The sequence below is a fragment of the Spongiactinospora rosea genome (assembly GCF_003315795.1).
GTDB classification, from domain to species: Bacteria; Actinomycetota; Actinomycetes; order Streptosporangiales; family Streptosporangiaceae; genus Spongiactinospora; species Spongiactinospora rosea.
On sequence record NZ_QMEY01000005.1, the window covers coordinates 114,403 to 343,076 of the forward strand.

199 protein-coding genes, 1 pseudogene and 2 riboswitches (1 of these 202 running past the window's edge) are annotated in these 228,674 nt (G+C 72.9%); of the genes and pseudogenes, 112 read left to right on the forward strand and 88 right to left on the reverse strand.

Annotated elements, in window-relative coordinates:
- The 5 genes in view from DP939_RS14805 to DP939_RS14825 are tightly spaced (at most 17 nt apart) and all read left to right on the forward strand, a layout consistent with a single transcriptional unit that may run on beyond the window.
- Positions 1–746, forward strand: the 3' portion of a protein-coding gene (locus tag DP939_RS14805; protein WP_158578579.1) for an amidohydrolase family protein. Its footprint begins 562 nt before the window's first position; 746 of the gene's 1,308 nt are visible here — the last part of the coding sequence; its start codon lies off the left edge, out of view; the stop codon is at positions 744–746.
- Between the two features lie 17 nt (positions 747–763).
- Positions 764–2,059, forward strand: a complete 1,296-nt coding sequence (locus tag DP939_RS14810) for an ABC transporter substrate-binding protein (protein ID WP_158578580.1) — start codon at positions 764–766, stop codon at positions 2,057–2,059.
- Between the two features lie 10 nt (positions 2,060–2,069).
- The gene (locus DP939_RS14815) at positions 2,070–3,008 is read left to right on the forward strand and encodes a carbohydrate ABC transporter permease (RefSeq protein WP_113981272.1); all 939 of its coding nucleotides are present in this window, start codon (positions 2,070–2,072) and stop codon (positions 3,006–3,008) included.
- On the forward strand, positions 3,005–3,826 hold the full coding sequence (locus tag DP939_RS14820; RefSeq protein WP_113981273.1) for a carbohydrate ABC transporter permease: 822 nt from the start codon (positions 3,005–3,007) through the stop codon (positions 3,824–3,826). Before DP939_RS14815 ends, DP939_RS14820 begins: the two co-directional genes overlap by 4 nt.
- The gene (locus tag DP939_RS14825) at positions 3,823–5,025 is read left to right on the forward strand and encodes an amidohydrolase family protein (protein ID WP_113981274.1); all 1,203 of its coding nucleotides are present in this window, start codon (positions 3,823–3,825) and stop codon (positions 5,023–5,025) included. The genes DP939_RS14820 and DP939_RS14825 overlap by 4 nt, the downstream gene beginning before the upstream one ends.
- Here the strand turns inward: DP939_RS14825 and DP939_RS14830 are convergent.
- From DP939_RS14830 to DP939_RS14870, 9 genes are all read right to left on the reverse strand, one after another.
- Positions 5,022–5,678, reverse strand: a complete 657-nt coding sequence (locus tag DP939_RS14830; protein WP_199565175.1) for a YczE/YyaS/YitT family protein — start codon at positions 5,676–5,678, stop codon at positions 5,022–5,024. The genes DP939_RS14825 and DP939_RS14830 overlap by 4 nt on opposite strands.
- Positions 5,679–5,762: 84 nt before the next feature.
- Positions 5,763–10,235, reverse strand: coding sequence for a non-ribosomal peptide synthetase (locus tag DP939_RS14835; RefSeq protein WP_113981275.1), 4,473 nt, complete (start codon positions 10,233–10,235; stop codon positions 5,763–5,765).
- Entirely contained in the window at positions 10,232–15,163 is a 4,932-nt protein-coding gene (locus DP939_RS14840; RefSeq protein ID WP_113981276.1) for a non-ribosomal peptide synthetase, read from the reverse strand. Before DP939_RS14840 ends, DP939_RS14835 begins: the two co-directional genes overlap by 4 nt.
- On the reverse strand, positions 15,156–17,345 hold the full coding sequence (locus tag DP939_RS14845) for a lantibiotic dehydratase (RefSeq protein WP_147267998.1): 2,190 nt from the start codon (positions 17,343–17,345) through the stop codon (positions 15,156–15,158). The genes DP939_RS14840 and DP939_RS14845 overlap by 8 nt, the downstream gene beginning before the upstream one ends.
- A 20-nt stretch (positions 17,346–17,365) precedes the next feature.
- Complete coding sequence (locus tag DP939_RS14850) at positions 17,366–22,726, reverse strand: type I polyketide synthase (protein ID WP_113981278.1); 5,361 nt, start codon at positions 22,724–22,726, stop codon at positions 17,366–17,368.
- A 40-nt stretch (positions 22,727–22,766) separates the two neighbouring features.
- Complete coding sequence (locus DP939_RS14855) at positions 22,767–23,561, reverse strand: hypothetical protein (RefSeq protein ID WP_113981279.1); 795 nt, start codon at positions 23,559–23,561, stop codon at positions 22,767–22,769.
- Positions 23,558–24,325: an ABC transporter permease gene (locus DP939_RS14860; protein WP_113981280.1), complete on the reverse strand. Its 768-nt coding sequence runs from the start codon at positions 24,323–24,325 to the stop codon at positions 23,558–23,560. The genes DP939_RS14855 and DP939_RS14860 overlap by 4 nt, the downstream gene beginning before the upstream one ends.
- Position 24,326: 1 nt before the next feature.
- Positions 24,327–25,334 carry an ABC transporter ATP-binding protein gene (locus DP939_RS14865; protein ID WP_225878255.1) on the reverse strand — a complete coding sequence of 336 codons (1,008 nt, stop codon included), beginning with the start codon at positions 25,332–25,334 and terminating at the stop codon, positions 24,327–24,329.
- Positions 25,335–25,448: 114 nt separating this feature from the next.
- On the reverse strand, positions 25,449–26,684 hold the full coding sequence (locus DP939_RS14870; RefSeq protein WP_225878256.1) for an MFS transporter: 1,236 nt from the start codon (positions 26,682–26,684) through the stop codon (positions 25,449–25,451).
- A gap of 226 nt (positions 26,685–26,910) precedes the next feature.
- Between DP939_RS14870 and DP939_RS14875 the strand changes: the two genes are divergently transcribed.
- The 11 genes from DP939_RS14875 to DP939_RS14925 all read left to right on the forward strand — a co-directional run bounded on the left by DP939_RS14875 (position 26,911) and on the right by DP939_RS14925 (position 38,336).
- Positions 26,911–28,986, forward strand: coding sequence for a catalase (locus DP939_RS14875; protein WP_113981282.1), 2,076 nt, complete (start codon positions 26,911–26,913; stop codon positions 28,984–28,986).
- 73 nt (positions 28,987–29,059) lie between these two features.
- Complete coding sequence (locus tag DP939_RS14880; RefSeq protein WP_263972316.1) at positions 29,060–29,596, forward strand: NUDIX hydrolase family protein; 537 nt, start codon at positions 29,060–29,062, stop codon at positions 29,594–29,596.
- 115 nt (positions 29,597–29,711) lie between these two features.
- Entirely contained in the window at positions 29,712–30,245 is a 534-nt protein-coding gene (locus tag DP939_RS14885) for a 2,4'-dihydroxyacetophenone dioxygenase family protein (protein ID WP_113981283.1), read from the forward strand.
- Between the two features lie 7 nt (positions 30,246–30,252).
- Entirely contained in the window at positions 30,253–31,536 is a 1,284-nt protein-coding gene (locus DP939_RS14890; RefSeq protein ID WP_113981284.1) for an MFS transporter, read from the forward strand.
- A complete protein-coding gene (locus tag DP939_RS14895; protein WP_113981285.1) occupies positions 31,533–32,612 on the forward strand; it encodes a 2,3-butanediol dehydrogenase in 1,080 nt (359 codons plus the stop codon). The genes DP939_RS14890 and DP939_RS14895 overlap by 4 nt, the downstream gene beginning before the upstream one ends.
- Positions 32,609–33,352: an SDR family NAD(P)-dependent oxidoreductase gene (locus tag DP939_RS14900; protein ID WP_113981286.1), complete on the forward strand. Its 744-nt coding sequence runs from the start codon at positions 32,609–32,611 to the stop codon at positions 33,350–33,352. Before DP939_RS14895 ends, DP939_RS14900 begins: the two co-directional genes overlap by 4 nt.
- Before the next feature lie 53 nt (positions 33,353–33,405).
- A complete protein-coding gene (locus DP939_RS14905) occupies positions 33,406–34,386 on the forward strand; it encodes a helix-turn-helix domain-containing protein (protein ID WP_113981287.1) in 981 nt (326 codons plus the stop codon).
- Between the two features lie 74 nt (positions 34,387–34,460).
- Complete coding sequence (locus DP939_RS14910; RefSeq protein ID WP_113981288.1) at positions 34,461–35,069, forward strand: PadR family transcriptional regulator; 609 nt, start codon at positions 34,461–34,463, stop codon at positions 35,067–35,069.
- The gene (locus DP939_RS14915; RefSeq protein ID WP_199565176.1) at positions 35,062–36,573 is read left to right on the forward strand and encodes an FAD-dependent oxidoreductase; all 1,512 of its coding nucleotides are present in this window, start codon (positions 35,062–35,064) and stop codon (positions 36,571–36,573) included. Before DP939_RS14910 ends, DP939_RS14915 begins: the two co-directional genes overlap by 8 nt.
- Before the next feature lie 341 nt (positions 36,574–36,914).
- A complete protein-coding gene (locus DP939_RS14920) occupies positions 36,915–37,661 on the forward strand; it encodes a glycoside hydrolase family 25 protein (protein WP_113981289.1) in 747 nt (248 codons plus the stop codon).
- A gap of 330 nt (positions 37,662–37,991) precedes the next feature.
- Complete coding sequence (locus DP939_RS14925) at positions 37,992–38,336, forward strand: hypothetical protein (protein ID WP_113981290.1); 345 nt, start codon at positions 37,992–37,994, stop codon at positions 38,334–38,336.
- A 66-nt stretch (positions 38,337–38,402) separates the two neighbouring features.
- Here the strand turns inward: DP939_RS14925 and DP939_RS14930 are convergent, their stop codons facing one another.
- From DP939_RS14930 to DP939_RS14945, 4 genes are all read right to left on the reverse strand, one after another.
- Entirely contained in the window at positions 38,403–38,999 is a 597-nt protein-coding gene (locus DP939_RS14930; protein WP_113981291.1) for a GNAT family N-acetyltransferase, read from the reverse strand.
- Positions 38,996–40,474, reverse strand: a complete 1,479-nt coding sequence (locus DP939_RS14935; RefSeq protein WP_113981292.1) for an APC family permease — start codon at positions 40,472–40,474, stop codon at positions 38,996–38,998. Before DP939_RS14935 ends, DP939_RS14930 begins: the two co-directional genes overlap by 4 nt.
- A 64-nt stretch (positions 40,475–40,538) precedes the next feature.
- Positions 40,539–41,171: a GOLPH3/VPS74 family protein gene (locus DP939_RS14940; protein WP_158578581.1), complete on the reverse strand. Its 633-nt coding sequence runs from the start codon at positions 41,169–41,171 to the stop codon at positions 40,539–40,541.
- A gap of 716 nt (positions 41,172–41,887) precedes the next feature.
- Positions 41,888–42,811, reverse strand: a complete 924-nt coding sequence (locus DP939_RS14945; protein ID WP_199565177.1) for a shikimate dehydrogenase family protein — start codon at positions 42,809–42,811, stop codon at positions 41,888–41,890.
- Between the two features lie 152 nt (positions 42,812–42,963).
- Here DP939_RS14945 and DP939_RS14950 point away from each other — a divergent pair, with 152 nt between their 5' ends.
- Positions 42,964–44,361, forward strand: coding sequence for a S28 family serine protease (locus DP939_RS14950; RefSeq protein WP_113981295.1), 1,398 nt, complete (start codon positions 42,964–42,966; stop codon positions 44,359–44,361).
- Between the two features lie 54 nt (positions 44,362–44,415).
- Here the strand turns inward: DP939_RS14950 and arfB are convergent, their stop codons facing one another.
- Entirely contained in the window at positions 44,416–44,838 is a 423-nt protein-coding gene (gene arfB / locus DP939_RS14955) for an alternative ribosome rescue aminoacyl-tRNA hydrolase ArfB (protein ID WP_113981296.1), read from the reverse strand.
- Between the two features lie 214 nt (positions 44,839–45,052).
- Here arfB and DP939_RS14960 point away from each other — a divergent pair, with 214 nt between their 5' ends.
- From DP939_RS14960 to DP939_RS14975, 4 genes are all read left to right on the forward strand, one after another.
- Positions 45,053–45,916, forward strand: a complete 864-nt coding sequence (locus DP939_RS14960) for a hypothetical protein (RefSeq protein WP_113981297.1) — start codon at positions 45,053–45,055, stop codon at positions 45,914–45,916.
- 68 nt (positions 45,917–45,984) lie between these two features.
- Entirely contained in the window at positions 45,985–47,766 is a 1,782-nt protein-coding gene (locus DP939_RS14965) for an HSP90 family protein (protein WP_113981298.1), read from the forward strand.
- Between the two features lie 11 nt (positions 47,767–47,777).
- On the forward strand, positions 47,778–50,510 hold the full coding sequence (locus DP939_RS14970; protein ID WP_113981299.1) for a hypothetical protein: 2,733 nt from the start codon (positions 47,778–47,780) through the stop codon (positions 50,508–50,510).
- A gap of 163 nt (positions 50,511–50,673) precedes the next feature.
- Entirely contained in the window at positions 50,674–52,251 is a 1,578-nt protein-coding gene (locus tag DP939_RS14975) for an alkaline phosphatase D family protein (RefSeq protein WP_113981525.1), read from the forward strand.
- Between the two features lie 79 nt (positions 52,252–52,330).
- Here DP939_RS14975 and DP939_RS14980 read toward each other — a convergent pair whose 3' ends face one another.
- Positions 52,331–53,800: an FG-GAP repeat protein gene (locus DP939_RS14980; RefSeq protein WP_225878257.1), complete on the reverse strand. Its 1,470-nt coding sequence runs from the start codon at positions 53,798–53,800 to the stop codon at positions 52,331–52,333.
- Between the two features lie 234 nt (positions 53,801–54,034).
- On the opposite strand from DP939_RS14980, the gene DP939_RS14985 reads away from it, so the two are divergent.
- Positions 54,035–55,288 carry a cytochrome P450 gene (locus DP939_RS14985; RefSeq protein ID WP_113981301.1) on the forward strand — a complete coding sequence of 418 codons (1,254 nt, stop codon included), beginning with the start codon at positions 54,035–54,037 and terminating at the stop codon, positions 55,286–55,288.
- On the opposite strand, the gene DP939_RS14990 is transcribed toward DP939_RS14985, so the two are convergent.
- Positions 55,263–56,771, reverse strand: coding sequence for an MFS transporter (locus tag DP939_RS14990; RefSeq protein WP_113981302.1), 1,509 nt, complete (start codon positions 56,769–56,771; stop codon positions 55,263–55,265). The two genes, DP939_RS14985 and DP939_RS14990, sit on opposite strands and share 26 nt — an antisense overlap.
- A gap of 125 nt (positions 56,772–56,896) precedes the next feature.
- On the opposite strand from DP939_RS14990, the gene DP939_RS14995 reads away from it, so the two are divergent.
- From DP939_RS14995 to DP939_RS15015, 5 genes are all read left to right on the forward strand, one after another.
- Positions 56,897–57,478, forward strand: coding sequence for an RNA polymerase sigma factor (locus DP939_RS14995; protein ID WP_113981303.1), 582 nt, complete (start codon positions 56,897–56,899; stop codon positions 57,476–57,478).
- Positions 57,475–58,311 carry a zf-HC2 domain-containing protein gene (locus DP939_RS15000; RefSeq protein ID WP_113981304.1) on the forward strand — a complete coding sequence of 279 codons (837 nt, stop codon included), beginning with the start codon at positions 57,475–57,477 and terminating at the stop codon, positions 58,309–58,311. The genes DP939_RS14995 and DP939_RS15000 overlap by 4 nt, the downstream gene beginning before the upstream one ends.
- Positions 58,296–59,156 carry an ATP-binding cassette domain-containing protein gene (locus DP939_RS15005; RefSeq protein ID WP_113981305.1) on the forward strand — a complete coding sequence of 287 codons (861 nt, stop codon included), beginning with the start codon at positions 58,296–58,298 and terminating at the stop codon, positions 59,154–59,156. Before DP939_RS15000 ends, DP939_RS15005 begins: the two co-directional genes overlap by 16 nt.
- 130 nt (positions 59,157–59,286) lie before the next feature.
- On the forward strand, positions 59,287–60,813 hold the full coding sequence (locus DP939_RS15010; RefSeq protein ID WP_113981306.1) for a hypothetical protein: 1,527 nt from the start codon (positions 59,287–59,289) through the stop codon (positions 60,811–60,813).
- Entirely contained in the window at positions 60,804–61,481 is a 678-nt protein-coding gene (locus DP939_RS15015; RefSeq protein WP_113981307.1) for a hypothetical protein, read from the forward strand. The genes DP939_RS15010 and DP939_RS15015 overlap by 10 nt, the downstream gene beginning before the upstream one ends.
- Here the strand turns inward: DP939_RS15015 and DP939_RS15020 are convergent.
- The 7 genes from DP939_RS15020 to DP939_RS15045 all read right to left on the reverse strand — a co-directional run bounded on the left by DP939_RS15020 (position 61,444) and on the right by DP939_RS15045 (position 66,900).
- Positions 61,444–62,040 carry a TetR/AcrR family transcriptional regulator gene (locus tag DP939_RS15020; protein WP_113981308.1) on the reverse strand — a complete coding sequence of 199 codons (597 nt, stop codon included), beginning with the start codon at positions 62,038–62,040 and terminating at the stop codon, positions 61,444–61,446. The two genes, DP939_RS15015 and DP939_RS15020, sit on opposite strands and share 38 nt — an antisense overlap.
- A 34-nt stretch (positions 62,041–62,074) precedes the next feature.
- The gene (locus DP939_RS15025) at positions 62,075–62,710 is read right to left on the reverse strand and encodes a biliverdin-producing heme oxygenase (RefSeq protein WP_113981309.1); all 636 of its coding nucleotides are present in this window, start codon (positions 62,708–62,710) and stop codon (positions 62,075–62,077) included.
- Positions 62,711–62,796: 86 nt separating this feature from the next.
- Positions 62,797–63,906 (reverse strand): acyltransferase family protein, encoded by a 1,110-nt coding sequence (locus DP939_RS15030; protein ID WP_225878258.1) that lies wholly within the window; start codon positions 63,904–63,906, stop codon positions 62,797–62,799.
- Positions 63,899–64,027 (reverse strand): hypothetical protein, encoded by a 129-nt coding sequence (locus DP939_RS48680; protein WP_263972317.1) that lies wholly within the window; start codon positions 64,025–64,027, stop codon positions 63,899–63,901. Before DP939_RS48680 ends, DP939_RS15030 begins: the two co-directional genes overlap by 8 nt.
- Entirely contained in the window at positions 64,020–64,802 is a 783-nt protein-coding gene (locus tag DP939_RS15035; protein ID WP_113981310.1) for an alpha/beta hydrolase, read from the reverse strand. The genes DP939_RS48680 and DP939_RS15035 overlap by 8 nt, the downstream gene beginning before the upstream one ends.
- Positions 64,803–64,897: 95 nt before the next feature.
- Entirely contained in the window at positions 64,898–65,545 is a 648-nt protein-coding gene (locus tag DP939_RS15040; RefSeq protein WP_263972325.1) for a response regulator, read from the reverse strand.
- 17 nt (positions 65,546–65,562) lie between these two features.
- Positions 65,563–66,900, reverse strand: coding sequence for a sensor histidine kinase (locus tag DP939_RS15045; RefSeq protein WP_225878259.1), 1,338 nt, complete (start codon positions 66,898–66,900; stop codon positions 65,563–65,565).
- A 175-nt stretch (positions 66,901–67,075) separates the two neighbouring features.
- On the opposite strand from DP939_RS15045, the gene lon reads away from it, so the two are divergent.
- On the forward strand, positions 67,076–69,454 hold the full coding sequence (gene lon, locus DP939_RS15050; RefSeq protein ID WP_113981312.1) for an endopeptidase La: 2,379 nt from the start codon (positions 67,076–67,078) through the stop codon (positions 69,452–69,454).
- Between the two features lie 263 nt (positions 69,455–69,717).
- Positions 69,718–70,311 carry a hypothetical protein gene (locus DP939_RS15055; RefSeq protein ID WP_113981313.1) on the forward strand — a complete coding sequence of 198 codons (594 nt, stop codon included), beginning with the start codon at positions 69,718–69,720 and terminating at the stop codon, positions 70,309–70,311.
- A gap of 24 nt (positions 70,312–70,335) precedes the next feature.
- Here DP939_RS15055 and DP939_RS15060 read toward each other — a convergent pair whose 3' ends face one another.
- A complete protein-coding gene (locus tag DP939_RS15060) occupies positions 70,336–73,065 on the reverse strand; it encodes a LuxR C-terminal-related transcriptional regulator (protein WP_113981314.1) in 2,730 nt (909 codons plus the stop codon).
- A gap of 205 nt (positions 73,066–73,270) precedes the next feature.
- Here DP939_RS15060 and DP939_RS15065 point away from each other — a divergent pair, with 205 nt between their 5' ends.
- Together DP939_RS15065 and DP939_RS15070 are read left to right on the forward strand one after the other, a co-directional pair.
- Entirely contained in the window at positions 73,271–74,260 is a 990-nt protein-coding gene (locus DP939_RS15065; protein WP_113981315.1) for a DUF4145 domain-containing protein, read from the forward strand.
- A gap of 194 nt (positions 74,261–74,454) precedes the next feature.
- On the forward strand, positions 74,455–75,813 hold the full coding sequence (locus DP939_RS15070) for a S1C family serine protease (RefSeq protein WP_113981316.1): 1,359 nt from the start codon (positions 74,455–74,457) through the stop codon (positions 75,811–75,813).
- A gap of 167 nt (positions 75,814–75,980) precedes the next feature.
- On the opposite strand, the gene cydC is transcribed toward DP939_RS15070, so the two are convergent.
- From cydC to DP939_RS15090, 4 genes are read right to left on the reverse strand one after another with little or no spacing between them, the layout of a single operon-like run.
- The gene (gene cydC, locus DP939_RS15075) at positions 75,981–77,699 is read right to left on the reverse strand and encodes a thiol reductant ABC exporter subunit CydC (protein WP_113981317.1); all 1,719 of its coding nucleotides are present in this window, start codon (positions 77,697–77,699) and stop codon (positions 75,981–75,983) included.
- The gene (gene cydD, locus DP939_RS15080) at positions 77,696–79,399 is read right to left on the reverse strand and encodes a thiol reductant ABC exporter subunit CydD (protein WP_113981318.1); all 1,704 of its coding nucleotides are present in this window, start codon (positions 79,397–79,399) and stop codon (positions 77,696–77,698) included. The genes cydC and cydD overlap by 4 nt, the downstream gene beginning before the upstream one ends.
- 56 nt (positions 79,400–79,455) lie before the next feature.
- Positions 79,456–80,220: a cytochrome d ubiquinol oxidase subunit II gene (locus DP939_RS15085; RefSeq protein ID WP_113981319.1), complete on the reverse strand. Its 765-nt coding sequence runs from the start codon at positions 80,218–80,220 to the stop codon at positions 79,456–79,458.
- A gap of 9 nt (positions 80,221–80,229) precedes the next feature.
- Entirely contained in the window at positions 80,230–81,417 is a 1,188-nt protein-coding gene (locus DP939_RS15090) for a cytochrome ubiquinol oxidase subunit I (RefSeq protein ID WP_113981320.1), read from the reverse strand.
- An 87-nt stretch (positions 81,418–81,504) separates the two neighbouring features.
- On the opposite strand from DP939_RS15090, the gene DP939_RS15095 reads away from it, so the two are divergent.
- Positions 81,505–81,834, forward strand: a complete 330-nt coding sequence (locus DP939_RS15095; protein ID WP_111166515.1) for a PadR family transcriptional regulator — start codon at positions 81,505–81,507, stop codon at positions 81,832–81,834.
- Between the two features lie 11 nt (positions 81,835–81,845).
- Here the strand turns inward: DP939_RS15095 and DP939_RS15100 are convergent, their stop codons facing one another.
- On the reverse strand, positions 81,846–83,927 hold the full coding sequence (locus DP939_RS15100; RefSeq protein WP_113981321.1) for a hypothetical protein: 2,082 nt from the start codon (positions 83,925–83,927) through the stop codon (positions 81,846–81,848).
- A gap of 154 nt (positions 83,928–84,081) precedes the next feature.
- On the opposite strand from DP939_RS15100, the gene DP939_RS15105 reads away from it, so the two are divergent.
- Together DP939_RS15105 and DP939_RS15110 are read left to right on the forward strand one after the other, a co-directional pair.
- Positions 84,082–84,669 (forward strand): gamma carbonic anhydrase family protein, encoded by a 588-nt coding sequence (locus DP939_RS15105; RefSeq protein WP_113981322.1) that lies wholly within the window; start codon positions 84,082–84,084, stop codon positions 84,667–84,669.
- A gap of 160 nt (positions 84,670–84,829) precedes the next feature.
- Entirely contained in the window at positions 84,830–86,362 is a 1,533-nt protein-coding gene (locus tag DP939_RS15110; protein ID WP_113981323.1) for a PQQ-dependent sugar dehydrogenase, read from the forward strand.
- Positions 86,363–86,388: 26 nt separating this feature from the next.
- Here DP939_RS15110 and DP939_RS15115 read toward each other — a convergent pair whose 3' ends face one another.
- Positions 86,389–87,009 (reverse strand): TetR/AcrR family transcriptional regulator, encoded by a 621-nt coding sequence (locus DP939_RS15115; RefSeq protein WP_113981324.1) that lies wholly within the window; start codon positions 87,007–87,009, stop codon positions 86,389–86,391.
- Between the two features lie 68 nt (positions 87,010–87,077).
- On the reverse strand, positions 87,078–87,866 hold the full coding sequence (locus tag DP939_RS15120) for an SDR family oxidoreductase (RefSeq protein WP_225878260.1): 789 nt from the start codon (positions 87,864–87,866) through the stop codon (positions 87,078–87,080).
- Positions 87,867–88,118: 252 nt separating this feature from the next.
- Here DP939_RS15120 and DP939_RS15125 point away from each other — a divergent pair, with 252 nt between their 5' ends.
- Complete coding sequence (locus DP939_RS15125; RefSeq protein ID WP_158578582.1) at positions 88,119–88,439, forward strand: STAS domain-containing protein; 321 nt, start codon at positions 88,119–88,121, stop codon at positions 88,437–88,439.
- 16 nt (positions 88,440–88,455) lie between these two features.
- On the opposite strand, the gene DP939_RS15130 is transcribed toward DP939_RS15125, so the two are convergent.
- On the reverse strand, positions 88,456–89,184 hold the full coding sequence (locus tag DP939_RS15130) for a GAF and ANTAR domain-containing protein (protein WP_199565179.1): 729 nt from the start codon (positions 89,182–89,184) through the stop codon (positions 88,456–88,458).
- Positions 89,185–89,548: 364 nt separating this feature from the next.
- On the opposite strand from DP939_RS15130, the gene DP939_RS15135 reads away from it, so the two are divergent.
- Both DP939_RS15135 and DP939_RS15140 read left to right on the forward strand, forming a co-directional pair.
- On the forward strand, positions 89,549–90,763 hold the full coding sequence (locus DP939_RS15135) for a cytochrome P450 (protein WP_113981328.1): 1,215 nt from the start codon (positions 89,549–89,551) through the stop codon (positions 90,761–90,763).
- 110 nt (positions 90,764–90,873) lie between these two features.
- Positions 90,874–91,113, forward strand: a complete 240-nt coding sequence (locus DP939_RS15140; protein ID WP_147267999.1) for a hypothetical protein — start codon at positions 90,874–90,876, stop codon at positions 91,111–91,113.
- A gap of 12 nt (positions 91,114–91,125) precedes the next feature.
- Here DP939_RS15140 and DP939_RS15145 read toward each other — a convergent pair whose 3' ends face one another.
- The gene (locus DP939_RS15145; protein ID WP_113981330.1) at positions 91,126–91,455 is read right to left on the reverse strand and encodes a nuclear transport factor 2 family protein; all 330 of its coding nucleotides are present in this window, start codon (positions 91,453–91,455) and stop codon (positions 91,126–91,128) included.
- Positions 91,456–91,494: 39 nt separating this feature from the next.
- Here DP939_RS15145 and DP939_RS15150 point away from each other — a divergent pair, with 39 nt between their 5' ends.
- Positions 91,495–92,208, forward strand: a complete 714-nt coding sequence (locus tag DP939_RS15150) for an SIR2 family NAD-dependent protein deacylase (protein WP_113981331.1) — start codon at positions 91,495–91,497, stop codon at positions 92,206–92,208.
- Positions 92,209–92,222: 14 nt separating this feature from the next.
- The gene (locus DP939_RS15155; RefSeq protein WP_199565181.1) at positions 92,223–92,795 is read left to right on the forward strand and encodes an NADAR family protein; all 573 of its coding nucleotides are present in this window, start codon (positions 92,223–92,225) and stop codon (positions 92,793–92,795) included.
- 13 nt (positions 92,796–92,808) lie between these two features.
- Here the strand turns inward: DP939_RS15155 and nfi are convergent, their stop codons facing one another.
- A complete protein-coding gene (gene nfi / locus DP939_RS15160; protein WP_225878261.1) occupies positions 92,809–93,477 on the reverse strand; it encodes a deoxyribonuclease V in 669 nt (222 codons plus the stop codon).
- A gap of 101 nt (positions 93,478–93,578) precedes the next feature.
- On the opposite strand from nfi, the gene DP939_RS15165 reads away from it, so the two are divergent.
- Positions 93,579–95,015, forward strand: coding sequence for an MFS transporter (locus DP939_RS15165; RefSeq protein WP_113981334.1), 1,437 nt, complete (start codon positions 93,579–93,581; stop codon positions 95,013–95,015).
- Here the strand turns inward: DP939_RS15165 and DP939_RS15170 are convergent.
- The 14 genes from DP939_RS15170 to DP939_RS15230 form a co-directional block, all read right to left on the reverse strand.
- Complete coding sequence (locus tag DP939_RS15170) at positions 94,999–95,235, reverse strand: hypothetical protein (RefSeq protein ID WP_113981335.1); 237 nt, start codon at positions 95,233–95,235, stop codon at positions 94,999–95,001. The genes DP939_RS15165 and DP939_RS15170 overlap by 17 nt on opposite strands.
- Positions 95,232–96,050 carry a hypothetical protein gene (locus tag DP939_RS15175; RefSeq protein WP_113981336.1) on the reverse strand — a complete coding sequence of 273 codons (819 nt, stop codon included), beginning with the start codon at positions 96,048–96,050 and terminating at the stop codon, positions 95,232–95,234. The genes DP939_RS15170 and DP939_RS15175 overlap by 4 nt, the downstream gene beginning before the upstream one ends.
- Before the next feature lie 135 nt (positions 96,051–96,185).
- Positions 96,186–96,998, reverse strand: coding sequence for an inositol monophosphatase family protein (locus DP939_RS15180; RefSeq protein WP_113981337.1), 813 nt, complete (start codon positions 96,996–96,998; stop codon positions 96,186–96,188).
- Positions 96,992–98,179 (reverse strand): alpha-D-ribose 1-methylphosphonate 5-triphosphate diphosphatase, encoded by a 1,188-nt coding sequence (locus DP939_RS15185; RefSeq protein WP_113981338.1) that lies wholly within the window; start codon positions 98,177–98,179, stop codon positions 96,992–96,994. Before DP939_RS15185 ends, DP939_RS15180 begins: the two co-directional genes overlap by 7 nt.
- Entirely contained in the window at positions 98,176–98,919 is a 744-nt protein-coding gene (locus tag DP939_RS15190) for a phosphonate C-P lyase system protein PhnL (RefSeq protein WP_199565182.1), read from the reverse strand. Before DP939_RS15190 ends, DP939_RS15185 begins: the two co-directional genes overlap by 4 nt.
- 5 nt (positions 98,920–98,924) lie before the next feature.
- A complete protein-coding gene (locus DP939_RS45425; RefSeq protein WP_147268000.1) occupies positions 98,925–99,752 on the reverse strand; it encodes an ATP-binding cassette domain-containing protein in 828 nt (275 codons plus the stop codon).
- Positions 99,749–100,630: an alpha-D-ribose 1-methylphosphonate 5-phosphate C-P-lyase PhnJ gene (locus DP939_RS45430; protein WP_147268001.1), complete on the reverse strand. Its 882-nt coding sequence runs from the start codon at positions 100,628–100,630 to the stop codon at positions 99,749–99,751. The genes DP939_RS45425 and DP939_RS45430 overlap by 4 nt, the downstream gene beginning before the upstream one ends.
- Positions 100,627–101,763, reverse strand: a complete 1,137-nt coding sequence (locus DP939_RS15200; RefSeq protein ID WP_113981340.1) for a carbon-phosphorus lyase complex subunit PhnI — start codon at positions 101,761–101,763, stop codon at positions 100,627–100,629. Before DP939_RS15200 ends, DP939_RS45430 begins: the two co-directional genes overlap by 4 nt.
- Positions 101,763–102,389, reverse strand: coding sequence for a phosphonate C-P lyase system protein PhnH (gene phnH / locus DP939_RS15205; protein WP_158578583.1), 627 nt, complete (start codon positions 102,387–102,389; stop codon positions 101,763–101,765). The genes DP939_RS15200 and phnH overlap by 1 nt, the downstream gene beginning before the upstream one ends.
- Positions 102,386–102,826: a phosphonate C-P lyase system protein PhnG gene (locus tag DP939_RS15210; RefSeq protein WP_113981342.1), complete on the reverse strand. Its 441-nt coding sequence runs from the start codon at positions 102,824–102,826 to the stop codon at positions 102,386–102,388. The genes phnH and DP939_RS15210 overlap by 4 nt, the downstream gene beginning before the upstream one ends.
- Complete coding sequence (locus DP939_RS15215) at positions 102,823–103,539, reverse strand: GntR family transcriptional regulator (RefSeq protein ID WP_113981343.1); 717 nt, start codon at positions 103,537–103,539, stop codon at positions 102,823–102,825. The genes DP939_RS15210 and DP939_RS15215 overlap by 4 nt, the downstream gene beginning before the upstream one ends.
- 74 nt (positions 103,540–103,613) lie before the next feature.
- Positions 103,614–105,245: a phosphonate ABC transporter, permease protein PhnE gene (gene phnE / locus DP939_RS15220; RefSeq protein WP_113981344.1), complete on the reverse strand. Its 1,632-nt coding sequence runs from the start codon at positions 105,243–105,245 to the stop codon at positions 103,614–103,616.
- Entirely contained in the window at positions 105,242–106,024 is a 783-nt protein-coding gene (gene phnC / locus DP939_RS15225) for a phosphonate ABC transporter ATP-binding protein (protein WP_199565183.1), read from the reverse strand. Before phnC ends, phnE begins: the two co-directional genes overlap by 4 nt.
- 4 nt (positions 106,025–106,028) lie before the next feature.
- A complete protein-coding gene (locus DP939_RS15230; protein ID WP_113981345.1) occupies positions 106,029–106,958 on the reverse strand; it encodes a phosphate/phosphite/phosphonate ABC transporter substrate-binding protein in 930 nt (309 codons plus the stop codon).
- Between the two features lie 348 nt (positions 106,959–107,306).
- On the opposite strand from DP939_RS15230, the gene DP939_RS15235 reads away from it, so the two are divergent.
- The 3 genes from DP939_RS15235 (at position 107,307) to DP939_RS15245 (ending at position 111,748) form a co-directional block, all read left to right on the forward strand.
- Positions 107,307–107,546, forward strand: a complete 240-nt coding sequence (locus DP939_RS15235; RefSeq protein WP_147268002.1) for a hypothetical protein — start codon at positions 107,307–107,309, stop codon at positions 107,544–107,546.
- Between the two features lie 138 nt (positions 107,547–107,684).
- On the forward strand, positions 107,685–108,719 hold the full coding sequence (locus DP939_RS15240) for an alpha/beta hydrolase (RefSeq protein WP_113981347.1): 1,035 nt from the start codon (positions 107,685–107,687) through the stop codon (positions 108,717–108,719).
- Positions 108,720–108,745: 26 nt separating this feature from the next.
- Positions 108,746–111,748, forward strand: a complete 3,003-nt coding sequence (locus DP939_RS15245; RefSeq protein WP_113981348.1) for an alpha-mannosidase — start codon at positions 108,746–108,748, stop codon at positions 111,746–111,748.
- Positions 111,749–111,751: 3 nt separating this feature from the next.
- Here DP939_RS15245 and DP939_RS15250 read toward each other — a convergent pair whose 3' ends face one another.
- Entirely contained in the window at positions 111,752–112,378 is a 627-nt protein-coding gene (locus DP939_RS15250; protein WP_113981349.1) for an HNH endonuclease family protein, read from the reverse strand.
- 192 nt (positions 112,379–112,570) lie between these two features.
- On the opposite strand from DP939_RS15250, the gene DP939_RS15255 reads away from it, so the two are divergent.
- On the forward strand, positions 112,571–113,656 hold the full coding sequence (locus DP939_RS15255) for an MFS transporter (protein WP_225878279.1): 1,086 nt from the start codon (positions 112,571–112,573) through the stop codon (positions 113,654–113,656).
- Positions 113,657–113,666: 10 nt separating this feature from the next.
- Here DP939_RS15255 and DP939_RS15260 read toward each other — a convergent pair whose 3' ends face one another.
- Positions 113,667–116,210 carry a LuxR C-terminal-related transcriptional regulator gene (locus DP939_RS15260; protein ID WP_147268003.1) on the reverse strand — a complete coding sequence of 848 codons (2,544 nt, stop codon included), beginning with the start codon at positions 116,208–116,210 and terminating at the stop codon, positions 113,667–113,669.
- Positions 116,211–116,342: 132 nt separating this feature from the next.
- Positions 116,343–117,491 (reverse strand): DUF5925 domain-containing protein, encoded by a 1,149-nt coding sequence (locus DP939_RS15265; RefSeq protein ID WP_225878262.1) that lies wholly within the window; start codon positions 117,489–117,491, stop codon positions 116,343–116,345.
- A gap of 151 nt (positions 117,492–117,642) precedes the next feature.
- On the opposite strand from DP939_RS15265, the gene DP939_RS15270 reads away from it, so the two are divergent.
- The 3 genes from DP939_RS15270 (at position 117,643) to DP939_RS15280 (ending at position 119,952) form a co-directional block, all read left to right on the forward strand.
- On the forward strand, positions 117,643–118,542 hold the full coding sequence (locus DP939_RS15270) for a TIGR03620 family F420-dependent LLM class oxidoreductase (protein ID WP_113981352.1): 900 nt from the start codon (positions 117,643–117,645) through the stop codon (positions 118,540–118,542).
- Positions 118,543–118,544: 2 nt separating this feature from the next.
- The gene (locus DP939_RS15275; protein WP_113981353.1) at positions 118,545–118,946 is read left to right on the forward strand and encodes a TIGR03668 family PPOX class F420-dependent oxidoreductase; all 402 of its coding nucleotides are present in this window, start codon (positions 118,545–118,547) and stop codon (positions 118,944–118,946) included.
- A gap of 88 nt (positions 118,947–119,034) precedes the next feature.
- Positions 119,035–119,952, forward strand: a complete 918-nt coding sequence (locus tag DP939_RS15280; RefSeq protein ID WP_113981530.1) for a transglutaminase-like domain-containing protein — start codon at positions 119,035–119,037, stop codon at positions 119,950–119,952.
- A 147-nt stretch (positions 119,953–120,099) separates the two neighbouring features.
- On the opposite strand, the gene tuf is transcribed toward DP939_RS15280, so the two are convergent.
- Positions 120,100–121,272 carry an elongation factor Tu gene (tuf, locus tag DP939_RS15285; RefSeq protein WP_113981354.1) on the reverse strand — a complete coding sequence of 391 codons (1,173 nt, stop codon included), beginning with the start codon at positions 121,270–121,272 and terminating at the stop codon, positions 120,100–120,102.
- A 320-nt stretch (positions 121,273–121,592) separates the two neighbouring features.
- On the opposite strand from tuf, the gene DP939_RS15290 reads away from it, so the two are divergent.
- Positions 121,593–122,579: a zinc-binding dehydrogenase gene (locus DP939_RS15290; RefSeq protein WP_113981355.1), complete on the forward strand. Its 987-nt coding sequence runs from the start codon at positions 121,593–121,595 to the stop codon at positions 122,577–122,579.
- 118 nt (positions 122,580–122,697) lie between these two features.
- Positions 122,698–123,981 carry an MFS transporter gene (locus tag DP939_RS15295; protein ID WP_113981356.1) on the forward strand — a complete coding sequence of 428 codons (1,284 nt, stop codon included), beginning with the start codon at positions 122,698–122,700 and terminating at the stop codon, positions 123,979–123,981.
- Between the two features lie 11 nt (positions 123,982–123,992).
- Here the strand turns inward: DP939_RS15295 and DP939_RS15300 are convergent, their stop codons facing one another.
- Entirely contained in the window at positions 123,993–124,280 is a 288-nt protein-coding gene (locus DP939_RS15300) for a HesB/IscA family protein (protein WP_113981357.1), read from the reverse strand.
- A gap of 137 nt (positions 124,281–124,417) precedes the next feature.
- On the opposite strand from DP939_RS15300, the gene DP939_RS15305 reads away from it, so the two are divergent.
- Entirely contained in the window at positions 124,418–124,678 is a 261-nt protein-coding gene (locus DP939_RS15305; protein ID WP_113981358.1) for a hypothetical protein, read from the forward strand.
- On the opposite strand, the gene DP939_RS15310 is transcribed toward DP939_RS15305, so the two are convergent.
- Positions 124,662–125,228 (reverse strand): protein kinase family protein, encoded by a 567-nt coding sequence (locus tag DP939_RS15310; protein WP_113981359.1) that lies wholly within the window; start codon positions 125,226–125,228, stop codon positions 124,662–124,664. The genes DP939_RS15305 and DP939_RS15310 overlap by 17 nt on opposite strands.
- A 110-nt stretch (positions 125,229–125,338) precedes the next feature.
- On the opposite strand from DP939_RS15310, the gene DP939_RS15315 reads away from it, so the two are divergent.
- Positions 125,339–125,737: a PPOX class F420-dependent oxidoreductase gene (locus DP939_RS15315; protein WP_113981360.1), complete on the forward strand. Its 399-nt coding sequence runs from the start codon at positions 125,339–125,341 to the stop codon at positions 125,735–125,737.
- Between the two features lie 52 nt (positions 125,738–125,789).
- Here the strand turns inward: DP939_RS15315 and DP939_RS15320 are convergent, their stop codons facing one another.
- Both DP939_RS15320 and DP939_RS15325 read right to left on the reverse strand, forming a co-directional pair.
- Complete coding sequence (locus tag DP939_RS15320; RefSeq protein WP_113981361.1) at positions 125,790–126,962, reverse strand: acyl-CoA dehydrogenase family protein; 1,173 nt, start codon at positions 126,960–126,962, stop codon at positions 125,790–125,792.
- Positions 126,959–128,173 (reverse strand): CaiB/BaiF CoA transferase family protein, encoded by a 1,215-nt coding sequence (locus tag DP939_RS15325; protein ID WP_404828587.1) that lies wholly within the window; start codon positions 128,171–128,173, stop codon positions 126,959–126,961. The genes DP939_RS15320 and DP939_RS15325 overlap by 4 nt, the downstream gene beginning before the upstream one ends.
- 239 nt (positions 128,174–128,412) lie before the next feature.
- On the opposite strand from DP939_RS15325, the gene DP939_RS15330 reads away from it, so the two are divergent.
- On the forward strand, positions 128,413–129,078 hold the full coding sequence (locus DP939_RS15330) for a GntR family transcriptional regulator (RefSeq protein ID WP_113981363.1): 666 nt from the start codon (positions 128,413–128,415) through the stop codon (positions 129,076–129,078).
- Positions 129,079–129,090: 12 nt separating this feature from the next.
- Here DP939_RS15330 and DP939_RS15335 read toward each other — a convergent pair whose 3' ends face one another.
- Genes DP939_RS15335 through DP939_RS15355 form a run of 5 tightly spaced genes read right to left on the reverse strand, consistent with a single transcriptional unit; the run spans position 129,091 to position 134,375 of the window.
- A complete protein-coding gene (locus tag DP939_RS15335) occupies positions 129,091–129,609 on the reverse strand; it encodes a DUF2087 domain-containing protein (RefSeq protein ID WP_113981364.1) in 519 nt (172 codons plus the stop codon).
- Between the two features lie 38 nt (positions 129,610–129,647).
- The gene (locus DP939_RS15340; protein WP_113981365.1) at positions 129,648–131,027 is read right to left on the reverse strand and encodes a cytochrome P450; all 1,380 of its coding nucleotides are present in this window, start codon (positions 131,025–131,027) and stop codon (positions 129,648–129,650) included.
- The gene (locus DP939_RS15345; protein ID WP_113981531.1) at positions 131,024–131,701 is read right to left on the reverse strand and encodes a sulfotransferase family protein; all 678 of its coding nucleotides are present in this window, start codon (positions 131,699–131,701) and stop codon (positions 131,024–131,026) included. The genes DP939_RS15340 and DP939_RS15345 overlap by 4 nt, the downstream gene beginning before the upstream one ends.
- Entirely contained in the window at positions 131,698–132,813 is a 1,116-nt protein-coding gene (locus DP939_RS15350; RefSeq protein WP_113981366.1) for an alpha-hydroxy acid oxidase, read from the reverse strand. The genes DP939_RS15345 and DP939_RS15350 overlap by 4 nt, the downstream gene beginning before the upstream one ends.
- The gene (locus DP939_RS15355) at positions 132,810–134,375 is read right to left on the reverse strand and encodes an NAD(P)-binding domain-containing protein (RefSeq protein WP_113981367.1); all 1,566 of its coding nucleotides are present in this window, start codon (positions 134,373–134,375) and stop codon (positions 132,810–132,812) included. The genes DP939_RS15350 and DP939_RS15355 overlap by 4 nt, the downstream gene beginning before the upstream one ends.
- A gap of 231 nt (positions 134,376–134,606) precedes the next feature.
- Here DP939_RS15355 and DP939_RS15360 point away from each other — a divergent pair, with 231 nt between their 5' ends.
- Both DP939_RS15360 and DP939_RS15365 read left to right on the forward strand, forming a co-directional pair.
- On the forward strand, positions 134,607–135,968 hold the full coding sequence (locus DP939_RS15360) for a lanthionine synthetase LanC family protein (protein WP_113981368.1): 1,362 nt from the start codon (positions 134,607–134,609) through the stop codon (positions 135,966–135,968).
- Between the two features lie 157 nt (positions 135,969–136,125).
- Positions 136,126–137,037, forward strand: a complete 912-nt coding sequence (locus tag DP939_RS15365) for a glycoside hydrolase family protein (RefSeq protein ID WP_225878263.1) — start codon at positions 136,126–136,128, stop codon at positions 137,035–137,037.
- 31 nt (positions 137,038–137,068) lie between these two features.
- Here DP939_RS15365 and DP939_RS15370 read toward each other — a convergent pair whose 3' ends face one another.
- The gene (locus tag DP939_RS15370) at positions 137,069–138,055 is read right to left on the reverse strand and encodes a sulfotransferase family protein (RefSeq protein WP_113981369.1); all 987 of its coding nucleotides are present in this window, start codon (positions 138,053–138,055) and stop codon (positions 137,069–137,071) included.
- A 154-nt stretch (positions 138,056–138,209) separates the two neighbouring features.
- On the opposite strand from DP939_RS15370, the gene DP939_RS15375 reads away from it, so the two are divergent.
- The 11 genes from DP939_RS15375 to DP939_RS15425 all read left to right on the forward strand — a co-directional run bounded on the left by DP939_RS15375 (position 138,210) and on the right by DP939_RS15425 (position 154,753).
- The gene (locus DP939_RS15375) at positions 138,210–141,065 is read left to right on the forward strand and encodes an ATP-binding protein (RefSeq protein ID WP_113981370.1); all 2,856 of its coding nucleotides are present in this window, start codon (positions 138,210–138,212) and stop codon (positions 141,063–141,065) included.
- A gap of 373 nt (positions 141,066–141,438) precedes the next feature.
- Complete coding sequence (locus DP939_RS15380) at positions 141,439–143,775, forward strand: M20/M25/M40 family metallo-hydrolase (RefSeq protein ID WP_113981533.1); 2,337 nt, start codon at positions 141,439–141,441, stop codon at positions 143,773–143,775.
- Between the two features lie 332 nt (positions 143,776–144,107).
- Positions 144,108–145,298 (forward strand): lipase family alpha/beta hydrolase, encoded by a 1,191-nt coding sequence (locus DP939_RS15385; protein WP_113981371.1) that lies wholly within the window; start codon positions 144,108–144,110, stop codon positions 145,296–145,298.
- Positions 145,271–147,667, forward strand: coding sequence for an FAD-dependent oxidoreductase (locus tag DP939_RS15390; RefSeq protein WP_113981372.1), 2,397 nt, complete (start codon positions 145,271–145,273; stop codon positions 147,665–147,667). The genes DP939_RS15385 and DP939_RS15390 overlap by 28 nt, the downstream gene beginning before the upstream one ends.
- A 121-nt stretch (positions 147,668–147,788) precedes the next feature.
- Positions 147,789–148,289 carry an anthrone oxygenase family protein gene (locus tag DP939_RS15395; protein ID WP_113981373.1) on the forward strand — a complete coding sequence of 167 codons (501 nt, stop codon included), beginning with the start codon at positions 147,789–147,791 and terminating at the stop codon, positions 148,287–148,289.
- Between the two features lie 38 nt (positions 148,290–148,327).
- On the forward strand, positions 148,328–149,758 hold the full coding sequence (locus DP939_RS15400; RefSeq protein ID WP_113981374.1) for a M48 family metalloprotease: 1,431 nt from the start codon (positions 148,328–148,330) through the stop codon (positions 149,756–149,758).
- A gap of 4 nt (positions 149,759–149,762) precedes the next feature.
- Positions 149,763–150,953: a non-homologous end-joining DNA ligase gene (gene ligD, locus DP939_RS15405; protein ID WP_113981375.1), complete on the forward strand. Its 1,191-nt coding sequence runs from the start codon at positions 149,763–149,765 to the stop codon at positions 150,951–150,953.
- A gap of 11 nt (positions 150,954–150,964) precedes the next feature.
- Entirely contained in the window at positions 150,965–151,528 is a 564-nt protein-coding gene (locus tag DP939_RS15410; protein WP_113981376.1) for an NUDIX domain-containing protein, read from the forward strand.
- 63 nt (positions 151,529–151,591) lie between these two features.
- Positions 151,592–153,229 carry a phosphoglucomutase (alpha-D-glucose-1,6-bisphosphate-dependent) gene (gene pgm / locus DP939_RS15415; RefSeq protein ID WP_113981377.1) on the forward strand — a complete coding sequence of 546 codons (1,638 nt, stop codon included), beginning with the start codon at positions 151,592–151,594 and terminating at the stop codon, positions 153,227–153,229.
- 40 nt (positions 153,230–153,269) lie between these two features.
- Positions 153,270–153,785: a redox-sensitive transcriptional activator SoxR gene (gene soxR, locus DP939_RS15420; RefSeq protein ID WP_113981378.1), complete on the forward strand. Its 516-nt coding sequence runs from the start codon at positions 153,270–153,272 to the stop codon at positions 153,783–153,785.
- A 41-nt stretch (positions 153,786–153,826) separates the two neighbouring features.
- Positions 153,827–154,753: a Ppx/GppA phosphatase family protein gene (locus DP939_RS15425; RefSeq protein WP_113981379.1), complete on the forward strand. Its 927-nt coding sequence runs from the start codon at positions 153,827–153,829 to the stop codon at positions 154,751–154,753.
- A 15-nt stretch (positions 154,754–154,768) separates the two neighbouring features.
- On the opposite strand, the gene DP939_RS45435 is transcribed toward DP939_RS15425, so the two are convergent.
- On the reverse strand, positions 154,769–154,942 hold the full coding sequence (locus tag DP939_RS45435) for a DUF4175 domain-containing protein (RefSeq protein WP_147268004.1): 174 nt from the start codon (positions 154,940–154,942) through the stop codon (positions 154,769–154,771).
- A gap of 179 nt (positions 154,943–155,121) precedes the next feature.
- Here DP939_RS45435 and DP939_RS15430 point away from each other — a divergent pair, with 179 nt between their 5' ends.
- Positions 155,122–155,907, forward strand: coding sequence for a DUF72 domain-containing protein (locus tag DP939_RS15430; RefSeq protein WP_113981380.1), 786 nt, complete (start codon positions 155,122–155,124; stop codon positions 155,905–155,907).
- 88 nt (positions 155,908–155,995) lie between these two features.
- A complete protein-coding gene (locus tag DP939_RS15435; RefSeq protein ID WP_113981381.1) occupies positions 155,996–156,520 on the forward strand; it encodes a hypothetical protein in 525 nt (174 codons plus the stop codon).
- Here the strand turns inward: DP939_RS15435 and DP939_RS15440 are convergent.
- Both DP939_RS15440 and DP939_RS15445 read right to left on the reverse strand, forming a co-directional pair.
- Complete coding sequence (locus DP939_RS15440) at positions 156,444–156,824, reverse strand: ATP-binding protein (protein ID WP_158578584.1); 381 nt, start codon at positions 156,822–156,824, stop codon at positions 156,444–156,446. The two genes, DP939_RS15435 and DP939_RS15440, sit on opposite strands and share 77 nt — an antisense overlap.
- Positions 156,825–156,945: 121 nt before the next feature.
- Entirely contained in the window at positions 156,946–157,497 is a 552-nt protein-coding gene (locus DP939_RS15445) for a TetR/AcrR family transcriptional regulator (RefSeq protein ID WP_113981383.1), read from the reverse strand.
- A gap of 114 nt (positions 157,498–157,611) precedes the next feature.
- On the opposite strand from DP939_RS15445, the gene DP939_RS15450 reads away from it, so the two are divergent.
- Positions 157,612–159,198, forward strand: coding sequence for an MDR family MFS transporter (locus tag DP939_RS15450; RefSeq protein WP_225878264.1), 1,587 nt, complete (start codon positions 157,612–157,614; stop codon positions 159,196–159,198).
- Positions 159,199–159,286: 88 nt separating this feature from the next.
- Complete coding sequence (locus tag DP939_RS15455; RefSeq protein WP_113981385.1) at positions 159,287–159,982, forward strand: DUF5709 domain-containing protein; 696 nt, start codon at positions 159,287–159,289, stop codon at positions 159,980–159,982.
- A 55-nt stretch (positions 159,983–160,037) separates the two neighbouring features.
- On the opposite strand, the gene DP939_RS15460 is transcribed toward DP939_RS15455, so the two are convergent.
- The 3 genes from DP939_RS15460 to DP939_RS15470 form a co-directional block, all read right to left on the reverse strand.
- Entirely contained in the window at positions 160,038–160,985 is a 948-nt protein-coding gene (locus DP939_RS15460; RefSeq protein ID WP_113981386.1) for a TauD/TfdA dioxygenase family protein, read from the reverse strand.
- A 114-nt stretch (positions 160,986–161,099) separates the two neighbouring features.
- The gene (gene mctP / locus DP939_RS15465; protein ID WP_113981387.1) at positions 161,100–162,695 is read right to left on the reverse strand and encodes a monocarboxylate uptake permease MctP; all 1,596 of its coding nucleotides are present in this window, start codon (positions 162,693–162,695) and stop codon (positions 161,100–161,102) included.
- Positions 162,692–162,934, reverse strand: coding sequence for a DUF3311 domain-containing protein (locus DP939_RS15470; RefSeq protein ID WP_113981388.1), 243 nt, complete (start codon positions 162,932–162,934; stop codon positions 162,692–162,694). The genes mctP and DP939_RS15470 overlap by 4 nt, the downstream gene beginning before the upstream one ends.
- A gap of 401 nt (positions 162,935–163,335) precedes the next feature.
- Here DP939_RS15470 and DP939_RS15475 point away from each other — a divergent pair, with 401 nt between their 5' ends.
- The 3 genes from DP939_RS15475 to thyX all read left to right on the forward strand — a co-directional run bounded on the left by DP939_RS15475 (position 163,336) and on the right by thyX (position 168,115).
- Positions 163,336–165,471, forward strand: coding sequence for an anthranilate synthase component I (locus DP939_RS15475; RefSeq protein ID WP_225878265.1), 2,136 nt, complete (start codon positions 163,336–163,338; stop codon positions 165,469–165,471).
- A 672-nt stretch (positions 165,472–166,143) separates the two neighbouring features.
- On the forward strand, positions 166,144–167,310 hold the full coding sequence (locus DP939_RS15480; RefSeq protein ID WP_113981390.1) for an amidohydrolase family protein: 1,167 nt from the start codon (positions 166,144–166,146) through the stop codon (positions 167,308–167,310).
- Between the two features lie 79 nt (positions 167,311–167,389).
- Positions 167,390–168,115 carry an FAD-dependent thymidylate synthase gene (thyX, locus tag DP939_RS15485; protein WP_113981391.1) on the forward strand — a complete coding sequence of 242 codons (726 nt, stop codon included), beginning with the start codon at positions 167,390–167,392 and terminating at the stop codon, positions 168,113–168,115.
- Positions 168,116–168,139: 24 nt separating this feature from the next.
- On the opposite strand, the gene DP939_RS15490 is transcribed toward thyX, so the two are convergent.
- Together DP939_RS15490 and DP939_RS15495 are read right to left on the reverse strand one after the other, a co-directional pair.
- On the reverse strand, positions 168,140–169,219 hold the full coding sequence (locus tag DP939_RS15490) for a WD40/YVTN/BNR-like repeat-containing protein (RefSeq protein WP_113981392.1): 1,080 nt from the start codon (positions 169,217–169,219) through the stop codon (positions 168,140–168,142).
- Positions 169,220–169,732: 513 nt separating this feature from the next.
- Complete coding sequence (locus DP939_RS15495) at positions 169,733–170,848, reverse strand: globin domain-containing protein (protein ID WP_113981393.1); 1,116 nt, start codon at positions 170,846–170,848, stop codon at positions 169,733–169,735.
- A gap of 372 nt (positions 170,849–171,220) precedes the next feature.
- Here DP939_RS15495 and DP939_RS15500 point away from each other — a divergent pair, with 372 nt between their 5' ends.
- The 3 genes from DP939_RS15500 to DP939_RS15510 all read left to right on the forward strand — a co-directional run bounded on the left by DP939_RS15500 (position 171,221) and on the right by DP939_RS15510 (position 173,512).
- Positions 171,221–171,847, forward strand: coding sequence for a CGNR zinc finger domain-containing protein (locus tag DP939_RS15500; protein ID WP_225878266.1), 627 nt, complete (start codon positions 171,221–171,223; stop codon positions 171,845–171,847).
- Positions 171,848–171,992: 145 nt separating this feature from the next.
- Positions 171,993–172,688, forward strand: coding sequence for a gamma-glutamyl-gamma-aminobutyrate hydrolase family protein (locus DP939_RS15505; protein ID WP_113981395.1), 696 nt, complete (start codon positions 171,993–171,995; stop codon positions 172,686–172,688).
- Between the two features lie 26 nt (positions 172,689–172,714).
- Positions 172,715–173,512: an enoyl-CoA hydratase/isomerase family protein gene (locus tag DP939_RS15510; RefSeq protein ID WP_113981396.1), complete on the forward strand. Its 798-nt coding sequence runs from the start codon at positions 172,715–172,717 to the stop codon at positions 173,510–173,512.
- A gap of 7 nt (positions 173,513–173,519) precedes the next feature.
- Here the strand turns inward: DP939_RS15510 and DP939_RS15515 are convergent, their stop codons facing one another.
- Entirely contained in the window at positions 173,520–174,116 is a 597-nt protein-coding gene (locus DP939_RS15515) for a class I SAM-dependent methyltransferase (protein ID WP_113981397.1), read from the reverse strand.
- A gap of 132 nt (positions 174,117–174,248) precedes the next feature.
- Here DP939_RS15515 and DP939_RS15520 point away from each other — a divergent pair, with 132 nt between their 5' ends.
- The 8 genes from DP939_RS15520 to DP939_RS15555 all read left to right on the forward strand — a co-directional run bounded on the left by DP939_RS15520 (position 174,249) and on the right by DP939_RS15555 (position 184,311).
- Complete coding sequence (locus DP939_RS15520) at positions 174,249–174,845, forward strand: CDP-alcohol phosphatidyltransferase family protein (RefSeq protein WP_225878267.1); 597 nt, start codon at positions 174,249–174,251, stop codon at positions 174,843–174,845.
- A 3-nt stretch (positions 174,846–174,848) separates the two neighbouring features.
- Positions 174,849–177,350, forward strand: coding sequence for a mannose-1-phosphate guanyltransferase (locus tag DP939_RS15525; RefSeq protein WP_113981399.1), 2,502 nt, complete (start codon positions 174,849–174,851; stop codon positions 177,348–177,350).
- 252 nt (positions 177,351–177,602) lie between these two features.
- A complete protein-coding gene (locus DP939_RS15530; protein WP_113981400.1) occupies positions 177,603–178,112 on the forward strand; it encodes an FHA domain-containing protein in 510 nt (169 codons plus the stop codon).
- The gene (gene ftsR, locus DP939_RS15535; protein WP_113981401.1) at positions 178,109–178,789 is read left to right on the forward strand and encodes a transcriptional regulator FtsR; all 681 of its coding nucleotides are present in this window, start codon (positions 178,109–178,111) and stop codon (positions 178,787–178,789) included. Before DP939_RS15530 ends, ftsR begins: the two co-directional genes overlap by 4 nt.
- 136 nt (positions 178,790–178,925) lie before the next feature.
- Entirely contained in the window at positions 178,926–179,396 is a 471-nt protein-coding gene (locus tag DP939_RS15540; RefSeq protein ID WP_113981402.1) for a bifunctional nuclease family protein, read from the forward strand.
- Between the two features lie 153 nt (positions 179,397–179,549).
- Positions 179,550–180,167 carry a MerR family transcriptional regulator gene (locus tag DP939_RS15545; RefSeq protein WP_111168370.1) on the forward strand — a complete coding sequence of 206 codons (618 nt, stop codon included), beginning with the start codon at positions 179,550–179,552 and terminating at the stop codon, positions 180,165–180,167.
- A 119-nt stretch (positions 180,168–180,286) separates the two neighbouring features.
- A riboswitch (glycine riboswitch) is annotated at positions 180,287–180,394 on the forward strand.
- Positions 180,395–180,517, forward strand: a riboswitch (glycine riboswitch).
- A 51-nt stretch (positions 180,518–180,568) separates the two neighbouring features.
- A complete protein-coding gene (gcvP, locus tag DP939_RS15550) occupies positions 180,569–183,424 on the forward strand; it encodes an aminomethyl-transferring glycine dehydrogenase (RefSeq protein ID WP_113981403.1) in 2,856 nt (951 codons plus the stop codon).
- Between the two features lie 89 nt (positions 183,425–183,513).
- The gene (locus DP939_RS15555; protein WP_113981404.1) at positions 183,514–184,311 is read left to right on the forward strand and encodes a tetratricopeptide repeat protein; all 798 of its coding nucleotides are present in this window, start codon (positions 183,514–183,516) and stop codon (positions 184,309–184,311) included.
- Positions 184,312–184,347: 36 nt separating this feature from the next.
- Here the strand turns inward: DP939_RS15555 and DP939_RS15560 are convergent, their stop codons facing one another.
- A complete protein-coding gene (locus DP939_RS15560) occupies positions 184,348–184,731 on the reverse strand; it encodes a hypothetical protein (RefSeq protein ID WP_113981405.1) in 384 nt (127 codons plus the stop codon).
- A gap of 130 nt (positions 184,732–184,861) precedes the next feature.
- On the opposite strand from DP939_RS15560, the gene DP939_RS15565 reads away from it, so the two are divergent.
- Entirely contained in the window at positions 184,862–185,491 is a 630-nt protein-coding gene (locus DP939_RS15565; protein WP_113981406.1) for an alpha/beta hydrolase family protein, read from the forward strand.
- Positions 185,492–185,548: 57 nt separating this feature from the next.
- Here the strand turns inward: DP939_RS15565 and DP939_RS15570 are convergent, their stop codons facing one another.
- Complete coding sequence (locus DP939_RS15570; protein WP_113981407.1) at positions 185,549–185,746, reverse strand: DUF5999 family protein; 198 nt, start codon at positions 185,744–185,746, stop codon at positions 185,549–185,551.
- Positions 185,747–186,079: 333 nt separating this feature from the next.
- Entirely contained in the window at positions 186,080–186,664 is a 585-nt protein-coding gene (locus DP939_RS15575; RefSeq protein ID WP_113981408.1) for a TetR family transcriptional regulator, read from the reverse strand.
- A gap of 143 nt (positions 186,665–186,807) precedes the next feature.
- On the opposite strand from DP939_RS15575, the gene DP939_RS15580 reads away from it, so the two are divergent.
- The gene (locus tag DP939_RS15580) at positions 186,808–187,212 is read left to right on the forward strand and encodes a hypothetical protein (RefSeq protein WP_113981409.1); all 405 of its coding nucleotides are present in this window, start codon (positions 186,808–186,810) and stop codon (positions 187,210–187,212) included.
- Positions 187,213–187,293: 81 nt separating this feature from the next.
- Here DP939_RS15580 and DP939_RS15585 read toward each other — a convergent pair whose 3' ends face one another.
- The 3 genes from DP939_RS15585 to DP939_RS15595 all read right to left on the reverse strand — a co-directional run bounded on the left by DP939_RS15585 (position 187,294) and on the right by DP939_RS15595 (position 190,540).
- Entirely contained in the window at positions 187,294–188,709 is a 1,416-nt protein-coding gene (locus DP939_RS15585) for an RNA polymerase sigma factor (protein WP_113981410.1), read from the reverse strand.
- A 281-nt stretch (positions 188,710–188,990) separates the two neighbouring features.
- On the reverse strand, positions 188,991–189,311 hold the full coding sequence (locus DP939_RS15590; protein WP_113981411.1) for a hypothetical protein: 321 nt from the start codon (positions 189,309–189,311) through the stop codon (positions 188,991–188,993).
- Between the two features lie 50 nt (positions 189,312–189,361).
- Positions 189,362–190,540 carry an AMP-binding protein gene (locus tag DP939_RS15595; protein ID WP_113981534.1) on the reverse strand — a complete coding sequence of 393 codons (1,179 nt, stop codon included), beginning with the start codon at positions 190,538–190,540 and terminating at the stop codon, positions 189,362–189,364.
- A 228-nt stretch (positions 190,541–190,768) separates the two neighbouring features.
- Between DP939_RS15595 and menB the strand changes: the two genes are divergently transcribed.
- Together menB and menD are read left to right on the forward strand one after the other, a co-directional pair.
- Positions 190,769–191,593, forward strand: a complete 825-nt coding sequence (gene menB, locus DP939_RS15600) for a 1,4-dihydroxy-2-naphthoyl-CoA synthase (RefSeq protein ID WP_113981535.1) — start codon at positions 190,769–190,771, stop codon at positions 191,591–191,593.
- Positions 191,594–191,664: 71 nt separating this feature from the next.
- Positions 191,665–193,323, forward strand: a complete 1,659-nt coding sequence (gene menD / locus DP939_RS15605; protein ID WP_113981412.1) for a 2-succinyl-5-enolpyruvyl-6-hydroxy-3-cyclohexene-1-carboxylic-acid synthase — start codon at positions 191,665–191,667, stop codon at positions 193,321–193,323.
- Between the two features lie 19 nt (positions 193,324–193,342).
- Here the strand turns inward: menD and DP939_RS15610 are convergent, their stop codons facing one another.
- Positions 193,343–194,119: an ABC transporter permease subunit gene (locus tag DP939_RS15610; RefSeq protein ID WP_113981413.1), complete on the reverse strand. Its 777-nt coding sequence runs from the start codon at positions 194,117–194,119 to the stop codon at positions 193,343–193,345.
- The gene (locus tag DP939_RS15615) at positions 194,116–194,805 is read right to left on the reverse strand and encodes an ABC transporter ATP-binding protein (RefSeq protein WP_113981414.1); all 690 of its coding nucleotides are present in this window, start codon (positions 194,803–194,805) and stop codon (positions 194,116–194,118) included. Before DP939_RS15615 ends, DP939_RS15610 begins: the two co-directional genes overlap by 4 nt.
- Before the next feature lie 136 nt (positions 194,806–194,941).
- On the opposite strand from DP939_RS15615, the gene DP939_RS15620 reads away from it, so the two are divergent.
- The 5 genes from DP939_RS15620 (at position 194,942) to DP939_RS15640 (ending at position 199,406) form a co-directional block, all read left to right on the forward strand.
- Positions 194,942–196,057, forward strand: a complete 1,116-nt coding sequence (locus DP939_RS15620) for a sensor histidine kinase (protein ID WP_147268005.1) — start codon at positions 194,942–194,944, stop codon at positions 196,055–196,057.
- Entirely contained in the window at positions 196,054–196,710 is a 657-nt protein-coding gene (locus DP939_RS15625; protein WP_113981416.1) for a response regulator, read from the forward strand. The genes DP939_RS15620 and DP939_RS15625 overlap by 4 nt, the downstream gene beginning before the upstream one ends.
- 408 nt (positions 196,711–197,118) lie before the next feature.
- Positions 197,119–197,943, forward strand: coding sequence for an inositol monophosphatase family protein (locus DP939_RS15630; protein ID WP_113981417.1), 825 nt, complete (start codon positions 197,119–197,121; stop codon positions 197,941–197,943).
- Between the two features lie 23 nt (positions 197,944–197,966).
- A complete protein-coding gene (locus DP939_RS15635; protein WP_225878268.1) occupies positions 197,967–198,599 on the forward strand; it encodes an IMPACT family protein in 633 nt (210 codons plus the stop codon).
- A 75-nt stretch (positions 198,600–198,674) separates the two neighbouring features.
- The gene (locus DP939_RS15640; RefSeq protein ID WP_199565184.1) at positions 198,675–199,406 is read left to right on the forward strand and encodes an APH(3') family aminoglycoside O-phosphotransferase; all 732 of its coding nucleotides are present in this window, start codon (positions 198,675–198,677) and stop codon (positions 199,404–199,406) included.
- A gap of 359 nt (positions 199,407–199,765) precedes the next feature.
- Here DP939_RS15640 and DP939_RS15645 read toward each other — a convergent pair whose 3' ends face one another.
- On the reverse strand, positions 199,766–200,653 hold the full coding sequence (locus tag DP939_RS15645; protein WP_113981419.1) for a LysR substrate-binding domain-containing protein: 888 nt from the start codon (positions 200,651–200,653) through the stop codon (positions 199,766–199,768).
- An 81-nt stretch (positions 200,654–200,734) separates the two neighbouring features.
- On the opposite strand from DP939_RS15645, the gene DP939_RS15650 reads away from it, so the two are divergent.
- Positions 200,735–201,967, forward strand: coding sequence for an MFS transporter (locus DP939_RS15650; protein ID WP_225878269.1), 1,233 nt, complete (start codon positions 200,735–200,737; stop codon positions 201,965–201,967).
- A gap of 148 nt (positions 201,968–202,115) precedes the next feature.
- Positions 202,116–202,517, forward strand: a complete 402-nt coding sequence (locus DP939_RS15655) for an MFS transporter (protein ID WP_225878270.1) — start codon at positions 202,116–202,118, stop codon at positions 202,515–202,517.
- A gap of 4 nt (positions 202,518–202,521) precedes the next feature.
- Here the strand turns inward: DP939_RS15655 and DP939_RS15660 are convergent, their stop codons facing one another.
- Positions 202,522–203,712, reverse strand: a complete 1,191-nt coding sequence (locus DP939_RS15660) for a cytochrome P450 family protein (RefSeq protein WP_199565185.1) — start codon at positions 203,710–203,712, stop codon at positions 202,522–202,524.
- 138 nt (positions 203,713–203,850) lie between these two features.
- Here DP939_RS15660 and DP939_RS15665 point away from each other — a divergent pair, with 138 nt between their 5' ends.
- The 3 genes from DP939_RS15665 to DP939_RS15675 are packed head-to-tail and all read left to right on the forward strand — an operon-like array spanning position 203,851 to position 205,834.
- Positions 203,851–204,225 (forward strand): GntR family transcriptional regulator, encoded by a 375-nt coding sequence (locus DP939_RS15665; protein WP_199565186.1) that lies wholly within the window; start codon positions 203,851–203,853, stop codon positions 204,223–204,225.
- Positions 204,222–205,121 (forward strand): ATP-binding cassette domain-containing protein, encoded by a 900-nt coding sequence (locus tag DP939_RS15670; protein WP_113981422.1) that lies wholly within the window; start codon positions 204,222–204,224, stop codon positions 205,119–205,121. Before DP939_RS15665 ends, DP939_RS15670 begins: the two co-directional genes overlap by 4 nt.
- Positions 205,118–205,834, forward strand: a complete 717-nt coding sequence (locus DP939_RS15675; protein ID WP_113981423.1) for a hypothetical protein — start codon at positions 205,118–205,120, stop codon at positions 205,832–205,834. The genes DP939_RS15670 and DP939_RS15675 overlap by 4 nt, the downstream gene beginning before the upstream one ends.
- Here the strand turns inward: DP939_RS15675 and DP939_RS15680 are convergent.
- From DP939_RS15680 to DP939_RS15690, 3 genes are all read right to left on the reverse strand, one after another.
- Positions 205,831–206,232 (reverse strand): FAD-dependent monooxygenase, encoded by a 402-nt coding sequence (locus tag DP939_RS15680; RefSeq protein WP_113981424.1) that lies wholly within the window; start codon positions 206,230–206,232, stop codon positions 205,831–205,833. The two genes, DP939_RS15675 and DP939_RS15680, sit on opposite strands and share 4 nt — an antisense overlap.
- Positions 206,233–206,500: 268 nt before the next feature.
- Entirely contained in the window at positions 206,501–207,697 is a 1,197-nt protein-coding gene (locus DP939_RS15685; protein WP_113981425.1) for a sensor histidine kinase, read from the reverse strand.
- Positions 207,697–209,127, reverse strand: a complete 1,431-nt coding sequence (locus DP939_RS15690; RefSeq protein WP_113981426.1) for a serine hydrolase domain-containing protein — start codon at positions 209,125–209,127, stop codon at positions 207,697–207,699. The genes DP939_RS15685 and DP939_RS15690 overlap by 1 nt, the downstream gene beginning before the upstream one ends.
- A 194-nt stretch (positions 209,128–209,321) precedes the next feature.
- On the opposite strand from DP939_RS15690, the gene DP939_RS15695 reads away from it, so the two are divergent.
- Positions 209,322–210,140 (forward strand): ArsR/SmtB family transcription factor, encoded by an 819-nt coding sequence (locus tag DP939_RS15695; protein WP_225878271.1) that lies wholly within the window; start codon positions 209,322–209,324, stop codon positions 210,138–210,140.
- Between the two features lie 316 nt (positions 210,141–210,456).
- Here DP939_RS15695 and DP939_RS15700 read toward each other — a convergent pair whose 3' ends face one another.
- Positions 210,457–211,323, reverse strand: a complete 867-nt coding sequence (locus DP939_RS15700) for an SDR family NAD(P)-dependent oxidoreductase (protein ID WP_113981428.1) — start codon at positions 211,321–211,323, stop codon at positions 210,457–210,459.
- A 58-nt stretch (positions 211,324–211,381) separates the two neighbouring features.
- Here DP939_RS15700 and DP939_RS15705 point away from each other — a divergent pair, with 58 nt between their 5' ends.
- The 12 genes from DP939_RS15705 (at position 211,382) to DP939_RS15765 (ending at position 223,499) form a co-directional block, all read left to right on the forward strand.
- Entirely contained in the window at positions 211,382–211,975 is a 594-nt protein-coding gene (locus tag DP939_RS15705) for a TetR/AcrR family transcriptional regulator (protein WP_225878272.1), read from the forward strand.
- 456 nt (positions 211,976–212,431) lie between these two features.
- On the forward strand, positions 212,432–213,388 hold the full coding sequence (locus DP939_RS15715; protein WP_158578585.1) for a proline dehydrogenase family protein: 957 nt from the start codon (positions 212,432–212,434) through the stop codon (positions 213,386–213,388).
- Positions 213,376–214,563, forward strand: coding sequence for a M24 family metallopeptidase (locus tag DP939_RS15720; protein WP_147268006.1), 1,188 nt, complete (start codon positions 213,376–213,378; stop codon positions 214,561–214,563). The genes DP939_RS15715 and DP939_RS15720 overlap by 13 nt, the downstream gene beginning before the upstream one ends.
- A gap of 5 nt (positions 214,564–214,568) precedes the next feature.
- Positions 214,569–215,753 (forward strand): aminotransferase class V-fold PLP-dependent enzyme, encoded by a 1,185-nt coding sequence (locus tag DP939_RS15725; RefSeq protein WP_199565187.1) that lies wholly within the window; start codon positions 214,569–214,571, stop codon positions 215,751–215,753.
- Entirely contained in the window at positions 215,750–216,919 is a 1,170-nt protein-coding gene (locus DP939_RS15730) for an alanine racemase (protein WP_113981433.1), read from the forward strand. Before DP939_RS15725 ends, DP939_RS15730 begins: the two co-directional genes overlap by 4 nt.
- An 85-nt stretch (positions 216,920–217,004) precedes the next feature.
- A complete protein-coding gene (locus DP939_RS15735; RefSeq protein ID WP_158578586.1) occupies positions 217,005–217,916 on the forward strand; it encodes an arginase family protein in 912 nt (303 codons plus the stop codon).
- A gap of 13 nt (positions 217,917–217,929) precedes the next feature.
- Positions 217,930–218,862, forward strand: coding sequence for a LysR family transcriptional regulator (locus tag DP939_RS15740; protein WP_263972326.1), 933 nt, complete (start codon positions 217,930–217,932; stop codon positions 218,860–218,862).
- Positions 218,863–218,901: 39 nt separating this feature from the next.
- The gene (locus tag DP939_RS46195) at positions 218,902–219,819 is read left to right on the forward strand and encodes a LysR family transcriptional regulator (RefSeq protein ID WP_158578587.1); all 918 of its coding nucleotides are present in this window, start codon (positions 218,902–218,904) and stop codon (positions 219,817–219,819) included.
- Positions 219,820–220,006: 187 nt separating this feature from the next.
- A complete protein-coding gene (locus DP939_RS15750) occupies positions 220,007–220,921 on the forward strand; it encodes an ABC transporter substrate-binding protein (protein WP_113981436.1) in 915 nt (304 codons plus the stop codon).
- Positions 220,922–220,924: 3 nt separating this feature from the next.
- Positions 220,925–221,845: an amino acid ABC transporter permease gene (locus DP939_RS15755; RefSeq protein WP_113981437.1), complete on the forward strand. Its 921-nt coding sequence runs from the start codon at positions 220,925–220,927 to the stop codon at positions 221,843–221,845.
- Positions 221,842–222,630 (forward strand): amino acid ABC transporter ATP-binding protein, encoded by a 789-nt coding sequence (locus tag DP939_RS15760; RefSeq protein ID WP_199565188.1) that lies wholly within the window; start codon positions 221,842–221,844, stop codon positions 222,628–222,630. Before DP939_RS15755 ends, DP939_RS15760 begins: the two co-directional genes overlap by 4 nt.
- Positions 222,631–222,674: 44 nt before the next feature.
- On the forward strand, positions 222,675–223,499 hold the full coding sequence (locus DP939_RS15765) for an SDR family NAD(P)-dependent oxidoreductase (RefSeq protein ID WP_113981439.1): 825 nt from the start codon (positions 222,675–222,677) through the stop codon (positions 223,497–223,499).
- Between the two features lie 558 nt (positions 223,500–224,057).
- Here DP939_RS15765 and DP939_RS15770 read toward each other — a convergent pair.
- On the reverse strand, positions 224,058–225,251 hold the full coding sequence (locus tag DP939_RS15770) for an NAD(P)/FAD-dependent oxidoreductase (RefSeq protein WP_113981440.1): 1,194 nt from the start codon (positions 225,249–225,251) through the stop codon (positions 224,058–224,060).
- 190 nt (positions 225,252–225,441) lie between these two features.
- Here DP939_RS15770 and DP939_RS15775 point away from each other — a divergent pair, with 190 nt between their 5' ends.
- A complete protein-coding gene (locus tag DP939_RS15775) occupies positions 225,442–226,383 on the forward strand; it encodes an RNA polymerase sigma-70 factor (RefSeq protein ID WP_113981441.1) in 942 nt (313 codons plus the stop codon).
- Between the two features lie 40 nt (positions 226,384–226,423).
- Positions 226,424–227,647, forward strand: a complete 1,224-nt coding sequence (locus DP939_RS15780) for a cytochrome P450 (protein ID WP_113981442.1) — start codon at positions 226,424–226,426, stop codon at positions 227,645–227,647.
- Between the two features lie 15 nt (positions 227,648–227,662).
- Here the strand turns inward: DP939_RS15780 and DP939_RS15785 are convergent, their stop codons facing one another.
- Both DP939_RS15785 and DP939_RS15790 read right to left on the reverse strand, forming a co-directional pair.
- A complete protein-coding gene (locus DP939_RS15785) occupies positions 227,663–228,139 on the reverse strand; it encodes a CBS domain-containing protein (protein WP_225878273.1) in 477 nt (158 codons plus the stop codon).
- A 98-nt stretch (positions 228,140–228,237) separates the two neighbouring features.
- Positions 228,238–228,603: pseudogene (locus DP939_RS15790) on the reverse strand (histidine kinase); the annotation flags it as partial.
- Positions 228,604–228,674 lie beyond the last annotated feature (71 nt).

A 228,674-nucleotide genomic window follows, 5' to 3' on the forward strand; every position in this document is an offset into this window, starting at 1 on the left:
CCGCCCGCGCGGCCGAGCGCACCGGCCTGCGCCTCTACACCCACATCGCCGAGACGCGCGACGAGGTGGACAAGTGCCTGGCCGAGCACGGAGTGCGGCCGGTGGAACTGCTGCACCAGGCGGGGTTCCTGCGCCCGGGCACCGTCCTGGTGCACTGCGTCCACCTGTCGGAGCGCGAGATCGGGCTGCTCGCCGACAACGAGGTGGCGGTCGCCTACTGCCCGTCCAACCACCTGCGCCTGGCCAAGGGGTTCGCCCCCGTGGTCGCGCTGCGGGAGGCGGGGGTACGCGTCGGGCTGGGCATCGACGGCATGGACGACCTGTTCACCGAGATGCGCCAGGCCGTGTACGCGCAGGGCCAGGCCGCGGGCCGCCCCGGCGTGCTCGGCTCGGACGCGGCGCTCGCGATGGCGACCGGCGAGGGCGCGGCCGCCATCGGCGAGCCGGACGCCGGGCGGCTGGCCGCGGGTGAACGCGCCGATCTGATCACGCTGCGCCCGGGTACGTCCATGCGCCCGCTGGCCGACCCGGTGCAGTCATGCGTCCACCGCGCGCACGGGCAGCACGTGTCCGACGTGCTGGTGGACGGCGAGTACGTGGTGAGGGACGGCCGGCTCACCAGAGCCGGCGAAACCGAGCTGGCCGAGCGCGCGTGGCGGGTCACGCGCGACCTGGCCGGCCGGACCGGCCGCGAGCACGCGGCCGACTGGCAGTGGGGCCCGGCGGCCCCACAGGAAATGCCTTAACAGGAAAGGCGACAGCCATGAGTCAAACCCCCAACATGCGGATGAGCCGCCGCGGGCTGCTCCGCGCCACCGGCGGCATCGCCGCCACGGCCATGCTGGCCGCGTGTGGCAACGATGGCGGCAGCGGCGGCGGTTCCGGCGGCGGCGCGAAGGGCACGCTGACGCTGTGGGCCTCCACCGCGTTCGCGGGCGACGCCAAGGCGGCGCTGCGGACCGCCGCCCAGGAGTACGGCGGCAAGCAGGGGCTCACCATCAACGTCGAGGGCTTCCCGGCCAACGACCTGGCCAAGAAGATCACCACGGCGCTGGCCGGCGGCGGCGGTCCCGACATCGTCGTGGCCGACGTCTCCTCGATCCCGCAGTTCGCGGCCTCCAAGATGCTGGTGGACGTGACCGGCCGGTTCAAGGCGACGCAGGGGGAGTTCTTCGCGGGCAACGTGGCCGCGGCAAGCTTCAAGGACGCCGTCCACGCCGTGCCGTTCGACACCTCCAACGTGGCGCTGCTGTGGAACAAGAAGCTGTTCCAGCAGGCGGGCATCCAAAGCCCGCCCGGCACCTGGGACGAGCTGCTGGCCTCGGCCAAGGAGCTGACCGGCGGCGGGCGGCACGGGTACATGCTGGGCGCGCAGGGTTATGGATCGTTCCTGTTCTGGCCGTGGCTGTGGCAGAACGGCGGGCGCATCCTGGACGACGCCGGGACCAAGGCGCTGTTCAACGGCCCCGAGGGGCTTGAGGCGTGGAACTTCTACGCCGGGCTGCACCTGACCCACGGCGTGGTCCCGCCGACCTTCCTCGGCGTCACCCAGGCGTGGGACCAGTACATCCAGCCCTTCCTCACCGAGAAGGTGGCCATGCTGGCCATCGGCGACTGGGGGCTGGCCCCCATCGCCAAGGGCAACCCCGGCCTGGAGTACGGCGTGGCCGCGCTGCCCAAGGGCAAGGAGGGCGCCACCGTCCTCGGCGGCAACGCGGTCGGCATCACCAGCGCCTGCAAGGACGTGGACGCGGCCTGGGGGTTCGTCTCCTGGCTGACCTCGGCCGCCCAGGAGAAGGTGCTGCGGGACGGCTACCAGCGGATCCCGGCCCGCACCGACGTCGCCAAGGGCTCCATGACCGGTCTGGACGAGGCCCACCAGGTCTTCATCCAGCAGGCCGCCTCGGCCCGGCCGCGCCCGGCGGTGACCGCGTGGGGCGACATCGAGTGGCAGGTGATGGCGAACGCCTGGGACTCGGTCATCCAGAAGAAGAAGTCCCCCGAACAGGCGCTCAACGAAGCCGCGACGGCCGCCACCCAGGCACTGTCGCGCGGATAGAAGGCCCCTGATGGCAACGACTCACCTCAAGGAGTCGGCTGCGGCCCCGGCCTCCCGCGTCCCGTCCGCCCCGCGGCGGCCGCGGCGGGGCCGGCGGCCGTGGGCCTACCTGGCCCCCGCCGTGCTCCTGCTGGGCGGCGTACTCGGCTACCCGGTGCTCGACGGGCTGTGGACCAGCTTCAACCACAGCATCCTGACCCAGCCGGGCGCCGACCGGTTCACAGGCCTTTCCAACTACGTGGCCGTGCTCACCGACCCGGTGCTGCTGACCGCGGTCTGGCACACGGTGATCTGGGGCGTGGCCAACCTGGTGCTCCAGTTGGTGCTCGGGTTCGCGCTCGCCATGCTCATGCACCAGAAGCTGGCCGGGCGGGCGTTCTTCCGCAGCGTGGTGATCATCCCGTGGATCGTTCCCTCCGTGGTGGTGGCGCTGGTCTGGCGGTTCCTGCTCGACCCGACCTCCGGGCCCTTCAACCAGCTCCTGCTCAACCTGGGCCTGGTCGACCAGTCGCCGCAGTGGCTGGCCGACGAGTCCACCGCGATGCCGGTGCTCATCCTGCTCAGCACCTGGAAGTGGACGCCGCTGGTGGCGGTCATCCTGCTGGCCGGGCTGCAGACCATCCCCAAGGAACTGCACGAGGCGGCGATGCTGGACGGCGCGGGCGCCCCGCAGCGGCTGCGGTACGTCATCATCCCGGGCATCCGCACGTCGATCGCGCTGGCCGGCCTGCTGACCGTGGGCTACTCGGTCAACAACTTCAACGGCATCTGGATGTTCACCAGGGGCGGACCGGCCGGGGCCACCGAGACCCTGACCACGCTCGCCTACCAGTACGCCTTCACGCAGTTCGACTTCGGGCGCGCGGCGGCGGTGGCGATGATCCTGTTCGCCTTCCTGTTCCTGCTGAGCACTGTCTACTTCTATCTGGTCGAGGGGCGGAAGCGATGAGGGCCTTGGGCAGGCCGCTGGTCTACGTCGGCGCGCTGGTGGCCGTGGTGCTGTTCGCGGGGCCGTTCGTGTTCATGGTCCTGTCCAGCTTCAAGCAGCCGCAGGAGCTGAACGGGGTCGTCAACGGGTTCCTGCCGCAGTCGCTGTACACCGGCAACTACGAGAACCTGTTCGCCACCGGCAACTTCCCGCTCTACTTCGTCAACAGCGCCGTGGTCGCGCTGCTCACCACGGTGCTCGCGCTGGTCGTGGCGATCCTGGCCGGGTACGCGCTGGCCCGCTTCCCCTTCACCGGGCGCAGGCTGCTGCTGCTCGCGGTGGTGGCCATGCAGATGTTCCCCGCGGTGCTGATGGCGATCCCGCTGTACAAGATCCTGCGCAACCTGGGCATGCTGGACGCCCGCAGCGGGCTGATCCTCGTCTACGTCACCTTCGCGCTGCCGTTCTGCATCTGGATGATGCGCAACTACTTCGTCACCGTGCCCAAGGAGATCGAGGAGGCCGCGCTGATCGACGGGTGCGGGCACTTCCGGGCGCTGTGGCGGGTGCTGCTGCCGCCCGCGCTGCCCGGCGTCACCGCGGCGGGCGCGTTCAGCATCATCCTGGCCTGGGACGAGTTCCTGTACGCCAACACGTTCGTCAACAGCGACGAGAAGCGCACGCTGTCGGTCGGCCTGGACTCCCTGGTCGGCCAGTACACCACCGACTGGGGCCAGCTCCTGGCGGGCGGCGTGCTGATGACGCTGCCGGTGGTGCTGATCTTCGCGTTCCTGCAGCGCTACCTCACCCAGATCGCGGGCGGCGGGGTGAAGGGGTGACGCTGCTGCGCGGCGCGTTGCTGCCGGGCGGCGGCACCGCGGACGTACGGCTGGCGGACGGCCTGGTCGAAGAGGTCGGCGACCTCGCGCCGCGCCCGGGGGAGGCGGTCAGCGACCTCGCCGGATGGCTGCTGCTCGGCGCGTTCGCCGAGCCGCACGTCCATCTGGACAAGGCGTTCACCGCCGGCCGGGCGGCCAACGCCACGGGGGATCTCGCAGGGGCGATGCTCGGCTACTCGGGCGTGGCCGCCGCTCCCGACCCCGCCGACATCGCCGCCCGCGCGCGGGCGGCACTGCGGCTGTTCCTGGCCGCGGGGGCCACCGCCGTGCGCTGCCAGACGGGCTGCGGGCCGCTTTCCGGGGTGCGCGCGGTGCGGGCGATGGCCGCGCTGCGCGAGGAGGTCGCCGCCGTCATCGACCTGCAGATCGTGGCGCACGCCGCGGTACCGCCCGGCGGGCCGCCCGCGCACCGCGAACTGCTGCGCGCGGCCGTCGCCGAGGGCGCCGACCTGATCGGCGGCAACCCGTTCAGCGAGCCCGACCCCCGCGCCGCGCTGGAGACCTGCTTCGAGGTCGCCGCCGAACTGGGGTGCGGGCTGGACCTGCACGTGGACGAGACCACCGACACCACGGGGCTGACCCTGCCGGACGTCGCCCGGCTGGCCGCCGCCCACCCCTTCCCGGTCACCGCGGCGCACTGCGTGGCGCTGGGCGCGCTGCCCGGGGCGGCGGCGCTGGAGGTGGCCGCCCAGACCGGCGCGGCCGGTGTCGGCGTGGTCACCCTGCCCGCCACCAACCTCTACCTCCAGGGCAGGAAGGACGGCCGGCGCGGGCTGACCGCGATCGGCGCGCTGCGCGAGCACGGCGTCACCGTCGCCGCGGGCGCGGACAACGTACAGGACCCGTTCAACCCGACCGGCCGCTGCGACCCGCTGGAGACCGCCTCGCTGCTGGTCACCGCCGGGCACCAGGACGTACGCGAGGCCGCCGCCATGGTGGGCCCGGACGCCCGCGCGCTGCTCGGGCTGCCGCCCGCCGGTCCCGAGCCGGGCGCGGCGGCCGACCTGGTCGCGGTACGCGCGGTCTCCCTGGGCGAGGCCGTGGCCCGCGCGCCCGCCGACCGCATCGTGTGGCGGCGCGGACGCGTGGTGTCCAGGACCATCGCCCGCACCGAGTTCGCCGCGGGCATCGACCTCTAGGCCCCGGCCGCCTCGGGGGCGGCCCGGTCCCGGTATCCGCAAAGCCGCATCCCGGCCTGCACGAGCGGGCCGATGGCCAGGGTGAACACGACCGTGCCGAGCCCGGCGGAGCCGCCGAGGGCGATCCCGAGGGCGAGGATCACCACCTCGATCAGGAACCTGGTCAGCCGGATGGAGATGCCGAACCTGCGGTGGACGCCGGTCATCAGGCCCTCACGCGGCCCGGCTCCCAGCCGGGGCGCGAGGTACATGCCCTGGCCGAGCGCGAACAGCGCGACCCCGCCGGCCATCAGCGCGCCGCGCGACCACCACTGCGTGGCGGGCGCGGTGACGGTCAGCAGCCGGTCGATGACGATCCCGGCGACGAACACGTTGAGCACCGTGCCGACGCCCGGCCGTTCGCGCAGCGGCCACCAGGGGAGCAGCGCGGCGAGCCCCACCAGGATGACGACCAGGCCGAAGCCGAGGCCGGTCCGGGTGGCCAGGCCCTGGTGCAGCACGTCCCAGGGGCCGAGACCCAGCTCGGCCCGGATGAGCATGGTGATCGCGACGCCGTTCAGCGTCAGCCCGGCCAGCACCATCGAAAGGCGCACGGCCAGATGCCGCTCCGCCGCGTCGCCGATGGCGGCCCGGCGCCACGGAACGCCGCCCATGTGCTCCCCCCACCGTCACCTCGCGGGGGGAGTCCTACGTTCCCACGGCCGTTCCCGGTGATGGAAACCGCCGCGCCGGAGCGGCTACCCCGGTGCCTTGAGCAGCGCGGACACCGCGGCCCGGTAGCGCTCGCAGAGCGCGGCGACGGTCTCCGGGCGGTGCAGGCGACGGCTGTACACCAGCCGCACGCCCAGCCGCCCCTCGACGACGGCGGCGTGGAACGACAGCGCCCATGGCCGCAGCGCCCGGTCGTCGCGGACCTTCATGCGGCGTTCCGGCGCCTGCCGCAGCGGCATCGCCCGTGGCGTTCCCTCGACGGAACCCAGGTAGTTGAAGGACACCTGCGCCGGGGACGGCGGCACCAGGGGTCCGTCCGGATGGCAGTGGCGCAACAGGCCGTAGGACAGCCCGGCGTGCGGCACCGCGCGCCACCGGGAACCGATCTCCCGCACGGCCCGCGCCGGGTCCGCGTCCGGGGCGATCGGGACGCGCAGCGGGAAGACGGAGGAGAACCAGCCGATCGTGCGGCTGACGTCCATGCGGGGGTCGGCCGGCCGCCTGCCGTGGTCGAACAGGTCCACGACAAGTTCGCCGGGGGCGCCGATCCGGTCGCCGAGCGCGAGTGCGAGCGCGGTGAGCAGGGCTTCGTGGACCCGCCCGGCGAAGGCCGCGCGCAGGGCGTCCGTCGTGGGGGCGTCGATCCGGAACCCGGTGGTGGCCGCCGATCCCTCGTCCGCGGGGCCGAGGACGTGGTCCGGTGGCGGCAGGTACGCGCCCGAGGCCACCTGCGCCGTCCAGAAGCCGCGGTCGCCGAGGACGGCCGGGTCGCGGGCGTGCCCGGCCAGCCACCGCGCCCAGGTGGCGTACGAGACGGGTACGGGCGGCGGGGACGCCGCCCGCCCGGTCGCCGGCAGGTCGTAGGCGCTGAACAGTTCTTCGCGCAGCATCGCGGTGGAGGGGCCGTCCACGGCGAGGTGGTGGACGCTGAGCAGCAGCAGGTCCGGCTGCCCGGGCGGGGTGACGCCGTACAGGATGAAGAGCAGCGGCCCCTCGGCGAGGCCGCGCCCGGCCTGGAGCCGCGCGGCATGCGCGTCGAGGGCGTCCATCCGGCCGGCGGGAGGGACCTCCGTCAGGTCGATCGGGTGCACCAGGGGCTGGGCGCTCTCGCCGCGCCTTCCAATGGTCTGCCGCCAGCCGTCCTGCGTGCGTGTGAAGCGCAGCCGCAGGGCGTCGTGGCGGTCGATGACCTCGATCGCCGCTCGTTCCAGCAGGCCGATGTCGATGCGGCGGTCCACCTCGTAGACGATCACCTGGTCCCAGTGCTGCGGGGCCGGGTTGTCCAGGCCGAAGAAGCGGTGCTGGATCGGCGTCAGCGGCACGGGGGAGTCGTCCGGCGGGTCCTCGTCCGGTGGGGGACCGGCCGGATCGAGGGTCACGGCGGCGCTCAGCTCGGCTATGGTCGGACGGCTTAGGACGTCCTGCGGACTCAGGCGCAGGCCGTGCTCCCTGGCCTGGGCGACGATGCCGAGGCTGCTGAGGGAGTCGCCGCCGAGGGCGAAGAAGTCGTCGTGCGGTGCGATCGGCGAGCGGCCGAGCACCCGTTCCCAGATGGCGGTGAGCCGCCTCTCCACCGGGCCGGAGGCGGTCCGGGCGCTCTCCGGCGCGGTACCGGGGGACGGCAGGCGGGCATGGTCGATCTTGCCGTTGGCCGAGAGCGGGAGGGCGGGCACGGCGACCCACGCGGACGGGATCATGTGGTCCGGCAGCCGCCGCGCGAGCCGGTCGCGCAGTTCCCCCGGGAGGCCGGGCGCGTTCCCCGTCGTGACGACCCAGGCCACCAGCCGGCCGTCCCGCAGCCCCACCGCGGCCTCCGCGATGCCCGGATGTCCGGCCAGGACGGCGGACACCTCCACCGGCTCCACGCGATGGCCCCGGATGTCGAGCTGGTCATCGGCGCGGCCCAGGAACTCCAGCCGCCCGCCGGGCAGCCACCGGACGAGATCCCCGGTCCGGTACAGTCGCGCTCCCGGCGGGCCCGCGGGATCGGCCACGAACCGTGCGGCGGTCAGCGCCGGGCGGCCGGCGTAGCCGCGGGCGACACCGGCACCGCCGAGCCACAGCTCCCCGGGCACGCCCACCGGCACGGGCCGCATCGCGCCGTCGAGAACCCGGGCCACGGTGCCGCCCACCGGCCGCCCGATGGGGACCGTCGCCCCGTAGCCGTCCGCACCGCCCGTGACGTGCTCGACCGTGCTGGTGATGGTCGCCTCGGTGACACCGTAGGCGTTCACCACCTGCACCCGTTCGGCATCCGGGCCGTCCCAGTCGCGCAGGGCGGCGGCCGGGACGGCGGAGCCGCCCACCACCACCATGCGCAGCGACGGGGGCAGGGCGGTGCCCATGCGGCGGCGTTCCGCCGCCCAGTGCGTCCAGTAGGCGGTGGGGAGGTTGGCCACGGTGACGCCCGTCCGGCGCAGGTGCGCGGTCAGGTCCGGTACCGAGACCACCCGATTCGGGGCGATCTCGACGCGGCCTCCGGCGAGCCAGGTCGGGAAGATCTCCTCCGTAGCGACGTCGAAGCCCAGCGCCGAGAACTGCAGGACGCGGTCGTCCGCGCTCAGCCCGAAGGCGTCGATCATCGCGTACGCGTGGTTCAGCAGCGCGCGGTGCTCGACCATCACCCCGTTGGGCTCGCCGGTCGTGCCGGAGGTGTACATGACGTAGGCGAGGTCCTCGGGAGCGGGCCGGTGTCCCAGCGGTCCGTCCGGCTGCGCCGCGATGTCGCCCGCCGCGCAGTCGAGGCAGATGACGCGCGCCGGGCCGAAGAGCGCCGGGTCGTGGGCGATGTGCCCGCCGTCGATGTCGTGGCCGGTCAGCATCAGCCGGGCGCCGCTGTCGCGGATCATGTGGCGAAGGCGTTCCGGTGGGTGGTCGTGGTCCATCGGCAGGTACGCCGCGCCCGACTTGAGCACGCCCAGCAGCGCGACCAGCGTCTGCGGCGTCCGCGCGCCCAGGACCCCGACCAGGTACTCCGGCCCCGCGCCGGCCTGGCGCAGGTGGCGGGCCAGCCGGTTCGACCTGCGGTTCAGCTCACCGTGGGTGAGGTGCCGGTCCAGGAGGCATACCGCGGGGGCGTCGGGCCGGTCGGCGGCCCGCCGTTCCAGGAGCGCCGGGAGTGTGACATCGGATGGTACGGGACAAAGAGGACCCTGGCCCCATGCCTCCAGCGTGTCCTTCTCGTCCGCGCCAAGGATCTCCACCGCGGCGAGCGGTGTGCCCGGTTCGGCGAGCATCCCCTCGATCGCCGCGGCGTAGTGGGACAGCAGCGATCTGACCGTCGCCCGGGAGAAGGCGGTGGTGTCGTACTCGGCCACCACCGAAGGGCGGCCGCCGGCCGGATCGACCAGCAGGGACAGCGGGAACTTCGCGTGTCCGGCGTGGGCCGGCAGCAACGAGACGTCCAGCGACAGGTGATCGATCCGCTCCGGGACGGTGGCGCCGCTCCCGACGTTGAACATGATCTGGAAGGGCGTCGCGGCGTGGGAGCCGGAGCCGCGGCGGCGGCGCGCGACGAGCGTTTCGAAGGGCAGGTCCCGGTGGTCCAGCATCCCGACCACGGTGGCGCGGCAGCGCTCAAGGTACTCGCCGACGGACGGTCCGCCGCGAAGGTCCATGCGCAGCAGGCAGGTGTTGACGAACGGCCCGACGGCGCGGAACGCGCCCGGGCGCAGGCGCGTCGTCACCGGGGTGCCGACGACGAACTCCTCCAGCCCACCGTGCCGGTGCAGCAGGTACCCGAACGCCGCGGAGAGCACGACGAAAGGGGTCAACCGCCGATCCCGGCTCAGCGCCCGTACCCGCTCGTACAGTCCGGCCGGCAACTCGGCGCGCTCCTCGCCCGCGGGGCCCGCGCCGCCGGGCGGCACGCTCTGCGGCAGCGGATGGGCCGGAGGGTCCCCCTCCAACTCGCGCAGCCAGTAGTCCATCGAGGGGCCGGCCTCGCCGTCGCGCAGCCGGCGGCGCTCCTGCTCGGCGTGGCCGGGGTACTGGCAGGAGACCGGCGGCAGCCGCGGCTCACCGCCCGCGAGGCGCGCGGCGTACGCGCCGAACAGTTCGTCGAGCAGAACGACCCATGAGCCCTCGTCGCAGACGATGTGGTGCAGCACGAGCAGCAGGACGTGGTGCTCGTCGCCGAGCCTCAGCACGACGCACCGCAGCAGCGGGGCGTGCGCCAGCGCGAACGGCTCGCCGATCGCCGCCTCGATCTCGGCCGCGACCCGCCCGGGCGCGGAGGTCAGGTCCACGACGGAAGGGCGTACCGGCACATAGGGGTGGACGACCTGCACGAGTTCGCCGTCGTCGCGCTGCCGGAACCCGCAGCGCAGCGCCTCGTGACGGCTCACGACGTCCTGGAGGGCGAGCCGCAGGGCGGCGAGGTCGAACCGGCCGCGCAGGTCGAGGGCCAGCGACTCGTGGTAGGCGCGATTCGCGGGGTCGAACTGCTGCGTGAGCCACATGCGCTCCTGCGCCGGACCGGCCTGGACGACGCGTTTCATCGTTCCGCCTCCTTCAGGTGGGACAGCGCGGCGGCCATGGTCCGTACCGTCGGGTGCGCGAAGAGCGTGCTCAGCGGCACCTCGCTGCCGGTCAGCCGTTCCAGATGGGCTCGCACGGTCAGCAGCGTGACCGATGTCCCGCCCGCGTCGAAGAAGTTGTCGTCGAGCCCGTCGTACGGTACGCCGAGCGCCGCCGACCAGATGGCGGCGATCCGCTCGGCCACCGGGCCGCCGGCGCGCGGGACCGGGGCGGGCCGTGCGGGCAGCAGGCGCGGGTCGGGTTTGCCGTGCGGGTTGAGCGGGATCGCCGCGACCAGCACGATGTCGGCCGGTACGAGTGCCACGGGCAGCAGGGCGGCGAGATGGCCCCGCACGTCGGCCGCGGTCAACCCCGGACCGGCCGGTTCCACGTACGCGGTCAGCACCTCGACGCCGGTCTCGCCCGGCCCGGTCACCAGGCATTCGCGGACCTGCGGGTGGGTGCGCGCCAGGTACTCGATCTCGCCGGGCTCGGCGCGGGTGCCGTGTAGGTCGAGCTGCCGATCCAGCCTGCCCCCGAACTCGATCCGCCCGTCCGGGCGGCGGCAGCCCCGGTCGCCCGTGCGGTAGCGGCGCACCCCTGGGCCGTCCTCCGGGACGGAGTGGAAGCGTTGCGCGGTCGCCACGTCATCGCCGAGATAGCCGAGGGCGAGGTGCGGGCCGCTCACCACGATCTCCCCGGCGACGTTCACCGGCGCCGGACGGCCGTCCGGCTCGACGACCAGCAGGCGGGCCTCCCCGTAGCCGGTGCCGATCAGGGGCGCGGCGCGGGCGTCGGACGGGTCGGCGACGGCGACGACCTGAGGCGTCTCGGTGGCGCCGTAGTAGGACTCCAGGCGCGCGTTCGGCGCCATTCGGCGGGCGGAGTGGACGTCGCCCGGCTCGACGGCGGCCCCGCCGAAGCCCAGCAGCCGCACGGCGGGCAGGGTGATCCGGGCGGCCTGCGCGGCACCGGCCAGGACGCGGACCGTCGCCGGGGTCGCGTACAGGACGCCGACGCGCCCCCCGGCCAGCCAGGAGACGAGCCGCGCCGGGTTCGCCGCCTCCTCCGGGCCGGGGATCAGCAGGGCCGCGCCGCTGGTCAGCGGGACGAGCACCTCGCGCAGCAGCGGATCATGCCCGATCCCGGCCAGCAGGGCGAACCGGTCGCCCGGCCCGATGCCGTGCTCGGCCCGATGCCGCTCGGTGAACGCCGCCAACGGCCCCCGCCCCACCACGACCCCCCGCGGCTCGGCGGTGGTCCCGGAGGTGAACGCGATATAGGCCGCCTCCACCGGCACCTCGCCGGTCACCCCGGTCGTGCCGGCATCGGCGCGTGGTAGGCGGGAGAGGCCGCGGCCGTCCGCCGTCGCGCCCGGGGCGGTGGCGTCGATCCAGGTGCGCGGCAGGCTGCGGGCCGCCATCCGGCGGAGCCGTGGTCCGGGATGGGCGCGGTCGAGCAGAACGAAAGGGGTGCCGGTGCGCAGGGCCGCGAGGATGCCGACGACCAGGCGCGGGGTGCGGTCGGCGAGGATCGCGACGGGGCGGCCGGGACCCGCGCCCGCGTGCCGCAGTTCCCCGGCCTGTTCGTCCACCGCCTGCGCGAGCCGCCGATAGGTCCAGCCGGTGCTGCCGGTTCGCAGGGCGAGCCGGTCCGGGTGGGCGGACGCGGCGGCCGTGAACAGTTCGCCGATGTCCGGTGCGGCCTGCTCCGGCGCGGGGGCGCGCGGGGGGACCGGCGCGGCGGACAGCATCTCGCCCACCGGCCCGTCCGGGGCGGCGCAGGCGTTCGCGTAGACCTCCCGGCAGTGTCCCGCCAGCGCGGCGATTCTGTCCCTGTCGTAGAGGTCGGCGTCGTACACCAGCTCGACCTCGATACGGTCCGGATGCTCGGTCAGGTAACAGGAGAGGTCGAACAGCGCGCCGGGCACCGGCGGGCTCGACGCCTGCACGGCGCAGCCGTCGAGCCGCAGCGGATGCCTCGGGTACGAGAGCATGTTGCACCAGAACCGGAACAACGGGTTGGCCCCCGGCTGCCTGGGCGGCCGGAGTTCGGCGACCACCCGCGCGAACGGCGCCTCGTCGTGCGACAGGGCGGCGAGCAGTTCCTCGTGGAAGGCGGCGGCGTTCCCGGCGAATGAAGCCCGGCCGTCCACGGTGCACGGCACGGCCAGGGAGTTGTTGAAGAATCCGACGCTCCCGGCGCGTTCCGGGTCGGCGCGGCCCGCGACCGGCACGCCCAGGACGAAACCGGGCTGCCCCAGATAGCGGGCGATGACCGTGGTGAAGCCGGTCGCGAGGACGCTGAACAGGCCGATCCCGCGTGACCTGGCCAGCGCGCGGAGCGCTTCCGTCGCCGCCCGGTCGAGGGTGAACCCCAGCCGGTCCGCGGCGAAGCGCGGCTCGCGGCGGCGCGGCCGCTGCATGGGCAGCGACCGCGGGACCGGCGCGGCCGACAGCCGCCGCTTCCAGTACTCGACGTGCCGGGCGACCCGTTCCCGCTGCTCCGGGTCGCGCTCGGCCTTGGCGAAGTCCGTCGCCTGGGCCGCCTCGGGCAGGTTCGGTTCTTGCCCGGCCCTGATCGACCGGTAGGCCGCGGACAGGTCCCGCTGCACGATCTCCACCGACCAGCCGTCACTGAACAGGTGATGTGCCACGAGCAGCAGGGCGTGCCGCCGGGCGGCGAGCCGGAACAGCCGCACCCGAAGCGGCGGCTCGGCGCGCAGGTCCCACGCGGCGGTGCTCGCCTCCCCGGCGAGCCGCCGCAGTTCGGCCGCCTGCCGCTCGCCAGAGAGCCCGGCCAGGTCGGTGACGTCGAGCGGGAGCGGTTCGGCGGGCCCCACCCGCTGCGCGACCGTGGAACCCACCTCCACCAGGGTGGAGCGCAGCGCGGTGTGCCGCTCGCGTACGGCGAGCAGCGCGCGGCCCAGCGCGGCGGTGTCCAGCGGGCCGGTGATCTCGTGCAGCGTCGGGATGTGGTAGGCGCGGTTGTCCGGGTACATGCGGTGCAGCAGGAACAGCGCCTCCTGCGCGGCGGACAGCGGGGCCAGCGGTGCGCCGGAACGGGCCGGGGCCGCAGGCCGCCCGAAGTCCGCGTTCCGGGCGTCCAGCGACGCCGCGAACCCGGCGATGGTCGGGTTCGCGTAGACGTCCGCGACCGTGACATCGGCCCCTGTGTCGCGGCGTACGTGCCCGGCGACGCGGATGGCGGCCAGCGAATGACCTCCCACGTCGAGGAAGTGCGTGTGCACGCCGTGGGCGGTGCCGCCGAGCACGCGGGCCCAGACCCCCTGGACGTACCTCTCGCCGTCGCTCGCCGGACGCCCGTCCCCGTCCGGGGCGAGCGGTGGCGTCCGGCGGGCGAGCCGGGCCCGGTCCAGCTTGCCGTGCGCGGTCACCGGCAGCCGGTCGACGACGGCGATGACGCCGGGCACGAGGTACGCGGGCAGGCGGGCCGCCAGGTGCGCGCGCAGCGTCTCGGCGGCGGCGTCGAGCGGTTCGGCCGGCTCGACGTAGGCGCACAGCAGGTCGGGGGCGTCGTGCGGGCAGGTGACGGCCGCCGCGCGGACCGCCCGGTGCTCCAGGAGCACGGCCTCGATCTCGCCGGGCTCGACTCGGTGGCCGCGTACCTTGAGCTGGTCGTCGGCCCGGCCGACGAACATCAGCTCGCCGTCGGCCCGCTCGCGCACCAGGTCGCCGGTCCGGTACGCGCGCACCCTGCCCGTACCGACGTCGATCCACCTGAACGCGGCGGCGGTCGCCTCCGGCGCCCGGTGGTAGCCGTGCGCCACGCCCGCGCCGCTCACGTACAGCTCACCGACCTCGCCCGGCGATACCGGCCCCAGGCGCGGATCGAGGACATGGACCTGGGAGCCGCCGACCGGCCGGCCGATCGGCGTCCGGCCGAGCGAGCCGTCCGCCGCGGGTTCGGCGGGCACCTCGTAGACGGTCGCGCAGACGTGCGCCTCGGTCGGGCCGTACCCGTTCAGCACCCGCGCCCCGCCGGCCGCGACGGCGATGCGGCGCAGCAGCCGCTCCTGGATCGGCTCCACGCCGACCAGCAGCCGCCGCAGGCCAAGGCTTCCCGGGCCGGCCTCGGCACGGTCCGCGAGGTCGGCCAGCAGGAACGGCGGGACGTACGCGCTCGCGACGCGCTCGGCCGCGAGCAGGTCCAGGAAGCCGGTGGGGTCCGTCCGCACGGCGGGCGGGACGACCAGCAGCTCACCGCCGAGCAGCGCCGAGAAGATCTCGTACACCGAGACGTCGAAGCCCGGCGCGGTCCACCACGCGCACACCGCGCCCACCGGCACCGGCGCCCGCGCGATGAGGTCGCCGAGCAGGGACAGCACGCCCCGATGGTGGCAGCGCACCCCCTTGGGTCGCCCCGTCGACCCGGATGTGTAGAGGACGTACGCGAGCGCGTCGTCCCCGGCCATGACCGGCTCGGGTGGGGCCGGGCCGTCCAGCCTGATCGGCAGGCTCCGGACGCCCTCCGGGAGCGAGACCTCCCCGGCAACGAGACACGCGGCAGGCCCCGCGTCCTCCAGCAGTCGCCCGATGCGGGCCGGTGGCAGCTCGGGGTCCACCGGGAGGAACGCCGCCCCGGCGGCGAGGACCCCGGCGACGCCCGCCACGTACGGCACCGAAGGCCCGGCGCACACGGCGACGACCTCACCGGGCCGGACGCCGGCCGCCCGCAGATCGGCGGCGACCGTCCGGGCGGCGTGGTCCAGTTCCCGGTAGGTCAGCCGGGTCAGCGGGTCGCGGACCGCCGTCAGGCCGGGGTCGAGCCGCGCCCGCGCGGCGATCAGCGCGTAGAGCCCGCCCGCCGCGGCGACCCGCTCCGGCGCGGGCCGCTCCCCGCGCCACAGCGCCGCCACGACCTCTTCCGCGATCCGCCCGTCAGCCACGGCCCGCCTCCCGCGCCCTTTCCGAAGCGGCGTTCGCCAAGGCGGCCTCCCGGACGCAGACGAGCCGGAACTCGGCCGTGTACCGCCGCCCGAGGTCGTCGCGCAACCACAGGTCGCCCGGCCCGGGCAGCATCTCGGTGAGCGTCAGGTGCCCGTCCGGGTGCTCGTCCGCCCGCCGGGTGAGCCGGTGCGCGAGCACTTCGAGCGACGCGTCGTTCTCGACGTCGAGCAGGAACGGCTTGCGTTCGCCCGTGACCGCGGCGAACAGGTGGCGGTGCCGCGCCGACGTGGCGGCCGCGAGCGCGGCGGCGAGCCGCCGCGGGCCCTGCGCCGCGCGCGGCAACTCCCGCAGCGGCAGCCTCCAGCGTTCCCGGCTCACCACCAGGTCGTCGATGGTGACCCGCGGCCGGTACGGCGCGGGCGGCAGGACGGCGAACCGTTGCGCCGCGGCATGGCTGAGCTGGTCGCCGATGACCTCGGTGAGCCCGGCGACGTGCTCGCCGGTGACGGTGCGGACGATGGCCGTCTCGCCGTCCAGGTGGACGCGCAGCGCGGCGACGGGGATCGTCCGGGCCGCCGCGGGCTGGTAGGGCGGCTCGCCGCCGGTGCCCAGGTAGGTGTCGGAGGCGGGCAGGTGGCAGTCGGGCGGCATCGTCCGGGAGTTCAGGATCGAGCCGCGCAGCAGGTAGAGCGGGACGAACTTGCCCTCGGTGTCGGCGGCGATCCGCGCGTGCAGCGCCGCCCGGTCGGGATGCGCCCGGTCGAAGGGCTGGTGGTCGGTCGCGTTCAGCCCGGCGTGCAGTTCGCCGAGCACCGCGAGGTACCGTCCCGCCGCGAGGTCGGCCTGGGAGGCGGCGGCGAACATGACGTCCGGGCTCTGCCAGCGGGCCCGGGTCCAGCGCGGCTCCCCGGTCGCGAACGACGCGGCGGCCCGGTCCAGGAGCGCCGCGCTGCGCACTCGTACGGCCGGGCCTTCGGCCGGAACGCCGAGCAGCGCGCTCCAGCGGCGGGTCAGTTCCGCGGCGACCGCGTCGGCGGGACCCGCGGCCCCCGGCACCGACAGCGGTTCGAGCGCGTCGAGCACCGTCGCGAGGGGCACCCCACCGGCCTCGCGCGCGGGTACGCCGAACCGCTCGGCCGCCAGCCGCTCGTACGCGTCCGCCACCGCGTTGCAGAACCAGAGCGAGGAGTCGAGCAGCAGTGTCAGCGGAGCGGCCAACCGGCCCAGCACGCCGGTGCCGAGCCGGACGTCGAGATCGGCCACGGTGTCCTCGTAGACGAGGGTCCGCCCGGCGTAAAACTCGGCGTGGCGGCGGTCGGGATCTCGGCTGGTCAGGCCGGTGAAGGCGGCCCGCAGGTCGTGCTGGGCCCGTTCGACCGCCGCGTGGTCGCCGCCCGCCGCCGCGACCCGCTCCCGCGCGGCCACCAGGGCGTCGAGGTCGGCCAGCGCGGCGGCCCGCCGCGGCGGGTCGGAGACCCCGAGCAACTGGCCGCGCAGCGACCGTTCCGGCGCGACGCCGCGCCGGACGGCGAAGCCGGAGGTCAGGATGCCCATCGCGCGCAGCCGGGCGAGGCGGCGCGGGACTTCGCCCGCGCCCTGCGGCCCGTACTCGGCGGCGAGGTCGGCGCCGGTGCGCCGGCCGTCCACGAGCGCGAGCAGCCGCAGGTCGGCCTCGGCCGCCCGGAGCAGGCTGCCGTCGGCCAGCATCACCCCGGCCTCGGAGCGGTGCAGCCCCGGCGCGAGATGGACGACGGTCCACGGGGTCAGCGCGTGCCGCCGTTCCAGCGCGTCCGCGATCGCCTGCACCGCCCACAGCTCGAAGGAGGCGCGCCGGGCCCGTGGGGGCCGCCCCGCCGCAGTGACCGCGGTGCCGCCCTCCGACCAGGCGCCCCAGGCCGCGGGGCCGAAGAAGCCGATCGTGTCGTTCTTGGCGCAGTACCGCTGGGCGTAGGACGTGATCGCCCGCCGGAACGCGCGGCGGTCGCTCGGCCGCTCCCGCCCCCGGCCGGGCCGCAGCCGGGCGGTGAGCCGGGGGTTCTGCCACGCCAGGGCCTCGCGGAAGAGCGGCTGCGCGAGCAGGCCGGCGTCGTCCAGGGCGAGCCAGTCGAAGGGCAGCCCGGCGGGGCGTACGACGAAGGTGTCCCAGACCGCCCAGCCGGGCCCGAGCGGGCGGAGCCGCACGGGGCGAACGGCCTCCCCGGTCACCGGTGGGCCCCCGTGTCGTGCGCCGACCCCTCCACGAGCAGCGCGAGGTCGCGGATGGTGGTCCGCTCGAACAGGTCGGCGACGGTGATCTCGACGCCCAGCCGCTCACGGATGCTGGACGCGAGGTAGACCACGGTCAGCGACTCCCCGCCGAGGTCGAAGAAGTCGTCGTCGATGCCGATCTCGCGCACTCCGAGCGCGTCGCTCCACAACGTCACCAGCGCCGTCTCCACCGCGGTGCCCGGGGGCACGAAGGCGACGCCCTCCGGGCGGGCGGTGTCGCCTGTGCGGTTCCCGGCGGCGGCCACCGCGGCGACCGCGGCCTGGTCGAAGGCGCGGCTGCGCTCGATCCGGGCCGACAGCGGCCCGATCGTGGTGATGACCTGATGCGCGGGCCAGGTGGCGAGGATCCGCGAGAACAGCGCCCGGCCGTCCTCGGTGGCGAGCATGGACCCGCCGCCCGGTGCCGCGCCCGCCTTCCGCGGCGCGCTCGCGGCCGGGGCGGTGACGCTCCGGCAGCTGTAGCCCGCCACGGCGACGCACACGTTCCCGGCGTCGTCCACGATGGTGATGTCGGCCTCGATGAACTCCGGCCGGGCCGGATCTGAGCGATAGGTCTGCACGGCCCAGCAGTGCCGGGGCAGCGGGGCCCGCACCTCGACCGTGCGGTAGGAGAAGGGCAGGTAGGTGTGCCCTTCGGGGCTGGGCACCCCGTACGACGCGCGGTCCAGCAGCGCGGGATGCACGATGAGGTCCGCGGTGTCGGCGGGTTGTTCGGCGGGCAGGCTCAGTTCGACCAGGCCGCGTTCGCCGTCGGACCAGCAGCCGGTCACGACCTGGAAGTTCGGGCCGAACCGCACCACGTCGTCCTCCGGCGCGGTGCCGCGCTCGCTCAGCCCGGCACGGCAGGCGGCCAGGTCGACGGCGGGGGGCGGGTCCGTGACGCCGAGGTACACCGTGCCCCTGCACTGGACCCTCTCCTCAGGCTCTCCGGCGGAGCGGAAGGCGATGGCGAAGTCCCAGGTGGCAGGCCCGGCGCCGGGGGTGAAGGAGATCCGCCCGGTCGTCTCCGCGGACACGAACACCGGGTCGATGAAGAGCACGTCGGCGATCCGCACCGCGGTCTTTCCCCAGGCGTGGCGGGCGCAGGCCGTCACCATCTCCAGCAGGCCGGTCCCCGGCAGCGAGCCCGTACCGTCGATGCGGTGCTCGGCCCACACCCAGTGCGCCTCCGGCCGCAGCAGCACCTCGAACTCCTTGGCGTCATCGTCGTCGCGGGTCATGGCGTCCACCAGCGGGTGGCCGACCGGCGTCCGCCACGCGGCCTCGCGGGCCCGGCTGAACCGCAGGAACGCCTCGGACCCACCGGCCTCCGACACCATGCCGACGTCGCGCCAGCCCCACCAGTTGATGGAGACGAAGCGCGGCTCGCCGTCCGCGTGCGCCGCGGCGAGCGCGTCGAGGTACAGGTTGGCCGCCATGTAGTCGCAGTGGCCGTAGTCGGCGCTGAGCGTGACGATGGACGAGAACAGCGCGACGAAGTCCGCCTCCGGGAGGCGCCCCTCCCCGGCCAGTTCCGCGAGGACGCTCGCCCCGTCCAGCTTGGCGGCGAACACCGCGTCCGCGGCGATGTCGTCGTGCACGGCGAGCAACTGCCCGCCCGGCACCCCTGCCGCATGGACGATGCCGTTGACCTCGCCGAACTCCTTCTCCGCCAGCGCCAGCACCTCGATCACCTGGTCACGGTCGCCGATGTCGGCGGCGACCGTCATGACCTCCCCGCCCGCGGCCTCGACGCGCCGGACCCCGGCGATCCGCCCGCGGGTCCCGGCGTCGGTGCCCGGCGCGTCCAGCAGGGCGGGCCACCGTTCGCGCTCCGGCATCGCGGTCCGTGCCACCAGCACCAGCCGGGCCCCGGCGGTGGCGGCCAGTTCCTCGGCCACCGCCAGCCCCAGGCCGCCCAGCCCGCCGGTGATGACATAGACGCCCCCCTGACGCAGCGGCGGCAGCGCAGGCGGCCCCGGCGGCTCCGGCAGCGGGGTGAAGGACTGGACCCAGCGGCGGCTGCCGCGCAGCGCCACCCGGTCCGCCGGGCCGTCCGCCGTCACCTCGGCGACCAGGGCGGAGGCCAGGCGGCGGACGGGCGCGGTGGCGTCCGCGTCGATCTGGCGGACGGTCACCGACGGCTGCTCGCGCGGCAGCGTCAGCAACGGGCCGAGCGCGGTCACCGCGGCCGGTGTGGCGGGCTCGCCGTTGACCGACCACACGCGATCGGTCACGCCGATCACCTCGGTCCCGGGCGGGCAGTACCGCACGAGGGCCTGGGCGACCGCCGCCATCCGCCGGTACACGCGGCGCGCGACCGCGCGCTGATCGAGGTCGTGCGCCCCGGCGTTCAGGCCGTCCAGGTACACGATCCGGTGGATCCGCGGCGAATCGTCCGCCGTCAGCCGCTGCAGGCACCGCTGGACGTCGGCCGGCGAGTCCAGGTCGAGCGGCGTCCCCCGGCCGGACCCGGCGATGGTGACCGCGACACCGGACTCGGCCGCCGCCGCGGCCACGGCGTCCGCGAGGTCGCGGGGGCCGCCGACGAGCAGCCAGTGCTCCCCGGCGACCGGGCGGGCGGCGGGGCGCGGCTCCTGCCGCCAGGAGGGCACGTACAGGTTGTGGCGCGCCATGTCCGGCTCGGCCTCCTCGTCCGCGCCGGGGCCGGTGTCGGGCTCGATCCAGTGCCGGGTGCGCTGGAAGGGATAGGACGGCAGCGCGACGCGCCGCCGGACGCGCGAACGCTCCAGCCGCTCCCAGTCCGGCTCCACGCCGGTGGTCCACAGGCGGGCCGCCGCCTTGAAGAGGCCGGCCTCGTCGTCGCCCCCGCCCGGCATGCCCGCCACCGGCACGCCGGGCGTCCCGGCGTCCAGCAGGTGCCTGCGGACGAAGCCGGTCAGCGTCCCGCCGGGGCCCACCTCCAGGAAGTGGCCGTGACCGGCGAGCCGCAGCGTGCGCACGCCCGCGTCGAAGCGCACCTCGCCGCGCAGCTGCGCGGCCCAGTACGCCGGGCTCGTGGCCTGCTCCGGGGTGATCCAGTCGCCGGTCAGGCCGGACACGAACGGCACCTCCGGCGCCCGCAGGTCCATCTCCGCGAGCGCCGCCGCGAACTCCTCCAGCACCGGTTCCATCAGCTGTGAATGGAAGGCGTGCGACGTCCGCAACGGCGTGCCGGTGATGCCGAGATCGGCGAGGTCTTCTGCGAAACGGTCGATGGCCTCGCCGGACCCGGCGACCACGCACGCCGCCGGGGAGTTCGCCGCGGCCATCTCGACATCGCCGGGCAGCATCGGCCGCACGGCGTCGGCGTCCAGCGGCAGCGCGAGCATCGTGCCGCGCGCGGTGGCCTGCATGAGCGCGCCGCGCCGTGCGACCGCGCGCAACGCGTCGGGCAGCGTGAACACGCCGGCCAGGTGGGCCGCCGTGAGCTCGCCGACGCTGTGCCCGAGCAACGCCGCCGGGCGCACCCCAAGGCTCTCCCACAGGCGGGCGGCGGCGTACTGGGTCACGAAGACCGACGGCTGGGTGATCGCGGTCTCGCGCAGCCGTGCCGCGGCCTGCCCGTCGCCGGGGTCGGCCAGCAGGAGGTCGCGCAGGTCGAGGCCGAGCGACGGCGTCAGGAGATCGGCGCACTCGTCCACCGCGTCGCGGTAGACCGGGTAGGCCCGGTACAGCCCGCGGCCCATGCCGGGGGTCTGCGCGCCCTGGCCGGGCAGCAGCAGCGCGACGCGCGGATCGCCCGGCCCGGCCTCGCCGCTCGCCGCGAAGGGTGCGTCGGGACCGGCCCGCAGCGCGTCCGCGGCCTCCGCGCGGGTACGGGCCACGACGGCGCGGCGCCGCGCGAACCGGGGCCGGCCCTCCTGCAGCGTGTACGTCGCGTGCGCCAGTTCGAGGGAGTCGTCCTCCAAGGCCCCCGCGAGCCTGCCCGCCGCCTCGTCCAGCGCCTGCGGGGTCCGGGCCGACACGGGCACGAGCCGCCACGCGGCCGGCTCGGGCTCGGCGGGCCGCCGCGCCGCGCCTTCGAGGATGACGTGCGCGTTCGTGCCGCCGATGCCGAAGGAGCTGACCGCGGCCCGGCGTACCGCGTGCCCGGCGTCCCAGGCGGCCGGTTCGGTGGCGAGCACGAACGGTCCCTCGGCCAGGTTCAGCGCCGGATTGACCTCGTCACAGTTGATGGACGGCGGGATCAGCCCGGTCCGCAGCGCGTACAGCGTCTTGATCAGGGAGACCGCGCCCGAGCCCGCGCCGAGGTGGCCGACGTTGCCCTTGACCGATCCCAGCCGGCAGAACCCCCGGTCGCCCGTGTAGCGGCGGTAGACCGACGTCAGGGCGGCCACCTCGATGGGGTCGCCGACGACGGTGCCCGTGCCGTGCGCCTCCACCATGCCGATGCTGCGGGGGCCGATCCGGGCGTCGGCGAGGGCCGCCTCGATCAGCTCCATCTGCCCGGCCACCCCCGGCGCGGTGAAACCGGCCCGGCGGTCGCCGTCGTTGTTGACGGCCGAGCCGAGCAGCACGCCGTGGATCGTGTCACCGTCGGCGAGCGCGTCGCGCAGCCGCTTGAGCACCACGGTCGCGCCCCCGTCGGCGAAGACCGTCCCGGAGGCGTCGGCGCCGAACGGCCGCACGTGGCCGTCGGCGGAGTTGATGCCGCCCTCGCGGTACACGTAGCCGCCGCCCAGCGGCAGGTCCACCTGCACCCCGCCCGCGACCACGACATCGGCCTGGTGGGCGCGCAGGCTCTGCACGCCGAGGTGGACCGCGACCAGCGAGGTCGAGCACGCCGTGTACACCGAGACGCTGGGCCCGGTGTAGCCGAGCCTGTAGGAGACCAGCGGGGCGATGTAGTCGGGGCTCGTGCCGATCAGGACGCTCGACTCCCCGACGGCCCTGCGCACCGACCGGTTGCGCAGCACGTGTTCCCGCCCGTAGGTGCCGAGCGCCGATCCGCCGAGCACCGACACCCGCCCCGGCATCGCCCACGGGTCGTGGCCCGCGTGTTCCAGCGCGGTGTAGGAGAGTTCGAGGAAGAGCCGGAACTGCGGGTCGCAGATTTCCGCCTCGCGCCGGGTGAGGCCGAAGAACTCGGCGTCGAACGCGTCGAGGTCCCGCGCGCTCGCGCCGACCGGCCGGTAGCCGCGTTCGCGCAGCCTGTGCTCGGGGACGCCGCGTGACCGCATCGCCTCCTCGTCCAGCGGCCCGATCGATTCGGTACCGGCGCAGAGGTTGCGCCAGAAGGCGTCGGCGTCGTCGGCTCCCGGCACCCTGGCCGCGAATCCGACGATCGCGATCTCCCGTTCATTCGTGGACATCCATGCTCCTTTCGCAGGGGGCTTGCTCACCGGGGCCGGCTCATCCGAGCAGGGCGCCCCCCAGGCGGCGCTCGCGCCGGATGGCGAGGTCGAACACGATCGTGGCGATCACCGCCCAGGTGACGGTCACCGCGATCTCCCACCCGCACTGCGCCAGCGCGAACGGCAGATCCATGCCGGGCTCCAGCACCGCGCGCAGGGCCGCCAGCGCGTGCGTGTACGGCATCGCGGACATCACGGCCCGCACGGCGTACGGCAGGGCGTCGAACGGGATGACGAACCCGCCGCAGATCATGATGAGGAGGTAGGAGACGTTCAGCGCGAACCAGTGCGCGCCCGCGGTCTTGACGACGAGCGCGGCGACCGCGCCGGCGAAGAAGTACGCGGAGGTCGCGCCCAGCGCGATGACCGGCACCGCTAGGAGGATCGCCGCCGGGGACAGCGCCACCCGCAGGACGGCCGCGCCGGCCGCCAGGGCGACCACGGACGAGGCGGTGCCGGTCAGCACGGTGTACAGGCCGCGCGCCGCGAAGGCCGGGAAATAGCCGGTCGGTGAGATCACGACCAGCCCGGCGGTGCCCATGTGGCGGTCGGCGGCGGCCCACACGATGATGGACATCGCCTCCAGCACCGCGATCACCGCGGCGCTGCCGATCAGCATGAACCGCACGTCGGCGGCGCCCCTGGCGAGCAGGCCGCTCAGGCTGAAGAAGAGCACCTGCGCCACGACGCGCGTGAGCCAGCCGAACACCCATGACCGCCAGGTGTGGACGGTGCCGAGGTCGGAAAGGCCCAGGCGCAGCGACCAGCGCAGGACGCGCAGCGCCCGCCTCATGCCCGCCCCAGCGTCCCGTGCCCGCGGGCCCGGTCCACCAGCCGGGTCAGCAGCAACCACCCGGCCGCGAAGGTCAGCGCGGAGACGGTGAACAGCCCGGCGATCTGCATTCCCACATCCCGGGGCGCCTCCGGGTTCAGCGCCGCGCGGAGGAGGTCGGCGCCCCAGGACAGGAAGACCAGCCGGGAGACGGGCTGGACCCACTCCGGCAGCAGCGAGACCGGCACGACCAGGCCGCCGAGGATGAAGAACGGGTAGGTGAAGGCCACCTGGAGATAGACCACGTTGCGCGCGTACACGAACAGCGCGGCGATCAGGGTCCCGACGGCGGCCATCCCGAAGGTGATCAGCACGATCCCGGCCAGGAACAGGCCGGGGTGCGGCACCTCGATCGCCTCGCCGAAGAACAGCAGCGTGGCCAGCCAGACCTCGGGCACCACCAGCAGGGCCACCGCGGCGACGGTCGTCACCCGCCCGATGACCACCGTGGGGAAGGGCGCCGGGGCCGCCGCGGTCAGCTCGAACGTGCCGAACCGCCGCTCGTTGGCGACCACACCGCCGCTGATCTGGACGCAGAGGTTCCACAGGCAGACCAGCGTGGCGCCGAGGGCCGCCTGGGCCGTCAGCTCCTCGTGCCCGCGAGCCCGGACCACCCCGGCGAACAACAGGACGAACAGCGGGGCCAGGACGAACGACTGCCGCTCGTCCAGCCCGCCGCGCATCAGCCACCACTGCAGTCGCGCCGCCGCGCGAACCGCTCGCATCTCAGGCGTCCGCGCGCGGGCCGAGAAGGTGGGCGTAGGCCTCTTCCAGATCCGGTAGCGAGGTGCGCACCCGGGTCACGCCCGCGTCCAGCAGCAGGCGCAGTACCGCGGCCGACACGCCGTCGGCGCCGGTCTCCACCCGGACCCAGCCGTCGGGGCGGCGCTCGGCCGCGAGGACGCCCGCCACGCCGGTCAGCTCCGCCAGCAGGGCATCGCCGACGCCGTGGGCGTCCACCCGCTCATGCCGGGTGAGCGCGGCCCCGAGCGTGGCGGGGGTCTCCGTGGCGATCACCTTGCCGCCGCCGATCAGCGTGACCCGGTCGCACAATTGCTCGGCCTCGGCCATGTCGTGGGTGGTCAGCAGGATCGTGCGATCCCGGCGCAGCTCGGAGATCATTTCGCGGAACGTCTTCGCGCCGATCGGGTCGAGCCCCGCGGTCGGCTCGTCCAGTAACAGCAGGCGCGGGTCGGTGACCAGGCCGCGCGCCAGATGGAGGCGCTGTTTCATGCCGCGGGAGTAGGTCTCGATCCGGTCGTCGGCGCGTTCGGCGAGCCGGAGGCGGTCCAGGAGGTCCGCGGCCCGGCGTCGTGCCACGGCGTCGGCGACGCCGTACAGGGCCGACCAGTACATCAGGAACTCGCGGCCGGTGAGCCGGTAGTACAGGCCGCGTTCGCCGCCCATCACGACGCCGATCAGCGGGCGCAGCCGCCTCGCCTCGCGTACGACGTCCATGCCGAGGACCGCCACCGAGCCCGTGGACGGCGTCAGCACCGTGGAGAGGATCTTGCAGAAGGTGGTCTTCCCGGCCCCGTTGGGGCCGAGCAGGCCGTGCAGTTCGCCTTCGGCGATCTCCAGGTCGACGCCGTCCAGTGCGACGACCTCGGTCGCCGCTCCGCGCAGGAGCCGTCGTCGTCGGGTGTAGGTACGTCCGAGGCCGCGTACGACCACCGCTCGCCGGGCCGTGCCGTCATCCTCTGACAGTCGTCGCGGGCGGGGGTGAATTCCCACGTGATGGCTTCCCTTCCGGTGCCGGGCATACCGCTGCCGGACAGGGGACGCTATTGGGGAGGCCGGTTGTGACAGGAGTGACGGAATTTTTTCCGGTGTTCGCCACCGCCGAGGTCAGCGGTCGGTGGCGGGTTCCGGGACGGCGTCCTCGGCCGGCCGGGCGGTGGGCAGGATGGCGCGGATGCCGGGGCCGCCCGCGACGGCGACGACGACGGCGAACACCGCGGGGATCACCAGGGCGGCGGGCAGCGAGAAGGACTCGGCCACGAACCCCAGCGCGGCGGGCCCGGCCAGCAGGCCCGTGTAGCCGAAGGCGGTGACCAGGGCCAGCGCGCGGCCCACCGAGTCGCCGGAGGCGCCGACCGCGCTGAAGATCACCGGGATGACCGTGGCCAGCCCGACGCCGGCCAGCCCCCACCCGGCCCACGCGCACACCACGGCCAGCCCGGCGGGGACCGCGCCCGCGGCCAGCACGAGGGCGTAACCGCAGGCGGCGAGGACGCCGGCCAGCCGGATCGTGCGCACCGCGCCGAGCCTGGCGCGCAGCGGGTCCCCGAGCAGCCGCACGGTGGTCATCGCCACCGAGAAGATCGTGTACGCGAGCGGCGCGAGTGCCGGGTCGGCGTCGAGCACCCAGCGGGCGTGCAGGGCCGCCCAGTCCATCGCCGCGCCCTCCGACAGGTGCCCGGCGAACGCCACCACGCCGAGCACGGCCACGATCCCCCAGCGGGTCGTGCCGGAGAGCAGCGTCGCCTGGGCCGCGCGCGGGGGCTCGACCGCCGGGCCGAGCAGCCGGGCGCACGGCAGGTAGGCGAACGGGACCACGACGGCCGCCGCGATCAGCAGGACCTGCCCGTCGAGGCCCGCCTGCAGCCCGGCCGCGGTCATCAGCCCGCCCGCCGCGCCGCCGAGGCTCCACACCCCGTGGAACGCCGAGACGATCGGCCGCCCGTACCGCCGCTCGACCTCCACCGAGTGGGCGTTGATCGCCACCTCCACGGTGCCCAGGCCGATGCCGAAGACCACCGCGAGCACGGCGAGCCACAGGTAGCCGGGTGCCAGGGCCGGGCCGATCACCAGGACGGCCGACAGCGGCCCGGTGAACCAGGACACCCTCCTGCTGGAGTACCTGTCCACCAGCGGCCCGGCGAGCAGCATGGCGACCAGCGCGCCCGCGGCGACCAGCAGCAGCACGGTGCCCAGCCGGGCGGGGCCGAGGTCGAGTCGTTCGTTGAGCGCGGGCAGTCCGGCCGACCACATGCCCACGGTGATACCGAGTAGGAAGAAGTAGCCGAAGACGCCCATCCGGGCGCGCACGGTGACCCGATCAGGACGGGGGAGTTTGTGCACCACTAGAGCTTATTAAGTGGTCTGACCACAAAAAACCTGTTTTTATCGCGACCAATGTGGGCAGAGGGGGGCGGGCCCGATCCCCCCGGGTACCGCGCAGCCGGCGTGGCGGACGGGCGGACGTGCCCGGATGTGGCCGCCGCGGATGATCACCACACCGCTGACCTGCGCTTGCGCTTCCCGTTCCGGTGAGGGTGGGTATGGACCGCGGTGGCCCCCGAAACGGATGAATCCACTCAATCCTCTGGGGGACCCTGTGGCCGGTGAAAGTGACGACAAGCAGCGGCAACTGGACGATTACCGGATCGACTCCACCGACACGCGAATGACGACGGACCAGGGCGTCCGGATCGATGACACCGACAATTCGCTGTCGGCGGGGGAGCGCGGCCCGACCCTGCTGGAGGACTTCCACTTCCGGGAGAAGGTCACCAGGTTCGACCACGAGCGGATCCCCGAGCGCGTGGTGCACGCGCGCGGCGCGGGCGCCTACGGCAAGTTCCAGGCGTACGACGACTCGCTGGCGGAGTACACGGTGGCGCGGTTCCTGTGCGACCCGTCGCTGGTCACGCCCACCTTCGTGCGCTTCTCCACGGTCGCGGGCTCGCGCGGCTCGGCCGACACCGTGCGCGACGTACGCGGCTTCGCCACCAAGTTCTACACCCATCAGGGCAACTACGACCTGGTGGGCAACAACATGCCGGTGTTCTTCATCCAGGACGGGATCAAATTTCCTGACTTCGTCCACGCGGTCAAGCCGGAGCCGCACAACGAGATCCCGCAGGCCCAGTCGGCGCACGACACGTTCTGGGACTTCGTGCAGCTCCAGCCGGAGAGCCTGCACATGATCATGTGGCTGATGTCGGACCGGGCGATCCCGCGCAGCTACCGCATGATGCAGGGCTTCGGCGTGCACACCTTCCGGCTGGTCGGCGCCGAGGGCCGGGGCACGTTCGTGAAGTTCCACTGGAAGCCGGTGCTCGGCACCCACTCGCTGGTGTGGGACGAGGTGCTGCGCATCCAGGGCAACGACCCCGACTTCAATCGCCGGGACCTGTGGGAGGCGATCGAGCGCGGCGCGTACCCGGAGTACGAGCTGGGCGTGCAGCTCGTGCCGGAGGCCGACGAGCACAAGTTCGACTTCGACCTGCTCGACGCCACCAAGATCATCCCCGAGGAGGAGGTCCCGGTACGCCCGGTCGGCAAGATGGTCCTCGACCGCAACCCCGAGAACTTCTTCGCCGAGACCGAGCAGGTCGCCTTCCACACCGCCAACATCGTGCCCGGCATCGACTTCACCAACGACCCCCTGCTCCAGGGCCGCAACTTCTCCTACCTGGACACCCAGCTCATCCGCCTGGCCGGGCCGAACTTCCCGCAGATCCCGGTCAACCGCCCGATCGCGCCGGTGCACAACGACCAGCGGGACGGCTACCACCAGCACATGATCCACCAGAGCCGGACCAGCTACTCGGTCAACTCGATCAGCGGCGGCTGCCCGATGACCGCCGCCAAGAGCGGGGAGTGGGACGGGGTCTTCCAGCACTACCAGGAGCGGGTGGACGGCAACAAGATCCGCAAGCGCAGCCCCAGCTTCGAGGACCACTACAGCCAGGCCACGCTGTTCTGGAACAGCATGTCGCCCTGGGAGAAGCAGCACATCGTGGCGGCCTTCCTGTTCGAGCTGGGCCACGTGGAGCGGCGGTACATCAAGGAGAAGGTCCTCGCCCACCTGATCCACATCGACCAGACGCTGGCCGAGGGCGTCGCTGCGGGGCTGGGGCTGGAGGTGCCGCAGGGCGGCACCGGCAACCACGGCAAGATGTCGCCCGCGCTGAGCCAGGCGAACGCGCCGCGCGACACGATCGCCACCCGCAAGATCGCCGTCCTGGTCTCCGACGACACCGCCGCGAGCGAGCTGGAGCCGGTCCGCGGCGCGCTCACCGGCCAGGGCGCGATCTGCGAGATCCTGGCCCCGCACGAGGGGACGGTGGCCGGGCTGACCGCCGACCGGCAGCTCACCACGGCCTCCTCGGTGCTCTACGACGCGGTGCTGCTCGCCGACGGCGGGGGCCTGGCCGCCGACGCGTACGCGGTGCACTTCGTGCGCGAGGCGTTCAAGCACGGCAAGGCCGTCGCCGCGCTTCCGGGCGGACGCGCCCTGCTGGAGGCGGCGGCGCTGCCCCCGGGCCCGGGGGTGGTGGGACCGGACACGACCGGCGACGCGTTCGAGCGGGAGTTCGGCGCGGCCATCGCCGCCCACCGGCACTTCGACCGGGACATCTCCGGCGTACCCGCCTGAGAGCCCCTGAAGACCGGCACGCGGGTCACGCCGGTGACCGGTGCGGGAGCGGCCGGGCAAGTACGATTGCCTGGTGACCGAAATGACCGAAACCGTGCCCGGCTGGCTCGCTCCCGGCGAACTGGAGTCGATCCGCGGGCGGATGCCGATCCTCTACGTCGACGCCGTCCCCGTGCGGCTCGACGAGTGCGGCGCGGTGACCCGCGTCGGCCTGCTGCTGCGCATCGGATCGGACGGGGCGGTCAGCCGTGCCCTGGTGTCCGGGCGGGTGCTGCTGCACGAGCGGGTGCGCGACGCGCTCATGCGCCACCTGGAGAAGGATCTCGGCCCGGTGGCGCTGCCCCAGGTGCCGCCCTCGCCGCAGCCGTTCACCATCGCCGAGTACTTCCCGACGGCGGGGGTCTCGCCGTATCACGACCCTCGCCAGCACGCCGTGTCGCTGGCCTACATCGTGCCCGTCGCGGGCGACTGCCGCCCCCGCCAGGACGCGCTCGACCTCATCTGGTTCACCCCGGAGGAGGCGGCCTCCCCGGCGGTGCAGCAGGAGATGACCGGCGGGCAGGGCGTCCTGCTCAAGCAGGCGCTCGCCCACGTCGGCCGGCTTCCGTGAGGCGGCGCGCACAGGGGTCCTGAACCGGCAAGCCCGGTGTCCGGCTGGGGAAAGACACAGCCGGGCGTGACGCGGTTCACTCTCGGGCATCGACCGGTGAAAGGAACCGTTAACAATGCCCGAAAACGCCTCGAACGAGTTCTGGAAGGACCTCAAGCCCATCCAGAACTCCCAGAAGCCCGACGCGTTGCCCGAGGTCTACCTCTCCCAGGTGGCCACCGACGACGACCGGTACTACGTGCCGTTCACGGACACGGTCGGCTCCCGCCCGCTGTGGATCAACGTCAAGGACAACAGCTGGGCCGACATCCTGCGCGCCAAGGAAGCCGGGCTGGTCAACCGCCACTACCACCCGCACGAGGTGTTCGCCTACACCATCTCCGGCAAGTGGGGATACCTGGAGCGGCCCTGGACGGCCACCGCCGGCGACTTCATCTACGAGGCCCCCGGCGAGGGGCACACCCTGGTCGCCTACGACAGCGGCGAGCCGATGAAGACCTTCTTCATCGTCAAGGGCCCGCTGATCTGGCTGGACGAGGACGGTAACCCGCAGGGCCACTTCGACGTGCACGACTACATCGCCATGTGCCGCGAGCACTACGAGAAGGTCGGCATCGGCGCGGACTACGTCAACTCCCTCTTCCGCTGACCGCGCCATGACCACTCACGACGCGGGTCACGCCGCGGGCCGTCAGGCCGACCGGTACGAGAACCGGCTGCTGCTCATCCTGTTCCTGGCGTTCGGATTCGTCTTCTTCGACCGCCAGGCGCTCGCCTTCCTCGCCCCCTACATCGACGCCGAGATCGGCCTGACCAACGCCCAGCTCGGCACCCTGTCGGGCGTGCTCGCCCTCACCTGGGCGCTGGCCGGGATGGTCGCGGGCCGGCTGTCGGACCGCCTCGGCCGCCGCAAGCCCATCCTTATCGCCGCGGTCCTGTGCTTCTCGCTGTTCTCCTCGGCCTCCGGGCTGATGGGCGCGTTCGCCGGACTGCTCGCCGCCCGCGCCCTGATGGGCGTGGCGGAGGGCGCGGTGCTGCCGATGGCGCAGTCGCTGATGGCCGAGGCGTCCAGGGAGAGCCGCCGCGGACTGAACATGGGCCTGGTCCAGGGCTCGTCCGCGGGCCTGCTGGGCGGCATCCTGGCCCCGCTCGTGGTGGTCTGGCTGGCCGAGACCATCGGCTGGCGGGCGGCGTTCTTCGTCACGATCATCCCCGGGCTGCTGATCGCCGCGTGGATCGCCAAGTCCGTCAAGGAACGCCCCCCGGTGTCCCGGCTGGACACCGCGGCGGTGGACGAGCCCGCGCTGCCCAAGCCGCCGCTGGGCGCGGTCCTGAAGCTGCGCAACATCGTGCTGTGCATGCTGATCGCCTGCTGCTACCTCACCTGGTTCATCATCCTGATCACCTTCACCCCGACCTTCCTGACGACGGTCAAGGGGTACGACCCGGGGACGATGAGCGGCGTCATGACCTGTCTCGGGGTGGCGTGGGTGCTGTGGGGGTTCCTCACCCCGGGAATCTCCGACCGGATCGGCCGCAAGCCGGCGCTGATCCTTTTCAGCGTGCTGGCCCTGATCGCGCCGTTCGCGCTGGTCTACGTGAGCGATCCCGTACTGCTCGGCGGGCTCATGATCCTCACCTACACCGGCCTCGGCTGCTTCACGCTGTTCATGGCCACCATCCCGGCCGAGACCGTGCCGCGCGGCGCGCTGGCCACCGCGCTCGGCCTGATCATGGGCGTGGGCGAGCTGGCCGGCGGGTTCCTCGCGCCGGTGATCGCCGGGTGGGCCTCCGACCAGTGGGGGCTGTCCACCGCGATGTTCATCGCGGCCGGCGGCGCGGCGCTGGTGATCGTGTTGTCGTTCGGGCTGCGCGAGACCGCGCCCGCCGTACTCCGCCGCCGCGGCGCGTCCGCGGCCGTGGCCGGGGAGGCGGTGTGAGGGCGGCCGTCTGGCACGGCGCCAGGGACGTGCGGGTCCTCGATGTCGAGGTACCCGCACCCGGCCCCGGCGAGGTCACCATCGCGGTGGCCTACTGCGGCATCTGCGGCAGCGACCTGCACGAGTACGCCGACGGGCCGCACGCCATCCCGGTCGGCACCCCGCACCCGGAGTCGGGGGTGGCCGCGCCGCTGATCCTCGGCCACGAGTTCTGCGGCGTGGTGACCGCCGTGGGGCGGGCCGTGCCGGGCCTGTCGCCCGGCGACCGGGTCGCGGTCGAGCCGCACTACCGGTGCGGGATGTGCCCGCGCTGCGCGGCGGGCGAGTACAACCTGTGCAGGCACTTCGGGTTCGCCGGGCTGATGGGGCACGGCGGGCTGGCCGAATGGGCCACGCTGCCCGCGTACATGCTGCACAAGCTGCCCGAGACCGTGTCGCTGGAGCAGGCCGCGGTGTTCGAGCCCGCCGCGGTGGCGCTGCACGCGCTGCGCCGGGCGAACATCCGCCAGGGCGAGACCGTGACGGTCCTCGGCCTGGGGCCGATCGGCCTGCTCATCGTGCTGCTCGCGGCGCGGTACGGCGTCGCGCGCCGGATCGTGGCCGCGGACGTGCGCCCGTCACGGCTGCGGCTGGCCCGCAAACTGGGCGCGACCGAGATCGTGGACGTGCGCGAGGCGGGCGCCGAGGCGCTGCGCGTCGCGGCGGGCGCGACCGGCGAGGGCGCCGATGTGACCTTCGAGGTCGTCGGCAAGGAGGAGACCCTGCGCACCTGCCTGGCGGCGACCAGGCGGGGCGGCCGGGTGATCTTCGTCGGTCTCGCCGAGACCGTGACCCTGGACGCGTTCGCGCTGGTCAACAACGAGCAGTCGATCATCACCACGGTCGGCTACCGGGACTGCTACCCCGAGCTGATCCGGCTGGTCGCCGAGGAGGGCGTGGACCTCGCCGCGGTGGTCACCGCCACGATCCCGCTGGCCGACGTGGTCGAGCGCGGTTTCGAGGCGCTGCTGGACGGCGGCGGCGACGAGGTCAAGATCCTGGTACGTCCGGGCTCGGGCCGGGGGGCGCCTCGATGAGCCCCGTGTTCCACCCGGACCTGCTCGCCGGCCGGAACGCCGTCGTCACCGGCGGCACCTCCGGCATCGGGTCGGCCACGGCCACGCTGCTGGCCGGCCTCGGCGCGCGGGTCCTGGCCATCGGCCTGCCCTCGCGCGATGAGAGCGGCCCGCCCGCGCACGAGCGGGTGCGCGTGGTCGAGCAGGACATCACCGACCGGGCGGCGCTGACCCGGCTGGTCGCCGACGAGGCCGCGGGGCCCGGCGTGGATCACCTGGTCAACTGCGCGGGGGTCAGCCTGGACCGCGAGGAGTACGACATCGAGCGCTGGCAGCGGGTGATCGAGGTGAACCTCACCTCCGTGCTGGTCGCCTGCCAGGCGGCGCGCGGCGGCCTGGCCCGGGGCGGCGGCGCGATCGTGAACGTCTCCTCGATGTTCGCCTTCACCGGCAGCCGGGACCGGCCCGCCTACAGCGCCAGCAAGGGAGGCGTGTCACAGCTCACCCGTTCGCTCGCCGCGGAGTACGCGCCCGACGGCATCCGGGTCAACGCGGTGGCCCCCGGTTTCGTGGTCACTCCGCTGGCCAGGGGCCTGCTCGACGACCCGGTGGCGTCCGCGGCCGTGCGGGCCCGCATTCCCGCCGACCGGTACGGCCGTCCGGAGGAGATCGCGGCGGTGATCGCCTTTCTGTGCTCGCCGGCCGCTTCCTATATCAATGGCGCGGTTATACCGGTAGATGGTGGATATCTGGCTGTTTAAGGGTTATGTTGCGCTCTCATATGCCCCGCCCTGTGACGAGGGAGGAGACCGAGATGGCAGTCGCCGTGATCTCGCGCGCCACCACCGAGGCGGTCGATCCGGAGGAGCGCATCGGATTTTGGGAGGAGTACAACCGCAAGGCCCTTGTCGGCCTGTCCTGTACGTCCTACTCCGAGCGCGGCCTGCTGGCCCGGCAGACCAACTTCCAGGTGGACGGCGTACGGCTGGCCGAGATCGCCGGCAACGCGCACGTGGTCGAGCGCACCCCCAAGGTGGCCAAGACCGCGCCCAAGGACTCGGTCTTCGCCACGCTGCTGGTCAAGGGGGAGGCGGTGTTCCTGCACGAACGCGGCTGCCTGGCGGTCAACGCGGGCGAACTGGTGCTCTACGACACGCGCCAGCCGTACCTGTTCGGGTTCTCCTCCGACATGCGCCAGATCCTGGTGGACATCCCGCGCGAGCTGTTCGCCCGCACCTGCCTGGCCGGCAGCGTGCCCGCGCCGATGCACTTCGGCAGGGGCTCGGCCCGTGAGGGCACGCTGCTGTCCACGCTGCGGGCGCTGCTGGACGGCCTGCTGGCCCCGCAGCGGCACACCCCCGTCCCCGGCTCCGGCGACAACCGCCCGGGCGGCGCGGACGCCATCATGGACCTGATCCGCCTGCTCGCCCTGGACCGGGCGGGCGGCGGGGCGGGCGCCACCGGGCTGCTCAGCCAGTTGATCATCGCCGAGGACTACATCGAGCGCCACCTGCACGACCCGTGCCTGACGGCCGGGCGGGTCGCCTCGGTGATGGGCATCTCGGTCCGCCACCTCAGCCGGGTCTTCGAGTCCGCGCAGACCACCCCGTCGCGGTACATCCTGCAACGGCGGCTGCTCAAGGCCCGCCACCAGCTCGCCGATCCGGCATGCCGGGACCTGACCATCGCCGACATCGCCTACCGCTGGGGCTTTTCCAGCCAGGCCCACTTCGCCAGGGTCTTCCGCGCGCAGTTCGGCCAGACCCCGAGCGAGACCCGCGCCGCCACCATCTGATCATCGCCCGATGGCCCGGCGGAGTACACGCATGCCCATATACTCGGATCCGAGCGATCGGAAGCGAGGATTTGATGAGCACGCGAAGAAAGGTGTCCAACCTGCTGGGCCTGGCGGTCCTCGGGCTGCTCCTGGAAAGACCCATGCACCCGCACGCGATGGCCGCGGAGTTCCGCGAGCGCGGCCTCGACCACGCCTTCAAACTGACCACGGGCTCCCTGTACGACACGGTCAACGCGCTGGTGCGGGCCGAATGGATCAGCGCGGTGGAGGTCACCCGCAGCGGCAACCGGCCCGAGCGCACGGTCTACGCGCACACCCCTGTGGGGCGCCAGGAGTTCCTGCGCTGGCTGGACGAGCTGCTGCGCACGCCCGCGCAGGAGTACCCCCGGTTCGTGTCCGCCGTGACCTATCTGGGCGCGCTCGGCAAGACGGGCGCCCGCGAGGCGCTGCTGGCGCGGTCGGCCGCGCTGCGCACGCTGATCGACGACGCGCGCCGCGCGCACGCCGACGTCCTGGACGGCGGGCGGGCGCCCCGGCTGTTCGTCATCGAGGTGGAGTACGCGGTGCGCATGTACGAGGCCGAACTGGGCTGGGTGGAGGAGATCATCGCCGACATCGAGACCGGCGCGCTGGAATGGCCGCAGGCCGTGGCGACCGAGGCCGGTGAGCTCCGTGGCTGAGCCGCCGGTGCTCGTGGTGGGCGCGGGCCCCGCCGGGCTGATGACGGCCGCCGAGCTGGCCCTGGCGGGCGTGCCGGTGACGATCCTGGAACGCCACCCGAGCCACCCCGGTCACAGCAGGGGCTTCAACCTCAACCCCTACAGCCTTGAGGTGCTGGACCGGCGCGGGATCGTGGACCGGTTCCTGGCCGAGGGGCCGACCGTGCCGTACACGATGTTCGCCGACCCGAGGCTGCTGCTCGACCTCACCGCGATGGCCGCGGGCCACCGCCACGTCCTGGGCATCGCCCAGGCGCGCGTGGAGGAACTGCTCGCGGACCGGGCCACCGAGCTGGGCGTGCGGATCAGCCGCGGGCACGAGGTCACCGCGCTGGAGCAGGACGAGGACGGCGTCACTGTGACCGCGCGGACCCCGGAGGGGGAGCGGCGGATCAGGGCCGCGTACGTCGCCGGCTGCGACGGCTCGCGCAGCGCCGTGCGCAAGCTCGCCGGGATCGGCTTCCCCGGCACGCCCGCGACCCGGTACACGATCCTCGCCGACGCCGAACCCAAGGTCGCCGGTGACCTGCCCCTCGGGGTCACCACGGGCCCCGGCGGCGCGGTCCTGGTCATCCCCAGGCCGGGGTACGTCCGGATCGTCGTCAAGGACCCCGCCGCGCCGGAGGATCGCGACGAGCCGGTGACGGCGGAGTACTTCCAGGCCGCCCTGGACCAGGCGCTCGGCCGTCACGTCCCGCTGTCCCCGCCGCGCTGGCTGAGCAGGTTCGGCGACGCGGCGCGGCTGGCCGACCGCTTCGTGGCGGGCCGGGTGGTGCTGGCAGGCGACGCCGCGCACATCCACCCGCCCGCGGGCGCGCTCGGCGTGAACGTCGCCCTGGCGGACGCGGTGAACCTCGGCTGGAAGCTCGCCGCGACGGTCCAGGGCCGGGCCCCGGACGGGCTGCTCGACTCCTACCACGCCGAACGGCACGCCGCGGGGGCCGCGGTGCTCCGGTACACCCAGGCCCAGGCCCTGCTCGGCGGGGACGACGAACGGCTCGCCCCGCTGCGCGAACTCATCACCGAGCTGACCGCGCTCGCGCCGGTCAACCGCCACCTGGCCGAGGCCGTGACCGGCATCGGCACCCGGTACGCCATGCCGTCCGGAAGCGCCGCAGGGGAGGACCACCCGTGGCTGGGCCGCCTGGCCCCCGACCTGAAGCTGACCGGGCTGGACGGGACGCCCACCGGCCTGGCCGCGCTGCTGCGCGCGGGACGCGGCGTCCTGGTGGACTGCGCCGACGGGACGTTCGCCGCCGCGGCGGCGGGCCGCGTGGACACGCTCAGGGCGCGCTGCGCGGACGAACCCGGCCTCGCGGGCCTGCTGGTCCGGCCGGACGGCCACACCGCGTGGGTGTCCACCACGCGGGACCCCATGCCTCCGGCCACCCTGGAACACGCGCTGACCACGTGGTTCGGGGCGGGCGAAGGTAAAATCTCGGCGTGCGAAACCCCGTGCCGGTAGGGGAATACGTTAAGGGGCCGTGGCGGGCACTTGCACGCTCCCGGAGCGCCGCCTAACTTTCTAGGCGTTGACGGGGAAGTGAAACGAAGATCCGTTTCCGCCCCGTTCCCCGACGGCCGGAGCACCTCCGTTCCGCCGAGGTGGGTTCGCCGCCACGCTGACGTGGCCGCCCCGCTCCCTCCGGCCCGGCCGAACGCACCGCGGGCATCGCGCGCGTGAGTCCCTACCTCCTGACGACCGGCCTACCTCTCCCAGGCCGGGGGTCACGGCTCCGCGCGCGCATGCCCCGCCGGCCGTACGTGCCCCCACGTTGCCCCCCACGTTCCCCTTGGAGTAGCAGCATGCCCCGCATCACGACTGACCGTCTCCTGCGTGACATCCGCACCGCCACCGCCGCCGGACTGCTCGCCGCCGTCACCGCCGTGACCGGCTTCACCGCCGCCGCCGCGCCGGCCCACGCCGACCACGGCGGGGCCGCGCAGAGCACGCAGAGCCGTACCGCCCCCCTGACCTACGGCCAGGACGTCTCCGGCTACCAGGCCGACCACGACTGGGCGGCCAGCCCCGCGACCTTCGGCATCGTCAAGGCGACCGAGGGACTGACCTTCACCGACCGTTCCTTCGCCCGGCACTGGCAGCAACTCGACGCCAAGGGCATCGTGCGCGGCGCCTATCACTACGCCCATCCCGGCAACGACCCCGTGGCCGAGGCCGAGCACTTCCTGTCCGTGGTGAACGCCCAGCCCGCCAAGCCCGGCGACCTGCTCGTACTGGACCTGGAGACCACCGACGGCAAGTCCGCCGCCGAGGTCAACGCCTGGGCCAAGACCTGGCTGGCGCACGTGAAGTCCAAGACCGGCACGGCCCCGCTGTTCTACAGCGGCTGGAACTTCGCCGACACCCACGGCGCCGGGCTCGCGGAGTACCCGCTGTGGGTGGCCCACTACAGCAAGGACAAGGGCGCGATCACCCCGCCCGCCGACTGGAAGTCCTGGACCATCCACCAGTACTCCGACAAGCCCATCGACCAGAACGTCTCCGCGCTGACCCCGGACAAGCTGCGCTCGCTCGGCCGTCCGGCCGCCTGAGACGCAGGGGTCGGCCCGAAACGCGCGGGCCCCGGGGAGCAGACCGTCAGGTCGCTCCCCGGGGCCCGTTCCGCATGTCCGGCCGGGTGCCGGGAAAGTCGGCCTATCCGGTGGCAGAGCCGCATTGTCGGGATCTGCCGGGGGCTTGGGGTGTTCGCGGGCGTTCGCCGGTCACCATGGCCGAGATTTGAGATGACTTTGGCTCGCGTTGGCCTGCCGTGACGGCCGTGGAGGGGCGGGCGTCTTCACCATGTGTACATGCCGCGGCCATGATCACCCTCGGTCGCGGTGGTTCCTGTCCCACAGCACCTCGAAATCAGGAGTGTTCACATGGTGAAACGCGTGATCATCGCGCTGGCCGCCCCGGCGCTGTGCGCCGCCGGGCTGCTCACCGGCGGCCCCGCCGCCGCCGCGTCGCCGGCCGGGTTCTCGGCCCAGACCTCGGCCCGGACCTGGGCACAGTCGCCGATCGAGTGCCGCCTGCAGACCGTCAGGGACGGCCGCGGCTCGTTCGTCGAGTGCCGCGAGCACGGCACGTACGTCCACTGGATCCGCTGCAAGACCCACCCCGACAGCAGGACGACCGAGGACATCACCAGGGAGTTCACCGGTACCCGCGACCTGCTGCTCTGCGAGCCGGGAACCCGCGTGGAATCCCACTCCATCGGCGCCTAGCGGACGCCGTGCCGGCGGCGCCGTCCTTCCGCAGGGCCATTGCGGAGGGCGGCGCCGCCCGGCGCGTCAGACGGGGGAGCCCGCAGGCCGCCACATCGGCCAGAACGGCGTGCCGTCCGGCAGGTGGAACGGCTCGCGGGACTGGTACCCGTGCCGCGTGTACAGGGCGCGGCTGCGCGAACTGCTGGCCTCCAGGTACGCCGGCACGTCGGGACCGAGCCGCGCATGGTGGTGGCGCAGCAGCGTGCTGCCGAGCCCCGCGTTCTGGTGGGAGGGGTGGACGGCCAGGAACGCCAGATGGTGGTGCGGCTCGGCCGGATGATGCTTCTCGAACAGCGTGTCCAGCACGCGGAACCGCTCGGTCCACTCCCCGCAGGCGGCCACCAGGCGGCGGTCGTAGTCGTCCGGCTCGGGCAGCGGCACGGTACGCGGGAACCAGACCGCGGCGGCCACCGGCGCCGCATCCTCCCCGACGACCTCGATCCGCCCGTGCTCCACCGCGTGGTCCACGAAGATCCGGAAGTTGTCCACCATCACCCTGTGCCGGTCGGCGGCGGCGGGCACCAGGTAGGAGGTGGCCGCCAGCCGGGCGAACGCGGTGGCGATCAGCTCGGTGACCGGACCGGCCTCGGCCGCCGCGGCCGGACGTACCGGGGCGCTCATGGGGCACCTCCCGTGACCGCCTTGGCCCCCATGCCGACCCGGCCGTAGACGCCGGGCTGGATCGACCGCAGGATCAGCGCCCAGCCCACGCCCAGCAGGGCGGCCACCACGTAGATCGCGGGCAGCGCCCACCGCAGCGGGTTGCCCTCTTCGACCCCGAGCAGCGTGGCGAAGTTCGCCAGCGCCAGGATCACCATCGTGGCCAGCGCCACGGTGGCGAGGACCGGGGCGATGACGCGCCGCCAGGTGCTCTCGCCCGTGGGGTTCCTGGCGAAGAACGCGAGCACCGACACCGAGGTGGTGGCGATCAGCAGCAGCACGCCGAATCCGCCGAAGGTGCCCGTGTAGAAGAACAGGTGCACCAGCGGGTCCAGCCCCGCCATGGCGTAGATGACGATCGCGAGGAGGCCGAGCGTGCTCTGCGCCAGCGACCCGACCTTGGGCGCGCCCGTGCGCCGTCCGGTCCGCCCGAACGCGGCGGGCAGCACCCGTTCGCGGCCGAGCGCGAAGAAGTAGCGGGCGGTGGTGTTGTGGAACGAGATCATCGCGGCGATCAGGCTGGTCAGGAAGAGGACCCTGGCGATGGTCACCACCGTGTCGCCGAGGTGCGCCGTGGCCATCACGAAGATCGTCTCGGGGCCGTCGCGGCGGGCGGCGTCCACGATGCCGTCCGGGCCGGCGGCCACCGTCATCGCCCACGACGAGAGCGCGTACAGGATCGCGATGATGGCGACGGAGGCGTACGTCGCGATCGGCACGGTCCTGCGCGGGTCGCGGCTCTCCTCGGAGAAGACCACGGACGACTCGAAGCCCACGAACCCGGTGGTGGCGATCACCAGCAGCGCGCCCACGCCGGGGGCGAACAGCGCGGCGGGCGACAGCGCCGCCGCCGCACCCCCGGCCGCCGCGGGATTGAGCAGGTCGGCCGCGTCGAACAGCAGGATGACCGCCACCTCGGCGGTCAGCAGCACGGCCAGCAGCCTGCCGTTCACATCGACCCGCATCACGCCGAGCACGGCCACCAGCAGCCAGGCGGCCAGCGCGATCAGCCACCAGGGGATCTGCAGTCCGGCCCACTGCACGAGCAGCGGGGCCGCCGTCGCGCCGAGCGCGCCGTACAGGCCGACCTGCAGCGCGTTGTAGGCGATCAGGGCGATCCAGGCGGCCCCCACGCCCGCCGGGCGGCCCAGGCCGTTGGTGACGTACGCGTAGAAGGCCCCCGCGTTGGCGATGTGCCGGGCCATCGCCACGTAGCCGACGGAGAACAGCGCCAGCACCGCGCCGACCACCAGGAAGGCGATCGGCAGGCCGGTGATGCCGGTCACCGCGTACGCGGTGGTGACCACGCCCGCCACGACGGTGAGGGGGGCCGCCGCCGACAGGACGAAATAGACGACCGACGGCGCCCCGAGGCGGTCGGCGGCCAAGGCTCCGGCGATGGTGTCCGTGCCGGAGCCGGGATGATCGATGAGCATCGCGTTCCTCTCTGGATGCGTGTCTCCGGGAGGGGGGAGGAGACGACCGCAGGTAAGGTGCGGTTCAGGTCCGGTAGGCGAGCACCGCGTCGCCCACCGCCGCCTGGACATGCCTGGTCAGGTCGGTCAGCGGCGGCGGCATCGCGGCCAGCACGGCGGCCAGGTAACGGCGGGCCGTGGGCCGTTCGGCCGGGTCGGGGACCACGGCCTCCAGCAGGCCGCACGCGTCGACCAGCGCCGCCATCGCCATGTCGGCCGGCGTCATCTGCCGGCCCTTCACCAGCGCCGTCTGCAACCGGATCGACGGCCAGGTGGCCTTGCCGAAGTCGCGCGAGTAGTAGCGGCTGTGCCTGCGCCGCAGCAGCTTGGGCGGCTCGTGTTCCACCAGGCCGGCGCGGATGAGGCGCTCGGCCACCGAGGTGATGGCGTCCTTGGCCAGGTAGGCCAGCCAGGTCCGCACGTCCGTGTGCTGGGGCGCGTTCCTGATCTCGGCCAGGACGCGATCGGAGAGCAGGTCGGCGGCCTGGTGCCGGGCGGTGGGCCGGAGTTGCGGCCCGCGCAGGGCGAGCCGGTTCTGCAGCACGAGTTCGCCGATCAGCGCCCCGGCCAGCCCGAGCGCGGTGGCCTGCTGGTTCAGCCGCGCCCTGCCCGACCTGGTGGTGTCCCAGGCGATGAGAAAGAAGTCGTCAGCGAGCACGCGCGGCCTCCCGCACGGGGGCGCGCGGAACGTGCGGCGATCGCCGCAGCGAACTCCGGTGTCCCCAGAGAGCAAGGGGCCGAATCGGTGGACTCACTATTCGCCCTTAACGGATAACCGATTTGACAGGGGCCTACAGCGGTGAATTCGATTGCCAGCGCGGGAAAACTTCTATCAAAGATCGCCATTGCTGGGCTACCCCATCTCTCGTGCATTCATAATAAAGACGGTAATAACACAAGATAGTGGCCTATATCTAGTTTTGGGGCATAATGATCCCGGATTCCGGATCGCCGTTCCCGGTCGGCGGGTGAGGCGCGACCGCGCGACCACCAGGGGATCTCCGCATCCGGCACCCGCCCATCGGGCCTGCGGGCAAGGTGTACCGCTGCCGCCCCCGCCATCCCTCCGCGCGTCCTCGCCGCCCGTCGCGCCGCCCCTCCCACCTGCCGAGACGGCCCCGTCCAGCGGACTTCCGCTCAGGTCCGCATCCGGTCACTTTCGCTGCCGGCCATTCCGGCATGCCCCAAATGCCACCGAACGGCCGGGCAAGAGCCTTCATCGCGGGGACCGCCCTGGCCCCGACCGCGCATGAGGCGGTGTCCGGGGCCGGGGTCCGGTGGGCTTGAGAGGTGCGGTGGTCGCTCGGCCTCACGCGTGGACGCGGATGGCCCCGATCTGGCCGGGCAGTGGGGTGAGAAGTGGGGTGAAGGGCCTCAGCGGACCACTTCGGCGAGCTTGGCGAGCTTGTGCACGAGGTCCGGTGTGAGGGACAGATCGAAGATCGTGGCGATGGCCTGGCTCCACCCGTGGATGAAGTACGACCAGCCGTCCTCCACGGTCAGCCCGCGCTCCTCGCGCTGCGCGCGGGCCTGGGCGAGGAATTCCAGCGGGCCCCGGTAGTTGATCTCCCAGACCAGGGCCTGCTCGGGGAACGGCGTACCGGCGGGGAGCGGGGAGCCGGGGCGGTCCTTGCCCATGCCGGTGGCGTTGATCACCAGGCTGCCGGGCGGGGCCTGACGGACCAGGGTCGCCGCGTCCGTCCCAGGGCCCGCCACCTCGTAGCCGAACATCCCGGGCGGCAGGCCGCCCCTGGCGTGCACGCCGCGCAGCCGCTCGATCCGCGCGGGGTCGGAGTCCACGCTCACGATGCGGGGCGGCGGATCGTCGTGGTGGGCCAGCCACCAGGTGATCGCGGTCCCCGCCCCGCCCGCGCCGAGACAGACCACCTCGGCCCCGGTACGGGCGAAATGCCCGCGCGGCAGGAAGTCCACCATCGCCAGTCCCGCCGTGAGCGGGTCCTTGGCATGCCCGGCCAGCAGGTCACCGCGCTTGCTCACCGAGGAGATCTCCCCGCACAGCCGCGCGAAGTCGTCCAGCTCGGCGAACAGGTCGGCGGCGGCCTCCCACACCCGGATCTTGTGCGTGGTGATCAGCGCGCCACGGTACGCAGGGTCGGCGCGCATGCCCTCGACCAGCTCCCGGTAGGCCGAGTCGGGCGCGTCCAGCGGCAGGTCGTGCCCCACCAGCTCGTCGGTCGGCAGCGCCAGCTCGCGCGCCCACAGGGGGAAGACCCTCTGGATGGAGGAGTTCGCCGTGTCCACGCCCACGAACCCCATCCTCGCGGTGTTCCCGCTCACCCCCGCGCCCCCTTCGTCCCCGGTCCCTCTGTCCAACGTAGCTACCTGGTCTGGTGATATGCCACGACGTTATGGGACAAGCAGGTATTAACGGAAGTGTGATCACGGTATAGCGTCGAGGCCCCACAGCCCCCCGTCGAGAGGCGTACACCGTGCGAAATCGGCTACTGGCCATACTCGCGGCCTTATCCGTGGTGCTGCCCGTCGCGCTCACCGTCCAGGCGGCGTCCGCGTCGGCGGCCGGCACCGGCGATGACATCGTGGAAAGGCTCAAGGCCGTCCCCGGGCTGACGGTGGTCTCGGAGGGCCGGCCGGTGCCCGGTCACCGGTACTTCATCCTGAGCTTCACCCAGCCGGCCGACCACAGGAACCCGCGCGGCGCGACCTTCCAGCAGCGGCTCACGCTGCTCCACCGCGCCGAGAACGCCCCCACCGTGCTGTTCACGGGCGGCTACGGTCTCCCGCCGTACCCCGGGGCCAGCCGTACCGAGCCCACCGCGCTGATCGGCGGCAACCAGGTCTCCCTCGAACACCGCTTCTTCACCCCGTCCCGTCCCGAGCCCGCCGACTGGCGGAACCTGACGATCTGGCAGGCGGCCACCGACGAGCACCGCATCGTCCAGGCGCTCAAGCCGATCTACTCCGGCAAGTGGATCCAGACGGGCGCCAGCAAGGGCGGCATGACCTCGGTGTATCACCGCCGCTTCTACCCTCGCGACATCGACGCGGTGGTCGCCTACGTGGCGCCCAACGACCACATCAATCCGGCCGACCGCGCCTATGGCCGGTTCTTCGACACGGTGGGCGAGCCGTCCTGCCGCAAGGCGCTGGAGGAGGTGCAGCGGCAGGCCCTCTCGCGCCGGGACCGCATGGTCGCGTTGCTGGAGGCCGACGCCGCGCGCAACGGCTACACCTTCGCCAAGACCCTGGGCACCGCCGACCGCGCCTTCGAGATGACCGTCCTCGACACGGCGTGGGCCTTCTGGCAGTACCGCACCTCCGCGGCCTGCGCCACCGTGCCCGCCGCCACCGCCACGGACGAGGAACTGTACGCCTGGATCGACGCGGTGACGTCGTTCGGCTTCTACACCGACCAGGGCCAGGAGCGTTACACGCCGTACTACTACCAGGCGGCCACCCAGCTCGGCTGGGCCACCATGAGCTACCGGCACCTGCGCGGGCTGCTGCACTACAAGAACCTCAACCAGCCCAACTCCGTGCTCCCCGCCGAGCTGCGCTCCCGGCACGACCCGTGGCCCATGCTCGACGTGGACCACTGGGTGCGCACCCGCTCGGAGCGGATGATGTTCGTCTACGGCCAGAACGACCCGTGGGGCGCGGAGCGCTTCACGCCCAGCGGCCGCGACTCGGCGCTGTACGTCGCGCCGGGCGCCAACCACGGGGCCAACATCGCCGCCCTCGCCGAGCCCGACCGCGCCGAGGCCACCGCCACCCTCCTACGCTGGGCAGGCGTCCCAGCGGGCCAATCGGCCGACCGCACCCCCGGCCTCCCCCTCGACGACATGCTCCCCTCCCGCCGAATGAAGTAGCCCGCTCCGCCCCGGCCTCCATCCTCCCGGCGGCCGGGGCGGCGCCATCTCGGGTCAGTGGGGGGCTTGGCGGAGGCGCTTGAGGTCGGCGCGGTGTTTCTTGGCCGTGAGGCGGCGTTCGATGGAGGCGCGGCCGGGCTTGGTGGGGCGGCGGCGGGGTGGGGGCGGGGAGATGGCCTCGCGGAGGAGTTGGGCGAGGCGGGCTGCGGCGGCCTCGCGGTTGCGGAGCTGCGAGCGGTGCTCGGAGGCCGCGATGGTGAGGACTCCGCCGGACAGCCGCGGGGCCAGACGGTCCAGTGCGCGGGCCTTCAGGTCCGGCGGGATCGCGGTGGTGGCGGCGAGGTCGAAGCCGAGTTCGACGCGGCTGTCGGTGGTGTTGACGCCCTGGCCTCCTGGCCCGGAGGAGCGGGAGAAGCGCCAGTGCAGCTCGGCCTCGGGGATGACGACCGAGGTGCGTACGACGAGCGGGCCGGGCATGATCCGCCCTCCTTTCTGGGCTTTCGGGGGGTTTGTCGCCATAGAGTTTACCCGCCACCCCCATACGGTGATCAAATGGTTAAGTTCCGTCACTTGTGGGAGCGGACGCGGGTCGTGCATCGTATCCGCTGGCCCGTCGGCCGCTGCTTTCCGCGTTTCGCGGCCGGATCGCCCGCGGCCGGGGCCGGACGGGGATTTCCACGGAGGAAGCGTTGTGACGGCGATCGTAGGCGTGCACGGTATCGGGAAGTACCACTACTACGAGGAAGCCGGAATGTCGGCCGCGGCAGCGGCCGAGGCGCTTCGCGGTAAATGGAACCGATATCTGCACGGCGGCCTGAACGGCCAGGCCGACGACTCCGGCGGGGACTACGTCACCGCCGTGGCCTACTACGCCCACCACCTCGGCGAACCGGGCCGCCCCGGCGCCGTTCCCGCGCGCGGCGGACGGGTGGAGCAGGCCATGGACGCCGAGGCGCAGCGCGTCTTCTTCCACTGGGCGACGCAGCTCGAAGGGATCAAGGAGGCCGCCGGGGAATCGCTCACCGGGGCGCTGCGCCGGGCCACCGAGTGGCTGCTGGAGCGCCTGGAGGAGCGGGCGGTGTCGTTCGCCACCATGTTCTGCCCCGAGGTCGCGGCCTACCTGGAGAGCACCGGGAGCCCGGCCCGCGTCCGGTGCCGTGAGGCGGTCGCCGAGGCGATCCGCACGCACAGCCCCCAGGTGGTCATCGCGCACTCGCTCGGCAGCGTCGTGGCGTACGAGACCCTGCACGCCTACCCCGACCTGAACGTGGACCTGCTGATCACGCTCGGCAGCCCGCTCGGCATGCGCAACGTCGTCTTCGAACGGCTGATGCCCGCTCCCGCCGGAGGGTGGGGCATTCGCCCGCACGGCGTGAAACGCTGGGTGAACATCGCCGACAAGGACGACATCGCGGCCATCCCGCCCGGACTGCGGGGCTGCTTCAACGGAGTCGACCACGACGGGCTCGTCAACCTCGACTGGATCGACTTTCACAGCGTCCGGAGGTATCTCGGATCCGGCGCTTTGAACCCCTTCTTGACTCCGTACCTCTAAACCGATCGGCCACTGTCGGTCATGGCCGCTAGGGTGATTCCCCGTCGTCGTTGAACGAGGGGATTCGGGTGGAAAGCGCCTTTCAGGTAGACCTGCGTGGAGTTGTCGACCTGCTCAGCAGGCACCTCTACTCAAGCCCGCGCGTCTACGTCCGCGAACTACTCCAGAACGCCGTCGACGCCATCACCGCCCGGCGGGTCGACGACCCGGTCGCGCCCGCCCGCGTGGAGCTGACCGTGGACAACGGCGGCGGCCTGCTCAAGGTCCACGACACCGGGATCGGGCTCACCGAGCAGGAGGTCCACACCCTCCTGGCCACCATCGGCCGCTCCTCCAAGCGCGACGAGCTGGGCTTCGCCCGGCACGAGTTCCTCGGCCAGTTCGGCATCGGGCTGCTGTCGGGCTTCCTGGTCGCCGACGAGATCGAGGTTGAGACCCGCTCGGTCACCGGCGGCCACACCGTGCGCTGGACCGGTCTCGCCGACGGCCGCTACCGCGTCGAGCGGGCCGCCGCCGAGCGCGACGAGCCCGGCACCACCGTCACCCTGCGGCCGCGCGCCGACGCCGGCGAATGGGTCTCGGAGCGGACCGTCACCGAGCTGGCCACCCTGTACGGCTCGCTGCTGCCCGTCGAGGTCCGCGTCAACGGCCGCCGGATCAGCGGCGACGGCCCGCCCTGGCAGGCCGCCCACCCCACCCCCGACGCCCGGCGGGCCGCCCTGATCGACCACGGCAGGGAGCTGTTCGGCTTCACCGCCTTCGACGTGGTGGACCTCTCCGTGCCCGAGGCCGGGCTCACCGGAGTGGCGTTCGTCCTGCCCAGCCCGGCCAACCCCACCGTCCGCGCCGCCCACCGGGTCTACCTCAAGCGCATGCTGCTCGCTGAGAGCGCCGAGGGCCTGCTGCCCGAATGGGCGTTCTTCGCCCGGTGCGTGGTGGACGCGGGCGAGCTGCGCCCGACCGCCAGCCGCGAGGCGCTGTACGAGGACGACCTGCTGGAGCACACCCGCACCGCGCTCGGCGCCCGGCTGCGCGAGTGGCTGGTCACGCTGGCCGAGACCGACCCGGCCCGGCTGCGCGGGTTCCTGCGCCTGCACCACCTGGGGGTCAAGGCGCTGGCCCTGCACGACGACGACATGCTGCGCCTGGTGGACCGCTGGCTGGAGTTCGAGACCAGCGACGGCCCGATGACCCTCGCCCAGTTCCGGATGCGCCACCCGCAGGGGCGCTACACCTCGGGCGTGGACGAGTTCCGGCAGCTCTCCGGCGTGGCGGGCGCGCAGGGCGTCGGCCTCATCAACGCCGGATACGTCTACGACGCCGACATCCTTGAGCGGCTGCACCGGATCGACCCCGAGGCCCGCCTGGACCGGCTGGACCCGGCCGAGCTGGCCACCCGGCTCTCGCCGGTCGATCCGGCGACCGAGCTGGCCGCCCGGCCGTTCCTGGTGGCCGCGGCCGGAGCGCTGGACGGGCTCGGCTGCGAGGTCGTGCTGCGCGACTTCGATCCAGCCTCGCTGCCCGCGCTCTACCTGACCAGCCGCGCCGCGCAGCACCAGGCCGAGCTGCGCGAGGCCCGCGAGAACAGCGACGCGCTGTGGGCCGACGTGCTCGGCGCGATCGAGAACGTCGTCGCCACGGACCGCCCGCGGCTCGTGCTCAACCACCGCAACCCGCTGGTCAGGCGGATCGTCGCACTGCCCGACCCGGCGCTGGCCGGGACCGCGGTGGAGGCCCTGTACGGCATGGCGCTGCTGCACGGCCACCACCCGCTGCGCGCGGCCGACACCGCCGCGCTCAACCGATCGTTCCTCGGCCTGCTCGACTGGGCCGTCCTCGGCAGGGAGTAGAGGGAGCAAGGATGTCAGGCGGAGCCGACGAGGTCCACGAACTGATCGAGCGCGCCGGGGGCACGCCGTACGGACAGGCCAAGACCGTGCTGCTGGAGCGGGCGCTCGGGCTGGCCGAGTCGCTGCGCGACCGCGACCTGACCCTGCGGGTGCGGATGGACCTCACCGCCGCCTACCAGCACGGGGCCGAGCCCGCGAAGTCCTTCGCGACCTTCACCCGCTGCCTGGCCGAGTACGACGCCGAGCCGGGCAGGTTCGGCGAGTGGGAGACCCACTACCTGCTCTGGCAGTTCAAGTGGATCACCAGCTCCATGATCCGCTTCCCGGAGGTGCCGCTGCGCCGCGCCCAGGACGCGCTCACCGAGATGGAGAGCAGATATCAGAAGGCGGGCGCCGGGCTGCACGCCGTGTACGCCCAGCGCTGCTACCTGGCCCAGCACCTCGGCGACCAGGAGGCGGCCGACGAGTGGTTCCACCGGTGGCGGACGACGCCGCGCGACCAGCTGTCCGACTGCGAGGGGTGCGACCCGAGCGGCCAGGTCTGGCACCTGGCGTGGCTGGGCCGCGACGAGGAGGCGGTCGAGCTGGCCGCGCCCGTCGTCGCGGGCGAGCTGACCTGCCACGTACAGCCGCAGGGCATCCTGACCCGGCTGCTGGTGCCCTACCTGCGCACCGGGCGGATGCCGGAGGCGGCGGCCGCGCACCGGCGGGCGTACCGGATCGTGGCCGGTGACGCCAACTACGTGGACGACTTCGGCGACCACATCGAGTTCTGCGCGCTGACCGGCAACGAGGCGCGAGGCCTGGAGATCCTGCAGCGCGAGTCGCCGCTGCTGGACCGGGCCGCCAGCCCGCGCGCGGCGATGCGGTTCGCCTCGGCGGCGGGGCTGCTGCTGCGCAGGCTGGAGGAGATCGGGCACGGCGACACGGTGATCCGGCGGCCGGGCGAGGAGACCACCGCGAGCGCGCTGCGCCCGCGGATGGAGGCGGCCGCCCGTGAGCTGGCGGCCAGGTTCGACGCGCGCAACGGCACGGACGAGCAGTCCCTGCGCGTGGAGCAGACCATGGCGTCCGAGCCGCTGGTGGAGCACCTGCCGCTCACCCCGCACGCGCGGCGCGTCCTGCCCTCCGCGCCGGTGCCGCCCACGCTCCCCGAACCGGCAGAGACCACCCCCGACGCCCTGCTCGACCTGGCCGAACGAGCCTGGGACGAGGCCGACTTCCGCGCCGCGGTGATGACCTGGGCGCGGTTCGACGAGCTGTACGCCGAGGCGGCCGACCCCGGGCTCTCGGAGGTCCAGCGGGCCCGCCGGGGCGAGGGGCGCGGCCTCACGGCGGCACAGGACCGGCCGCGCGAGACGATCGACGAGTGGGAGCGGGCCGCGCTGGGATACGCCCGGGCGGGTGAGGAGCTTCGCCGCCAGGCGACGCTGGGCCGCCTGGCGCTGATGCGGGTGACACTGGGCGACGAGGGCGACTGGATCGCCGCGGCCGAGGAGTCCGCCGCGTACCTGGACGCCCACGGCATTCCGGCGCAGCGCACGGCCGCGGCCGTGCGCCTGGCGCAGACCTACCACGAGGCGGGCCGCCCGGACGATGCCGTGCGGCTGCTGGAGAGCACCGCCGAGCGGTGCGAAGAGCCGGGCCGTCCGCTGCTGCGGCTCGCCGAGATCCTGGCCCAGGACCCTGCCGCCCTGGACACCGCCGCCGCGGCCGCGGCCCGCGCCCGCGCCGTCCTGCGCCCGGCAGGCGGCATGCGCCTGGCCAGCGCCTCCCTCCTGCACGCCCGCCTCCTGCGCGAACAGGCCGCCGCACTCCCCACACCCCCCGCCCAGGCGACCGGGCAGGACGGGCCGCTGGAGGCGGTGGCGGAGGCGTACGACGAGGCGCTGTCCGCCGCGCCCCGGGCCGACAGCGGGCTGCGGGCGTTCGTGTACGCGGGCAGGGGCGAGGCGCTGCTGGCGCTGGGGCGTGCCGTGGAGGCCGCCGATGACCTGATCGAGGCCGTGGCCTCGCTCACCGCGATCGGCGCGAACGAGCAGGCCGCCGTGGTGCGGGTCGACCTGTGCCGCGCGTACATGGCCACCGGCCGCCCGCTGGACGCGGCCGAGGCCGCCGAGGAGGCGCTGGCGATGCTGCCGGAGCAGCTCGCCGACGAACGGCTCACCGCCCGGTGGGTCCGGGCCGACGCGCAGCGCGACCTCGCCGAGGCGGGCGACCCGGAGACGGTGCTGGCCGACTATCGCGAAGTCGAGGCCGGGCTGCTGGCCAGAGACCGCCGCGCGGATGCGGTGTCCGTGGCCGAAGCGGCCGGTGACCTGCTGATGCGGCTGTCCAGACACGAGGAGGCGGCCGGCGTGTACGCCAGGGCGGCGGGCCTCGGCGACGGCGACCCGCTGCGCGCCGCCCGGCTGCTGCGCCTCCACGGAACGGCCGTCTACAAGCTCGACCGCGAGGAGGAGGCGATGGAGATCTTCGCCGCGGCCCGCGACGCACTGGCCGGCCTGCCCGCCGACGACCCCGACGCCGTGTGGGAGACCTCCCGGATCGGCTGTGCGGAGGCCGAGGCGCTGGACTGGCTGGGCGTGCCGGACCTGGCCCGGGAACGCTGTAAGGAGGCCATCGCGGGATTCCGCTCGATCGGCGCGCACGAGGCCGCGGACAGGGCCGCTGAGATCTTGGCGTCCATCTACCGCGATCCCGGCGACGACGACGATGACGGGGGGCCGGAGGTCGCCCGATAGCGGCCGGATCGCCGTCTGGCGTTGGCGCGGAGTTCAGGCACCCGGGGTAATCCGCTTGCCTGTGCAACGGTTGTTCACTTCGGTGTGCAGCGCAGGTCACAACGGGGCTAATCGGATCTTCTGCACTTGGAGGGTGGAGCCGAACCCCTCACGCAGAGTGTTCATGACCGCGACCGCCGCCGTGACGGGCGGCCTCGCGATCCCCGGCGCGGTGAGCACGCCCGCGGCGGCCCGCGCACGCGCCCTCTCCGGCGACCCCTTCACGCTCGGTGTCGCCTCCGGCGACCCCGCCAAGGACGGATTCGTGCTGTGGACCCGGCTCGCCCTCGACCCACTGGGCGGCGGCGGCCTCGGCGGGATGCCGGGCCGTGACGTCGAGGTGGCCTGGCAGGTCGCCACCGACGAGCGGTTCTCCAAGGTGGTGCGCACGGGGGCCGAGACCGCCGCCGCGGGCCGGGGGCACAGCGTCCACGTCGAACTGTCCGGGCTGGAGCCCGGCCGGGAGTACTTCTACCGCTTCAGGACCGGCCGCCACCTGTCGCCGGCCGGTCGTACCAGGACCTCCCCGGCGGGGGACACCTCGGCGTTCACCTTCGCCGTGGCCGCGTGCGCGCACTACGAGCACGGCTACTACACCGCCTACCGCCGCCTCGCCGAGCAGGACCCCGACCTGGTGGTCCACCTCGGCGACTACATGTACGAGTACGCGCCGGACGGCTACAAGGCCATCGAGGGCAGGGTCCGCAGGCACACCGAGGGCACCTGCCGCACCCTGGCCGACTACCGGATGCGGCACGCGCAGTACAAGAGCGACCCCGACCTGCAACGCGCGCACGCCGTGGCCCCCTGGCTGGTCGCCTTCGACGACCACGAGCTGGAGAACAACTGGGCGGGCGAGGTGTCGAGCACCGCCGACCCGGTGTTCGCCCGGCGCAAGGCCGCCGCGTTCCGCGCGTACTACGAGAACATGCCGCTGCGCCGCACCAGCGTGACCGGCGGGTCGTCGATCCGCGTCCACCGCCGGGTGGACTGGGGCCGCGCCGCCCGCTTCCACCTGCTGGACACCCGGCAGTTCCGCGACGACCAGGCGTGCGCCGACGGCCTGCGGTCCGGCTGCGACGAACGGCTGGACACCGGCCGTACCCTGCTCGGCGCCGACCAGCGGGACTGGCTGCTGGACGGCCTGCACCGCTCCCCGGCCCGGTGGAACCTGATCGGCCAGCAGATCCTGATGGCCCAGCGCGACTGGCGGCAGGGGCCCGGCCGCGAGGTCAGCATGGACTCCTGGGACGGCTACGCCGCCGAGCGCACCCGGCTGCTCACCGCGCTGCGCGACTCCGGCGCGGCCAATCCGGTCGTGCTCACCGGCGACGCCCACATGCACCACGCGGCCGACCTGCGGATCGACTTCGACGACCCGGACTCGCCCAAGGTCGGCGTGGAACTGGTCACCTCCAGCGTCACCAGCGACGGCGACGGCTACCGCGACCAGGCGCGGGTGGAGGAGATCGTGGCGGAGAACCCGCACATCTCCTACCTGGACCAGCGGCGCGGCTACATCGTCTGCCGCCTGGCGGCAGACGAGCTGCGCGCGGACTTCCGGACCTTGGAGTACGTCTCCCGGCGCGGCGCCCCGGCGAAGACCACGCACACCGTGACCGTGCCCGCGGGCGAGGCCGGGAACGCGGCACTGACCGGGGCGGCCGGGGTCAGCCGGACAGCCAGGACAGGACCACGCTGAGGCCACTCGTCGCGACCAGCGCGACGATCAGCACCAGGATGATGATCCGCTGCTTCGATCCCGACATCATGCCTTCAGCCTAGCGACCGCCCTGCCGTCCCGCGGCCATCGTGTAGCCGTACAGGTCGCGGGAGGTACCGGCGGGCAGTCGCCCGGTCCGGCCGGGGCGCACCCCGGTGACGGCCCCGCTCGCGGACGACTTGAGGCCGCCGCGCACCAGGGTGAGCCGCCCGGTGCCGGGGGAGGCCACGACGAGGTCGTACGGCACGCGCCGGGCGGACGCCGCCCGCACCCTCGCGCCGGTCGGGACGGCGGCCAGCGCCGATCCGAAACCGCCCTTGGGGCCGGGGATCAGCACGTTGCCGATCTTGGTCAGGCCGCCGGAGCGGGTGCCGGCCAGGACCTGGACGGCGTTCTCGCCCGGGACGCCGATCGCCAGCTCGGCGTCCCCGTCGCCGTTGAGGTCGGCGGCGGCGAGCGCCGCGCCGAACCGGTCATAGTAGCGCGGCTTGCCGACCAGGCTGTTCTGCGACCACGACTCCGAACGCGCGGTCCGCAGGCCGGAGGGCGAGCCGTAGACCGTGTGCACGGTCCCGTCTCCGTAGTCCATCGCTCGCTGGTTGCCGGTCAGGCCCTCGCCGGGCACCCCGATCGCGAGGTCGTCGCGGCCGTCGGCGTCGAAGTCGGCGACGGCGAGCGCGGCCCCGAAGCCGTCCCACTTCTCGGCCGCGCCGGTGATGCCGGGGCTGCTCTGGGTGAGCAGGGTCGCGCGCCGCCGCCGCGGGTCCACCACGGTGACCGAGCCCTGGCCGTCCTTGCGCACGGTGTCGCCCGGCGCGCCGACCACCGCCTCCGCCTTGCCGTCGCCGTCGAAGTCGCCGGTGGCCACGGCCGCGCCGAACTGGTCGGTGGGCAGCGCCCGCTGGCCGACCCAGCGGGTCTTCTGGAGGAACAGGTACGGCTTGCGGCCCTTCATCCCGTAGATCCCGGCCGCGCCGCCGGTGCCGTGCCCGGGGGCGCCGATGACGAGTTCGTCGTCGCCGTCGCCGTCCAGGTCACCGGCCGCGAGGGCGGCGCCGAACCGGTCGCCGCCGCGCCTGCCGCCCAGGTCGGTGATGTCGATCTCCGCGCCGGGGCGCAGGCCGCCGGGGGAGCCGTGGTAGATCCGTACGACGCCGTTGCCGTCCGCGCCTGGACGGCGTTCTCCGGCGAACTCCTCCGACGCCCCGACCGCCAGATCGGTGCAGGAGTCGCCGTCGAAGTCGCCGGTGGCGAGCGCGGAGCCGAACGCGTCGCCGAGTTCGGCCTCGCCGGGGCCCTGGGTGAGGTCGGCGGGCCTGCGCATGCCGTACAGGACGCGTACCGACCCCGCCCGCGCCACCCCGCCGACGGTCGCGTACGGCGCGGCCACGGCCAGGTCGGCCCGCCCGTCCCCATCGAAGTCCGATGCCCCCGCCCCGGCCCGGCACGCCGCCACAGCCGCGGACGCTGCAGGTTGGACGCTCAGGGTGGCCGCCGCCGCCACCGCGAGTACCGCGGTCACCGTCACCCTCGCACCCGGCGCCGCCGATCGGACCGAGGCCGGGGGAGCGGCCGGACGCCGCCTGACCGGCCGCTTCTGTGGGGCGGGCGAGGCCGCCCGTACTGCTGCGACTGCCGGAGCGGGGCTCGGGAGGCTCATGCCACGATGGTTTCCGGGAAACCGGACATGCGGCCCACGGCCATGTGAAATCCCCGTTACGGTCCGGGGTCGTGTCATGGCACGGAGCTGACGTGTCAGGATATGACAATGACGACAGCGGTTGCCCCCTCGGCCGATCTGGCCGATCTGGCCTTCTGGCGCAGGCCCCCGGCCGCCCGCCACGAGGCGTTCGCCCGGCTGCGGCAACTGGAGCACCCCGTGTTCTTCGCCGAGCGCCGGGTGCCGCTGCTGCGTTCGGGCGCGGGCTTCTACGCGCTGGTCAGGCACTGCGACGTGGTCGAGGCGTCGCGCAACGCGAAGGTGTTCTCCAGCGAGCCCGCCGTCACCAACCCCGAGCCCCCCGGGTGGGTGAAACACGTCTTCGGCGAGTCCATGGTCAACATGGACGACCCCCGGCATGCCCGGCTGCGGCGGATCGTCTCCCGGGCGTTCAGCCCGAAGATGCTCTCCGGCCTGCAGGGCGACATCGACAAGGCCGCCGCCCGCATCGTGGACGACGTCCTCGCCGAGGGCCCGCGCGACTTCGTCGGCCAGGTCGCCGCCAAGCTACCGATCCACGTCATCTGCGACATGATGGGCATCCCCGGCGAGATGCGGGCCAAGGTCCACGACCACGTGGACGTCTCCACCGCCTACACCGGCGTGCGTCCCAGCCTGCTGCGCTCGGCGAGGATGGCCGGGCGCAACATGTTCGCCCTGCTCGCGCTGCAACGGCTGGTGATCAGGCTGGGCCGGGAGCGCGCCGCCGCGCCCGCGGGCGACCTGGTCTCCGCCCTGGTCACGGCCAACGTCGACGGCGAGCGGCTGACCTGGCGGGAGCTCGGGTCCTTCTTCGCGCTGCTGCTGGTCGCGGGCAACGAGACCGCGCGCAACACCATGGCGCACGGCATCAAGCTGCTCACCGACCACCCCGAGCAGCGCGAGCTGCTGACCACCGACTTCGACGCGCACATCGGCGGGGCCATCGAGGAGATGGTCCGGTACGTCTCCCCGATCATGCAGTTCCGGCGCACCGTCACCCAGGACTACGACCTGCGCGGCCTGCACCTTTCGCCGGGCGACAAGGTGGTGCTCTTCTACGGTTCGGCCAACCGCGACGAGACCGTCTTTCCCGACGCCGGCCGGTTCGACATCACCCGCAAGCCCAACCCGCATGTCGGCTTCGGCGGCCCCGGCCCGCACTTCTGCCTGGGCGCCAACCTGGCCAGGCAGGAGATCAGGACGATGTTCCGCGAGCTGCTGACCCGGCTGCCCGGCCTGCGCGCGGTCGGCGAGCCCGAGCTGCTGCTGTCCAACTTCGACAACAGCGTCAGGTCCCAGGGGTTCGCCTTCTAGCCGCGGGGCGCGACTCGCACTCCTCCTCCAGCGGCGGCGCGTCGATCGCGCAGTGCGTGTGCCGCTCGGGCTCGGGCGCGGCCGGATCGGCCAGCACGTTGCCGCGGATCGCCACGAAGGCGATCAGGGCGGCGGCGGCCATCAGCCCGGCGGAGATCAGCATGGTCGTGTGGAATCCGGCGGTGAACCGGACGGGGTCGGTGTAGGCGGCCCCGGTGAGCCCGGCCAGCGGCGGGAGGGCGGCCACGGCCAGCAGCCCGCCGGTCCGCGCCACCGCGTTGTTGACCCCGCTGGCCACCCCGGCGTACCGCTCCTCGGCCGAGGCCAGCACCGTCGCGGTCAGCGGCGCGACCGTGGCCGACAGCCCGAACCCGAAGATCGTGACGGCGGGCAGCACGTCCCGCAGGTACGACGCCCCCGGCCCGATCGCGCTCATCATCACCAGCGCCCCGGCGCAGACCAGGATGCCCGCGGTCATCGGCGCGCGCGGCCCGATCCGCTTGGCCAGCTCACCCGCGGGCGCGGACAGCAGCAGCATCAGCACGGTGAGCGGCAGCATCGAGGTGCCCGCGGCGACCGGGGAGAACCCCGAGGACACCTGGAGCTGCACCACCAGCAGGAACGTCACCACGCCCAGCGCCGCGTACATCACCAGCGTCACCAGGTTTATCGAGGTGAACACCCGGGAGGCGAAGATCCCGACCGGCACCAGCGCGCGCGGCGAGCGGCGGATCTCCAGCCAGACGAACGCCGCGCCCAGCGCCACGCCCGCCGCCAGCGCGAGCCTGCCCGTGTCCGGCTCGATCAGCCCGTAGGTCACCCCGGCCAGGGCGAGCGCGGCGAGCGCCGCGCCGAGCACGTCGAAGCGGCCGTCGGCGGAGGTGTCGCGGGTCTCGGGCACGTGGCGTACCGCGACCGCGATCACGGCCGCCGCCACCGGCAGGTTGATCAGGAACACCCAGCGCCAGCCGGCCGTCTCCACCAGCCAGCCGCCGAGCAGCGGCCCCACCGCCGCGGCCACGCCGCCGAGCCCCGACCACGCGCCCACCGCCCGCGGCCGGTCGCTCCTGGCGAAGGACGCCTGGATGATCGCCAGCGAACCGGGGGTGAGCAGCGCGCCGCCGACGCCCTGCAAGGCCCGCGCGAACACCAGCACCTCGATGTTCGGGGCGATCCCGCACGCGGCCGAGGCCAGCGCGAACCAGACGACGCCGATCAGGAAGATCTTGCGCCGGCCGAACCGGTCGCCGAGCGAGCCGCCGAGCAGGATGAGCCCGGCGAGGGTGAGGGTGTAGGCGTTGACCGTCCACTGCAGGCCCGCCATGTCGGCCCCGAGCGCCCGCCCGAGCGCGGGCAGCGCCACGTTCACCACCGTGCCGTCGAGCAGCGCCATTCCCGAGGCCAGGACCGTGGTGAACAGCACCCAGCGGCCTGCCGCCGTGCCCAGGCGAAGGTGTCCGTCGCCGGTCTGTCGCTCGCTCATACCGTCATCATCGCCCTTGGGGCATACCTGCATTCCGGACGGGGGTCTGTCCGAAACCCGTGCCCTTCGGGCGTCTGCGGAAAACCGTAACGGCCCCGCAGTGCGATAACCGGAACGTGCAGAGAATGTTCCGCAGGCGGCGGGAGCCGCCCCCGGTGGGCCCCGGCAGCGACGACGCCGACCTGCTGGCGGCCGTGGCCGCCGGGCGGATGGAGGCGCTGCGCGTACTGCACCGCAGGCACGCGCCCTGGCTCCGGGTCCGCCTGTCCCGCCGCTGCGCCGACCCCGATGTGGTCGACGACGCCCTCCAGGACACCTTCGTCGCCATCTGGCGGGGCGCGGCGGCCAGGTACCGCCCGGCCGGGGACGGCCGCGACGCGGCGGCGTGGATCTGGACCATCGCGATCCGCAGGCTGATCTCGCTACTGCGCGGGCGCGGCCACCGCTGGATCGGCACCGGCGAGGAACCCGGCGAGGAACGCACGGCCGTCCAGTCAGCGGAGGACATGGTGCTGCTCGGCGTCGAGCACGGGGACCTCGGCGCGGCCATCGCCCGCCTCTCCCCGGAGCTGCGGGCGGCTTTGCAGGCCACCGTCCTGGACGGGCTCACCACCAGGGAGGCGGCGAGCCTGCTCGGGGTGCCCGAGGGAACCGTCAAGACCCGCGTCCGGCGGGCCAAGGCCCGGCTGAGGGAGGAACTGGCATGACAGGCGCGGACTGGCACGTACCGCCTGATCTGATGGAACGCTATGTCGCCGGACGCCTGGACCCCAAGCAGGTGATGTCGGTCGAGGCCCACGTGGGCGGGTGCGCCCGCTGCCGCGCGGCCGTGCCGTACGACGAGGCGTGGCTGACCGGCGGCTGGGACCGGTTGCTGGACGAGGTGGACCGGCCCCGGCCGCGCCCGGCCGAGCGGCTTTTGTGCCGGTTCGGCGTCCCCGGGCACCTGGCCAGGCTGCTCACCGCCACGCCCGCGCTGGCCAGGGGGTGGCTGACCGCGGTGGCCATCGTGCTGGCGCTGGCGGTCGCCGCGGGCAGGTTCGAGCCCGCGGGTCCCGCGGTGCTGCTGGCGTTCCTGGTGGCGGCCCCGGTGCTGCCGGTCGCGGGGATCGCGCTGGCGTACGGCAGACACGTCGATCCCGTCCACGAGTTGCAGGCGGCCACCCCCATGGCGGGCCCGAGGCTGCTGTTCATCCGGGCAGGCGCGGTGCTGGTCACCGCCGTCGCGATGACCGGCGCGGCGACGCCGCTGCTCCCCGGCACGCCCGGCCAGGCCACGGCCTGGCTGCTGCCCGCGCTGGCGCTGAGCGCCGCCACCCTCCTGCTGTCCGCCCGCCTGGCCCTGCCACTGGCCGCCGGACTGCCCTGCGGCCTCTGGCTCGGGGCGGTGGTCCCGATGGTCCTCGCGGGCGGCGACCGCTTCCTTCCCTTCACCCCCGTGGCGCAGGCCCTGTACGGCGTCGCCGCGGTCCTCTTCGCCTTCGTGTACGCGCGGCGCGGCCGCCTGAGTTCTGAGGAGATCAGTTGGGCACGACAGTGAGCGTACGGGCCCTGACCAAGGAGTACGGCAGGGCCAGGGTGCTCGACGGCATCGACCTGGCCATCGGGCCGGGCGTCACCGGCCTGCTCGGGCCGAACGGCGCGGGCAAGACCACCCTGCTGCGCTGCCTGGCGACCACCCTGGCCCCGGACGGCGGCGAGATCCGGGTGCTCGGCCACGACCCGGCCGACCGCGCGCGGCGCATCGAGATACGCCGCCGCCTGGGGTACCTGCCGCAGGATCCCGGCTACTACCCGCACTTCACCGCGTTCGAGCTGGTGGACTATGTGGCGATCCTGAAGGAGATCACCGACCGGCGGACCCGCTACCGGGAGGTGCGGCGGGTGCTCGCCGAGGTGGACCTCGCCGACCGCTCTCAGACCAAGGTCCGCAAGCTGTCCGGCGGCATGCGCCAGCGCCTGGCCTTCGCCCAGGCGCTGCTCGGCGACCCGGACGTACTGATCCTGGACGAGCCCACGGTCGGGCTCGACCCCGAACAGCGGATGCGCTTTCGCGCCCTGGTGTCCCGGCTGGGCGAGGGCCGGACGGTGCTGCTGTCCACCCACCAGACCGAGGACGTCGCCGCCCTGTGCGAACTGGTCGTGGTCCAGCACCGCGGCCGGGTGATCTTCCAGGGCGCTCCACGGGACATCGCCGCGGCGGCGAAGGGCCAGGTCTGGCTGTCGGAGTCCCCACCTGACGGCGGCAGCCGCCTGTTCTGGCGCACCGCCGACGGCCGCTACCGCTCCCTCGGCGACCCCCCGCCCAACGCGGTCCCCGCCGATCCCACCGTGGAGGACGGATACCTCCTGCTGCTCGGCGAACCTGCGGAGGTGGCGGCGTGAGCGTCATGTCCAGGGCGGGTACGCCCGGCCCGGTCGCTGCCGGCCGGCCCCCGGGTGCGCCGGGAGCCTGCGGTGGCATAAGGGCGCCCGGGGACCTGCTGGTGCCATGGGGGCGTGCGGGGGCGGTCGCATGAGGACCGTGACGCGGGCGGGCGTGCCCGCCGCCGTGGGCGGGCCGGTACGGCCCGGGCGGGTCTTCGCGGCGCTGCTCCGGTTCGAGGCTCTGCACCTGCTGCGCAGCCCGGCGCTGTGGGTGGCGGCGGTCGCCGTACTCGGCCTGCGTGCGTACCAGACGTGGAACTGGCTGCCGGACATGTCGGTGGAGACGGTCGGCACCGTCAGCACCGCGCTTCTCATCTCCGCCACGGTGCTGATCCTCGCCAACCTGGCCGGGACGCGGGACCGCAGGCGCGGGCTGCCCGAGACCCTGAGCGCGCTGCCCTCGCGGGCCCGGCAGCGCACGTCGGCGGTGACCGTGGCCACGGCCGCCGTCGGCGCGACGGTCAGCGGGGCAGTCATGGGCACGCACCTGCTGGCCAGGTCGATCCTGGCGGAGCCCGCCGCGGGCCGGTTCGACGGCTATGAGGTGATCGGCGGAATGGCGGCGACCGCGCTGTTCGCCGTGGTGGGCGTCGCGATCGGGCGCTGGGTGCCCTCGCTGGTCGCCGGGCCGCTGGCACTCGCCGTGCTGGGGTGTCTGTGCATTTTCGGCATCACGCTCTGGCAGGGCGGCTGGCTGGTACCCGTGGTCATGTTCCACAGCCCGGAGCGGGGGCCGCGCCCGTCAGAGGCGCACGCTGTCTACCTGATGGCGATGGTCGTGGTCATCAGCGTTCTCGCCGCCCTGCGGCACGGGGTGCGGGCCGTCCCCGTGGTCGCGGGGACCGTGGGGCTCGCGGTCGCGGTGGGCGCGGGGGCATGGGTGATCCGGGACGCTCCGCCGTCACCGTGGCTGACGAGCCCGCGCACCTACCCGCCCCCTCCCGGCTACGACTACGCCGCCCAGGTGTGCCGCACGGGCGACGCGGTGACCGTGTGCGCCTTCCCCGATTACCAGGCGTGGATTCCGGAATGGTCCAAGGTGGTGGAACCGATCGCCACGGCCGTACCGCCGCAAGCCAGGGACGCGATCCCGCTGATCCGCCAGGAGACGCTGTCCCGCCCGTACTCTGGCGACGACACCAGGCCCACCGTGAATGTCTGGATGACGCTCCCGCGCCGGGGCGCGGCGGAGATCCAGCGGGCATATCTGGCCGGTCTCACCGCGGCGACCGTCACCGGACTGCGTAATGGGAGACCGGGGAAACGGTGGACAGCGGAGGGCAGCTCGGGATGTGGCGCCCGGGGCCAGGCCAGGACCCTGGTCGCGCTATGGCTCGCCGGCCGCTCGGGACCACTTCTCCCTGCGGGAGGAGTGAGGGTGTGGCTCGGCGAAGGCTCGGTGGTGGCGGCCTCACAGCTCGGCGCGGTGCGCTACGGGGCCGCCGAGTTGTCGTACGCGCGGCGGCTGCTCGCCAGGCCCGACGCCAGGCAGCGCATCTGGGCCGCCTGGGACCGGCTCACCGACCCGAAGACGAGCCTGGCGGAGGCGCTGCCCGCACTGGGGTTGCGCGCGGAGTTCCCCATCGCGCGGGCGGAGGGGCAGCCGTGCGCCTGAGACCGCTGCTCCAGGTGGTGAGACCGCTGGTCCGGGCGATCGACTGGCTGCCCGCCGCGCTCGCCGTACCGCTGGGGGTGACCCTCGTCGCGCTGGTGAGCCCCGGCAAGGACATCGACCCGCTGCCCGCCGTGCTCGTGCTGCGCCTGATCGCCCTGCTGATGGCCTCGACCGGTGGGTTCGCCCTGGTGGACGCCATGGCGCAGAGCACCGGCGCGGTGCCGGTGGCCCGCTGGGCGCGGCAGTGGCTGCGGACGCTGATGATCTCCGTCCTGCTGGCCGCCGGCTGGGGGGCCGCCGCCGCGGTGGCCTCGCTGCGCCTGGCGGACGGCCCGCCGCTCCCGGTCGCCGGGCTGGCGGCCGAGGCGGCGATGTGCGCCCTGTGCGGCCTGGCCGGGGCGGCGGTCGCGGTACGGCGCGTCGCGGGCCGGCCCGCCGCGCTGGCCGGGGCCGCGACGATCGGCGCGGCGGCCGTGGCCACGCTGTTCCTTCCCGGCGACCTGTGGCCGTGGCCGCTGCCCGGCGCCGCGAACTGGGAGGCGGTGCATCAGGGCTGGCTGGTGGCCATGGCGGTGCCGCTGGTTGTACTGCTGGCCGCCCACCGTGACCTGCGCGGCGGCCGGGCCGGGCTCAGGTCGCGGCGAGAGCCCGCAGCACGAACCCGCTGATCGTCTCCTCGGCCTGCGCGACGGTCACCTCGCCGCTGAGCAGCGGCAGCCGCTCGGCCCCGATCAGGGCAAGGATCATCCGGGCGGTCTGCCGCGGCGGGCCGGTGCGGAAGTGGCCGGAGGCCGTGCCGCTCTCGATGATGCCGACCAGGATGTCCTGCATCGGCGCCACGTGGTCGGCCAGCCGCTGGTAGGCGTCCGGCCCCAGGGCCGCCGAGAGGTCGGCGGCACCGGGGTGGGGGTGGGCGAGCAGCCCGTCGAGCTGCAGCCGGATGAAGACGCGCAGCCGCTCGGCGGGCGAGGCCCCGGCCGCCAGCTCGCGTTCGTAGCTCTCGATGAAGTAGCCGGTGACCCGCTCGGTGAAGGCCAGCAGCAGGGCCGCCTTGTCCGGGAAGTAGTTGTACAGGGCGGTGCGGGTGATGCCCGCCTCGGCCGCGACGTCGGTCATCGAGATCTCGTCGATGCCCTGCGACCTGGTCAGCCGGGAGACGGCCGCGAGGATGCGATCACGCGTCTGGGCGCGGTGTTCGCCGATCGTGGCGGCCGAGATCCTGGGCATCTGACAATCGTCGCACAGCGCCGGGCGGAACGCCTCAGGCCGCGGGCGCCAGGTGGCCGAGATCCGCCAGCAGCTCGCCGTTGAGCCGGTAGGCCAGCAGGGTCTCCTCGATGATCCGCGCCCGCTCCCCGGCGTCAATGGGCAGGGCGTCCAGCCGGCGGCGGTACTCCTGCTTGAACCGGGGACGGCTGGGGATCTCGTCGAAGATGTAGAAGTCGGCGCCGCCGCCGCGCTCGATGCCGTAGATCCGTTGCAACCTGCTCCGGACGACCTGCCCCCCCGACAGGTCGCCCAGGTAGCGGGTGTAGTGGTGGGCGATGTAGCCGCCCGGCCAGGCCGCGGTCCGCTCGATCCGCGCGACCAGCTCGCGGGTGGCCGGGACCGGCTCGATCAGGTCGCGCCAGCCCGGCCCGCGCAGCGCGGTGAGGTCGCGGGTCAGGGCCTCGGCGCGGTACAGCTCGGGGAAGACGAAGGGGGCCGCGATCGGGTCGGCGGCGAGCGCCCGCGAGACGCCCTCAAGGGCCTGGTAGACGAAGTGGTGCTGGGCGACCATCGCCGCGTACGCCTCGCGGGGCAGCCGCCCGTCGAGCAGGGCGTTGATGTAGGGCAGGCCCGCGACCGCGTCGTGCTCGCCCCACGTGGCCTCGCGCAGTTCCGCATAGAAGGACATCAGGGTGGCTCCTCGATCGTGCGGTCCTTTCCCGACACAGTGTCACAATGATTGCGACGTCACGTCAATATGAATACGACACCGCGTCATGAAAATCGCCGCTGGCGCAGCGCCAATACGGCGGCGGCCAGCGCCGCGGCGAACAACGGCAGCCAGGCCGCCCGCCACAGCAGCCACTGCGCCGAGACCGGCGCGTCCAGCAGCCCGGCCGCCCGCCCGAACGGCAGCAGCGTCACCGTGGTCAGGACCAGCACCGTCTGGTGCCACAGGAAGACCGGCATCGCCGACAGGTTCGCCACCACGACCGCCGCCCACACACGCGGCCGGCGGGCCAGCCGGGTCAGCGGCCAGTGGGCGAGCAGCGCCGCCCCGGCCTGGGCCAGCCCGAAGCACACCCCGGCCAGCGAGGGCGGGCCCAGGTTGGAGATCGCCTCCCCGGTCACGCCCACCATGCTCGCGGGGTAGCCGAACGCGACGACCAGCAGGGCCGTGCCCGCCGTACCGGCCGCGAGCAGCATCACCGCCGTGCCGCGCCGGGCGAGCCCGCCCCCGGCCCAGGCCATCCCGAGCAGATACGGCACCAGCCATCCGGCGGCCAGGTTCGCCCAGCCCGTCCACGCGGGACCCTCCAGGCCGAACCGGATCACGTCCACCGCCAGGACCACGCAGGCCATGCACCCGGCCGCGACGATCGGCCGGACCCGGCCCAGCAGCGGCGTGGCCAGGGTGAGCACGGTGAACACGGCGAGGAACCACAGCGGGCCCAGCGCCGAGAGCGCGAAGGACCGCAGCGTCCCACGTGAGACCCCCGCCGAGGCGAGCGCGAGGGCGAGCACCGCCCAGAACACCGCCAGCGGCAGCACCGGCGCGAGCAGGCGGGCCAGGCGGCGGCGGGCCCACGGCAGGTACCCGTCGCGGGCCGACCGCAGGCCGCGCGCGGCCGAGTACCCGCCGACGAAGAAGAACACCGCGAGCGTCTGCAGCACCCACGACATCGGGGCGAGCGCGGGCATGGCGGTCAGCGGCGAGGCGATCCGCAGGTTCCCGGCCTGGTCGGTGGCCCAGGCGGTGACCAGCCAGTGGCCGAGTACCACGCCCGCGATGGCGAGCGCGCGCAGCGCGTCCACACCCCGGTCGCGGGTGTCCGGCGTGGCGGCGGCGATCCTGCCCGCGAGGGCGGCGATCCGGTCAGCCACGGGTCACCTCGCCGCTACGCCCGAGTGCGATCAGCGTCAGGTTGCGCAGTGGGTCCATGTCGTGGTTGCGGGTGTCGGGGGTGGTGGTCTTTTTCGTGAGGGCGGTGGTGTGGTCAGTCATGGGTGACCTCGGCGGTTCGTCCGAGTGCGATCAGCGTCAGGTTGCGCAGTGAGAGCCCGCCGGGCTTGAAGTAGTCGCTGTGCGCGGCCTGGCCGGTCGCGAAGACCGTGGCGCCGAAACCGGGTGCGGCCGGGTCCGCGCCGAAGCCGAGCGGCCCCAGCCGGAACTTGGGCACGTTCCGCACCCAGTCCGCGCCGCCCAGCCCCGCCCACAGCCGTGTGCCGCCGAGCCCGAGGCCGGCGGCCGAGTCCGCGCCGAGCCCGGGGCTGCCGTACACCACCAGGTCGCTCACCCCGAGGCCGGGCGCGGCCTTCGCGCACAGCACCGAGCCGTAGCTGTGGCACATCAGGACGATCCGGGCCGCCGGGTTGGCGGCACGCACCCCGGCGACCGTGCGCCGCAGTTCCGCCACGCCCGCCTCGGCCGCGTCGTCGGTGAGCACGTCCAGGCTGATCGTCCGCGGGGAGGGGTAGCCCAGCCAGGCGATCGCCGCCAGCCCGCCGTCCGGGGCGAGGGCCCGCGCGCCGGCGAGCAGCGCCCGCGCCCCGCCTCCCGGCGTGCTGTACCACGCCCGCCTGCCGCCGTCGAAGCTGCGGGCGGTGGTGTCCGCGCCCGGCACGATCACCGCGACGTTCCGCGCGGTGCCGGCCGCCTCGCCGTACGCCTTGGTGAGCACGGCGGGCCCGGCCGCCGCCGTGGGGGCGGACACGGGACCGGCGAGCGCCGCCCCCGCGACCGCGGCGGCGGCCAGCACGACATGTTCGCGCCGGAGCATCGGCGCCTCCTGTCCTGTTCCCTGGGGAATGATCAGGACAGGAAGCTATGGACCGGGCCGGGTAATCCGCGTCCCGCGACGGGGTGGACCTCGCGCTACCCCGTGCGGGTGATGCCGTCGCCCCCGGGCCGTACCAGCCCGGTCTCGTAGGCGTGCACGATGGCCTGGGCCCGGTCGCGCAGCGACAGTTTGGCGAGCACCCGCCCGACGTGGGTCTTCACGGTCTGCTCGGAGACCACCAGCTCGGCGGCGATCTCCTGGTTGGAAAGGCCCTGGGCGACCAGGGACAACACCTCGGTCTCCCGCTCGGTCAGGTCGGCGAGGCGCCTGACGGCGGGCGCCCTGGGGCCGCCGAGCCGGGCGAACTCGGCGATCAGCCGTCTGGTCACGGTGGGCGCGAGCAGCGCCTCGCCGGCGGCGACGACGCGCACCGCGTCGGCGAGCTGCTGGGCGGAGGCGTCCTTCAGCAGGAAGCCGCTGGCGCCCGCGCGCAGCGCCGCGTACACGTAGTCGTCGAGGTCGAAGGTGGTCAGGATGAGTACCCTGGACGGCAGCTCGGGGACTGCGCCGATGCGGCGGGTCGCCTCCAGCCCGTCCATGCCCGGCATGCGGACGTCCATCAAGATCACGTCGGGTCGCAGCTCCACCGCGCGGGCGACCGCCTGCGCCCCGTCCGCCGCCTCGCCGACCACCTCGATGTCCGGCTGCGCGCTGAGGAAGACGGTGAACCCGGTGCGCACCATGCCCTGGTCGTCGGCGATCAGGACGCGGATGGCCAATGCTCCTCCTCGATGGGCAGGGTGACCGTCACCGCGAAGCCGCCACCGGTGATGGGACCGGCCTCGAACGTGCCCCCCAGCATTGTCGCGCGCTCGCGCATGCCGATCAGCCCGTGCCCGTCGGCGGAGGGGGGAGCCGCCTGCCTGACGCCGGGGCCGTTCACCACCCGCAGGCGCAGGTCCGGCCCGGTGCGGTGGACGTCCACGACCATCGCGCTGCCGGGGGCGTGCCGCATGCCGTTGCTCAGTGATTCCTGCACGATCCGGTACGCCGACACGCCCACCGCCGCCGGGACGCCCTCGTCCGGGACGTCCAGGGACAGCGAGACGGTGAGCCCGGTCCCGCGTGCGGTGTCGATCAGCTCCTCCAGCCGGTCCAGGCCGGGCTGCGGGGCCGTGTCGATCCTGCCGTCCTCGTCGCGCAGTACGCCGAGGACGCGGCGCATCTCGGCCAGGGCGGTGAGGGACAGCCCGCGGATCTGCCCCAGCCCCTCCTCCAGCCGCCGCGCGTCGCCCGCCGCCTGTATCGGCACCGCCTCGGCCTGGATGGCGATCACCGACATGTGGTGGGCCACCACGTCGTGCAGTTCGCGCGCGATCCGGGAGCGCTCGGCCAGCACCGCGCGGGCCGCGTCGGCCATGTCGGCCCGCCGCTCCTGCACGGCCAGCCGCGAGGCCGTACTGCGCCGCACCCGCGCGCTGTTGCCGAGCATGGCGGCCGTCGCCACCAGCGCTATCACGATCGGCAACGAGGACGGGTCCATGCCCCAGGCGACGATCGCCGACACCACGCCGATGCCGATGGTGGTCGTCCGGTCGGTGCGCGCCGCCGCCGTGTAGACGCACGCGAGGTAGGTGAGGGTGGTGACCAGCGTGTAGGGCGGGTTGCCGTAGACCGGCCTGATCAGGTGGGCGGCGAACGGCAGGGCCACCACCATCGCCCGCCAGGCCAGCAGTGGCCGGCTGCGGCGCAGCGCGAGCGGCAGCGACCAGACCGACGCCACGAAGAGGGAGGCGAGCGGATCGATGTAGGCGCCATAGGTGCCCGGTTGGTTGATCGTGAACCGGCTGAGGGTCCGGATGTGCTCCACGGACAGCCAGAACAGCAGCAGGACCAGCACCTGCTCGGCGGCGATGGCGAGCCGGACGGTCTCGCGCGGCAGGAACCGCCGCAGGGAGTCCGGCATCCGCTGGACCAGGCGGTCCAGGAGGGGTGAGGCGGGAGGCGGCGGGTCGGCGACGGCGGTGAACATGGCCACCTTGACGGGGGCCGTCAGCCGGGAGAGCCGCTTTTTGGCCGATCGGATCCGCCTGAGCACGCGACCAACCCTAGACCGGGGCCGCCCGGGACGGCGTCATACCGGGGAGTGATCCGTTGTCACACCCCCGTACTGCTTACATGCTTACGATCGCTGTGAGCGAACAGGCTCAAGCTCGGGAACAATGCGGGGCTCTCAATAATTGAGTCGGTATAACTCAACCTTTGGAGATCGCATGAGTGAGAGCTTGATCCTTCCGGTCCTCCCGCTGGACGACGCGGTCGTGCTGCCCGGCATGGTCGTCCCGCTGGACCTGTCGGACGCCGAGGTCCGCGCCGCGATCGACGCGGCCAGGGCGGGCGCCTCGGAGCGGAGCGACGCGCACGTGCTGCTGGTGCCGCGCGTGGACGGGAAGTACGGCCCGGTGGGCGTCGTCGCCCTGGTCGAACAGGTGGGGCGGCTGCCGGGCGGCGAGCCCGCCGCCGTGGTCCGCGGCCTGGACCGGGTCAGGGTCGGCACCGGCACGACCGGGCCGGGCGCGGCCCTGTGGGTGCAGGCCACCACGATGGAGGCCGTCCCCGCGGGAGAGCGCGCGAACGAGCTGGCCGCCGAGTACAAGGCCCTGGCCACCACGATCATGCAGAAGCGCGGCGGCTGGCAGGTCGTCGACGCCATCAACCAGATAGACGACCCGGCGGTCCTGGCCGACAGCTCCGGCTACGCCCCCTGGCTGAGCACCCAGCACAAGATCGAGCTGCTCGGCGAGCCCGACCCGGCCGAGCGCCTGGCCAGGCTGGTCGAGCTGGCCCGCGAGCACCTGGCCGAGCTGGACGTCGCCGAGACCATCCGCAAGGACGTCCAGGAGGGCATGGAGAAGCAGCAGCGGGAGTTCCTGCTGCGCCAGCAGCTCGCCGCCGTCCGCAAGGAGCTGGCCGACCTCAACGGCGACCCCGCCGACGAGGAGGACGACTACCGCGCCAAGATCGAGGCCGCCGACCTGCCGGAGAAGGTGCGCGAGGCCGCCCTGAAGGAGGTCGACAAGCTGGAGCGGACCCCCGACCAGTCGCCGGAGACCGGCTGGATCCGCACCTGGCTGGACACGGTCCTGGACATCCCCTGGAACGTCCGCACCGAGGACTCCTACGACATCGCCGCGGCGCGCGAGGTGCTGGACGCCGACCACACCGGGCTCGCCGACGTCAAGGACCGCATCATCGAATACCTGGCGGTCCGCAAGCGCCGCCACGACCAGGGCCTCGGCGTGATCGGCGGCAGGCGCAGCGGCGCGGTGCTGGCGCTGGCCGGTCCTCCCGGGGTCGGCAAGACCTCCCTCGGCGAGTCCGTCGCCCGGGCGATGGGCCGCAAGTTCGTCCGCGTGGCGCTCGGCGGCGTCCGTGACGAGGCGGAGATCCGCGGGCACCGCAGGACGTACGTGGGGGCGCTGCCCGGCCGCGTCGTCCGCGCGATCCGCGAGGCCGGCAGCATGAACCCCGTCGTGCTGCTGGACGAGGTGGACAAGCTGGGCGCCGACTACCGCGGCGATCCGACCGCCGCCCTGCTCGAGGTGCTGGACCCCGCCCAGAACCACACCTTCCGCGACCACTACCTGGAGGTCGAGCTCGACCTGTCCGACGTGCTGTTCCTGGCCACCGCCAACGTCCTGGAGGCCATCCCCGGCCCGCTGCTGGACCGCATGGAGGTGGTCACCCTCGACGGCTACACCGAGGACGAGAAGGTCGCCATCGCCCGCGACCACCTGCTGCCCCGCCAGTTGGAGAAGGCCGGGCTCGGGACGGACGAGGTGACCCTGGAGGAGGCGGCGCTGCGCAGGCTGGCCGCCGAGTACACCAGGGAGGCCGGCGTCCGGTCGCTCGAACGCTCGATCGCCCGCATCCTGCGCAAGATCACCGCCTCGCTGGCGCTCGGCAAGGCCGGGCTGCCGGTCCAGGCCGGAGCCGATGACCTGGTCGAATACCTGGGCAGGCCCAGGCATGTGCCGGAGTCCTCGCTGCCGGAGGCCCGCCAGCGCACCTCGGTGCCGGGCGTGGCGACCGGCCTGGCGGTGACCGGTGCCGGCGGCGACGTGCTGTACGTCGAGGCGTCCCTCGCCGACCCGGAGACCGGGGCGACCGGGGTCACGCTGACCGGCCAGCTCGGCGACGTGATGAAGGAGTCGGCGCAGATCGCGCTGTCCTACCTGCGTTCGCGCGGCGCGGAGCTGGAGCTGCCGGTCGGGTCGCTGAAGGACCGCTCGGTGCACGTCCACGTCCCGGCGGGCGCGATCCCCAAGGACGGCCCGTCGGCCGGGGTCACCATGACCACGGCGCTGGCGTCGCTGCTGTCCGGGCGGCCCGTGCGCGGCGACGTGGCGATGACCGGTGAGGTCTCCCTGACCGGCCGGGTGCTGCCGATCGGCGGGGTCAAGCAGAAGCTGCTCGCGGCCCATCGGGCGGGCATCACCACGGTGCTCATCCCGGCGCGCAACGAGCCCGACCTGGACGACGTGCCCGAGGAGGTGCGCGCCGAGCTGACCGTCCACGCGGTGAGCGACGTGCGCGAGGTCCTCGACATCGCCCTCTCCCCGGCCCACGTGGCCGAGGCGGCCGCCGCCTGACCCGGCGGAGCCGCCTCCTGAGTGGTGCACAGGGGGCCGGACACCCGCGGGTGTCCGGCCCCTTGATGTGTGGTGAATTGTGATTTATGTTACTTATGGGATGGGAATAAATTTCGGTTTTGGGCCCCCTGGGTCGGCGCGATAGATAACGATCTTGCGAATAGCCCTAGTTTGTCGGGCTTTCAAGTGGTTTGTAAGTGTTTGTCAATCTCGGGACGTGAGGCTTGGTCGGTCAGACACCCTTATCCCCGAGAGGACCGAACGTGCGATTCGTCAGCCGAATCCTCATCGGCGTAGGCGCCGCGACGGCGATCGCGGTGGCCGCCCCGGCCGCCGCCAGCGCGACCGTCACCGCGGGTGGCGCCGCCACCGCCAGTGCCGTCACCGGCACGACGCAGTGGGGCCCGTACTACTCCGCCGACCGCAAGAGCAAGGCGACCGGTGAGGTCAGCGTCGAGCGCAAGCACCACAAGGTGTACTACAAGAAGAAGCACACCAAGTGGGTCAAGCACTGCTGGTGGCACAAGGGCGCGAAGAAGTGCAAGCCGGTCAAGAAGACCTGGTGGACCAAGCACTCCAAGTGGGTTCGCGGCAATGAGTTCACCGTGGAGAGCAAGCTGCGCAACGAAAAGCGGTGGGGCGACCGCCGGTACCGCTGTGCGTGGGAGACCTTCAAGGTCGTCACCTTCGACGGCTCCTCCTACCTCCGGTCCTTCGACAACTGCGGCAGGTACCCCGAGCGCCACAGCTTCGACGGCAAGGACGCCAAGCGCATCTCCGTCCAGGTGAGCCGTGGCAACGGGCACTCGCCCAAGGGCAGGTCCGGCGGCTGGCACGAGATCTACAGCGCGTTCTGACGACCGCCGCGTGGACGCGGACCGTCAAGGGCCGTCCGAGGCCCGGTCCGCCAGATGACGCCGAGGCCGCCGCTCCCCGAGTCCGGGGGCGGCGGCCTCGGCGCGTTTCAGGCCGGTGGGCGTCCCGCCGTCGAACCTCGCGAAGATCCCGGCCAGTTCGGCGGCGCTGTTCACGCCGAGCTTCTGGTACGCCTGGTTGCGGTGGTTCTGGGCGGTGCGCAGGGAGATGTGCAGGCGTTCGGCGACCTCCCGGTGGCTGCGCCCGGCCGCGCCGAGCTGGGCGACCTCCAGCTCGCGCACGGTCAGGTCGGGCGCGGCCAGGCAGCGCAGCGCCGGAGTGGCCGCCCGCGGGCAGGACGCGGCCAGCGACCACGCCTCGGCGGCGGCCCTGCGGGCGCCCCGCTCGTCGCCCGCCCGGCGCAGCGCGCCCGTCGCCTGCGCGGCGGCCTCGGCCGCGTGCAGCATCAGGCCCAGCCGCTCGAAGCCGGTGGCCGTCGCCAGCAGCTCGCCGCCGTCGCCGTCGGCGAGCGCGGCGGCGTGCCGGGCGGCCAGCCGTACCCGCTCGCCGTCGTGGACCGCGGCCAGCTCGGCCAGCCGGGCCCGTACCGGCGCGGCACGGCCCAGGCGCACCGCGTCGTGCAGCGCGATGTGCTCGAAGCCGGGCAGCCCCGCGGCGCGGCTGCTCGCCGCCACGCTCAGCGCGAGGTCGATCGCCCTGCTGGTCTCGCCCAGCGCGGCGGCGATCCAGACGCGGGTGAGCGCCACCCACCGGCCGAAGGCGGTCCAGGTGGTCCGGTTGCGGGCCAGCGCGGCGTCCAGCGTCTCCTGCGCCGCCCTGCCGTCCCCGCACAGTGCCTGCGCCAGCGCGTAGGCGCCCAGGCACCCGCCGACCGTGACCGCGGTCTCGTGGTGCGCGGGCGCGTGCAGTACGGCGAGCGCGGAGTCGAGGTCGCCGCGCAGGATCGCGGCGTGCCCCCGGGACAGCGCCAGGCTGCCCTCGCCCCGCGACCAGCCGCGCTGCCCGGACACCGCCGCGGTCATGGAGGCGGTGGCCTCTCCCACGACCGCGAGGTCGCCGCTGAACAGCCCGCACAGTGCCCAGGTGGAGTGCAGCGGGGAGACCAGCGCGGGGATCGTGTCCCGCCAGCCCGCCATGCCGGACAGGGCCTTGGACACGGCGGCCAGCGCCTCGGTCGTACGGCCCGCGTAGCACAGCGCGAGCGCGCGGGAGCTGAGCGCCTGCGCGCGCAGCGCCGCGCCGAGCGGGCGGTCCAGCAGCGGAGCGCTCCAGGCCAGCGCGGAGCGCGGGTCGGCGGCGGAGGCGGCCAGGCCGATCCGGCGCACGGTGATCGCGTCGCGCCTGGCGGGGTCGGTGACGGTGCCCTCGGTACGCGCCAGCAGCGCCATCGCCTCGGGCAGCCGGTCGGTGCCCCAGGCGAGATTGCTGGCCCTGGCCAGGGCCAGTTCGACGCGGGTGGACTCGTCGGCGGGCTCCGGCGTCGCGTCCAGCACCGCGCGGGCGCGGTCGGGGAGCTGGGCGTGGTCGAGCAGGTTGGCCAGCAGGATCGCCGCCTCGACGCCGCCGCCCGCCGGCAGCGCGGCCTCGGCCAGGCGGACCGCGAGCGGATAGTCGTGCGCGGCCCAGGCCAGCCGGCAGGCGGCGACCAGCGGTTCGGGGTCGGCCCCCAGCCCGCTCTCCAGCCGCCACACCGTGCCGCGCAGCACGTCCTCCCTGCGCCGCATGCCGGTGGCCGCCACGACCCGCACCAGTTCGGCGTAACGGCGGCGGCGGCGCAGCCCGGGGCAGCGCTCGCGGGCCACCTCGCCGTAGAGCGGGTGGCCGAGCCGCGCGACCTCCCTCCTGTCCTCCACGGCGACCCTGATCAGGCCGCGCTCCTCGGCGAGCAGTACGGCCTCCTCCGAGACCAGCGTGCTCAGCGTGCGCGCCCCGATCGGCTCGGCGAACGCGGTGAACTCCAGCACCGCCGCCAGCGGGCCCGACAGGGTGCCGATCCGGTCGCGGATCAGCTCGACCAGCCGGGGGGCGAGCGGCGCGTCCCCTGGGGCCGCGTCCGCCAGCGGGCCGTGGGCGAGGTGCCACATGCCGCGCAACCGCTGGAGCGTTCCCGCGGCGAGCGCGGAGTCGACGATCTCGTGCAGGAACAGCGCGTTCCCCTCGGTCACCCGGCACAGGTGGACCACGGTCGCCTCGTCCGGCGGGCCGCCGAGCGCGGCGGTCAGCAGCCGCCGGATGTCGCCGTCGCCCAGCGGCCCGATGTCGGCCCGCCTGGCCAGGTGGTCGCGCCACAGCGCGGTCACCGTGTCGGGGGCGGGCTCGCCGCTGCGCAGCGTGGCGACGACCCGGGCGCGTCCGGTGGCGACCAGCGAGTGGATCACTCCCGCCGAGTGCCCGTCCAGCAGGTGCGCGTCGTCCACGCCGAGTACCGGCAGCCGCCCGGCGGCCCGCGCGACGATCTCCTCGGCCGCCCACCGCAGCGTGTTGCCCTCGGGCGCCCGCGCGGGCAGCAGGTCCGCCAGCGCGCCGTTGGGGATGTCGCTGGTCGCCTTGGTGGCGCGGATGCGCAGTACGGCGTGGCGGTCGTCGGCGAACCCGCGTAGCACCTCGGCGGCCAGCCGGGACTTGCCCACCCCGGCCGCGCCCACGATCACGACGCCGCGCGCGGCGCGGTCGCGGGCGAATCTGATCAATGTTTCCAGCTCTTTCTCACGCCCCGCGAACGGCCACGGCTTCATTGTGCCCCTCCCACCCAGGTCTGGATATTACGCTCTTGTGGGCAATTTGGTGATCCTTTATCGTCCCTTTGTGAGGCGCTGGGCGGCGAAATTCAGCATTGATTGCCCTGGGTGTGCGAATCCTTCTCTCGCGCGTGAGCCCGATGGGCCGCATCGGTCATTCCTGCCGCCGGAACTGGCGCCGTACGCGACGGCCGTGTGCCAGATGTGCGGGCAGGTGCTCTTCCTGGCGGCGGAGTCGGCGGCCATCGATCCCGACCGTGATCCCGACGGGCTGCCGCCACGGCGGGCGCGGGTGCTGTGGCCGGTCGCGGCACGCCGGTCGCGCGCCGCCGCCGCCGTACCGGCGGCGCTGGCGCGGGAACTCGCGGAGGCCGAGTCCTGCCTGAACGCCGGGGCGTACACGATGACCTTGGTGAACGTACGGCGATTGCTCGAAGGGGTGTGCGCGGATCACGGGGCGGGCGGGCGGACCCTGCACCAGGGGCTGCGCGAACTGCGCGCCCGGGGGCTGGTGGAGGGACGGCTGGCGGCCTGGGCGGAGGACCTGCGGGAGGTCGGCAACGCCGCCGCCCACATCAGCGGAGACCCGGTGACCAGGCAGGACGCCGAAGACGCGATCATTCTCGCGGAGGCGTTAGTGGATCACTTATATGTGGTGAATCGGAGATATGCCGAATTTCGGGCACGCCGGGGGCCGGTGCGCGGCGCGGGTGCGGCCCTTCGTGAGACACCGGCCATGAAACTGCTGCGAAAATCCCGCGTGCCGTTTACGCCACGGCAATATATGCACGATCCGGGCAGAGCCAAATCCCGGCGCCACCTGGCGGCCGAACTTGGGGTTCCCGCCACCCGGGTGCTCAAGGCGGTGATCGTCCGCGTCGACGACCGCCCGATCGCGGCCCTCGCCCCTGCGGTGCTGAACATCGACCTGCCCGCCCTCGCCGGAGCGGCGGGCGGAGCGGCGGCACGCCTGGCCGAACCCGCCGAGGTGACCCGGCTGAGCTGGGCGACGGCGAGCGAGGTGATCAGCCCCCTGGCCCTGCCGTACCTCACGGTGATAGCCGACGAGACCGTCGGCGCCCCCGGCCCGGTCTACGTCTCCAGCGGCAGACACGGCCTCGAACTCGAACTCGACCCCCTCGACCTGATCCGCCTCACCGGCGCCACCCTCGCCCCCATCACCACCCCCTGACCTCCGGCCCACGGGAAGATTTCCGGCCGCCTTAGCGGGCGGAGTACGGGCGTGAGCACGGGAGATAAGGCGGCTGTCAGGGCGATACGATCTTGCCTTTCCGCAGCTTAGGGCGGTTTTACAGGTGGTTTGTCACTGTTGAGAGGTACCGGTCGGCCCCATAGGGCGGTCGCCACGACAGTGGGGGAAACCTGATGAGCACGAACGAACCGAACGAGCAGGGGCAGGAGCGGCCGGACGGCTGGACCCAGTTCGGGAAGGTCCCGCCGCGCGCCGGGGAGTTCCCTGGCAGGGCCCGATCGCCGCAGGACCAGCAGCAAGGCGAGGCCGCCCCCGTAGGGGACACGGCGGTGTTCGCGTCGCCGTCCCCCCAGCCGGGCGGCTCGGCCGGAACCCCGGGGTCCGGCCCCGGCCCAGAGACCGTGGTGGCGCCGGGCAAGGCCAAAGGCGGCTTCACCGGGCGGCAGAAGGCGCTGGCGGGCCTGGCGCTGGCGGCGGTGGCCCTGGGGGGCGGGGTCACGGGGGCCTTCGCGGCCACCGCCTTCGGCGGCGAACGTACCGTCGTGAGCAGTCCGGTGCTCAGCCCCGTCGCCGACTCCGGCGCGGGGACCGTGGCCGGCGTGGCGCAGGCCGTACAGCCCTCGGTGGTCTCCATCCAGGCCGGGAACGGCGGCGGCTCCGGCGTCATCCTCAGCGCGGACGGCCTGATCCTCACCAACAACCACGTCGCCGCGCTCGCGAGCGGCGGCGCCGAGATCACCGTCAGATTCAACGACGGCCGGACCGCCAAGGCCACCGTGAAGGGCACCGACGCGGCCACCGACCTCGCCGTGCTCCAGGCGACCGGCGTCTCCGGGCTGACCGCGGCGGCGCTGGGCGACAGCGACCGGCTCAAGGTCGGCGACTCGGTATTGGCCATCGGCAGCCCGCTGGGCCTGGCCGGATCGGTGACCGCGGGCATCGTCAGCGCGCTGAACCGTACGGTCAACGTCGGCGGCGAGGAGCCGCCCGGCCGGCAGTTCCCGCCCGGCTTCGGACGCGAGCAGCGGCAGCAGCAGCCGCCGAGCGAGCCGACGACCATCGGCGGCGCGATCCAGACCGACGCGGCGATCAACCACGGCAACTCCGGCGGCGCACTGGTCAACGCGAGCGGGCAGGTCGTGGGCATCAACACGGCCATCGCCACGGCGGGCAGCGAGGGCAACATCGGCGTGGGCTTCGCGATCCCGATCAACACCGCCAAGAAGGTCGCCGACCAGCTCATCAAGAGCGGCGACGTACGGCACGCCCAGCTCGGCGTGACCGTCCAGGACTCCTCGGGCGACACGGCCGGGGCACTGGTCGGCTCGGTCGCCGAGGGCAGCGCCGCCGCCAAGGCGGGCCTGCGGCAGGGCGACCTGATCACCAAGATCGACGCCCGGCCGATCGACGCCTCCGACACCCTGGTCGGCATTATCCGCGGCCTCGGCCCCGGCCAGCAGATCACCATCACGTACGTCCGCGACGGCCAGACCCACACCACCAAGGTCACCCTCGCGGAGAAGACCGAGTAGACACGAACATCCCCGTTCGCCGAAAAAGCGCGCCCCCGGCCCCATGGCCGGGGGGCATCGTCGTTGCACGGGGGCCGGTGGTGGCGGCCGGCGCGAGGGCGCTTTGGCGGGCGTGCGGGTGTGGCGGTGATCCGCGCCGGTGCGGTCGCCGGGATGACCACGAGGGATCAGTGGTGGGAGGTCAGGGACTCGGATTGCCAGAGGTCGCGGTAGTAGCCGGGTTGGGCGAGGAGCTCGGAGTGGGGGCCGCGCTGGGTGACCCGGCCCTCTTCCAGGACGATGATCTCGTCCACGCGGTCGAGGCCGCGCAGGCGGTGGGTGACGATCAGGGTGGTACGGCCGTGGGTGGCGTCCAGCAGGTCGCTCATCAGGGCGTCGGCGGTCGTTTCGTCGAGGGCTTCGGCCGGCTCGTCGAGCAGCAGGATCTCCGGGTCGTACAGCAGGGCGCGGGCCAGGGCCAGGCGCTGGAGCTGGCCGCCGGAGACGGTGCGGGCGTCCTCGCCGAGCTGGGCGTCCCAGCCGGTCCGTTCGACCCAGCGGGCCAGCCTCGCGCGGCGTACGGCCGAGCGTAGTCGCTCGTCGTCCGCGTCCGGTCCGGCGAGCCGGAGGTTGTCGCGCAGGGTGGCCTGGAAGATGTAGGGGTCCTGGGTGAGGCCGGTGATCCGCTCGCGTACCGCCTCGGGGGTCAGTTCGCGGATGTCGGCCGAGCCGTCCGGGCCGGTGAGCCGGATGTCGCCCGACTCAGGGTCCACCAGGCGCATCAGCGCGGCCAGCAGCGTGCTCTTGCCCGCCCCGCTCGGGCCGACCAGGGCGGTCCGCTTGCCGGGGGTGAGGGTGAGGCCGACGCCGCCGAGCGCGGGGGCGCGGCCCTCGTCGTGCCGGACCACCAGGTCGCGGATCTCGATGGTGAGCGGGCCGGTGGGCGGCTCGGCGGGCTTGGCGGGTTCGGCGACGGCGGGCGGGGTGGCCCGGACCTCGCGCAGCCGGCGCAGCGCGGCGGTGATCCCGGCCAGCCGTTCCCCGGCCGACGCGAGCGGCAGCACCGGCTCGAAGGCGACCAGCGCGCTGAGCGCGAGCACGGCGGTGGGCACCTGTCCGGCGCCTGCGGCCTGCGCGGCGAGCACCACGCCCGCCACGGTGAGGCCCTGGGTCAGTACGCCCGCGGCCAGCGCCGCGGCGTTGGTCCTGGCCTGCCGCCGCTCCAGGGCGGCCAGCCGGTCGTCGGCGGCGCCCGCGGTGGCCAGGGCCTTGCCGTTCGCGCCGTAGGCGGCGAGGTCGGCGGCGCCGTGGACCAAATCGGCCACCCGGGCGGCCAGTTCGGCGCGGGCCGGGGCGATCGTGGCCGACCAGCGCCGGGCCGCGGCGGCCGTGGCGGCGGGCAGCAGTACCCCGGCGACGAGCAGCCCGGCGAGCAGGATCAGAGCCGCCGCCGGGAGCAGGAAGGCCGCCAGTACGACGGCCGCCGCGCCGGTGATCAGCGCGGCGATGGCCGGGAGCAGGCAGCGTACGAGCAGGTCCTGGACCGCGTCGGTGTCGTCCACCATGCGGCTGAGCAGGTCGGCGCCGCCGTGGGCGAGCGGGCGGGCGGGGACCAGCGCGTCGTACAGTCGCTCCCTGGTCGTCGCCTGGGCCCGCAGCGCGACGTCGTGTCCGGACAGGCGTTCGGCGTACCGGAAGACGCCACGGGTGGTGGCGAACGCCCGTACGGCCACGATCGCCACGCTCAGCGCGGCCAGCGAGGGCTGCTGCGCGGCCCTGGTGATCAGCCATGCCGCCGACGCGATCAGACCGAGCCCGGCCAGGTCCGCCGCGGCCCCGGCGGCGGCGGCGACCACCAGCCGCCGCCGACCGCCCCACCCGATCACCCCGGCCTCACGCCCGCTCATGAGTCCCCTCCGGTGTGTGCGATCGCCTGGGGCGGCTGGTCTGGGTGGGGTGGGGTGTCGGAGGCGATGCGGCCGTCGCTGAGGCGGATGACCCGGTCGGCGAGGTCGATCATGGCGGGGCGGTGGGCGACGATGATGGCGGTGCGGCCGTCGGCCAGGGCCCGGGTGGCGGACACGATGGCGGCCTCGCTGCGGCCGTCGAGGCGGGCGGTGGGCTCGTCCAGGAGGAGTACGGCCGCGCCGGGGCGGCAGAAGGCGCGGGCCAGGGCGATGCGCTGGCGCTGGCCCGCCGACAGGTCCGCGCCGCGTTCGCCGAGGACGGTGTCGTACCCCTGGGGCAGCGCCTCGATGAACTCGGCCGCTCGCGCGGCCCTCGCCGCGGCGCGTACGTCCACCGCCGGGGCCCGGTCGGCGTCGGAGAGCAGGATGTTGCCGGTCACCGACGCGGCGAACAGGTGGGCGCGCTGCGGCACGAAGGCCAGCCGGGCGCGCCAGGCGTCGAGGTCGAGCCGGTCGAGGTCCACCCCGCCGACGGTGACCCGGCCCCGCTCCGGGGTCACGAACCCCAGCAGCAGGTGCAGCAGCGTGCTCTTGCCCGCGCCGCTCTCCCCGATCACGGCGACCCGCTCCCCGGGCGCGATCACCAGGGAGACGTCGTCGAGCGCGGCGTCGTCGCGGCCGGGATAGCGGACGGTCACGTTCTCCAGGCGGATCTCGGGGATGTCCGGGCCGGTCCGCGCGTCGCCCGCAGGGCCGGGGCCGTCGCCCGCGTCGGTGTCCAGCACGGCGAACGCCTGGTCGGCGGCGGCCACGCCCTCCATCGAGGCGTGGAACTTGGTGCCCATCGCCCGCAGCGGCAGGTACGCCTCCGGGGCGAGCAGCAGTACCAGCAGCGCGACGTGCAGGTCCATCGAGCCGGACAGCAGCCGCAGCCCGATCGGCACCGCCACCAGCGCCAGCGACAGCGACGCGGCCAGCTCCAGGACCAGCGACGACAGGAACGCCACCCGCAGCGTGCGCATGGTGGCCGCGCGGTGCGCGCCCGCCACCTCGCGGATCACGTTCGCCTGGTGCCGGGCCCGGCCGAACGCCCGCAGCGTGGGCAGCCCGCGCACGACGTCCAGGAAGTGCCCGCCGAGCCGGGCGAGGGCCCGCCACTGGCGTTCGGTGACCGTCTTGGTGTGCCGGCCGACCAGCGCGCCGAAGATCGGGATGAGCGGGAGGGTGATCAGGACGATGACCGCGCCGGCCAGGTCGGCGGCGAACAGCCGGACGAGCACGGCGATCGGCACGAATCCGGCGACCGCGACCGCCGGCAGGTAGCCGGTCAGGTAGGGGTCGAGCGCGTCCAGGCCCCTGCCGGTCAGCGTGACCAGCTCACCGGACCGGTGCGCGATGATCCTCGCGGGCCCGAGTTCCTGGAGCCGGGCCAGAAGCCGGTGGCGGAGCGTGGACTTGACCGCGCCCGCCGTACGCCCGGCCGCCACGCCCTGCACCCACCCGAGCAGCGCGCGCACCCCCACCACCGCGACCAGGCCCCACAGGGCACTGATCGCGAACCGCCCGGACAGGACCCCCGCGAGCAGCTCGGCCTGGGCGATCACGAGCAGCCCGGCCAGCACCGCGGCGGTCAGGCAGACCGCCAGGTGCCGGCCGACGGCCCGTTCCGTGCGGGCCAGTCGCAGGAGGTCCTTGTGCATGAATCCCTTTGTGACCTTTACGATCTATGATCTACGGCGATCGGGTGATCCGCGGGTCAGAAGAACGAGGGCACGCGCGAGCCCGCCGGCCTGCGCGGTCCGAACGTCCGCCATACCCAGATCTGCGCCCCCACCATGAACGGCGCGAACGGAACCACCATAAGTCCGAGCATGTTCAGTGTCCCTGCCGGGGCGGCGTGCCCGAGCACCGTTGCGCCCGTGAGCGCCAGCCCGGCGAGCGCGGGAGCGGCGGCGAGCACGGCGGAGCCGAACAGCGCGCGCCCACCGCGCGGGCGGCCGTGGCCGGGCAGCCGCCACGCGGCGAACGTACGGCCGTGGAAGGCGAACGCGGCGGCCACCACGGCGGCGAGCACCACGCCGAGCAGCAGCGCGGGCAGGCCGTCGAGCCCGGTCGCCAGCCGCGCCAGGGCGAAGCCCCAGGTGAGCGCGAGCCCCCACGATCCGGCGCAGAGCGCGCCGTCCCAGAACCCCCGCCAGCGCGGACCCTCCACGCGGCGGCGGAACCAAAGCCCGGCGTCCCGCACGATCCACGACACCAGCAGGGCCACCACCAGCGGATAGAGCGCGAACAGCACGTCGCCCTCCAGCGAGGGGAACGCGCCGAACAGCACGCCCACCCCGGCCACCAGCCACACCTCGTTCGCGAGCACGAAGGGGGCGATGGCTCCGACCAGCCGGTCACGTGCGGCCTGGTCGCGGCCGAGGACGGGCAGCAGCATGCCGACGCCGATGTCGAAGCCCTCAAGGGCGAAGTATCCGGCGAGCAGCAGCGCCAGCGCGGCGAACCAGACGATCTCCATGCCTGCCTCCTAGTAGGTCAGCGCGGGGGAGGGGCGGTCTGCGGCGTGCGGCTCCTCCGGCGCGCCGAGGAAGGTGGCGGCGGGGCCGCGCAGCACGGTACGCGCGATCAGCACGTAGTCGATGACCGCGAGCAGCCCGAGCAGCCCGGCGAAGGCGGCGAACGACGCGCCGACCATGCCGGGGGTCAGGCCGGGGGACATGGCGTCCGCCACGGTGAGCCTGCCGTTGATCAACCAGGGCTGGCGGCCGACCTCGCGGGTCAGCCAGCCGAGGATCGCGGCCACGAACGGGACCGGGGTGGCCAGGATCACGATCGGGTGCGTCCAGCGCCACTTGGGCAGCCACCAGATCAGCGGCAGCAGCAGGAACATGAACAGCAGCATGAGCAGCTCGCCCGCCATGATCATCAACCCCAGGGACAGGCCGCTGAGCGGGTTGGAGTCGAACTTGCCCGGCTGCAGCCCGCCGATCGGCCCGAACTGCGCGAACCCGAACCCGATCGTGACGAAGACGCCGACGGCGGCCACCAGCGTGCCGAGGCGCATCGAGCGGGTGAAGAACTCCACCTCCGGGTGGCGGCGGCTGAGCTGGAACGCGCTCGCCCCCGCGATCACCAGCCCGCCGGTGAGCAGGCCCGCCCCGATCACGTGCGGGAAGGCGTAGACGAACGTCGGGTTGGACAGCAGCGCGCCCGGATCGACCAGCGCCAGCCGGTCGCCGCGCACCTCCGAGCCCGCCGGGTTCTGCAGGAACGCGTTGGCGACCATGATCCAGAACGCCGAGGCGTAGGCGGTCAGGGTGACCAGCCAGATGCAGGCGAGGTGCAGCCACCGGGGCAGCCGGTGCCAGCCGAAGATCCACAGAGCCAGGAAGGTGGACTCCAGGAAGAACGCCACCAGCGTCTCGATGGCCAGCGGCGCGCCGAACACGTCGCCCGCGTAGTGCGACAGCCCGCTCCAGCTCAGCCCGAACTGGAACTCCATCACGAGCCCGGTGAACACGCCGAGCGCGTAGTTGATCACATAAATCTGGCCCCAGAAGCGCGTCATCCGCTCGAACACCGGCTTGCCGGTCAGGGCGTGCCGGGTCTGCATGATCGCGACGAGGGGGGCCAGGCCCAGGGTGAGCACGACGAACAGGAAGTGCAGGCTTCCCGTCACGGCGAACTGAGTCCGGGCGAGGTCGAGCACGTCCATCGCTGCCAACTCCGTCGTTGTGTCTGTCTACATATAGAGAGCCTACATGTAGACTGGCTACATGACGAATCGGGATAGAGTTGCGGCGTGAACACCGACGCGCTGCGCGGGCACATGGACGCCCTCCTGCTGTCCGTGCTGGAACACGAACCGCTACACGGTTACGCCATCATCGAGGCCCTGCAGGAGCGCAGTGGCGGTGCGTTGTCGGTGCCGACCGGGACGCTCTACCCGGCCCTGCGCCGGCTTGAGCGTGCGGGATACCTGGCGGGCGAATGGGCGACGGTCGGCGGGCGCAAGCGCAGGACCTACCGGCTGACCGGCGCGGGTCGCAAGGCGCTGGCGGGCGAGCGGTCGGCCTGGCAGGCGTTCACCAGCGCGATCGGCAGCGTGCTCGAACCTCGCAGCGCCCGCTGACGGGCCGGGGGTCAGGCGTCGGTGACGTCGTACTTGTGGGCCAGGCAGGCGTGCAGCAGGCCGTAGCGGCGGCCGGTCAAAGAGTCGTCGCCGAAGCGGGCGCGCAGCCTGGCCGCCTCGGCGAGGTGGGCGCGCGACAACTCGGTCAGCGGACGCTTGAGCAGCGCCTCGCCGCCGTCGATGAAGGGACCGTGGACCTCCAGCGCCGCCCCCGCGCGGACCGCCAGATACTCCCCGCCGGGTGAGCTCCACAGATCCGTCACCCGCTCATCCGGGCTGCGGAAGCGCGGCTCGTCGATCTCCGTGCAGTTGCCGGTGACGAAGTCGAGCGCGGCGAACACGACGCCGCCATCGATGATCATGGCGAGCCTGGTCCCACCGTCGTAGGCCGCGAGCCCGGTCAGGGACGGCCCGTCCGGCGTGATGAACGGCGCCCACACGTCGTGGGTGCGCGGATCGCCGGTGTTCAGGGCCGCGATGCCGTCCCGCCTGGCCACCACCATGCGCTGGGCGTGCAGGAACGCCACCTTGGCGGCCTCCCCGCGCAGGTCCTGTTCCCCGGCCGCGACGACCCGGCCCGCGTCGCGGTCGAGGACCGTCAGCCGCCGCCCGAGCACGGCCAGCCGACCGGTACGCCGGTGCGCGGCCAGCGCGACGAACCCGCGGTCGCCGGTGAGCGGCCCCAGCGCGACCTCGCGCAGCATCTTGTGCCCGAACAACAGGCGGCCGCGCGAGGTGAGCGCGGCGAAACCGGCGCCGCTGGCGGCCATCGCGATGATCCGGCCCGGCTGCCGCGCCCCGTGCCACACCGCCGAGCGGACCCGCTCCCGCCGCCACAGCGAGTAGACCTCCGCGCTCACGCCCGCCCGTACGTCCTTCGCGGCGTCGGCGATGTACATCCGGGCCCCGCCCGCGGTGAACGCCACCTGGACCGCCGCCTCGCCCACGCCGATGACCACCGGCGCGGGCGCCGGTAACGGCCGCGTCAGCAGGTCGAACAGCCCGGCCTCCCGGGCGTCGGAAGGGCGCCACCCCCGGATCCGCCGGACCGCGGCCAGCCCGTCCTCGAAGGGCAGCGTGGGAAAGAGCCGCCACAGCTCCGCCCACGCCTGCGAGTCCAGCAACCCGTGGACCTGCCGCCCGGCCTCGCGCCGGTCGCAGGGCTTGGGCTCGCCGTCCGTCACGATGTGCGCCGGGCTCTCGTCGCCCGCCCGCGTCACGAGCCGCGACAGCCGGTCCCGCAGGCCGCCGCGCAGCCGCGCCCGCCCGGCGGCCAGCAGCGAGCCGTCGGGGTCGAGCGCGCGGTACCGTTCGGTCGCGCCGGTGAGCAGGTGGAACAGCGCCCGTTCCACCGGCTGGTCCGGTACCAGCCCGCGTTCCATGCAGATCTGTTCGGCGCGCAGCCGTACCTGCTCGGGGACGTCGGGCGACACCGCCGCCGAGCACAGCCGGTCGTCGGCGGCCAGCCCGAGCGCGACCATGCTCTGCGCGTGCACCCGCGCGCGTTCCCGGCCGTGCGCGTCGGTGGGCCACGGCCCCGCCGGGGCGGGCTCGCCCTGCCCGGCCAGCCGGTCCCAGAGCCGCGGCGCGGGCCGGTCCAGCCATGCCCACCAGGCCCACATCAGGGCGTCGCCGGACAGCTCCGCGGGGTTGGCGAGCAGCGTCTCGACCAGCGCGGGACGGCCCGTGGCGGCGGCCCGCCAGAGCAGGTCCAGCAGGGGGCCGGTGGCGGTGGCGCAGATCGCGTACGCGTTGCCGCGCACCGTCTCGTCCGCGTCCTCCGCGCAGGCCGCCACGTTGAGCGCGGCCTGGTACCCGGCCTGCCTGGAGAGCCGTCCGTGCAGGGCCAGGGTGACCTGGCGGGCCCGGCCGTGCGAGGCGACGGCCCCGGTCTCCAGTACGGCGGCGCGCAGCCGCTCGTCGCGCGTCGCCACCCAGCGGTCGGCCAGCCACTCGCGGGCGTGTCCGCGCCGGGCGAGCCCGATCATGGCCGTCAGCGCCGCGTCGTCGCCCCGCTCGGCGAGTGCGGCGAGACGGCGGCGGGCCCCGTCGCCCCAGGGCAGGCGCGCGCCGAGCCTGAGCCAGATGTGCACGTGCTCGTCCTCCGCTCCTCGGGGACATACGGGGTCAAGTCTGGCGAGCGGACGGCGACGTGTCGATCACTTCTCGCGAGTCCCGGGGTCGCGGTTTTCGGACCTCGCGCCCGTCCTCCGCGGCGGGCGTCCGATACCGGGCGATGATGGGGCCATGCTGATCCGTCACCGTGGTCACGAGCCGGTCGTCGATCCGTCCGCGTACGTCGCGCCCACCGCCACCCTGGCCGGGCGGGTGCGCGTCGGCCCGCGGGCACGGGTGATGTACGGCGCGGTCCTCGACGCCGAGGACGGCGCCATCGAGGTCGGCGAATGCTCGATCATCTGCGAGAACGCGGTGCTGCGCGGCGAGGTGTCACTCGGCGACCACGTGTTCGCCGGGCCGCACGCGACCCTGCTGGGCTGCCGCGTTGGCCGGTGCGCCTATCTGGCCACCGGGGCCACCGTGCTGCAGGAGGCGGTGGTCGGGGCGGGCGCGGTCGTCGCGATCGGCGCGGCCGTGCACGCCGCCACGGTGCTGGCCGACGAGTCGTTCGTGCCACCGAACATGATCGCCGTTCTGGACGGGCTGTACGCGCCCGGCGACCCCGCCCTGCCCGAGGCGATCAAGGGAGTGGAGTTCGCCAAGGTGGCGTTCGGCGTCGAGGCGGACTGGGAGGACCGGATCCGCCGTTACGAGCGGGCCGCGGAGGTGCGCTCCGCGCAGTTCGGGGCGCACGCGGACGACGAGATCGTCGGCTGACCGCCCGCCCCGCGTGACCCACAGCCGGGCATACCATTCCGCTCTCCCGATCGGGAGAGGGGTCATGTGGATGTGCGGTTTGCACGTTATGTTGACCGGTTGTGGACACGGGCGTACGTTTCGGGACGCCGGAGCGATTCCTCCCGCACAGGAGTGCGCCATGCCCAGACGCTCGGTTCCTGTCCTCGTGGCCGCCGCATGCGCGGTGGCGGTGGCGGCGGTGATCGCCGTACTCAATCCGTCGGCCGCCGCCGGTGCCCAGGTCATCGGGGGCTTCGATTTCGGACGCGCCCAGGTGTCGGTCACCGGCCTGCAGGTTCCGTGGGGGCTCGCGTTCCTGCCCGACGGCAGCGCCCTGGTCGCCGAACGCAACACCGCCAGGATCATGCAGGTGCGCCCGGGGGCCACGCCGGTCCCGGTGGCGACCGTGCCCGGTGTGTCGGCGCGAGGGGAGAGCGGCCTGCTCGGGCTCGCCGTGTCCCCGACGTACGCGCAGGACCAGTGGGTCTACGCCTACTTCACCACCACGTCCGACAACCGGCTCGTCCGGTTCAAGCTCAGCTCGCCGCAGACGCAGGAGGTACTGCTGTCCGGCGTGCCGAGGAACACCTACCACGACGGCGGCAGGATCGCCTTCGGGCCCGACGGCCTGCTCTACGTCACCACCGGCGACGCGGGCGTCATGGCCAACGCGCAGGACCTCGGCACCCCCGCGGGCAAGATCCTGCGCATGACCGCCACCGGCGGCGTCCCGCCGGGCAACCCGTTCAACTCCCTGGTCTACAGCTACGGCCACCGCAACGTGCAGGGCCTGACCTGGGACGAGCGCGGCCGGCTGTTCGCCAGCGAGTTCGGCAACAACGCCTACGACGAGGTCAACCTGATCGTCGCGGGCGGCAACTACGGCTGGCCCACCTGCGAGGGCACCTGCAGCAACCCCGCCTACCGCAACCCGATCGTCACCTGGCGGACGTCGGAGGCGTCGCCGAGCGGCATCGCGTACGCCAACAACACACTGTTCGTCGCGGCGACGCGGGGCACCCGGCTGTGGACGGTGCCGGTGAACCCCGACGGCACCGCGGGCACGCCGGTCGCCGAGTTCCAGCGGACGTACGGCCGGCTGCGCACCGTCGCCGTCGGGCCGGACGGCTGGCTGTGGGTGGCCAACAACAACCGCGACGGCAGGGGCCAGCCGTCGGCCGACGACGACCGGATCATCCGTGTGCCCCCGCAGGGCGGCCCCAGCCCGACCGCCACGCCCACCGTGACACCCACGGTGACCCCCACCGTGACGCCCACGGTGACCATCACGCCCACGGTGAGCACGACCCCGACCGACAGCCCCACGGCCACGCCCACCGTGACCAGCACCGTGACGCCCACGCCGGGCATCTCCTGCTCGGCCACCTACCGGGTGGCGAGCGAGTGGGGCGGCGCGTTCCAGGGTGAGGTGGTCGTGCGCAACACCGGCCAGCGGACCTCATCGTGGACGGTCGGCTTCACCTTCCCCAACGGCCAGCGGATCAACCAGGCCTGGAACGGCCGGTACACCCAGTCCGGCACGCAGGTGACGATCCGGAACGAGCCCTGGAACGGGGCCCTCGCGCCCGACGGCACGATCACCGTGGGCTTCAACGCCACATGGTCCGGCACCAACGGCGTGCCGTCCCCGGTGACCTGCACCGCGACCTGACCCCTGTCGCCGAGGGGCCCCGGCGCTCAGCCGGCGGCCTCCGGCGGCCCGGCGAACGACCGCAGCAGCCCGGCGCACAGCGCCGGGAACAGCGCGTCGGCGTGGTCGCGGTCGAAGAAACCGGACAGCTCCAGGCTGACCGCGCCGTGCATGGCCATGAACATCTGGTCGGCGATCTCCCGTGGGTCGCCGGCCAGCTCGCCGACGGCCACGGCCGCCGCGCACGCCGCCTCCAGCAGGTGGAAGGCCCGCTTGGCCTCCCGCCCGGCGCCCTCGCCCGGGGAGAACTCCGGGATCACGTTCTCGAACATGATCCGGTAGTAGTACGGCTCAGCGTGCGCGTACGCCCGGTAGGCCGCGGCCAGGGCCAGCACGTCCTCGATCGGGCCGGAGCCGGGGCGCACGTCCTCCAGCACCCGCTGGAACCGCGCGAACCCCTCCCGCCACAGCGCCTCGACGAGCTTGTCCTTGCCGCCGAACAGCGTGTAGATCACCTTGGTGGAGCAGCCCGCCTCGGTCGCGATCCTGCGCACGGTCAGAGCCGCGTGTCCCTCCCGGGTCAGCAGCGTGATCGCCTGATCCAGGATGGCGGTCCTGACCGCGTGCTGGCCGATCCGCTGCGCGCGCTCGTAGGCGGTGGTGGTCATTTGAAGCCGTCCCTGCGGTGTCACTCGTGGGCGCAACTCTAGACGATCCGCGCGACCGGCCGGGCCCGTCAGAGCGTGCGGACCAGCCCGCCGTCACAGCGCAGGGCGGTGCCGGTGACGTAGGAGGCCGGGACGCCGCACAGGAAAGCGGCGACCGCGCCGAACTCCTCCGGCCTGCCGTACCGGCCGATCGGGATGCCCTGCCGGGCCTTGGCCTCGACCTCCTCCGGCGTCATCCCGGTACGGCCGGCCGCCGCCGCGTCCAGCTCGGCCACCCGGTCGGTGGAGATCCGGCCGGGCAGCAGCAGGTTGACCGTCACGCCGTCGGCGGCCACCTCGGCGGCCAGCGTCTTGAGGTAGGCGGCCAGGGCGGCGCGTCCGAGGTTGGACAGGGCGAGGTTGGCCAGCGGGGCGGCGACGCCGGAGGAGGCGATGGCCAGCACGCGCCCCCAGCCGCGGTCGCGCATCCCGGGCAGGGCGAGGGACAGGAGCCGCTGCTGGGGCAGCACCAGGGCGTCCACGGCCTGCCGTACGTCGCCCGAGGACATCCCGGCCGCGCCGCCCGGCTTGGGACCGGGGCCGTTCAGCACGAGGATCTCGACCGGGCCGAACGCCTCGGTGGCCGCCGCGTGCAGCCGCTCGGGGCCGTCCTCGGCGAGCAGGTCGGCCTGGACGCCGATGGCGCCGGGCAGCTCGGCGGCGATCTCGCGGGCGCGCTCGCCGCGCCGGCCGGACACCACGACGCGGGCGCCCTCCGCGGCCAGCGCGCGGGCGGTGGCCTCGCCCAGCCCTCCCGTGGACGCGCAGACCAGCGCGACCCGGCCGGTCAGCCCGAGGTCCATACAGCGCACCTCCATGTGCGAAACGGTGGTCGGCGGCCCCCGCACCGCCACGATCTCCCGAAGACCGTAACGTGTCCGCCAGGGAAGACGCTCGCAGGGGCTGCGCCGTGGTGGCGGTGATCCCCCGGACTGACGGGAATCACCGTGCGGAACCACCCGATTATCCTGTACGCTACCGAGTGGCTACGGTTGGTAGCCGACTCGGCCGCCCAGACCACTGCGGCGCCCTCCTGAAGTCTGGAAATGATGGGATCCCGGGTGGCCGTGATGGGGTTTGCCGTTGACACCTCGTGGACGGACGGCTGCGCGGTCGTATCGGTCGCCGGTGAGCTGGACATGGGGGCGGAGTCCATCGTGCGCGCCTGCCTGGAGGAGGTCTTCGCCGTCCCGGGCATGGGCGTGGTGCTCGACCTGAGCGCGACCACCTTCATGGACGCGCGCGGCATCTCCGTCCTGGTCGCGGCCCGCTCCATGGCCGAGCGATCCCAGGTCGCCCTCCGCGTCGTCGGCATGCGCCCGCGCCTGCGCTCCACCCTGAAGGTCGTCGGCCTGGACACCGTCTTCCCCGACGCCCGCCCGGGCCTCTGATCCGCCGGCAGGGCGGTCAGCCGGGGCCGGGGAACAGATCGGCGACGCAGGGCGAGCGGTCGATGACGTCCTGGGCGACCTCGGCGAGCTTTCTGCGGTGCGAGCGCGCGTAGCCGCGCAGGATGCGGAACGCCTCCTCCATGCCGGTGCCCGAGCGTTCCGCGATCACGCCCTTGGCCTGCTCGATGAGGATGCGGCTGGTCAGCGCCGTCTGCAACTGCCCGACGAGCACCTCGCGCTCCGCGGCGGTCCGCTGGTTGAGCAGCCCGATCGTGGCCGCGTCCACCAGGGCCTGGCCGAGCAGGGCCTGCGGCTCGGACGGCTCGCCGGTACGCCGGGCGAACAGGCCCACCGCGCCGAGCACCTGGTCGCCGCGCCGCATGGGGATCGCCAGCACCGAGCAGAAGCCCGCCGCCAGCGCGGCCGGGGCGAACTTCGGCCAGCGGTCGCGGGCCTGGCTCAGGTCGGCGCACGCGATGCGCCGTCCGCCGTCGTAGGCGTCCAGGCAGGGCCCCTCGCCGCTCTCCAGTTGCAGCACCTCGAGCAGCCGCACCCGCTCGGAGGAGGCGGCCACCACCTCAAGGCCGCCGGGCGGGGCCGCGGCGATCAGCCCGGCCTGCTCCACGTCCAGGACCTCCGCGCACCTCTCCGTCAGCATCTGCAGATATCCGCCGACGTCGAAGTCCGCGGTGAGAGTGTCGGCCAGGGCGACGAAGGTCGTCGCCAACCGATCTTCCTTCGGCACGGTGGGCTCATCTCCTTGTGGCCCCCGATGGGCACGCGATGGGTGCGGCATCGCACGTCGCCGCCACCGGAGGAGTGGACTCCTTACTGCTGGGGCGTGTCGCCGCCGATCGGCCGTACCGGCGTCGTCGGCGGTCCGGGCGCTCGCTTGCCTGCGGCCCGTAGCCCATCCTCGCGGGCGGCACCGCCCGTCGGCAAACCCGGCGAGGCCGGGGTCGCGGATGCGGATGGACCGAAAACCCGCACGCCGGAGCCCTGGGCCGCAGGACTCCTTCGGCTTCGAATTGATCAAGGAGTGAGACAGTTCTGGGCGAAACGGTCTTAGCGTGTGATACTCAACCCCGGCGCTTACCCGAGGGAGGATCATGACGGTCGGGGAGACGTACGACCCGCTCGGCGCGCATCTGCGCGATCCCTATCCGGTGTACGACCGGGCACGGCACGAGGAGCCGGTGTTCTTTTCCCCGGTCATGGGGGCGTGGGTGGTCACGCGCTACGACGACGTGGTGACCGTGCTGCGCGACCCCGTCCTCTACTCCTCATCCGCCCCCTTCACCGACGCGGTCCCGCTGCGCGAGGCGACGCTGGCCGAACTGGCCAAGGGCTATCCGCCGCAGCCGGACCTGATCCAGTCCGACGGCGAGACGCACGCCAGGCTGCGCGCGCCGATCGCCGACGTGCTGAAGGCGGACCGGGTGGCCGCGCTGGAGCCGTTCGTCCGTGAGCAGGCGGCCGGCCTGGTCGCCTCCTTCGCGGACGCCGGGCGCGTGGAGTTCATGGCGCACTACGCCGTGCCGCTGCCCTGCCGGACGATCGGCAGGCTGTGCGGCCTGGACCCCGAGCAGGCGCGGCTGGTCTACGAGTGGCTGGACGGCTTCATCATCCTGCGCTCGGCCCATCTCACCGAGGAACAGGAACTGGCCGGGGCCCGCGGCTTCGTGCGGCTGCAGGAGCTGATCGGCTCCCTGGTCCGCGAGCGCAGGGCCAAGCCGGGCGAGGACGCGTTCAGCGAGGTGGTCGCGGCCAGCGTCCCCGGCGAGGAGCCGCTGTCCTACGAGGACGAGGCGCAGGTGGTGGCCAACCTGTTCCAGCTCGTGGTCGCCGGGCACATCACGACCGTGCCGCTCGGCGGCATGGCCATGGCGCTGCTGCTCTCCCACCGCGAGCAGTGGGAACGGCTGTGCGCCGACCCGTCGCTGATCCCCGGCGCGGTGGAGGAGATCCTCCGGTACGGCACGCCCGCCAGCGGCCTGTACCGCGAGGTCACCGCGCCCACCGAACTCGGCGGCGTCGCCCTGCCGGCCGGGTCGCGGGTGCTGCTCCGCTACAACGCCGCCAACCGCGACCCCGGCAAGTTCCCGCACGCCGCGGAATTCGACATCGCGCGGGAGCGCAACCGGCATCTCGCCTTCGGCCGCGGCGTCCATTTCTGCGCCGGCGCCGCACTCGCGCGCATGCAACTGCGGGTCACGCTGGAGACGCTGACCACGAAACTGCCCGGACTGCGGCTCGCCGAGCCGATCAGTTATCGGCCGGTTCATGACGTACGTCACCCCGAAGCGGTGCATCTAGTGTGGTGAGCGACGAATGACCACGAACTTGACACATTGTTGAAATGCCCAATCGGCTGGAACGTGTCGCCTTACGCTGGCTCTCGGCCTACAGCGCGGGAAAGGAAGGACACGTGGGGATGGACTTGATTCAGTGCCCTGTGTGCACGGGGGTGCTGCCCGCATCCGGCCCGGACGCCTACACGGCGGCGCGGGGACGGCTCATCGTCTCCAACGGCTACTGCGACGGCGGATGCGCCGAGCCGGTGGCGCCGCCGCCCGTACGGCAGCAGTTCACCGTACCGGCTGCGCAGCCGCCGCAGCCGCACCAGCAGGACGCCGCTCTGCCCGTCTACAGCACGACGCGGGTGCCGTCCTGATCGACCGCCGCGTCACTGGTGCCCCCGAGCGGTGTGCCAGTAGTCGCGGGTCTCGACGGCGAGGCCGTCAGCGCCGAACCGGGCGAACACGCACCCGGCCAGCGTGACGGGCTCGCCGTCCACCAGCGGCGTCCCGAACTCCACGCTCACCGGTGTCTCGTCCGCGAACGACCACCTGATGTACTCCTCGATCGCGGCCCTGCCCCGGTGCTCAGGGCGGAACGGCATGCTGCGGTGCACCGCGTCCGGCGCGTACAGCGCGATGATCGCCTCGACGTCGTGCTCCGCCCATCCGCGCCGCCAGGTGCCGGTGAACCGCAGGGCGGCCTGCCTGGTGTCCATGGGATGCCATTGTCGCCCCACGGCCCTACGATCGGCGCCATGCCCAAGGTAACGGCGCTCACCGGCGCAGGCATGTCCACCGATTCCGGCATTCCCGACTACCGGGGGCCCGCCGGGCTGTGGAACAAGGACCCCGACCACGAAAAGCTCGTCACCTACCCGATCTACATGTCCGACCCGGACATCCGCCGCCGCTCGTGGCTGTTCCGGCACGACAGCCCGGCCTGGACGGCCGAGCCCAACGCCGCGCACCGCGCCCTCGCCGCGCTCCCCGACACCTGGATCATCACCCAGAACGTCGACGGGCTGCACCAGCGGGCCGGTTCCCCCGCCGGGCGCGTCCTGGAGTTGCACGGCAACATGTTCCGCGCCGTGTGCACCTCCTGCGGGCGGACCGGTACCACCCGCGAGGCGATCGACCGGGTGCTCGCGGGCGACCCCGACCCGGCCTGCCACGCCTGCGGCGGCGTGCTCAAGACCGCCACCGTCATGTTCGGCGAGGGGCTCGACCCGGCCGTGCTGGACGCGGCGGTCGAGGCCGCCCAGGGTTGTGAGGTCTTCCTGGCCATCGGCACCTCGCTCCAGGTGCAACCGGCGGCCTCGCTGGTGCGGGTGGCCGCCGGGTCCGGCGCCCGGGTGATCATCGTGAACGCCGAGCCCACCCCCTACGACCACCTGGCCGAGCAGGTGATCGACGCCCCGATCGGCGGCGCCGTCCCGCGCCTGTGCGAGACGCTGCTCGCCGGCGGCTGATGAAGGACGTGACCATGATCGAATCCGCGCGCGCCCGCGACGTCGCCGGCCTGCTCCAGGCCGTGCGGGCGGGCGGCAGGGTCAGGTACCTGTTCTTCTGGGGACACCGGCCGCCCTCCGGCGGCGGGACCGGCCCCGGCTGCCTGTCGCAGTGGTGGCCCGCCCGCTTCGAGGTGGACGGCGTCGGCTACGCCACGGCCGAGCACTACCTGATGGCCGCCAAGGCGCGGCTGTTCGGCGACGAGGAGGCCGCCGCCGAGATCGTCGCGGCTGGGCATCCGCGCGACGCCAAGCTGATCGGCCGCCGGGTGCGTGGCTTCGACGAGGAGACCTGGGCCGCGCACCGCTTCGGCATCGCCGTACGGGGCAATGTGGCCAAGTTCGGCGGGAACCCCGATCTGCGCGCCTACCTGCCCGGCACCGGCGAACGGGTGCTGGTCGAGGCCGGCCCCACCGACCGGATCTGGGGCATCGGGATGACCGCGAGCGATGCCAGGGCCGAGCGGCCGCAGGAGTGGGCCGGGCACAACCTGCTCGGCTTCGCGCTGATGGAGGCCCGCGCGATCCTCTCCGGCGGTGCGGGGTGACCCGGCGAGAGGCTCAGCGTCCCCGGGAGAGCCGGTCGGCCTGGCGGATCGGCTCGGGGATGCGGTAGGCCGGGGTCAGCCGCAGTACGTGCGCGCAGGCGTCGTCCAGGCCGATGCGGTGGCCCTGGGACACGTAGACCGGCTTGACACCGTAGCGGGTCCGCAGGGCCCGCCCGACCACCTCGCCGTCCAGCACGATCGGCGTCCAGGACCCGCGCTCGGGGCCCGGCGGGTCGTGCCGCCCGGTGAAGGGCGTCTTGGCGACGCCGATGACCGGCAGATCGGTCAGCACCCCGAGATGGCAGGCCAGCCCGAAGCGGCGCGGGTGGGCCAGGCCGTGCCCGTCGCAGACGAGCAGGTCCGGGGTGATCGTGAGCCGGTCCAGGGCGGCGAGCAGCGGCGGCAGTTCCCGGAACGCGAACAGGCCGGGCACGTAGGGGAACCGGGCCGGTTCGCGGACCACGGCCCGGTCCACCACCGCGAGCGTGTCCGCGTCGAGCACGGCCACCGCGCCGGTCACCTCGTCGCCCGCCGTGGGGTAGCCGACGTCCAGCCCCGCCACATGCCGCACCGCGGCGGGCGCGGGGCCTGGGCCGGTCAGGTCGGCCAGCGGCGCGAGCCGCCGCTGGATCGCCTCGGCCTCGGGGACGGTCCGCGGCCAGTCCGTCGTCGCCGGATGCACCAGGGCAGGCTACGCCGCGGCCCGCGAGGCCCGCGATCCGGGGCGACTCCGTTCCGCGCAGGGAGACTTTCTTTGGGCGATCCGGGTAACAGGTGATCGGTATGAGCATCACGCGACTCGGCACCGTCACCACGAAGGTGCCCGCCCGGCTCGACCGGCTCCCCTGGTCGCGCTGGCACTGGATGATCGTGATCGGCCTCGGCACCGTCTGGATCCTGGACGGTCTGGAGGTCACCATCGTCGGCAACCTGACCGCTCAGCTGGCCCGGCCGGGCAGCGGCCTGGAGATCACCCAGACGCAGGTCGCCGGGGTCGCCGGGGCGCTGTACGTGGCGGGCGCGTGCATCGGGGCGCTGTTCTTCGGCTGGCTGACCGACCGGTTCGGCCGCAAGAAGTTGTTCATGATCACTCTGCTGGTCTACCTGGCCGCCACGGCGCTGACCGCGTTCTCCTTCGAGGCGTGGTGGTTCTTCCTGTTCAGGTTCATGACGGGGTTCGGCATCGGCGGCGAGTACGCGGCGATCAACTCGGCCATCGACGAGCTGATCCCGAGCCGGCACCGCGGCAAGATCGACATCATCATCAACGGCAGCTACTGGCTGGGCGCGGCGGGCGGCGCGCTGATCACCGTCCCGCTGCTCAACGACCTGCCGCTCAACATCGGCTGGCGGGTCGCCTTCGGCATGGGCGTGGTGCTCGGCCTGGCCATCCTGCTGGTACGCCGGCACGTACCGGAAAGCCCGCGCTGGCTGTTCATCCACGGCCGGGGCGAGGAGGCCGAACGCCTGGTCGGCGGCATCGAGCAGGAGGTCGAACGGGAGACGGGCGCGCGGCTGGCCGAGCCCGGCGAGGCCATCGCCATCCGGCAGCGCAGGTCCACCGGATTCGGCAGGATCGCGCACACCATGGTGCGGCTCTACCCCCGGCGGACGGTCCTCGGCCTGTCGCTGTTCATCGGGCAGGCGTTCCTCTACAACGCGATCACCTTCGGGTACGCCAACATCCTGGCCACCTTCTTCAAGATCGAGACGCACACCGGCTACTACTTCGCGGTGATCGCGATCGGCAACTTCCTCGGGCCGCTGCTGCTCGGCCATCTCTTCGACAGCGTCGGCCGGGTGCCGATGATCTCCGGCACGTACATCGGCTCCGGGGTGCTGCTGCTGATCACCGCGTGGCTGTTCGCCCAGGGCGCGCTCACCGCCGTCACGCTCACCGCGTGCTGGTGCGTGGTGCTCTTCGTCGCCTCGGCGGGCGCGAGTTCGGCCTACCTGACGGTCAGCGAGGTCTTCCCGCTGGAGACCCGGGCGATGGCCATCGCGTTCTTCTACGCGATCGGCACCGCGGTGGGCGGGATCTCCGGGCCGCTGATCTTCGCGAAGCTGGTCGAGAGCGGGGTGCCCGGGGACACCGCGCTGGCGTTCGCGGTCGGCGCGGTGCTGATGATCCTGGCCGGGGTGGTCGAGCTGTTCCTCGGGGTCAAGGCGGAGGGCAAGGGGCTGGAGTCGATCGCCCGGCCGCTCAGCGCGGCCGACTGATCCTGGCCGCGAGGTCGTAGTGCACCTCGACGTCCTCGTAGTCCACGCCCTCCTGGACGGGACGGGGCAGGCCGCGCCTTCGCGACCCGTGCCCGGACTCCGGCCCGGACGCCTGTGAGTAGGTCACCGTGGAGTCCGGGACCTCCTCGAAACGCATCCTGCCGGCGCTCACCGAGGCCGAGAACTCGATGTCCGCCAACTCCCCGGGGCGCTCGCTCATCTCCCGTCCACCTCGTCCTCCCCGGCTTCTCCGGCTTCGGGGTGCCCGTCGTGCCGGTCGCGCAGCCGGTGCAGGGCGGCGCTGCCGGAGCGCTGCCCGGCCCGCCCGACGCCCTTCGCCAGCCCCCACGCCGAACTGCCGGCCCGGCGCCCGACCTGCCCGGCGGTCGTGAGCACCCGCCCCGGCAGGCCGTCGTGCTCCCCGCCTTCCGGCCCTGCCTCTGCCTCAGCCTCAGGCTCTGCCTCAGCCTCAGGCTCTGCCTCGGGCTCAGGCTCTGGCTTGGGCTCTGCCTCAGCCTCCGCCTCAGCTCCGGCCTTGGGCTCAGCCTCTAGCTTGGGCTCAGGTCCGGCCTCGGCCTCAGGCTTTGCCTCTGGCTCGGGCGGCGGTGCTTCGGGTACGGCGTCGCGTACGGCCTCGTGCACCCCCGGCATCCGGCCGGCGACGTCGCCGGTGCGGGCGGCCACGGCGGCCCGGCCGAGATCGTGGACCGTGGCCGCGGTCAGTCCCTTGCCGACGTTGTCGAGGATCCGCGGATTGGCATTGACGGTGCCGAGCACGTCCCCGATGATCCGGGCGACCTGGTCGAGCCGCACCTTCAGGACCGCCTGTGCCTCCGCCCCCTCGATGTCCAATTTGACCTTCCCCAGCATGACGTCCACCCCGACGTGCAGCCGCAGCAGGTCCAGCACATCGGCCTCCAGGGAGACCCGGGCCCGCAGCTCGTCCACGTCAAGGTCGATCTTGTCCACGTTGACGTACGGCACATCGAGGTACATGTCCGGTTCAGGGCGTTTCTCCTGGCGGCGGTCCGTCATATCCCCGGTCGGCCGCCCATCCGGCGGATGTACACGGCGGTCGCGTCGTTCGACTGGCTCGCTGGACATAGCGCCCCCCAAATCACATCAGAAGCCGCTATTACCCGCGAAATGCAGGTCGGTGCCCAACCAAGGTTAAAGAACGGGCAAACCCGCCTCCGAGCGCAGCGTCTCGGCGATCTCGTCCGCGAGGGCGGGGGAGGCCGCCACGATGCCGCTCCACCTGCGGGTGAGGTCGGTGTCGCACACGATCGGCCGGTCCCACACGTCGCGCACGGCGCCGCCCGCCGCCTCGGCCAGTACGACCGAGGCGGCGATGTCCACCAGGCGATGGGTGTCGCTGGCGGCGTCGGCGAAGGCGTCGGTGGAGCCGTCGGCGACCAGGGCCGCCTCCAGGCAGGAGGTGGACAGGATGCGGACCCGCCCGGCGCGTTCGGCGACCGCGCGCCACGCCCCGGCCGCGCCCGGCACGTCGAACCTGGGGCGCAGCAGCGAGACGGCCGCGCCGTCCAGCGCGGTGCGGCCCGAGGTGCGCAACCCGGTGGGCCGCCCCCGCGACGCCCACCAGGAGCGCCCGGTGTCCAGCCAGACGACCAGGCCCTCGGTGAACTCGCCGTCCACCGCGATGGCCCCGGCGAACGCGGTCAGCGGGACCCCGGCCGCGGCGTTGGCCGAACCGTCCAGCGGGTCCATCACCAGCGTGACCGGCGAACCCCGGTCGACGAACCCGGTCTCCTCGCTCAGCGCGTTGGCGGCGCTGCCCTCGATCGCCGCCAGGATGGCCGACTCCACCAGCACGTCGATCCGCATGGTGGGGGTGCCGTCCGCGCCGTCGGCCACGTACTCCGCCAGCTCCGCCCTGCCGTACCCGGCGCGGGCGTCGCGGTAGGCGATCAGCGCCGCCTCTGCCGCCGTGCGCAGCACCGGATGCGCCTCGGGTGTCACCACGACAGCTCCAGGGGCCTGGCCTCGGGGATGCGGTCGGCGGCGCAGTGCGACAGCCGTACCGTGGGCCAGCCACCGGCGACCGCGACCGCGACCAGGTCGGCGCGCGCGCCGGGCACCAGGGCGCCGCGGTCGGTCAGGCCCGCCACCCTGGCCGGGCCGGAGGTGACCAGCGCCACCGCCCGGTGCAGCGGCACCAGGCCGTCCGCGGCCAGCCGCATCGCCGCCGCCAGCATCGCCGAAGGCAGGTAGTCGCTGGACAGCGCGTCGGCCAGCCCGGCCGCGATCAGCTCCCTGGCGGCCACGTTGCCCGAGTGCGAGCCGCCGCGCAGCACGTTGGGCGCGCCCGCGACGATGTCCAGGCCAAGCTCGCGCGCGGCGCGGGCGGCCTCGACGGTCGTCGGGAACTCCGCCACCCGCACCCCCCGCTCGTGCGCGAGCGCGACCTCCTCGGCGGTCACCGGGTCGTGCGCGAGCACCCGGGCCCGGCCCGTCCTGGCCTGCTCGCTCAGCCAGTCGAGCGCGACCGGGCGGTGCCAGGCGCGGGTGTCGCGGTCGGCCACCAGGGCGTCCATCTTCGTCTGGGCCTGCTCGGCGGAGATCCCCTGGCTGCCCTCCAGCCACTTGCGGTAGTAGACGGGGTCGCGGTACTGCCCCTGGCCCGGCGTGTGGTCCTCATAGGACACCAGCGGCGGCACATCGAGGTCCAGCGCGGCCAGCCGGGGCCCCAGCGCGGCCAGCGCGGCGGGGTCGCGGGCGTCCAGCCGGAACAGGAACCGGTGGTCCACCATCGGGTCGCCGCCCGCCCGCCGCGCGACGGCCTCGGTGATCGCCACGGCCCGGTCCAGGTCGCGGCCCTTGCGCGGGGCGGTCTGGTACCCGATGCCGTGGTAGATCGTGGTGACCCCGGCGGCCCGCACCCGGCCCTCGAAGCTCGCCACCGCGAAGTCCACGTCGAACTCGGCGTTCGGGCGCGGGTTCAGCTCCTTCTCCAGGCCGTCGCTGTGGGTGTCCACCAGGCCGGGCAGCAGCAGCGCGCCGCGCAGGTCCACCGCCTCGGCGGGGACCGCGCCGGGACGCGCGGCGGTCACCTCGGTGATCACCCCGTCCTCGGCCGCGACCAGCGCGTCCTCGATCACCCGGTCCGGCAGTACGGCGGTCGCGTGCGCGAAGATATTGATCATCTGGCCACCTCCAGGGTGCCGTGGCGAAGGGTCTGCGAGGGATCGCCCTGGCGGACGATCAGCCCGCCCTCAAGGACCACCACGCGGGTGGCCAGCCGTTCGATCGCCTCAAGGTCGTGGAACACCGACAGCACGGCGGTGCCGCCGCCGCCCAGGTCGGCGATCATGCCGAGCACCGCCTCCCGGTTGACCGGGTCCAGTGCGGAGACCGGCTCGTCCAGCAGCAGCAGCCGGGGCGGGGAGATGGTCCCCGCGGCCAGGTTGACCCGCTGCTTCTGCCCGCCGGACAGCACGGTGGTGTGCATGGCCCACAGGCGTTCTTCGATGCCGAGCCTGCGCAGGGCCTCGGCGGCGGCGTCGCGGGCGGTGGTGGTGTCCATGCCCCGCCGTACTCCGGCGCGGGCCACCAGGTCGAGCACGCCGCGCCGGGGCTCCCCGCGCAGGAACTGCGAGACGTAGCCGATCTCCCGGCCGCGCAGGTCGGCGACCTCCGGGTCGGACAGCGCCACCAGGTCGACCACCGCGCCGGTGGCCGTGGTGAACCGGATCTCGCCGGAGCCGGGCACGTAGGTGCGGTACACGCAGCGCAGCAGCGAGGACTTGCCCGCGCCGGAGGACCCGGCCAGGGCGACGTGCTCGCCCGCGGAGACGTCCAGGTCCACGCCCGCCAGGGCGGGGACCTCGCGGCCGTCCACGGTGTGCAGGGTGAACGATTTGGTGAGGTTCCTGATGGAGAGCATGGGCCTCATCCCCTCGCGGCCGAGACGAGCCGCTGGCTGTAGGCGTCCTGCGGGTCTTCGAGCAACTGGTCGGTGAGACCGGCCTCCACGATCCGGCCGTGCTGCATGACCACGACCCTGCGGGTCAGCGCCTCGATGACGGCGAAGTCGTGCGACACGACCACGGCGGCCACGCCCAGTTCCTCCAGCAGGCCGCGCAGCAGGTCCAGGACCCCGGCCGCGACCGACGCGTCCAGGCCGGTGGTGGGCTCGTCCAGGAGCAGGATCGCGGGCCGGTTGGCCAGCGCCTTGGCGATCTGCACCCGCTGGCGCATGCCGCCGGAGAAGGTGTCCACCACGTGGTTCATCCGGGACAGCGGGACCTCGGTGCGCTCCAGCAGTTCCGCGGCCCGTGAGCTGATGTTCCCGAAGTGCCGCCAGCCCGCCGCGGTGAGCCGGTCGGCGATGTTGCCGCCCGCGCTGACCCGCAGGTCCAGCCCGGCGGCGGGGTCCTGGTACACCACGGAGATCGTGTTCACCCGCAGCGCGCGGCGGGCGGAGTCGTCCAGGGTGAGCAGGTTCGTGCCCGGCATCCCGGCGACGTGCACACTGCCCGCGGTGGCCCGCTCGTCCCCGGCGATGCAGCGCAGCACGGTGGACTTGCCCGAACCGCTCTCGCCCACCAGGCCCAGCGCCTCGCCGGGCTCCACCTCGAAGGACACGTCCCAGCAGGCGACCATCGCGCCGGTGGCGGGCGACAGGGCGGTGCCGTGCTCGGGGCCGGTGCCGGCCAGCGACGCCGGGCCGGGGTCTCCGTAGATCTTGCCGAGCCCCTCGACCTTCAGGGCGCTCATCGGTCCTCCTCCGTGCGGTTTCTGGCGCAGTGGTCGGTGTCGCTGCACACCCAGTGGACCGTTCCGTCCTGGGCGGGCTCCTCCACCAGGTAGGTGCCGGCCGAGCCGCAGTGGCGGCACGCGGCCCCCGGCGTGTGCTCGACCTCGAACGGCACGTCCTCGAAGGTCAGCGGCTCGACGAGGGTGTGCGGCGGTACGGCGTAGATGCGCTTCTCGCGTCCCGCGCCGAACAGGGTCAGGTGCGCCGAGTGGTCCAGCTTGGGCACGTCGAAGCGCGGGATCGGGGTGGGGGAGATCACATAGCGGCCGTTCACCAGGCAGGGGTAGCCGGCCGACCGGGTGACCACGCCGTTGCGCACGATGTCCTCGTACAGGCTGACCCACATCTCGGCGTAGTCGGCCTCGGCGTGCATCCGCCGCTGCTCGCGCATGTCCGACACCACGCCGCGCAGCGGCTCGGGCACCGGCACCTGAAGGACCAGCACCTGGTCCTCGGTCATCGGCGTCTCGGGGATGCGGTGCCGCGACTGCACGAGGGTGGCCTCGCGGGTGTCGGTGACCTCCTCGCAGCCGGCCTGCCCGCACACCAGCCTGCGCAGGTTGGCGGCGTTGACCCCGGCGTCCTCGCCCTGGTCGATGACCTTCAGCCGGTCCTCGGAGCCCACCAGGGCCAGCGTCACCTGCAGCCCGCCCGAGCCCCAGCCGCGGGCGACCGGCATCTCCCTGGAGCCGAACGGCACCTGGTAGCCGGGCACGGCGACGGCGGTCAGGACGGCCCTGCGGACCTCGCGCCGGGACAGCTCGTCGAAGATCCCGGTGGTCTCCGCGTCCCCGGCCAGGCCGCGCAGGGCCGTACCCGGGCGCAGGGTGGTGGTCATCGGGGGCCTCCATCGGCGGACGTGCCCCTGACCGCGCGCTTGCGGTCAAGGAGCGAGCGGAAGTCGACGTAGTGGGGGAGCTTCAGGTGTTCGAGGAAGCCGCACGCCTCGATCCCGTCGAGGGTGATCAGCACCCGCTGCTCCAGCTCGGTACGGCCGCCGTCGCGGTGGACCAGCAGGTCCAGCCCGGCCATGGCGATGGCCTTGCGCTCGTTGTGGCCGAAGCACAGGCCGTAGCCGAGGTCCAGCCGGCTGCGGTCCTCCTCGGGCCGGTCCAGGTCGTCGATGGTCTCGACCTCGGTGACCCGGATCTCGGTGACGGTGACCGGGCGGCCGGTGACGGGGTGGGCCACCTTGACCGGCAGCCAGCCGTGCCGGACCTCGCCGGGGATCTCGTGGCCGTGCTTGACGGTGCTGAAGGTGTAGGCGTACCAGAGGTTCACCAGCGCGCCGGTCTCGGCGCGGGCCAGCGCGGCCAGTACGGCCGAGCGGGGCGCTCCGGGCCGGGCGGGGGCACGGGTGATGTCGAACGGCTCTGGGTCCTCCCCGTCCGTACGCCGTTCCACGACCATGTCCATCTCGCGCAGCAGGCCGATCAGCCGCGGCGGGTGCTGAAGGTCCTGGTCCTCGGTGGTGACCGGCTCGTCCTCGACGTGCTCATGCCCATGACCGTGCCCATGGCCGTGCCCGTTGTGGCGGGCGGGCGGCGCCTCATCGGCCTCGTCGGCGTCCTCGGGCATCAGGTCCAGCAGCCGGCCCACGTAGTCGGTGGTGCGGCCCAGAAGCTGGCGGCCCGGCGGGTTCCGGAAGGCGGAGGAGATGCGCCGGATCACCCGCAGCTCGTCGGTGGAGGCCACCTCGGAGTAGGCGAGGCGGGGGATCGAGGAGCGGTGGGCGCGCAGCAACTGGGCGGCCTCCATCACGTCGCCCTCGGCCTGGCGCAGCGCCCGCGCGGCCAGCTCGGGCGACCACAGCCCGCCCTCGCCCATCACCCGGTCCACGGCGAGGCCCATCCGCTCGATGAGCTGGGCGAGGCCGAGCCGGTCGCTGCCGGCCTCCTCGCCGCTGCGCCGTACCAGCCGCTCGGCGGCGAGAATCGCCTCGGTGCCGCCGCGCGCGTTGGAAAATCCCATCAGCCCTCTCCTTCCAGCGTGATCCGCGTGCTGCGCGGCAGTCCGGCCACCGCGCCGTCCGGCGCGACCAGGAAGGTGTCGATCCCGGCGGGGAAACCGGCGTTGGCCGCGGCCAGCGCCCTGGCGGCGTCCGCGCCGAAGCCGCGCACCGCCAGTACGGCCCGCCCGTCGATCCCGGGTCCTTCCAGCGTCAGCACCGTGTCGCCCGGCGCGGCCTGCGCGCCGGGGAGCAGCGCGTCCACCGCCTGTACCAGGCGCGCGCCCAGCTCGGGGTGCAGCGCGTCGCCGCGCGGCAGCGCGCCGATCTCGGCGGGGGTGAGCGGGCGCAGCGCCAGTACCAGGCGGGCCGCCTCCGGCTCGGCGGCGGGCGCGCCGGTCGCCACCCGCAGCGCTCGGGCCCACTCCTGGCCTCCGTCGCCGGGCAGTACGGCCAGCGGGACCTCCACGTCCGCCAGCCCGGCCACCGGGATGGTCGCGGCGGGCGTCCCCGGGGTCACCGCGAGGCGGCCGATCCGCCCCGGCCGGGACAGCACGTCCAGCAGCACCCGGAAGTCCCGCTGGGAGGCGCGCGGGTCGCGCCGCACCCCCCGGACGTCCGCCGTGCTCGTGCTCATGCTCGCGGTCATGGCAGTTCCTCGAAGGTCACCAGGGTCGGGGCGATCCGGGCCCATTCCTCGTCGATCTCGCGCCGCCTGCGCAGTTCGACGGCCGCGCACAGGTCCTCCACTTCGGCCGACTCCGGCAGCCCGGCGGCGCAGACGGCGTCCAGGAGGGCGGCGGCCAGCGCGGCGATGCGGTCGTCGTCGCCGCGCATCGACCAGCCGGCGACTCCTCCGACCTCGGCTCCGCAGCGGGTCACCAGGACCTCCCCGAGGTAGAAGCGCTCCTCGGCGATGGGCTCGCGTACCTGGACCATCACCATCCCCACCTCGGGCGGGACCAGAACGGCGGGTTCGCCGAGCGCGCCCTGGGCGAGCAGGCGTTCGGCCAGCGGGACGAGTTCGCCGCGGGTGGCCGCGGACAGCAGTTCGGCGCGGCGCTCGGTCGTGAGCTTCGCGGTCACGGTGTTCGTTCCTCCATCTCGAAGCTGATGTTGAGCACGTCCGCGCGCATGTACGTGCGGGCGCTCTCGATGGGCGTGCCGTGCGAGGTGCGGTTGACGCTCTCGGCCAGCCAGGTCGGCGTCCGGTCCACGGTGAGGTGGTCGGCGATCGCCTGTGGCGGGCTGGCCAGGCTGATCCGGTAGCGCAGCCGCTGCACGGCGATGCCGTAGCGCCTGCGCAGCGCGGTGGCCAGGGACGGCTCACCGGTCAGCGCGGCGTCCAGGCCGGGCAGCGCGCGGTGCGGGAGCACGCTGGTCGCGTACGCCGCCACCTCGCCGTTCACGGTGAAGACGCGCTCCACCGACCACACGGCGCTGGCCGCGGGCAGGGCGAGCTGGCGGCACTCCTGCTCCACGGCCCGCCGTACGGTGACCGAGATCAGCCGCACCCCCGGCACGCCGCCCGCGCGGCGCAGCGTCTCGCTGAACGAGGGCGGCCAGGAGGGGCTGATGACGTAGTCCAGCCGGCCCCTCCGGAACGTTCCACGGCCTTGCACCCGATGCACCAGCAGGCGGCGTTCCAGCTCCTGCAGCGCCGCCCGGGCGGTGGGCCGGCTGACGCCGAACCTGCTGGCCAGGGCGTGCTCGCTCGGGACCCGTGAGCCCACGGGCACGTGCTGCAGTTCTGACTCCAGCTCTTCTGCCATCTCCAAATAGCGGTGGGAGCTTGTCATGACAAGCAGACTGTCCGCCGATGGTGAACCGGAGGGGCCCGGCGGGTGAATCGGCACCTGCCGGGCGGTCACCGTCACCGCAACGCCCCGCGCAGCGACGCCGACACCAGCTCCACGACCAGCACGATCGCGAAGATCGGCAGCACGATCGCGGTCACCACGTCATAGTCCAGCGAGCGGATGTGCCTGCTGAGCGCGAAGCCGATCTCGCCCGCGCCCACGATGCCGAGCACCAGGAAGGAGCGCAGGTTGACGTCCAGGGCGTACAGGGAGTGGCCGGTCAGGCGCGGGGTGAGCTGGCCGAGGACGGTGTACAGGAGCTCCTGCACCCGGCTCGCCCCCGTCGAGAGGATCGCCTCCTTGGGGCCGGGCCGGATCTCCTCGGCGGTGTCGGCGACCAGCTTGCCCACGAACGACGCCGTGAACAGGGCGAGCGCGCAGGTGCCCGCCACCGCGCCCTCGGCGATCCCGAAGGCGGCCACGAACAGCAGCACCAGCAGCAGGTCCGGGATCGAGCGCAGGAAGGCCAGCGCGGCGCGGGCCACCGCGCGGACCGCCGGATGCGGCGCCACGGTACGCGCGGCCAGCAGGCCCAGCACCAGCCCGCCGAGCACGCCCAGGAACGTCGCGGCCATCGCGATGGCGCAGACCTCCGCCAGGCCGGGGCCGAGGATGTCCAGCACCGGCGCGAAGTCCGGCGGGAAGAACTCGGTGAGCGCCTGGAGCGAGCCCGCGACCGCGGCCGGGACCGCGCCGGGCGTCGCCCCCGAGCGCCAGAAGGCCACCGCCGCGACGATCAGCCCGCCCCAGGCCGCGACGTGCGTGACGGTGCGCCCGGCCGTCCACGGCACCCGCGTGCCGCGGACCGGCGGCAGCCCGCTCGCCCGGCCGCCGCCGAGCAGCAGCGCGCGCAGCCCCAGCGAGACCGCCTCGACCAGGAACACCACCGCCACCACGACGCAGGAGATGCCGAGCGCCTCCCGGTAGTCGGTGAACCCGAACGCGGTGCGCAGGTCCATCCCGATCCCGCCCGCGCCGACCGCGCCGAGCAGCACCGAGGCGCGGAAGTTGATGTCGATCCGGTACAGCGTGACCGCCACCATGGACGGCACCGCCTGCGGGAAGACCCCGGCGAGCAGCCGCCGTACCGGCCCGGCCCCGGTGGCCGCCACCGCCTCGCCGATCCCGTCGTCGGCCGCCTCGACCGCCTCGGTGAACAGCTTGCCCAGCATGCCGATGGAGTGCAGGCCGAGGGCGAGCACGCCGGGCAGCGGGCCGATGCCGAGCGCCGCGACGAAGAAGATGGCGAACACGATGTCGGGGATCGCCCGGCAGCCGACGATCAGCGCGAGCGCCAGGGACCGCACGGCCGGGCCGGGCGTGGTGTTGCGCGCCGCCAGTACGGCCAGCACCGCCGCCGCGGCGACCGCGAGCGCCGTGCCCGCGATCGTCATCGACAGGGTGTCCAGGACGTGGGCGAAGGTCGTCGCGGGGGCGGCCAGCGTGGGCGTCCAGGCCCGCGCGAGCAGCGCCCCCATCGCGTCGCCGCCCTCGGCCAGGGCGGCGAGGCCGATCCCGACGTGCCGCACCGCGAGCACGCCGAGCAGGACGAACACGACGGGGTACGCCCACGCGGCGATCCTGCGCGCGCTCGGCGGCGGCGTCAGCGGGACCGGGGCCGCGCGGGCGGCCGAACCATGCGTCATGCGCCCGCGCCCACGGCGACCGGCGCCGCCGGCACGTACACCCGCCGCAGCCGTTCCTGGTCCAGCGCGGCGGTCGGCTGGTCGAGCACCACACGGCCGTCGCGCAGGCCGACGACCCTGCGGGTCCAGGCCAGCGCTAGGTCGATCTGGTGCAGGCTGCACACCACGGTGAGCCGGTCCTCCAGGCAGATCCGGAACAGCAGGTCCATCACCTGGGCGGCGGACTCGGGGTCCAGCGAGGCCACCGGCTCGTCGGCGAGCACGAGTTCCGGGCGCTGCATGAGCATCCTGGCGATGGCCACCCGCTGCTGCTGTCCGCCGGACAGGCTGTCGGCGCGCTGGTAGGCCCGGTCGGCGAGGCCGACCCGGTCCAGGTGCTCGATGGCCGCGGCGCGGTCGGCCTTGGGCCAGGTGACGATGCCGTACCGGGGCAGCGGGTCGCGGCCGAGCGCGCCGGTCAGCACGTTCTCCAGCACGGTGAGCCGCCCGATCAGGTTGAACTGCTGGAAGACCATGCCGACCCGGCGGCGCAGCGCGCGCAGGCCGCGCCCGCGCGCGGTGGCGAGGTCCACCCCGAGCACGCGGACGCTCCCGGAGTCCGGCCGGGCGAGCCCGTTGAGGTGGCGCAGCAGGGTGGACTTGCCCGAGCCCGAGGGCCCGACCAGGGCGACCAGTTCGCCCGCGTTCACGGTCAGGGCGACGCCGTCGCAGGCGCGCGTCTCGCCGTACGTCTTGACCAGCGAGTCGATCTCCACGATGTGGTTCATGTCGTGGTTCATGTCGCTACGCCTCCGAGCACTTGTCATGCTTGGTGGCCGCGCAGACCTTGCGGATCGGGTCGAAGGTGGCGTCGTTCACCGAGCCGAAGCCCCACACCTCGCCGTCGGAGGTGACCTTGCAGGTGTTCGGGTCGGCGCAGATGCCGAGCGCGACCAGGCGGTCCTTGTTGGCGTCCTTGACGAAGGTGTCGGCCAGCTTGGTCTTGATGTCGGCGGGCAGCGCGTCGCTGATCGCGATCGGGGAGTTGGGGATGGGCTCGGACTTCCAGATGACCTTCACGTCGCCCTGCTTGATCTTGCCCTTCTCCACCAGCAGCTTGTCCACCATCTGGTCGTAGGCGAAGCCCGCGTCGCAGGTGCCCGCGGTCACGGAGGTGACGCTGTTGTCGTGGCCGCCCGCCATCACGGGGGAGACGCCGGTCTTGGGGTCGATGCCCGCGCCCACCAGCGCGGCGGCCGGGAACAGGTAGCCCGAGGTGGAGCCGGGGTCCACGAAGCACACCTTCTTGCCCTTGAGCCCGGCCAGGTCGCCGATCGGGCTGCCGGACTTGACGACCGCGTAGCTCACGTAGGTGGGCGGCAGCCCCTCGGTGACCGTGGACGCGATCGGGGAGATCTTGGCGCCGTTGTTCCTGGCGAGCACGTACGAGAGCGGGCCGAACTCCGCGATGTCGATCTTGCCGGAGACGGTGCCCTCGATGACCGCGTTGTAGTCGGTGGAGCGGACGAACTTCACCTTCCTGCCGGTGTTCTTCTCGATCAGCTTGATGACGTTGCCGTAGTCCACGACCGGGTCGGCGTTCTGCTCTGCGGGGATCGCGGCGAACGTCAGCTCCTCGCCGCTCTCGGCCCCTGCGGTGGACGAGGAGCAGGCGGACAGGGCGGCGGCGACGGCGACACCCAGTGACGCGGCGCACAGCGCGCGACGTGACATGATCAGGCTCCGATACGTGCTCGGTGTACTTTGCGGGGGTTTGGTGATGGTTGTCAGCTTTTGTCGTTTTGGCTGACTACAACCGTGCAGGCGTAAGTGGAGGGGACCTTCAGGGGAAGCTGACGCCGCATGAACGGGCGGGTTAAATCCTGGTGACGGCCCCTATAGGACAGGATCTGGCCGCTTTCCGAATACCCCTGGGGTGCCCTAAACCCTGGGGTGGTTCTGGTCAGCCGTAACCGGGGAGGCTAGCCTCGACTTTCGTCATCGGGGCTTCAAGCGACGCCCGCGTCCTGGCAAAGCGCAGGTGGACGCTCGAAGAGAGAGCAGCACAAGGGGATGGAACTCATGCCACAGCACCCGCCACTGGCACCGGCGTGGCCGCCGAACCGATTCGAGGTGCGCTGGGAGCTTCCCGGCGGCGGGGTGGAGAGCGACGGCTACCACTTCGCCGACTGGGCGCGTGAGGCCGCCCGCCGCGCGTACGGCCGCGGCATGGCGCGCAACGTGCACGTCGTCCGGCTCGACGACGGCGTCGTGGTCTTCGACCCGAGCAACGAGGTCGAACTCCCGGTCGAGGAGTGGTGAGACGGTAGTCGACCGGTGAGGTCGAAGAGCAGCCAGGGGTAGCGACTCCTTCCCTCCGCGTGCGGGGGACGGGCCGGCCACGGGGGTACATCGCCTTCGTCGCCCGCCGTCCGGCCGCCGAATGGAGAGCAAGCGCCCATGCCGCCCTGGTCCGCCGAACTCGCGGGTCGCCTCGACCACCACGTCATCGCCAGCGAGCTGCTGCGCGGCAACCCGCTCGGTGACCCGCACCGCAGACCGCTGCTCGTCTACGTGCCGCCCGGCTACGACGACGAGCCGCGGCGGCGCTACCCGGTCGTCTACGTCACCCAGGGTTACACGGGCCAGGTCGGCATGTGGCTGAACCGCGTGCCGTTCCGCCCGTCCTACCCCGAGCTGGCCGACGCCGTGTTCGCCGAAAAGCGGGCCCCGCCCGCGATCGTCGTCTACCTCGACGCGTGGACCTCCTACGGCGGCAGCCAGTACCTCGACTCGCCCGCCACCGGGCGCTACCACTCCTACCTGTGCGACGAGATCGTGCCGTGGGTGGACGCCGGGTACCGCACCCTGGCGAGCCGCGACCACCGGGCGATCACCGGCAAGTCCAGCGGCGGCTACGCGGCCATGGTCACCCCCATGCTGCGCCCCGACCTGTTCGGCGCCTTCGCCACCCACGCGGGCGACGCGCTCTTCGAGGTCGCCTACCGGCCCGCGTTCCCGGCCCGTGCCCGGCTGCTGCGCGACCTGCACGGCGGCTCCTACGCCGCGTTCCTGGCCGACTTCAGGAGCAGGATCGCCGGCACCAGGCCCGGCGACCTGGAGCTGATGGAGGTCTACGCCTACGCGGCGGCCTACTCCGCCGACGCCGACGGCACCGTGCGCGTCCCCTTCGACGACACCGGCGCGGTCGTGCCCGCCGTGTGGGAGCGCTGGCTGGCCCGCGACCCGGTGCTGATGGCCGCCCGGCCCGGCCACGCCGAGGCGCTGCGGTCGATGCGCGCGCTCTGGATCGACGCGGGCACCGGCGACGAGTACCACCTCGACTTCGGCGCGGTGGCCTTCCGCCGCGCCGTGCAGGCCGCCGGCGTGCCCGGCGAACGCGTTCACTTCGAGCTGTTCGACGCCGGGCACGCCGGCATCGAGTACCGCTACCCGCTCGCCCTGGCCTGGCTGTGCGAACGCCTCGCCGCCTGATCAGTCCCCCCGCGAAGGAGACCCGCATGCATGATGACCGCCTTCTCGCCGAGGCGCGTTTGGACCGCGTGCTGCGCGAACGCGTCCGCCCGGCGGTGTACCGGCGCGCCGTCCCGCTCGACGTCCAGGTATGGCACGCTCCAGGCGAGCCGGTCCCCTTCGAGCACGCCATCGGGCAGGAGTACCGCCCGGCGCGGATCGGCGAGGTGTGGGGCCCGCCCTGGGGCACGAGCTGGTTCCGCCTGTCGGGCCGGGTGCCGCGGGAGTGGGCGGGGGAGACGGTCGAGGCGGTCATCGACATCGGCTTCGTCATCGATCGCACCGGGTTCCTGTGCGAGGCGCTGGCCTACACCGCCGACGGCCGCCCGGTGAAGGGCGTCAACCCGCGCAACGCCTGGCTGCCGGTGGCCGCCTCCGCCGCGGGCGGCGAGGAGGTCTTCTTCTGGGTCGAGGCGGCGGCCAACCCGATCATCTATCCGATCGGCGTGCCGACGCCGCTCGGCGACAAGGAGACCGCGGGCACCGCCCCGCTCTACCGGCTGCTGCGGATGGACCTCGCGGTCCTCGACCGCGAGGTGTGGGAGCTGGTCCAGGACATGGAGGTGCTGGAGCAGCTCATGTACCGGCTCGGCGAGAAGGAGCCGCGCCGCCACGAGATCCTGCGCGCCCTGGAGCGCGCGCTCGACGTCCTGGACCCGCTCGACGTGGGGCCCACGGCCGCCGCCGCCCGCGAGTGCCTGACCGGCGTGCTGGCCGCCCCCGCCCACGCCGCCGCGCACCGGATCTCCGCCGTCGGGCACGCCCACATCGACTCGGCCTGGCTGTGGCCGGTACGCGAGACCGTCCGCAAGGTCGCCAGGACCGCGGCCAACGTCACCCACCTGATGGAGATCGAGCCCGGCTTCCGCTTCGCCATGTCGCAGGCCCAGCAACTCGCCTGGATCAAGGAGAGCCACCCCGCCGTCTACGAACGCGTCAAACGGTTCGTCGCCACCGGGCAGTTCGTCCCGACCGGCGGCATGTGGGTGGAACCCGACACCAACATGCCCGGCGGCGAGGCGCTGGCCCGCCACTTCGTGCACGGCAAGCGGTTCTACGCCGAGGAGTTCGGCATCGAGACCGTGGACGTGTGGCTGCCCGACTCCTTCGGCTACTCGGCGGCGCTCCCGCAGCTCATCAAGCTGTCCGGGTCGCAGTGGTTCCTCACCCAGAAGATGTCCTGGAACCAGACCAACCGGTTCCCGCACCACACCTTCTGGTGGGAGGGCATCGACGGCACGCGGATCTTCACCCACTTCCCGCCGGTGGACACCTACAACGCCGAGCTGTCCGGCGACGAGCTGGCCCGCGCCTCCGACAACTACGCCGAAAAGGGCCGCGGCACCCGATCGCTGGTGCCGTTCGGCTGGGGGGACGGGGGCGGCGGGCCGACCAGGGAGATGGTGGCGCGCGCCCGCCGTACGGCGGACCTCGCGGGCTCCCCGCGGGTGCGCATGGAGACGCCGGTGGAGTTCTTCGAGGCGGCGGCTGCCGAATACCCCGACCCGCCGGTGTGGGTCGGCGAACTGTACCTTGAGCTGCACCGCGGCACCTACACCAGCCAGGCCCGCACCAAGCAGGGCAACCGGCGCAGCGAGCACCTGCTGCGCGAGGCCGAGCTGTGGTCGGCCACCGCCGCCGTCGCCGGGCTCGCCGGCTACCCCTACGACGAGCTGGACCGGCTCTGGAAGCGGGTGCTGCTCAACCAGTTCCACGACATCCTGCCGGGCAGCTCGATCGCCTGGGTGCACCGCGAGGCGGAGGCGGCCTACGCCGAGATCGGCGCCGAGCTGGAGGAGATCATCCGGCAGGCGCAGCGGGCGCTGGCGGGCCGCGGCGGGCGGCCCGTGGTGTTCAACGGCTCGCCGTACGCCCGGGGCGGGGTGCCCGCGTTCGGCGCCACCCGCGACCCCGAGACCGAGGCGAGCACGACCGTCATGACCATCGCGGGCGGCGAGTTCGTCATGGACAACGGGCTGCTGCGGGTCACCGTGGACGGCGACGGGCTGATCACCTCGCTGCGCGACCTCACCGCCGACCGCGAGGTGCTGCCCCCCGGCGTCCGGGGCAACCTGCTCCAGCTCCACAAGGACCTGCCCATCAGCTGGGACGCCTGGGACGTGGAGGGCTACTACCGCAACACGGTGACCGACCTGGTGGAGGCCGAGGAGGTCGCCCCCGACGACGCCACCGCCGTGCGCGTCGTACGCGCCTTCGGCTCCTCCCGGGTGCGCCAGACGCTGCGCCTGCTGCCCGGCGCGCGCCGCCTCGACATCGAGACCGAGGTCGACTGGCGGGAGCGCGAACGCATCCTGAAGGCGGCCTTCCCGATCGACGTGCGGGCCGACCGCTCGGCCGCGGAGATCCAGTACGGCCACGTCTACCGGCCCGCGCACGCCAACACCTCCTGGGACGCCGCCAAGTTCGAGATCTGCGCGCACCGCTGGCTGCACGTCGGCGAGCCGGGCTACGGCGTCGCCGTCGTCAACGACTCCACCTACGGCCACGACGTCACCCGCCCGCCCAGGCAGGGCGGCGGCACCGGCACCACCGTGCGGCTCTCACTGCTGCGCGCCCCCCGCTTCCCCGATCCGCAGACCGACCAGGGCGTGCACCGGTTCCGGTACGCGATCGTGCCCGGCGCGGCCATCGCCGACGCGGTGCGCGAGGGCTACGACCTCAACCTCCCGCCGCGTACCGTGCGGGGGGCACACGGCGTGCGCCCGCTGGTGACCCTGGACGGCGAGGGCGTGGTCGTGGAGGCGGTCAAGCTCGCCGACGACCGCTCAGGCGACCTGGTGGTGCGGCTGTACGAGTGCCTGGGCGGGCGCGCGGCGGTACGGCTGCGCTGCGCCGTGCCGGTGGCCGAGACGATCGAGACCGACCTGCTCGAACGGCCGCTCGCGGGCGGTCGCCGCCCGGCCGGGCCGGACGAGGAACTGCGGCTGCGGCCGTTCGAGATCGTCACGCTACGGCTGCGGCGGGCGTGATCGTCAGCAGGTCGCGAGCATCTCGGCCAGCGCGGTCTTCTCCGCGTCGTCCACCGCGAGCCCCCACCTGTACTTCACGTCCACCCACGAGCGGGCGTAGGTGCACTGGAAGCTCGCCAGCGGCGGACGCCAGAGCGCAGGGTCCTTGTCGCCCTTGGCCTGGTTGACGTTGTCGGTGACGGCCCAGAGCTGGCTGGAGGCGAGGTCGTTGGCGAACGCCCTGCGGCGCTCGGTCGTCCACTGGTCCGCCCCGGACTTCCACGCCTCCGACAGCGGCACCATGTGATCGATGTCGATGTCGGAGGCGCGCGTCCAGGTCACCCCGTCGTAGGGGGAGAACCAGCTCCCGGAGACGGCGCGGCAGGCGGCGTCGGTGGTGACCTGGTCGCCGTCCCGCCGCAGCACCGTCTCGCGGGTGTCGCAGGTCCCCGACACCGTGGTCCAGTGCGGGAACAGCTCCCGGTCATAGCCCGCGCTGCTGCCGGGCGGGGCGATGGGCAGCGCCTCCAGGTTGGTCAGGGCGGCGGTGACCGGGGGCGGGGGAGGCGGCGAGGCGGCGGCGGGGAGGCCGCCGAGCAGGACGAACGTGATCGCGGACGCGGTTGCGGCGAGTGCTGTGGTGTGTTTCACGCGCGGTGACGGTAGAGATCATCACCCCTGGTGACGGGGGCCCCACACCGCCCCCGGGGCTCTCCTTGCCGTTCCTTGGCCTGGTGGGGATCGTGTAAAGTGCCGGGCATGACCTGGCGACATTGATCTTCACCTGAACACCGGCTGACGCGTCGGCTCTACGCCTACGCGTTCCTTGATGACCTCATCCTGATCTATCCGGTCTATGCGCTGTTGTTCGCCGAGACCGGGTTGTCGGCCGCGCAGATCTCCACGCTCTTCGTGATCTGGTCCGTGGCCTCCTTCGCGTTCGAGGTCCCGTCCGGGCTGCTGGCCGACCTCTTCTCGCGCAGGCTGCTGCTGATCGTCTCGCCCCTCGTCACCGGCGCGGGCTACGCGCTGTGGACGTTCCTGCCGGGCTATCCCTCCTTTGCGGCGGGCTTCGTGCTGTGGGGCGTGGGCACCGCGCTGACCTCGGGGGCCTGGGAGGCGCTGGTCTACGAGGAGCTCGCGCACGTCGGCCGCGCCGATTCCTACGCCAGGGTGATCGGCCGCGCCCGGGCCATGGGGTCCACCGCGATCCTCGCGGCGAGCGCGCTGGCCGCGCCGGTCCTCGCCTGGGGAGGCTATCCGGCGGTGGGGGTGGCGAGCATCGCGGCGTGCGCGCTGGGCGCGGTCGCGGGCATGGCCCTCCCCGAGACCAGGGTCTCACCGGACCAGGACGAGGATTCCGGCGACTCGGGCGGTGTCCGGGCGTTGTTGCGTGACGGCCTCGCCGCCGTACGGCAGGCCCCCGCGCTGCGCCTCACCCTGCTGCTCGCCTCCCTGCTCACCGGCCTCACCGCCATCGACGAGTACCTGCCGATGCTCGCCGCCGGAACCGGCGTGGCCCTCGCCGCGGTCCCGCTGCTGATGCTGATGACCGATCTCGGCGCGGTGGCCGGAGGCTGGGCGGCCGGTCGCGGCACCCGCCGGCTGACACCCGTCCTGGCCCTGGCCGCCGCCTGCCTCGCCGTCGGCGCGGCCACCGGCCCGGCCGGATTCGCCCTGGTCGGCGTGGCGTTCGGCGGCTTCCACTGGGCCATGGCGGCGGCCGACGCCCGGCTCCAGGAACAGGTGAACGACCGCTACCGCGCGACGATCACCTCGGTGGCGGGCTTCGGCTCCGAGGTGGTGGCGGTACTGCTCTTCGCCGCCTACGGCGCCGGATCGACCTGGGCGCCACCATGGCAGATCTTCGCGCTTGCGGCGGTGCCGTACCTGCTGATCGCCCTGGGCCTCCGCCGGACCTCACGGTGAGGCGGGACGGTCAGATGGGCCCTGTTGCTGTGCCGAGGAGGTCGGCGAGGGCGGTGCGGTCGCTGACGCCCGTGCGGTCGTAGACCGCGCAGAGGGTGTTGGCGACCGTGCGGACCGACACGACCAGGTGTTCGGCGATCTCCCTGTTGGTCAGGCCCTGGGCGGCGAGTTCGGCGATCTGCCGCTGCCGTGGGGTCAGCTCCGGGAGTTCCAGACCGGCGAGCGCGGGGGTACGGGCCCCCTGGCAGCGCCGGGCCAGGGCGCCCGCCCTGGTGGCGGAGGTACGGGCGGCGCGGCGCGCGCCCGTGTCGCGGTGGCGGGCCGCCGCCTGTGCCGCCGCCTCGGCCGCGTGCAGCAGCATGCCCAGCTCCTCGAACGCCGCGGACACCGCGTCGAGGTCGCGGCCGGTGGTGGCGGCGGCGTGCCGGACGAACAGCGCGGCCAGCGGGCCGTCCACCTCCAGCGCCGCCAGCCGTTCCGCGACCAGCTCCCCGTGGCCCAGCCGGACCACGTCGTGCAGCGCGAACGGCGCGTAACACCGCAGCGTTGACTCGGCGAGCCGGAGCGCCGCCGCGATCGCCCCCGGTACGTCGCCGCGCGCGGCGAGCGTCCACACCCGGGCCGCGCGCAGCGGGAACACCACGTGCGGGCCGATCGGCAGGGTGATCCGCTCGGCCAGCTCCAGCGTGTCCGTGGCCGCGTCGGCGTCGCCGAGCAGCGCGTGCGCGTGCGCCAGTTCGCTCAGGCACTGCGCGGCCAGCAGCCCGCGCGGCGCCAGCCCGGCCACGGCGTCGGCGGAGGTGTCCAGCGCGTCGGCCACCCGGCCGCGCAGCCGGAGTACCTGCGCCCGCCGCGAACCGAACTGCGGCCGTGGCCGCTGCCAGGGCCCGAAGCCCGCGCCCGGCTCGGCCCCCTCGCGGGTGAGGCGTTCGGCGGCGTCCAGATCGCCGGTGAGCAGCGCGGCCTGCACCGCCGTGTCCGCCAGCGCCGAACTCAGGCCCGGCCGCGCGTCCGGCTCCTCGGCCAGCACCGCGAGCGTGGCGTCCACCATCGCCAGGCACGCCGTGGCCCGGCCCTCGCCGAGCAGGATGGCCGCCTCGGTGGTGCCGTTGCCGCGCAGCGCCCGCGGCCCCAGTGGGCCCAGCTCACGCGCCCTGGCCAGCAGCGCCCGGGCGGCGCGTACGTCGCCCGCGGCGCTCTCCAGCGACGCGCGCATCGCCATCACGCTCTGGTGGGTGGCCACGTCACCGGCCGGGAGCGGGATCTCCCGCAGCAGGGCACGGGCCTGGTCGATCCGGCCGATGCCCCAGACGAGGTTCAGCGCCCGCATCAGGCCGCAGTCGGCCCGGGTGGAATCGTCCAGGTCGCGCTCCCACGCGGCGGCGTAGACCTCCTCGGCCTCCTGGTGGCGGTCCCGGCCGGCCAGCACCGCGCCCAGCTTGGGCAGCGCGCGCACCGCGCCCGCGTCCACCGCCGCCCTGGCCAGGCGCTCGGCGAGGTCCAGGTCGCGCATGGACCTGGCGAGGTCGCAGGCGGCCAGCAGCAGGGCCGGGTCGCCGGGCACCCCGCCGTCCAGCCGCCAGAGGGCGACCTTCAGTACGTCTTCGCGTCGCTTGGAGCCGAGCGCCGTGACGGCCTCGGCCAGCGCGCCCGCCCGCTGCCGGGCGTGCGGGGCGGCGCACCGGGCGCGCGCCACCTCCCCGTACAGCGGATGGGCCAGGCGGACCTGAACCCTGCGGTTCTCCCGGCGTACGATGACCAGCCGCCGCTCGATCAGCCCCTCCAGGGCCGCCCGGCCGCCGGTCATCCCGGCCAGCAGGCCCGCGCCCACCGGCTCGCCGTACGCGACCAGCTCCAGCGCGGCCCGCTCGGCGTCCGGCAGCCCGGCGATCCGCTCGGCGACCAGCTCACCGAGCGCGCCGGGCACGGGCTCGGGGCCGCGCCAGCGCCACTCGCCGCGAACGCGGGTGAGCCGCCGGGACAATGCCAGCTCGGTCAGGTGGAGCGGGTTGCCCTGGGCGGCGCGGCACAGCAGGGCGGCGGTGTCCGGCTCGACCGGCCCGCCCAGCCCGGACGTGAGCAGGCCCGCGCTCTCGCGGGGGGACAGCGGGGGGAGGTCCAGGCGCGGCAGCAGGTCGTCCTTCCACAGCGCGAGCACGGGGTCGGGCGGCTCGGCGTCGGCGCGGACGGACGCGATCACGCGGGTCGTGCCGTTCGCCGCGATCCGATGGACCAGCGCGGCCGAGGCGGGATCGAGCAGGTGCGCGTCGTCGGCCACCAGCACGGGCGCGGTGATCGTGGCGGCGGCCCAGCGGAGCGGGCCGTCAGCGGGCGGCTGCGCGGCGGGCAGCAGCGGGGCGAAGGCCCCCAGCGGGATCCGCCGCACCGCCTCACTGCCGCGCACCCAGGCCACTCCGGGCAGCCCGCGTACGGCCCGCGCGATGAGCCGGCTCTTCCCCACACCCGACGGCCCGGCCACCACCAGCCCGCCCTCCGCCGACCCGATCCGCGCCACCGCCTCGGTACGGCCGGCGAACGGCCACGGGTTCACCACCCTTGAAAGGCTATGTGAGGACCAACACACATGCGAGGGTATGCGCCCCGCCGATCTCCCCCACCCCTCAGTTCCGCATACCCCTGAACCCCAGGGCCACCCCCGAACGGGGTGGGGATGCGGGTGGGTGGGTCAGAGGTAGAGGCCGGTGGATTCCTGGGGGGAGGGGGAGGGCATCGACTGGCCGTTGCGGAGGGCGTACAGCTCGGCGAGGGTGGCGCCGTCGGGGCCGATGCCCTGGTCGCTGCCGAGCCAGGACGCCGCCTCCTCGCGGGGCAGCGGGCCGACCTCGACGCGGGCCAGGCAGCGCCCAGGGCGGACCACGGCCGGGTGCAGCCGGGACAGGTCTTCGTTGGTGGTGATGGCCACGAGCACGTCGCGGCCCTGGCCGAGCAGGCCGTCGGTCAGGTTGAGCAGGCGCGAGAGCCCCTGCCCGCTCGCCGCCTTGGCGCCCGCCCGGATCAGCTCGTCGCAGTCCTCCAGGACGAGCAGCCGCCACTTGGTCTCCTCGCCCGAGGGCCCGTCACCCGGCTCGCCGAAGCCGATGGCGACCTCCATCAGGTATCCGGGGTCGTGGAACAGCCGCTCCGGATCGAGCACGCAGTCGACCTGGCACCAGTCCCGCCACTCGCGGGCCAGGCTGCGCAGCAGCGTGGTCTTGCCGGTGCCCGGCGCGCCGTGCAGCAGGAGCAGCCGGCCGCTCACGTCGTCGCGGGTGAGCCGCATCAGGCGATCCAGCTGCCCGCCCGCCGCGCGGCTGTAGTTGCCCGCGATCCGCGCCCAGGGCATCGCGGTGATCGGCCGCTCCCTGCGCCGCCCCCCGCGCTCGGTACGCCACCAGAAGCCGATCTCCACATGGGCCGCCTCGGGCGCGGGGGCGGCGGCGTCGCGAACGGTCTCCGCGACCACGCTCGTGGCCAGCTCCTCGCTGACCGCCGAGACGTGGACGGTCGCCGAGCGGTCCTTCCACCTGATCACCCGCAGCGTCCAGCCCTCGCCCTCGATGAGGCGGGAGTCGCGGCCGTCCTCCTCGTGCGCCGCGCGCACCACACGACCGCCGGACGGCATCAGCGGCGCGTCCGGCAGCACGCGCTCCACCGACGCCGAGCGCGACCATGGCTGGGCCCCCGTGGCGAACGGCGACAGGGCGAGCGCGTCGATGACATCGAGCGCCGAGTCGCCGTCATCCAGCCATACGGTCATCGGCAGGCCGGTGGCCCCCTCCTCCTGTCCGCCTTGCTCGCGTGGTGTGCTGAATCGGACCTCCTTGACGACTGACATGGGTCAATGATCCGAGCCGGGCGGCCCCCTGTCGACGGGTTTTCCGAGACCGGTCTTGCCAGGCGGTTCCCCGTTGTTCCTGGTGCCTCCTGGGACGGGAGAGGTCCGGCGAGTAGATTCGATCTCAGGCGCGTTCCCCACAAGGAGGATCATGGACATCGGGCGTATCGGCGTCTGGCAGCTCTTCGGGCGGGCCCCGCTGCCCGCCGTACGGCAGGCCGCCGCGGTGATCGAGCGGCTCGGGTACGGCGCGCTTTGGGTCGGCGAGTCGCCGGGCGGCCGGGAGGTGTTCACCTCCGCGGCGCTTCTGCTCGCCGCCACCGAGACCGTCCCGGTCGCGACCGGCATCGCCAACCTGTGGGCCCGCGACGCCGCCGCCATGGCCGCGGCGGCCGAAGCGCTCGGCGAGGCCTACCCCGGGCGGTTCCTGCTGGGCATCGGTGTGAGCCACAAGCCCCTCGTCGCCCTCCGCGGCCACGACTACGCGAGCCCTCTGTCCGCCACCGCCGACTACCTTTCGGCGCTGGAGGCCGCCAGGGAGGGCCTGGAGTTCCATGCCGACCCGCCGGTGCCCACCGTGCTGGCCGCGCTGCGCCCCCGGATGCTGCAACTGGCCAGGGAGCGTACGGCGGGCGCCCACCCCTATTTCGTGCCCGTCGAGCACACGGCGCTGGCCCGCGAGGCGCTCGGCCCCGGCAGGCTGCTCGCCCCCGAGCAGGCGGTGGTGCTCGAAACCGACCCGGCCACCGCCAGGGCCACCGCGCGCGCCCACACGTCGGTCTACCTCGGTCTGCCCAACTACGTGAACAACCTGCGCGGGCTCGGCTTCGGCGACGACGACTTCGCGGGCGGCGGCAGTGACCGCCTGGTGGACGCGATCGTCGCCTGGGGCGACGCCGAGACCGTGGCCACCCGCGTCCGGGCGCATCTCGACGCCGGGGCCGACCACGTCGCCGTCCAGGCGCTGTCCGCCGACCTCGGCCAGGTGAGCGCGCAGCTCTCCCAACTCGCCCCCGCCCTCGGCCTCACCCCGCGCCCCGCCGGGGGCTGAGCGTGGACCCGCGGCGCGCCCGTGAGCTGTTCGCCGCGGCCAGGGTGGCGCGGCTGGCCACGATCCGCACGGACGGCTCGCCGCGCCTGGTCCCCGTGACGTTCGCGGTGCGCGGGGACGTGGTGGTGACCGCCGTCGATCACAAGCCCAAGACCACGGCGGCACTGGGCAGGCTGGCCGACATCGAGGCGCGCCCGCGGGTGTCCCTGCTGGCCGACCACTACGACGACGCCGACTGGACACGGCTCTGGTGGGCGCGCGCCGACGGCCACGCGCGGGTGGCCCGCGACGGCACGCCGGAGACCGGCTGGCTGGTGGAGAAGTACCCGCAGTACCGCGACCGGCCGCCGCGCGGGCCCGCCGTACTGATCACCGTGGACCGCTGGTCGGGCTGGTCCGGCTGAGCCCCCAGGGCCGGTGAAATCGACCGTGCGCCGGTCGGGGTCGGTGAGCGAGGATCGCAGGGTGACCCGGCAGAAGGGAATCCCGGCCATGTTGGACCTGTTCACCCGGCAGTCCCGCTACAGCGATCCCGGCCCGTACGCGGCGCTGCTCGACGGCCTGCCCGCCGACCCGGTGGAACTGTCCGCCGTGGTACGAAACGTCCTCGTGCACTACCGGGCGAGCGGGCTGTCCTTCGTCCCTGGCCGGCTGGCCGAGATCGACGGCAGGTGGCTGGACCGCATCCTGGCCGCCGACCAGAGCCGCAACCCGGGGCCGCTGACCGTGCCGCGCGCCCCCGAGGACCGGGTGGCGGGCTGCTGCCGCGACTTCACCCTGCTCATGGTGGCGGCGCTGCGGCACCAGGGGGTCCCGGCGCGCAGCCGGGTGGGGCTGGCGAGCTACCTGATGCCCGGCTGGAACTGTGACCATGTGGTCGCCGAGTACTGGGACGGGGAACGCTGGGTGCTGCTCGACGCCCAGCTCGAACCGGCGGCCGACCGGCCCTTCGACCCGGCCGATGTCCCGCGCGGGCTCGGCCCCGGCGAGGAGTGGCGCTTCATGACCGCCGCGCGGGCGTGGACGGCCTTTCGCGCGGGCGAACTGGACGCGGACACCTGCGGCGTGGACCCCTCGCTGCCGATGAGCGGCGAGTGGTTCCTCCGCGACCAGGTCGTCCACGAACTGGCGCACCGCCGCGGCGACGAACTGCTGCTGTGGGACGCCTGGGGGATGACCGGCCCGGACATGCCGGGCGGCCCCGAGCCGATCGACGAGGTCGCCGCACTGCTGCTGGCCGCCGAGGCGGGCGACACGGCCGCCGAGCCGGAACTGGCCCGCCGCTACAGCGCCGACGCCGGGCTGCGCCCGGGCCGCCAGGTGATCTGCCTGTCACCGACGGGCCGGCACGCCGACATCGATCTGGACCGCCGGACCTCCACCCCTCGCCCACCTTCCCCGGCCCCCTGAGCCCATCGCCGTCACCCCGATACCTCGGAGACTCCCGAAGACCGCGGGCACCCGGTGGATCCGGAGCGGTCGGATCCACCGTCAGCGTGGAGGCCGTGAACATCCCGGAGCCCCGGAGGCCGTGGGAGGGGCTTCCGGGGCGTTGGGTCACACGAGGGGGGTGAGTACGGTGCCGGCGGCGACCGTGAGGCCGCCCTCGCGTACGGCGAAGCCGAGGCCTGTCTCCAGGGCCACGGGCTTGCCGAGGTCGACGATGGCCTCGATCGTGTCGCCGGGCAGGGCGGAGGTGGCCGTGTCGAGTTCGACACGGCCGGGGACGTCGGTCGTGCGCAGGTAGAACTGCGGGCGGTAGCCGGTCGCGATCGGGGTGCTACGGCCGCCCTCGGCGGTCGTCAGGAGGTAGATCCTGGCCCTGAACCGGCTGTACGCGCGCAGCGAGCCCGGCGCGGCGAGCACCTGACCCCGGCGTACCTGCTCCCTGCGCACACCGCGCAGCAGCACGGCCGCGTTGTCGCCCGCCTCGCCGTGCTCCATCGTCTTGCCGAACGTCTCCACCCCGGTCACCACCGCGGTGAAGCCGCCGCCCAGGCCGACCGCCTCGACGGTGTCGCCCACCCGGACCGTGCCGCGCTCGATGGCGCCGGTCACCACCGTGCCGCGCCCGGTGACGGTGAGCACGTTCTCCACCGGCAGCAGGAACGGCGCGTCGGTGTAGCGCACCGGCACCGGTACGTGCTCGTCCACCGCGCGCAGCAGCGACTCGATCGAGGCCGTCCACTCCGGGTCACCGGCCAGCGCCCGCAGCCCGGAGACCCGGACCATGGGCACGTCGTGGTAGCCCTGCTCGGCCAGCAGCTCGGCCAGCTCCAGCTCGACGAGGTCGAGCAGCTCAGGGTCGGCCCCGTCGGCCTTGTTGAGCGCGACCACGACGTGCTCGACGCCGACCCTGCGCGCGAGCAGCACGTGCTCGCGGGTCTGCGGCATGATCCCGTCCTGCCCGGACACGACCAGGATCGCCCCGTCGAGCTGCGCGGCCCCCGTGATCATGTTCTTCACGTAGTCGGCGTGGCCGGGCATGTCCACATGGGCGTAGTGCCGGTCGGCCGTCTCGTACTCGACGTGGGAGATGTTGATGGTGATGCCCCGAACCGCCTCCTCCGGCGTGCGGTCGATCCGCTCGAACGGCACGTACTTCGCCCCGCCGCGCTCGGCGAGCACCTTCGTGATCGCCGCGGTCAGCGTCGTCTTACCGTGGTCCACGTGCCCCATCGTGCCGATGTTGAGGTGCGGCTTGGTGCGCGTGTAGGCCCGCTTGGCCATGATCCTTCCTTCGATGCCCGGTGGTGCCATGAGATGGCGACCCGCACGCTCGCTCGACCCTTCCCCGCCGGGTCACCCAGGACGACCGGGAAAGGGTCAGCGCTCGACGCCGCCGGGAAGCGCCGCGGCGCAGGGCATCGGGGCACGCGCCGGCGCGCCCGCGGATGCGGGCGTCGTCGGGAACAGCGCGTGCCGGAACATGCCGCCCATCGTCCGGTACGCCGGCCTGCCGGGGCAACCGGTTTTCCGGCGCGGTTGACCTCGACCTGACTTGAGGTTGCATCGTGGGTTCTCGATAACGACAAAAGGGGTGGAAAGACATGCAGGCGATCCGGCTGCACGCATTCGGACCGGCGGACAACCTGATCTATGAGGAGGCCGCGGACCCGGTGCCCGGCCCTGGCCAGGTGAGGATCGCGGTCCGGGCCGCCGGGGTGCACCTGGTGGACACGATGATCCGGGCGGGTACCGTCGGCGGGCCGTTCGCCGAGCCCGAACTGCCGACCATCCCGGGCCGGGAGGTCGCCGGGGTCGTGGACGCGCTCGGTGAGGGCGTGGAGGAGTCCTGGCTCGGCCGTCGCGTCGTGGCCCACCTGGGCCTGGTCCCCGGCGGGTACGCGGAACTCGCGGTACGCGACGTGGCCGCCGTCCACGAGGTGCCGGACGGCGTGGACTTCGGCGAGGCGGTGGCCATGATCGGCACCGGGCGCACCACCATGGGCATCTTGGAGGTGGCCGGTCTGGTCGAGGGCGACGTCGCCGTGGTGACGGCCGCCGCGGGCGGCATCGGCGCCCTGCTGGTCCAGGCGGGCCGTAACGCGGGCGCGACCGTCGTGGCCCTCGCCGGCGGCCCCGCCAAGGTGGCCAAGGCCCGCGAACTGGGCGCGGACCACGCCTTCGACTACACCCGGCCCGGCTGGCAGGACACCGTACGGCAGGCCCTCGCCGGTCTCACGGCGACCGTGGCCCTGGACGGCGTCGGCGGCGAGGCCGGGCGGTTCGCGATGGACCTGCTCCGCCCCGGCGGCAGGCTGTTGCTGTTCGGCTCGTCCGACGTGGCGGGCGGCCAGGTCGAGATCACCACGGATCTCCTCTACGAGCGCGGCCTGACCGTCGCGGTCCCGTTCGGCCCGCGGCTGATGAAGCGTCCCGGCGGCATCCGGGAACTGGAGGAGTGGGCGCTTTCCGCCGCCGGGTCCGGCGCGCTGCGGCCGATCGTGCACGAGTTCCCCCTGAAGGACGCCGCGCAGGCGCACGCCGCCCTGGAGAACCGCCAGACCATGGGCAAGGTCGTGCTGGTCCCCTGAGCGAACGCGGGCCTCAGGGCCGCATGACGACAGTGATCGTCAGAGGGTGTCAGAGCATCTGTCAACGGGTGCTAGCGTGCTCACAGCCCCAGACCCAGCAGGATCTCGTGAGACGCGAATGACCCCTCCCCTCGCCGGACGGCCCGCCCGTTCCAGGATCGCGGCGGCCGGCCTGATCGGCACCGCGATCGAGTTCTACGACTTCTACATCTACGGCACGGCCGCCGCGCTGGTGCTGAACACCGCCTTCTTCCCGCAGCTCGACCCACTGGCGGGCACGCTGGCGGCGTTCTCCACCTTCGCGGTGGCCTTCCTGTCCCGGCCGCTCGGCTCGGCGATCTTCGGGCACTGGGGCGACCGGATCGGGCGCAAGTCCATGCTGGTCGTCTCGCTGCTGCTGATGGGCCTTTCCACGGTGGCGATCGGCCTGCTGCCCGGCTACGCGGCGATCGGCGTGGCCGCGCCCACCCTGCTGGTGCTGCTGCGCTTCCTGCAGGGCGTCGGGCTGGGCGGGGAGTGGGGCGGCGCGGCGCTGCTGGCCACCGAGCACGCCCCGCCCGGCAAACGCGGCCTGTACGCGATGTTCCCGCAGCTCGGCCCGCCGATCGGGTTCATCGCCGCCAACGGCCTGTTCCTCGTCCTCGGCGCGACGCTGACCGATGGCGAGTTCGCCGGGTGGGGCTGGCGGCTGCCGTTCGTGGCCAGCCTGCTGCTGGTCCTCATCGGCCTGTACGTCCGGCTCAAGATCTCCGAGACGCCCGTCTTCCAGGCCGCGATGGACGAGCGGAGGATCGCCCGCGTGCCGTTCGCCGGGCTGATCCGCCACCAGTGGCGGCGGGTCCTGCTCGGCGCGGGCGCGATGGTGATCTCCTACACGCTCTTCTACACCGCCACCACCTACTGCCTGTCGTACGCGACCGGCACGCTCGGCATCCCGCGCACCACGATGCTCGCGCTGACCATGCTGGGCGTGGTCTTCATGGCCGCCGGGACGATCGTCTCCTCGGCGCTGTCGGACCGGCTGGGGCGGCGGCGGGTGCTCATCTGCGCCGCGGGCGCCTCGGTGGTGTGGGGGCTGGTGATGTTCCCGCTGATGGAGACCCGTTCTGTGGTCCTGGTGGGGGTGGCGCTGGCCGGTGCGCTCGGGCTGATGGGCCTGGCGTTCGGGCCGATGGGCGCGTTCCTGCCGGAGCTGTTCCGTACCGAGTTCCGCTACAGCGGCGCGTCCGTCTCCTACAGCCTCGGCGGCGTGCTCGGCGGGGCGGTGCCGCCGCTGGTCGCGACCGTCATGCAGCGGGGCGGCCTCGGCACCACCGGCATCGGCATCTACGTGGCCGTGATGGCCGCGCTCAGCCTGGCCTGCGTGCTGGCGCTTCCGGAGACCCTCGACCGCGACCTCTGAGCGGCCTGATCTCAGCCGGACCTTCGGGGGAGGCGGAAGACGGGATGGCCGGTGGGCGGCACGTCGGCGTCCAGCGAACGATCGCTCAGCAGTTCGGCGGCCGCGGGGTCGAGGAAGACCCGGGCCCGCGACTTCTCGATCACCTGGTCACCCGGGCGGGGCGCGCTGGCCAGGGACAGCTCCAGGGAGGCGTCATCGCCCGATTTCAGGGTGATGCGCAGCCCGGCGTCCGCGGGCAGGTCCTCGCCGACCATCAGGTCCCGTATCGCGGTCACGGCCGTGTCGGTCAGTGCAAGCACGGCATGCCCCTCCTCTCCGATCCTGCGGTCCGGCTTTCCGCACGGGCAGGGGTCAAACCCAAGTGGCGGCCAAAAACCGGGGGCGAGGGCGGATAGGGCGGGCCCTCCCGGGTACGCGGCCCTACGGAGGGGATCACATGACCGAACAGGGACACGCCGGGGTGGAGGAACTACAGCGGGTCCTCGACGAGGTCTTCCACGACCACGACCGGGTGACGCGCCGCGAGGTGTACGGCAGGGCGTCGGAGCACCTTGGGGTGCCCGCCGCCATCCTGGCCCACCTCAACGAACTTCCGATGGGCCCCTACACGCGCCCGGAGCTGACCGAGGCGATCAACGACGTCATCAGGGGCCGCGGCGAGCAGGAGGCGCTCGGCCTGCTCACGATGCCCCGTTGAGCGGCGGCGGCACCCGCCGCCACAGCGGATCGCGGTACAGGACGACCTCCGTGCCGTGCAGCAACTCGTCGGGGGCCGAGGCCAGCGCGATCTCGCCGTCCTCGGCGAGCCGCTGGAGCAGGTCGCGCACCCGCGGGCCGACCGGCAGCCGGCCCGGGGGCAGGCCGAGCAGCGCCCGTACCTCGTCGGCCGCCCGCGACAGCGCGAACGGCTCGGGCAGGCCGCGCACCACCCGGCGCAGCAGACCGATCGTGATCACCTGTTCGGCCTCGCCGTAGGCGGCCTGCCAGACGAGCTGCGGGCCGCGCCTGCCGGTGCTCGCGCACGCCGTGCAGGGGCGCGCGAAGCCGGGCACCACCACCTCCTCGGCGGCGCCCAGGCACGTGGAGCACATGTCGTTCTCCATCGCGTGCAGCTCGGCGTTCACCCGGCGGTCCAGCGGCAGCCCGCAGTCGCAGCGGTAACCGCGGAACCCGCCGCCGACCAGGGCGTCCGGATCGGCGTCGGCGGGGATCTCGTCCCAGGTCACGGTGATCGTGTGCTTGGCCATCGTTCGCCACCTTAACCGACGGCCTGGATCGTGGGCAGAGTGCGGAATGGATGCACACGCCGGTATGTTTCCCCCCGATCGAGGAACCCCCGAATCGCAAGGAGGCAGCGGTGGCCGAACTCGGCGACGCGGAGAAGGCGCTGATCGACCGGCCCGTGTGCGGCTGGCTGACGACGATACGGCCGGACGGCTCGCTGCACAGCACCGTCGTGTGGACCTACCTCGACGGCGACGACATCCTCGTCAGCACGCTGGTGGGCCGGGCCAAGGAGCGTCATCTGCGCAACGACCCGCGGATCTCGCTCAGCGTGCTCGACCCGGACGACCCCTACCACGCGCTGAGCGTGTCCGCCACGGCGGTGCTGGAGGAGGAGGGCGCCGAGGAGACGCTCGACCTGCTCGCCAAGAAGTACCTCGGCGTGGACGTCTACCCCGCCAGGGCGGAGGGCGACCGCCGGGTCAACGTGCGGATCAGGCCCGAGCGGGTCTTCTACAAGCCCGGCGGCTGACCTTCGGGGCGTCCGGGCACGGCCCGCCGTACCAGGACGCCCCCGCCGGGCCTCAGCGGAAGGCCGGGACGCCGGTGAGCACCTGGCCGAGGGTGAGGGCGTGGACCTCCTCGGTGCCCTCGTAGGTGGCGACCGACTCCAGGTTCAGCATGTGCCGCATGACGGGGTACTCCAGCGTGACGCCGTTGGCCCCGTGCAGGCCCCGGGCGAGCGCGGCCACCCGCTGGGCGGCGCGGACGTTCGCCATCTTCCCGAAGCTGATGTGGGAGTGGTGGGCCTGCCCCGCGTCCTTGAGGCGGCCGATCTGCAGCGCGGTGAGCATCGACTGGTTGACGTCCACCAGCATGTCGGCGAGCTTGCGCTGGGTGAGCTGGAAGCCGCTGATGGGCCGGCCGAACTGCACCCGGCTGCCCGTGTAGTCCAGGGTGGCCTCAAGGCACGCCCGCGCCGCGCCCGCCGCGCCCCACACGATGCCGTACCGCGCCTCGCTGAGGCACGACAGCGGCGCGCGCAGCCCTTCGGCGGCGGGCAGCCGGGCCGCGTCCGGCAGGCGTACCTCGTCCAGGACCAGCTCCGAGGTGATCGACGCGCGCAGCGACAGCTTCTTGTGGATCACGTTGGCGGAGAAGCCCGGGGTGCCGCGCGGCACGATGAAGCCGCGGATGCCCTCCTCGGTGGCCGCCCACACGACCGCCACGTCGGCGACCGACCCGTTGGTGATCCACATCTTGGTGCCGCTGAGCACCCAGTCCGAGCCGTCCCGCCTGGCGCGGGTCCGCATCGAGCCGGGGTCGCTGCCCGAGTCGGGCTCGGTGAGCCCGAAGCAGCCGATGGCGTCGCCGCCCGCCATCGGGGGCAGCCACTCCTGGCGCTGCTCCTCGCTGCCGTAGCGGTGGACGGCGGTCATGGCCAGCGACCCCTGCACCGAGACGAAGCTGCGCAGCCCGCTGTCCACCGCCTCAAGCTCCCGGCAGGCCAGGCCGTAGCTGACCGCGTTGGTGCCGGCGCAGCCGTAGCCGGACAGGTGCATGCCGAACACCCCGAGCGCGCCGAAGCCCTTGGCGACGCCGCGCGGGTCGGTGATGGTGCCCTCCTCGAACCAGTCGGCGACGTGGGGCAGCAGCTCGGTCCGCGAGTAGTCGCGGACGGTGTCGCGGATCGCCCGTTCCTCTTCGGAAAGGTCGCGGTCCACGGCGAGGAAGTCGTGCGGATCGGGCGTGTTCATCGGCTCTCCTTGGGCGCGGAGGGGGTGGACGGTGTCGAGTGTGGCAGGGGTGGCGGCGGGGGCGGATCGGGGGCCTGACGGACGACCCCCGCCTGTTCCAGGCGGCCGATCTCCGCCTCGGTGAGGCCGAGTTCGGCCAGCAGCGGCCTGGTGTGCTGGCCGTGCAGCGGCGGCGGGTCCCTTCTGGGCGTGTACCCGCCGACCGCGAATCCGGTCCGCATGAGTTCGAGCGGGCCCGCGGTGGGGTGGGCGACGGTGACGGTCGCAGGCTGGTCCGCGGCGCGGATGGCCTCCAGCACCCCGCGGATCTTGCCGACCGGCACCCCGGCCTCGGTGAGCACACCGGTCCACTCCCCGGCGGTGCGGGTGCCGAACACGGCCTCCAGTTCGGCGATGAGCGCGTCGCGGTTGACGATCCGCCCGGGGTTGCTGGAGAAGCGCGGATCCCCGGCCAGATCGGGGCGGCCGATGGCGTGGCACAGCGCGCGGTACAGGCCGTCGTTCCCGGCCGCGACGGTGATCTCCCCGTCGGCGGTCGCGAAGGTCTGGTACGGCACGACGGTGGGGTGCGCGTTGCCGTAGCGCCCGGCCTCCTCGCCGGTGACCAGGGCGCTCTGCGCGACGTTGACCAGCCCCGAAAGCGCCGACTGCAGCAGGGAGACCTCGACCCGGCAGCCCGTCCCGGTCAGCGCCCGCCGGTGCAGCGGCCCGAGGATGGCCACGGCGGCGTTCAGCCCGGCGAGCACGTCGGCGATGGCCACGCCGACCTTGGTCGGGGTCTCGCCGGTGATGTGCATCAGGCCGCTCTCGGCCTGGACGACGGCGTCGAATCCGGGCCGGTCCGCGCCGCCGAACCCGGTGATCGAGCAGTACACGACGCCGGGGTTGCTCCGCCGCACCGCCTCGTAGCCGATGCCCAGCCGGTCGGCCACGCCGGGCCGGAAGTTCTCGATGATCACATCGGCCCGGTCGCACAGCCGCCGCGCGACCGCGCGGCCCTCCGGGTGCTTCAGGTCCAGCGCGATGTTCCGCTTGTTGCGGTTGACTGCGAGGTAGTAGGCGGCCTCGCCGCCGGCCTCCGGCGGGCCCCACGAGCGGGTCTCGTCGCCGTGCACGGGGTGCTCGACCTTGACCACGTCGGCGCCCAGCTCGGCGAGCAGCATGGTCGCGTACGGCCCGGCCAGCACGCGGGAGAAGTCGGCCACCCGCACTCCGGCGAGGGGCGGGGCCGCCTCCGCGGGACGGTCACCGTTGTCGGATGGTCGGCTGATGGCTACCTCCCGGATCGTCCCTGATCATCCAGAATGAGATTCGGTCATCGGCTATGCGGCGGGCAAGCCGGCGCTGCCTGCTAGAATTTATATTGGATCCAAAATCCTAGCGCAATAGTCTCCTCGGCCCACCGCCCAGGGTATGATCACGCCTGACCCGAAGGGGGAGACGCACCCCGATGAGCTTCACGTCAGGACCACCCCAGACCACCCAGCAGTACGTGCTGGACCACCTGCGGCGGGCCATCCTCACCGGCAGGCTCGCGCCCGGCAGCCCGATCAGGCAGGACGCCCTGGCCGAGCAGCTCGGAGTCAGCCGGGTGCCGCTCCGCGAGGCCCTGAAGATCCTTGAGGGCGAAGGCCAGGTGATCTACCGGCCGCGGCGCGGATACATGGTGGCCGAGCTGGCCCTCGAAGACTTCCTCGAGGTCTACCGGCTGCGCCAGATCCTGGAGGAGGAGGCCGTCCGCCGGGCCATCGACAAGATGACCGACGAGGACATCGAGCGGCTGGAGGAGGCGCACGAGGACGTGGTCGCCGCCGCCAAGTCCGGCGAGATCATCGCCATGGCCGCGGCCAACCGGCGCTTCCACTTCACCCTGATCGACGCGGCGGGCATGGCCAGGCTGTGCAAGTTCCTGAACATCCTGTGGGACGCCACCGACGTCTACCGCTCGCTGTACTACGGCCAGGAGAGCAACCGCGAGCGCGTGGACCACGAGCACCGGGGCATCATCGAGGCGGTGCGCGCCCGCGACGCCGACACCCTGGTACGCCGGCTGGACGACCACCGCACCGGCACCGTCGGCGCGTTCAGCGAGTTCCTCGCCCGCCGCGACTCCTGAGCGGGGCCGCCCTCAGACCTCCACCGGGCCGCCGCTGCGCCAGTAGTGGTCGTCGGCCCGGCTGAGCAGGCACTCGTCGATCAGGTAGCGGCGCAGCGCGGCGAAGTCGTGGTGGAAGGCGCGCAGCACGACGTTGACGTCCTTTTCCGGGTAGCGCACGCCCGGCTCGAAGAGCGTGACGATGTGCCGGAGCACCACCAGGCGCTTCTCCCGCCGCGCGGGGATCTCGCGCAGCCGGCCGTCGACCAGGAAGTGGCGCAGCACCCGCTCCTCCGGATCGGCGGGGGCGGCGGGCGCGGCGGCGGCGCGCAGCAGCCCGGCGAACCGCTCGGGGACGGCCCGCCAGCCCTCACCGGCGGGCTCGGCCAGCCCGCCGCGCGCCAGGCGGCGCAGCGCCCGGCCGGTCTCGGCGGGCGGCAGACCGGCGTCGGCGGCCCGCCCGGTCAGCACCAGCGCCGACAGCACCCGCAGGGTGTCGGGCTGGGACAGCAGGCCGAGGACGCGCCTGGTCTCATCATCCGCCTCGGTCATGCCGGGCGGGGGGACGGCTCGTGGCTCACGGTCCAACCCTAGGGGCGCGGACATCGCCCCGTCGCCTCAATATCCGCGAGGCTCTTCACCGCGCCCTTCGCTGGGCCGGCCGTCCGGGCGAAGTACCGGCGGCACAGCCCCTTGTGCCGGGCGTCGAGCACCATGTAGGTGCCCAGCACGAGCTGGAGCGGGCTGCGCCAGACGTCCTCCCACCTGTCCTTGATCCGCATCCAGGTCAGCTCACCGGCTCGGGGGCGGGCGCCGCGCACCGTCACCAGGCACGGCCCCCGGTTGGGCAGCGAGCGGGTGTGCTGGGCCGAGGTGTGGAAGGACAGCGTGCGCAGCATCTCGCGGGCGGCGCCGCGGAGCGCGGCCGGGGCCAGGTGCCAGGCCGGGCACGGCCGGTTGGCGGCCATCCCGAACGGGATGTGGTTGGCGTGCTTGGCCGTCAGGGTCTCCCAGCGGTCCGGGTCGAACCGGTCGGGCTCTGCGTAGCCGATGCGGTGGAACTCGGGGTAGTTGAAGCACAGCACCGAGCCCGCGGGCAGTGTGGTGGCCTCGTCCACCTCGATGTCCGCCGAGGAGATCCGGTGCGCGACGCCGAACAGCGGGTAGAGCCGCATGGTCTCGGCGATCACGTGGTCGAAGCGCCGGTCGTCGGCGTCGGCCAGCTCCGCCTGGACGCCGGGGTGGGCGGCCAGCACCATCATCAGGTGGGCGGTGGCCTCCGCCTGCTGCACGACGCCGGTGTTGAAGAACGCGCCCTGCAGGTAGTACGCCTGCTCGCGGCGGGTCAGCCTGGACGGCAGCCGGTGCGGCACCCGGTCCAGGGCGCCGAGCAGGTAGCAGGTCAGCCGGTCGCGGACGCGCATGTGCCGCAGGCCGCAGCACTTCAGCGAGGTCACCACGTCGTCGGCGTGCGCCACGATCAGCTCGCGGGCCTCCGGCGGGCAGCGCTCGCCGAACACGACCTCGTAGAAGAACTCCGCCCAGACCGGCATCATCAGGTCGCGCAGCCGTACGACCGAGGGGCGGCGCAGCCGCTCGATCGCCCGAGCCGTGCAGCGCGCCGCCAGTTCCTCGGCCTCGGTGGTCGGCATGGCCATGATGGCGCGCGTCGTACGCGCCACCTCGTCGTACCGCTCGCCCGGCTCCAGGTGCTCCTGGTGGACGTGGGAGCCGGGCGCGAGCCAGTACCAGAACAGGTCGGACAGGGCCGCGCCCCGGCTGCGCCCGTCCGCGGCCGGGTTGGAGTACACCTCGCGAAACCGCGACACCGGCACCTCCTCGCCCGGGATCGGCACGCCCTGCCGCCCGTTGACCGCGGTGAAGATCCGCACGCGCAGCGCGACCACCGCCTTGGGCAGCCAGTACGGCAGGCTGAGAATCCCCGCGGCGGCGGCCGCCCGGAAGATCATCGCTCGGCCGCCTTCGCCTGCGACTCGGCCATCCGCGCGGCGACCCGTCCCCAGAACCGGCCGGGGTCGTTCAGGTGCGGATACGGCTCGTCCGGCGGCTCGACGCCCAGGAAGGAGCACAACGGCTCCCACCCCGACCCCGGCTCGATCACCAGCAGCCGCTCGGCGGGCACCTCGCGGCGAACCGCCGCGTTGTGCTCCTCGAAGACGGCGATCGCGTGGTCGCGGTCCTCGAACCGGCCGCCGAAGAACGGCCCGTCCCAGATCAGCCGCCGGGTGAAGTCGGTCATGACGTCCAGGCCGGGCACCACGCGCAGCGCCTCGGCCGCCCGGGGGTCGGCCGAGCTGCCGAACATCGGGTAGATCGTCTTGGCCACGCTGTCATACCAGCTCTGTGAGTCGCGGACGGTCAGGATGACCTTCGCCTCCGGGTAGGCCGCCACCAGTTCGCGCCAGAACGCCGCGCCCGGCCAGTCCACGCTGGCGGCGTATCCGTCGAACAGCGCGGGCAGGTCCACCCGCTCGCCGTCGGCGGCGGCCTGCCAGGCGGCCAGCCGCTCCGGGTGGTCCAGGACGTGCCTGCCGTGGAAGCAGGGGGCATAGCCCAGGTGTTCCAGCGCGGCCTTCAGCGACAGCGTCCCCGTCCGGCCGATTCCCGCCCCGATCACCTTCACCGCGCGCACCCTTCCTTCGCCGTGCCGTTCATCACCAGGTCGCGGGGCACCTCCGAGGGGGCGGCGCAGCCGCACAGGGCGAGCGCGTTGGCCAGTTCCCGCCGCAGCATCGAAAGGACCGCGCCCACGCCGTCCTCGCCGCCCACGGCCAGGCCCCACATGATCGGGCGGCCGATCCCCACGGCCGCCGCGCCCAGCGCGAGGGCCTTGATCACATCGGTGCCCCGCCGTACTCCGCCGTCCAGCAGCAGCGGCACCCGCCCTGCCACCGCCTCGGCGATCCGCGGCAACTGCGCGATGGTCGGCGGCGTGGTGTCGAGCTGCCGCCCGCCGTGGTTGGACACCACGATCCCGTCCACGCCGAGATCGGCCGCCAGGGCGGCGTCGGCGGGATGCAGCACGCCCTTGACCAGGATCGGCAGGTCCGTCGTCTCGCGCAGCCACTCGACGTGCCGCCAGGAGATCTCCGGGGAGAGTACCACCTGGCGGACCGACCCCGGCTCCCCGCCGCGCAGCTCGCGCAGGTTCTCGCAGCGCAGGCCCGGCGGCAGGTCGTGGAAGTCGTTGCGGTCGTTGCGCTCGGCGCGGCCCAGGGCGGGGGAGTCGGCGGTGACGACGAGCGCGCGGCACCCGGCGGCCTCGGCCCGCTGCACGATGGCCCGGGTGAACCCCAGGTCGGGCTGCGGGTAGAGCTGGAACCACAGGCAGGGGTCCGTGGCGGCCTTGCGGGCCTCGGCGGCGACGTCCTCGATCGCCACCGTGGACAGCATCGCCGCGATCATGATGACGCCCTCGGCGGCGGCGGCCCTGGCCGTGGCGCGTTCGGCGTCGGGGTGGACCAGCCGGTGGAAGGCGGTGGGCGCGATCAGCACCGGCATCGACGCCTCGTGCCCGAGCAGGGTCGTGCGCAGCACGGGCTCGCCCGCGCCCCGCAGCACCCGGGGGACCAGGCACAGCCCGGCGAAGGCCGACTCGTTGGCGCGGACGGTCACCTCGTCCTGGGCGCCGCCGCGCACGTAGTCGGCGTGCACCGGATCGAGCACCAGGCGGGCGGCCAGCTCGAACTCGCGGACGTTGACCGGCGCCCCGTGCGGCAGGCTCGGAGCCGTCATGCCCGCGCCGCCTTGGCCGGGCGGCAGGCCGTCGCCTTGACCAGGAAGTGGTCGAGGAAGGACCGCAGCGGGGCGCGGTGCTCGTCCTCGCTGGTCCAGTCGTTGTAGATGTCCTCGGCCAGGTGCAGGGCGGCGACCTGCTCGCCGTTGCGGTAGTGGCGGATGACCGGGTGCATGTACCGGTCCTCGTGGGCGGGATCGGCCTCCCAGGCGCGGCCCACGGCCACGTCGAAGGGGTCGATCGCGTCATGGCCCGCCCCGTACTCCAGGGTGACCGCGAAGCAGGACCGGTCGCCCCTGGCCCGCGCGTAGTCCACCGGCACCTCCTCCAGGTAGCTCACCGTTCCGTCCGGCCCGGGGACGATCAGGTCGCACAGGAAGGTGTACTGGCTCCACAGCGCGGAGGAGCGGTTGAGCCGGGCGAGCACGGCGTCGGTCACCGCGCCGGCCTCGGCGGGCAGCCGCGCGGCGGGCCAGGGGACGCCCTCGTACTTCTGCTCCAGTACGCGGGTCAGCGCGAGGACGCCGTGCCTGAACCCGTGGATGAACGCGCTGGTGTACTTCTTGAAGTCGCGGACCTGGGTGAGCGTCCCGGCGAAGTAGAGCCCGGGGACGTTCACCGACTCCCACTCGTGGGTGAGCGCGGGGAACCTGCCGTGGATCGCGGTCTCCGGGCGGCAGGTCGGGCCGAAGATGGAGCCGTCCATGGCGAAGCCGGTGCAGGCGATCACCCGGTCGTAGGCAAGGCGGACGACCTTGTCCCTGCGCGAGTACGCCATGGTGACGAGGTATTCGCCGTCGCGCCGCTCGATGTCCTGGATCGTCGCGTCCAAGACCATGTTCTGGGTCTTGAGCTGGTAGGTGTCCAGGAAGTTGTTGTTGACCGCGCGCAGGTGGCCGATGAAGTGCGTGCGCCAGGCGAACTTGATCGACTCCGGGCCGGCCAGGTGGATCAGGGCGGCCTTCTCCACCAGGTTGTCGGCGGTCTCGAAGGCGGAGTTGCCCTTGCCGATGATCAGCACCCGCTGGTCGGTGAAGTCCTCGGGGTCGATGGAGACGTCCGTGTACGACTCGGCGGTCTCGATGCCCGGGATGGGCGGCAGGTACGACCGGCCGAAGCCGGTGGCCACCACCACGCGCCTGGCGCGGAAGACCCGGCCGCCCGAGGCGTGGACGGCGAAGCCTCCGTCCTCGCGCTCGATCCGCTCCACCGGGCAGTCGTGGACGACCGGGAGCCGGTGGGCCTTGGCGAAGTCGATGAGGTAGCGGACGTAGTCGCCCGCGTCGGGGAAGTAGCGTTCGGTGTAGCGGGTGAAGAGGAGTTCCGGGTCGTCGCTGAGCAGGGAGTTCCAGTCCATGCGCAGGGCCAGTTCCGGGTCGCTCCAGCCGGTGTGCGGCTTGTTTATGGAGATCATCCGGCGGTGGCGGGGGTAGGTCCGGTAGAACGTGCCCGGGGTCGCGCCGGCCTCCAAGATGACGTATTCGCGCCCTGCCTTCCCCAGGAAGTAGCCGAGTTGCAGCCCGGCCGGTCCCGCTCCGATCACCAGGTAGTCCACATCCATGGGCGGTCTCCCGTTATAGACCCATATGACCGATCCTGTGCGCAGGTGTAATACGGGAGAGGAGACGCTCTGGATTCACCGGGATGATAACGATCCAGGGCATGGCGGAGTGACGCCCCGGCCGGGTGTGCGCCGGGCGTAAGGTGGACGCGTACGCGGTTCTCCGTAGGCGTTGACGTCAAACCATGTATTACCTACATTGTAAGTAGGTATTCGGCGGCGGGAGGGGACATGACTGCGGACGGGCCGACGTGGCCGCGCGGGAGCACCCCGCTCGAGGCCGCCGTGCTCGCCGGGCGATGGATCCGCTCCGCGGCGGTGGAGGAGCCCTCCCGCCACGCCGCCGAGCAGCGGGTGCTCTCCTGGCGGGCCAACCCCGACCCGGGCGGCCGGTCCGCCGCGGCGGGCCCCTCGCACTCGCTGTACGCCGGGGCGGCCGGCATCGTGCTCTTCCTCCTGGAGCTGGCGGCGGCCACGGGCGATGAGTCCTACCTCGACGACGCCCGGGCGGGCGCCAGGGGCTTGGCGGCGCTCGCCACCGAGCGCGCCGCCGCCTCCGGCCACGACCTGACCCTCTACCACGGCCTGGCGGGCATCGCCTTCGCCTTGGCCGAGGCCGGCTGGGTGACGGGCGACGAGTCGTTCGAGGACGCCGCGCGGGCGGCGGCCGACCGCATCGTGGCCGGGGCCCGCTCCTTCCGCGGCGGCCTCGGCTGGACCGGCGATCCCGCCCAGAGCGGCGACGGCGGCATCGTGCTCGCCCTGCTGCACGCGTCGGGCATCCACGGCGTGCCCCGGTACGAAGAGGTCGCCGTGGAGGCGGCCGCCCGGATCGCCGACCTGGTCGTGCCCGGCCACCGGTTCGGCGAGGAGGGCTGCGCGGGGCTCCCGGCCGACGCGGTCACCCCCGGCTTCCTGTCCGGCACCGCGGGCACCGCCTTTCTGATGGCCCGCATGTACGGCGTGACCGGGCAGGCCAAGTTCCTCCAGGCGGCCCGCAGGGGCGCGGAGTTCGTCCGCGCGGTGAGCACCGTGTCGGGGCGCTTCGCACTCGTGCCGCACCACGTCCCGCACGGGCGCACCTTGCACTACCTGGGCTTCTGCTCGGGCTCGGCGGGCGTGGCGCGGATGTTCTACGAGCTGTACCGCGTCACCGGCGACCAGGGCGACCTCGACTGGGTCGAACGGCTGGCCGGGGGCATCGTGCAGAGCGGCGCGCCCTACCGTCAGTCGCCCGGCTATTGGAACGTCACCTGCCAGTGCTGCGGCGCGGCGGGGCTGCTGGAGCTGTTCGCCGGGCTGTGGACCGCGACCGGGCGCGAACCGTACCTCGCGTTCGCCCGCGACGTGGCCGAGCACCTGATCGACGCGGCCACCGGCCACGACGGCGTCGGCTACCGCTGGTACCAGGCGTACCGGCGGCTGCGGCCCTGGGAGGTCACCGCCGACACCGGCTACATGGTCGGCGCGGCGGGGATCGGCTCGGCGCTGCTCCACCTGCACGCCGCCGGTTCCACGGGCGAGACGCCGCGGCTGGTGCTGCTGCCGGACAACCCGTTCCCGGCCATCGCGCTGCCCGCCACCCGCGCCTGAGCCGCGCGCTTCGGCGGGGGCGTCCTGACACGGCGGGTCAATTTCCGATCCAACCCACTTTTAAAGTAGGGTATGTGGCCCAAGGCCGGTCGACGCCGAGACCATGATTGGTGCATCCCGCATGAGCGAACACCTGGCCCCGTCTATCGTCGGGGCCGTGTTGATCGGAGAGAACGACCCGAGGGTCCTCGCCATGGTTCCGGATCCGCGCCGCTCGGTCGCGGCGATCGAGCCCGAGCGGCCAGAGCCCGGATACTGGGCCGGGGCCGCCAGCGCGGTCGCGAGCGACGGCCTGATCCACCTGGCCTACCGGCTGCGCCGGCCCGTCGGCCACGGGCGCGGCCACGCCGTGGCCATCGCCAGGTCGCGAGACGGCGTGCGTTTCGAGACCCTGCTCACCATCCCCAGCGAGGAGATGGACGCCGAGTCCCTGGAACGGCCCGCGCTGGTCCGCCTGCCCGGCGGCGGCTGGCGGATCTACCTGAGCTGCGCCACGCACGGCACCAAGCACTGGCGCGTGGAGATGCTGGAGGCCGCCGACCCGGCGGGCTTCGACCCGCGCACCCGCCGCGTCGTGCTGCCCGGCGACGCCAAGACCGGCGTGAAGGACCCGGTGATCGTACGGCGGGGCGGCGTCTGGCACCTGTGGGCCTCCTGCCACCCGCTCACCGACCCGCACGAGACCGACCGCATGGTCACCGACTACGCCACCAGCGCGGACGGGCTGGAGTGGACCTGGCACGGCACCGCCCTGACCGGCGTCCGCGGCGAGTGGGACGCGCGCGGCGCGCGGGTCACCGCGGTCACCTTCGCGGACGACGCCCTGATCGCGGCCTACGACGGCCGGGCCACCGCCGCGGAGAACTACGAGGAGCGCACCGGCCTGGCCGTCGGCACCGACCCGGCCGCGCTCGTCCCGCTGGAGTCCGGCCCGGCCGCCGTCTCCCCGCACGGCGCGGGCGGCCTGCGCTACCTCGACGTCGTCGACCTGCCCGACGGGCACCGGCGGCTGTACTACGAGTACGCGCGCGCGGACGGGGCGCACGAGTTGCGCACCGAACTGCACTGAAGGCCGCCGAGCCCGCCGGGGCGCCCGCCGCTCAGCCGGGTTCCGCGTCGCGCGGCCGGCCGTTGCGGGCCTGACGCTGGCCCTGCGGCCGTACGCCCACCAGCCCGCCGGACCGCTCGCGCGGCCGCAGCCAGTCCCCGAAGTCCTCGCCGGTGACCTGCTGGAGGAGTTCGATGTCCGCGGCGAAGAACGGGATCAGCGCGCGGCGCTGATCCCAGGTGAGCGGGCGGCGGGCGCGCGCCCGCTGCTGGAGCCGCCCCTCCAGCGACTCGGCCAGCCTTCCGCCGAGCTGCCCGGGCAGCGCCGACCACGCGCGCAGCGACCCCGACAGCAGCCGGTGGGACAAGGTGGCCTCGGGGTGGGCGGTGACGTTCTCGCGGGGCACCTCGGCGATGATCCCCGGCTCCACGCCCAGGAAGGCGCAGATCCGGTCGAGGGTGGCGGCGGGGGTGTCCACCAGGTCGCGGTAGCGGAACACGTGGACCTGCTCGCGGGGGAACAGCGTGTACAGGTCGCGCAGCTGCTCGCCGTACTTGCCCAGGGAGAGGTAGTGCCAGAACGGGGCCCAGCCCGCGGCGATCCGCTGCGGCTCCCTGGCGCAGGCGCGCACCACGTCGCCCAGCGGTTCGAGGCCCGCCGACCACAGGTGGGTCCAGTTGGAGTGGGCCCGCTCCACCGGGTCGCGCAGCACCACGATCAGCCGGGCGTGCGGGATCGCGGCGTGGATACGGCGCTGGGCCTCGCGGTCGTAGAGGTAGAACGGCGTGGACTCGCCGGTCAGCGCGCCCGGCGGGGCGCCCTCGAACAGGGCCAGGTAGTCCTGACTTCGCCAGACGTGCTCGCGGTAGGTGCGGGCGTCGCCGGGGCCGCCCCGGCTCGGGGGCGGGCCGTCGGTGAGGAAGTACTTCGGTTCCTTGACCGCGGACATGTGCAGCGACGGGTGCCTCGCCAGAGCGGAGTGCAGCGCCGTCGTGCCGGCCTTGGGGGCGCCGGCGATGAGGAAATCGGGCAGAGGCATCGGCCGTCCTTGCAGGATAACCCGTAAAACCTACTTAATAAGGAGCAAATATACCCGCTCGCCACCGCTGAGCAATGGGCTGACGAAAACCCCTAAGACGCGCGATGATGAAGCGTCGGCCGCGGTACACGCGCCCACGGAAAGGACGCCCCCCATGCAGCCTCGCGTCGGTGCCGCCCTGGTCGGGCGGGATGACGCGCTGCGCACCCTGGCGCGCGTCGTGGAGGAGACGTCCGAAGGCGGGTTCCGCTTCGTGGCGGTGGTGGGCGACCCCGGCGTGGGCAAGAGCCGCCTGCTCGGCGTGCTCGCCGACCTCGCCAGGCGGCGCGGCCTCGCCACCCTCGCCGGGCGGGCCTCGGAGTTCGAGCAGGAGTACCCGCTCAGCGCGCTCATCGACGCCCTGGACGACCACCTGGAGCCCCTGGCCGCCACGCTGGCCGAGCGGCTGCCCGCCACCCAGCTGGACCTCCTGGCGGCCGCGCTGCCGGCGTTCGCCGACGCCGTGCCCGGCGGCCGCGGGCAGCGGATGGCCGACGACCTGAGCGGCCTCGGGCGCTACCGGCTCTACCGCGCGGTCCGGCTGCTGCTGGAGGAGCTGGCCGGGCCCGAGGGCCTGGCCCTGATCCTGGACGACGTGCACTGGGCCGACGCCACCACCGTCGAGCTGCTGGACCACCTGGTGCGCCACCCGCCGCGCGGCGGCGTGCTGCTGGCCGTGGCGTTCCGGCCCGCGCAGGCGGCGCCCCGGCTGGCCGCGGTCGCCGGGCAGGGCGAGCGCGTCGACATCGGCCCGCTGTCGCGGGAGCAGACCGACGAACTGCTCGGGCCCGAGATGAGCCTGCCGGCGCGCAGGCGGCTCTACGAGGCCAGCGGGGGCAACCCGTTCTACCTGGACACGCTGGCCCGGCTGAGCGGCGGCCCGGCCGCGGTCGAGGACGGCAAGGCAGAGCTGCCGCTCGCCGCGGGCGCCGTCCTGGACGTCGAGCTGAGCGGGCTGGCCCCGGCCGCGCTGCGGGTCGCCCAGGCCGCCGCGGTGACCGCGGACGAGTTCGAGCCCGCCCTGGTGGCGGTGGCCGCGGAGATGCCCGAGCCGGACGTCCTGCGGGCGCTCAACGAGATGGTCGCCCGCGACGTGGCCCGCCCCGCCGACGCGGCCGGGTTCCGCTTCCGCCACCCGCTGGTGCGCAGCGCCGCCTACGCCTCGGCCGCCCCCGGCTGGCGCTACGCCGCCCACGCGCGGCTGGCCGACCACCTCGCCGCCCTGGGCGCGCCCGCCGTCGCCAGGGCCCACCACGTACAGCGCTCGGGCACGTTCGGCGACCGGCGGGCGGTGGACACCCTCGTGGAGGCGGCCCGCACGGTGGCGGCCCGTGCCCCGCTGACGGCCGCGCACTGGTTACAGGCCGCGCTGCGGCTGCTGCCCGAGACCCCCGAACGGCTGGAGCTGCTACTCGAACTGGCCCACGTGCAGAGCGTCAGCGGGCGCCTGGCCGAGGGCCGCGACACCGCCCGCGAACTGCTCCGGCTGCTCCCGGCCGACGACTACGCCAGAAGGGCCCGCGCGGCCCGCCTGTGCGCGCTGATGGAACGCCAGCTCGACCGGCCGCACGAGGCGCGCGCGCTGCTGCTGGACGAGCTGCGCCAGATGCCCAACCCGCAGGCGGCCGAGGCCGTGCCGCTGCGGATGCGCCTGGTGGCCGAGAGCCTGATGCGGGTCGACTTCCGCGCCGCCCAGGCGGTACTGGACCTGATGCCCGACGCCGCCGACGAGTGGGAGCCCGGCCTGGCCACCGGCGTGGCCGCGATGCGGCCGATGCCCGCGTACGCGGCCGGGCGCATCGCCGAGGCCGTCAAGTACATCGAGATCGCCGAGAGCCGGCTGGAGATCGCCCCCGACGAGCACCTGGCCGAATGGCTCGACGCCGTCGCCTGGCTGTGCTGGACGCAGTGGAGCATGGGCCGCTACGCCGGGGCGCTGCGCCACTTCGACCGCGCCGCCGCCATCGCCCGCGCCACCGGGCAGGCGTACATCCTGACCAACCTGCTCGCCGGGCAGGCCAGGACCCTCGCCATGGTGGGCCGCCTGGCCGAGGCGCGCACGACCGCCGAGGAGTCGGTCGAGGACGCCCGCCTGCTCGGCTCGGGGCAGCAGCTCGTCTTCGCGCTCACCCAGCAGTGCCTGGCGGCGTCCTGGTCGGGCGAGGACGATGAGGCGCTGCGCGCGGCCGACGAGGCGATGAGCGCCGGGGTCGGCGGCGGCGAGGTGTGGGGGGCGATGGCCGCGCACGCCAGGGGCCTGGCCCTGATCAACGCGGGCCGGGTCGAGGAGGGGGCCGCGGTCACGCTGGACGCGTGCGACCGGTTCAGGTCCCCGCGCCTGGACCGCGGCACGCTCCTTTGGTGCTGTGAGACCCTGGCGCAGGCGATGGCCGGGGACGGCAGGGCCGATGAGGCCGCGGTGTGGGCCGAGCGGGCGGCCAACCTGGCGCGGCCGGAGCTGCCCACGTTCGCGGGGCTGGCCAGGCTGGCCCAGGCGCACGCCGTGCGCCCGGGCGACCCCGCGGCGGCGGCCGTGCTCGCCGATGAGGCCGCCGCGCTGCTCGGCACCGAACGCCGGATCGACGCGGGCCGCGCGCTGCTCGTCGCGGGCATGGCGCACGGCGAGGCGGGCGAGCGCAAGTCCGCCCTCGCACGGCTGCGTTCGGCCGCCGAGGTCTTCGCCGACTGCGGCGCGCGCAACCTGCACGCCCAGGCGCTCCGCGAACAACGCCGGCACGGCGTCCGGGTGGGCGCCGCCGCGCGGCCCTCCGGGCGCAACACCGACCTCGGGCTGTCGCCGCGCGAGATGGAGATCGCCGAACTCGTCGCCCAGGGGCAGACCAACCAGCAGATCGCCGAGAAGCTCTACCTCAGTGTCCGCACGGTCGAGACGCATCTGTCGCGGGTGTTCACCAAGCTGGGCGTGAGCTCCAGGGTCGGCGTGGTGACCGTGCTCAACCGGCGGGCATGACCCCGGGCGCTCCTGTCGATGGGCGCGGCGGAGCCGCCGCCGGAGCCGCGCGGCCGGGCGGAAGCCGTACGCCCAGGCCACGCGGCCTTTTCGCCGGCTTCTTACGGGGGGTGACGGCCGCAGCCAAATGAACGTAACTCGCGTTTCGGACCCGCGCCAGACCCAAACTTAAGATTCCTCTCCCCAACCGGACACTTCCTGGAAGAACTCCAGCAAACCGGACAAATACCAACACGGTGGACGTTCCGCGGAATGTGGAGAACCTGGAGTCCTACATTGCGGAAAGTCCGCCAAGGGGGTGTGGAAAACCACAGGTGAAGCTGGAGATGTACCCCATACCGTGGCTCGGGGGCCCGATCTAGCGTTGCCGTTCATGACCGCGAAGATGTTCGATATTCCGAGGAGGGGGCTCGCGGGGCTGGCGGCGCTCGTCACCCTGGCTGCGGTGATCATGTTGGCCGCGATGGCCGACAGCACCATGCAACCCCTGCCCGCCTCGGCGCCCGCCGGAGAGTTCAGCGCCGAGCGGGCGCTGGTCCACCTGCGGAGGTTCGCCGACCGGCCGCGCCCGCTGGGCGGCCCGGCGAGCGACCGGGCCAGAGACTACCTGACCGCTCAACTGCGGGCGGCGGGCCTGGAGGTCGAGGTACAGCGGGCCGTCGGGGCCGCTCCGGCGGCCGGGCTGGCGTCGTTCGGCCAGGTCGACAACATCGTCGCGCGGCTGCCGGGCACCGACCCGACCGGTACGGTGGTCCTGGCCGCCCACTACGACTCGGCGTCCATGGGGCCGGGCGCCTCCGACGACGGCGCGGCGGTGGCCGCGATGGTCGAGACGGTCCGCGCGCTCCGCGCCGGTGGCGCCGCCCTGCGCAACGACATCGTGCTCCTCATGACGGACGGCGAGGAGGACGGCGTGCTCGGCGCGGAGGCGTTCGCCCGCCTGCACCCGCTCGGCCGGGCCGGAGGGGTGCTGCTGAACTGGGAGGCCCGAGGCGTCAGCGGGCCGTCCCTGATGTTCGAGACCTCCAAGAACAACGCCGGGCTCGTGCAGGCGTTCCTGGACGCCGTCCCGGCCCCGCGCGGCGACTCCTCCATGGCCGCGATCTACCGGCTGCTGCCCAACAACACCGACTTCACCCCGCTGACCGCGGCCGGCTTCAGCGGCCTCAACTTCGCCTACATCCAGCGCTCCTCGCACTACCACACCGCCGCCGACTCCATCGCCAACCTGGACCGCGGCAGCCTGCAACACCACGGCGCCAACATGCTCGCGCTGACCCGCTCCCTCGGCGGAGCCGACCTGCGGCCCCTGGCCGCGCAGCACGCCGGGACACCGGACGGCGGCCGCGACCTCACCTACTTCCGGGCCCTCGGCTTCGTGATCGCCTATCCCGGCGGGGCGGTGCTGCCGCTGGCGATCCTTTCGCTGCTCGCGGTCGCGGGCCTGGTGGCGCTGTGCAGGGTCAGGCGGTCGCTGAGCCTGCCCCGGCTGGCCGTCGCCGCCGTCTCGGCCCTCGTCCCGCTGGTGGTGTCCGCCGCCCTGGCACAGGGCCTCTGGATGCTCCTGGTGGGCCGGCGGCCCGCGTACGACATGATGGGCGGCCTGCTGCACCGCCCGCTGCCGTTCCAGGCGGCGGTGGCGTGCCTGACCGCGGCGGCGGTGCTCGGCTGGTACCTCTCGCTGCGCCGCAGGCTGGGCCCCGCCGCGATGGTGGCGGGGGCGCTGCTCTGGCCCGCCGGGCTGGGGGTGGTGTGCGCCTGGTTCGTTCCGGGGGCGGCCTACCTGCTCAGCCTCCCGGCGCTGGTGTGCGCGCTCGGCGCGGCGGCGGCCGTCCTGCTCCGCGGGCCCGCCTGGGCGCGAGTGGTGGCCGCGACGGCCGGGCCCGCCGTGGCCGCCATGCTGCTGCCGTCGCTGGCCCGCAACGTCTTCGACGGGATGGGCCTGGCGCTCGGCGGGGCGAGCGCGCTGGTGCTCGCGCTGTTCGGGCTGACCGTGCTCCCGGCCGTCGAGCTGTTCGCGGCCGACCCCGGCGTCCGCGCCAGGCGCGGGGCGATCGTCCCCGGGGCCGCCGCCGTCCTCGCGCTCGTCCTGACCGGCACGGGCCTGGCGGCGGACCGGTTCGACGCCGATCATCCGGGGCGCACGCACCTGGCGTACGTCATGGACGCCGCCACCCGCACCGCGCACTGGGTCAGCGCCGACGCCGACCCCGCCGAATGGACCCGCCGATACGTCTCCGGCCACGACACCTCGGGGCTGCCCGCGGGCTACGCGCGCGGCACCCTGTGGACCGGTCCCGCCCCCGCGATCACCGCCCAGGGGCCGCGCGTCAGCCTGCTCGACCGCCGTGGCGACACGCTCACCCTGTACGTGAGCGCGGGGAAGGGCGCCCGTTCCGTGACGCTCCGGCTGGACCGCCCGATCACCGAGGTCACCGCGTCCGCCACCGGGTTCGGCTCGGCCGCCGTGGTGGTGACCGGCAGGCGTACCGCCACCTGGCCCGCCGAGATCCGCTTCCGCGGCATCCCGCCCCGCGGCGCCCGGCTCACCGTGCGGGTCCCGGGCACCGGCCCGGTCCAACTCACCGCCATCGGCGAAACCGACGGCCTCACCACCGTGCCGGGCTTCCAGCCCCGCCCTCCGGCGCTGGTGACCGCCACCCGCGAAGACGGCGACCTCACCGCGGTCACCCGTACCTACACCTTCTGACCGCCCCGCTCCCATCGGCCGCGACGACAGCGTCGTCGCGGCCATCGCGTTCCGGCGGAGGGCGGCCGTGCCGCCCCCTGGGAAGAACGGCGATGCTTTTCCGGCATGTGGCTCTGGACGGGGGGCCCGCCGGGGCTCATGCTGGGCGTGGCGGCTCCAGGATGTCCGCAGGACGTCCATAGGTGAGCATTTGACCGTTCCGCCGATGCGATTCCGCGTCGTTGCCGAACTTTTTCGTCTTCCCGAGTTTCTAATGTACGGGTTTTCCACGATGCCGTACCCCCGGTGCGGCTTGACATCGTGGGACGGGAAGTTTCGGGAGGGACGGGGAAATGGAGCACCGAATCCCACGCTTCACACTCGACGGGGTACCGGACGCTGAGGTCACCGTGCACCCCTTCGCCACAGAGGACGACCTGGGGCTGAAGCTCACCAGGTTCCGGCACGACCACGGCGGTGACGGGGGTCACGGCGCCGGGGGAGGCGACGAGGTGGACGGGCGGGCCGACGGCGACGTCGTTCTGCTGCTGCACGGGCTGACCTCGTCCAGCGACATCTTCGTGATGCCGGAGATCACCAACCTGGTGACGTTCCTGCACCGCAACGGGTTCGCCGATGTCTGGACGCTCGACTTCAGGATGAGCAGCCACTTTCCGTACGACATCGAGACACGCGGATCCACCCTCGATGACATCGCGCACTACGACTACCCGCCCGCGCTCGCGGAGATCCGCCGCCATGTGGGGGAGCGGCGGATCCACGTGATCGCGCACTGCCTGGGCTCGCTGTCGTTCTCCATGAGCCTGTTCGGCGGGGCGGTGGACGGGATCGCGAGCCTGGTGTGCAACAGCGTGGCGCTCACCCCGCGGGTGCCCGCCTGGTCGAAGGTCAAGCTGTCGTTCGGCGCGACCGCCTTCGAGTACCTGCTCGGCCTGCCGTACATCGACCCGCGCTTCTCCGACGCCCCGCCGTTCAGCCGCAGGTGGCTGCTGGCCAAGGCGGTCTCGGCCTTCCACCCGGAGTGCCGGGAGCCCGCCTGCCACATGCAGAGCTTCATGTGGGGCAGCGGCCGGCCGGCCATGTACGTGCACCGCAACCTGGCTCGTGAGACGCACACGCACGAACGGCTCGCCGACCTCAACGGCGCGACCGGCGTGCAGTACTACCGGCACGTCAACAAGATGGTGCGGGCCGGTCGCGCGGTGAAGTGCGACCTCGACGACCCCAGGCACGTCGGCCTGCCCGAGGACTACCTGGAGCGGGCCGCCGAGATCGGCACGCCGATCCTGCTGCTCACCGGCGACCGCAACAACGTGTTCGCCGACTCCAACATCGCCTGCCACCGCATCCTGGACAAGGCCGCGCCCGGCCGCCACGAACTGCAGATCCTGCCCGGCTACGGGCACATCGACCCGATCATCGGCAAGAACGCCCACATCGACGTGTTCCCTCGCATGATCGACTTCATCAAGCGCCAGGCGGGGGTGAGCGAACCATGGCAGCCGGCGAGCATGCGGACGTGATCGTGGTCGGCTCCGGCTTCGGCGGATCGGTGGCCGCCTACCGGCTGGCGGCGGCCGGCCGGTCGGTGGTCGTGCTGGAGCGCGGGCGGAGCTACCCCCCGGGCACCTTCGCCCGCAGCCCATCGGAGATGAGCCGCGCCTTCTGGGACCCGGGCGAGAACCTCTACGGCATGTTCGACGTCTGGGGCTTTCGCGGCTTCGACTCGGTGGTGGCCAGCGGCCTCGGCGGCGGCTCGCTGATCTACGCCAACGTGCTGCTGCGCAAGGACGAGACGTGGTTCGTACGCGACGAGCCGCTGCCCGGGGGCGGGTACGAGCACTGGCCGGTCACCCGCGCCGACCTCGACCCGCACTACGACGTGGTGGAGCGCATGCTGGGCGCTACACCGTACCCGCTGGACCGGCCCGCCTATGCGGGCACCGAGAAGACCCACGCCATGCAGGACGCCGCGGCCGAGCTGGGGCTGTCCTGGCGGCTCGCGCCGCTGGCGGTCAGCTTCGCGCCCGCGCCGGGCGCGGAGCCGGGCATCGGCCTGCCGATCGAGCCGGGCCCGTACCCGAGCCTGCACGACGCCCCGCGCCGGACGTGCCGGCTGTGCGGCGAGTGCAACATCGGGTGCAACGACGGCGCCAAGAACACCCTCGACCACACCTACCTGGCCGCCGCCGCCCACCACGGGGCCGACCTGCGGGTCCTTCACGAGGTCCGGGCGATCCGGCCCAGGGCGGGCGGCGGCTACGAGGTGGACTACCTGGTCCACGACCCCGACGAGCCGGAGGGGGCGCGGCGGTCCCGCCGGGAGCGCCCGGTCACCACGATGAGCTGCGACCGGCTCGTCCTGGCCGCGGGCACCTACGGCACCGCGTTCCTCCTGCTGCGCGCGCGGGAGGCGTTCCCCGGGCTGAGCGACGCGCTCGGCAGCCGCTTCTGCGGCAACGGCGACCTGCTCACGTTCCTGCTGCGGGCCACCGACCGGGGCCGGGTCCGGCCGCTGGACGCCAGCAAGGGCCCGGTCATCACCAGCACCATCCGGCTGCCCGACGACCTCGACGGGGTGCCCGGCTCCGGCCGCGGCGCCTACATCGAGGACGGCGGCTACCCCGGCTTCGTGGACTGGATGCTGGAGGGGGCCGACAGCTCCGCCGCCGTGGCCCGCGCGGTCCGGTTCCTGTACGAGCGGTTCCGGGCCTTCTTCGACATGGCCCCCGACACCAACCTGTCGGCGGAGCTGTCGGAGCTGGTCGGCGCGGGCGCGCTGTCGGTGAGTTCGCTGCCGCTGCTCGGCATGGGCCGCGACGTGCCCGACGGCATGCTGCGGCTCAACGGCGAGCGTCTGGAGACCGCCTGGACCACCCGCACCAGCGAGGCGTACTTCGAGCGGGTGCGCAAGACCATGCAGCGGATCGCCGACGTGCTGGGCGCGGAGTACGCCGACAACCCGACGTGGTTCCGCAAGCGCGTCATCACCGTGCATCCGGTGGGCGGCGCGCCCATGGGACGGCACGCGGGGGAGGGCGTCTGTGACTCCTATGGTGAGGTATTCGGGTTTCCCGGCCTCTACATCGCCGATGGCTCGGCGATGCCGGGGCCGGTGGGCCCCAACCCTTCGCTGACCATCGCGGCCCTTTCGGACCGCATGTGCACACGCCTGCTCGAAACGGGGGATGCGGGCGTGCCGCGGGGGAGCGGGCGGGCGCCGTTGAGCGCCGGCCCGGCGGGCGGGGGCGGGGACGGCGCGACGTGCGACCTGTCGGGCTCGGGCGGCAGTGCGGGCCGCGCGAGCCTGGACGGTCGCACGTCGCTGTCGTTCACGGAGGAGATGAAGGGCTTCTACCGCGAGGGCGTGCGCAACCCGGGCGTGCCCGGCGACCGCTTCGCCTTCCGGCTCACGATCACGGTGGACGACGTGGATCGCTTCCTGGCCGACCAGGACCATCTGGCCAGGGCCGAGGGATGGATAGACGCTGCCGCTTGCGGGGGCCGGCGTCTGGTCGAGCGGGGCTGGTTCAATCTGTTCGCGCCCGGTGGTGCTCCCGACCGGCGGCTGATGCGCTACCGGCTGCACTTCACCGACGGCATGGACCGGCCCCGCACCCTCACCGGCTGGAAGAACGTCTTCCACGGGCCGCCGACCGACATATGGCCGGCCACCACCACGATGTACTTCCGGCTGCTCGAAGGGCACGTTCCCGACGGGCACGACGACACCGCGCCGGTCGCCGGCGCGGGCACGCTCCACATCGAGCTGGGGGACTTCATCCGCCAGCTCACCTCGTTCCGTACCGAGGGTCCCGACGGGAGGGCCGCGCTGGATCGCTTCGCCAGATTCTTCGCGGGCAACCTCTGGGACGTGTACGGCCCCGGCTGACGGGGGGATGCCGGGTCCGTCCCGGAGGGACGTATCCCGAAACCGGGGGCCGACTGTGCGGCGGCCCCCGGTTTTCCCGGTACCTTCGCCGGGAGGCGAAAGTACCCGGTAGGAGGCCGAAATGGCGATACTCACAACATTGCTGGCATACCTCACGTTGGTGGCCGTCGGCGCGGTGGCGGGGGTCTTCTACGCCTTCTCGGTGTCCGTCATGCGCGCGCTCGACGCGATCGACGCGCGGGAGGCGGCCAGGGCGATGCGGAGCGTCAACCGCAAGATCCTCAACCCGCTCTTCCTGGGCCCCTTCATGGGCGCGCCGGTGCTGGCGGCGGCGACCGGCGGTCTGCTGCTCGCGCTGGGCCGCAGCGAGGCGGCGTTCGCCTTCTTCGCCGCGGCGGCGGTGTACGCGTTCGGAACGTTCCTGCCGACCGTCGTGATCAACGTCCCCATGAACGAGGCGCTGGAGCGGGCCACCGTGCCGGACGACGCCGGCCCGGCCGCCACCCTGTGGGCGGGCTACTCGCCCCGCTGGACGCGATGGAACACGATCAGGACGGTGTTCAGCGTGGCCTCCCTGGTCCTGGCCGGGCTCGGCCTCTACCTGTGGGGCACGGCCGTCTAGCGAACGACCGCCTGGAAAGGCGGCGGAAAGGGGGCCGGATGGGCGTTCTGCCCGGCGGCTTATCGAGGCGGCGGGCGCTCGCGGTGGTCCTGCGGCGCGCGCCGCGGCGGCTGCTCCCCGCCTGGACCTCGCCGGTGCGCGAGGTCGCCGCGGGCGGGATCGCCGCGCTGGCCGGCATGCTCCTGCTCACGCGCCTGTGGCCCGGCGCACTCCCGCCGCCGGGCTCGCCCGCCTGGATCCTCGCGGCGGCCCTGGTGACCCTCGCGATGGTCCTGATCGCGCTGGCCGCGCTGGGCTTCGAGGTCGTCCGCAGGCCGCCGGGGGCGCTGCACCGCCTCGGGCCAGAGCACGCCGACCTGCACGCGCTGGTCGCCGAGGTGGCGGCCGAACTCGGCGTACGCCCGCCGCGCAGGCTCTACGCCTGGGCCTGCCCCGACGCCATGGCGGTCCGCCCGGCGCCGGGGCGGCGCGAACTGTGGATCGGCCTGCCGTACCTGACCGAGCTGAGCCGCGCCGAACTGCGCTGCCTGGTGGCCCACGAACTGGCGCTGCTGCGCGGGCGGCGTTCACGGGCCGCCGACGCCATGTACGCGCTGTGGGCCGAGGAGCCCGAGCCGCCGCCGGAGGCCGAGACGGTGGCCGCGGCGCTGCTGGGCGAGGCCGCCGCCGCCGCGCGGGTGTCCGGCGCGCAGACCGCGGCCCTGACCCTCATCCGCACGCAGGCGCTCAGGCAGAGCTTCCTGTGGTTCACCGACCGGTACGGCACGCCCGCCGCCGTCGCCCTGGACGGCTTCCCGCTCGACCTGTACGCCGCCTGGCGCTGGAAGGTCCGCGAGGACCTGCTGGTGGAACGCGGCTGGCCGCGCACCCGCACCCGGCTCGCCGGGCAGCCGCTCACCCTGCGGCGGCTGTGCGCGCTGGGCGGCGACCCCGCCGCGCTGACCGAGCGCCCACCGCCCCGCGAGCCCGGCCCGCCCGCCCTGCCCGGCGGGCTCCCCGGCCCGGTGGAGGCCCGGCTGGCCCGCCACCACCTGCGGTGGTGGCTTGCGGACCGGTACCGGCTGCCCAACGCCGGTTCACTGCACGGCGTCCCCGACCAGGTGTGGGACGCCCACCTGGAGGAACGGCTGGACGGCGTGCGGCGGCTGCTCGGCATGCCCGCGGGCACCCCGGCGCGCGGCGTTGCCGAGGCCGTCGCGGCGGGCTGGACGGCAGGATGGACGGCGGGCGAGCCGCCGTGCGAGTGGGCGTGCCCGCACGCCGTGCCCGCGGTGTGCGCGCTGATCCCGGCGATCCACCGGACGCTGCGCGAGGCCGGTTACGCCTACGCCGACCCGCTGCGCCTGCGGGTGCTCGTCGGCTGGGACGGCGGGCGGACCGACGTGGTGTCGCTGGCGGAGGCCATCGCCGGCGGCGGCCCGGTCGGCGCGCTGCTGCCGATGGCGGCCAAGGCGCCCGACGTATCGTGACCTCATGGCGAATGCGCAGGTGGTGGCGGTGGCCGGGCGGCAGGTACGGATCACCAGCCCGGACAAGGTGATGTTCCCCGCGACCGGTCACACCAAGCTCGACCTGGTGCGCTACTACCTGGACGTGGCCGGCGGCGCGCTGCGCGGCGTGGCCGGGCGGCCGATGATCCTCAAGCGGTTCGTGCGCGGCGTGGACGCCGAGGCGTTCTTCCAGAAGCGCGCGCCGGACAAGCGGCCCGAGTGGATCGAGGTCGCCGAGCTGCGCTACCCGTCGGGACGCTCGGCCGAGGAGGTCGTGGTACGCGACGCCGCCCAGCTCGCCTGGGTGGTCAACCTGGGCTGCGTCGACCTCAACCCGCACCCGGTCCCGGCCGAGGACCTCGACCACCCCGACGAGCTGCGCATCGACCTGGACCCGGTGCCCGGCGTGGAGTGGCCGCAGATCGTGCGGGTGGCCCAGGTGGTGCGGCGGGTCCTCACCGACTTCGGCCTGCCCGCCTGGCCCAAGACCTCCGGCTCGCGCGGCTTTCACGTGTACGCCCGCATCACGCCCCACTGGACCTTCCCGCAGGTGCGCCAGGCGGCCGAGGCCGTGGCCAGGGAGGTCGAAAGCCGTGCCCCGGACCTCGCCACCAGCCGCTGGTGGAAGGAGGAGCGCCACGGGGTGTTCGTCGACTACAACCAGAACGCCCGCGACCGCACGGTCGCCTCGGCCTACTCCGTGCGGCCCACCCCCGACGCGCGGGTGTCCACCCCGCTGGCCTGGGACGAGGTGGAGGGGCGGCGGCCCGAAGAGTTCACCATCGACACCGTCCCCGCCAGGTACGCCGAGATCGGCGACCCGTGGGCGGACATCGGCCGCGAGCCCGGCTCGCTCACCGGCCTCCTGGACTTCGCCGCCTCACTGCCGCCGCACCCCTCGCAGAAGGGCGAGATCCCGGTCATCGAGATCGCCAGGGCCCGCACCAGGGCCGAGGCGATGGCGGGCCTGGCCCGCTGGAAGTCCCGCCACCCCGACGTCGCGGCCCGGCTGCGCCCCGCCGACGTGCTGGTGGACGGCATGCGCGGGCGCAGCTCGGTCTGGTACCGCATCAGGGTCAACCTCCAGCACGTCCCCGAACCGGAGCGGCCCGCCCAGGAGCCCCTGGAGTCCGACTACGACCCGTGGGCGGCCCTGCGCGGGGGCGACGGGTAAGATCCTGCGGCATGGCCGGGGATTTCGCGGGCGGGATGGTCAGGCAGGTCTCGTCCAAGGTCGTCTACGCCAACCCGTGGCTGAGCGTCAGAGAAGACGCCATCGAGCGTCCCGACGGGTCGCGCGGCATCTACGGCGTGGTCGACAAACCCGACTTCGCGCTGGTCATCCCGGCCGAGCGGGACGGCTTCCACCTGGTGCAGGAGTACCGCTACCCGGTCGGGCGGCGCACCTGGGGCTTCCCGCAGGGCACGGTCGCCGCGGCGAGCGCCCCCGAGGTCATCGCCGCGACCGAGCTGGCCGAGGAGACCGGGCTGCGGGCCCGCGAGCTGGTCCTGCTCGGCACCCTGGACAACGCCCAGGGCACCCTGGCCCAGCGCTTCCACGTCTTCCTGGCCACCGGCCTCACCCCCGGACCGCCGGATCGCGAGGCGGGCGAGCAGGACATGATCCAGCGGCACGTTCCGCGCGCCGAGTTCGAGGCGATGGTCCGCGGCGGCGAGGTCACCGACGCCTGCTCGCTGGCCGGTTACGCGTTGCTGCTGCTGCACGAGGCCGCCGGGCGGGCCGGATGAGACGCCCCGCGGTGGGTACGAGGAGCCACGCATCCCCCGTCCGAGACCCAGGGAGTTGTCGTCATGGTCCACGAGCGCGCCGGTGAGCCCGCCACGTCGTCCGATCTGGTCGACGTGGCCAAACTGGTGACGGCCTACTACGCGCGCCACCCCGACCCGGCGCGGCCGGGGGAGCGGGTGGCGTTCGGCACCTCGGGGCACCGCGGCTCCTCGCTGGACACCGCCTTCAACGAGGACCACATCCTGGCCACCGGCCAGGCGATCTGCGAATACCGGGCGGACCAGGGCGTGACCGGGCCGCTGTTCCTGGGCATCGACACGCACGCGCTGTCGGAGCCCGCGCGGGTGTCGGCCGTCGAGGTCTTCGCCGCCAACGGCGTGCGGGTGCTGATGGACGCCAGGGACGGCTACACCCCGACCCCGGCCGTGTCCCACGCCATCCTGACCCACAACCGGCGCGGGGGAGACCAGGCCGACGGGGTCGTGATCACGCCCTCGCACAACCCCCCCGCGGACGGCGGATTCAAGTACAACCCGCCGAGCGGCGGCCCGGCGGGCTCGGAGGCCACCTCCTGGATCCAGGACCGCGCCAACGCGCTGATCGCGAACGGCCTTGCGGAGGTGCGCCGGATCCCCTACGAGTGGGCGCTGGCCGCCGAGACCACCGGCCGGTACGACTTCCTCGCCGCGTACGTCGACGACCTGCCCTCCGTGCTCGACCTGGACGCCGTACGGGAGGCGGGGGTGCGCGTCGGGGCCGATCCGCTGGGCGGGGCGAGCGTGGAGTACTGGGGGGAGATCGCCGACCGGCACCGGCTGGACCTGACGGTGGTCAACCCGGACGTCGATCCCACCTGGCGGTTCATGACCCTGGACTGGGACGGCAAGATCAGGATGGACTGCAGCTCGCCGTACGCGATGGCCTCGCTGATCGCCGCCCGCGAGACCTACCAGGTCGCGACCGGCAACGACGCCGACGCCGACCGGCACGGGATCGTCACGCCCGACGGCGGCCTGATGAACCCCAACCACTACCTTGCCGTGGCGATCTCCTACCTGTACCGCAACCGGCCCGGCTGGCCGGGCGGCGCGGGCGTGGGCAAGACGCTGGTGAGCAGCGGCATGATCGACCGGGTGGCCGATGACCTGGGGCGGCGGCTGGTGGAGGTCCCGGTGGGGTTCAAGTGGTTCGTGCCGGGGCTGCTGGACGGGTCGCTGGGGTTCGGCGGGGAGGAGAGCGCCGGCGCGTCGTTCCTGCGCCGGGACGGCTCGGTGTGGACGACCGACAAGGACGGCCTGATCCTGGCCCTGCTGGCCGCCGAGATCACCGCCGTGACCGGGCGCACCCCGAGCGAGCTGTACGGCGAGCTGACGGCCAGGTTCGGCGACCCCGCGTACGCCAGGATCGACGCCCCCGCCACCCGCGAGGAGAAGGCCAGGCTCGGCGCCCTGTCCGCCGCCGACGTCACGGCGGCGAGCCTCGCCGGTGAGCCGGTCACCGCCGTGCTGACCTCCGCGCCCGGCAACGGCGCGGCGCTCGGCGGGGTGAAGGTCTGCACCGGCAGCGCGTGGTTCGCCGCCCGCCCCTCCGGCACCGAGGACGTCTACAAGATCTACGCCGAGTCGTTCAAGGGCGCGGAGCATCTGGCGCAGGTGCAGGAGGAGGCCCAGGCCCTGGTCGCCGCCACACTCGGCGGGTGAGGTCCTCCTGGCCGCCGCCGGTGACGGATAGGGTGAAAGCGTGGCACAGGTACCGCTCAATGTCCGTGAACTCGCCGTCGGCCAGCTCGCCGAGCGCACCGGCGTGGCCGTGTCCACGCTGCACTTCTACGAGGCCAAGGGGCTGATCACCAGCCGCCGTACGGCGGGCAACCAGCGCCGCTACACCCGCGACACGCTGCGCCGGGTGTCGTTCATCCGGCTGTCGCAGCGGGTGGGCATCCCGCTCACCGACATCAAGGCGGCGCTCGACCGGTTGCCGTCGGGCCGCACGCCGACCAGGGAGGACTGGGCGAGCCTGTCCGCCGCCTGGCGTTCCGAGCTGGACCTGCGGATCGAGCGGCTGCTGCAGCTTCGCGACGACCTCACCGACTGCATCGGCTGCGGCTGCCTGTCGCTGGACCGCTGCCTGCTGGCCAACCCGCACGACCGGCTCGGCGAGGAGGGGCCGGGGCCGCGCCGGTTGCTGGCCGCGCACTCGCGGGCGCAGGCATGCGGGGCCGGGTGTGGCGCCGGGTGCGAAGAGGAGGCATCCTAAGCCGCGGGAAACCGATGGCAAAGGATTGGTAGCGTCGGATCATGCGACTCGGAGTCCTCGACATCGGTTCCAACACGGTGCACCTGCTCGTCGTGGACGCCCACCGGGGCGCCAAGCCGCTGCCGGCCTTCTCCCACAAGCTCGAACTCCGCCTCGCCGAGCACCTTGAGGACGGCGGACGGCTGTCCGCGCAGGGGGCCGAGCGGCTGGGCGGGTTCGTCGAGGAGTCCCGGCAACTGGCCGAGGACAAGGGCGTCGAGGACTTCATGGCCTTCGCGACCTCGGCGGTCCGGGAGGCGGCCAACGGCGAGGACGTGCTGGCCACGATCAAGGAGCGGACCGGCGTCTCGGTCCAGGTCCTCACCGGTGAGGACGAGGCGCGGCTGACCTTCCTCGCGGTGCGCAGGTGGTTCGGCTGGTCATCGGGGCGGCTCCTGGTCTTCGACATCGGCGGCGGCTCGCTGGAGATCGCCGGCGGCATCGACGAGGAGCCCGACGTGGCCGTGTCGCTCCCGCTCGGGGCGGGGCGGCTGACCCGCGACCGGCTGTCCGCGGACCCGCCGTCCGCGGAGGAGATCCGTGAGCTGCGCAAGCACGTGCGCGCCGAGGTGGCGCGGGTGGTCGGCGACGTGATCAGGTACGGTGCGCCGGATCGGGCGGTGGCCACGTCCAAGACGTTCCGGCAGCTCGCCAGGATCGCCGGGGCCGCCGACTCCGGGGCCGGGCCCTACGCCCGGCGCGCCCTGGAACGAACCGCGCTGCCCGAGCTGGCCGACCGGCTGGCGCGGATGCCCGCCGCCGAGCGCGCCCGGCTGCCCGGGGTCTCAGAGGGCCGCGCGCCCCAGCTCGCCGCCGGGGCGATCGTGGCCGACGCCGTGATGGACCTGTTCGAGCTGACCGAGCTGGACGTGTGCCCGTGGGCGCTGCGCGAGGGCGTGATACTGCGCCGGCTGGACGTCATGCCCTGAGCGGGCCGCGGCGGATCAGGCGTTCTCGCCGCGGCCGCTCCGGGCCAGCCGCATCACGACCCCGGCGACGACGGCGATGAGGCCGATGATGAGGGCCCACTTCAGCAGGGTGCCGAAGAGCCCGATCACCCAGCTCAGCATGATGAACCCGACGATGACGGCGGCGATGGCAAGCAGAATTCGTCCCATGAGTCCCACCGTAGGCGGCCCACCGGCGATCTGAGCGCGGTGGCGGGGGAAGTCAGGGTCGATTCAGGGTTCTCCATGAGAGCGTGATCTACATTGTAAAGGCGCTGGCTTCGGTGGCTCTCGGCAAGTCACGCCAACCTGACGGTCATGGACGGCGCGAGCGGGGTAGGAGCAGGTTCGTGCGCGTCTTCCTGGGGACCTCCGGCTGGCAGTACGCCGACTGGCGCGGGGTCCTCTACCCGGAAGGGGTGCCCGCGCGGCTGTGGCTGGAGCGCTATGCGCAATCCTTCGGCACGGTGGAGAACAACAACTCCTTCTACCGGCTGCCCTCCAGGGAGACCTTCGCGAGCTGGCGCGAGCGCACCCCCGAGGGTTTCGTGATGGCCGTGAAGGCCAGCCGCTACCTCACCCACACCAAACGGCTGAAGGACCCGCGCGAGCCGGTCGAGCGGCTGCTCGGGGCGGCGGAGGGCCTGGGCGACCGGCTCGGGCCGATCCTGCTCCAGCTTCCGCCGACCCTGCGCCTCGACCTCGGGCTGCTCACCGGCTGCCTGGACTGCTTTCCGCGGGGCGTGCGCGTGGCGGTCGAGCCGCGGCACCCTTCGTGGTGGGAGGGTGCGGCAGGGGAGCGGGTCCGCGCCGGGCTGGCGGCCCACGGGGCCGCGCTGTGCTGGGCCGACCGGCGCGAACACGCGCTCACGCCGCTGTGGCGCACCGCGCCGTGGGGGTATCTGCGCCTGCACGAGGGGGCGGCGGGCCCGTGGCCGTCGTACGGCGACGCGTCGCTCGCCCGGTGGATCACGCGACTTGGAGAGACATGGAACGACGAGGCCGATCAGGAGGCCGCCGTGTACGTCTACTTCAACAACGACCAGGGCGGTGCGGCCGTGCGCGACGCGACCCGATTCGCCGCGCTGGCCGGGGAATCGGGGCACGCGATCGAGTGGGCGAGATCAACCTGCTGATAGGGTTCATACGCCGAATAATGGTGTCTGAAGGGGGCAGCATCGTCGTTCGAGCGTGCGAGGGAGGATGCCGGCGATGATGTGGCAAATGGTGGGGACGGCCATCTCGCTTGCCCTGGTCTTCCTGATGGTCCCGCTGGCGCTGGGGGCCATCTCGTTGATCACGCTGGCGGTGCTCGCCGTGCTGGCCAAGCGGACCGGAGGTCTCGAACGCCCGCAGGCGCCCGAGCCCGCGCTCATCGTGCTGATGTTCCGCTCCGTCTTCCGCGCGGTCTTCCGGGCCCCGGGCCGTCTGTTCCGCTTCGGCGATCGGGGCGGGCGCGGCGCGGCGCACCCCGCGCCCGGTGCTTCCGGCACGACCCGCCGGGCCAGGCGCGACGCGCTGCCGGTCACCCTGTCCGTGCCGGAGTCGAGGCCGTCCGCCGAGCAGGGCTCAGAAGATGCGGCCAAGGCCGGCGGCCGGGCGGAGGCGGAGCTCCGCCCCAACGGGCACGGCCCGTCGGCGGGCGCGCGGGCGGCGCGTCCGGGCAAGCGGGTCAATGGTGGTTCAGCGGGTAGTGCAGGGTCCGGGCGGGGGCGTCCTCGGCGTAGCGCAGGGATTTCTCCACGCTGACCTCTGAGCCGTCTCCGTGGCTGGAGATGTGCATGTCGTCGGCGAGGGCGCGCATGATCTGCAGGCCCCGGCCGTGTTCGGAGATCGTGGGGACGGTCCGGTGGTTCATCGTGCCGGGGTCGAAGCCCTGGCCATGATCCAGGATCTTGATGGTGCAGTGCTCCTCGTCGAGCGCGGCGCTGACGGTGTACTCCTTGCTCGGGGCGGCGTGCTTGACGACATTCGAGCATGCCTCGGACAGGATGATCCGGATGTCGTCGCGGATGGGCGGCACCACGCCCAGCGTCCGCAGGGCCGCGTCCACGAGTTGCCTGATGAAGGGGACGCTCGAAGCGTCCCTTGGCAGTCGGAGCGCGATCCTCGCTTCCATGCCTTCGCAACTGCCCGCGTGTGTCCCGATAAACGTGCTGTGGCGGGGCGGCGGGTCAGTCGGAGACCAGTTCCAGTGCCACTTCCAGGGCGGCCTGCCGGTACTCCTCCGGGTCGCCCGCCTCGGCCATCTGGAAGACGTGACCGGCGTGCAGGCTGAACAGCGCCATCGTCCGCTTGAGCCGGGTGGCGAGCGGTTCGCCGGGCGAGTGCAGCACCTTGCTGAGCTCGATCATGGTGTCGCGGTTCTTGTGGGTGACGGGGTGGTCGCGAAGGGCCGTCTGGTTGCGCTCGAAGAAGCGCATCACGTCGGAGTATCGCAGGTCGTGCAGGTCGGCGGCGTAGCGGCGGACGACCTCGCGGCGGGTCTCCAGGGTGGCGGGCTGCGACCGCGCCCAGTCCAGTAGCCCGCGCAGGCGTGCCAGGCGGGTCTCGGCGAGGCCGGCCACGATCTCGTCCTTGGACTTGAAGTGGTAGTACAGGGCGGCCTTGGTCACGCCCAGCTTCTCGGCGATCTCGCGCAGCGACGTGGCCTCGTAGCCCTTCTCGTTGAAGAGCGTGAGAGCGACCTGCTCGATTCGGTGCCGAGTGTCGGAACTTTCCCTCATGTCTGGGGTTTGCCTCCTTATTAACTTGACGGCCGGCAAGTAAGCGTTCTAGGGTCCAGCATACCGTAAGCTAGCCGGTCGGCAAGTAAGTAAGATCTTTTAGGGGGTGTACCGGTGAAGGATGCCAGACAAGAACCCGAGGCCATGCCCGGGCGGCGCCGGGAAGTGATGATCGTGCTGCCCGGGCTGATGCTGGCGATGGTCCTGGCGATGCTGGACAACATGGTCGTCGGTACCGCGATGCCGCGCATCGTCGGTGAGCTGGGCGGCCTCGACCACCTGTCCTGGGTGGTCACCGCCTATATTCTCGGCACCACGGTCTCCACGCCGATCTGGGGCAAGATCGGCGACCTGTACGGCAGGAAGAACATCTTCCTGATCTCGATCGCGGTGTTCATGGTGGGGTCGGCCCTGTGCGGCATGGCCGGATCGACGCTGTTCGGCGGGCCGGGCGGCGGGATGGCGGAGCTGATCGCCTTCCGCGCGCTGCAGGGCCTCGGCGCGGGCGGCCTCATGGTCACCGCGATGGCGATCATCGGCGACCTCGTCCCGCCCCGCGAGCGCGGGCAGTACCAGGGCATGATGGCCGGGGTCATGTCCCTGGCGATGATCGCCGGGCCGCTGGTCGGCGGGTTCATCACCGACCACCTGGACTGGCGCTGGGCGTTCTACGTGAACCTGCCGCTGGGCGGCGCGGCGCTGCTGCTCCTGGCGCTGCGGCTGAAACTGCCCAAGCTCCGCACCGAGCACCGCATCGACTGGGTCGGCGCGATCCTGCTCTCCATCGGCATCACCGCGCTGGTCCTGATCACCACCTGGGGCGGCAACCAGTACGAGTGGGCGTCCCCGCAGATCATCGGGCTGGCCGTGGTCGCGATCGCGGCGCTGGGGGCGTTCGTCCCGGTCGAGTTCCGGGCGGCCGAGCCGATCATGCCGCTGGGCCTGTTCAAGATCCGCAACTTCTCGCTGATCTCGCTGCTCGGCTTCCTACTCGGCTTCGCGATGTTCGGGGCGATCACGTTCCTGCCGCTCTACCAGCAGACCGTCCAGGGGGCCTCGGCCACCAACTCCGGGCTGCTCCTGCTGCCGATGATGGCGGCGGCCATGGTCGTCTCGCTGATCGTGGGCCGGGCGATCACCCGTACGGGCAGGTACAAGGTCTATCCGGTGGTCGGCGGCGTGGTGATGGCGGTGGGCATGGTGTTGCTGTCCACCCAGGACGTGACCACGCCGACCTGGCTGACCAGCGTGTACATCGCCGTGCTCGGCCTTGGCATGGGCTTTTTGATGCAGACCACGCTGCTGATCGCGCAGAACAGCGTCGCGCAGCGGGACCTCGGGGTGGCCAGCAGCGCGGCGACCTTCTTCCGGTCCATCGGCGGGTCGTTCGGCGTCTCGCTGTTCGGCGCGGTGTTCAACAACCAGCTGGTCGCCGGGCTGACCGACCGCCTCGGACCCTCGGCGGAACGGCTGGCCGCGCAGGGCGGCCAGGTGAGCCCGGCCGCGCTGGCCCAGCTGCCGCCGCCGGTGCGCACCGGCTTCCTGGAGTCGCTGGCCTCGGCGATCTCCGGCGTGTTCGGGTGGGCCATCGTGTTCGCGGCGCTGATCCCGGTGCTGGCGATGTTCATCAGGGAGGACCCGCTGCGCGGATCGCCCGCGGCCCCGGTCGACGCCGAGCCGGCCAAGGCGGCGCTGCACTGACCTTCCGGCATCCCCGGGCGGGTCCCGTTACGCCTCCGGGCGGCGGGGCAGCAGGCGGGTGACGGGGAAGCACATCAGGGAGGTCGCCGTGAGCAGGAACATTCCCGAGCCGGACCCTCGGTCCCGCGCCGAGGACGAGGGCATTCCCGACCTCCAGGACGGCACGCCGGCGGCGCGGTGGGCGGTGGACCCGCAGGAGGCCCCGCTGCCCGGCGACCGCCCAGAGGCCGTCGAGGACTATGGCACCACGCGCGAGGAACAGCGCGCGGGCGAATCGCTCGACGGCCGCCTGGAAAGGGAGGCCCCCGAGCCGGAGGCGGTCTTCGGCGGCCCGCTCGACGGCGGCGCGCCGGAGGGCGGCACGGTGGCGGAGCGGGAGCTGGAGGGCGACGACATCGCCCCGCCCGGCGACGTCCCGCCGGGCGCGCCGCCGGAGGACGTACGCGAGGCCGGGCCGCCACCGGACCCGGACTGGGACGAGCCCGCAGGGCGGCCCGCCGGGGTGACCGACGACGGGCTGAGCGAGACGGGCGGTCTCGGCGTCGGTTCGGACCTGGACACCTCCTTCGAGCCGGACGCGGGCCTCGACCCCGAGTGGCCCGCCCAGCCCGAGGAGCCCTCGGGCGCCGTGTGGGACACCCCGCGTCCCGCGGGCCGGCTCGTGGAGCCCGACGAGGGGGTGCGCGCCGACACCGAGAAGGACGAGATCGCCAGGGAGGTCGGCCCGGACGGCGGCGGCTTCAGCGCCGAGGAGGCCGCGATGCACGTCGATGACGTGGAGTGAACGGACGCGGCGGGTGGCGGGGGCGGCTTTCGCGGGCCGGGCCCGCCCGGCCCGTTCAGGCCGCCGAGGTGGTGTAGCGGGTGGCGTCGCCGGTGATCGCGCGGCTTCGCCGTCCGTCCACGCCCACCGGCACGTCGCCCGCGACGGTCACCCGGTGCAGCCTGCGGGGCCGGTCGCCGAAGTCGTGCACCACCCGGTGCTGGGTCGCGCGGTTGTCCCAGATCGCCACGTCACCGGCCCGCCAGCGCCAGCGCACGGTGTTCTCCACCTGTGTGACGTGCTCCTGGATCAGTTTGATCACCGCGGTCGAGGTGGTGCCGGGCAGGCCCACCAGGCGCTTGGCGAAGTCGCCGAGCAGGATCGCGCGCTCACCCGTCTCAGGGTGGACGCGTACGACGGGGTGCTCGGTCTCGAAGATCGTCGAGGAGAAGACCTCGGCGTAGCGGCGGCTGCGCTCCGGGTCGTCGGAGGCGGCCACGCGCACATAGTCGTAGGCGTTGGTATGGACGCCGCGGAGACGGTCGGCGAGGTCACGTAGTTCCTTCGGTAGGTACTGGTAGGCGGCGACGGTGTTGGCCCACAGCGTGTCGCCGCCGACGGAGGGCACGTCCAGCGCGCGCAGCACGGAGGCCAGCGGCGGGCGTTCGACGAAGGTGACATCGGTGTGCCAGCGGTCCACCTTGTGCCCGCCCCGGTAGTCCAGGTCCAGGATGTGGGTGTTGCCGTCCAGGGCGGGCACGGTCGGGTGGGCGGTGGTCAGGTCGCCCAGCAGCCGGGCGAAGGCCACCTGGCCCGCCTCGCCCAGGTGGTCCTGGCCGCGGAAGAAGATCACCTTGTGCCGGAGCAGCGCGACGCGGATCTCGTCAACGAGCGCGGGCGGCAGGTCGCCGGAAAGGCGTACGCCGCCGATCTCCGCGCCGATCCGCCCGCCGATGGGCGTGACGGTGAGGCGCGGGGCGGCGGCGTCGGCGGGCGGATGCCTGAGTGTTCCTGTGGTCGTCATGCGAGCACGGTAGGCAGGGGCTTCACAGATTGTCAACTAAAACGGTAGGGATTTAGGGTTTTGCAGACGCGGCCGGCCGCGCCCTTTGCGGGGCACGGCCGGAGGGGCTCGGGATCAGGTGGAACCGGCGAGGTCGAGGTCCTTGACCCGGGGGTCGCCCTCGTCGGCGTGGTAGTGGTCGGGCCGGGTGGTGTCGGCGCCGCGCGGCACACCGGCGGCCCGGCAGATCAGCGTGCCCCCCACGGCCACCACCAGGTTGACGGCCAGGGCCAGCAGCCCGGCGTACACGGTCGACGGGCTCTCCAGGCCGAGGTTGGACAGCGGGAACGCCGACCCCGCGAAGTGCGCCTTGCCGGTGACGGGGTTGCCGATGGTGTACAGCATCCAAAGGCCCGCCCCCATCCCGGCGGCCCAGCCCGCGATGAGGGCCCGTGGGTGCAGCCAGCGGGTGTAGAGGCCGAGCGCCACCGCGGGCAGCGTCTGCAGGATGACCACTCCGCCGATGAGCTGCAGGTCGATCGCGAACTGCAGGTCGAGCAGCAGGATGCACAGCACCGCGCCGACCTTGACGGCCAGCGACACCAGCTTGGAGACCTGGGCCTCCTGGGCGTCGGTGGCGTCCGGGCGCAGGTACTCGCGGTAGACGTTGCGGGTGAACAGGTTGGCCGCGGCGATCGACATGATGGCCGCGGGCACCAGCGCGCCGATGCCCACCGCGGCGTAGGCCACCCCGGTGAACCAGTCGGGGAACATCATGTCGAACAACTGCGGGACCACGGTGTTGGAGTCGCCGCCGACCGGCCGCACCCCGGCGGCGATCGCCATGTAGCCGAGCAGCGCGATCAGGCCGAGCAGCAGGCTGTAGGCGGGCAGAGCGGACATGTTCCGTTTGATCACGTCGCGGTTGCGCGAGGCGAGCACGCCGGTGAGGCTGTGCGGGTACAGGAACAGCGCCAGCGCCGAGCCGAGGGCCAGCGTGACGTACTGCCACTGGTTGCCCGCGCCGAGCAGCACCCCGTCGCCCTTGGCGGGCGTGGCCGCGAACTTCTCCTGGGCCGCGCCGAAGATCGCGCCCCAGCCGCCGAGCCGCGCCGGGATGTAGATGATCGCCACCAGGATGACCAGGTAGATCAGCGTGTCCTTGACGAACGCGATCAGCGCGGGGGCGCGCAGCCCCGAGCGGTAGGTGTAGGCGGCCAGGATCGCGAAGGCGATCACGATGGGCAGGTGGCCGGTGACGCCCATCGCCTTCAGCACCGCCTCGATCCCGACCAGTTGCAGCGCGATGTAGGGCATGGTCGCCGCGATCCCGGTCACCGCCACCAGCAGCGCGAGCGTCGGGGAGCCGAACCGGGCCCGCACGAAGTCGGCGGGTGTGACGAACCCGTGTACGTGCGAGACCGACCACAGCCGGATCAGCACCAGGAACACCATCGGGTAGACGATCACCGTGTAGGGCACCGCGAAGAACCCCATCGCGCCCGCCCCGAACACCAGCGCCGGCACCGCGACGAAGGTGTAGGCGGTGTAGAGGTCGCCGCCCACCAGGAACCAGGTGATCCAGGCCCCGAAGTTGCGCCCGCCGAGCCCCCACTCGTTGAGGCTGGCCAGGTCCTGTGGCCGCCGCCAGCGGGCGGCGACGAATCCCATGCCGCTGACCACCAGGAACAGCACGGTGAAGACGATGATCTCGGTGAGGTGCTCGCTCATCGGCCGTTCCTCCTCCGCGTCGCCCGGTAGACGATCGTGGTGGTGGTCACTCCGACGAGGATGAACGCCAGTTGCAGCCAGTAGAAGAGCGGGAAGCCCAGCAGTCGCGGCTCCTCCGCGTTGTACAGGAACGGCAGCAGGGGGAGAACGACGGGGAGGACGAGCAGCCGGTTCCAGGGGCTCGCGTCGCTCCTCGCGGGGGGCTCCCCGGAACGCCGATCGTGGTGCGATGTGCTCAACTCGATCTCCTTGCCGACGGAGACGGGAGACAGGGGCTGACCGGAGCGTAGGTTACGGACGGTTAGAACGCGGGTGGCAATCGGTGAGCGGTGGCGTCGGCGCGCTGAGCGGCGACCGCGCCCTTGTCACACTGTCAAGGAGCACTGACAGGGTGACTGCCGCCTGGGACGGGGGCGGCGCGGCGCGTTGCAAGATCACGTCTGCCACCGCTACCCTGTACGCCATGCGAACCCGTCCATCCAGGCAGTGGTGGCGCCGCTCATAGGCGGCGCTAGGTTTCGCATTCGCGAGTGAGAACGGCCGCCCCGAGTCGGCGGCCGTCCACATGTCCGCCCCCGGGGCATCTGCTCGGCCGGTCCCTCACCGTGGACCAGGTCTTGACCAGCGAAGGGGCGCGAACGTGCAAGTCAGCCGATATACCACCGACGGCGGCGTCGGTGTCGAGGTCGCAACGGCCGATGTGCCGGAGACGGTGCTCGACGAGATCGTGGACGCCCTCGGCGAGCGCCGCGGCGGCGTGCTGTCTTCGGGCATGGAGTACCCGGGCCGCTACAGCCGCTGGCACCTGGCCTACGTCGATCCGTGCCTGGAGATCGTGGCCAGGGGGCGCAGGGTCTCGGCTCGCGCGCTGAACGAGCGCGGGCGCGTGGTCCTCCCGGTCGTGGCCACCTGCCTGCTGGCGGCCGGCAAGCCGACCGGCGAGCCCTCGGCCGACCACGTCGAGGTGCACGTCGCCGACTCCGAGGACCTGCTCCCTGAGGAGATGCGCAGCCGCCGCCCGACCGTCTTCACCGCCATCCGCGAGGTGATCTCGGCGTTCCACGGCACGGACGGCAACCTCGGCCTGTACGGCGCCTTCGGCTACGACCTGGCCTTCCAGTTCGAGCCGATCCGGCAGGTGCTGTCCCGCCCCGCCGACCAGCGCGACCTGGTGCTGCACCTGCCCGACCGGGTGACCGTCATCGACCGTAAGCGGGAGACCAGCAAGGAGTACCGCTACGAGTTCACCGTGGACGGCATGTCCACGCACGGGCTCGCGCGGACGGGGGAGACGATCCCGCTGCCCGCGACGCCGTCCGTGGTGCCCGACGACCCCGAGCGCGGGACGTACGCGGAGGTCGTCGCGGCGGCCAAGGAGCGGTTCGTCCGCGGCGACCTGTTCGAGGTCGTCCCCGGCCAGGTCTTCCACGCCCCCTGCGCCGACCCCGCGGGCTTCTACCGCGTGCTGCGCAAGATCAACCCGGCCCCGTACGAGTTCCTGTTCAACCTGGGCGACGGCGAGCACCTGGTGGGCGCCTCGCCGGAGATGTTCGTCCGCGTCACCGGCGACCGTGTCGAGACCTGCCCCATCTCCGGCACGATCGCCCGCGGCAGCAACCCGGTCGAGGACGCCGAGGCCATCCGCACCCTCCTTTCCAGCGTCAAGGAGGAGTCGGAGCTGACCATGTGCACCGACGTCGACCGCAACGACAAGTCGCGGATCTGCGTCCCGGGCAGCGTCCAGGTCATCGGCCGCCGCCAGATCGAGATGTACTCCCGTCTGATCCACACCGTGGACCACATCGAGGGCCGGCTACGCCCCGGCTTCGACGCCCTGGACGCCTTCCTCACCCACATGTGGGCGGTGACCGTCACCGGCGCGCCGAAGACCTGGGCCATGCAGTTCATCGAGGACCACGAGGCCACCACCCGCCGCTGGTACGGCGGCGCGGTCGGCGTACTCGGCTTCGACGGCTCGATGAACACCGGGCTGACCCTGCGCACCGCGCAGATCAGGAACGGCATCGCCGCGGTCCGCGCCGGGGCCACCCTGCTGTACGACTCCGACCCGGCCGCCGAGGAACGCGAAACCGAACTCAAAGCCAGCGCCCTGCTCGCGGCGCTCGCCACGGTGGGCTCCGCCGCCGAGCGGACCACCGCCCCCGACCCGGCGGCCGAGGCCCCCGGCGCGGGCATGCGGGTGCTGCTGGTCGACCACGAGGACTCCTTCGTCAACACCCTGGCCGACTACTTCCGCCAGCAGGGCGCCGACGTGGTGACCCTGCGGCACGGCTTCCCCACCAAGACGCTCGACGAGATGGCCCCCGACCTGGTCGTGCTGTCCCCGGGACCGGGCTGGCCGTCCGACTTCGGCTGCTCGGCGCTGGTCGGCGAGCTGTACGCCAGGAAGCTGCCGGTGTTCGGCGTCTGCCTCGGGTTGCAGGCCATGGTGGAGCACGCGGGGGGCGAGCTCTCCCTGCTGGCCACCCCCGAGCACGGCAAGCGCGGCCGGGTCGGCCGCATCGGGGAGAGCCTGCTGCTGGAGGGGCTGCCCGCGGAGTTCACCGCGGCCCGCTACCACTCGCTGCACGCCACGCAGTCGGGGGTGAGGGGCTTCACCACGACGGCCCGCACCCCGGACGGCGCGGTCATGGCCATCGAGGACCCGCCCAACCGCCGCTTCGCCGTACAGTTCCACCCCGAGTCCATCCTCACCACCGAGGGCGGCGCCGGAGCCAAGATCATCGCCAACGTCCTCCGCCTGGCCCGCCGCTAACCCCGCCCACAGGGGGCGCCGCCCACCCGCCCGCGCCCCCTGCACCAAGCCCCTGGAGGCCCCAAACCCGTACATCCCGCCCCCCACTCGGCCCAACGGCACCAGGACCCCGGAGGCGGCGGGCCCTCCCGGCGTTAGGGGGCCAGGGGAGCGGGCGGCTGCCTCCCGCGTCCGCGAGCGGCACTATGGGCCTCGGCGCGAGCCCCTACGTCCGCACCCCCGCCGCTAGGGACGGGAAGGGGGGAGCTGCCTCGTATGCCCGGGCCTTCGGCCGGGTCAGCCGTACCGGGGCGTGGAGGAGGCGTCGGTGGCGGGCTCGTACGTCCGAGCCCTCCTGGCGCGTGGGAGGGCAAGGGGCGCAGGCGGTGAGCCGGTAGGTCCGCGCCTCGCTCGGGTCTGCGGCACTATGGGCGTTGAGCAGGTGTCGATGGTGAGGCCATATGTCCGCGCCCTCCTGGCCAGGCCGCCTCGGCACTGGGGACGGCAAGGGGCGCAGGCGGCGACTGTGCGTGTCCGCGCTCCCGGTCGGGCTGGTGGCGCCAGGGGTGTGGAGGGAGTGTGGGTGGTGAGCCCGCGCGTCCGTGCCCGCCGGCCGGGTCGGCGGCATTAGGCTCCTTGCGCGTCCTGGTCCCAATACCCGCCCCGGTGCCGCCGCGCCACTGGAGTTGCCGCATGCCTCCCGCCGACGACCTGCCCCCCGGCCCGCCGCTGCCCGACGCGGTGCGCGAGGCGCTGCTCGCGCCGCTGGTCGATCACCACTGCCACGGCGTACGCCGCGACGACCTCGGCAGGGCCGCCTTCGAGCTGCTGATCACCGAGGCCGCCACGCCCGCCCCGCCCGGTACGACGCACTTCGACACCCCGATCGGCGCGGCCATTCGCCGCTGGTGCGCGCCCGTACTGGACCTCGCGCCGCACGCGCCGCCCGCGGTGTACCTGGCGCGGCGCGCCGAGCTGGGCGCCGCCGAGGTCAACCGGCGGCTGCTGCGCCAGGCCGGGATCGTCGCCTTCCTCGTCGACACCGGCCTGAACGGCGCCGGGCTGCTGTCGGCCGCCGAGATGGGCAGGCTGGGCGGCGCCGCCGCCGATGAGATCGTCCGGCTGGAACGGGTGGAGGAGACCGTCGCCCGGTCGGTCGGCGGCGCGGCGGAGTACCCCGGCGCCCTCGCCGAGGCCCTGGCCGCCGCCGCGGCGCGGGCCGTCGGCCTGAAGACCGTCATCGCCTACCGCTATGGCCTGGACTTCGACATCGAACGGCCCGGCCGGGGCGCGGTGGTCGCCGCGGCCGGACGGCGGCTGGCCGACCCGAAGGCCCGGCTGACCGACCCGGTGCTGCTGCGCCACCTGCTGTGGAGCGGCGTGGACGTGGCCAGGCAGCGGTCGCTGCCGGTGCAGTTCCACTGCGGGTACGGCGACCCCGACATCGACCTGCACCGGGCCGACCCTGCGCTGCTGACCGGCTTCATCAGGGCCCTGCAACCCGGCGGGGTGCCGCTGATCCTGCTGCACTGTTACCCCTTCCACCGGCAGGCGGCCTACCTGGCCAGCGTGTACCCGCACGTCTACGTGGACCTCGGGCTGGCGCTGACGCACACGGCGGCCGGGTCGGCGGCGATCGTGGACGAACTCCTGGAGCTGGTCCCCTTCCACAAGCAGATGTTCAGCAGCGACTGTTACGGGGTGGCCGAGACGTGCCACCTGGGTGCGCTGTACTACCGGCGGGGGCTGGCGCGGGCGCTGGCCGTCCGGATCGGGGAGGGAGAGTGGAGCGCGGCCGACGCCGCCCGGGTCGCGCACATGATCGGCGCGGGCAACGCGCGGCGCGTCTACCGCCTGTGAGCTGCGGCCTCGCCGGAACTGTCGGAGGCGGTCGATAGGCTGGGCGAGGCCCAACGACCCGGTGAGGAAAGGTCCCCACGTGGCAGAGGAAAACGCGCCGAGCTTCCGCGACGATGTGACGGTCGAGCTGGTCAAACACAGCGCCGCCGACACCGATGTGCTGTTCGCGGCCCGGGTGTCCACCCGTGGCGAGCAGTCGCTCGACGAGGTGCGCAAAGACCCCGAGCGGTCCAAGGGGCTGCTCAACTACCTGATGCGCGACCGGCACGGGAGCCCGTTCGAGCACAACTCGATGACCTTCTTCATCAGCGCGCCGATCTTCGTCTTCCGCGAGTTCCACCGGCACCGGGTGTGGTCCTACAACGAGGAGAGCGGCCGATATCGCGAGTTGCAGCCGGTGTTCTACGTCCCCGGCCGCTCGCGCAAGCTGGTGCAGGAGGGCAAGCCGGGGCGCTACGTCTTCCTCGACGGCACCGACGAGCAGCACAAGCTGGTCACCGAGGTGATGGAGTCGTCCTACCGCCAGTCCTACGCCGCCTATCAGGAGATGCTGGAGGCCGGCATCGCCAGGGAGGTGGCCAGGTCGGTGCTGCCGGTCGGGCTGTTCTCCACGATGTACGCGACCTGCAACGCCAGGGCGCTGATGCACTTCCTGTCGCTGCGCACCAAGAGCGAGGACGCCACGGTGCCGTCGTTCCCGCAGCGGGAGATCGAGATGGTGGCCGAGAAGATGGAGGCGATCTGGGCGGAGCTGATGCCGCTCACCCACGCCGCCTTCGTCGCCAACGGCCGCGTCGCCCCCTGACACCCACCGGCGGGCGCGGCCGGGTCACAGCACGGCCGCGCGCACGGTGAGCACGTCGGGCAGGTGGCGGGCGATCACCGTCCAGGTCTCGCCGTCGTCGCGGGAGGCGTACACCTCGCCGTCGCGGGTGCCGAAGAAGATACCGGCGGGCGAGGCGCACATGGCGTCGCGCAGCACCGCGGCGTGCACCGGCCCGGGCGGCAGTCCTTCGCCGAACGCGGTCCAGGTGTCTCCGGCGTCGTCGCTGCGGTACACCTGGTAGCGGTGGCCCACCGGGACCCGGTCCATGTCCGATTCCAGCGGCACCACATAGATGGTGTCGGGCCGGTCGGGATGCACCACGATGGGGAATCCGAAGTCGGAGGGCAGGCCGCCGCCGATGGCGGTCCAGTTCGCGCCGAAGTCGTCACTGCGGTAGACGCCGAAGTGATGCTGCAGGTACAGCCGGTCGGGCCGCCCGGGGTGCGCCGCGACCTTGTGCACGCACTGACCGAACTCCGGATACTGGTCGCCCTCCGGCCGGAACGGCACACGGATGCCCCGGTTGGCGGCCTCCCACCCGGCCCCGCCGTCGGCGCTGCGGTAGAAACCGGCCGCCGACACCGCGACGGCGATCGACCGGGGGTCGGCCGGGTGCGGCAACACCGTGTGCAGGCACAGCCCGCCGCCGCCCGGCTGCCACTGCGGCCGGTGCGGATGGTTCCACAGGCCGGTGCAGAGGGCGAACGTCCGCCCGCCGTCCTCACTGCGGAACAACGCCCCCGGCTCGGCGCCCGCCCACACCACACCGGGCTCGGACGGCGACGGCTGAAGCTGCCACACCCTGGTCAGGGTGACACCGGTGTCCTCGGGAAAGGCGACCGGCGGCCGATCGGCCTCCTGCCACGTCTCGCCCAGGTCGTCGGACCACATGACGGACGGGCCGAAGTGGCCGTACTCGATCGCGGCGAGCAGCCGGGGCACCGCCCCACGGGGGTCCACGGCGACGGCATGCACGCCGATCGTGGAAAAGCGGACAGGATCGACCTCGAACGCACCGTCGTCGCGGGAACGGGCGAGGAACAGCCCCTTGCGGGTACCGATGGCCAGGAGTGCGTCGCCCATGTGCCAGGTCTCCTTCCAGGGTTGGGCAGGTGGGTTCCGACCGGACCTCCCTACCCCCTGTCGCCAAGCCGGAACGACGAGGCCCGGCCCTCACGCGATACGCCCCATCGTGCCACGCCGAACGGCGAAACCGCAGGCGACCAGGCCATTTGCTGTACGGGCGCAGCCGTGGTCCGGCCTCACGTCCTATCCGACGAGGTGGCGGGGGCCCACGGGTCGGTGATCGGTCCGTGGGGTGCCGATCGTGGCGTACACGCCCTGGGTCCGCCGCCGGTGGTACGCCCGTCGCGGCGGAGATGGTATGCCCTCATATCGCGTCGTCCGATGCCGGGTGGTGATTCGGGAGGCGACCAGGTGTTCTCGCTCTGCCCGCGAGGCACGCGGCGCCAGCAGGTCACACCGCCCACGGCAGGCGTCGGCATGTCACTAAAGCCTGAACGCCGGCGCCCAGGCACCATCCGAAACACCTGGCCTTCCGCCGTATCGCGGCCGGCCGGCAGGGGGCGATGGGGGTCAGTGTTCTTCGGGGTGCCGGTCGTGGTGGATGTGGTCGGGGGGCATGCCGTCCTGGCGTAGCCGTCGTACGGCTTGGCCGACCATGGCGGGCGGGCCGCACACGAAGGCGTCGTGGTCGCGCCAGGAGGGGAAGTGGCCGATCACGTCGGGCAGGGTGCCGTGCAGGCCCTCGTAGGCGGGTTCGGCCGAGACCACCGGGAGCACCTGTAATCGGGGAGATCGGGCGCGCATGCGGATCAGGTCCGGCAGGTCGTACAGCTCGCCGCCGCTGCGGGCGCCGTACAGCAGGTGGACGCGGGGGCGAGGGGAATCTGCGGCGATGACGGCCTCGATGATCGCCTTGAGCGGGGCGAGGCCGGTGCCTCCGGCCACGGCCAGTATGTCGCGGCCGGAGGGGGCCGGGGCGGTCATGGTGCCTCGTGCCGGGCCGAGCATCAGCGTGTCGCCGACGCGGGTACGGCGGGTCAAGGTGGTGGAGACCCAGCCGCCGGGGACCGCGCGTACGTGCAGGCGCAGCGTGTTGTCGGCGCGCGGGGCGTTGGCGATGGAGAACGCCCGCCACACGCGGGGCCACCTGGCCGTCTGCACCGTGGCGTACTGGCCGGGCAGGAAGGGGAACGGCAGCGCGGGCCGTAGCGTGAGGACGGCGATGTCGCGGGTGCGCCGCTCATGGCCGATGACCTCGGCCGGCCACCAGGGCGGCGAGGTGTCGGCCGCCGCCGCCTCGATCATGATCTCGGCGGCGGTCGCGTACGCGGCGGCCCACGCCCGCTCCACCTCCGGCGACCACGCCTCCGCCGCGAACCGGCGGACGGTCGCCAGTAGCGCGTCCCCCACGGCGGCGTAGTGGGCGGGGGTGACGCCGTACTTGCGGTGGTCGCAGCCGAGTCGTGCCAGGTCCGTCGTCAGGCCCGGCGGGCAGTCCAGGCTCCACACGATCCGGGTGAGCGCCCGGAACAGACGCTCCCGCTGAACGTTCATGGCGGGCGGGAACAGCGCCCGAAGTCGCGGGTGCGCGGCGAACAGGTGGCCGTAGAAATAGGCGATGGCCCGCACCGCCGCGGGCTCGATGAGCGCGAAACTCTCCTTGACCGGACGTGGATCGAACTGCATTTCCCGAAAACCCCCACCCTGGATGAATCATTTTCGGCCGCAGGCGGCCGGTGATGCCCATCGGCCGTGTCCTGCCTGGTCGAAGTGGGGTGCGGTGGCGTTGGTGCCGCACCTGTCGTGTGGTTCCGGGTGAACGAGCGCACGGTGGTCCCGGCCCCGAACGCTCGATTTTCGAGTGTGACACTCCGGACGGACCCGGACAAGGGGCCTATCGAAATATCTGGCGTAATCGGGAGGGTGAATATTTGTGAGAATAAAATTCACAATTGCTTATGCCGTCCGGTCTTTCCTGGCCCCACGCGCGGCCCAGGCGGCCCAGGCGGCCCAGGTGCCGGGCGGATGGGGCTTGGTGTAACCATTTATTGTGGTTACGTGACGGAGTACGTGGCGGGGCTGATCCTGCACACCAGGGAGGGCGTCGCCTACCGGTTCGATCCGGGGGCGTTGTGCCTGGAGCTGCTGCCCACCGGCGGGCCGGGGCGGTGGGCACGGTACGAAGTGCTGCACACACCGGCCGATCTCGCGGCCTGGGCGGGCCGCTCACGGCTGCGGGTGGATCCCGCGCTGGTAGAGGCCGGACCGGCCGACGTGGAGCGCGCCAGGGCACTGAGGGACGCCCTGTGGCGCCTCACGTCGGCCCACGTCCGCGAGGAGACCGCCGCCCTTCGACCGCCCTCCGAACCGGCCGCCCCCGGGCAAGGGCCGGATGTGGAGATCGTCAATGCGATGGCCGCCGTGCCGTCGCTGGCGCCGCGCATCGAACCCGGTGGCGATTTCGGCTGGGGCGGGCCGATCACCGGGGAGCGGGTGCTGGCCAGTGTGGCTCGTGATGCGGTGGAGCTGTTCACCGGGCCCGCCGCCGGGCGGGTGCGTGAGTGCGCCTCGGACAACTGTCACCTGATCTTCGTGGACACCTCCCGGCCCGGCCGTCGCCGCTGGTGCGCGATGGAGCACTGCGGCAATCGCCACAAGGTGCGGGCGCATCGTGGCCGCGCGTGACGGGTGTGCCGGAAGTGACGGGACTGATATCCGAGATCTGTGACATGCCCGAAATAGTGTGCGCAATGATGAGATAGTCGCTGGAATGGGGTGGGTTCGCCCGGCGCCGGGCGGGTACGACCTCGCGCATTCCCCTGGAGAACGCATGTCCCGACCGCTCATCGGTATCACCGCCTACCTCGAAGCCGCCCGCTGGGGCGTCTGGGTTCGTGAGGCGGTGTTGTCGCCCCCCTCCTACGGGAAGGCGGTGACGAAGGCGGGCGGAGCCCCGGTCGTGGTGCCACCCCTGCGCCCCGACCTGGCCGAGGACTACGTCCGGGGCCTGGACGGCCTGGTACTCGCGGGCGGGACCGCGATCGACCCCACCCTGTACGGCGAGCCCCCCGCCGAGGACGCCGCCGACGCCGAGGACCTTCAGCCGCACCGCGACCGGTTCGAGCTGGCCCTCGCCCGCGCCGCCGTGGAGGCCGACGTCCCGGTGCTGGCGATCGCCCGGGGCATGCACGTCCTCAACGTCGCCCAGGGCGGCAGCCTGATCGGACGGCTGCCCGAGGCGGTCGGGCACGAGCGGCACGAGGCCCAGACCCCGCACGTCATCCAGGTCAGCGTGTCCAGCAGGCTCGGCAAGGCGATCGGCGACCGGATCGAGGTGAGCGCGCCGCACCGGCAGGCGGTCAAGCGGCTCGGCAGCGGGCTGCTCGCCGTGGCCTGGGCCGATGACCAGATCGTCGAGGGCGTGGAGTTGCAGGGGCACCGGTTCGGCGTGGGCGTGCAGTGGCACCCCGAGCGCGGCGAGGACAACCGCGTCTTCGAGGCCCTGGTGGACGCGGCCCGGCCCTGAGAGCGGGTGGTTGCTAGGGTTCGACCGTGACGGGCTTCGGCGGGTACGAGCGTCTGAAGATCGACTGGGCGGCCGACGGCGTGCTGCGGATCGTGATCAGCGAGCCGCGCAGGCGCAACGCCGTGGACATGACCGGCCACCGCGAGCTTGCCGGGATCTGGCGGGACGTGGACGCCGACGACTCCGTGCGGGCCGTGCTGATCAGAGGCGAGGGCGAGGCGTTCTCCGCCGGCGGCGACCTTTCCATGATCGAGGAGATGACCCGCGACCACGCCACCAGGATGCGCATCCTGGGCGAGGCCCGCGACATCGTCTACAACGTGATCAACTGCTCCAAGCCGATCGTCTCGGCCATCCAGGGGCCCGCGGTGGGCGCGGGTCTGGCCGTGGCGCTGCTCGCCGACGTCTCGGTGGCCGCGCGCGGGGCCCGCATCATCGACGGGCACACCCGGCTCGGCGTGGCGGCGGGCGACCACGCGGCGATCATCTGGCCGTTGCTGTGCGGCATGGCCAAGGCGAAGTACCACCTGCTGCTGTGCGAGCCGGTCACCGGCGAGCAGGCCGAGCGGATGGGGCTGGTGAGCCTGTGCGCCGATGACGACGAGGTGCACGAGCGGGCGCTGGCGGTGGCGGTCCGCCTGGCCGAGGGCCCGGCCGAGGCGATCCGCCTGACGAAGTACGCGCTGAACAACTGGCTCCGCCAGGCGGGCCCGGCCTTCGACGCCTCGCTCGCGCTGGAGTTCCTCGGGTTCACCGGGCCGGACATCGGCGAGGGCGTGCGGGCCGTGCGCGAGAAGCGCCCGCCGGACTTCCGGCGGGGCTGACCCGGCGTCAGTCCACGGAACGCGGGCGGCGGGCGGTGTAGACGAAGGCGGGCGGCAGGTTGCCCCACACCGTGCGGCCCGGCACGACCTCCTCGAAGGTGTCGTTCAGCAGCCTGCGGAACCTCTGCGCCGGGGACAGCGGCAGGGCGTGCACGTAGGCGAACGTGGTGAACGCCGCCTCCGGCGTCATCGACTTGAGCACGGCCGACAGCAGCCGGAGCTGCAGCGCCCGGGAGAACGCCGCCCAGGGCAGCCCGCTGACGATCACGTCGGCCTGGCCGAGGCCGCGTTCGGCCAGCAGTGTGGGCAGCGACGCGGCGTCGGCGATGGCGACGTCCACGCCGGGGTAGCGGCCGATCAGCCGCCGGGCCATCGGCTCGTTGATCTCCACGGCCAGGTGGTGGCCGCGGCCGCCGAGCCGCTGCTGGATCTCGGCGGTGAACGGGCCCGTGCCGGGGCCCAGCTCGACCACCACGGGGTCGCCGGTCTCGGGGACGGGGGCGGTGACACTGCGGGCCAGCGCCCGAGAACTGGGCGCGACCGCGCCCACGAGGGCGGGGGACCGCACGAACTGTGTCAGGAAGAGGGCGGCGTCGCGGCGCATGGCATGAGGGTATCGACTCCGGGGACCGGACATGGCGTTCCGGCCGCGCCGATCGGGCCACGGGCGCTTCGCCGTACGACGGGCGGCGGGCCACGCACGCGCGTCAGCAGGCCGAACAGTAGGGTCGGCACCGTGAGCGTGAATTCAGCCGAGGATCGCATCTGGACGGTCCCCAACGCCCTGAGCCTGGCCCGCCTGCTCGGTGTGCCGGTCTTCCTGTGGCTGGTGCTCGGCCCGAAGGCCGACGCCTGGGCGATCGGGCTGCTCGCGCTCGCCGGGTTCTCCGACTGGCTGGACGGCAAACTCGCCCGCGCCTGGAACCAGACCAGCAGGCTCGGCCGCATCCTCGACCCGCTGGCCGACCGCCTCTACATCCTGGCCACGCTGTTCGGGCTGGCCATGCGGGAGATCATCCCCTGGTGGCTGGCGGTGGGCATCCCGCTGCGCGACCTGCTGCTCCTGGCGATCGTGCCGCCGATCCTGCGCCGGCTGGGGTACGGCCCCGCGCTGCCCGTCCACTTCCTGGGCAAGGCGGCCACGGCCAATCTGCTGTACGCGTTCCCCCTGTTGTTCCTGGCCTCCCACACCGGCTGGTACTCGGTCCCCGCCGCGGTGTTCGGCTGGGCGTTCGCCATCTGGGGAACAGGTCTGTACTGGTGGGCGGGAGCGTTGTATGTGGTACAGGTGCGCCAGCTCGTAAAAGGAGCAAAGACCGCACAAAAGGGGTGATCCGTGAAGGCAGTCGTGATGGCAGGCGGGGAGGGGACGCGGCTGCGGCCGATGACCGCCAACCAGCCCAAGCCCCTGCTCCCCGTGGTCAACCGCCCGATCATGGAGCACGTGCTCCGCCTGCTGCGCAGGCACGGGCTCACCGAGACGGTCGTCACCGTCCAGTTCCTCGCCGCGCTCATCCGCAACTACTTCGGCGACGGCGAGGAGCTGGGGATGAGCCTTTACTACGCGACCGAGGAGATGCCGCTGGGCACCGCGGGGAGCGTGAAGAACGCCGCGGACAGGCTGCGCGACGACCGCTTCATGGTGATCTCCGGCGACGCCCTCACCGACATCGACCTCACCGACATGATCCGCTTCCACCGCGACAACGGGGCACTGGTGACGATCGGCCTCAAACGGGTGCCCAACCCGCTGGAGTTCGGCATCGTCATCGTGGACGACCAGGGCAAGGTCCAGCGTTTCCTGGAGAAGCCCACCTGGGGACAGGTCTTCTCCGACACCGTCAACACCGGCATCTACGTGATGGAGCCCGAGGTCCTGGACGAGGTGGACACCGGCCGGGCGGTGGACTGGTCGGCCGACGTCTTTCCGCGCCTTCTCGACCGCGGCGCCCCCCTGTACGGCTACGTCGCCGACGGCTACTGGGAGGACATCGGCACCCACGAGAGCTACCTCAAGGCCCAGTGCGACGCCCTGTCCGGTTGGGTCAAGCTGGACATCGGCGCCTTCGAGATGTCGCCGGGCGTCTGGGTCGCCGAGGGCGCCTCGGTGGACGCCGACGCCGTGCTCAAGGGCCCCCTCTACATCGGCGACTACGCCAAGGTCGAGGCCGGGGCCGAGCTGCGGGAGTACTCCGTGCTCGGCAGCAACGTGGTCGTGCGCGAGGGCGCCTTCCTGCACCGCGCGGTCGTCCACGACAACGTCTACATCGGGCCGAGCGCCAACCTGCGCGGTTGCGTCATCGGCAAGAACACCGACGTGATGACCGGCGCGCGGATCGAGGAGAGCGCGGTCATCGGGGACGAGTGCATCATCGAGGCGGAGGCGTACGTCTCCTCCGGAGTGAAGATCTACCCGTTCAAGACCATCGAGGCCGGCGCGGTGGTCAACACCAGCGTCATCTGGGAGTCGCGCGGCCAGCGCAGCCTGTTCGGCCCGCGCGGCGTGAGCGGCCTGGTCAACGTCGAGATCACCCCCGAGCTGTGCGTACGGCTGGCCAGCGCCTACGCCACCACCCTGAAGAAGGGCACCTCGGTGGTCACCTCACGCGACTCCTCGCGGGCCGCCAGGGCGCTGAAGCGTGCGGTGGTGAGCGCGCTGAACGCCGGGGCCATCGACGTACTGGACCTGGAGGCGGCCCCGCTGCCGGTGGCGCGCTTCCACACCTCACGGACCGGCGCGGTCGGCGGCATCGCCGTGCGCACCACCTCGGGCGACCCGCAGAGCGTGGACATCGTCTTCACCGACGACCAGGGCGCGGACCTGTCGCTGGGCGCGCAGCGGCAGGTCGAGCGGGTCTTCTCCCGCCAGGAGTTCCGGCGGGCCTTCCCCGGCGAGATCGCCGAGCTGAGCTTCCCGGCCAGGGCCGTGGAGGACTACGCCCACGAGCTGCTGCGCTGCGTGGACATGAGCGGCGTGCGGGGCGCGGACATGAAGGTGGTGATCGACTGCGCGGGCGGCACCTCATCGCTGGTCATGCCGACCTTGCTGGGCCGGGTCGGGGTCGATGTGCTGACCGTCAACGCCCGGCTCGACGACGCCTCCCCGACCGAGACGCTGGCCGAGCGCCGCCGCGACCTGCAGCGGCTGGCCGAGCTGGTGTCCTCCTCGCGGGCGGCGTTCGGGGTCCGGTTCGACCCGGTCGGCGAGCGGGTCGCCCTGGTCGATGAGAAGGGCCAGCTCATCAGCGAGGAGCGGGCCCTGCTGGTGGTGCTGGACCTGGTGGCCGCCGAACGCCGCGGCGGCCGGGTCGCCCTGCCGGTCACGACCACCCGCGTGGCCGAGCAGGTCTGCCGGTTCCACGGCGTGCAGGTGCAGTGGACGGCGACCGCCGTGGAGGAGCTGACCAGCGCCGCGGCGGGGCAGGGCATGGTCTTCGCGGCCGACGGCCGGGGCGGGTTCGTGGTGCCGGAGTTCGGGCCGACCGTGGACGGGATCGCGGTCTTCATGCGGCTGCTCGGGCTGGTGGCGCGCACCAGGCTGTCGCTGAGCAGGATCGACGCGCGGATCCCCGAGGCCAGGCTGCTCCGCCGTACCGTGCCGACGCCGTGGGCGGCCAAGGGCGCGGTGATGCGGTCGGTCATCGAGGCGGCCGAGGGCCACCACATCGACACCACCGACGGCGTAAGGGTCGTGGACGACGACGGGGGCTGGGCGCTCATGCTGCCCGACCCCAGCGAGCCGGTCACCCACCTGTGGGCCGAGGCGCACGACATGGACACCGCGCAGAGCCTGCTCGAACACTGGGCACGGGTGGTCGAGCGGGCCGCCGGCGCATGACGCGGCGGCGGCTGGGGGTCTTGTCACGATTGCGGGCCGATCATGCAGAACGGCGCGGCGGCATGGACCAAGAGGCGTGCGCAGCGGTAGCTTTGTCCCGTCCGAACCCACCGTCCGGCCCGCCTTGACCTTTGAGTCTCATCAGCGTAAGTTGCGGCATTCGCAGTCCGAGGAACGTTTGAGAAACGAAGAGCGAGGCGCGCACCGTCAGCACCGTGACCGCGTCTTCGCGGTAGGAGGCCGAGCCGATCGATGCCGAGCGTCTACTGCACGCAGTGCGGTCATGCCAACCCCGAGGATGCCCGATTCTGCTCGCGGTGCGGGTCGCCGCTGACCCGAGCGGATACGGCCGGCGACACCACGTCGACGATCTCGCTCGCGGGCATCGAGGCATATGAGGCCGAGACGGGGGAGGCGCTCCTCGCCGAGCGGGCGGCCGTGGAGCAGTTGCCCCCTGGCCAGGCGTTGCTCGTGGTGATGCGCGGCCCCAACCAGGGCAGCCGGTTCATGCTCGGCCACGAGCTGATCACGGCGGGTCGCCACCCCGACAGCGACATCTTCCTGGACGATATCTCGGTGTCACGCAGACATGCGGAGTTCCATCTGCACCCCGGTGGTTTCGTGGTGCGCGACGTCGGCAGCCTGAACGGCACCTACGTCAACCGCGAGCGCATCGAAGAGGTGCCGCTCCACGGCGGAGACGAGGTGCAGATCGGCAAGTTCCGCCTGGTGTTCCTCACCAGGGGCGCTGGAGGGCCATGAGCGCGCAGGCCGCCCGGTCGCACATGAGCATCGGGGACGTCATCGCCCTGCTGCGGGGCGAGTTCCCCGACATCACGGTCTCCAAGATCCGCTTTCTGGAGGGCGAGGGGCTGATCGAGCCGCAGCGCAGCCCCTCCGGCTATCGCAAGTTCACCCACGCCGACGTCGAGCGCCTGCGGTACATCCTCACCGAGCAGCGTGACCGCTATCTGCCGCTGCGCGTCATCAAGGACCACCTTGCGGCCGCCGACCGCGACGACCGGCTCCAGACGCGCCCCAGAGCGGTGCAGGAGCCGCAGCGGACCCAGGAGGTACGCCTCGACCGGGGGGAGCTGCTCGCGGCCGCCGGCATCGACGAGGAGACGCTGAACGAGCTGGAGGACTTCGGGCTGGTCGCCGCAGTCGCCCGCCGTTATGACGCCGACGCGCTCGCCGTGGCCCGCAGTGTGGGCCGGCTGGCCGCGTTCGGGCTGCACGCCCGTCACCTGCGCGCGGTCCGGGCCGCGGCCGAGCGCGAGGTGGCCCTGGTGGAACAGGCCGTGGCCCCGCTGCTGCGCCGCCGCGCCCCCGGCGCGATCGACCGGGCCGACGAGGCCGCCAGGGAGATGTCCGGCCTGCTGCTGGACATCCACGCGGCGCTGGTGCGGGCCCAGGTTCGGGGGGTTCTCGGACGTTGACCTCCCGGCGCGCCATTCGGGCTCCGGTGAGTGTTACGTTGAATTTCGGTGACCTACCACCAGTGGTTGACCAGTGAGCGGGCGTCGGCGGCGGTCCGGCCGGCGCGGGGCCCGCGACAAGGATACGGAGCAGCCCGTGTTGCAGATGGAGGTCGTGGGCGTCCGGGTCGAGATGCCCACCAACCAGCCGATCGTCTTGCTCAAGGAGGCGCACGGGGAGCGATATCTACCGATTTGGATAGGTATGACGGAGGCCACGGCGATTGCCATGGCCCAGGCCGAGGAGCCCCCTCCGCGGCCGTTGACGCATGATCTTTTCAGGGACGTGCTCGACGCGCTCGGAGTGGGATTGCGCACGGTGAACATCGTGTCGCTGCGCGATGGCATCTTCTTCGCCGACCTGGTCTTCTCCAATGGCGTCGAGGTCAGCGCGCGGCCTTCCGACTCCATCGCGCTCGCCCTGCGCACCGGTGCGCGGATCTTCGCCAGCGAGGAGGTGGTGCAGGAGGCCGGGGTGACCATCCCCGATGACCAGGAGGACGAGGTGGAGAAGTTCAGGGAGTTCCTCGACACGATCAGCCCTGAGGATTTCGGCCGTGCAGGGTGAGGCCGGGTGAGATGGTTTGTAGCGCTTCACGACGCGCCGAGCGGGATCGTTGACTGTGAATGACCACGGTCCTACGGTGCAAGTGAACCCTGCGGTTGTAATTCACGAACCCCCAGATCAGACCGCGGGATGAGAGAAAGCCGGAGGTCCGCAGTGGCGGTCAGCAGCGGCGAGGGCAAGACAGCCGGCCAGGATGATCCGGGACGGCGCGAGAACGCGCGTCAACGTGCCGGTGAACAGGGCCTGCTCTTCGATGAGCGGCCCACGGCGTTGCCCGCCGACATCGGGTATCGCGGTCCCACCGCCTGCGCGGCAGCCGGAATCACCTACCGGCAGCTGGACTACTGGGCGCGTACGGGGCTGGTGGAGCCCGGAATAAGAGCCGCGCACGGCTCGGGCTCGCAGCGGCTCTACAGTTTCCGTGACATTCTCGTGCTCAAGGTGGTGAAGCGGCTCCTTGACACCGGGGTGTCGCTGCAGCAGATCCGCACCGCCGTGCAACACCTGCGCGACCGGGGCGTCCCCGACCTGGCGCAGATCACGCTGATGAGCGACGGGGTCAGCGTTTACGAGTGCACCTCCGCCGACGAGGTGATCGACCTGCTGCAGGGCGGGCAGGGCGTTTTCGGGATCGCCCTCGGGCGGGTCTGGCGAGAGGTCGAGGGGTCCCTGGCGGAGCTGCCGGGGGAACGCGCCGAGGCCGCCCCGGGCCTCGATGAGCATCCGAACGACGAGCTGGCGCGGCGCCGCAAGGCCCGCAAGACCGGCTGAGCGGCCTGACCGCGGCGAAGGCCCTCCGGGGTGACACGGCACGACCGTGACGGGGCCTTGCGGGAGCGGCGGGTGGGATCGCCGCGGCGATACGGGGTAGCCTTTACTTCGAAGGCCGACGACCCTGTGCGGGAGAGTCCCCGAGCCGGCACCTTTCGGTGCGGGTCCGGGGCGCCGAAGGAGCAACCTCCCCGGAATCTCTCAGGCACCCGTACCGCACGGGCGAGGCAACTCTGGAAAGCGGGCGCGTTCGCCAGACGCGCCTCACCGACGGTGCAAACCCCCGTTCGAGCCACAGGGGTGAAGCTCTCAGGTCGCGGCTGACGCGCCGCGATGACAGAGGGGGAGTCCGGCATACGCCCGCGCCCTGCGCCGGTCTCCACCGCATCGGGAGGCTCCACATGACCGATCTGTCCCCGCTCGACCCCCACGCCGACCTGGCCGCGCCGCCGTTCGAGACCCGCCATGTCGGGCCCTCCCCGGACGAGCGGGCGCACATGCTCACGACCGTCGGCTACTCCGGCATCGACGACCTGATCGCGATGGCCGTGCCCGAGTCGATCAGGGCCAAGGACCGGCTGAATCTCCCCGCCGCGGCGAGCGAGCGCGAGGCCATCGCCGAGCTTCGCGCGCTGGCGGACCGCAACCGGGTGCTCACCCCGATGATCGGGCTGGGCTACCACGACACCGAGACGCCCGCGGTGATCCGCCGCAACCTGCTGGAGAACCCCGGCTGGTACACCGCCTACACCCCCTATCAGCCGGAGATCTCCCAGGGCCGGCTGGAGGCGCTGATCAACTTCCAGACGATGGTGTCCGACCTCACCGGCCTCGACGTGGCGGGCGCGTCGCTGCTGGACGAGGCCACCGCCGCCGCCGAGGCCATGACGCTGGCCCGCCGGGCCGGTCGGGCCAAGAGCGGGGTCTTCGTGGTCGACGCCGACGCGCTGCCGCAGACCAAGGCGGTGCTGCGCACCCGCGCCGAACCGCTCGGCATCGAGCTGGTGGAGGCCGACCTCGGCGGTGAGCTGCCGGAGTGTTTCGGCGTGCTGGTCCAGTATCCGGGGGCGAGCGGCCGGGTGGCCGGGTTCGCCGGGCTGGCCGAGCGCGCCCACGCCGCGGGCGCCCTGGTGGTGGCCGCGGCCGACCTGCTGGCCCTGACCCTGCTGACCTCGCCGGGGGAGCAGGGCGCGGACATCGCGGTCGGCTCCACCCAGCGGTTCGGCGTGCCGCTCGGGTTCGGCGGCCCGCACGCGGCGTACATGGCGGTGCGCGAGCGCCTGGCCCGCCAGCTTCCCGGCAGGCTCGTCGGCGTCTCCCAGGACTCCGACGGCCGTACCGCCTACCGCCTCGCCCTCCAGACCCGCGAGCAGCACATCCGCAGGGAGAAGGCGACCAGCAACATCTGTACCGCCCAGGTGCTGCTCGCCGTGATCGCCGGGATGTACGCCGTCTACCACGGCCCCGAGGGGCTGACCAGGATCGCGCGGCGCACGCACCGGCACGCCGTCGCCCTCGCCGGCGCCCTGCGCGCCGGCGGCGTCGAGGTGGTCCACGAGAGCTTCTTCGACACCGTGCTGGCCAAGGTGCCCGGCGGGGCCGCCCGCGTCGTGGCCGCCGCCGTGGAGCGCGGGGTCAACCTCCGCCAGGCCGGGCCCGACCACGTGGGCATCGCCTGCGACGAGACCACCACCGAGGCCGACCTGGCCGCCGTGCTCGGCGCGTTCGGCCTGGCCGCCGAGAGCCCGGCCGCGGCCTCCGGCGACGCCCTGCCCGCCGGCCTGGCGCGCACCTCGCCGTTCCTCGCCCACCCGGTGTTCCACACCCACCGCTCCGAGACCGCCATGATGCGCTACCTGCGCAGGCTCCAGGACAAGGACATCGCCCTGGACCGGTCGATGATCCCGCTCGGCTCCTGCACCATGAAGCTCAACGCGGCCACCGAGATGGAGCCCATCACCTGGCCCGAGTTCGGCGGCATGCACCCCTACGTCCCGGAGGAGCAGGCCGAGGGCTACCTCGCGCTGATCCGCTCCCTTGAGGGCTGGCTGGCCGAGGTGACCGGCTACCACGCGGTGTCGCTGCAGCCCAACGCGGGCTCCCAGGGCGAGTACGCCGGGCTGCTGGCCATCCGCGGCTACCACCGCGCGGCCGGCGACGACCACCGCGACGTCTGCCTGATCCCCTCCTCGGCGCACGGCACCAACGCCGCCAGCGCCGTCATGGCGGGCATGCGGGTCGTCGTGGTGGCCTGCGACTCCGAGGGCAACATCGACGTGGCCGACCTCGACGCCAAGATCGCCGAGCACCGCGACCGGCTGTCGGCGATCATGGTGACCTACCCGTCCACGCACGGCGTGTACGAGGAGTCCATCACCGAGGTCTGCGCCAAGGTGCACGAGGCGGGCGGGCAGGTCTACGTCGACGGCGCCAACCTCAACGCGCTGGTCGGGCTGGCCAAGCTGGGCGAGTTCGGCGCCGATGTCTCCCACCTCAACCTGCACAAGACGTTCTGCGTCCCGCACGGCGGCGGCGGGCCGGGCGTCGGCCCGATCGCGGTCGGCGCTCACCTGGCCGACTACCTGCCCGGGCACCCGCTGCGCGACGGCTCGGGCGTCGGGCCGGTGTCCGCCGCGCCCTTCGGCTCGGCCGGGATCCTGCCGATCTCCTGGGCCTACATCAGGATGATGGGCGCCGACGGCCTCAAGGCCGCCACCGAGCAGGCCATCCTGTCGGCCAACTACCTGGCCCGCAGGCTCGCCCCGCACTACCCGGTGCTCTACACCGGCCGCGGCGGGCTGGTCGCCCACGAGTGCATCATCGACCTGCGGCAGATCACCAAGGAGACCGGCATCACCGTGGACGACGTGGCCAAGCGGCTGATGGACTACGGGTTCCACGCGCCGACCATGTCCTTCCCGGTGGCGGGCACGCTGATGATCGAGCCCACCGAGAGCGAGAACCTCGCGGAGCTGGACCGCTTCTGCGAGGCCATGATCGCGATCAGGGAGGAGATCGCCAAGGTCGCCTCCGGGGAGTACGACCGGGCCGACAACCCGCTGCGCAACGCCCCGCACACCGCCGACTGCCTGATTGAGGACGACTGGGCGCACCCCTACTCGCGTTCGGTGGCCGCCTACCCGCTGCCCTGGCTGCGTGAGGGGAAGTACTGGCCGCCGGTGCGCCGGATCGACCAGGCCTACGGTGACCGCAACCTGGTCTGCTCCTGCCCGCCGTTGAGCGCCTACGAGTCATAGTCGCATACCGGACACCACCGCTCTCGGCATGTCGCGGGACGGGAGGGACGACGGCCGTTAGGCTGTTCGATCATCGGTGAAGGAGCGTGATGACCCCCCCGGAGCTCGACGCCCCCGCCCTGGAGACCGCTCGGCAACTGGCCGAGAGCGGTGATCTCGACGGCTCGGCCCGGATCTTCGCCGAGCTGGCCGCCGACCCTGACGGCCCCGACCGCGCGCAGGCGGCCGTCGGCCTGGCCGTGGTGCTCGCCGAGCGCGGGGAGGTCGAGGAGTCCCGGGCGGCGGCCCGTACGGCGCTGGCCACCGGGCATCCGGAGTTCGCCGCGCAGGCCGCCTGCCACCTGGCGGGCAGTTTCGAGCGCGAGGGGCGCGTGGACCAGGCCAGGGCCGCCTGGCAGGCGGTGCTCGGCCTGGGCACCGCCGGCTACCTGCCGATCGCGCATCTGGCGCTGGCCAGGCTGGCCACCCGCAGGGGCGACGCGGTCGAGGCGGAGGACGAGCTGCGCGCGGCGATCGCCGGCGAGGACCCCGAGATCGGCGCGCGGGCCGCGCGGTGGCTGGCCGAGCTGCTCCTGGAACGCGGCGAGCCGGGAGAGGCCGCCGATGTGGTGCTGGCCGCGCTCGACGCGCCGCACGGCGGCGACTCCGCGCCGCTGCGGGTGCTCCTCGGCATCGCCCACCTGGACCTCGCCTGCGCCGAGTTCGCCGGCGCGGTGGAGCTGGGGGCCGACGCCGAGACCGGCGCCCTGGCCATCGAGCTGCTGGCCCGTACACTCCCGCTGCGCGACCGGCGCGAGGACGCCGAGCAGGTGTGGTCCTACGGCCTCCAGCACGCCGACGAAGGGCTCGCCGCGCTGGTGCGCGAGCGCCTGGACCGCGACATGTGAGGACTCCGCGCGCCGGGGCGGCGGGGGAGCCCGGGGTCAGCGCCTGGGCAGGTTCGCCATGACGTTGACCAGGACGATCGCCATCAGCACGAGCGCGAAACCGAAGAACCCCGCCGTGCCCGCCCCGATGGCGCCGAGCGGGATGCCCAGGGCCAGCGTGCCGAGCGCCAGCCACATCTGGCTGTTGCGGCCCCTGGGCGGCTCCGGATAGGGCGCGTAGGGGACGTGCGGCGGCGGTGGCATCGGGGCGGGCGGCGGCCCCATGCGGGCGTCGAGCTCGTTGTGGATCCGCGCCGCGATCGCGTCGTCCACCTTGTCGAGGAACGATTCGACCAGCGCGGAGTCATAGTCGGGACCGAGGTCCCTGCGGGCTTCGATGGTGGCGCGCATCTCGTCGCGCGGCAGCGTGTTCTCCGGCACGTCCCCAATCTAGCCACGCCGGTGCGCCGGTTCATCGGCCGAATGGATGGAAAAGCGTCGTGCCGCAGGATGACGCGTTGATCGCGGACGTGGTCACCCGCGCCCGGGCGGGGGGCTAACGTTGCAGGTCATGGAGGAGACACAGGTCGAGACCGGTCAGGGCCCGGCGCGGGTGGACCTGACGGAGCCCGCCGGGCCGCCCAGGCTGCTGCTGGTGCTCACGCACGGGTCGGCCGGGGGAGTGGACGCCCCCGACCTGCTGGCCGTGCGAGAGGCGGCGCTGGGGCTCGGCGCGGTGGTCGCACGGGTGACGCAGCCGTTCCGGCTGGCCGGACGCCGCGCGCCCGGCTCGGCGGCCCGCCAGGACGAGGCGTGGACGCAGGTCGTCGCCGGGCTGCGCGACCGTTATCCGGGGCTGCCGCTGGTGCAGGGCGGGCGCAGCAACGGCGCGCGGGTGGCCTGCCGTACGGCGGGCGCGGTGGGCGCGGACTCGGTGGTCGCGCTGGCCTTCCCGCTGCACCCTCCGGGCAGGCCGGAACGCTCCCGCGCGGACGAGCTGCGCGGCGCGGGAGTGGACGTGCTGGTGGTGAACGGCGACCGCGACCCCTTCGGGGTGCCGGAGGAGGCGGACGCCGCCCGGCTGGTGGTACTGGCCGGGGAGAATCACGACCTTCGCAAGGACCCGGGCAGGGTGGGTGCGATCGTGGCGCAGTGGCTGCGTGACCGGCCGGCCGCTCTCACGGGCGGCCGGGTGGGCTGAACGCCCGCCGTCCCTTCCCCCGGGGACGGTGATGCTGCGGGGGAGGACCGGCGGCCTTCAGGCGGCGCCCATCAGCGGGGTGGGACGATGCGGGTCGATGGCGGCCCCGCTGGGCAGCAGCTCACCGGTGTCCTCGAACAGCACTACGCCGTTGCACAGCAGGCTCCACCCCTGCTCGGGGTGGGCGGCGACGGTGCGCGCGGCCTCTCGGTCCGCTGCCTCGGCAGTGGGACAACACGGTTCGTGCGGGCACATCGGAGGTGCCTCCGGATCTCATCGGTCGGCTCGCCGGAACCGGATGGTTCCTCTCCCCTCCGACGATGGGCGAGCGATTGGGGTTGACGTGTGGCGAACCACACACTGTGGTCTACCACACATTGGCAGAAACAGTGTGCGCTCTGCTTCTGTTCCGGCGACATAGCCCGTTTGGACGGTTCCGGACCGCGGGTGGGTGGTTAGCGCCTATTGCGGGCTCCTGCCACCCAGCGTGCCTTATGCCTGATAACGGGCGTGGATCGACACGCCGCCGGGCGCGTAAACGTTGTATAACACGTCCGGAACCGGGCCCGCAGGCGGACCCCGGGGGGTTCAGGCCGCGCCGGTGGTGCCCCCCGCCGCCAGGCCGGTCAGCAGGGCCGCCAGGCCGCGTTCGAAGGCGGCCTCGCCATCGGGGTCGGGGCCGGGCTCGGGGGCCTTGGGATCGGCCCAGCCGGTGTGCTGCAGCTCCACCGCGACACTGCCGAACACGTAGGCCCGCATCGCCCGCACCGCCTCGCCGGGCGCGGCCAGGCCGGCCTCCCGGAGCTGCTCGGTCTGCTCCCTGATCGCCGTGGCGGCGCTGCCGCGCGGCGGCTTGGTCATGGCCAGGGCCAGTACGCCGGGATGGGCCAGCAGGGCCGCGCGGGCCGCGCGGCACCAGACCGCGGCGATGTCCTGCCATGCGGCGCGCTCGCCGGCCTCGACGCTCACGGTCGTCACGTGCTGGGCCAGGGCGTCCAGCAGCGCCTCCTTGCCCCCCGGCATGTGGTGGTAGATGGCCATCGCCTCCACTTCGAGGGCGTCGCCGAGCCTGCGCATGGTCAGGCGGCGCAGGCCCTGGGCGTCGGCCAGGTGGAGGGCGGCGTCGATGATGCGCTCCCGGGAGAGCGGGACGGGCGGTCGTTTGGCGGGCATGGCGATCATCCTGCCAACCGATGCCTTACTATGTAAAGGGCAACGCGCGGGACGGTCGTCCCCGATCCCTGGTGGGGGCGATATGGTTTCCACGACAGCGACCACAGGATCCGGTTCGTCCGGCGAAAGGGGGAGGATCAGCGATGGCGTTCTTCCGGCCGCGTGTGAGCCGGGAGGCGGAGGTCCGGTTCCACGCCGACCAGGAGGTCGGCGAGAGCTTTCCCCGGCTCCTTGAGAAGGCCCGTGAGGCCGAGAACGAGCTTCGGCGGCTGCAGGCCGCCCACGCCTCACAGGAGCGGCTGCGCGCCGCCGGGGTGGCCCTCGACGAGGCCCTGACGGAGGCGCTGCGCGCGGCCGAGGCCACGCTGCGGGCGACCCTCGGGGTCAAGGCGTACGACGACCGCATCGCCCGGCGCAAGGGGCGGGCGACGCCGCAGGGCGCGAAGTGGGTGACCGAGGTCGAGAGCCTGCGCACCCTCCGCGAGGAGCACCGCCTCACCGGCATCGTGAAGCTGCCCCGCCCGGCGCCCGCCGCGGTCTCGTCCTGATCAGGGCCGCTCGCCTCTGAGACGACGTGGAAGGGCCGGGTGGGCATCGCCCACCCGGCCCTTCTTCTTACGCTGTCGCGGTCAGCTCGCCCAGTCCAGCAGCGGCCGCGCGTTGCTCGGGTGCCGCAGCTTGGACAGCGACTCCTTTTCGAGCTGGCGGATGCGCTCGCGGGTCAGGCCGAGGTGCTTGCCGATCTCGTCGAGGGTGTGCGGCTTGCCGTCCACGAGGCCGAACCGCAGCGCCATGATCTTCGCCTCGCGCGGCGTCAGGTTGCCGAGCACGCCGCGCAACTGGTCGGCCAGCAACTGCCGGTCGATGACCTCCGAGGCCTCCGGGGAGTCGGTGTCCTCGATGAGGTCGCCGATGGTCGTCTCGCCGTCCTCGCCGATGGTGGCGTTGAGGCTGATCGGCTGGCGGCTGGTCCGCAGCAGTTCCTCGATCTGGTCGGGGGTCTTGTCCATCTCCACCGCCAGCTCCTCGGGCGTGGGCTCACGGCCGAGGCGCTGGTGCATGTCGCGTTCGATCCTGGAGAGCTTGGACAGCAGCTCCAGTACGTGGACGGGCAGGCGGATCGTGCGGGCCGAGTCGGCGAAGCCGCGCTGGATGGCCTGGCGGATCCACCACATGGCGTAGGTGGAGAACTTGTAGCCCTTGGTGTAGTCGAACTTCTCCACGGCCCGGATCAGGCCGAGGTTGCCCTCCTGGACGACGTCGAGCAGGGCCATGCCGCGGTCGGTGTACTTCTTGGCCACGGACACGACCAGCCGGAGGTTGGCCTCCAGCATGTGGTCCTTGGCGCGCTTGCCGTCGCGGTAGACCCACTCCAGCTCGACGCGCTGCTCGTCGGTGAGGGACGGGTCGCTCTCCAGCTTGTGCTCGGCGTACAGGCCGGCCTCGATGCGCTTGGCGAGCTCGACCTCTTCGGCCGCGGTGAGCAGGGTCCGGCGGCCGATCGACTTGAGGTAGGTGTGGACCGAGTCGCCGATGACGGAGGACTGGTCGTCGAGATCGGCGGACTCGGCCTCGGTGTCGGCCTCGGCGGTGATCTGCGCGGTCTCGGCGTCTGCGGCCTCACCGGGAGCGGGCTCCAGCCAGTCCTCGCCGGGCTCCTGGGCCTCTTCGGCGGACTTGACGGGCTTGACGGCCTTGGCGGGCTTGCGGCGCTGACCGGGCAGCGTGGCGGTCGTCCCGATGTCGCCCTCGCCGGGGCCCTGCGCGGGCCTGGTCGTACGCCTGCGGGTGGTGGTGGCCCGCTTGCGGGTGGTCCGGGCGGTCTTCGCCGTCGCGGCGGGCTCGTCGTCAGTGCCGAGACTGACACCGGCCTCGGTCAGTTCGCGCAGGACGGACCTGCCCTCGGCCGGGGTCAGTCCGGCCTGCGCGAACGCGTCGCGCAGTTCAGCGAGGGAGAGCCGACCCTGTGCTCGCCCCCGGGAGAGCAGTAGATCGAGGGTCGGCGGGGCGGCCACTTGCGCGGCGGCCACGGCGGTCCTGGGCATGTGAGGGCACCTCCTCCAAGGCGTCGAAGACCCGCAGGCGTGGGAATGGCTGGTGTGGGTGGGGCGGACGCGCGCCGCTCTGCGCACCAGTATCAATAACGCCCGACGGCGCAGTTAATTCCCGTCTCAGGCATCCAAGTGGTCAACGGCACACCCAAAACCCCGCCCCCCGCCGGGGAAACGGCCACATCCCCCGGCCGATGGCCCATGCCGCCCGCCCCACCGACCCTGGTCCCCTGCCCGGCATTCCCCGCTGAAACCCCGTCCCGCGGGTCTCGGGCTCAGTTGGGGGTGCGGTCTTCGATGTCCGGGGTGGCGACCGGGATGGGAAGCGGCTCGGCCTGTTCCAGGCGGTCTTCGGTCCAGTAGAGGCCGACGTCGCGTGGGTCGGGGTTGATGTCCTCGGAGACGATGTAGGTCTCGGAAGGGGTGGGTTGCGGCTGGGCGGGGGTGCCCGCCGGGTTGGGTTCGACCATGACCCCGGTCTCCTGGCCGGCCGTTCCGGCCCTGCCCGCCGCGGCGGCGGCAGCGACGGAGAAGCCGCCGACGAGGACCACGCCAACGACTCCGGCGGAGATCCACATCTTGCGGTTGGGGTTCATTCAGGTTTCCTTCCTCGGTCTGTCTTCCTTAATGACGCGGCGGAGGACGGTCATGGTTCCGTTCCGCATGAGTTCTGGTCATATCTGACTACGTGTCGCAGCGCCTCCAGGTTCGGTTTTCCGTTGGGCAGCAGCGGCAACTCGGGGAGGAGCACCAGTTCGCGCGGCGCGGCGTACGCGGGGAGGGTGCGCTTGGCGAAGTCGCGCAGGGTCGTGAGGTCCGGGGGACGGGCCGGGTCGGCCGGTACGACGGCGGCGACCACGCGCTGGCCCCAGTCGGGGTCGGGGCGTCCGACGACGGCGACGTCGGCGACGGCCGGGTGTCCGGCGAGCACGGCGGCGCAGGCGGCGGCCACGACCTTCTCGCCGCCGGTGTTGATGACGTCGTCGGCGCGCCCTGTCACGCGCAGCCGTCCGCCGGTGAGTTCGCCGAGGTCGGAGGTGACGAACCAGGGGCCTTCGCGGACCGCCGTGGTGAGGTCGGGCCGCAGGCGGTACCCGGAGAACAGGGTGGGGCCGGCGATCCGGATGAGCCCGTCGTCCCCGATTTTGAGATCTACATTGTAAAGGGGCCGGCCGTCGTACACACAGCCACCGCTCGTTTCACTGCTGCCGTACGACTCCACGACACGAGCCCCCGCCTCACGGGCGGCGGCCAGCAGAGCGGGAGAGGCCGCGGCCCCGCCCAGCAGGATCGTGCGGAAGCGGGAGAGGTCGGCGCCGGTGGCGAGGAGCCTGCGCAGTTGGGTGGGGACTAGGGAGACGTGGGCGGCGCCGCCGGCGAGGGCGGCTTCGGGGGAGAAGCCGTCCTGGATGATCGGCGTCGTGCCGCCTTCCAGGGCGCGGATGAGGATCTGCAGGCCGGAGATGTGCGCGATGGGCAGGCAGCACAGCCATGGCAGGCCGTCGCGGGCGTCGAGCGCGTCGAGGGAGGCGGCGGCGGAGGCGCGCAGGGCGGCGGCGGACAGCTCGACCCCTTTGGGGGTGCCGGTGGTGCCGCTGGTGGCGATGACGACGGCGGTGCCGGGGCCCACGGGTGTGCCGTGCTCGTTGGGGGCGATGCCGTCTTCGGTGACGATGTGCGTGGGGCGCAGGGTGTCGAGGGTGGTCCGCAGGGCCGCGGTGGGGAGGCCGGGGGCGAGGGGCAGTACGGCGGGCCCGTCGCCGCGCAGGGCGGCCTGGACGGTCTCGGCGAGTGCGGGGCCGGGGGACAGGAGTACGGCGTGCAGCGGGCGGTCCGCCGCGTCCGGTGGGGTGGGCGGGGGCGGGTAAGGCCGCTCCACGTGTTCGGGTCCGTCTCGCACGGTCGTAAGGTTAGTGCCGACAAGCCGGACAAGGTGCGGGGCTCCCCGGCGCTGGGGCCTTGGGTGTCCGGCGATAGGTTGCGACGTTGCGGCGGGGGCGGCCCCGAGTCCCCGCGTACTCCGGGTCGGCGGGGTCAGTGAGGGAGGGTGGCGATCGTGAGCGGGATCGGCTGGAAGCGTGCCGGTGAGTACGAGGACATCGTCTATGAGACGGCCGAGGGCATCGCGAAGATCACCATTAATCGGCCGGAGCGGCGTAACGCGTTTCGCCCGACGACGTTGTTCGAGTTGCAGGACGCCTTCAACAAGGCGCGCGACGACGGCGACGTCGGGGTGATCATCCTCACCGGTGCGGGGGACGAGGCGTTCTGCTCCGGCGGGGATCAGAAGATCCGCGGTGATGACGGATATGTCGGCCCTGATGGGATCGGCCGGCTGAACGTGCTGGATCTGCAGGTCCAGATCCGGCGGCTGCCCAAGCCGGTGGTGGCGATGGTGGCGGGTTACGCGGTCGGCGGCGGGCACGTGCTGCATGTGTGCTGTGACCTGACGATCGCCGCCGAAAACGCGCAGTTCGGGCAGACCGGGCCGAAGGTGGGGTCGTTCGACGGCGGGTACGGCGCGTGGCTGCTCGCCGAGACGGTGGGGCTGAAGAAGGCGCGGGAGATCTGGTACCTGTGCCGCTTCTATGACGCGCACGAGGCCGAGGCGATGGGCCTGGTCAACAAGGTGGTGCCGCTGGAGCGTCTGGAGGAGGAGACGGTTCAGTGGTGCCGGGAGCTGCTGGAGAAGTCGCCGCTGGCGCTGCGGATGCTCAAGGGCGCGCTGAACGCGGTGACGGACGGCGCGGCGGGGATGCAGCAGTTCGCCGGTGACGCCACACTGCTCTACTACATGAGCGAGGAGGCGCAGGAGGGCCGGGACGCGTTCAAGGAGAAGCGTAAGCCCGACTTCGCCAGGTTCCCTCGTCGTCCCTGACCGTTTTCCGATCGTCTGTCTGATCGTTTGGTAGAGGAGTTCGCCTCGATGGTTGCCGACGGGGCCGCGCCGTGAACCCGGCGACCGCGCTGGCCACGGTGCTGGTGGACGAGCTGGTGCGGTGCGGGCTGACCGATGTGGTGCTCGCGCCGGGTTCGCGGTCGGCGCCGCTGGCCATCGCGGTGCACGCGGAGTCGCGGCTGCGGCTGCACGTGCGGGTGGACGAGCGTTCGGCGGCGTTCCTGGGGCTGGGGCTGGCGCGGCGGTCGGGGCGGCCCGTGGCATTGGTGTGCACGTCCGGTACGGCGGCGGCGAATTTCCACCCGGCGGTGATCGAGGCGCACGAGTCCGGGGTGCCGTTGCTGGTGCTTACCGCGGATCGGCCGCCGGAGCTGCGCGGTACCGGGGCGAACCAGACGATCGACCAGGTGAAGCTGTACGGCGACACGGTTCGGATGTTCACCGAGGTGGGGGTGCCGGAGGAGCGCCCCGGGCAGGTGGCGTACTGGCGTTCGCTGGCCTGCCGGGCCTATCAGCGGGCGGTGGGCGCGGGTGACCCGGGGCCGGTGCATCTGAACCTGGCGTTTCGCGAGCCGCTGATCCCCGACGGCGAGACATCGTGGTGTGAGCCGCTGTCGGGGGCCGCGGGCGGGGGGACGTGGGTGCGCCCTCGGGTGGCGCCGCCCGCGGTGGCGTTGCACTTGCCGCCGACCCGGCGCGGGGTGCTGGTCATCGGCGATGGCGCGGTGAACGTGCGGCGTTATGTGGCGGCGGCGGGCATGGCGGGCTGGCCGGTGGTGTCGGAGCCGAGTGGTGGCGGCCGGTACGGGGATCACGCGGTCTCGGCGTACCACTTCTTGCTGGGCACGCCGGAGTTCGCCGACGGGCATGTGCCGGACGTGGTGGTGACGCTGGGGCGGCCGGGTGTGTCGCGTCCGCTGCTGTCGTGGCTGAAGCGGGTCGAGGAGCACATCGTGGTGGCTCCTGATCTGTCCCGCTGGCCGGATCCGACGCGTTCGGCGACGCAGGTGGCGCAGGCGGTGGAGATCCCGGTGGCGGCGGGGGACGACGCGTGGCTGCACGCGTGGCGGCGGGCGGATCTGGCGGTTCGGGCGGCGCTGGACGAGGTGCTGGACGCGTCGGGGCTGAGTGAGCCGCGGGTGGCGCGCGACCTGGTGGATCTGATGCCGAACGGGGCGTTGCTGTTCTGCGGGTCGTCGATGCCGATCCGGGATCTGGATCAGGCGATGCGGCCGCGGCGGGGGCTGCGGGTGCTGGCCAATCGCGGGGCGTCGGGGATCGACGGGGCGGTGTCGGCGGCGATGGGGGCGGCGCTGGCGCACAACGGTCCTTCGTTCGCCCTTTTGGGGGATCTGTCGTTCCTGCATGACCAGAACGGGCTGGTGGTGGGTCCTCGTGAGCCGCGGCCGGATCTGTGCCTGGTGGTGGTGAACAACGACGGGGGCGGGATCTTCTCGTTGTTGCCGCAGGCGGCGTTGCGCGATCCGTTCGAGCGGGTCTTCGGCACTCCGCACGGGGTGGATCTGGGGTATCTGGCGGCGGCGACGGGCACTCCGTATGTGCAGGTCACCGATGCGGGGCAGTTGTCGAAGGCGTTGCTGGGGGAGGGCGTGCGGGTGGTGGAGGTGCGTACCGACCGCGAGCGCAACGCGGTGCTGCACGCCGAGATGCGGGAGGCGGCGCGGTCGGCGATCTGGGCGCTGGGCTGAGGCCGCGGCTTTGGCGTGATCAGGTGATGTCGCGGCGCAGGGTGGTACGGCGGGCGGCGGCGACCAGTACGGTGATGTAGGCGGCGAACAGCAGGGCGCCCGCCCAGGCGGGGAGCTGGGTTCCGCCGGGCATGGTCAGGCCGCCTGCGGCGCGGGCGGCTCCGGTGGGCAGCCAGCGGCCGATCTCGGGCAGGGCGCTGGACAGGGCGTAGTCGGCGTAGGTGAACCAGATCACGGCGATGGCGATGGCGGCGCTCTGGTTGCGGACGAGCGCGCCGATGGCGACACCGAGGACGGCGTACGCGGCGGTGGTCAGGGTCGAGCCGATCAGGATCATGGGGACGTCGCCGGTCATGACGGGCATGCCGCGGAAGGCGAGCATGGCGGTGGCGGCGATGAAGGTGGCCAGGGTGGAGGCGGCGGCGACGGCCAGGCCGGTCAGGCCCCAGGCGATGAGTTTGGCGGTCAGGACGCGGCTTCTTCTCGGGGTGATGAGGAAGGTCCAGGCGATGGTCTTGTGGCGGTGTTCGCCGGTCATGGCGAGGATGCCGAGGATGAGGGTGAACAGGTAGCCCTGCTGGGCCATGGCGTGGGCGGCTTCGACGCGCCGGTCGAGGGGGCTGGGGGCGAGGCCGTCGAACAGGTAGACCTGGACGGCCGTCCACAGGACGCAGAACAGCGGGGCGATGATCGCCAGGGCGAGGGTGGCGCGGGTGGCGCGGGCCTTGCGGAGTTCGGCGCGGATGAGCGGGGCCGCGGTGGCCGGGGCCGGGCGGGTGGTGGTGGCGCTGGTCATTTGGTGGCCTCCAGGTAGAGCTTTTCGAGGTCGGTCTTGGGGGTGACGGGGGTCTGGTGGACGAGCCGGCCGCGGGCGATGAACAGGGCGTGGTCGGCGTAGCGCTGGGTCTCGGCCAGGGCGTGGCTGGAGACGAGGACGGTGCGGCCGTCGTGGGCGCAGGCGCGCAGGAAGCCGCGCAGCCAGTGGATGCCGTCGGGGTCCAGGCCGTTGGTGGGTTCGTCGAGGATGAGCGCGGCGGGGTCGCCGAGCAGGGCGGTGGCGATGGCCAGGCGCTGGCGCATGCCCAGGGAGTAGCCGGAGATGCGGCGGTGGGCGGCTTCGGTGAGGCCGGTCTGGTCGAGTACGTGGGCGACGCGTCCGGCGGGCAGGCCGGCGGCGGTGCGGTGGACGTGGAGGTGGTCTTCGGCGGTGAGGCCGGGGTGGAAGGCGGTGGCCTCCAGGACGGCTCCGGCGGTTCGCACCGGGTGGGGCAGGCGCGTGTAGGGGGTCTCGGCGATGGTGGCGGTGCCGGAGGTGGGGGTGACCAGGCCGAGGATCATTCGCAGAGTGGTGGTCTTGCCTGCGCCGTTGGGGCCGAGGAAGGCGGTGACGGTGCCGGGGGGCGCGGTGAAGGTGACGTCCTGGACGGCGGTGACCGTGCCGAAGGTCTTGGTGAGCCGGGTCACGGCGATGGTCGCTGACATGGGAGCCGATGGTGGTCGATCGGGGGCGGTGGGGTCATGGTCCCGGGGGTTGATCTTGGGTGGAGCCGGGTGGTGGATGAGTTCCGTCAACCCGGGGGTTGATGTGGGCGGGGGCGGGGCGGGCTAGCGTTGCGGGGTGAGGTTCCTCAGCCATCCGGCGGTGCGGGCGGTCTGGCGCGCGCTGCTGGTCGCCTACCTGATCGTGGGGGCGGTGCTCGCGGTCGTCGAGGTCTGGCCCCGGGACGGGTGGCCGGCCGGTGCGGGCATCGCCGTGGTCGGCGTGCTCGCGGCGGCGGGGTGTGCGTTGCCGTTGCTGGGCCGGGGGCCGGACGCGCTGCTGGTGGCGGCGCTGGCCGGTGGGCTGGCGCTGCACGGGGCGGCGATGGGCAGCGGCCTGCCGATGATCTTCGTTTCGGTGTGCCTGGCGCCGTACCGGCTGCCGCTGCGGTGGGGCCTGGCCTTCGTGACGGCGGCGATCGCCGCGACGGCGGGGGTGTCGGCGGTGACGGGGGTGGCCTTTCCGGCGATCTTCGGCATTTCGCTGGGGCTGGGTTACTGCGTGATCGTGGCGTTCCTGCTGCGGCAGCTCGCGCTGATGCGGGAGCTGGCCGAGTCGCGGGCGCGGGAGGCCGCGCAGGGCGAGCGGGCCCATCTGGCCAGAGAGATCCATGACATCCTGGCGCACGCGCAGTCGGCGCAGATCGTTCATCTGGAGGGGGCGCGGCTGCTGCTCTCACGCGGCGAGGACGCGTCGGCGGCGCTGGGCCGGGTCACCGTGGCGCTGAAGCTGGCGCGCGAGGGGCTGGAGGAGACCAAGCGGGCGGTCGACGCGCTGCGCGGGGAGGACCTCCGGCTGGCGGAGCGGCTGGAGCGGCTGGCGGTGGAGCACCGTTCGGCGGGCGGGGCCGGGTGCGCGGTGCGGGTGAGCGGTGACCTGGAGGGGTTGTCGGCGGGGGCGCGGCTGGCAGTGGCGCGTACCGCGCAGGAGGCGCTGACCAACGTGCGCAAACACGCGCCGGGGGCGGCGGCGGAGGTGTCGTTGCGGCGGGTGGCCGACTGGTGCGAGCTGGAGGTCCGCGACCATGGCGGGCGGGCGCGGGCCGATCGGCAGCCGGGCGGCGGGCACGGGCTGGTGGGGATGCGCGAGCGGGCCGAGTTGCTGGGCGGTTCGCTGGTCACCGGGCCGGGGGAGGGCGGGTTCCGGGTGCTGTTGCGCGTCCCGGCCGCCGATCGGGCCGGGGCGGCCCGGTGAGCGTGCGCGTGGTGGTCGTCGATGACCAGACGGTGGTGCGGGAGGGGCTGGTGCTGCTGCTCGGGCTGCTGCCCGGCGTGGAGGTGGCCGGCGCGGCGGGCGATGGGGAGGAGGCGCTGCGGCTGGTGGCGGCGCATCGTCCAGACGTGGTGCTGATGGATCTGCGGATGCCCCGGATGGACGGCGTGACGGCGACCCGGCGCATCCGCGTGGAGCATCCGGGGGTGGAGGTCGTGGTGCTGACGACCTATGCCGATGACGAGTCGGTGTTCGCGGCGTTGCGCGCGGGGGCGCGCGGCTACCTGACCAAGGACACCGACGCCGAATCACTGGCGCGTGCCATCACGGCGGTGTCGGCGGGTCAGGCGCACTTCGACCCGCAGGTGCAACGCCGCCTGGCCGAGGCGGTCACCCGGCGCGCCCCGCGCCCCCGGGACCTACCGGACGGGCTGACCCCGAGGGAGGCGGAGGTCCTGCGGCTGATCGCGGCGGGGCGGTCCAACGCGGAGATCGCGGGGGAGTTGGTGATCTCGGCGGCGACGGTGAAGTCCCACATCAACAACCTGTTCACCAAGGCGGGCCTACGCGACCGCGCCCAGGCGGTGACCTACGCCTTCCGCCACGGCCTCACCCCCGAAACCCCAGACCCCTGACTCCCTTCCGCCCCACGTGGGGCGATGCTCCCATTGCTGCAGGGTGGCCCGGCAGGGCGCGGCCGACTTGTTTCCGGGCTGGGCCGGGTGGGTGGCGGGATGTGCCTGACCGTTTCCGGCTGCGCGGGTACCCGGGCTGGGCTGGGCGGCCTCAGGGGGTCACCAGTCCGTACGGAGGTACGGCTGTGGGGGCGTGATCGGTGGGTGCGGGATAACCGCCTGGTCTTTCCGGCTGTTGCGGCGGGCGGCCCTGCAGGGGCACCTGGCCGTACGGCGGCACATCTTGGGGGCGATGCCCCGGCGGTGGTGTGGGGGGCCGTGGGGGTTGGCGGGCGGGGTCGGCGAGGATGGGGGAGTTCGGTCGGTGGCGGGGCGGGCCTGCCACGGGATGTCGCTGGAGGGTGAAGCATGGACGTGAACGCCTCGCGGGAGCTGGCCGAGATCGCGGCGTTGGCCGCCAGGTCGGTGGGCGGGCTGTTGCGGGAGGCGTTCCGCTCCCGGCCGCAGGTGCGGACGAAACGTGACTTCCACGATCCGGTGACCGAGCATGACCGGGCGGCCGAGGAGGTCATCCGTGGGGTGATCGCCCGGGAGTGCCCGCGCAGTGTGATCGTCGGGGAGGAGGGCGGTACGCTGCCCGCCGGCGCGGGCGCGCCAGGTGATGCCGGTGACGGGGTGCGGTGGTTCGTTGACCCCATCGACGGGACGGCGAACTTCGCGGCGGGGGTGCCGTTCTTCTGCGTGTCGGTGGCCGCGGCGGTCGATGCGGAGGTGGTGGCCGGTGTGGTGTACGACCCGGTGCGTGAGGAGATGTTCACCGCGAGCCTGGCCGGGGCGTTCGTGGCGGGGCGGCGGCTGGTCAGCGCCGGGGCGGTGCGCGACCGGGAGGCGATGTTGCTGACCAGCTACCCCAGCCCGCGGGATCTGAAGGCGGAAGGCACCGAGGCGCTGGACCGGTTCGCGCGGATGGTGACCTCGTTCGCGGCCGTGCGCCGTCCGGGCAGCGCGGCGTTGAAGCTGGCGCATGTGGCGGCCGGGTGGTCGGACGTGGCGTTCGGGTTCCGGGCCAGTCCGTGGGATGTGGCGGCGGGGTCGTTGCTGGTGCGGCAGGCGGGCGGGGTGTACATCCCGCTGGACGGCTCGGTGCTGGAGGTGGGCGGGTACCTGGCTCATGTCGGCGGCTTCGACCTGGACGGGTCGGTGCTGGGAGATGTGGCGGCGCGGGCCCGCTGAGCCGGGGCCGATAACCTGGGCCGGTGGCCGAGCCGTACCTGACCGTCGGGGAGATGGTCGAGCGTGAGATCGAGGTGCGCAGGTCCCGGTTCATCTGCGCGGTGGCCCGGGTGGGTGCGGAGGAGGAGGCGCGGGCGTTCGCGGCCGGACGCCGCCGGGCGCATCCGGGTGCCGCGCACACGTGTACGGCGTTCGCGATCGGCGGGGAACGTTCCCCGGCGCGGGGCGATGACGACGGCGAGCCGGGCGGCACGGCGGGCGCGCCGATGCTGGACACACTGTTGCGGCGGGGCTTCAGTGACACCGTGGCGGTGGTGACCCGCTATTTCGGCGGTGTCCTTTTGGGGGCGGGCGGCCTGGTACGTGCGTACGGCAGGGCGGTCGGCCAGACCCTGGACGCGGTGCGGCCGGTGCGGATGGTCCCGGCGGTGGTGATGGCGGTGCGGATCGGTCATGCTCACGCGGGCCGTCTGGAAAGCGACCTGCGGGCGTCGCCGTACGAGGTCAGGGATGTCGGCTACGGCGAGGACGTGGTGATCGAGACGGCGGTGGAGCGGGCGGGGCTGGCCGGGTTCGAGGAGTGGGTGGCCACGGCCAGCGCGGGCCGGGCGCGGGTGAGCCGGGGCAAGGTCGTGTTCACCCCGTCGGACGGCTGAACCCCGCGCCCACCGCAGGCTGGGCGGCGAAAAAGGATGCCCGGAACCTGCGGGGACGTTGTTACGATCATGAGCATGCGGGTGAGTCAGCAGATCACGGCCGTGCTCGGCCCGGACCTCCAGTGGTCCGATGAGCACGAGGGGATGAGCGGCCAGGTGATGCGGGTGACCGGCCCGGCCGGGGTGTTCTACGTCAAGCAGGGCCCGATCGCCGTCGCCGAGCATGAGCGGCTGCGCTGGCTCAAGCGGTGGGCGGCCGTGCCCGACATCGTGGCCTTCGACGGGCAGAGCCTGGTGCTCGCCGACGTGGCCGCGCCCAGCCTGGAGAGCGCCGCCCCGCCGGAGATCGGCACGCTGATGGGGCGGATTCTGCGCGACCTGCACGCCATCGAGGTCGGCGAGTGTCCTTTCGACGAACGGCTCGACGTCCGCCTGGCCCGGGCGGACGCCCGGGTGCGCGAAGGGCTGGTCGACACCGGCGACTTCGACGAGGATCACGTCGGTCTTTCGCCACGGCAGGTCCATGACCGGCTGATCGCCGAACGTCCCGCCGAGGAGGATCTGGTCGTCGCGCACGGCGACTACACGCCGAGCAACGTGCTGGTGCCGCCCGTGGGCGATCCGGTGCTGATCGACGTCGGGGGGCTCGGGGTGGCCGACCGCTATCTCGATCTGGCCATCGTCGTGCGGGATCTGCGCGACGATTTCGGCCCGCAGGCGGTCGATGACTTCCTCGCCGCCTATGGGCTGGATGCCCTGGATGAGAGGAAGCTGGGTTACTTCCGGCTGCTGGATGAGATGTTCTGAGGCCCAGGGCCGATCGCTGATCCTTGACAGGGCGCCTGCCGGGGCCGACCGTGGTTCCGGATCTCGAAGTGATCAGCGAGGCGGTCGTGGGCGCTCTCCATCGCAGGGAATTACTGGGCCGGCCGGCCGCCGCGGGCTTCGGCACGGCGGCGGCGGCGGCCTGGCCGGGCAACGCGGCCGGTGCCGATACGGCGGAGGTCACCGTGCTCGCGGGGGCCACGCTGATCGACGGGACCGGTGCGCCGCCGCGGTGGGACGCGGCGGTCGTGGTGGCCGGTGACCGGATCGTCGCGGTCGGGTCCCGGCCTGGGCGAATGCCGGGCGGGGTGCGGGTGCCCGCCGATCCGCCGGTGAGCGCCCTACCCCTGCCGTTCGTCCGCGCCGGAACCGGTCTGGATCAGTTCGACGAAGGCGGCGGCCGCGGGCGAGGGCCGGTCGTCCCAGATCAGGTGCTCGACCCGGGTGGGCGCGTCGCGCAGGCGGATGACGCGCAGGCCGGGTGAGCGCGGGGCGTACGCGGCGGGCAGCATGCCCACGCCCAGGCCCTGCCGTACCAGGTCGACCATGAAGTCGGCCGAGGACACCTCGAAGGGCACCTCGCGGCGCACCCCCGCGGCGGCGAACGCCTCATCGGACTGCGCCCGCCCGGCCGCGCCGACGCGGAAGTCGATGAACGGCTCATCGGCCAGGCCCCGCAGGTCGGTCTCGCGCTCTGTGCGGTGGTAGCCGGGGGCGACCACGGCGACGAGCTCGCCTCCGGCGAGGCGGCGGCTCTGGACGCCTTTGGGCTCGGCGCGGGGTGGCAGGCCGAGGAACGCGACATCGATCTCGCCCCGCCGGACCCGTTCGACCAGGACGTCGCTGCCCGCCGAGGTGAGCGTGATGTGCACCCGCGGGTGGCGGCGGCGGTAGTGGCTCAGGGCGACCGGCAGGTCGATGGCGGTCACGGTGGGGATGGCACCGACGGCGAGGCGTCCGACGATCTGCCCGCCCGCGGCGGCGACCTCGGCCCGCGCGCGGTCGGCGGCCTCCAGGCACTCGCGGGCGGCGGGCAGGAACGCCTCCCCGGCGGGGGTGAGCCGGACGCGGCGGCTGGTGCGCTCGAACAGCCGCGCGCCCAGTTCGCGTTCCAGGGCGGCGATCTGGTGGCTGAGCGCCGACTGCACCACCCGGCAGCGCTCGGCGGCGCGGGTGAAGTTGAGGGTCTGCGCGACCGCGATGACGTACCTCAGTTGCTGCAGCTCCATGTATCCATTATCCACCACGATCGATGGCCATGAAAAAGATGTGTTGGACTCATCGATCGGTGGGCGCGCACCCTTGATGACGTGACCGAAGCCGTGACGCCCGCACCCATCATCGCCGCCGCCCCCGCGCCGATGCCCCGCGGGCTGCTGCTGTTGATGGCGGTGGCCACCGGGTCGTCGGTCGCGGGCAACTACTTCGCCCAGCCGCTGCTGGAGGTGATCGGGCGGGAGCTGGGGCTGGGCACCGGCATGGCCATGCTGGTGGTGACCGCGGCGCAGGGCGGGTACGCGCTGGGCCTGATCTTGCTGGTGCCGCTGGGCGACCTGGTGGAACGCCGCCGGCTGGCGGTGGTGCTACTGGCCGCCACGGCGGTGTTCCTGCTGGTGTCGGCCCTGGCGCCGAGCGGCCCGGTGCTGCTGGCCGGTACCGCGCTGACGGCGCTGACGTCGGTGGCCGCGCAGGTGGTGGTGCCGTACGCGGCCACGCTCGCCGCGCCCGGGCAGCGCGGCCGGGTGGTGGGCGTGGTCATGGCGGGCCTGCTGCTGGGCGGCCTGCTGGCGCGTACGGCCTCGGGCATGGTGTCGGCGCTCGGCGGCTGGCGGACGATCTACTGGCTGAACGCGGCCCTGGTGGCCGTCGTCGCCGTCCTGCTGTGGCGTTTCCTGCCGCGCCTGCACACCCCGGCGGGGTTGTCCTATCCGGGGCTGCTGCGTTCGGCGGTCGCGCTGTCCGCCCGGGAGCCGCTGCTGCGGTGGCGGGCGGGGATCGGCGGGCTGTCGTTCGCGGCGTTCAGCGTGCTGTGGACGGCGGTCACGTTCTTGCTGGCCGGGCCGCCGTACGGCTGGCATGCGGCGGCCATCGGCGCGTTCGGCCTGGCAGGGGCCGCCGGGGCGGTCATCACGCCGCTGGCGGGCCGGTTGGCCGACCGCGGGTTCGTGCAGCACGTCAGCGGGATCGGCGCGGCGGCGCTGGTGTCGTCCTGGCCGCTGATCGGCGCCGGGGCGGCGGGGGCGGGCTGGCTGGTAGCGGGGGTGGTGCTGTTCAGCGTGGCCCACCAGGCGCTGCTGAACGCCGGTCAGAGTGTGGTCTACGCCCTTGCCCCGGAAAGCCGCAACCGGCTGAACGCGGTGTTCATGACGGCGTGTTTTCTCGGCGGTGCCACCGGGTCGCTGCTGACCTCATCGGCCTGGGCGGCGGCGGGCTGGGGCGGGGTGAGCGTGCTCGGCGGCACACTGTCGGCCGCCGCGCTGGCGCTGTGGGTGCTGGAACGCCGCCACGCCGCGGCCTGCTCACCCCGGTCAGCGCGAGCCTGACCATCTCGGTGGGCGCCGCCGGGCTGATGGTCACGCTGTACGGCGTCTCGGCCGGGCTGGGCGTGCCGTTCATCGTGGCCTGGACCCGGCGGGTGAACCGGCGTTTCCTGCTGTCGGCGCTCTTGGCGATATTGGCGCCGGATACACGGTGCAAAAGAGCCTGCGGGGCAGTTTCATCGCCGGTTGCGCCGGGCTGGTGGTGTCCTTGCTGGCGCTGCTCGCCTTCGGCGGCGGGCCGGTCGGCGCGGTCGTCTCGCTGGCGCTTTGGGGGCTCTCCTTCGGTGTGGTCCAGTTGTGCCAGGTCAACATGACCCAGGCCGCCGCGCCGGACACCTTCGAGGCCGCGATGTCGCTCAACACGATGGCCTACAACACCTCCATCGCGCTCGGGGCGCTGTTCGGCGGGCTGCTGGCCGATCATCTGGGGCTGACCGGCGTGGTGTGGTACGGCGTGGCCCTGACGGGGGCCGCGCTGCTGCTCACGCTCGCCGCCCGGTGTACGTCCTCGCGCGGCGAGCGTGAGCAGGCGCCTGCGGCGGTAGGCGGGTAGCCGTTCAGGCGAGGCGGACGGGCAGGCTGTGCAGGCCGTGGATGAGGGTGCTGTCGCGCCAGCGCAGGTCCGCCGGGTCGGCGTCGAGGGTCATCGCCGGGAACCTGCCGAGCAGCCGCCCCAGCGCGATCTGCGCCTCCAGCCGGGCCAGTGGTGCGCCCAGGCAGTGGTGGACGCCGTGGCCGAAGCCGAGGTGACCGGCGGCGGGGCGGGCGAGGTCCAGCAGGTCGGGGTCGGGGAAGCGGCCGGCGTCCCGGTTGGCCGCGAGCAGGGAGATCATGACGAACTCCCCGGCGGGGATCTCCACCCCGCCGACGCTCACCGGGGCGGTGGTGAACCGTACGGTGGCGATGTTGATCGGCCCGTCGTAGCGCAGGAACTCCTCCACGGCGGCGGGCAGCAGCGACGGATCGGCCCGCAGCGCCGCCATCTGCGCGGGGTTCCTCAGCAGCGCCAGCACGCTGTTGCCGATCAGGTTGACCGTCGTCTCATGGCCTGCCACCAGCAGCAGGAAGGCCATGGACACCAGCTCGGCGTGGGAGAGGCGATCACCGGCGTCGGAGACGCGGGTCAGCTCCGACAGCAGGTCATCGCCGTGCGCGGCGCGTTTGGCGGCGACGAGCGTGTCCATGTACGCGGTCAGTTCCCGCTGCGCCCGCGCCAGCTCCTCGGCGTCGGTGGCGCCGACGAACGGCCTGGTCCATTCGCGGAACCGGTCCCGGTCGCCGTCGGGTACGCCGAGCACCTCGCAGATGACGGTGATCGGCAGCGGGAACGCGTAGACCTCGATCAGGTCGGCGCTGCCGCCCGGTGCCATGGCGTCGACCAGATCGGTGGCGATCTGCTCGATCCTGGGGCGCAGCCGGGCGACGGCTCGGGCGGTGAACACCTTGTTGACGAGTTCGCGCAGCCGGGTGTGGTCGGGCGGGTCGGAGTTGAGCATGTGCGCCGACAGCGCCGAGGCGTAGGCGCCGGCGGTGCCCGGCGGGAAGAGTTCCAGGGCGCGGGCGCTGTCCTTGCTCAGGCGGGGGTCGCCGAGCAGCTGCCTGGCCTCGGCGTACCCGGTGACCAGCCAGCCCGGCAACCGCGAATGGAACCTCGCCGGGCGTACCGGTCCCTGGTCGCGTAGGGCCTGGTAGAGGGAGTGCGGGTCGCGCATGTGCCCGCGGTGCACTCTGATCGGTTCGCCTGTCACGGTGGTTCACCGTAGTGCAGGAGGCGGCCCGCGGCCGGTCGGCAGGGCATGAACCGTGGCAGCCAGACGGCGATTGCCCGGTACGTCCCCCAGGCGCTATGGTTCATTAGTGGAGTAATGAACCAAGGAGGTAGGGGGGTGCCAGTGTTCGACGACCGGAGCCCGATCTACCGGCAGATCGCCGACAAGATCAAGACCGACGTCCTGAACGGGGCGCTGGCGGGCGATGAGCAGGTCATGTCGACCAACCAGTACGCCGCCTTCTACCGGATCAACCCGGCCACGGCCGCCAAGGCGTTCCAGCAGCTTGTGGATGAAGGCGTCCTGTACAAGAAGCGAGGTATCGGCATGTTCGTCAGCCCGGCCGCCCGCGACCTGCTGCGCGAGCAGCGGCGCAAGCGGTTCTTCATCGACGTGGTGGATCCGATGGTCGCCGAGGCTCACGCCATCGGCATCCCGGTGGCGGAGATCATCGAGCGGATCGGCGGGCACACCCGCCAGGAGCCCGCATGAGCCCGGACATCGAGGTCAGCGGCCTGCGCCTGACCTACGGCGAGGCGGTCGCCCTGGACGGGGTCGGCTTCACCCTCACCGGCGGCAAGATCTACGGGCTGCTCGGCCGCAACGGCTCGGGAAAGACCAGCCTGCTGTCGGTGCTCGGGGCCTTTCGCCGGGCCGACGCGGGCACCGTGCGCATCGGCGGGCGGCCGGTGTTCGAGAACGCCGCCGTCGCCCGGCAGACGTGCCTGATCAGAGAGGCGGGGGAGGCCTCGGCGATCGGCACCGTCAACGACGCCCTGTACTTCGCCGAGGTACTGCGCTCGACCTGGGACGCGGCCTACGCCGAGCGGCTGCTCGACATCTTCGAGATCCCCCGGCGCAAGAACGTCGCCGCGCTGTCGCTCGGCAAGCGCTCGGCGCTCGGCGTGGTGCTCGGGCTGGCCTCGCGCGCCCCGGTGACCATGTTCGACGAGTCCTACCTGGGGATGGACGCCCCCTCGCGATACGCCTTCTACGAGGAACTGCTGGCCGACTTCATGGCCCGCCCGCGCACGGTGATCATGTCCACGCATCTGATCGAGGAGGTGAGCTCGCTGTTCGAGGAGATACTGATCATCGACCGAGGGCGGCTGGTGCTGCAGGAGGAGAGCGAGGCGCTGCGCGGCCGCGGCGTCTCGGTGACCGGGCCGGAGGAGGAGGTCGGGCGTTTCGTCGCGGGCCTGACCGTGCTGGGCGACAAGCGGCTGGGCCGCACCCGTTCGGCGATGGTGTACGGCGAACTCGATGCCGAACGGCGCGGCAAGGCCCGCGCGGCCGGGCTGGAACTGGGCCCGATCGCCCTACAGGACCTGTTCGTCCACCTGACCGCGCCGAAGCGGCCGGACGCCGGGCCGGGGGAGGGCTCATGAGCGGCCTCGCGGCGATCTTCCCCCGGCGGCTGCTGGCCGCCAACCTGTACTTCACGCTGATCGTCTACGCGATCTTCGTGGTCGTGGTGATGGGCGTGGCCGTCGCCATCGGCGTGCTCGGCGACCTGGAGTCCAGCGTGTGGGAGCGGGCCGTGCAGGCGGCGCGCTGGTTCGTGCTGGTGATCGGCATCACCGCGGTGCGGCTCTACCTGCCGGTGTACGTCGCGCACGGGCGCACCCGGCGCGAGTTCGCCGCGCAGGCGGCGGTGTTCGCCCTGCTGTTCGCGCCCGCGGTCGCGGCGCTGACCGCGCTGGGGTACCTGCTGGAGGGCCTGGTGTACCGGCTGGGCGGCTGGCCGCACCAGATCGCCGACCGGCACCTGTTCGACGGGCCGGGGCAGGTCGCGCCGGTCCTGGCGGAGTACTGGGCGCAGTACCTGGTGTGGGTGAGCGCCGGGGCGCTGCTCGGCGCGGCCTTCTACCGGCTTTCCGTCGGCGGGGTGCTGCTGATCCCGGTCGCGGCCATACCGGTGATCTTGGTGCATTCGGCCACCGATCTGGTCCAGGTACTGCCGCTGATCGGCCGGCTGCCGACGCCGGACCTGCCGGGCACGACGGGTACGGCGATCATCGCGGCCATGGGCGGCTGCGCCCTGATATTCGCGCTGACCTGGGCGTTCATCCGTGACATTGCGATACGCAACCCTGGCTAGATCCACCTTCGCGCGGAGTCCACGGGCCTGCGCAGTGTCGCCGCCGTCGCGGCGAGCAGCGCCAGGAGCAGGACGACCGCCATGAAGACCTGCCCGTGCAGACCGAGGACGAAGACGGTCCGGCCGGCGAACTCCGGGCCGTAGGCGGCGCTGCCGGGGAACAGGAGCGCACCGACCATGCCGAGCCACGGGACGGCCAGGACGGCGGCGGCGCGCAGCCGCTCGCCCAGGCCGAGGGCGTCCAGCGCGCGCAGGCCGTTGGGCTGAATGGTCAGCCCTGCGCCCACCTCGGTGAACTCGGCAGCGCGTTCGAGGACTTCCACCTGACAGCCGCGCTGGTGAAAGGCGACGGCTGTGGCGAGTCTGCCGATGCCGCCTCCCACAATGATCACTTTCATGTTCAGGTCTCCGTAACCCGGGAGGCGCCGGTCTCCGGCGCTGGCAGAACTCCATACGCCGCCAAACGGCCGCGACCGGCAGCGCTCCTTATTGCGTCTGAGTTTCGACGGCCGCGGTGCGACGGAGGGGGACGATGCGCGCACACCGGCAAGACGGGAAAGGCTGCGCCAGGCCACCCTGCGATCGCCGTCGCGGACCGAAGGAGACGTCCGGCAGCATCCGCCGCGGCCAGGACGATCACCGTCTGCCGGGCAGGTTTCCCGCTGCTCAGCTTTTCGCCGCGTCGGCACTCTGGTGCGTGTCCGCCTCTGAACGAAGGGCGGCGTGGATGATCGTTGGGCCGCCGGGCGGGCTGTCGATCGTGAGGTCACCGTCCAGGGCCTCGATGCGGCGGCGCAGGCCCGTCAGGCCGGGGCCCGCCGGGTCGGCACCGCCCACGCCGTCGTCGGCGACGCGTACGGTTGTGACGACCTGGTGTCCGTCGCCGGTGTGTTCGTGGACGGCGATGTGCATGCGGTGGGCGCCGGAGTGCTTGATGGCGTTGGTGATGGCCTCGGATATGACGAAATAGGCCACCACGTCGGTGGCGAGCGGTGGCCTGCCCGGGACGGTGCACTCCACTGCCGCCGGGATGGGCGATCGTGCGGCGACCGCCTCGATGGCGGTCGGCAGGCCGCCGTCGTCCAGGGCCGAAGGGTAGATGCGCCAGGCCACCTCGCGCAGTTCGATCAGGGCCTTTTGCGACTGCTCGTGCGCCTCGGCCAGCAGCTCACGGACGACCCGGCCGTCGGTGGCGCGGCGGGCGCGCCCGATGAGCGTGCCCAGCGCGACCAGTTGCTGCTGGACGCCGTCATGCAGATCCCTTTCGATCCGGCGCCGCTCCTCGTGGACGGTCGTGATGATGTCGGCTCTGCTCTCCGAAAGCCGGGCGATGCGGAGTTCGTACTCCTGGCGGGTGGGGCCGAGGCAGCGCAGCGCCAGCCTGCGCTCGAACGTGGCGAGGGCGGCGAGCCCCTGAAGGTCCAGGAACAGCAGCACGCTCCCGGCGATGAGCAGGTAGCCGATGAGGTATGGCGTCGGCCTGAAGCCGGCGACGATGTCACCGGTGATCCACCCCGCCGGGATGACGACGGCGGCGATCACGCCGTAGCCCAGGAGCAGGAAGAGGATGAGCGCCAAAAGCCCCAAAGGCGCACGCAGCGCCAGGTAGCCGACCGCCTGACCGGGGCCGTAGGCGGCGGCGTGCACACCGCCGCTGAGGAAGCGGGCGAGGCGGCGCTGTTCCAGGTCGGTGAGCGTCCTGGCCAGGTCCGTGATGCGGCCCGTCAGCGGGCGTCGCCGGGTGACGGCGACCAGGGCGGCGGGCGCCACCGCGAGGAGGAGGAACACCTCGACGATCGCGGTCATCCCGCCGAGCAACAGGCCGGTCGCGGTGCGCCTGGCGTGGGGAAGCAGTGACACCATCACCCGGAAGAACCCATGCCCGATCGCCTGCGGGCCCCCATGGATGCAAGGCGTACGGCGATGACACCGGTGGCCATCAGGCCGGATGCCGCCAGCAGTACCAGCAGGGCGGGCCACACGTAGAGGAGTTGCCGCCAGTTGAGATCGACTCCGAGCGTGATCATGACCGCCGGGAAGGCCGGCACGAGCGCGACCGTCAGCAGGTAGGGGAGCAGTCGCAGCGCGCTGATCCATAAGGGACGGCCGTCACGCTTTGCGGCCCATCGTCGCGCCCGCATCGCCATCGCCGCTCCGAGCGCCAGCACCACGAGCGTGAGCGCGCCGGCGACAAGGTCGGCGACCAGCGCCACGGGTGCGGCCGGGGCGGGCGAGCGGCCCGCTGCCAGCTCGGCGAGCCCGGCCGCGATGGCGGCCGAATCGTCGGCCACGGAGGCGCGGCTGTTGCAGAGAACGGCGATCCCGTACTTCGCCCCGGGCATGATGATCTGGAACGACGTGTAGGTGAACAGCGCTCCGCTGTGCGCGATGCGCTCGGGGGACTCGCGGTACCAGCCGAATCCATACACTCCGCGTGGATCGGACGGCGTGTGCATCTCCCGCAGGCTCGCCCGCGTCACGGTTCGATTCGCCCGCGCGTCGGCGTGCAGGCCGAGCCAGCGGGCCATGTCCTCCGCCGTGGTCACCACCCCGCCCGAGCCGCCGACGAACCGGCCGGGCAACTCCCGGTGCGCCAGGGCGAACCCATAGGCGAAGGTGAATCCGTCGGCCAGTCCCGGCACATGGTCGCTGGAGTTGCCGACGCTCGTCGTCGATCGCATGCCGAGCGGCCGAAAGACGTGCCGCTGGAGGTACGTGGCGAACGGCTGCCCGGTGACCACCTCCACGAGCCTGCCCGCGATCCAGTAATTGGCATTGTGATAGCGATGCGCGGCCCCCGGCTCCCCGGCGAGCCGTACCCCGCGTAATCGCGCCACCGCCTCGCGCAAGGACCCGATGCCCGTCAGGTTCGCGGTGGGAAAGGCGGTCTTGGACAGCCCGGATGTCTGGTTCAGCACCTGGCGTACGGTGATGCGCCTGGCCCGCGGGTCGCCCAGGGCCAGCTCCGGCAGGTAGTCCACGACCGGCCGATCCAGCTCCACCAGTCGCCTTTCCACCAGTTGCATGACCGCGAGCGCCGTGAAGGACTTCGACAGCGAGGCGATGCGCATGGGCGTCCGCCCTGTCATGGGCGAGCCGGAGGCGTCATGCCCGTATCCGGCCACGCGCACGACTCGCTCGCCCTGCGTGACCGCCACCGCGACCCCTGGCAGACGCGCGCTGTTCCGGTATTCCTCCACGTATCCATCGATGGTCAGCGGGGTCAGGGCGGGGGCCGGTGCCGGGACGCCCGAGAGCACGACCATGAGCACCGCGGCGCTGATCCGAAGCATGGAAGAACGTTAGAAAGCGCCCTGGCGCAGGACCATAAGGCCCGCCGCACGATCACCCTGAGGAAAACCTCAGGGTGATCTCGGGGCAGGCGCACAGGCTGGAGCGGGCCGCCCCCGTCCGGGAGCCGCGCGCCTTGACATGCAGCCATCCGGCTGCCTAAATTAAAGGCAGCCGGATGGCTGCATATCGATGGATGGACGACCGAGGTACGAGGGCGGGCATGGACGAGGTGTTCAAGGCACTGGCCGATCCGAGCCGGCGCGCACTGCTCGACTCGCTCAACGCCCGCAACGGGCAGACGCTGCGCGAGCTGTGCGCCGGACTCGACATGGCCAGGCAGTCCGTCAGCAAGCACCTCGCGGTGCTGGAGGAGGCCGGGCTCGTCGCCACCGTGCGGCGGGGCCGGGAGAAGCTGCACTACCTCAACGCCGCGCCCGTGCACGAGATCGCCCACCGGTGGATCAGCCGCTACGACCAGGCCAGGGTCCACGCCCTGGCCGACCTGAAACTCGCCCTGGAGGAGATCCCGATGGACGCGCCGACCTTCGTCTACACCACCTACATCCGCACCACCCCGCAGAAGCTCTGGCAGGCACTGACCGAACCCGCCTTCACCCGCCGCTACTGGGCCACGGAGTTCACCACCGACTGGTCCCCCGGCGCACCGATGACCTGGGACAACCACGGCGTGCTGATCGCCGACCCGGAGCAGGTCGTACTGGAGGCCGACCCCTACAACCGGCTGTCCTACACCTGGCATGCCATCACCCCCGAGCTCGCCAAGCGCTTCGGCTGGGACGAGGAAACGCTCACCCGGCTCTCCGGCGAGGCCCGCTCCAAGGTCACCTTCACGATCGAGGAGACCGGGCAGGTCGTGAAGCTCACCGTCGTACACGACGGCTTCGAGCCCGGATCGAGCCTGGCCGAGATGGTCAGCCACGGCTGGCCGAACGTGGTGGCGAGCCTGAAGACCCTGCTGGAGACCGGCGAACCACTGCCCGGCGACGCGTGACCTCCCCGGCCAAGACCGGCTGCGCCGGACGGCCTGTTCGATCGGCGAGGTCGTCGCGTCCGTGGGCCGGGCCGATCTGCGCCGCGGCTGCGGACCGCCAGCAGGCCGAACACCGAGCGCAGATCGCCCGTCGCGGCCGGTGCCGCGGACATCATGTTCCCGGCGAACCGGCCGACGGCAATGAAGGCGAACGACAGCGCGATGCCCGCCGGGCCGCGCTGACCGCCGTGCGCGGTGCGGGCAGCCGCAGGGGTGCTGTACTCCCCTCCCTGGGCACGCTCGCGCTCAGCGACAACCCGTCCCCCGGAGCGTGGTTTCACACGGTGGTGGTCTTCGGGTAGTACGGGCGGAGGACGGCCGTGGCGACGCGGTCGAGCATCCGGTCCGACAGTATCCGCGACAGACGAGTGAGCAGGGCCGCGTCGCGGCCGATGGTGTAGCGCGTGCGGGGTCTGCCGGTCGTCACGGCCTTGGCGATCACCCGGGCGGCCTCCTCGGCGGACCTCCCGCGCGCGGTGCCCGCCGCGGACATCGCCATGACCGCCTGGACCAGCGCCCCGTAGCGGTCGCGCAGCGGGGGTGACATGGCCTCGGCCAGCCGGCTCGTGGTGGCGATGCCCCGGTCGGCCATCCGCGTTCGGATCCCGCCGGGTTCGACGACGACCACCGGTACGCCGTGCGGCGCCAGTTCCCGGCGCAGCGCGTCGCTGACCGCCTCCAGGGCGAACTTCGTGCCCGCGTACGGGCCGAACGTGGGCATCGCGACCTTCCCACCGACCGAGCTGACGTTGATCACCCGCCCGGAGTGGCGCAGCAGGTCGGGCAGCAGGGCCTGGATGACGGCGACGTGCCCGAACAGGTTGACCTCGAACAGCCGCCGCCATTCGGCCAGCGGCAGGGCCTCGACCGGGGCGTTGATGGAGACGGCGGCGTTGTTCACCAGCGCCCGCAGCGCACCGGTCTGCGAGCCGACGCGGGCGGCCAGTTCGGCGATGTGGCCGGGCTGGGTGATGTCGAGGATGACCGGCTCGATCCCGGGGGCGCGGAGCGCGTCGGCGTCCTGGTCGCGGCGTACGCCGGCCAGCACATGGAACCCCCGGCGGGCCAGCTCACGGGCGGAGGCCGCGCCGATCCCGGTGGAGGCCCCGGTCACGACGACGCATTCCCGAGTTTCAGATGACATTGTCACCTTAACGAGGGTAGGCATCTCAGATGACAGTGTCAACGGTAGGGTGATCGGCGTGATCAGCCGTGTGGAATCCGCCGCCGCGACGCGGCGCGCCCTCCTGGACGCCGCCGCCGCCCTGCTGGACACCGGCGGTCCGGACGCGGTGACGTTGCGCGCGGTCGGGGCGCGTGCGGGGGTCACCCGCGGGGCGCCGTACCGGCACTTCCCCGACAAGGACAGCCTGCTGACCACCATCGCGGCCGAGGCCCTGGAGCGGCTCGCCGACCAGGCGCAGGCCGTACGCGCCGACCCGCACCTGCCCCCGGCCGGCAGGCTGCAACGCGCCCTGTCCACGCTGATGACGATCGGCCGCCGCCGGCCGCACCTGTACCGGCTGATGTTCACCACCCCGGCCGGCGACCCGGCCGCGATCCACGCGGCGAGCCGGGCGGCCGGCCGCGCCATGGAGGAGTTCCTGGCCATCGTCGGCGACCTGATCGGCACCCGGCACGCCCACCGGTTCGCCGCCCTGCTGCTGACCAGCGCACACGGGATCGCCGACCTGGAGGCCAGTGGCCACCTGTCCCCGGACAAGTGGCACCTCACGGCCGAAGAACTCATCTCGACCCTGATCTCCATGATCGACCAGCAGGTCCACAGCGGATAGCCGCGCGGCGTTCGTTCGTGGGCATCCTCCATGAACACGATCGTCATCGAGCCCTGCCTTCCTGGGGTGAGCCGGAGGTCCTCCTCACGCCAGAGGCGGCGGCCGCACGCGACCGGCACCGTGAATGGGGTGAAACGTGCATTCATCATCACCGCCCTGGCCCTCACACTGACCGGATGCGGCTCCACCCCGCCGCAGCGCCTGACCGTCCCAAAGCCGACGGGCCCGCATCCGGTGGGGACCGTCCCGGTCCATCTGGTCGATCGGTCCCGCGTGGATCCCTGGAACGGCTCCGGCAGGAAGCGGGAGCGGCATGAACTCACCGTTTCCCGCTTTGCCCGATCAGGCTCTTCCCGGCCCCGATGAACCTTGACTTACCAGGAGCATCAGAACTCGCCACACCATCGCCTGTCGATGCGGCATACGGTTCAGCAAGGTTCTCAGGAAGGTGAAAACATGCCGCCGATCAACATGCTCGGCCAGATCGGCCAATCCGTTTTTCGTTCACTCATCTTGTCCGCGGCCAAGAGCCCGCGTATCCAGGCGATGGCCGGCAGGCATGGACTCAAGGCCGGCGCCGACCGTTTCGTGGCGGGTGAATCGCTGAACGACGCCCTGAACGTGCTCGATCGCCTGCACGGCGAAGGCATGCGGACGTATGTGATCGCGCTCGGCGAGGCGGTCCACACCAGGGAAGGCGCGGACGCCGCGGCGAGGATCTACGAACGGCTCATTCCCGACGTCGCCCGCAACGGCCAGGGCACCACCTTCTCCATCAAGCTCACCCACCTCGGCATCGAAGCCGACCGCGACCTCGCGCTCCGGCACGCGCGCCGGATCGTCTCCCTCGCCGCGGAGCACTCGGCCTTCGTCCGCCTGGACATGGAACACTCCGCGGTCGTCGACGAAACGCTGGCGATCTACCGGGCCCTGCGCGGCGACGGGCTGGACAACACCGGAGTCGTCCTTCAGGCGTACCTGCACCGCTCCATGGACGATCTGATCGGCCTGCTCCCACTGGAACCCAACATCCGCGTGGTGAAAGGCGCCTATCTCGAACCGCCCGGGGTGGCCCTGCAACGTAAAACGCACGTCGATGTGGCCTACCGCCAGCTCGTCCGGACCGCATTGACGTACGCGAAATTCACGGCGGTCGCCACACACGACGCGTCCGCTATTCGGGCCGCGATGGCCGACGCGCGGAAGAACGACTCCGATTTCGAGTTTCAGATGCTTTACGGCGTCGGCCACGCACTCGCCCGGCAGATCGTCGCCCACGGGCACGCCGTGCGCATCTGTGTGCCCTTCGGCCAGGACTGGTTCGTCTATTTCACCCGGCGGCTGGCCGAGCGTCCCTCGAACGTGCTCTTTGTCGTCCGCAATCTCGGAAGGCGTCAGCCATGGTCTATTTGAATTTCGCCGCCGCGGCGCGGGCGGCCCGGGGACGGCCCGATCGGTTGCGGGCCGGGCTTGGCGAGGGGACCGTCGCCATCGCCGCGTCCGCGCCGAACGTGCGCTGGCTGACCGCGCTCGCCGGCGTCCCCCATGTCTATTACGGCCGCGGCGCCCTGTACGCGATCGTCGGCACCGCGGGAGACTGCCGCGTGGTCGCCCCGGCCTCGGAGCTCGGCTGGATCTGCGAGGTGTACGACAGTACGCTGGTCCACCCCCACGGCGGCTTCGTCTACCGCGGCGATGTCGGCGGGCTCGGCGTTCATGCCGCACCCGGTCGCGTCGGCGCGCCGGCGCCCGCCCGGGCCGTGCTCGACGCCCTGGCCGAACTCCCCGACGCCAACCGCGTCGTCCACGACGGGCACCTGCCCTCCGACGTCGTCCTGGGACTGAAGGACGCCCGCCCTGACCTGGCCGTCGAGGTCGACGAGACCCTTTTCACCCGAGCCCGCCGGATCAAGGATCCGTACGAGCTGGACTGCCTGCGGCGGGCCAACCTCGCCTGCGAAGCCGCGATCATCGCCGCGCTCGCCGAGGCCGGGACCGGCATGACCGAACGCGAGATGCTGCGCGTGGTCCGCCGCGTCATGGTGGAGCACGACGCGCATCCGCTGCTGAGCGCCCTGGGGTATTCCGAACGGGGGGCGCTGGTCGACATGCCGGTCTCCGACCGGGCGCTGCGATCCGGCGACGTCATCCGCTTCGACATCGGCTGCACCGTCGAGGGCTACCACGCCGACATGTCCAGGACGGCGGTCTTCGGCCCGCTCGACCCCGAACTCCGGGATCTGCACGACGGCCTGGTCGCCGCGGAGAAGGCGGCCATCGCCCAGGTTCGTCCGGGCGCGCGGGTCGGCGACGTCTTCGCAGCCGCCGTGGACGCCGCCCGGACGACGGGCGTGCCCGACTTCGACCGCACGCACTGCGGCCACGGCATCGGCCTGGAGATATACGAACCCCCCTCGGTGATCCGGGACTCCGGCGACCTGCTCGAAGCGGGCATGACGCTGTGCGTCGAGACCCCGTACTACCTGCTCGGCCGGGCCGGTCTGCAGATCGAGGACGCGATCGTCGTCACGGACTCCGGCGCCGAACGCCTGGGCGATCTCCCGCAAGAACTCCTGACCGCCGGATGAAGGCCATGAACCATCCCATTCTCGACATCGACGCCCTGCGTGCGGACACCCCGGCGACCGCCACGCTCCTGCACGCCAACAACGCCGGGTCGTCACTCCAACCCCGGCAGGTCACCGAAACGGTCCTGGACCACCTCGCGCTGGAGCAGCGGCGCGGCGGGTACGAGGCGGCGATCGAACGCGAGGGCGAGCGCGCCGCGGTGTACGACGACATCGCGCGGCTGATCGGAGCCCTGCCCCACCAGATCGCGCTCACCGACAGCGCGACGCGGGCGTGGAACCTCGCCTTCGCGGCCGTGCCGTTCGAGCCCGGCGACCGGATCCTCACCTCGATGGCGGAGTACGCCAGCAACTACATCGCCTTCCTCCAGCTCCAGGAGAGAATGCCGGTCACCGTCACCCCCGTCCCCAACGACGAAACCGGCCAGCTGTCGGTGAGCGCCCTCGCCGGCCTCCTGGACGACCGGGTGCGCCTGGTCGCGGTCACGCACATCCCCACCAGCGGGGGACTGGTCAATCCCGCGGCGGCCATCGGTGAGGTGGTCGCGGAGAGTCCGGCCCTGTTCCTGCTGGACGCCTGCCAGTCCGTCGGCCAAATGCCGATCGACGTGCGCGAACTCAGGGCGGACCTGCTCACCACCACGGGACGCAAGTACCTGCGGGGCCCGCGCGGCACCGGCTTCCTCTACGTCGGCGACACCGCCCTCGACCGGCTGCGGCCCCCCGTCACGGACCTGTTCGGCGCCCGGTGGACCAGCCGGGGCGGCTACACGCTGCGCACCGACGCCCGGCGATTCGAGCTGTACGAGTCGAACATCGCCGCCGCCCTCGGCCTCGGCGCCGCCGCGCGCTACGCGGCCGAGGTCGGCCCGCAGGCCGCCTGGTCCCGCATCCGGGCACTGGCGGAGCGGCTGCGAGCGGCGCTGGGCGGCGAGCCCGGCGTCACCGTCGTCGACCAGGGCGAGGTCAGGTGCGGGATCGTCACGTTCACCGTACGAGACCGGGAACCGATCGCGCTGGTCGGGCGGCTGCGCAGGCAGAACATCAACATCTGGCACTCATCGGTCGAATCGACCAGGCTCGACATGGAGGACCGCGGCCTGCGGTCGGTGGTACGCGCATCGGTCCACTACTTCAACACCGAGCAGGAGATCGACCGCCTGGCGGAGGCGATCGGGGCGGCCCGATGACCACACTGATCGGCGACCCCGGCCTGCGCTATCCGCTGGCGGTCCTCAACCTCGACGCCGTGCGGCACAACCTGGCGGAGATGGATCGCCACCTGCGCGACCACGCGGCGCTGATCGCGCCGCACGCCAAGACGACCATGCTGAAAGAGGTCCTGACCCTCCAGACCGAACCGGCGTCGACCTGGGGCCTGACCGTCGCGGACGCCGTCCAGGGGCGGCTCGCGGAGAAGGTCGGGGTGTCGCGCATCCTGCTGGCCAACCAGCTCGTCGAACGCGACGACATCGCCTGGGCCGCCCGCGCGGCCCGCGCGGGCCGTACCGTGATCTCCCTGGTGGACACCGAGGAGGGAGTGCGCCGGCTCGACGCCGCGCTCGGCGACATCGGCGCGGCCTCGCCACGGCATCCGGTGCTCCTCGAAGTCGGATACGCCGGCGGCAGAGGCGGCACCCGCACGCGGGAGGACGCCGACGCGGTGGCCGCGGCGGTCGCCGGTTCGCGTCATCTGGTGCTCTCCGGCGTGTCCGGCTACGAAGGGATGCTCGGCGGGGACGCGACCCCCGCCGACATCGAACGGGTGGACGCCTACCTGACCGGCGTCGTCGCGGTGGCGGCCCGGCTCGCCGGACGCGGAGCCCTCGCCGGGCCGATCCTCTCGGCGGGCGGCTCGGCCTTCTTCGACCGGGTGATCGACATCTGCCGGGAGCCGGTGGCCGCGCTCGGCGCAACCCTGTTGCTCCGCAGCGGCTGTTACGCCGTCCACGACCACGGGCTCTACGCGCGGACCTTCCCCGGGTCCCGATCGGCGGACGGCCCCGATCTGCGGCCGGGGGCGACCGTGTGGGCCCGCGTCCAGTCGCGTCCCGAGCCGGGGCGGGCGATCGTCGCGGTGGGCAAGCGGCACCTGCCCTACGACGCCGGGCCGCCGGTGCCGCTTGGGATCCGGTACCGCGACGGCGTGCCCGGCCCGCTCCCGGCGGGCGCCGGCACGGCCCGGCTCAGCGACCAGCACCTGCACCTGGACGTTCCGCCGGACAGCGACCTGACCGTCGGTGACGTCCTTCCATTCGGGGTCTCCCATCCGTGCGGCCTGTTCGACCGCTGGCGGTCGGTGAGCATCGTCGATGACGAGGGGCGTCTGGTGGGCACCGGGCGGCCGGATTTCTGATGGTCCGGCCGGTTTAAGTGCGGCTAACAGAGTCCTTAAGCAACCGGCGAGCCGGGTGCCCACGGCGAAAGGAAGACTGGTCATCATGAGTACCGCTGATGAGATCGTGACAGGCCGGCGCTGGCTCGTCATCGGCGCGCCGATGGAAGGCTCGGGCACGGGACGCGGCGAGATCGGCGCTCCGGGCGCGTTCCGCCGCGCCGGACTCGTCGAGGGACTCGGCGCCGTCGACTTCGGGGATCTGCCCATCGCCGTCACCGACGGCAGCCGTGACCCGGTCACGGGGATCATCGGCCACCACCAGATCGCCACCGGCACCAAGCTCATCGCGGACGCTGTCAGCTCCGCGCTGCTCGTCGGCTGGCGGCCCATCGTCCTGGGAGGATGCTGCTCGATCCTGCCGGGAGCCCTGACCGGGCTGCGGCGGCACTCCGGGCCGGCCAAGCTGGTCTTCCTGGACGGGCATCTCGACCTGTTCACCCCGAAGGACACCCGTACCGGCGAGCTGGCCGGAATGGCCCTGGCGGTCGTGACGGGATACGCCGCCGAGGCGGCCGGCGCCCTGGCCGGTCCGGTGCCCCTGGTCGAGCCGGCCGACGTCCTGGCCATCGGGGACGCCGACGGCACGCGGCGGCGGGAGTCGGGGGCCGCCGAGGCGGCCACCGCCATTCCGGACGCCCGCGTCATGGACGCCCAGTCCATCCGTTCCATGGGCGCCGAGACGGCGGCGGCGCGGGCGGCGGCGCTGCTCGACCGCGAGGGGATGCCGTACTGGCTCCATTTCGACATCGACGTCCTCGATCAGGCGGTGATGCCCGCCGTCAGCTTCCCCGCGGCCACCGGACTCGGCTACGCCGAGGTCGAGACCCTGCTCAAGGCGTTCGGCGGGGACCCCAGGCTGATCGGCGTGTCGGTCGCCGACCTCAACGTAGATCGTGATCCCCAGCACGAATATGCAGGTAAGGTGACTGAACTACTCGTATCCGCCTTCGCGTGAGTGGAGAGGATCAATCGGAGACCGGCCCCCGCGGCAGTACCAATCCCGGCTCAATCTCCGCCGGCTCGCGCTGCTGCTCGAAATCGGGCGGCACGACACGCTGACCGCGGCGGCCGAGGCCCTTGCGTACTCCCCGTCCGCGGTGAGCCAGCAGCTCAAGGCGCTGGAACAGGAGGCGGGGCTCGCGCTCGTGGAGCGCGGCGGCCGGCAGGTCAGGCTCACCGCGGCCGGCCGGATCCTGGCCGGGCACGCCGAGGAGATGATCGCACGGCTGCTCGCCGCCGAGGAGCACGTCCGCGCCGTCGGCCGGCTGGGACACGGCCGGCTGCGCCTGGCGACGTTCCGCAGTGCGGGCGAATCGCTCCTGGTCGAGGCCATCACCTACTTCCGTGGGCACTATCCGGCCATTTCCATCAGCGTGGTGCAGGGCGAGCCGGAACAGTACATGACGGCACTGCGGCGGCACGAACTCGATCTGGCGCTCAACTACGACTACGACGGTCTCGATCCCCAGCTCGACGAGGGCCTGGTCAGTGAGCAGATCTGCGCGGAGCCCATTCTCGTCGCCGTCCCCGCGGGCCATCTGCCCGCCGATGAGCCACTGAGACTGGCCGACCTCGCGGGGGAGAACTGGATCGCGTCCACCCCCGCCAACGCGGTCCACCGCTTCACCGAACGGGCGTGCGCGCAGGCCGGATTCACGCCGCGCATCATCATGCACACCGACGACTACCACATCGCCCAGGAACTGGTGGCGCGAGGCATGGGCGTGACGTTCCTGCCGGAGATGACGGCGCGCGACCATCACCGCGGGGTGGAGGTCCACCGGCTCACCGACGTCGACCTCCGCCGTCGGATCCACGCGACCTATCGGGTCGGCGGTGACCGGGTCGCGGTGGTCGCCGCGATCCGTGACGTCCTGCTCGCCGTCGGGGCGCGTGACTGACATGCGGCGGCACGGTAGGGAGCCGGTGGGGAGGCGGTCGTGCTAGAGATACGACGGCTCAAGGTCCTGCGGGAGGTGGCCCTTCGCGGGTCCATCACGGCCGCCGCCGAGGCGCTGAGCTACACCCCGTCCGCCGTCAGCCAGCAGATCGCGGCCCTTGAACGGGAGATGTCCGCGGTGCTGGTCGAGCGCGGGCCGCACAGTATCGCGCTGACCGAGGCCGGGCACATCCTCGTCGAGCACACCGAGGGGGTGCTCGAACACCTCGAACTCGCCGACGAGCAGGTGAAGGCCATCGCCGGGCTGCGCGGCGGGCGGCTGCGGCTGGCCACGTTCCGCAGCGCCGGCGAGACCCTCGTGGCCCAGGCGTTGATGGACTTCCACCGCGCCTGGCCCGCCGTGGAACTGAGGCTCGCCGAGGGCGAGCCCGAGGAGTACCTGCACCGGGTGGCCGCGGGAGAGTTCGACCTCGCGCTGTCGTTCGACTACGACGGCGTCCCGCCGCCGCATGACGACACGCTCGCCTGCGAAGACCTCCTCACCGAGGAGATGCTCATCGCGCTGCCCGAAGGGCACCGGCTGGCGGACGGTCCCTCGGTCGCGCTCGCCGACCTGTCCGAGGAGCCGTGGATCACTAGCTCCGTGCGATCGAGCGTCCATGAGTTCACGGCCATCGCGTGCGGATGGGAGGGGTTCGAGCCGCACGTCGCCTTCGAGATCGACGACTACCACATGGCGCAGGCGCTGGTCGCCGCCGGCGTCGGCGTCACCTTCATCCCCGCCCTCTCCACGCACACGGCCAACCCGCACCTGCGCGTGCTCCCCGTGCGTCCCCGCCCGCCGCGGCGCCGCGTCTGCCTGGTGTCCAGGGAGAGCGAGTCGACCTCTCCGTGCGTCGCCGAGATGACGAGGCTGTTGCGGCTGGCCGCCGCGGCGCTGTCCACCGGCGAGCGGTGACCCCGCCGCCCGCGCCTTAAGACAGGCTGGCGGTGGGGTGAAGAGAACGTTAATCACGGCTCCGAGCCCCCGGTATATGGTTAATCCTCAAAGGTCAGCCGTCGCATATATCACTTTACCCCGACGCACTCTTGAACATGAACCCGGACGACACCACAGTCGGCACTGAGAGTTCAGAGAGAAAGCCATGAGATCGAGCCTTCGCCGTGCCACGATCGCCGTCGGCATCGTCGTACTCGCCGGGACCGCCTGCACGAACCGATCAATTGATTCTTCCGCACCGACGACCGCCTCGGGGACGGCCGTCCAGGTGACGACCGCGATCGACAAAGACGCCGCCGCACTGGTCCCTGACGAGGTCAAGGCCAAGGGAACGCTCTCCGTCGCCAGCGGGAGCGCGAACGCCCCAATGGAATTCTTCGACTCCGACGGTAAAACGTTCATCGGCTTCGACATCGATTTCTCGGACGCCATCGCCGCGTCTCTCGGCCTGAAACCCGTGCATATCGACGCGACCTTCGACGCGATCATTCCCGGGCTCGCCGCACGAAAGTACGACATGGGAATGTCGGGATTCTTCATCACCCCCGAGCGGCAACGCGTGGTCGACTTCGTGCCCTATCTGCGGGACGGGTCGGCGCTGGTCGTCACCCGCGGCAACCCGCTGAGGCTCGCGATGGATCCCGCCGCGTTGTGCGGGCACCGGGTGGCGGGGGAGAAGGGCAGCGTGCAGGGGATCCAGTACCTGCCCGCCATCTCCAAGGACTGTCAGGCCGCCGGTCGCAAGCCGGTGACGGTCATGTTGTTCCCCAAACTCGACGAGGCCCACCTGGCGCTGACCGGGGGCCGGGCCGACGCGATCATGGAGGACAGCATCCCCAGCGGCTACCGGGCCGCACGGTCCGGCGGCAAGTACGAGGTCGCACCCGGTGACGTCTACAAGCCGGTGCTGACCGGAATAGCCTTCCCGAAGGGGTCGAAGCTCGCCCCCGCGGTCCGGGCCGCGGTCAAGTCCCTCGCCTCGGACGGCACCCTGGAACGCCTCATGGCCAAGTGGTCGATCCCGAAGACGGCGCTGCTCCCCGACCACGACCGGAGCTGAGCGATGTCCTCCTCGACCGTGGTCACCGGTCCCCCCGTAGGCGAGCTGGTCATCGTCCCGCGCAGGCACCCCGGGCGCTGGCTCGCCGCCGCCGTCATCGCGGTGATCCTGGGGCTGCTGGGCTGGTCGGTCCTGACCAACGCGAACTTCGGCTGGCCCACCGTCGGCGACTACCTGCGCGACGTCTCCATCGGCAGGGGCATCGTCATCACGCTGGAACTGACGGTGCTGTGCATGCTGGTCGGCCTGGTACTCGGCACGGTCATCGCGATCGGCCGCATGTCGCCCAATCCGGTGATCCGCGCGACCGCGTTCGGCTACATCTGGTTCTTCAGGGGCACGCCGGTCCTGGTGCAACTGCTGTTCTGGTTCAACCTGGCCGCGCTCTATCCGCAGATCACCTTCGGGATTCCGGGCGTCGCGCTGGACGCGAACACGCTCATCACGCCCATGATGGCGGCGGTCCTGGGCCTCGGCCTCAACGAGGCCGCCTACATGGCCGAGATCGTCAGGGCCGGCATCCAGTCGGTCCCTCCAGGCCAGTCGGAGGCCGCGAGCGCCCTCGGGCTCACCCGCCTAGAGACCATGCGCCGCGTCATCCTCCCGCAGGCCATGCGGGTCATCATCCCGCCCACCGGAAACGAGACGATCGGCATGCTCAAGACCACCTCGCTGGTCAGCGTGCTGGCCGTACCGGACCTGCTGTACTCGGCCCAGACGATCTACGCCCGCACCTTCGAGACGATCCCGCTGCTCATCGTGGCCAGCATCTGGTACATCGTCGTCACCTCGATCCTGTCGGTCGGCCAGTACTACCTGGAGCGCCACTACGCCCGCGGATCCGTGCGGCAGGAGCGGACGCCGCTCCGGCGGCTCGCCGGCCTTCTGGGAATCGGCCGGCGCGGCACATGGAGGAAGAAATGACCGGACCGGCCCCGGAGGGCACCGGGCAGGTGATCGTGCGCGCGGAGGGCGTCCGGCATTCGTACGGCAGGACCGAAGTGCTCAAAGGCATCGACCTGGAGGTCCACGCCGGCGAAGTGGTCTGCATGATCGGCCCCTCGGGATCGGGCAAGAGCACCCTGCTGCGCTGCGTCAACCATCTGGAGGTCATCAGCAGCGGACGGCTGTGGGTCGATGGGCACCTGGTGGGCTACCGGCAGAAGGGCAACAGGCTCCACGAGCTGAGCGACAAGGAGATCTGCCGGCGCCGGGCCGGTGTCGGCATGGTCTTCCAGCAGTTCAACCTCTTTCCGCACATGACCGTGCTGGAGAACCTCATCGAGGCGCCCTGCCGGGTACTGCGCGAGCCGAAGAAGGAGGTCACCGAACGCGCGCTCGGACTGCTGCGGCAGGTGGGCCTGTCGGAGAAGCACGGTGCCTATCCCGCGCAGCTCTCCGGCGGGCAGCAACAGCGCGTCGCGATCGCCCGGGCGCTGTGCATGCGGCCCAAGCTCATGCTCTTCGACGAGCCGACCTCGGCACTGGACCCCGAGCTGGTCGGCGACGTACTCGACGTGATGCGCGCCCTGGCCCGGTCCGGGATGACGATGGTCGTCGTCACCCACGAGATCGGGTTCGCCCGCGACGTCGCCGACCGGGTGGTGTTCCTCGACGACGGCAAGATCGTCGAGTCGGGACCGTCCGGCCAGGTGATCTCCTCGCCGCGGCATGAACGCACGCGGGCGTTTCTCGCCGCCGTCCGCTGACACCGAACACCTGTAAAGGAAAGAAGAGAAAGAAAGGAAGGACGATGAGTCGATCGCTGGAGGGCAAGGTGGCCGTGGTGACCGGCGCGGGCGGTGGCATCGGTTCGGCCGTCGCCAGGAAGCTGGCCGAACTGGGCACCCGCGTCACGGTCAACGACGTGGACGAGGCCAGGGCGAAGTCCGTGACGGAGGACATCACCCGTGGCGGGGGACGGGCACGGACCGCGGCCGGGGACGTTTCGGACGCGGCGACGGTCAACGACATCATGGACGACACGGTGCGGGCCTTCGGCCGCATCGACGTCGTGGTGAACACCGCGGGCCTGATCGGCCAGGTCAGGCACTTCCTCGACGCCGATGAGGAGTGGTGGGATCGCGTACTGCGGGTGAACCTGCGCAGTGTGTTCCTCTGCTCGCACGCGGCCGCCAAGTACATGGTGGAGCAGGGCTCCGGGGTGATCATTTCCACCTCCAGCGGGGGCGCGACCAGAGCCCACCGCGGCGAGGTCGCCTACGACGCCTCCAAGGGCGGCATCGAGGCGATGACCCGCGCGCTGGCGGTCGACCTCGCGCCCTACGGGATCCGCGTGAACGCGGTGTCGCCGGGGTCGATCAACGTGGCGCCCCCCGGCGCGGTCAGCGCGGAAGAACTCGCCGAACGTGGCAGGACGGTGCCACTGGGCCGCGTGGGGATACCGGACGACCTCGCCTCCGCCTACGCCTTCCTCGCCTCCGACGAGGCCGCCTACATCACCGGCGTCGTCGTACCCGTCGACGGAGGAATGATCATCCAGCAGAGGTCCCCACAGGTGGACATCTTCGGCCTGGACCGGTACCCCGCCGTCGGCCTCCTGTCCGGCCCACGCTGAACCCCGGGCCGGCCAGGCCCTGGCCGCCGACGTAGGCCACTCCGTGCGACTCGACGACGTTCCAGAGGTCGCTGTCGCCTGTGCCGGTGCGCCGCCATCGCTCCTCGCCAGAGCCGGCGTCCGATGCGGAGGTGCGTCCGGTGCTGTCGCCGATGACGATGGGGTGGTGCCCGACAGCGCCGTCCGTACGGAGCGGGCGCGGATCCGGGAGCTGGAGCGGGAGAACACCGAGTTGCGGGAGAAGCCGGCGTTCTTGAAAAAGCAGCCTTGCGTTCCAGTGGTCGTCCGGAAGGACCGGAGACCGCAGGGGCCGCGAGCCCTGGGCCGTGAGCGGGAGGAATACCTCCGGCTCACAATGCGTCGCCCCGGCCGCCACGGCATGTCCGCGGAGGCCGGGAGAAGCGGGGAGGCTCAGTACACGCGCTCGATGCGCAGGCCCTGGTGGATCTGGCCGACCCGGTTCTGGTCGGCCTTGGTCGCGACCAACCGCACGGCCACACCGTCCCGGCAGATCTTCGGTGGCGGTGCCGTCCACGCGGGCCATCCTCTATGAGGCGGCTATGGGTGGACCTTCTCCGTGATCGGGGCCGGTGCGGCCGCCAGGCGGTGCCTGCGTTTGGGCAGGCCGTAGGTGGGGTGGGAGGTGGCCCACAGGGCCATCGTGAGGATGGCCGCCTTGACGCGCGCGGCGTTGCGGCCACCTGCGTACTTCGGCTTTGGCCGCCCCTCGTCGTCGACCGTCTGCAAGATGCCGTCCCGCCGTCCGAGGCTGATGTGGTTGTAGGAGTGGACCAGCTTGGTGTTCGCGACCGGGCGCCCGGTCAGGCGTCCCACGATCGCCTCGATGGCCTGCCGGCCGGTGTGGCCCGCCGACGCGCAGGACATCGGCAGTGGCCGGCCGCTGTCGCCGACGGCGTGGACGCTGTCGCCGATGGCGTACACGTTCGGGTGTGAGGCCGACCGCATGGTGCGATCGACGGTGATCTGACCGGTTTCGGTGACCTCCAGCCCGCCCGCGGCGGCGATGGGGCCGACCGCGAACCCGGCCGTCCACACGGTCGCGTCGGAGGCCAGGGTGGTGCCGTCGGCGCACAGCACCCGCGTCGCCTCGACGGCTGTGACGGTGGTGTGCGCGAGGACGGTGATGCCCAGCCGGTCGCAGGCCCGGCGCAGGTGGCCGCGAGCGCCGGCGGACAGCCGGGCGCCCGGCTCGCCGCGGGCGATGAACGTCACCGACAGGCCGGGCCGGGATTCGGCGATCTCGGTGGCCGTCTCGATACCGGTCGGCCCGTCGCCGACGACCAGCACATTCCCGCCCTCGCCCCGTCTGTCCAGATCGTCCAGGCGTTCGCGCAGGCGCAGCGCCGAGGGCCGGCCGGTGACGTCGAAGGCGTACTCGGCCACACCGGGGACGCCGTGGTCGGCGACGTGGCTCCCGAGCGCGTAGACAAGCGTGTCGTAGCCGAGTTCGCCGCCACCGTCGGCCATGGCGACGATCTGGCGCTGGGGGAGGATGGCGGCGACACGGGCCAGGCGCAGCCGTATCCCCGTGCCCGCGAAGACGTCGGCGAGCTTCGGAGCCTCGATCTCCTGGCCGGTCGCCAACTGGGGCAGCCGCATGCGCTGGACGAAGTCCGGTACGGCGTTGACCACGGTGATCTCGGTGTCGGCCGGGGACAGCCGGCGGGCCAGGTTCCCGGCCGCGTAGGCCCCGGCATAACCGGCGCCGAGGACCACGATGCGGTGTTTCATGTGTCGCTCCTGATGGTTGGCTTGCTTCCGGTCGTTCTTTCGTCCTGACGACCATGCGGCGTCTGCGCCCCGGACTTCGTGACAGTGCGCTGGTATGGGGGTGTCACCGATCACGGCTGTCACACATCGGTGGGCGCCGGCGCCTTGTGCATGGGAGCAGGAGTCGCGGGAGTACAGACAGGAGCCAGGGATGAACGAGCGCCGGCACGCGACGACGGGCACAACCGGGCCGGCCGCGGGCGGCGGCCGGATGGACCCGGCGACCAGGGCGTTCCTCGCTCATCGCAGCCTGCTGTTCACCGTCGCCTACGAGATGCTCGGCTCGGCGGCCGACGCCGAGGACGCGCTGCAGGAGACCTGGTTGCGGTGGGTCAAGGTCGACCTCGGGCAGGTGTCCGACCAGCGCGCGTACCTCGTGCGGATCACCACCCGGCGCGCGCTGGACCGGCTGCGCGCCATTCGGCGCCGTAAAGAGGACTACGTCGGCCCCTGGCTGCCCGAGCCGCTGCTCACCGCGCCGGACGTGGCCGAGGACGTCGAACTCGCCGAGAGCGTGTCGATGGCGCTGATGCTCGTCCTTGAGACGCTCTCACCCACCGAACGCGCCGTCTTCGTGCTGCGCGAGGTCTTCGGTGTCGGTCACGAGGAGATCGCCGCCGCCGTCGGCAAGAGCTCCGCGGCCGTCCGGCAGATCGCGCACCGCGCCCGCCGCCACGTCGAGGCCCGCCGCCCGCGCGAGGCGGTCTCCCCGAGCCAGGCCCGGATGGCCGTGGAGTCGTTCCAGCGCGCGCTGGAGACCAGGGACCTGCAGGGCCTGCTCGACGTGCTCGCCCCGCAGGTCGTTCTGGTGAGCGACGGCGGAGGTGTGAAACAGGCCGCGCCGCAGCCGATCACCGGCGCCGGCAAGGTGGCCCGCATGATCGTCAACGGCCTCGGCAAGGCCCAGGTCACGCTCACCAGCGAGCCCATCGTGGTCAACGGCAACCCGGCACTTCTCCTCCGCGTGGACGGAGAGATCGACGGCGTCATAGCGGCCCGGGTCGAGGACGCCCGCATCACCGGCCTCTACTACGTCCGCAACCCGCAGAAGCTGACCCGCATCGCAACGGAGACCCCGCTCACCCTGCGATGAACGAACGAACTCCGCCAGATCTCTGACCGGGAGGTCCTTCATGACGAACAGCGCCGCCGGTGAACTCGCCGGCCTCACGTTGCCCATCGAGCGTGGCTGCCCGTTCGCCCCGCCCACCGCCTACGAACGGCTGCGCGAGCAGGGGCCGATCAACAAGGTCCGCCTGGCGAGTGGCGGTGAGGCGTGGTGGGTGTCCGGGCATGAGGAAGGCCGCGCCGTCCTCGCCGACCCGCGCTTCTCCTGCGACAAACGCAAGGACGGCTTCCCGCTCTTCACCCTCGACGCGGCGACCCTGCGGCGGCTTCGCAGCCGGCCGCCGCTGATGCTCAGCCTGGACGGCGCCGAGCACGCGGCGGCCCGCCGCGCGGTGATCGGCGAGTTCACCCTGCGGCGGCTGGCCGCGCTGCGCCCGCGCATCCAAGGCATCGTCGACCACTTCATCGACGACATGCTCGACACCGACCGGCGGCCGGTCGACCTGGTACAGGCGCTGTCCCTGCCGGTGCCCTCCCTGGTGATCTGCGAACTGCTCGGCGTCCCCTACACCGATCATGACTTCTTCCAAAGCCGCAGCACCATGATGGTGGGCCGGACCTCGCTGGAAGAGCGCGGGCGAGCCTTCGCCGAACTGCGCGCCTACGTCGATGACCTGGTCACCCGCAAAGAGTCCGAACCCGGCGATGACCTGCTCAGCCGGCAGATCGCGAGGCAGCGCCGGGACGGAGCCCTTGACCACGGGGGTCTGGTGAGCCTGGCCTTTCTGCTGCTGACCGCCGGACACGAGACCACCGCGAACATGATCTCGCTCGGCGTCGTCGGGTTGCTGTCCCACCCGGAACAACTGGCCCTGATCACGGCCGACCCGGGCAGGACGCCGATGGCCCTGGAGGAACTGCTGCGCTACTTCACCATCGCCGACGGAGTCACCTCCCGCCTGGCCACCGAAGACGTGCAGATCAGCGGGGTGAGCATCAAGGCCGGCGAGGGTGTCATCGTCTCGACCCTGTCGGCCGACTGGGACCCGGCGGTGTTCACGGACCCGGCCGAACTGGACATCGAGCGCGGGGGCCGCCACCACATCGCCTTCGGCTTCGGCCCGCACCAGTGCCTCGGCCAGAACCTGGCCCGGATGGAACTACAGATCGTCTTCGACACGTTGTTCCGCCGCGTCCCCGCTCTGCGGCTCGCCGCACCGGCCGAGGACCTGCCGTACAAGGCCGACGCCGTCGTCTACGGAGTACACGAACTCCCGGTCACCTGGTGAGGCCGCGCGGGGCGCTCAGATCCTCCCTTTCGCGGGCAGTACCGGCTCCAGCCGGAACATGCCCGTGACCATTTCCGCCGCCTCGCCGGCCGGCCGGGTGCGACCGGCCATGGCGTCCAGCACATCGACGGTGGTGATCATGCCGATGAAGGACCCGTCCGCCGCCATGACCGGTACCGCGTCGCAGCCCGCGTCCCGCATCACCGCCGCCACGTGCGGCAGGGACGCGTCCTGGCGGACGTGGGGGATGCGCCGCCCGGGCAGCAAGCGGCGCAGCGGCGTACGGGACTGCGCCTCCGGGCCGCCCGGCCAGGACGCCGCCAGGTCCTCCTTGGTGAGGATGCCCAGCAGCAGGCCGTGCTCGTTCACCACAGGCAGGTGGTGGATGCCCGCCCGGCGCATCACCTCCCACGCCATCAGCGGGGACTCCTCAGGCCGGACGATCACCAGGGCCCGGCTCATCACCTGAACGGCGGTCAGCGTCTCATCCATGGCCATCCCCCTTTTCAACGCGGCCAGGTCCAGTCGCGGACCCAGGCCGGGTCCTCACCGTGCTCGCGGGTGTGGGCGCGGGCCCGCAGCCGGGCGTCGGCCAGCCGCAGCGGCCGGGGTTTCTTGATCAACAGCCCGAGCAGGCCCAGCCCGTGCGGCCAGTGCTCGATCCTGGCGATCTCCTCCTCGCTCAGCCCCACCGGGATGAACTGGACCAACGTGTCCTCCCGGCCGACCACGCCCAGCGCCCCGTAGCCGGCGTCCACCAGCGTGGTCGCGGTCCGCACGATCCGCCGCAGCACCGTCTCCAGGTCCAGGTCACTGCCGACCGACACCACCGCGTCGAGCAGGGCATGCACGCGGTCGCGCGTCGCCAGCACGGCCTCCAGCCGGACCTGCAGCTCCGACAGCAACTCGTCCAGTCGCATGCCCGGCAACAACGGGCGCGCCTTGTCCTCGGCCATACTCGGCAGTCTGCCACCGGCCCGCCGGCTCGGTACCCCCGACAGGTGGGCGAACGGGCTGGAGAGATGGT

Excerpts from the sequence above, each read along its gene's own strand:
- DP939_RS15025 (WP_113981309.1), bottom strand. The coding sequence starts at position 62,710 with ATGTCCTTCTATGCGGAACTGCGCGAGGCCACGTGGGGCGAGCACGAC.
- DP939_RS15380 (WP_113981533.1), top strand. The coding sequence starts at position 141,439 with ATGACCGCGAAGATGTTCGATATTCCGAGGAGGGGGCTCGCGGGGCTG.
- DP939_RS14900 (WP_113981286.1), top strand. The coding sequence starts at position 32,609 with ATGAGCCCCGTGTTCCACCCGGACCTGCTCGCCGGCCGGAACGCCGTC.
- DP939_RS15090 (WP_113981320.1), bottom strand. The coding sequence starts at position 81,417 with ATGGACGTGCTCGACCTCGCCCGGACTCAGTTCGCCGTGACGGGAAGC.
- DP939_RS15505 (WP_113981395.1), top strand. The coding sequence starts at position 171,993 with ATGTCCCGACCGCTCATCGGTATCACCGCCTACCTCGAAGCCGCCCGC.
- DP939_RS15185 (WP_113981338.1), bottom strand. The coding sequence starts at position 98,179 with ATGATCAATATCTTCGCGCACGCGACCGCCGTACTGCCGGACCGGGTG.
- DP939_RS15105 (WP_113981322.1), top strand. The coding sequence starts at position 84,082 with ATGCTGATCCGTCACCGTGGTCACGAGCCGGTCGTCGATCCGTCCGCG.
- DP939_RS14815 (WP_113981272.1), top strand. The coding sequence starts at position 2,070 with ATGGCAACGACTCACCTCAAGGAGTCGGCTGCGGCCCCGGCCTCCCGC.
- DP939_RS15760 (WP_199565188.1), top strand. The coding sequence starts at position 221,842 with ATGACCGGACCGGCCCCGGAGGGCACCGGGCAGGTGATCGTGCGCGCG.
- DP939_RS48680 (WP_263972317.1), bottom strand. The coding sequence starts at position 64,027 with ATGACTGACCACACCACCGCCCTCACGAAAAAGACCACCACCCCCGAC.
- DP939_RS45425 (WP_147268000.1), bottom strand. The coding sequence starts at position 99,752 with ATGAGCGCCCTGAAGGTCGAGGGGCTCGGCAAGATCTACGGAGACCCC.
- DP939_RS14890 (WP_113981284.1), top strand. The coding sequence starts at position 30,253 with ATGACCACTCACGACGCGGGTCACGCCGCGGGCCGTCAGGCCGACCGG.
- DP939_RS15780 (WP_113981442.1), top strand. The coding sequence starts at position 226,424 with ATGACGAACAGCGCCGCCGGTGAACTCGCCGGCCTCACGTTGCCCATC.
- DP939_RS14835 (WP_113981275.1), bottom strand. The coding sequence starts at position 10,235 with ATGAAACGCGTCGTCCAGGCCGGTCCGGCGCAGGAGCGCATGTGGCTC.
- pgm (WP_113981377.1), top strand. The coding sequence starts at position 151,592 with ATGGTCCACGAGCGCGCCGGTGAGCCCGCCACGTCGTCCGATCTGGTC.
- DP939_RS15020 (WP_113981308.1), bottom strand. The coding sequence starts at position 62,040 with ATGCCCAGGATCTCGGCCGCCACGATCGGCGAACACCGCGCCCAGACG.
- DP939_RS15585 (WP_113981410.1), bottom strand. The coding sequence starts at position 188,709 with ATGCCCAGGACCGCCGTGGCCGCCGCGCAAGTGGCCGCCCCGCCGACC.
- DP939_RS15690 (WP_113981426.1), bottom strand. The coding sequence starts at position 209,127 with ATGCTTCGGATCAGCGCCGCGGTGCTCATGGTCGTGCTCTCGGGCGTC.
- DP939_RS15330 (WP_113981363.1), top strand. The coding sequence starts at position 128,413 with ATGAGCTTCACGTCAGGACCACCCCAGACCACCCAGCAGTACGTGCTG.
- cydD (WP_113981318.1), bottom strand. The coding sequence starts at position 79,399 with ATGCACAAGGACCTCCTGCGACTGGCCCGCACGGAACGGGCCGTCGGC.
- DP939_RS15165 (WP_113981334.1), top strand. The coding sequence starts at position 93,579 with ATGAGCATCACGCGACTCGGCACCGTCACCACGAAGGTGCCCGCCCGG.
- DP939_RS15350 (WP_113981366.1), bottom strand. The coding sequence starts at position 132,813 with ATGACGGCTCCGAGCCTGCCGCACGGGGCGCCGGTCAACGTCCGCGAG.
- mctP (WP_113981387.1), bottom strand. The coding sequence starts at position 162,695 with ATGAGCGAGCACCTCACCGAGATCATCGTCTTCACCGTGCTGTTCCTG.
- DP939_RS15125 (WP_158578582.1), top strand. The coding sequence starts at position 88,119 with ATGGGGTTTGCCGTTGACACCTCGTGGACGGACGGCTGCGCGGTCGTA.
- DP939_RS15765 (WP_113981439.1), top strand. The coding sequence starts at position 222,675 with ATGAGTCGATCGCTGGAGGGCAAGGTGGCCGTGGTGACCGGCGCGGGC.
- DP939_RS15390 (WP_113981372.1), top strand. The coding sequence starts at position 145,271 with ATGGCAGCCGGCGAGCATGCGGACGTGATCGTGGTCGGCTCCGGCTTC.
- DP939_RS15320 (WP_113981361.1), bottom strand. The coding sequence starts at position 126,962 with ATGAACACGCCCGATCCGCACGACTTCCTCGCCGTGGACCGCGACCTT.
- DP939_RS15235 (WP_147268002.1), top strand. The coding sequence starts at position 107,307 with ATGCCACAGCACCCGCCACTGGCACCGGCGTGGCCGCCGAACCGATTC.
- DP939_RS15035 (WP_113981310.1), bottom strand. The coding sequence starts at position 64,802 with ATGCTCCGGCGCGAACATGTCGTGCTGGCCGCCGCCGCGGTCGCGGGG.
- DP939_RS15685 (WP_113981425.1), bottom strand. The coding sequence starts at position 207,697 with ATGGTGTCACTGCTTCCCCACGCCAGGCGCACCGCGACCGGCCTGTTG.
- DP939_RS15730 (WP_113981433.1), top strand. The coding sequence starts at position 215,750 with ATGACCACACTGATCGGCGACCCCGGCCTGCGCTATCCGCTGGCGGTC.
- arfB (WP_113981296.1), bottom strand. The coding sequence starts at position 44,838 with ATGCCCGGCCCGCTCGTCGTACGCACCTCGGTCGTCATCCCCGAGGCC.
- DP939_RS15735 (WP_158578586.1), top strand. The coding sequence starts at position 217,005 with ATGAGTACCGCTGATGAGATCGTGACAGGCCGGCGCTGGCTCGTCATC.
- DP939_RS14875 (WP_113981282.1), top strand. The coding sequence starts at position 26,911 with ATGAATCCACTCAATCCTCTGGGGGACCCTGTGGCCGGTGAAAGTGAC.
- DP939_RS15725 (WP_199565187.1), top strand. The coding sequence starts at position 214,569 with ATGAACCATCCCATTCTCGACATCGACGCCCTGCGTGCGGACACCCCG.
- DP939_RS15770 (WP_113981440.1), bottom strand. The coding sequence starts at position 225,251 with ATGAAACACCGCATCGTGGTCCTCGGCGCCGGTTATGCCGGGGCCTAC.
- DP939_RS15310 (WP_113981359.1), bottom strand. The coding sequence starts at position 125,228 with ATGGCCAAGCACACGATCACCGTGACCTGGGACGAGATCCCCGCCGAC.
- DP939_RS15175 (WP_113981336.1), bottom strand. The coding sequence starts at position 96,050 with ATGACGGACCGCCGCCAGGAGAAACGCCCTGAACCGGACATGTACCTC.
- DP939_RS15295 (WP_113981356.1), top strand. The coding sequence starts at position 122,698 with ATGACCCCTCCCCTCGCCGGACGGCCCGCCCGTTCCAGGATCGCGGCG.
- DP939_RS15290 (WP_113981355.1), top strand. The coding sequence starts at position 121,593 with ATGCAGGCGATCCGGCTGCACGCATTCGGACCGGCGGACAACCTGATC.
- DP939_RS15555 (WP_113981404.1), top strand. The coding sequence starts at position 183,514 with ATGACCCCCCCGGAGCTCGACGCCCCCGCCCTGGAGACCGCTCGGCAA.
- DP939_RS14855 (WP_113981279.1), bottom strand. The coding sequence starts at position 23,561 with ATGAGGCGGGCGCTGCGCGTCCTGCGCTGGTCGCTGCGCCTGGGCCTT.
- DP939_RS15335 (WP_113981364.1), bottom strand. The coding sequence starts at position 129,609 with ATGACCGAGGCGGATGATGAGACCAGGCGCGTCCTCGGCCTGCTGTCC.
- DP939_RS15245 (WP_113981348.1), top strand. The coding sequence starts at position 108,746 with ATGCATGATGACCGCCTTCTCGCCGAGGCGCGTTTGGACCGCGTGCTG.
- DP939_RS14935 (WP_113981292.1), bottom strand. The coding sequence starts at position 40,474 with ATGCTCATCGATCATCCCGGCTCCGGCACGGACACCATCGCCGGAGCC.
- DP939_RS15115 (WP_113981324.1), bottom strand. The coding sequence starts at position 87,009 with ATGACCACCACCGCCTACGAGCGCGCGCAGCGGATCGGCCAGCACGCG.
- DP939_RS15565 (WP_113981406.1), top strand. The coding sequence starts at position 184,862 with ATGGAGGAGACACAGGTCGAGACCGGTCAGGGCCCGGCGCGGGTGGAC.
- DP939_RS15715 (WP_158578585.1), top strand. The coding sequence starts at position 212,432 with ATGCCGCCGATCAACATGCTCGGCCAGATCGGCCAATCCGTTTTTCGT.
- DP939_RS15785 (WP_225878273.1), bottom strand. The coding sequence starts at position 228,139 with ATGGATGAGACGCTGACCGCCGTTCAGGTGATGAGCCGGGCCCTGGTG.
- DP939_RS15265 (WP_225878262.1), bottom strand. The coding sequence starts at position 117,491 with ATGTCAGTCGTCAAGGAGGTCCGATTCAGCACACCACGCGAGCAAGGC.
- DP939_RS14970 (WP_113981299.1), top strand. The coding sequence starts at position 47,778 with ATGTCAGGCGGAGCCGACGAGGTCCACGAACTGATCGAGCGCGCCGGG.
- phnE (WP_113981344.1), bottom strand. The coding sequence starts at position 105,245 with ATGACGCATGGTTCGGCCGCCCGCGCGGCCCCGGTCCCGCTGACGCCG.
- lon (WP_113981312.1), top strand. The coding sequence starts at position 67,076 with ATGAGTGAGAGCTTGATCCTTCCGGTCCTCCCGCTGGACGACGCGGTC.
- DP939_RS15530 (WP_113981400.1), top strand. The coding sequence starts at position 177,603 with ATGCCGAGCGTCTACTGCACGCAGTGCGGTCATGCCAACCCCGAGGAT.
- DP939_RS15070 (WP_113981316.1), top strand. The coding sequence starts at position 74,455 with ATGAGCACGAACGAACCGAACGAGCAGGGGCAGGAGCGGCCGGACGGC.
- DP939_RS15355 (WP_113981367.1), bottom strand. The coding sequence starts at position 134,375 with ATGGATGTGGACTACCTGGTGATCGGAGCGGGACCGGCCGGGCTGCAA.
- DP939_RS15400 (WP_113981374.1), top strand. The coding sequence starts at position 148,328 with ATGGGCGTTCTGCCCGGCGGCTTATCGAGGCGGCGGGCGCTCGCGGTG.
- DP939_RS15480 (WP_113981390.1), top strand. The coding sequence starts at position 166,144 with ATGCCTCCCGCCGACGACCTGCCCCCCGGCCCGCCGCTGCCCGACGCG.
- DP939_RS15270 (WP_113981352.1), top strand. The coding sequence starts at position 117,643 with ATGGACATCGGGCGTATCGGCGTCTGGCAGCTCTTCGGGCGGGCCCCG.
- DP939_RS15280 (WP_113981530.1), top strand. The coding sequence starts at position 119,035 with ATGTTGGACCTGTTCACCCGGCAGTCCCGCTACAGCGATCCCGGCCCG.
- DP939_RS15445 (WP_113981383.1), bottom strand. The coding sequence starts at position 157,497 with ATGAGGGAAAGTTCCGACACTCGGCACCGAATCGAGCAGGTCGCTCTC.
- DP939_RS15645 (WP_113981419.1), bottom strand. The coding sequence starts at position 200,653 with ATGGAGCTGCAGCAACTGAGGTACGTCATCGCGGTCGCGCAGACCCTC.
- DP939_RS14930 (WP_113981291.1), bottom strand. The coding sequence starts at position 38,999 with ATGAGCGCCCCGGTACGTCCGGCCGCGGCGGCCGAGGCCGGTCCGGTC.
- DP939_RS15570 (WP_113981407.1), bottom strand. The coding sequence starts at position 185,746 with ATGTGCCCGCACGAACCGTGTTGTCCCACTGCCGAGGCAGCGGACCGA.
- DP939_RS45435 (WP_147268004.1), bottom strand. The coding sequence starts at position 154,942 with ATGGGACGAATTCTGCTTGCCATCGCCGCCGTCATCGTCGGGTTCATC.
- gcvP (WP_113981403.1), top strand. The coding sequence starts at position 180,569 with ATGACCGATCTGTCCCCGCTCGACCCCCACGCCGACCTGGCCGCGCCG.
- DP939_RS15395 (WP_113981373.1), top strand. The coding sequence starts at position 147,789 with ATGGCGATACTCACAACATTGCTGGCATACCTCACGTTGGTGGCCGTC.
- ftsR (WP_113981401.1), top strand. The coding sequence starts at position 178,109 with ATGAGCGCGCAGGCCGCCCGGTCGCACATGAGCATCGGGGACGTCATC.
- DP939_RS15680 (WP_113981424.1), bottom strand. The coding sequence starts at position 206,232 with ATGAAAGTGATCATTGTGGGAGGCGGCATCGGCAGACTCGCCACAGCC.
- DP939_RS15140 (WP_147267999.1), top strand. The coding sequence starts at position 90,874 with ATGGACTTGATTCAGTGCCCTGTGTGCACGGGGGTGCTGCCCGCATCC.
- DP939_RS14810 (WP_158578580.1), top strand. The coding sequence starts at position 764 with ATGAGTCAAACCCCCAACATGCGGATGAGCCGCCGCGGGCTGCTCCGC.
- DP939_RS14920 (WP_113981289.1), top strand. The coding sequence starts at position 36,915 with ATGCCCCGCATCACGACTGACCGTCTCCTGCGTGACATCCGCACCGCC.
- DP939_RS15135 (WP_113981328.1), top strand. The coding sequence starts at position 89,549 with ATGACGGTCGGGGAGACGTACGACCCGCTCGGCGCGCATCTGCGCGAT.
- DP939_RS15370 (WP_113981369.1), bottom strand. The coding sequence starts at position 138,055 with ATGCCTCTGCCCGATTTCCTCATCGCCGGCGCCCCCAAGGCCGGCACG.
- DP939_RS45430 (WP_147268001.1), bottom strand. The coding sequence starts at position 100,630 with ATGACCACCACCCTGCGCCCGGGTACGGCCCTGCGCGGCCTGGCCGGG.
- DP939_RS14990 (WP_113981302.1), bottom strand. The coding sequence starts at position 56,771 with ATGAGCGAGCGACAGACCGGCGACGGACACCTTCGCCTGGGCACGGCG.
- DP939_RS15230 (WP_113981345.1), bottom strand. The coding sequence starts at position 106,958 with ATGTCACGTCGCGCGCTGTGCGCCGCGTCACTGGGTGTCGCCGTCGCC.
- DP939_RS14925 (WP_113981290.1), top strand. The coding sequence starts at position 37,992 with ATGGTGAAACGCGTGATCATCGCGCTGGCCGCCCCGGCGCTGTGCGCC.
- DP939_RS15215 (WP_113981343.1), bottom strand. The coding sequence starts at position 103,539 with ATGACAAGCTCCCACCGCTATTTGGAGATGGCAGAAGAGCTGGAGTCA.
- DP939_RS15120 (WP_225878260.1), bottom strand. The coding sequence starts at position 87,866 with ATGGAGGTGCGCTGTATGGACCTCGGGCTGACCGGCCGGGTCGCGCTG.
- DP939_RS15200 (WP_113981340.1), bottom strand. The coding sequence starts at position 101,763 with ATGGGATTTTCCAACGCGCGCGGCGGCACCGAGGCGATTCTCGCCGCC.
- DP939_RS15580 (WP_113981409.1), top strand. The coding sequence starts at position 186,808 with ATGGCGTTCTTCCGGCCGCGTGTGAGCCGGGAGGCGGAGGTCCGGTTC.
- DP939_RS15340 (WP_113981365.1), bottom strand. The coding sequence starts at position 131,027 with ATGATCTTCCGGGCGGCCGCCGCCGCGGGGATTCTCAGCCTGCCGTAC.
- DP939_RS15240 (WP_113981347.1), top strand. The coding sequence starts at position 107,685 with ATGCCGCCCTGGTCCGCCGAACTCGCGGGTCGCCTCGACCACCACGTC.
- phnC (WP_199565183.1), bottom strand. The coding sequence starts at position 106,024 with ATGAACCACGACATGAACCACATCGTGGAGATCGACTCGCTGGTCAAG.
- DP939_RS15720 (WP_147268006.1), top strand. The coding sequence starts at position 213,376 with ATGGTCTATTTGAATTTCGCCGCCGCGGCGCGGGCGGCCCGGGGACGG.
- DP939_RS15590 (WP_113981411.1), bottom strand. The coding sequence starts at position 189,311 with ATGAACCCCAACCGCAAGATGTGGATCTCCGCCGGAGTCGTTGGCGTG.
- DP939_RS14885 (WP_113981283.1), top strand. The coding sequence starts at position 29,712 with ATGCCCGAAAACGCCTCGAACGAGTTCTGGAAGGACCTCAAGCCCATC.
- DP939_RS15750 (WP_113981436.1), top strand. The coding sequence starts at position 220,007 with ATGAGATCGAGCCTTCGCCGTGCCACGATCGCCGTCGGCATCGTCGTA.
- DP939_RS15150 (WP_113981331.1), top strand. The coding sequence starts at position 91,495 with ATGCCCAAGGTAACGGCGCTCACCGGCGCAGGCATGTCCACCGATTCC.
- DP939_RS15375 (WP_113981370.1), top strand. The coding sequence starts at position 138,210 with ATGCAGCCTCGCGTCGGTGCCGCCCTGGTCGGGCGGGATGACGCGCTG.
- DP939_RS15755 (WP_113981437.1), top strand. The coding sequence starts at position 220,925 with ATGTCCTCCTCGACCGTGGTCACCGGTCCCCCCGTAGGCGAGCTGGTC.
- DP939_RS15360 (WP_113981368.1), top strand. The coding sequence starts at position 134,607 with ATGACTGCGGACGGGCCGACGTGGCCGCGCGGGAGCACCCCGCTCGAG.
- tuf (WP_113981354.1), bottom strand. The coding sequence starts at position 121,272 with ATGGCCAAGCGGGCCTACACGCGCACCAAGCCGCACCTCAACATCGGC.
- DP939_RS15575 (WP_113981408.1), bottom strand. The coding sequence starts at position 186,664 with ATGCCCGCCAAACGACCGCCCGTCCCGCTCTCCCGGGAGCGCATCATC.
- DP939_RS15490 (WP_113981392.1), bottom strand. The coding sequence starts at position 169,219 with ATGGGCGACGCACTCCTGGCCATCGGTACCCGCAAGGGGCTGTTCCTC.
- DP939_RS15610 (WP_113981413.1), bottom strand. The coding sequence starts at position 194,119 with ATGACCAGCGCCACCACCACCCGCCCGGCCCCGGCCACCGCGGCCCCG.
- DP939_RS15040 (WP_263972325.1), bottom strand. The coding sequence starts at position 65,545 with ATGGTGCGCACCGGGTTCACCGTCTTCCTCAGCGCGCAGCCGGACATC.
- DP939_RS14820 (WP_113981273.1), top strand. The coding sequence starts at position 3,005 with ATGAGGGCCTTGGGCAGGCCGCTGGTCTACGTCGGCGCGCTGGTGGCC.
- DP939_RS15675 (WP_113981423.1), top strand. The coding sequence starts at position 205,118 with ATGAGCGGCCTCGCGGCGATCTTCCCCCGGCGGCTGCTGGCCGCCAAC.
- DP939_RS15110 (WP_113981323.1), top strand. The coding sequence starts at position 84,830 with ATGCCCAGACGCTCGGTTCCTGTCCTCGTGGCCGCCGCATGCGCGGTG.
- DP939_RS15515 (WP_113981397.1), bottom strand. The coding sequence starts at position 174,116 with ATGCGCCGCGACGCCGCCCTCTTCCTGACACAGTTCGTGCGGTCCCCC.
- DP939_RS14830 (WP_199565175.1), bottom strand. The coding sequence starts at position 5,678 with ATGGGCGGCGTTCCGTGGCGCCGGGCCGCCATCGGCGACGCGGCGGAG.
- DP939_RS15060 (WP_113981314.1), bottom strand. The coding sequence starts at position 73,065 with ATGAAGCCGTGGCCGTTCGCGGGGCGTGAGAAAGAGCTGGAAACATTG.
- DP939_RS15435 (WP_113981381.1), top strand. The coding sequence starts at position 155,996 with ATGGTGGGGACGGCCATCTCGCTTGCCCTGGTCTTCCTGATGGTCCCG.
- DP939_RS14975 (WP_113981525.1), top strand. The coding sequence starts at position 50,674 with ATGACCGCGACCGCCGCCGTGACGGGCGGCCTCGCGATCCCCGGCGCG.
- DP939_RS15065 (WP_113981315.1), top strand. The coding sequence starts at position 73,271 with ATGTGCGGGCAGGTGCTCTTCCTGGCGGCGGAGTCGGCGGCCATCGAT.
- DP939_RS15010 (WP_113981306.1), top strand. The coding sequence starts at position 59,287 with ATGAGGACCGTGACGCGGGCGGGCGTGCCCGCCGCCGTGGGCGGGCCG.
- DP939_RS15425 (WP_113981379.1), top strand. The coding sequence starts at position 153,827 with ATGCGACTCGGAGTCCTCGACATCGGTTCCAACACGGTGCACCTGCTC.
- DP939_RS15190 (WP_199565182.1), bottom strand. The coding sequence starts at position 98,919 with ATGCTCTCCATCAGGAACCTCACCAAATCGTTCACCCTGCACACCGTG.
- DP939_RS15155 (WP_199565181.1), top strand. The coding sequence starts at position 92,223 with ATGATCGAATCCGCGCGCGCCCGCGACGTCGCCGGCCTGCTCCAGGCC.
- DP939_RS15000 (WP_113981304.1), top strand. The coding sequence starts at position 57,475 with ATGACAGGCGCGGACTGGCACGTACCGCCTGATCTGATGGAACGCTAT.
- DP939_RS14860 (WP_113981280.1), bottom strand. The coding sequence starts at position 24,325 with ATGCGAGCGGTTCGCGCGGCGGCGCGACTGCAGTGGTGGCTGATGCGC.
- DP939_RS15700 (WP_113981428.1), bottom strand. The coding sequence starts at position 211,323 with ATGTCATCTGAAACTCGGGAATGCGTCGTCGTGACCGGGGCCTCCACC.
- DP939_RS15170 (WP_113981335.1), bottom strand. The coding sequence starts at position 95,235 with ATGAGCGAGCGCCCCGGGGAGTTGGCGGACATCGAGTTCTCGGCCTCG.
- DP939_RS15305 (WP_113981358.1), top strand. The coding sequence starts at position 124,418 with ATGACCGAACAGGGACACGCCGGGGTGGAGGAACTACAGCGGGTCCTC.
- DP939_RS15615 (WP_113981414.1), bottom strand. The coding sequence starts at position 194,805 with ATGTCAGCGACCATCGCCGTGACCCGGCTCACCAAGACCTTCGGCACG.
- DP939_RS15670 (WP_113981422.1), top strand. The coding sequence starts at position 204,222 with ATGAGCCCGGACATCGAGGTCAGCGGCCTGCGCCTGACCTACGGCGAG.
- DP939_RS15630 (WP_113981417.1), top strand. The coding sequence starts at position 197,119 with ATGGACGTGAACGCCTCGCGGGAGCTGGCCGAGATCGCGGCGTTGGCC.
- DP939_RS15410 (WP_113981376.1), top strand. The coding sequence starts at position 150,965 with ATGGCCGGGGATTTCGCGGGCGGGATGGTCAGGCAGGTCTCGTCCAAG.
- DP939_RS15775 (WP_113981441.1), top strand. The coding sequence starts at position 225,442 with ATGAACGAGCGCCGGCACGCGACGACGGGCACAACCGGGCCGGCCGCG.
- ligD (WP_113981375.1), top strand. The coding sequence starts at position 149,763 with ATGGCGAATGCGCAGGTGGTGGCGGTGGCCGGGCGGCAGGTACGGATC.
- DP939_RS15640 (WP_199565184.1), top strand. The coding sequence starts at position 198,675 with ATGCGGGTGAGTCAGCAGATCACGGCCGTGCTCGGCCCGGACCTCCAG.
- DP939_RS15695 (WP_225878271.1), top strand. The coding sequence starts at position 209,322 with ATGGACGACCGAGGTACGAGGGCGGGCATGGACGAGGTGTTCAAGGCA.
- DP939_RS14985 (WP_113981301.1), top strand. The coding sequence starts at position 54,035 with ATGACAATGACGACAGCGGTTGCCCCCTCGGCCGATCTGGCCGATCTG.
- cydC (WP_113981317.1), bottom strand. The coding sequence starts at position 77,699 with ATGAGCGGGCGTGAGGCCGGGGTGATCGGGTGGGGCGGTCGGCGGCGG.
- DP939_RS15495 (WP_113981393.1), bottom strand. The coding sequence starts at position 170,848 with ATGCAGTTCGATCCACGTCCGGTCAAGGAGAGTTTCGCGCTCATCGAG.
- DP939_RS15145 (WP_113981330.1), bottom strand. The coding sequence starts at position 91,455 with ATGGACACCAGGCAGGCCGCCCTGCGGTTCACCGGCACCTGGCGGCGC.
- DP939_RS14995 (WP_113981303.1), top strand. The coding sequence starts at position 56,897 with ATGTTCCGCAGGCGGCGGGAGCCGCCCCCGGTGGGCCCCGGCAGCGAC.
- DP939_RS14905 (WP_113981287.1), top strand. The coding sequence starts at position 33,406 with ATGGCAGTCGCCGTGATCTCGCGCGCCACCACCGAGGCGGTCGATCCG.
- DP939_RS15460 (WP_113981386.1), bottom strand. The coding sequence starts at position 160,985 with ATGACGACCACAGGAACACTCAGGCATCCGCCCGCCGACGCCGCCGCC.
- DP939_RS14910 (WP_113981288.1), top strand. The coding sequence starts at position 34,461 with ATGAGCACGCGAAGAAAGGTGTCCAACCTGCTGGGCCTGGCGGTCCTC.
- DP939_RS15085 (WP_113981319.1), bottom strand. The coding sequence starts at position 80,220 with ATGGAGATCGTCTGGTTCGCCGCGCTGGCGCTGCTGCTCGCCGGATAC.
- DP939_RS15385 (WP_113981371.1), top strand. The coding sequence starts at position 144,108 with ATGGAGCACCGAATCCCACGCTTCACACTCGACGGGGTACCGGACGCT.
- phnH (WP_158578583.1), bottom strand. The coding sequence starts at position 102,389 with ATGACCGCGAGCATGAGCACGAGCACGGCGGACGTCCGGGGGGTGCGG.
- DP939_RS14850 (WP_113981278.1), bottom strand. The coding sequence starts at position 22,726 with ATGTCCACGAATGAACGGGAGATCGCGATCGTCGGATTCGCGGCCAGG.